Annotated in this window: 186 protein-coding genes and 3 pseudogenes (1 of these 189 cut by a window edge); 100 read left to right on the top strand and 89 right to left on the bottom strand. The window is 70.8% G+C overall.

Going from position 1 to position 212,190, the window contains the following annotated elements; translation table 11 throughout:
* Positions 1-330 precede the first annotated feature (330 nt).
* The gene (locus tag ACZ4FV_RS02760; RefSeq protein ID WP_395874608.1) at positions 331-1,179 is read right to left on the bottom strand and encodes a hypothetical protein; all 849 of its coding nucleotides are present in this window, start codon (positions 1,177-1,179) and stop codon (positions 331-333) included.
* Positions 1,176-2,162, bottom strand: coding sequence for an ABC transporter ATP-binding protein (locus ACZ4FV_RS02755; protein WP_395874635.1), 987 nt, complete (start codon positions 2,160-2,162; stop codon positions 1,176-1,178). The genes ACZ4FV_RS02760 and ACZ4FV_RS02755 overlap by 4 nt, the downstream gene beginning before the upstream one ends.
* 192 nt (positions 2,163-2,354) lie before the next feature.
* Here ACZ4FV_RS02755 and ACZ4FV_RS02750 point away from each other — a divergent pair, with 192 nt between their 5' ends.
* Entirely contained in the window at positions 2,355-4,001 is a 1,647-nt protein-coding gene (locus ACZ4FV_RS02750) for a DNA repair helicase XPB (protein WP_395874609.1), read from the top strand.
* 29 nt (positions 4,002-4,030) lie between these two features.
* On the opposite strand, the gene ACZ4FV_RS02745 is transcribed toward ACZ4FV_RS02750, so the two are convergent.
* The gene (locus ACZ4FV_RS02745) at positions 4,031-4,657 is read right to left on the bottom strand and encodes a VanZ family protein (RefSeq protein ID WP_395874611.1); all 627 of its coding nucleotides are present in this window, start codon (positions 4,655-4,657) and stop codon (positions 4,031-4,033) included.
* A gap of 73 nt (positions 4,658-4,730) precedes the next feature.
* Positions 4,731-4,940: a hypothetical protein gene (locus ACZ4FV_RS02740; RefSeq protein WP_395874613.1), complete on the bottom strand. Its 210-nt coding sequence runs from the start codon at positions 4,938-4,940 to the stop codon at positions 4,731-4,733.
* Between the two features lie 390 nt (positions 4,941-5,330).
* Here ACZ4FV_RS02740 and ACZ4FV_RS02735 point away from each other — a divergent pair.
* Positions 5,331-5,888, top strand: a pseudogene (locus ACZ4FV_RS02735) (HAD family hydrolase); the annotation flags it as partial.
* Between the two features lie 69 nt (positions 5,889-5,957).
* Positions 5,958-6,734, top strand: a complete 777-nt coding sequence (gene larE, locus ACZ4FV_RS02730; RefSeq protein WP_465321673.1) for an ATP-dependent sacrificial sulfur transferase LarE — start codon at positions 5,958-5,960, stop codon at positions 6,732-6,734.
* Positions 6,735-6,767: 33 nt separating this feature from the next.
* On the opposite strand, the gene ACZ4FV_RS02725 is transcribed toward larE, so the two are convergent.
* Positions 6,768-7,004: a hypothetical protein gene (locus tag ACZ4FV_RS02725; protein WP_395874615.1), complete on the bottom strand. Its 237-nt coding sequence runs from the start codon at positions 7,002-7,004 to the stop codon at positions 6,768-6,770.
* Positions 7,005-7,207: 203 nt separating this feature from the next.
* Between ACZ4FV_RS02725 and ACZ4FV_RS02720 the strand changes: the two genes are divergently transcribed.
* Entirely contained in the window at positions 7,208-7,591 is a 384-nt protein-coding gene (locus tag ACZ4FV_RS02720) for a cold-shock protein (protein ID WP_020556830.1), read from the top strand.
* Between the two features lie 370 nt (positions 7,592-7,961).
* Here the strand turns inward: ACZ4FV_RS02720 and ACZ4FV_RS02715 are convergent, their stop codons facing one another.
* From ACZ4FV_RS02715 to ACZ4FV_RS02700, 4 genes are read right to left on the bottom strand one after another with little or no spacing between them, the layout of a single operon-like run.
* Positions 7,962-8,798, bottom strand: coding sequence for a 1,4-dihydroxy-6-naphthoate synthase (locus ACZ4FV_RS02715; RefSeq protein ID WP_395874617.1), 837 nt, complete (start codon positions 8,796-8,798; stop codon positions 7,962-7,964).
* The gene (locus ACZ4FV_RS02710; protein WP_395874619.1) at positions 8,795-9,445 is read right to left on the bottom strand and encodes a futalosine hydrolase; all 651 of its coding nucleotides are present in this window, start codon (positions 9,443-9,445) and stop codon (positions 8,795-8,797) included. Before ACZ4FV_RS02710 ends, ACZ4FV_RS02715 begins: the two co-directional genes overlap by 4 nt.
* A gap of 3 nt (positions 9,446-9,448) precedes the next feature.
* Positions 9,449-9,907 carry a DUF2771 domain-containing protein gene (locus ACZ4FV_RS02705; protein ID WP_395874621.1) on the bottom strand — a complete coding sequence of 153 codons (459 nt, stop codon included), beginning with the start codon at positions 9,905-9,907 and terminating at the stop codon, positions 9,449-9,451.
* A 10-nt stretch (positions 9,908-9,917) separates the two neighbouring features.
* Complete coding sequence (locus ACZ4FV_RS02700; RefSeq protein ID WP_395874623.1) at positions 9,918-11,498, bottom strand: MFS transporter; 1,581 nt, start codon at positions 11,496-11,498, stop codon at positions 9,918-9,920.
* Between the two features lie 134 nt (positions 11,499-11,632).
* Between ACZ4FV_RS02700 and ACZ4FV_RS02695 the strand changes: the two genes are divergently transcribed.
* Positions 11,633-12,484: a DUF3027 domain-containing protein gene (locus ACZ4FV_RS02695; RefSeq protein WP_395874637.1), complete on the top strand. Its 852-nt coding sequence runs from the start codon at positions 11,633-11,635 to the stop codon at positions 12,482-12,484.
* Between the two features lie 134 nt (positions 12,485-12,618).
* Here ACZ4FV_RS02695 and ACZ4FV_RS02690 read toward each other — a convergent pair whose 3' ends face one another.
* Entirely contained in the window at positions 12,619-12,876 is a 258-nt protein-coding gene (locus tag ACZ4FV_RS02690; RefSeq protein ID WP_395874625.1) for a hypothetical protein, read from the bottom strand.
* A gap of 214 nt (positions 12,877-13,090) precedes the next feature.
* Here ACZ4FV_RS02690 and ACZ4FV_RS02685 point away from each other — a divergent pair, with 214 nt between their 5' ends.
* Entirely contained in the window at positions 13,091-16,165 is a 3,075-nt protein-coding gene (locus ACZ4FV_RS02685; protein WP_402233802.1) for a sacsin N-terminal ATP-binding-like domain-containing protein, read from the top strand.
* Between the two features lie 90 nt (positions 16,166-16,255).
* Here ACZ4FV_RS02685 and ACZ4FV_RS02680 read toward each other — a convergent pair whose 3' ends face one another.
* Positions 16,256-18,586, bottom strand: a complete 2,331-nt coding sequence (locus ACZ4FV_RS02680) for a cation-translocating P-type ATPase (protein WP_402233803.1) — start codon at positions 18,584-18,586, stop codon at positions 16,256-16,258.
* 170 nt (positions 18,587-18,756) lie between these two features.
* Positions 18,757-19,818 carry a hypothetical protein gene (locus tag ACZ4FV_RS02675; protein WP_465321662.1) on the bottom strand — a complete coding sequence of 354 codons (1,062 nt, stop codon included), beginning with the start codon at positions 19,816-19,818 and terminating at the stop codon, positions 18,757-18,759.
* A gap of 176 nt (positions 19,819-19,994) precedes the next feature.
* On the opposite strand from ACZ4FV_RS02675, the gene ACZ4FV_RS02670 reads away from it, so the two are divergent.
* The 4 genes from ACZ4FV_RS02670 (at position 19,995) to ACZ4FV_RS02655 (ending at position 24,827) form a co-directional block, all read left to right on the top strand.
* Entirely contained in the window at positions 19,995-21,449 is a 1,455-nt protein-coding gene (locus tag ACZ4FV_RS02670) for an NCS2 family permease (RefSeq protein WP_395874633.1), read from the top strand.
* Positions 21,450-22,166: 717 nt separating this feature from the next.
* Positions 22,167-22,568 carry a MarR family winged helix-turn-helix transcriptional regulator gene (locus tag ACZ4FV_RS02665; protein ID WP_395873381.1) on the top strand — a complete coding sequence of 134 codons (402 nt, stop codon included), beginning with the start codon at positions 22,167-22,169 and terminating at the stop codon, positions 22,566-22,568.
* Between the two features lie 87 nt (positions 22,569-22,655).
* Entirely contained in the window at positions 22,656-23,960 is a 1,305-nt protein-coding gene (locus ACZ4FV_RS02660; protein ID WP_395873379.1) for an MFS transporter, read from the top strand.
* 108 nt (positions 23,961-24,068) lie between these two features.
* Entirely contained in the window at positions 24,069-24,827 is a 759-nt protein-coding gene (locus ACZ4FV_RS02655) for a maleylpyruvate isomerase family mycothiol-dependent enzyme (RefSeq protein WP_395873378.1), read from the top strand.
* 231 nt (positions 24,828-25,058) lie between these two features.
* Here the strand turns inward: ACZ4FV_RS02655 and ACZ4FV_RS02650 are convergent, their stop codons facing one another.
* Positions 25,059-25,796 (bottom strand): 3-keto-5-aminohexanoate cleavage protein, encoded by a 738-nt coding sequence (locus ACZ4FV_RS02650; RefSeq protein ID WP_395873377.1) that lies wholly within the window; start codon positions 25,794-25,796, stop codon positions 25,059-25,061.
* Between the two features lie 155 nt (positions 25,797-25,951).
* Between ACZ4FV_RS02650 and ACZ4FV_RS02645 the strand changes: the two genes are divergently transcribed.
* Positions 25,952-27,007, top strand: coding sequence for a hypothetical protein (locus ACZ4FV_RS02645; protein WP_395873376.1), 1,056 nt, complete (start codon positions 25,952-25,954; stop codon positions 27,005-27,007).
* 71 nt (positions 27,008-27,078) lie between these two features.
* Here the strand turns inward: ACZ4FV_RS02645 and serC are convergent, their stop codons facing one another.
* Positions 27,079-28,197, bottom strand: coding sequence for a phosphoserine transaminase (gene serC, locus ACZ4FV_RS02640; protein ID WP_395873375.1), 1,119 nt, complete (start codon positions 28,195-28,197; stop codon positions 27,079-27,081).
* 158 nt (positions 28,198-28,355) lie between these two features.
* Between serC and ACZ4FV_RS02635 the strand changes: the two genes are divergently transcribed.
* Both ACZ4FV_RS02635 and ACZ4FV_RS02630 read left to right on the top strand, forming a co-directional pair.
* A complete protein-coding gene (locus tag ACZ4FV_RS02635) occupies positions 28,356-31,211 on the top strand; it encodes an FAD-binding and (Fe-S)-binding domain-containing protein (RefSeq protein ID WP_402233810.1) in 2,856 nt (951 codons plus the stop codon).
* Positions 31,212-31,272: 61 nt separating this feature from the next.
* A complete protein-coding gene (locus ACZ4FV_RS02630) occupies positions 31,273-31,704 on the top strand; it encodes a PPOX class F420-dependent oxidoreductase (RefSeq protein WP_395873373.1) in 432 nt (143 codons plus the stop codon).
* 75 nt (positions 31,705-31,779) lie between these two features.
* Here ACZ4FV_RS02630 and ACZ4FV_RS02625 read toward each other — a convergent pair whose 3' ends face one another.
* Positions 31,780-32,727 (bottom strand): threonine/serine dehydratase, encoded by a 948-nt coding sequence (locus tag ACZ4FV_RS02625; RefSeq protein ID WP_395873372.1) that lies wholly within the window; start codon positions 32,725-32,727, stop codon positions 31,780-31,782.
* A 142-nt stretch (positions 32,728-32,869) separates the two neighbouring features.
* Between ACZ4FV_RS02625 and ACZ4FV_RS02620 the strand changes: the two genes are divergently transcribed.
* Entirely contained in the window at positions 32,870-33,718 is an 849-nt protein-coding gene (locus ACZ4FV_RS02620) for a (2Fe-2S)-binding protein (RefSeq protein ID WP_395873371.1), read from the top strand.
* A gap of 108 nt (positions 33,719-33,826) precedes the next feature.
* Here ACZ4FV_RS02620 and ACZ4FV_RS02615 read toward each other — a convergent pair whose 3' ends face one another.
* Complete coding sequence (locus ACZ4FV_RS02615; RefSeq protein ID WP_395873370.1) at positions 33,827-34,939, bottom strand: citrate synthase 2; 1,113 nt, start codon at positions 34,937-34,939, stop codon at positions 33,827-33,829.
* Positions 34,940-35,329: 390 nt separating this feature from the next.
* On the opposite strand from ACZ4FV_RS02615, the gene pdxH reads away from it, so the two are divergent.
* Positions 35,330-35,962 carry a pyridoxamine 5'-phosphate oxidase gene (gene pdxH, locus ACZ4FV_RS02610; protein WP_395873388.1) on the top strand — a complete coding sequence of 211 codons (633 nt, stop codon included), beginning with the start codon at positions 35,330-35,332 and terminating at the stop codon, positions 35,960-35,962.
* Between the two features lie 439 nt (positions 35,963-36,401).
* Positions 36,402-37,658, top strand: a complete 1,257-nt coding sequence (locus ACZ4FV_RS02605) for an MFS transporter (RefSeq protein ID WP_395873369.1) — start codon at positions 36,402-36,404, stop codon at positions 37,656-37,658.
* Positions 37,659-37,700: 42 nt separating this feature from the next.
* Here ACZ4FV_RS02605 and ACZ4FV_RS02600 read toward each other — a convergent pair whose 3' ends face one another.
* The 3 genes from ACZ4FV_RS02600 to ACZ4FV_RS02590 form a co-directional block, all read right to left on the bottom strand.
* Positions 37,701-38,447, bottom strand: a complete 747-nt coding sequence (locus ACZ4FV_RS02600; RefSeq protein WP_395873368.1) for a hypothetical protein — start codon at positions 38,445-38,447, stop codon at positions 37,701-37,703.
* A gap of 152 nt (positions 38,448-38,599) precedes the next feature.
* Complete coding sequence (locus tag ACZ4FV_RS02595) at positions 38,600-39,346, bottom strand: sugar isomerase domain-containing protein (RefSeq protein ID WP_395873367.1); 747 nt, start codon at positions 39,344-39,346, stop codon at positions 38,600-38,602.
* A 76-nt stretch (positions 39,347-39,422) separates the two neighbouring features.
* On the bottom strand, positions 39,423-40,823 hold the full coding sequence (locus ACZ4FV_RS02590) for a cryptochrome/photolyase family protein (RefSeq protein ID WP_395873366.1): 1,401 nt from the start codon (positions 40,821-40,823) through the stop codon (positions 39,423-39,425).
* A 196-nt stretch (positions 40,824-41,019) separates the two neighbouring features.
* Here ACZ4FV_RS02590 and ACZ4FV_RS02585 point away from each other — a divergent pair, with 196 nt between their 5' ends.
* Entirely contained in the window at positions 41,020-41,709 is a 690-nt protein-coding gene (locus ACZ4FV_RS02585) for a metal-dependent transcriptional regulator (protein WP_355538171.1), read from the top strand.
* A gap of 193 nt (positions 41,710-41,902) precedes the next feature.
* Here the strand turns inward: ACZ4FV_RS02585 and ACZ4FV_RS02580 are convergent, their stop codons facing one another.
* A complete protein-coding gene (locus tag ACZ4FV_RS02580; RefSeq protein ID WP_395873365.1) occupies positions 41,903-42,559 on the bottom strand; it encodes a bifunctional DNA primase/polymerase in 657 nt (218 codons plus the stop codon).
* A gap of 445 nt (positions 42,560-43,004) precedes the next feature.
* Here ACZ4FV_RS02580 and ACZ4FV_RS02575 point away from each other — a divergent pair, with 445 nt between their 5' ends.
* From ACZ4FV_RS02575 to purU, 6 genes are all read left to right on the top strand, one after another.
* Positions 43,005-44,381, top strand: a complete 1,377-nt coding sequence (locus ACZ4FV_RS02575; RefSeq protein ID WP_395873364.1) for a transcriptional regulator — start codon at positions 43,005-43,007, stop codon at positions 44,379-44,381.
* Between the two features lie 206 nt (positions 44,382-44,587).
* Complete coding sequence (locus ACZ4FV_RS02570; RefSeq protein ID WP_402233819.1) at positions 44,588-45,976, top strand: hypothetical protein; 1,389 nt, start codon at positions 44,588-44,590, stop codon at positions 45,974-45,976.
* 271 nt (positions 45,977-46,247) lie between these two features.
* Positions 46,248-47,372: a uroporphyrinogen-III synthase gene (locus ACZ4FV_RS02565; RefSeq protein WP_465321661.1), complete on the top strand. Its 1,125-nt coding sequence runs from the start codon at positions 46,248-46,250 to the stop codon at positions 47,370-47,372.
* Between the two features lie 191 nt (positions 47,373-47,563).
* Positions 47,564-48,376, top strand: coding sequence for a hypothetical protein (locus tag ACZ4FV_RS02560; RefSeq protein ID WP_395873361.1), 813 nt, complete (start codon positions 47,564-47,566; stop codon positions 48,374-48,376).
* Positions 48,377-48,563: 187 nt separating this feature from the next.
* The gene (locus ACZ4FV_RS02555) at positions 48,564-49,001 is read left to right on the top strand and encodes an SCO4402 family protein (protein WP_395873387.1); all 438 of its coding nucleotides are present in this window, start codon (positions 48,564-48,566) and stop codon (positions 48,999-49,001) included.
* A gap of 146 nt (positions 49,002-49,147) precedes the next feature.
* On the top strand, positions 49,148-50,044 hold the full coding sequence (purU, locus tag ACZ4FV_RS02550) for a formyltetrahydrofolate deformylase (RefSeq protein WP_395873360.1): 897 nt from the start codon (positions 49,148-49,150) through the stop codon (positions 50,042-50,044).
* Between the two features lie 161 nt (positions 50,045-50,205).
* Here purU and ACZ4FV_RS02545 read toward each other — a convergent pair whose 3' ends face one another.
* Complete coding sequence (locus ACZ4FV_RS02545; protein ID WP_465321659.1) at positions 50,206-50,424, bottom strand: hypothetical protein; 219 nt, start codon at positions 50,422-50,424, stop codon at positions 50,206-50,208.
* 429 nt (positions 50,425-50,853) lie between these two features.
* Here ACZ4FV_RS02545 and ACZ4FV_RS02540 point away from each other — a divergent pair, with 429 nt between their 5' ends.
* Positions 50,854-52,047 carry an RtcB family protein gene (locus tag ACZ4FV_RS02540; RefSeq protein ID WP_465321657.1) on the top strand — a complete coding sequence of 398 codons (1,194 nt, stop codon included), beginning with the start codon at positions 50,854-50,856 and terminating at the stop codon, positions 52,045-52,047.
* Positions 52,048-52,054: 7 nt separating this feature from the next.
* On the opposite strand, the gene ACZ4FV_RS02535 is transcribed toward ACZ4FV_RS02540, so the two are convergent.
* The 4 genes from ACZ4FV_RS02535 to ACZ4FV_RS02520 all read right to left on the bottom strand — a co-directional run bounded on the left by ACZ4FV_RS02535 (position 52,055) and on the right by ACZ4FV_RS02520 (position 55,044).
* Positions 52,055-52,882, bottom strand: a complete 828-nt coding sequence (locus ACZ4FV_RS02535; protein WP_465321655.1) for a hypothetical protein — start codon at positions 52,880-52,882, stop codon at positions 52,055-52,057.
* Positions 52,883-53,049: 167 nt separating this feature from the next.
* Positions 53,050-53,592 carry an anthrone oxygenase family protein gene (locus ACZ4FV_RS02530; protein ID WP_465321653.1) on the bottom strand — a complete coding sequence of 181 codons (543 nt, stop codon included), beginning with the start codon at positions 53,590-53,592 and terminating at the stop codon, positions 53,050-53,052.
* A gap of 115 nt (positions 53,593-53,707) precedes the next feature.
* The gene (locus ACZ4FV_RS02525; protein ID WP_406297143.1) at positions 53,708-54,187 is read right to left on the bottom strand and encodes an anthrone oxygenase family protein; all 480 of its coding nucleotides are present in this window, start codon (positions 54,185-54,187) and stop codon (positions 53,708-53,710) included.
* Positions 54,188-54,189: 2 nt separating this feature from the next.
* Positions 54,190-55,044 (bottom strand): NmrA family NAD(P)-binding protein, encoded by an 855-nt coding sequence (locus ACZ4FV_RS02520; protein WP_395873355.1) that lies wholly within the window; start codon positions 55,042-55,044, stop codon positions 54,190-54,192.
* 80 nt (positions 55,045-55,124) lie between these two features.
* Between ACZ4FV_RS02520 and ACZ4FV_RS02515 the strand changes: the two genes are divergently transcribed.
* The gene (locus tag ACZ4FV_RS02515; protein WP_395873354.1) at positions 55,125-56,114 is read left to right on the top strand and encodes an AraC family transcriptional regulator; all 990 of its coding nucleotides are present in this window, start codon (positions 55,125-55,127) and stop codon (positions 56,112-56,114) included.
* A 55-nt stretch (positions 56,115-56,169) separates the two neighbouring features.
* On the opposite strand, the gene ACZ4FV_RS02510 is transcribed toward ACZ4FV_RS02515, so the two are convergent.
* Complete coding sequence (locus tag ACZ4FV_RS02510; RefSeq protein WP_465321650.1) at positions 56,170-57,606, bottom strand: HAMP domain-containing sensor histidine kinase; 1,437 nt, start codon at positions 57,604-57,606, stop codon at positions 56,170-56,172.
* On the bottom strand, positions 57,603-58,304 hold the full coding sequence (locus ACZ4FV_RS02505; protein ID WP_465321649.1) for a response regulator transcription factor: 702 nt from the start codon (positions 58,302-58,304) through the stop codon (positions 57,603-57,605). The genes ACZ4FV_RS02510 and ACZ4FV_RS02505 overlap by 4 nt, the downstream gene beginning before the upstream one ends.
* A 65-nt stretch (positions 58,305-58,369) precedes the next feature.
* Between ACZ4FV_RS02505 and ACZ4FV_RS02500 the strand changes: the two genes are divergently transcribed.
* The 5 genes from ACZ4FV_RS02500 (at position 58,370) to ACZ4FV_RS02480 (ending at position 63,110) form a co-directional block, all read left to right on the top strand.
* Positions 58,370-59,572 (top strand): UDP-N-acetylglucosamine--N-acetylmuramyl-(pentapeptide) pyrophosphoryl-undecaprenol N-acetylglucosamine transferase, encoded by a 1,203-nt coding sequence (locus tag ACZ4FV_RS02500; protein ID WP_465321648.1) that lies wholly within the window; start codon positions 58,370-58,372, stop codon positions 59,570-59,572.
* Positions 59,569-60,594, top strand: coding sequence for an SDR family NAD(P)-dependent oxidoreductase (locus ACZ4FV_RS02495; protein WP_402233835.1), 1,026 nt, complete (start codon positions 59,569-59,571; stop codon positions 60,592-60,594). Before ACZ4FV_RS02500 ends, ACZ4FV_RS02495 begins: the two co-directional genes overlap by 4 nt.
* A gap of 108 nt (positions 60,595-60,702) precedes the next feature.
* Complete coding sequence (locus ACZ4FV_RS02490; protein WP_395873349.1) at positions 60,703-61,608, top strand: alpha/beta hydrolase; 906 nt, start codon at positions 60,703-60,705, stop codon at positions 61,606-61,608.
* Between the two features lie 33 nt (positions 61,609-61,641).
* Positions 61,642-61,845 (top strand): hypothetical protein, encoded by a 204-nt coding sequence (locus ACZ4FV_RS02485; protein ID WP_402233837.1) that lies wholly within the window; start codon positions 61,642-61,644, stop codon positions 61,843-61,845.
* An 83-nt stretch (positions 61,846-61,928) separates the two neighbouring features.
* On the top strand, positions 61,929-63,110 hold the full coding sequence (locus tag ACZ4FV_RS02480; protein WP_402233838.1) for an SCO2583/SCO2584 N-terminal domain-containing protein: 1,182 nt from the start codon (positions 61,929-61,931) through the stop codon (positions 63,108-63,110).
* Between the two features lie 84 nt (positions 63,111-63,194).
* Here ACZ4FV_RS02480 and ACZ4FV_RS02475 read toward each other — a convergent pair whose 3' ends face one another.
* From ACZ4FV_RS02475 to ACZ4FV_RS02455, 5 genes are all read right to left on the bottom strand, one after another.
* Positions 63,195-64,106: a DUF2797 domain-containing protein gene (locus ACZ4FV_RS02475; protein ID WP_395873347.1), complete on the bottom strand. Its 912-nt coding sequence runs from the start codon at positions 64,104-64,106 to the stop codon at positions 63,195-63,197.
* Between the two features lie 162 nt (positions 64,107-64,268).
* The gene (locus ACZ4FV_RS02470; protein ID WP_402233840.1) at positions 64,269-65,849 is read right to left on the bottom strand and encodes an acyl-CoA synthetase; all 1,581 of its coding nucleotides are present in this window, start codon (positions 65,847-65,849) and stop codon (positions 64,269-64,271) included.
* Positions 65,850-65,851: 2 nt separating this feature from the next.
* Positions 65,852-66,703 carry an SDR family oxidoreductase gene (locus ACZ4FV_RS02465; protein WP_395873345.1) on the bottom strand — a complete coding sequence of 284 codons (852 nt, stop codon included), beginning with the start codon at positions 66,701-66,703 and terminating at the stop codon, positions 65,852-65,854.
* Positions 66,700-67,404: a nitroreductase family protein gene (locus ACZ4FV_RS02460; protein ID WP_395873344.1), complete on the bottom strand. Its 705-nt coding sequence runs from the start codon at positions 67,402-67,404 to the stop codon at positions 66,700-66,702. The genes ACZ4FV_RS02465 and ACZ4FV_RS02460 overlap by 4 nt, the downstream gene beginning before the upstream one ends.
* Before the next feature lie 60 nt (positions 67,405-67,464).
* Positions 67,465-68,640, bottom strand: coding sequence for a CaiB/BaiF CoA transferase family protein (locus ACZ4FV_RS02455; protein WP_395873343.1), 1,176 nt, complete (start codon positions 68,638-68,640; stop codon positions 67,465-67,467).
* A 231-nt stretch (positions 68,641-68,871) separates the two neighbouring features.
* Between ACZ4FV_RS02455 and ACZ4FV_RS02450 the strand changes: the two genes are divergently transcribed.
* The 5 genes from ACZ4FV_RS02450 to ACZ4FV_RS02430 all read left to right on the top strand — a co-directional run bounded on the left by ACZ4FV_RS02450 (position 68,872) and on the right by ACZ4FV_RS02430 (position 73,952).
* On the top strand, positions 68,872-69,498 hold the full coding sequence (locus ACZ4FV_RS02450; RefSeq protein WP_395873342.1) for a TetR/AcrR family transcriptional regulator: 627 nt from the start codon (positions 68,872-68,874) through the stop codon (positions 69,496-69,498).
* A gap of 18 nt (positions 69,499-69,516) precedes the next feature.
* Positions 69,517-70,689, top strand: a complete 1,173-nt coding sequence (locus ACZ4FV_RS02445; RefSeq protein WP_402233845.1) for a cytochrome P450 — start codon at positions 69,517-69,519, stop codon at positions 70,687-70,689.
* A 132-nt stretch (positions 70,690-70,821) separates the two neighbouring features.
* Positions 70,822-72,513, top strand: coding sequence for a serine/threonine-protein kinase (locus tag ACZ4FV_RS02440; protein WP_395873340.1), 1,692 nt, complete (start codon positions 70,822-70,824; stop codon positions 72,511-72,513).
* A gap of 120 nt (positions 72,514-72,633) precedes the next feature.
* Positions 72,634-73,473, top strand: coding sequence for a hypothetical protein (locus ACZ4FV_RS02435; protein ID WP_395873339.1), 840 nt, complete (start codon positions 72,634-72,636; stop codon positions 73,471-73,473).
* A 290-nt stretch (positions 73,474-73,763) separates the two neighbouring features.
* The gene (locus ACZ4FV_RS02430; RefSeq protein WP_465321644.1) at positions 73,764-73,952 is read left to right on the top strand and encodes a DUF397 domain-containing protein; all 189 of its coding nucleotides are present in this window, start codon (positions 73,764-73,766) and stop codon (positions 73,950-73,952) included.
* Positions 73,953-74,601: 649 nt separating this feature from the next.
* Here ACZ4FV_RS02430 and ACZ4FV_RS02425 read toward each other — a convergent pair.
* The 5 genes from ACZ4FV_RS02425 to ACZ4FV_RS02405 form a co-directional block, all read right to left on the bottom strand.
* Complete coding sequence (locus tag ACZ4FV_RS02425) at positions 74,602-75,489, bottom strand: helix-turn-helix domain-containing protein (protein WP_395873386.1); 888 nt, start codon at positions 75,487-75,489, stop codon at positions 74,602-74,604.
* A gap of 230 nt (positions 75,490-75,719) precedes the next feature.
* Positions 75,720-76,658 carry a TauD/TfdA dioxygenase family protein gene (locus tag ACZ4FV_RS02420; RefSeq protein WP_395873337.1) on the bottom strand — a complete coding sequence of 313 codons (939 nt, stop codon included), beginning with the start codon at positions 76,656-76,658 and terminating at the stop codon, positions 75,720-75,722.
* A complete protein-coding gene (locus tag ACZ4FV_RS02415; RefSeq protein WP_465321642.1) occupies positions 76,655-77,392 on the bottom strand; it encodes a TetR family transcriptional regulator in 738 nt (245 codons plus the stop codon). Before ACZ4FV_RS02415 ends, ACZ4FV_RS02420 begins: the two co-directional genes overlap by 4 nt.
* 85 nt (positions 77,393-77,477) lie before the next feature.
* Positions 77,478-77,909 (bottom strand): hypothetical protein, encoded by a 432-nt coding sequence (locus ACZ4FV_RS02410; RefSeq protein WP_020556484.1) that lies wholly within the window; start codon positions 77,907-77,909, stop codon positions 77,478-77,480.
* Positions 77,910-78,112: 203 nt separating this feature from the next.
* Positions 78,113-79,105 carry a hypothetical protein gene (locus tag ACZ4FV_RS02405; protein ID WP_395873335.1) on the bottom strand — a complete coding sequence of 331 codons (993 nt, stop codon included), beginning with the start codon at positions 79,103-79,105 and terminating at the stop codon, positions 78,113-78,115.
* 294 nt (positions 79,106-79,399) lie between these two features.
* Between ACZ4FV_RS02405 and hemL the strand changes: the two genes are divergently transcribed.
* The 6 genes from hemL (at position 79,400) to ccsB (ending at position 85,723) form a co-directional block, all read left to right on the top strand.
* On the top strand, positions 79,400-80,716 hold the full coding sequence (gene hemL / locus ACZ4FV_RS02400; RefSeq protein WP_395873334.1) for a glutamate-1-semialdehyde 2,1-aminomutase: 1,317 nt from the start codon (positions 79,400-79,402) through the stop codon (positions 80,714-80,716).
* Positions 80,717-80,718: 2 nt separating this feature from the next.
* Positions 80,719-81,399 (top strand): histidine phosphatase family protein, encoded by a 681-nt coding sequence (locus ACZ4FV_RS02395; protein WP_395873333.1) that lies wholly within the window; start codon positions 80,719-80,721, stop codon positions 81,397-81,399.
* 178 nt (positions 81,400-81,577) lie between these two features.
* Entirely contained in the window at positions 81,578-82,192 is a 615-nt protein-coding gene (locus ACZ4FV_RS02390) for a TlpA family protein disulfide reductase (protein ID WP_395873332.1), read from the top strand.
* A 26-nt stretch (positions 82,193-82,218) separates the two neighbouring features.
* Positions 82,219-82,953 (top strand): cytochrome c biogenesis CcdA family protein, encoded by a 735-nt coding sequence (locus ACZ4FV_RS02385; protein WP_395873385.1) that lies wholly within the window; start codon positions 82,219-82,221, stop codon positions 82,951-82,953.
* Positions 82,953-84,665, top strand: a complete 1,713-nt coding sequence (resB, locus tag ACZ4FV_RS02380) for a cytochrome c biogenesis protein ResB (RefSeq protein WP_395873331.1) — start codon at positions 82,953-82,955, stop codon at positions 84,663-84,665. The genes ACZ4FV_RS02385 and resB overlap by 1 nt, the downstream gene beginning before the upstream one ends.
* 44 nt (positions 84,666-84,709) lie before the next feature.
* The gene (gene ccsB, locus ACZ4FV_RS02375; RefSeq protein ID WP_395873384.1) at positions 84,710-85,723 is read left to right on the top strand and encodes a c-type cytochrome biogenesis protein CcsB; all 1,014 of its coding nucleotides are present in this window, start codon (positions 84,710-84,712) and stop codon (positions 85,721-85,723) included.
* Positions 85,724-85,848: 125 nt separating this feature from the next.
* Here ccsB and ACZ4FV_RS02370 read toward each other — a convergent pair whose 3' ends face one another.
* The 3 genes from ACZ4FV_RS02370 to ACZ4FV_RS02360 all read right to left on the bottom strand — a co-directional run bounded on the left by ACZ4FV_RS02370 (position 85,849) and on the right by ACZ4FV_RS02360 (position 88,922).
* A complete protein-coding gene (locus tag ACZ4FV_RS02370) occupies positions 85,849-86,160 on the bottom strand; it encodes a hypothetical protein (protein ID WP_465321639.1) in 312 nt (103 codons plus the stop codon).
* 399 nt (positions 86,161-86,559) lie between these two features.
* On the bottom strand, positions 86,560-87,492 hold the full coding sequence (gene mqnP / locus ACZ4FV_RS02365; protein WP_465321638.1) for a menaquinone biosynthesis prenyltransferase MqnP: 933 nt from the start codon (positions 87,490-87,492) through the stop codon (positions 86,560-86,562).
* The gene (locus ACZ4FV_RS02360; RefSeq protein WP_402233856.1) at positions 87,471-88,922 is read right to left on the bottom strand and encodes a menaquinone biosynthesis decarboxylase; all 1,452 of its coding nucleotides are present in this window, start codon (positions 88,920-88,922) and stop codon (positions 87,471-87,473) included. The genes mqnP and ACZ4FV_RS02360 overlap by 22 nt, the downstream gene beginning before the upstream one ends.
* Positions 88,923-89,014: 92 nt before the next feature.
* On the opposite strand from ACZ4FV_RS02360, the gene ACZ4FV_RS02355 reads away from it, so the two are divergent.
* From ACZ4FV_RS02355 to ACZ4FV_RS02345, 3 genes are all read left to right on the top strand, one after another.
* Complete coding sequence (locus ACZ4FV_RS02355) at positions 89,015-91,129, top strand: DUF4139 domain-containing protein (protein ID WP_402233858.1); 2,115 nt, start codon at positions 89,015-89,017, stop codon at positions 91,127-91,129.
* Positions 91,130-91,131: 2 nt separating this feature from the next.
* Positions 91,132-92,736 (top strand): mucoidy inhibitor MuiA family protein, encoded by a 1,605-nt coding sequence (locus ACZ4FV_RS02350; protein ID WP_465321636.1) that lies wholly within the window; start codon positions 91,132-91,134, stop codon positions 92,734-92,736.
* 91 nt (positions 92,737-92,827) lie between these two features.
* A complete protein-coding gene (locus ACZ4FV_RS02345) occupies positions 92,828-93,265 on the top strand; it encodes a PLD nuclease N-terminal domain-containing protein (RefSeq protein ID WP_402233862.1) in 438 nt (145 codons plus the stop codon).
* A 152-nt stretch (positions 93,266-93,417) separates the two neighbouring features.
* Here the strand turns inward: ACZ4FV_RS02345 and ACZ4FV_RS02340 are convergent, their stop codons facing one another.
* Positions 93,418-94,320: an IclR family transcriptional regulator gene (locus tag ACZ4FV_RS02340; protein ID WP_395873324.1), complete on the bottom strand. Its 903-nt coding sequence runs from the start codon at positions 94,318-94,320 to the stop codon at positions 93,418-93,420.
* Between the two features lie 94 nt (positions 94,321-94,414).
* Between ACZ4FV_RS02340 and ACZ4FV_RS02335 the strand changes: the two genes are divergently transcribed.
* Positions 94,415-96,190 (top strand): N-acyl-D-amino-acid deacylase family protein, encoded by a 1,776-nt coding sequence (locus ACZ4FV_RS02335; protein ID WP_465321634.1) that lies wholly within the window; start codon positions 94,415-94,417, stop codon positions 96,188-96,190.
* A gap of 226 nt (positions 96,191-96,416) precedes the next feature.
* Here the strand turns inward: ACZ4FV_RS02335 and ACZ4FV_RS02330 are convergent, their stop codons facing one another.
* Together ACZ4FV_RS02330 and ACZ4FV_RS02325 are read right to left on the bottom strand one after the other, a co-directional pair.
* Positions 96,417-97,415: a hypothetical protein gene (locus ACZ4FV_RS02330; RefSeq protein ID WP_465321633.1), complete on the bottom strand. Its 999-nt coding sequence runs from the start codon at positions 97,413-97,415 to the stop codon at positions 96,417-96,419.
* Between the two features lie 88 nt (positions 97,416-97,503).
* A complete protein-coding gene (locus ACZ4FV_RS02325; protein WP_395873321.1) occupies positions 97,504-98,109 on the bottom strand; it encodes a rhomboid family intramembrane serine protease in 606 nt (201 codons plus the stop codon).
* 53 nt (positions 98,110-98,162) lie between these two features.
* Here ACZ4FV_RS02325 and ACZ4FV_RS02320 point away from each other — a divergent pair, with 53 nt between their 5' ends.
* Positions 98,163-98,846 carry a UbiX family flavin prenyltransferase gene (locus tag ACZ4FV_RS02320; RefSeq protein WP_402233867.1) on the top strand — a complete coding sequence of 228 codons (684 nt, stop codon included), beginning with the start codon at positions 98,163-98,165 and terminating at the stop codon, positions 98,844-98,846.
* Between the two features lie 37 nt (positions 98,847-98,883).
* Here the strand turns inward: ACZ4FV_RS02320 and ACZ4FV_RS02315 are convergent, their stop codons facing one another.
* Complete coding sequence (locus ACZ4FV_RS02315; RefSeq protein WP_395873319.1) at positions 98,884-99,018, bottom strand: hypothetical protein; 135 nt, start codon at positions 99,016-99,018, stop codon at positions 98,884-98,886.
* 180 nt (positions 99,019-99,198) lie between these two features.
* Between ACZ4FV_RS02315 and ACZ4FV_RS02310 the strand changes: the two genes are divergently transcribed.
* From ACZ4FV_RS02310 to ACZ4FV_RS02285, 6 genes are all read left to right on the top strand, one after another.
* Positions 99,199-99,657: an Lrp/AsnC family transcriptional regulator gene (locus ACZ4FV_RS02310; RefSeq protein WP_026219445.1), complete on the top strand. Its 459-nt coding sequence runs from the start codon at positions 99,199-99,201 to the stop codon at positions 99,655-99,657.
* Between the two features lie 106 nt (positions 99,658-99,763).
* Complete coding sequence (locus ACZ4FV_RS02305; RefSeq protein WP_465321631.1) at positions 99,764-100,723, top strand: threonine ammonia-lyase; 960 nt, start codon at positions 99,764-99,766, stop codon at positions 100,721-100,723.
* Positions 100,724-100,803: 80 nt separating this feature from the next.
* Positions 100,804-101,967, top strand: a complete 1,164-nt coding sequence (gene mqnE, locus ACZ4FV_RS02300; protein WP_465321630.1) for an aminofutalosine synthase MqnE — start codon at positions 100,804-100,806, stop codon at positions 101,965-101,967.
* Positions 101,968-102,060: 93 nt separating this feature from the next.
* The gene (locus tag ACZ4FV_RS02295) at positions 102,061-103,128 is read left to right on the top strand and encodes an SUKH-4 family immunity protein (RefSeq protein ID WP_465321628.1); all 1,068 of its coding nucleotides are present in this window, start codon (positions 102,061-102,063) and stop codon (positions 103,126-103,128) included.
* Between the two features lie 130 nt (positions 103,129-103,258).
* A complete protein-coding gene (locus ACZ4FV_RS02290) occupies positions 103,259-103,570 on the top strand; it encodes a DUF4229 domain-containing protein (RefSeq protein WP_395873383.1) in 312 nt (103 codons plus the stop codon).
* A 420-nt stretch (positions 103,571-103,990) separates the two neighbouring features.
* The gene (locus tag ACZ4FV_RS02285; RefSeq protein ID WP_402233873.1) at positions 103,991-105,391 is read left to right on the top strand and encodes a dicarboxylate/amino acid:cation symporter; all 1,401 of its coding nucleotides are present in this window, start codon (positions 103,991-103,993) and stop codon (positions 105,389-105,391) included.
* A gap of 61 nt (positions 105,392-105,452) precedes the next feature.
* Here the strand turns inward: ACZ4FV_RS02285 and ACZ4FV_RS02280 are convergent, their stop codons facing one another.
* A complete protein-coding gene (locus ACZ4FV_RS02280) occupies positions 105,453-106,604 on the bottom strand; it encodes a helix-turn-helix transcriptional regulator (RefSeq protein ID WP_465321626.1) in 1,152 nt (383 codons plus the stop codon).
* A 74-nt stretch (positions 106,605-106,678) separates the two neighbouring features.
* On the opposite strand from ACZ4FV_RS02280, the gene ACZ4FV_RS02275 reads away from it, so the two are divergent.
* From ACZ4FV_RS02275 to ACZ4FV_RS02265, 3 genes are all read left to right on the top strand, one after another.
* Positions 106,679-108,418, top strand: coding sequence for an MFS transporter (locus ACZ4FV_RS02275; protein WP_465321624.1), 1,740 nt, complete (start codon positions 106,679-106,681; stop codon positions 108,416-108,418).
* 144 nt (positions 108,419-108,562) lie between these two features.
* Positions 108,563-109,081, top strand: a complete 519-nt coding sequence (locus ACZ4FV_RS02270) for a GNAT family N-acetyltransferase (protein ID WP_395873312.1) — start codon at positions 108,563-108,565, stop codon at positions 109,079-109,081.
* A 50-nt stretch (positions 109,082-109,131) separates the two neighbouring features.
* A complete protein-coding gene (locus ACZ4FV_RS02265) occupies positions 109,132-109,635 on the top strand; it encodes a DUF4186 domain-containing protein (RefSeq protein ID WP_465321623.1) in 504 nt (167 codons plus the stop codon).
* 121 nt (positions 109,636-109,756) lie between these two features.
* On the opposite strand, the gene ACZ4FV_RS02260 is transcribed toward ACZ4FV_RS02265, so the two are convergent.
* Both ACZ4FV_RS02260 and ACZ4FV_RS02255 read right to left on the bottom strand, forming a co-directional pair.
* A complete protein-coding gene (locus ACZ4FV_RS02260) occupies positions 109,757-110,737 on the bottom strand; it encodes a fibronectin type III domain-containing protein (protein WP_465321622.1) in 981 nt (326 codons plus the stop codon).
* Between the two features lie 142 nt (positions 110,738-110,879).
* Positions 110,880-111,176: a helix-turn-helix domain-containing protein gene (locus ACZ4FV_RS02255; protein WP_465321621.1), complete on the bottom strand. Its 297-nt coding sequence runs from the start codon at positions 111,174-111,176 to the stop codon at positions 110,880-110,882.
* A 353-nt stretch (positions 111,177-111,529) separates the two neighbouring features.
* Between ACZ4FV_RS02255 and ACZ4FV_RS02250 the strand changes: the two genes are divergently transcribed.
* The 3 genes from ACZ4FV_RS02250 (at position 111,530) to ACZ4FV_RS02240 (ending at position 114,512) form a co-directional block, all read left to right on the top strand.
* Complete coding sequence (locus ACZ4FV_RS02250) at positions 111,530-112,369, top strand: hypothetical protein (protein WP_395873307.1); 840 nt, start codon at positions 111,530-111,532, stop codon at positions 112,367-112,369.
* Positions 112,370-112,442: 73 nt separating this feature from the next.
* Positions 112,443-113,234, top strand: a complete 792-nt coding sequence (locus ACZ4FV_RS02245; RefSeq protein WP_465321620.1) for a hypothetical protein — start codon at positions 112,443-112,445, stop codon at positions 113,232-113,234.
* A 129-nt stretch (positions 113,235-113,363) separates the two neighbouring features.
* Positions 113,364-114,512, top strand: a complete 1,149-nt coding sequence (locus ACZ4FV_RS02240; RefSeq protein ID WP_465321619.1) for a cystathionine gamma-synthase — start codon at positions 113,364-113,366, stop codon at positions 114,510-114,512.
* Positions 114,513-114,830: 318 nt separating this feature from the next.
* Here the strand turns inward: ACZ4FV_RS02240 and ACZ4FV_RS02235 are convergent, their stop codons facing one another.
* From ACZ4FV_RS02235 to ACZ4FV_RS02225, 3 genes are all read right to left on the bottom strand, one after another.
* Positions 114,831-115,325, bottom strand: a complete 495-nt coding sequence (locus ACZ4FV_RS02235) for a hypothetical protein (RefSeq protein WP_395873304.1) — start codon at positions 115,323-115,325, stop codon at positions 114,831-114,833.
* A 182-nt stretch (positions 115,326-115,507) separates the two neighbouring features.
* The gene (locus ACZ4FV_RS02230) at positions 115,508-116,200 is read right to left on the bottom strand and encodes a hypothetical protein (protein WP_465321618.1); all 693 of its coding nucleotides are present in this window, start codon (positions 116,198-116,200) and stop codon (positions 115,508-115,510) included.
* On the bottom strand, positions 116,197-116,772 hold the full coding sequence (locus ACZ4FV_RS02225) for a SigE family RNA polymerase sigma factor (RefSeq protein ID WP_395873302.1): 576 nt from the start codon (positions 116,770-116,772) through the stop codon (positions 116,197-116,199). Before ACZ4FV_RS02225 ends, ACZ4FV_RS02230 begins: the two co-directional genes overlap by 4 nt.
* A 337-nt stretch (positions 116,773-117,109) precedes the next feature.
* On the opposite strand from ACZ4FV_RS02225, the gene ACZ4FV_RS02220 reads away from it, so the two are divergent.
* From ACZ4FV_RS02220 to ACZ4FV_RS02205, 4 genes are all read left to right on the top strand, one after another.
* Positions 117,110-117,607: a MarR family winged helix-turn-helix transcriptional regulator gene (locus ACZ4FV_RS02220; RefSeq protein ID WP_395873301.1), complete on the top strand. Its 498-nt coding sequence runs from the start codon at positions 117,110-117,112 to the stop codon at positions 117,605-117,607.
* A gap of 140 nt (positions 117,608-117,747) precedes the next feature.
* Entirely contained in the window at positions 117,748-118,971 is a 1,224-nt protein-coding gene (ilvA, locus tag ACZ4FV_RS02215) for a threonine ammonia-lyase (protein WP_395873300.1), read from the top strand.
* A 312-nt stretch (positions 118,972-119,283) separates the two neighbouring features.
* Positions 119,284-120,315 (top strand): ATP-binding cassette domain-containing protein, encoded by a 1,032-nt coding sequence (locus ACZ4FV_RS02210; RefSeq protein ID WP_395873299.1) that lies wholly within the window; start codon positions 119,284-119,286, stop codon positions 120,313-120,315.
* On the top strand, positions 120,315-121,175 hold the full coding sequence (locus ACZ4FV_RS02205) for an ABC transporter permease (RefSeq protein ID WP_395873298.1): 861 nt from the start codon (positions 120,315-120,317) through the stop codon (positions 121,173-121,175). Before ACZ4FV_RS02210 ends, ACZ4FV_RS02205 begins: the two co-directional genes overlap by 1 nt.
* 105 nt (positions 121,176-121,280) lie before the next feature.
* Here the strand turns inward: ACZ4FV_RS02205 and greA are convergent, their stop codons facing one another.
* Both greA and ACZ4FV_RS02195 read right to left on the bottom strand, forming a co-directional pair.
* Positions 121,281-121,778: a transcription elongation factor GreA gene (gene greA / locus ACZ4FV_RS02200; protein ID WP_395873297.1), complete on the bottom strand. Its 498-nt coding sequence runs from the start codon at positions 121,776-121,778 to the stop codon at positions 121,281-121,283.
* A gap of 261 nt (positions 121,779-122,039) precedes the next feature.
* Entirely contained in the window at positions 122,040-122,426 is a 387-nt protein-coding gene (locus tag ACZ4FV_RS02195) for a DUF4307 domain-containing protein (RefSeq protein ID WP_395873296.1), read from the bottom strand.
* A gap of 170 nt (positions 122,427-122,596) precedes the next feature.
* Here ACZ4FV_RS02195 and mca point away from each other — a divergent pair, with 170 nt between their 5' ends.
* Together mca and ACZ4FV_RS02185 are read left to right on the top strand one after the other, a co-directional pair.
* A complete protein-coding gene (mca, locus tag ACZ4FV_RS02190; RefSeq protein ID WP_395873382.1) occupies positions 122,597-123,451 on the top strand; it encodes a mycothiol conjugate amidase Mca in 855 nt (284 codons plus the stop codon).
* Positions 123,452-123,572: 121 nt separating this feature from the next.
* The gene (locus tag ACZ4FV_RS02185) at positions 123,573-123,812 is read left to right on the top strand and encodes a hypothetical protein (RefSeq protein ID WP_465321617.1); all 240 of its coding nucleotides are present in this window, start codon (positions 123,573-123,575) and stop codon (positions 123,810-123,812) included.
* Between the two features lie 216 nt (positions 123,813-124,028).
* Here the strand turns inward: ACZ4FV_RS02185 and ACZ4FV_RS02180 are convergent, their stop codons facing one another.
* The gene (locus tag ACZ4FV_RS02180; RefSeq protein WP_465321615.1) at positions 124,029-124,580 is read right to left on the bottom strand and encodes a class IV adenylate cyclase; all 552 of its coding nucleotides are present in this window, start codon (positions 124,578-124,580) and stop codon (positions 124,029-124,031) included.
* 190 nt (positions 124,581-124,770) lie between these two features.
* Here ACZ4FV_RS02180 and ACZ4FV_RS02175 point away from each other — a divergent pair, with 190 nt between their 5' ends.
* Positions 124,771-126,834: a thioredoxin domain-containing protein gene (locus ACZ4FV_RS02175; RefSeq protein ID WP_465321614.1), complete on the top strand. Its 2,064-nt coding sequence runs from the start codon at positions 124,771-124,773 to the stop codon at positions 126,832-126,834.
* A 762-nt stretch (positions 126,835-127,596) separates the two neighbouring features.
* On the opposite strand, the gene ACZ4FV_RS02170 is transcribed toward ACZ4FV_RS02175, so the two are convergent.
* From ACZ4FV_RS02170 to trhA, 3 genes are all read right to left on the bottom strand, one after another.
* A complete protein-coding gene (locus tag ACZ4FV_RS02170) occupies positions 127,597-128,226 on the bottom strand; it encodes a TetR family transcriptional regulator (RefSeq protein WP_465321612.1) in 630 nt (209 codons plus the stop codon).
* Positions 128,198-129,796 (bottom strand): MFS transporter, encoded by a 1,599-nt coding sequence (locus ACZ4FV_RS02165; RefSeq protein ID WP_465321611.1) that lies wholly within the window; start codon positions 129,794-129,796, stop codon positions 128,198-128,200. The genes ACZ4FV_RS02170 and ACZ4FV_RS02165 overlap by 29 nt, the downstream gene beginning before the upstream one ends.
* 173 nt (positions 129,797-129,969) lie before the next feature.
* Positions 129,970-130,635: a PAQR family membrane homeostasis protein TrhA gene (trhA, locus tag ACZ4FV_RS02160; protein ID WP_395870344.1), complete on the bottom strand. Its 666-nt coding sequence runs from the start codon at positions 130,633-130,635 to the stop codon at positions 129,970-129,972.
* A 245-nt stretch (positions 130,636-130,880) separates the two neighbouring features.
* Between trhA and ACZ4FV_RS02155 the strand changes: the two genes are divergently transcribed.
* The 4 genes from ACZ4FV_RS02155 to ACZ4FV_RS02140 all read left to right on the top strand — a co-directional run bounded on the left by ACZ4FV_RS02155 (position 130,881) and on the right by ACZ4FV_RS02140 (position 136,402).
* Entirely contained in the window at positions 130,881-132,689 is a 1,809-nt protein-coding gene (locus ACZ4FV_RS02155) for a phosphoenolpyruvate carboxykinase (GTP) (protein WP_395870346.1), read from the top strand.
* Between the two features lie 220 nt (positions 132,690-132,909).
* A complete protein-coding gene (locus ACZ4FV_RS02150; RefSeq protein WP_360311901.1) occupies positions 132,910-133,671 on the top strand; it encodes an isoprenyl transferase in 762 nt (253 codons plus the stop codon).
* A gap of 291 nt (positions 133,672-133,962) precedes the next feature.
* Positions 133,963-135,279, top strand: a complete 1,317-nt coding sequence (locus ACZ4FV_RS02145; RefSeq protein ID WP_465321610.1) for a PhoH family protein — start codon at positions 133,963-133,965, stop codon at positions 135,277-135,279.
* A 400-nt stretch (positions 135,280-135,679) separates the two neighbouring features.
* Complete coding sequence (locus ACZ4FV_RS02140) at positions 135,680-136,402, top strand: aggregation-promoting factor C-terminal-like domain-containing protein (protein ID WP_395870350.1); 723 nt, start codon at positions 135,680-135,682, stop codon at positions 136,400-136,402.
* Positions 136,403-136,499: 97 nt separating this feature from the next.
* On the opposite strand, the gene ACZ4FV_RS02135 is transcribed toward ACZ4FV_RS02140, so the two are convergent.
* The gene (locus tag ACZ4FV_RS02135) at positions 136,500-137,660 is read right to left on the bottom strand and encodes a steroid 3-ketoacyl-CoA thiolase (protein ID WP_465321609.1); all 1,161 of its coding nucleotides are present in this window, start codon (positions 137,658-137,660) and stop codon (positions 136,500-136,502) included.
* 322 nt (positions 137,661-137,982) lie between these two features.
* Between ACZ4FV_RS02135 and ACZ4FV_RS02130 the strand changes: the two genes are divergently transcribed.
* The gene (locus ACZ4FV_RS02130) at positions 137,983-139,290 is read left to right on the top strand and encodes a TetR/AcrR family transcriptional regulator (RefSeq protein ID WP_395870354.1); all 1,308 of its coding nucleotides are present in this window, start codon (positions 137,983-137,985) and stop codon (positions 139,288-139,290) included.
* Positions 139,291-139,589: 299 nt separating this feature from the next.
* On the opposite strand, the gene ahpD is transcribed toward ACZ4FV_RS02130, so the two are convergent.
* The 4 genes from ahpD to ACZ4FV_RS02110 form a co-directional block, all read right to left on the bottom strand.
* Positions 139,590-140,114 (bottom strand): alkylhydroperoxidase, AhpD family, encoded by a 525-nt coding sequence (gene ahpD, locus ACZ4FV_RS02125; RefSeq protein WP_465321607.1) that lies wholly within the window; start codon positions 140,112-140,114, stop codon positions 139,590-139,592.
* A 3-nt stretch (positions 140,115-140,117) separates the two neighbouring features.
* On the bottom strand, positions 140,118-140,669 hold the full coding sequence (locus ACZ4FV_RS02120) for a peroxiredoxin (protein ID WP_078976832.1): 552 nt from the start codon (positions 140,667-140,669) through the stop codon (positions 140,118-140,120).
* A gap of 414 nt (positions 140,670-141,083) precedes the next feature.
* The gene (locus ACZ4FV_RS02115) at positions 141,084-141,791 is read right to left on the bottom strand and encodes a hypothetical protein (protein WP_465321606.1); all 708 of its coding nucleotides are present in this window, start codon (positions 141,789-141,791) and stop codon (positions 141,084-141,086) included.
* Positions 141,792-141,946: 155 nt separating this feature from the next.
* Positions 141,947-142,447 (bottom strand): ATP-binding protein, encoded by a 501-nt coding sequence (locus tag ACZ4FV_RS02110; RefSeq protein WP_465321605.1) that lies wholly within the window; start codon positions 142,445-142,447, stop codon positions 141,947-141,949.
* Between the two features lie 200 nt (positions 142,448-142,647).
* On the opposite strand from ACZ4FV_RS02110, the gene ACZ4FV_RS02105 reads away from it, so the two are divergent.
* From ACZ4FV_RS02105 to tgmC, 4 genes are all read left to right on the top strand, one after another.
* Positions 142,648-143,502, top strand: coding sequence for a helix-turn-helix domain-containing protein (locus tag ACZ4FV_RS02105; protein WP_465321604.1), 855 nt, complete (start codon positions 142,648-142,650; stop codon positions 143,500-143,502).
* Positions 143,493-143,690 carry a DUF397 domain-containing protein gene (locus ACZ4FV_RS02100; protein ID WP_465321602.1) on the top strand — a complete coding sequence of 66 codons (198 nt, stop codon included), beginning with the start codon at positions 143,493-143,495 and terminating at the stop codon, positions 143,688-143,690. The genes ACZ4FV_RS02105 and ACZ4FV_RS02100 overlap by 10 nt, the downstream gene beginning before the upstream one ends.
* A 328-nt stretch (positions 143,691-144,018) precedes the next feature.
* The gene (locus ACZ4FV_RS02095; RefSeq protein ID WP_402233921.1) at positions 144,019-145,209 is read left to right on the top strand and encodes a methyltransferase domain-containing protein; all 1,191 of its coding nucleotides are present in this window, start codon (positions 144,019-144,021) and stop codon (positions 145,207-145,209) included.
* A 189-nt stretch (positions 145,210-145,398) separates the two neighbouring features.
* Positions 145,399-146,538 (top strand): ATP-grasp peptide maturase system methyltransferase, encoded by a 1,140-nt coding sequence (gene tgmC, locus ACZ4FV_RS02090; RefSeq protein WP_395870369.1) that lies wholly within the window; start codon positions 145,399-145,401, stop codon positions 146,536-146,538.
* 99 nt (positions 146,539-146,637) lie between these two features.
* On the opposite strand, the gene ACZ4FV_RS02085 is transcribed toward tgmC, so the two are convergent.
* The 7 genes from ACZ4FV_RS02085 to ACZ4FV_RS02055 form a co-directional block, all read right to left on the bottom strand.
* On the bottom strand, positions 146,638-147,567 hold the full coding sequence (locus ACZ4FV_RS02085; protein WP_465321601.1) for a hypothetical protein: 930 nt from the start codon (positions 147,565-147,567) through the stop codon (positions 146,638-146,640).
* A gap of 9 nt (positions 147,568-147,576) precedes the next feature.
* Entirely contained in the window at positions 147,577-148,080 is a 504-nt protein-coding gene (locus tag ACZ4FV_RS02080; RefSeq protein WP_402233925.1) for a SigE family RNA polymerase sigma factor, read from the bottom strand.
* 124 nt (positions 148,081-148,204) lie between these two features.
* Positions 148,205-148,891, bottom strand: a complete 687-nt coding sequence (locus ACZ4FV_RS02075) for a ribonuclease FAU-1 family protein (RefSeq protein WP_395870373.1) — start codon at positions 148,889-148,891, stop codon at positions 148,205-148,207.
* Positions 148,892-149,020: 129 nt separating this feature from the next.
* Positions 149,021-150,436 (bottom strand): class II fumarate hydratase, encoded by a 1,416-nt coding sequence (locus ACZ4FV_RS02070; protein ID WP_402233927.1) that lies wholly within the window; start codon positions 150,434-150,436, stop codon positions 149,021-149,023.
* A gap of 85 nt (positions 150,437-150,521) precedes the next feature.
* Positions 150,522-151,169, bottom strand: a complete 648-nt coding sequence (locus ACZ4FV_RS02065) for a lactate utilization protein C (protein ID WP_395870377.1) — start codon at positions 151,167-151,169, stop codon at positions 150,522-150,524.
* Complete coding sequence (locus ACZ4FV_RS02060) at positions 151,166-152,662, bottom strand: lactate utilization protein B (RefSeq protein ID WP_465321600.1); 1,497 nt, start codon at positions 152,660-152,662, stop codon at positions 151,166-151,168. The genes ACZ4FV_RS02065 and ACZ4FV_RS02060 overlap by 4 nt, the downstream gene beginning before the upstream one ends.
* A complete protein-coding gene (locus ACZ4FV_RS02055) occupies positions 152,659-153,474 on the bottom strand; it encodes a (Fe-S)-binding protein (protein ID WP_395870381.1) in 816 nt (271 codons plus the stop codon). The genes ACZ4FV_RS02060 and ACZ4FV_RS02055 overlap by 4 nt, the downstream gene beginning before the upstream one ends.
* Before the next feature lie 175 nt (positions 153,475-153,649).
* Between ACZ4FV_RS02055 and ACZ4FV_RS02050 the strand changes: the two genes are divergently transcribed.
* The 3 genes from ACZ4FV_RS02050 to ACZ4FV_RS02040 are packed head-to-tail and all read left to right on the top strand — an operon-like array spanning position 153,650 to position 158,462.
* Entirely contained in the window at positions 153,650-156,427 is a 2,778-nt protein-coding gene (locus tag ACZ4FV_RS02050; RefSeq protein WP_402233933.1) for an alpha/beta fold hydrolase, read from the top strand.
* Positions 156,427-157,323 carry an ABC transporter permease gene (locus ACZ4FV_RS02045; protein WP_395870385.1) on the top strand — a complete coding sequence of 299 codons (897 nt, stop codon included), beginning with the start codon at positions 156,427-156,429 and terminating at the stop codon, positions 157,321-157,323. Before ACZ4FV_RS02050 ends, ACZ4FV_RS02045 begins: the two co-directional genes overlap by 1 nt.
* Complete coding sequence (locus tag ACZ4FV_RS02040) at positions 157,320-158,462, top strand: damage-control phosphatase ARMT1 family protein (RefSeq protein WP_395870387.1); 1,143 nt, start codon at positions 157,320-157,322, stop codon at positions 158,460-158,462. The genes ACZ4FV_RS02045 and ACZ4FV_RS02040 overlap by 4 nt, the downstream gene beginning before the upstream one ends.
* Before the next feature lie 124 nt (positions 158,463-158,586).
* On the opposite strand, the gene ACZ4FV_RS02035 is transcribed toward ACZ4FV_RS02040, so the two are convergent.
* Positions 158,587-159,147 (bottom strand): TetR/AcrR family transcriptional regulator, encoded by a 561-nt coding sequence (locus ACZ4FV_RS02035; protein ID WP_395870389.1) that lies wholly within the window; start codon positions 159,145-159,147, stop codon positions 158,587-158,589.
* A gap of 184 nt (positions 159,148-159,331) precedes the next feature.
* On the opposite strand from ACZ4FV_RS02035, the gene ACZ4FV_RS02030 reads away from it, so the two are divergent.
* Positions 159,332-160,738: an MDR family MFS transporter gene (locus ACZ4FV_RS02030; RefSeq protein ID WP_465321670.1), complete on the top strand. Its 1,407-nt coding sequence runs from the start codon at positions 159,332-159,334 to the stop codon at positions 160,736-160,738.
* Positions 160,739-160,742: 4 nt separating this feature from the next.
* Here ACZ4FV_RS02030 and ACZ4FV_RS02025 read toward each other — a convergent pair whose 3' ends face one another.
* Positions 160,743-161,681 carry a hydrogen peroxide-inducible genes activator gene (locus ACZ4FV_RS02025; protein ID WP_395870393.1) on the bottom strand — a complete coding sequence of 313 codons (939 nt, stop codon included), beginning with the start codon at positions 161,679-161,681 and terminating at the stop codon, positions 160,743-160,745.
* A 273-nt stretch (positions 161,682-161,954) separates the two neighbouring features.
* Between ACZ4FV_RS02025 and ACZ4FV_RS02020 the strand changes: the two are divergent.
* Positions 161,955-163,667: pseudogene (locus ACZ4FV_RS02020) on the top strand (ricin-type beta-trefoil lectin domain protein); the annotation flags it as partial.
* Entirely contained in the window at positions 163,668-163,898 is a 231-nt protein-coding gene (locus tag ACZ4FV_RS02015; protein WP_465321668.1) for an RICIN domain-containing protein, read from the top strand.
* Positions 163,899-163,991: 93 nt separating this feature from the next.
* On the opposite strand, the gene ACZ4FV_RS02010 is transcribed toward ACZ4FV_RS02015, so the two are convergent.
* The gene (locus tag ACZ4FV_RS02010; protein WP_402233937.1) at positions 163,992-164,663 is read right to left on the bottom strand and encodes a DUF1707 SHOCT-like domain-containing protein; all 672 of its coding nucleotides are present in this window, start codon (positions 164,661-164,663) and stop codon (positions 163,992-163,994) included.
* 9 nt (positions 164,664-164,672) lie between these two features.
* Positions 164,673-166,064, bottom strand: a complete 1,392-nt coding sequence (gene pdxR, locus ACZ4FV_RS02005) for a MocR-like pyridoxine biosynthesis transcription factor PdxR (RefSeq protein ID WP_395870397.1) — start codon at positions 166,062-166,064, stop codon at positions 164,673-164,675.
* A 184-nt stretch (positions 166,065-166,248) separates the two neighbouring features.
* Here pdxR and ACZ4FV_RS02000 point away from each other — a divergent pair, with 184 nt between their 5' ends.
* Positions 166,249-167,205 carry a DMT family transporter gene (locus ACZ4FV_RS02000; protein WP_395870399.1) on the top strand — a complete coding sequence of 319 codons (957 nt, stop codon included), beginning with the start codon at positions 166,249-166,251 and terminating at the stop codon, positions 167,203-167,205.
* Between the two features lie 69 nt (positions 167,206-167,274).
* Positions 167,275-168,933, top strand: coding sequence for a fumarate hydratase (locus ACZ4FV_RS01995; RefSeq protein ID WP_395870401.1), 1,659 nt, complete (start codon positions 167,275-167,277; stop codon positions 168,931-168,933).
* On the opposite strand, the gene ACZ4FV_RS01990 is transcribed toward ACZ4FV_RS01995, so the two are convergent.
* Complete coding sequence (locus ACZ4FV_RS01990) at positions 168,917-170,683, bottom strand: ATP-binding protein (protein WP_465321667.1); 1,767 nt, start codon at positions 170,681-170,683, stop codon at positions 168,917-168,919. The genes ACZ4FV_RS01995 and ACZ4FV_RS01990 overlap by 17 nt on opposite strands.
* 161 nt (positions 170,684-170,844) lie before the next feature.
* Positions 170,845-171,060, bottom strand: a pseudogene (locus tag ACZ4FV_RS01985) (AfsR/SARP family transcriptional regulator); the annotation flags it as partial.
* Positions 171,061-171,267: 207 nt separating this feature from the next.
* Between ACZ4FV_RS01985 and ACZ4FV_RS01980 the strand changes: the two are divergent.
* The gene (locus ACZ4FV_RS01980) at positions 171,268-171,555 is read left to right on the top strand and encodes a WhiB family transcriptional regulator (protein WP_395870405.1); all 288 of its coding nucleotides are present in this window, start codon (positions 171,268-171,270) and stop codon (positions 171,553-171,555) included.
* On the opposite strand, the gene ACZ4FV_RS01975 is transcribed toward ACZ4FV_RS01980, so the two are convergent.
* On the bottom strand, positions 171,549-173,642 hold the full coding sequence (locus ACZ4FV_RS01975) for an MFS transporter (protein ID WP_402233945.1): 2,094 nt from the start codon (positions 173,640-173,642) through the stop codon (positions 171,549-171,551). The two genes, ACZ4FV_RS01980 and ACZ4FV_RS01975, sit on opposite strands and share 7 nt — an antisense overlap.
* 250 nt (positions 173,643-173,892) lie before the next feature.
* On the bottom strand, positions 173,893-174,924 hold the full coding sequence (glpX, locus tag ACZ4FV_RS01970) for a class II fructose-bisphosphatase (RefSeq protein ID WP_395870409.1): 1,032 nt from the start codon (positions 174,922-174,924) through the stop codon (positions 173,893-173,895).
* Positions 174,925-175,138: 214 nt separating this feature from the next.
* Here glpX and ACZ4FV_RS01965 point away from each other — a divergent pair, with 214 nt between their 5' ends.
* Together ACZ4FV_RS01965 and ACZ4FV_RS01960 are read left to right on the top strand one after the other, a co-directional pair.
* Positions 175,139-175,663, top strand: a complete 525-nt coding sequence (locus ACZ4FV_RS01965) for a DUF4245 domain-containing protein (protein ID WP_395870411.1) — start codon at positions 175,139-175,141, stop codon at positions 175,661-175,663.
* Between the two features lie 369 nt (positions 175,664-176,032).
* Positions 176,033-178,777 (top strand): immune inhibitor A domain-containing protein, encoded by a 2,745-nt coding sequence (locus tag ACZ4FV_RS01960; protein ID WP_465321598.1) that lies wholly within the window; start codon positions 176,033-176,035, stop codon positions 178,775-178,777.
* A gap of 117 nt (positions 178,778-178,894) precedes the next feature.
* Here the strand turns inward: ACZ4FV_RS01960 and ACZ4FV_RS01955 are convergent, their stop codons facing one another.
* The 6 genes from ACZ4FV_RS01955 to ychF all read right to left on the bottom strand — a co-directional run bounded on the left by ACZ4FV_RS01955 (position 178,895) and on the right by ychF (position 185,313).
* Positions 178,895-179,149, bottom strand: coding sequence for an exodeoxyribonuclease VII small subunit (locus ACZ4FV_RS01955; RefSeq protein ID WP_395870415.1), 255 nt, complete (start codon positions 179,147-179,149; stop codon positions 178,895-178,897).
* A gap of 20 nt (positions 179,150-179,169) precedes the next feature.
* Positions 179,170-181,890, bottom strand: coding sequence for an immune inhibitor A domain-containing protein (locus ACZ4FV_RS01950; protein WP_395870417.1), 2,721 nt, complete (start codon positions 181,888-181,890; stop codon positions 179,170-179,172).
* A gap of 218 nt (positions 181,891-182,108) precedes the next feature.
* On the bottom strand, positions 182,109-183,320 hold the full coding sequence (gene xseA, locus ACZ4FV_RS01945; protein WP_406296936.1) for an exodeoxyribonuclease VII large subunit: 1,212 nt from the start codon (positions 183,318-183,320) through the stop codon (positions 182,109-182,111).
* A 250-nt stretch (positions 183,321-183,570) separates the two neighbouring features.
* Positions 183,571-183,825 carry a Txe/YoeB family addiction module toxin gene (locus tag ACZ4FV_RS01940; protein WP_395870420.1) on the bottom strand — a complete coding sequence of 85 codons (255 nt, stop codon included), beginning with the start codon at positions 183,823-183,825 and terminating at the stop codon, positions 183,571-183,573.
* Positions 183,822-184,103 carry a type II toxin-antitoxin system Phd/YefM family antitoxin gene (locus ACZ4FV_RS01935; RefSeq protein ID WP_395870422.1) on the bottom strand — a complete coding sequence of 94 codons (282 nt, stop codon included), beginning with the start codon at positions 184,101-184,103 and terminating at the stop codon, positions 183,822-183,824. Before ACZ4FV_RS01935 ends, ACZ4FV_RS01940 begins: the two co-directional genes overlap by 4 nt.
* 136 nt (positions 184,104-184,239) lie before the next feature.
* Entirely contained in the window at positions 184,240-185,313 is a 1,074-nt protein-coding gene (gene ychF / locus ACZ4FV_RS01930) for a redox-regulated ATPase YchF (protein ID WP_395870423.1), read from the bottom strand.
* A 135-nt stretch (positions 185,314-185,448) separates the two neighbouring features.
* Here ychF and ACZ4FV_RS01925 point away from each other — a divergent pair, with 135 nt between their 5' ends.
* Together ACZ4FV_RS01925 and ACZ4FV_RS01920 are read left to right on the top strand one after the other, a co-directional pair.
* Positions 185,449-185,991: a hypothetical protein gene (locus ACZ4FV_RS01925; protein ID WP_465321595.1), complete on the top strand. Its 543-nt coding sequence runs from the start codon at positions 185,449-185,451 to the stop codon at positions 185,989-185,991.
* Positions 185,992-186,309: 318 nt separating this feature from the next.
* Positions 186,310-186,846, top strand: a complete 537-nt coding sequence (locus ACZ4FV_RS01920) for a DUF6542 domain-containing protein (RefSeq protein WP_402233954.1) — start codon at positions 186,310-186,312, stop codon at positions 186,844-186,846.
* A gap of 204 nt (positions 186,847-187,050) precedes the next feature.
* Here ACZ4FV_RS01920 and ACZ4FV_RS01915 read toward each other — a convergent pair whose 3' ends face one another.
* Positions 187,051-188,004 carry a 4-hydroxy-3-methylbut-2-enyl diphosphate reductase gene (locus ACZ4FV_RS01915; RefSeq protein ID WP_395870429.1) on the bottom strand — a complete coding sequence of 318 codons (954 nt, stop codon included), beginning with the start codon at positions 188,002-188,004 and terminating at the stop codon, positions 187,051-187,053.
* Between the two features lie 220 nt (positions 188,005-188,224).
* Between ACZ4FV_RS01915 and ACZ4FV_RS01910 the strand changes: the two genes are divergently transcribed.
* Entirely contained in the window at positions 188,225-189,244 is a 1,020-nt protein-coding gene (locus ACZ4FV_RS01910; protein ID WP_465321594.1) for an acyltransferase family protein, read from the top strand.
* Positions 189,245-189,298: 54 nt separating this feature from the next.
* On the opposite strand, the gene ACZ4FV_RS01905 is transcribed toward ACZ4FV_RS01910, so the two are convergent.
* Positions 189,299-190,342: a CE1 family esterase gene (locus ACZ4FV_RS01905; protein ID WP_402233958.1), complete on the bottom strand. Its 1,044-nt coding sequence runs from the start codon at positions 190,340-190,342 to the stop codon at positions 189,299-189,301.
* 127 nt (positions 190,343-190,469) lie between these two features.
* On the opposite strand from ACZ4FV_RS01905, the gene ACZ4FV_RS01900 reads away from it, so the two are divergent.
* The 3 genes from ACZ4FV_RS01900 to ACZ4FV_RS01890 all read left to right on the top strand — a co-directional run bounded on the left by ACZ4FV_RS01900 (position 190,470) and on the right by ACZ4FV_RS01890 (position 194,107).
* On the top strand, positions 190,470-190,994 hold the full coding sequence (locus ACZ4FV_RS01900; RefSeq protein ID WP_395870435.1) for a (deoxy)nucleoside triphosphate pyrophosphohydrolase: 525 nt from the start codon (positions 190,470-190,472) through the stop codon (positions 190,992-190,994).
* A gap of 24 nt (positions 190,995-191,018) precedes the next feature.
* On the top strand, positions 191,019-193,472 hold the full coding sequence (locus ACZ4FV_RS01895) for a SpoIIE family protein phosphatase (protein WP_395870437.1): 2,454 nt from the start codon (positions 191,019-191,021) through the stop codon (positions 193,470-193,472).
* Between the two features lie 152 nt (positions 193,473-193,624).
* A complete protein-coding gene (locus tag ACZ4FV_RS01890) occupies positions 193,625-194,107 on the top strand; it encodes an HIT family protein (protein ID WP_402233961.1) in 483 nt (160 codons plus the stop codon).
* A gap of 36 nt (positions 194,108-194,143) precedes the next feature.
* On the opposite strand, the gene ACZ4FV_RS01885 is transcribed toward ACZ4FV_RS01890, so the two are convergent.
* The 5 genes from ACZ4FV_RS01885 to ACZ4FV_RS01865 form a co-directional block, all read right to left on the bottom strand.
* Complete coding sequence (locus tag ACZ4FV_RS01885; RefSeq protein WP_395870444.1) at positions 194,144-194,902, bottom strand: succinate dehydrogenase/fumarate reductase iron-sulfur subunit; 759 nt, start codon at positions 194,900-194,902, stop codon at positions 194,144-194,146.
* Positions 194,902-196,830 (bottom strand): fumarate reductase/succinate dehydrogenase flavoprotein subunit, encoded by a 1,929-nt coding sequence (locus ACZ4FV_RS01880; protein WP_465321592.1) that lies wholly within the window; start codon positions 196,828-196,830, stop codon positions 194,902-194,904. Before ACZ4FV_RS01880 ends, ACZ4FV_RS01885 begins: the two co-directional genes overlap by 1 nt.
* Positions 196,831-196,989: 159 nt before the next feature.
* Positions 196,990-197,811, bottom strand: a complete 822-nt coding sequence (locus tag ACZ4FV_RS01875) for a hypothetical protein (protein WP_395870448.1) — start codon at positions 197,809-197,811, stop codon at positions 196,990-196,992.
* A 4-nt stretch (positions 197,812-197,815) separates the two neighbouring features.
* The gene (locus ACZ4FV_RS01870; RefSeq protein WP_395870449.1) at positions 197,816-198,139 is read right to left on the bottom strand and encodes a hypothetical protein; all 324 of its coding nucleotides are present in this window, start codon (positions 198,137-198,139) and stop codon (positions 197,816-197,818) included.
* 291 nt (positions 198,140-198,430) lie between these two features.
* Entirely contained in the window at positions 198,431-199,240 is an 810-nt protein-coding gene (locus ACZ4FV_RS01865) for a hypothetical protein (protein WP_465321591.1), read from the bottom strand.
* 201 nt (positions 199,241-199,441) lie between these two features.
* On the opposite strand from ACZ4FV_RS01865, the gene typA reads away from it, so the two are divergent.
* From typA to ACZ4FV_RS01820, 9 genes are all read left to right on the top strand, one after another.
* Entirely contained in the window at positions 199,442-201,307 is a 1,866-nt protein-coding gene (gene typA, locus ACZ4FV_RS01860) for a translational GTPase TypA (RefSeq protein WP_395870453.1), read from the top strand.
* Positions 201,308-201,631: 324 nt separating this feature from the next.
* Entirely contained in the window at positions 201,632-202,675 is a 1,044-nt protein-coding gene (locus ACZ4FV_RS01855; protein WP_395870455.1) for an ABC transporter permease, read from the top strand.
* Between the two features lie 134 nt (positions 202,676-202,809).
* Positions 202,810-204,573 (top strand): ABC transporter substrate-binding protein, encoded by a 1,764-nt coding sequence (locus tag ACZ4FV_RS01850; RefSeq protein WP_395870457.1) that lies wholly within the window; start codon positions 202,810-202,812, stop codon positions 204,571-204,573.
* Positions 204,574-204,703: 130 nt separating this feature from the next.
* The gene (locus ACZ4FV_RS01845; RefSeq protein ID WP_395870459.1) at positions 204,704-205,690 is read left to right on the top strand and encodes an ABC transporter permease; all 987 of its coding nucleotides are present in this window, start codon (positions 204,704-204,706) and stop codon (positions 205,688-205,690) included.
* A 13-nt stretch (positions 205,691-205,703) separates the two neighbouring features.
* Positions 205,704-206,921 carry an ABC transporter ATP-binding protein gene (locus tag ACZ4FV_RS01840; RefSeq protein ID WP_465321590.1) on the top strand — a complete coding sequence of 406 codons (1,218 nt, stop codon included), beginning with the start codon at positions 205,704-205,706 and terminating at the stop codon, positions 206,919-206,921.
* Positions 206,922-206,965: 44 nt separating this feature from the next.
* Positions 206,966-208,099, top strand: a complete 1,134-nt coding sequence (locus ACZ4FV_RS01835) for an ABC transporter ATP-binding protein (RefSeq protein ID WP_395870463.1) — start codon at positions 206,966-206,968, stop codon at positions 208,097-208,099.
* A gap of 493 nt (positions 208,100-208,592) precedes the next feature.
* The gene (locus ACZ4FV_RS01830; protein WP_402233966.1) at positions 208,593-210,236 is read left to right on the top strand and encodes a peptide ABC transporter substrate-binding protein; all 1,644 of its coding nucleotides are present in this window, start codon (positions 208,593-208,595) and stop codon (positions 210,234-210,236) included.
* A 157-nt stretch (positions 210,237-210,393) separates the two neighbouring features.
* Entirely contained in the window at positions 210,394-211,323 is a 930-nt protein-coding gene (locus ACZ4FV_RS01825; protein WP_402233967.1) for an ABC transporter permease, read from the top strand.
* Positions 211,316-212,190, top strand: partial view of an ABC transporter permease gene (locus ACZ4FV_RS01820; protein WP_402233969.1) — the 5' portion only. Its footprint extends 136 nt past the window's final position; 875 of the gene's 1,011 nt are visible here — the first part of the coding sequence; it begins with the start codon at positions 211,316-211,318; its stop codon lies beyond the right edge, outside the window. Before ACZ4FV_RS01825 ends, ACZ4FV_RS01820 begins: the two co-directional genes overlap by 8 nt.

Here is a 212,190-nt window from a genome sequence, read left to right as displayed (position 1 = left end):
CACACCGTCCCGAGCGAGGCGCCGCTTTTTCTTGGAGGAGCGAAGCGGAGGAAAGAAAAAGCGGCGCCTCGCGAGCCGGCGACGAAGTCGCCCAAAAAACAGCAACGCCGCCGCCACGACTCCGGCCCGCCCACGCCCCGGCCCGCCACGCCCCGGCCCGCCCACGCCCCGGCCCGCCCACGACTCACCCGCCCACGACTCACCCGCCCACGACCCACCCGCCCACGACCCACCCACCCACGACCCACCCACCCGCGACCCACCCCCACGCGACCCACCCCCACGCGAGCCGTCGACGCAGCCGCCCGGCACCGCCCGGCACCGCCCGACTCACATCTCCCGGCGCCCGATCCGCCACACCGCGAGCCACACGCTCAGCGCGGACAGGACCACGGCGACCACCAGGTTGTCGACGTACTCGCCGGGAGTGTGCCCGCGCAGCAGGTCGACCTGGCAGTTGAAGAGCTGGCTCGGCAACCAGTGCTGCAACGGGCGCCACAGCGCCGCGACCGGCATCAGCACGAACGCGACCAGGGACCCGCCGAAGATCGCCACGGGACGGCGCAGGAACGCCGCCATCGCGGCGACCACGCTCACCTCCAGCACGACGCCCACGATCCCGTAGAAGGACCCGTAGAAGACGGCCTTCGCCGGCAGCGGGCCGAACATCCAGTGCACCTGGGCCCAGGCGATCAGGTTGCCCATCAGGTAGGCCAAAGAGACCGCCGCCGTGGTCACCGTGTACCGCGGCACCACCAGATCGCGACGTCGCCGCACCCGGGTGCGATGGAACGCGGCCAGACCCGGTCGATGGTCGACCGCGAGCGCGCTCGCCATCAGCGCGAGGCCGACCAGGATGCCGATCTGGCCGGCGGCGTAGGTGTACACCGCCATCCCGCTGTCCGCCCGCATCCCGCCCACCGGTGCCACCGCGTCGATGTGCAGGGCCTCGACGATGCGATCACGGTGCTTGGCGAAGACCGGGCCGATCAGGCCCACGCCCGGATAGGCGACCAGGAGCAGCAACAATCGTTTGGTGCGCACCAGCCGCAGCCACTCCAGGCGCCACAGCCCCAGTCGGCGCGGCCCGCGCGGGAGCACCCGCGCCGCGTCGGCCACCACCGCGGGCGGGCCGGCCGACGTCGACGCGGGCGCCTGAACGGCGCCGGATCGGGTCATCGCGGACCGCCGGTGATGGACAGGAATGCCGCCTCCAGGTCCGACTCCTCCGGCGCGACCGACACCAACCGGGCCGTGCTGCGGCTGAGCACCTCGGCGAGGTGCCGCTCACCGGCCTCCAGCGACCGGGCCTCCACCCGGAACAGCCCCGGCCGCAGCGACGACACGCGCGCGACCCAGCTCTCCGCGGCGAACGCGCGCAACAGGTCGGTGCCGCCACCGCGCACCCGGACCAGCCAGCTCGGCCGCATGTGCGTGTCCACCAGTTCGGCGGTCGGCCCCTGGTAGAGCAGCCGGCCCGCGCGCACCACGCCCACGTGATCGCAGACCCGCTGTACGTCGGCCAGGATGTGGCTGGAGAAGACGACCGTGGTGTGCTCGCGCAGGCTCGCCACCAGGTCGAGCACGTCCGCCCGACCGCGCGGGTCCAGCGCGGAGGTGGGCTCGTCCAGGATCAGCAGTTCGGGGTCGGCCACCAGCGCGGCGGCCAGGCCAAGGCGCAGCGTCATGCCGCGCGAGAGCGAGCCGGCCTTGCGGTCGCCGCACGCGGACAGGCCGGTGCGATGCAGGGCGACCTTGACCTTCTCCCGGGGCAGCCGACGGTCGACGAGGTTTCCGGCCAGTTCGACCACCTCGGACGCGGTCAGCCAGGGCTCGAATTCGGGCACGTCCGTGGACACCGCGACGCGGCGTCGATCGACGCCGAAGACCACCTCGCCGGAATCCGCCCGCCGGGTGCCGCCCATGATCGACAACAGCGTGGTCTTGCCCGCGCCGTTGGGTCCCACCAGGCCGTATACGCAGCCGCGCGGCACCTTCAGGTCTATGCCGAAGATCCCGGTGCCGCCGCCGTAGTCCCGGGTCAGGGCACGGGTGGACACGGCGGGACCCATGGGTTCGCCGGTGTGCTCGGGGGTCTCGGCGGCGGTGCGATCGGGACGGGGAACCCGATCGTCGGAGGCCGACGACGTTTGTTGCGCCATCAAGTATCCAGGGTAGGTAGGCCGGCCGGTTTGTGTGTTCCTCCGTAAGGATGGGTCTGGCGCTCCTCCCTGGGCAGTACGGTCCCTAATGCCTGCTCCCGCCGATGACAAACGGTTTTCGGAACACGGCCGCCGAGCGGATGGTTGACACTTGTTGGTCCCGTCCCCTCCTCCTTGCGGAAAGGTTGGCCCGTGCCCGATGGCCCGCTGATCGTCCAGTCCGACAAAACCCTGCTCCTCGAGGTCGGGCACGAGGCCTCCGCCGACTGCCGCCGGGCCATCGCGCCGTTCGCCGAGCTCGAGCGCGCCCCGGAGCACGTGCACACCTATCGGCTGACCCCGCTGGGCCTGTGGAACGCGCGCGCCGCCGGCCACGACGCCGAGCAGGTCGTGGACGTACTGCTGCGCTACTCGCGCTACCCGGTGCCCAACGCGCTGCTCGTGGACGTCGCGGAGACGATGGGCCGCTACGGCCGGCTCCAACTGTCCAAGCACCCCACCCACGGCCTCGTGCTGACCACCACCGACCGCGCGGTGCTCGAGGAGGTGCTGCGCAGCAAGAAGATGATTCCACTGGTCGGCACCCGAGTGGACCCGGACACCGTGGTGGTGCACCCCTCCGAGCGCGGGCAGATCAAGCAGGTGCTGCTCAAGCTCGGCTGGCCCGCCGAGGACTTCGCGGGCTACGTGGACGGCGAGGCGCACACGATCGACCTGGCCGAGGACGGCTGGCAGTTGCGGCCGTACCAGCAGGAGGCGGTCGAGGGCTTCTGGCACGGCGGCTCGGGTGTGGTCGTGCTGCCGTGTGGCGCGGGCAAGACGCTGGTGGGCGCGGCGGCGATGGCGACCGCGAAGGCGACCACGCTGATCCTGGTCACCAATACGGTCTCGGCCCGCCAGTGGAAGTCCGAGTTGGTCAAGCGCACGTCGCTGACCGAGGACGAGATCGGCGAGTACAGCGGTACCCGCAAGGAGATCCGGCCGGTCACCATCGCGACCTACCAGGTGGTGACCACGCGCCGAAAGGGCGTCTACCCGCACCTGGAGCTGTTCGACTCCAGGGACTGGGGCCTGATCGTGTACGACGAGGTCCACCTGTTGCCCGCCCCCATCTTCCGGTTCACCGCCGACCTGCAGGCTCGGCGTCGACTGGGCCTGACCGCGACGCTGGTACGCGAGGACGGCCGCGAGGGCGACGTGTTCTCGCTGATCGGCCCCAAGCGCTACGACGCGCCGTGGAAGGAGATCGAGAACCAGGGATACATCGCGCCGGCCGACTGCGTCGAGGTTCGGGTGACATTGACAGAGACCGAACGGCTGGCCTACGCGACCGCCGAGCCCGAGGAGCGCTATCGCTTCTGCGCGACCACCGCCAGCAAGACGCGCGTGGTCAAGGACCTGGTCGAGCGGCACCGTGGTGAACAGACCCTGGTCATCGGCCAGTACATCGACCAACTCGACGAGTTGGGCGAGGTGTTGAACGCGCCGGTGATCAAGGGCGAGACCACCAACAAGGAGCGCGAGCGGTTGTTCGACGCGTTCCGCACCGGCGCGGTGCAGGCGCTCGTGGTCAGCAAGGTGGCGAACTTCTCGATCGACCTGCCGGACGCGACGGTGGCCATCCAGGTGTCCGGTTCGTTCGGGTCGCGGCAGGAGGAGGCCCAGCGACTCGGGCGGGTGTTGCGACCCAAGGCGGACGGCCGGGGTGCGCGCTTCTACTCGGTCGTCGCGCGGGACACCATCGACCAGGACTTCGCGGCGCATCGGCAACGTTTCCTCGCGGAACAGGGTTACGCGTACCGGATCGTCGACTCCGACGACCTGGACAAGCAGAGGTAGCCGGGGCGTTCGGTTCGGGGGACGTTCGATCAGTGGCTCGGGCGCCCTTCGGGCGTCTTCGCGGTCCGCTCCCGCCGCCAAAACGGTGTGCGGCGGGGGTGGACGCGGGCGGCCAGGTGCCGGCCCAGGAATATGTAGGCGAGGAACGCGCCGGTCGCGTTCAGGATCACGTCGTCGATGTCGAACGCCCGGCCGACCACGAACAGCCCCTGGACCGCCTCGACGACGAGCATCAGCGCGCCGACGGTGAGCAGGATCCGAAGTGGGCCGCGCAGCCGGGCGGTGACCACCGGGAGCAGTACGCCCAGCGGCGCGCACAGCACCAGGTTGCCGCCGATCTGCCGGACCGCGTCCCGGACTTCGGGGCGGTCCAGGTAGGAGCGAATCGAGTCGCCTGGATCGGTGTTGCCGGTGACCAGGTCCTGCGAATCGGGCTGCGGGGTGAACGTCACCCGGGCCAGCACCAGCGCGAACGCGACCAGGGCCAGTGCGCCGAGCCCGATTGCGATGCCGCGCAGCACGCGGGCGCCGCGCGAGCGGGCGGGAGCGGGACGCGGGTCGGCGACGTCGGCGGCCTTGCGTTTCGTGGGCGTGCGCTTGGTGGTGGTGCGTTTCGCGGCCGTGCGTTTCGCGGTTTTCGCGCCGGGCGTGTCCACCGTATCCACCCCCGATTGTCGGTTCGGCTGCCCTGAGCGGGCGTCTGCCCACGGGGCCCCGGACCATGCGGGGTCACGGCACGGCGTGCCGACCGAGCAGGGTGACCTGGACGGCGGTACTGGTGAACACCCATGTGCCGCGCGCGATCGTCGCGGTGATGTGGGCGGGCCGGCGCAGCCGGGCGCGCACCAGTTCGGGGAAGGCGATCTCGGCGGGGGAGGAGCCGCGCAGGGCCGGCATCCGCAGTGGTCGAGGGGCGGGGAGATGCGTCATCGTGCTCATGTCCTCGACGCTACGTGGACCGACACAACGGGTGCGTCAGCACCAGGGCGCCCGCCTCGGTACCTCTCGCGGATGACCGTCCCCTAGGGGTGGACCGAGCGGCGGACCCGGAGGATCGGGGTCGGCCGACACCCGGGACCGGGACGGGGTCGGGGCGAGGGCCCGATCGCCGTGGCCGGCGCGGGTCGGATCGGCGTGGGGGATGGCGTGCGCCGGGAGCGAGCCCCCGGCGGTCGCGCTCTCGCCTCGAATGCGCCCTTGACGCCACGAACCGGAAACGATCAAGGATGGCCCTGTTCACGGCAACGCACGCAATCGGACATCGGCACGCAACGTGCCTCGTCGTAGGCTGAACGGGTGAATGCCCTCGTAGTTGGTTTCGACCTGGACATGACGCTCGTCGATTCCCGTCCCGGCATCGGGGCGGCGTGGTCCGTGCTCGCCGAGGAGACCGGCGTCCCGATCGACATCGCGCTGGTCGTCTCCCGACTGGGGCCACCACTGGAGACCGAGGTCGCGAACTGGTTCCCGGCCGCCGAGATCACCGCCGTCGCCGCGCGCTACCGCGAGATCTACCCCCAACACGCCGTGCCCGGTACGGACGTGCTGCCCGGTGCCCGTGAGGCGCTCGCCGCGGTGCATCGACACGGCGGCCGCACGATGGTGGTGACCGGCAAGCACGAGCCCAACGCGCGCCTGCACCTGGACCATCTGGACCTGGCCGTGGACCACTTGGTCGGTGACCTGTGGGGCGAGCAGAAGGGCGGCGCACTACGCGCGTCGGGGGCGAGCGTGTACGTGGGCGACCACCTCGGCGATCTGATCGGGGCGCGCGCGGCGGGCGCGATCGCGGTCGGCGTGGCCACCGGCCCGATCTCCGCCGCGGACCTGCGCGCCGCCGGGGCCGACGTCGTGCTCGACGACCTGACCGAGTTTCCCGCGTGGCTGGACGGGCACGTCGCCGACCTGCGGCTCGCGGACCTGCGCGAGCGGCTGCGCGAACTGGGCAGCGTCGCGGTGGCGTTCTCCGGCGGCGCGGACTCGGCCTTCCTGCTCGCCGCGGCGGTGCGCACGCTGGGCGTCCACCACGTGCTCGCGCTGACCACCGAGTCGTCGAGCCTGCCGGCCGCCGAACGCGACGCCGCGCGGGCCTTCGCGGCCCGACTGGGGGTGCGGCACGAACTGGTGCCCAGCGACGAGATGGCCCGCGAGGGCTACCGCGCGAACGGCGGCGATCGATGCCGGTTCTGCAAGACGGAGTTGATGGCGGTGCTCGGGCCGGTGGCGCGCGCGGCGGGGATGGCCCACCTGGCCACCGGAACCAACGCGGACGACGTGCGCGCGGGCTTTCGGCCCGGGATCGCCGCGGCGGCCGAGGCCGGCGCGGTCACCCCGCTGTGCGACGCGGGCCTGACCAAGGCCCAGGTGCGGGCGATCAGCCGGACCTGGGGATTGCCGACCTGGGACAAGCCGGCCGCGGCCTGTCTGTCCAGCCGGGTCGCCTATGGCGTGGCGATCACCCCGGCCCGGCTGGCCCGGGTCGAACGCGCGGAGACCGCGTTGCGCGCGGTGCTGGTCCGGGACGGGATCGCGGTCCGCAACCTGCGGGTGCGCGATCTGGGGCAGTCCGCGCGGATCGAGGTGGACGGCCCGCTGAGCGCCGTCGTGGACGGCCACGCGCCGGCCCTGGCCGCGGTGCGCGAGGCCGGCTTCGCGAGCGTCGAGGTGGATCCGCTCGGCTACCGCGAGGGCGCGATGAACGAACTCCTGGTGGACCCGGAGTCGTACCGCTGAGACACGCCCTGGGCGCGCCGGGGCGGACCGGCGTCAGAGGGTCTTGGGCACCGGTCGACGCCTGCTGCGGGCCGATTTGAACAGCCCAGCGCCGGCCAGCGCGAAGCCGACCGGCATCAGCGCGCTGACCAGGTAGACCGCCGTCGGCAGCGCGTCGGCGCCGATCAGCAGCGGCGTGACGGTGGCGAGCGTGGCGAGCGTTCCGATGGCGAAGAGCACCGCGCCGATGCGGACGAGCCGATCGCCGGGGCCTGCGGATGCGTTGTACACACGCCCAGGGTAGATGCCCCGTTCCGCCCCGGACGCGCCCGGGGCGGGATCCCCATGTCCGGCCGAGAACGCGACCATTAGCCTGGTCGAGTGAACGGGGTCACTACGCGTTCCTGCTCGGATTCGATGTGTGCGCCCCACCCAGCCTGGTAAATGCTCGTAAAAGTCCCGACGAAGCCGTCCCGACACGATCGAGGTCTCCCGTGCCCACCGGCAAGGTCAAGTGGTTCGACACCGAGAAGGGCTTCGGGTTTTTGTCCCGGGACGACGGGGGCGACGTGTTCGTGCACGCGTCGGCGCTGCCGCAGGGCCTGGACACGCTCAAGCCGGGCACCCGGGTCGAGTTCGGCATCGTCGAGGGGCGACGGGGCGAACAGGCCCTCTCGCTCCGCGTCCTGGACCCGCGCCCCTCCGTCGTCGCCGCGAGCCGCAAGAAGCCCGACGAGATGAGTTCGATCATCCAGGACCTGCTCAAGGTCCTCGAAGGCGTCGACAAGACGCTCGAGCGCGGGCGCTACCCCGACAAGCGCGCGACCACGAAGGTCGCCGAACTCCTGCGGGCGGTCGCCGACGAGTTGGACACGTGACGGGTTTCACCCGACGCGTTGTTGCGCGATGCGGCGGGTTGCTCGGTCTGGCCGCCTGAGCGGTGTCCTCAAGCGCCGGACGGGCTGAGTTGGTCCTCAGGCGCCGGACGGGCTGAGTGGGTTGTGTTTCCGTGTGGCGTTGGTCTTGCCGAGCCTGGGTTGTCCTCAGGCGCCGGACGGGCTGGGTGGGTTGGGTTCCCGTGTGGCGTTGGTGCCGCCGAGACCTGGGTTGTCCTCGAGCGCCCGACCGGCTGATGGGGTTGCGTACCCGGGCGCGGGTTGGTCTCGCCGAGGGCTGCGTTGTCATCGGGCGCCGGATGGGCTGGATTGTGCCGGGCGGGCTCGAGAGCCCGTCCGGTGCGGCCGGTGTCTAGGGGAATGCGAGGGCGCTTGCCGGGATGGCGGGGACCAGGTTTTCGGCGGCGGCGCGAGTGAGGAGGTGGGTGACCGCGGCGTGGCCGGCGTCGCCCAGGTCGCGGGTGAACTCGTTGACATACAGGGCGATGTGTTGGTCGGCGACCGCCGGGTCCATCTCCTGGGCGTGTTCCAGGACGTAGGCGCGCGACGCGGCCGGGTTTGCCCACGCGTGTTCGACCGAGGCGCGAGCCGCCGCGGCCAGCGCGGGCAGGTCCAGCGAGCGCTTGGCGATGATCGCGCCGAGCGGGATCGGCAGGCCGGTGTCCGACTCCCACCAGTCGCCCATGTCGGCCAGGCAGGTCAGGCCGTAGCGCGCGTAGGTGAAGCGCGCCTCGTGGATGACCAGGCCCGCGTCCACGACGCCGTCGCGCACCGCGGGCATGATCTCGGCGAACGGCAACACCCGGATCTCGCCGACCCCACCGGGCACGTTGCCCGCCGCCCACAGCCGGAACAGCAGGTAGGCGGTGGAGCGTTCGCTCGGTACCGCGACCACCTTGCCCGCCAGCGCCGCCGGCGTGCTCGCGCCCAGGCTCAGCACCAGCGGGCCGCAGCCCCGGCCGAGCGCGCCGCCGCAGGGCAGCAGCGCGTACTCGTCCAGGACCCACGGCAGCGCGGCGTAGGACACCTTGAGCAGGTCCAGTTCACCGCGCTCGGCCAGGCCGTTGGTGATGTCGATGTCGGCGTAGCGCACGTCCACGGGCGGCGCGTCCGGAAGCAGCCCGTGCGTCCACGCGTGGAAGACGAACGTGTCGTTCGGGCACGGCGAGTAGGCCAGCGACAGGGTCATGGCGTCGGGCTCCCTTCGAGCGCGGCGAAGGCCGCGGTGAGTGCGCGCAGCGCGTCGGGGATGCGCCACGCCGCGCGGTCGCGCGGACCCACGGCGTTGGAGACGGTGCGCAGTTCGAGCATCGGCACGGCGAACGCGGCGGCGGCGGTGGCCACTCCGAAGCCCTCCATGCCCTCGACCGCGGCACCCGGATGGCGCTCGGCCAGCTCGGCGGCACGCGCGGCGGTGCCGGTGACCGTGGACACGGTGAGCGCGGGTCCGGTGGCGAGCGGGATGTCGGCCACCCGCAACGCGTCGCCCACGCGGGCGAGAAGACCCGGGTCGGCCTCGAACGCGCTCGTCCCGAAGCCCAGTTCCTCGATCGGCACGAACCCGTCGGCGGTCTGCGCGCCCAGATCGGCCGCCACCACGCGGGTGGCCAGCACCGTCGAGCCGACCGGCGCGACACCCGCGAAGCCGCCCCCGATACCGGCGTTGATCACCAGGTCGTAGGAGCCGCGGGCGAGTGCCGCGGCGGTTCCGGCGGCCGAGGCGGCCGGACCCGCGCCGACGGCGAGCACGTCGGGACCGGGTATCCGCCACGAACGCGAACCGCCGAGCACGGCGTCGCGCTCGGCGGCCACCGCGGTGATCACCAGGATGGGCAAGGGCTACTTCTTCTCGACCTTGAAGGCCCAGATGCCGCGGTAACCCTGCTTGCCGTCCGGCTGCACGACCTGCACGATCAGCGGCTCGCTGTCCTTCTCCGGCGCGCCGTAGTTCAGCCGAAGGCCCGAGAAGTACGTGGACTTGATCGGGGTGGACGACTGCTGCTTGCCGTTCACCAGGAGCAGCCAACCGGCGTCGGCGATCTTCTGGTCCACGCCGACCGAGAAGGCGCCGCCCTCGGAGACCGAGATCTTCTTGACCTTGGTCTCGTTCAGGCAGCCCTCGACCTTCGTCTCCGCGAGCGTGCCGTTCTCCTTGTAGCACTCGGCCTCGGAGTGAACCGACGTGGTCCCGCTGACCAGGGTCACCAACGGGGTGGGCTTGTCGATGTTGCAACCCGTCAGGGCGAGCGCGCCCAGGACGGCGGCGCCGGCGAGCGCGGCAGGGCGGCGAGTCTTCATGATCGGAAGATTACCGGGCGGCCCGCAGCCGGATGCCGGGGGACCGCTTGCGACGCGCCCGGCGAGTCGTCAGTTTGCGGCCCACGACCACCAGCGCCAGCGTGAGCACGCCGGCCGCCACGCTCATCCCCAGCGTGCCGTTCAGGGGCAGCGCGATGCCGATGCCGCCGCCGATCACCCACGCCACCTGGAGAGCGGTCTCGGTCCGGGCGAAGGCCGACGTGCGCACCTCCTCGGGGATGTCGCGCTGGATCATCGCGTCCAGCGAGAGCTTGCCCAGTGCCTGCGCGAGACCGGCCACGGCCGCCACCGAGAGCACGGTGACCAGGCTGTACATCACCGCCGCCCAGGCCGCGCAGGACGCGGACATCAGCAGTACGCCGACGATGATCGCCTCCGGTGCACGGGACTTGAGCCAGGCCCCGAGCGCGGTGCCGACCGCGTTGCCGACGGCGGCGGCGACCACCACCGCGATGGTGGCCTGGGTCGCGGACAGGTCGGCCACCGGGTGCTGTCGCATCAGGAAGCCGAGGAACATGATCAGGAAGCCGGAGAAGCCGCGCATCGCCGCGTTCGCCCACAGTGCCTGGACCACGGACGGGCCCACGCTGCGCAGCCGTCGCGAGGTCTTGACCCGGACCGGCTTGCGGCCGCTCTCGCGCTCGCCGCGCACACCCGGCCCGCCCTCGACCGACCCCTCGAGCGACTCCTCGATCCCGGACTCGGGCACCGTCTCGGTCGTGCCCCCGTCCCGCCCCGCCCGCAACTTGGTCAGCGACACCTTGCGCTTGTGCTCGACGCCGGGCGCCTCGGCGGTGAAGGAGGCCCGGTCCTCGCCCTCGGCCGAGTCGACCTTGGCGGGCAGGGTGAGTGCCAGGATCGCGCCGAAGGTGAACACGACACACGCGCCGTACAGGATCCCGGGTGTGCCGAACGCGTACTTGAGGCCGCCCGCGACGGGTGCCGCGCCCATGGTGCCGATCAGGCCGAACATGGTGATCCGCGAGTTCGCCTTGACCAGCGAGACCGAACGCGGTTGCAGCCGGGGCACCACCGCGCTGCGGCTGACCCCGTACACCTTCGAGGAGACCAGGACGCCGAACGCGGCCGGATACAACTCGAGCCCACCGTTGTTCACCGAGCCGGCCATCAGCCAGCACAGCCCCACCCGGACCAGCATCGCCACCGCCATCGCGACGCGGCGACCGCGGCGCATCCGGTCCAGGATCGGACCCAGCACCGGGGCCAGCAGCGCGAACGGCGCGAGAGTGATCAGCAGGTACATCGCGACCCGGTCGCGCGCCTCGCCGGTGGGCACCGAGAAGAACACGGTCGTGGCCAGGGCCATGGTCACCAGCGCGTCGCCCGCGTTGTTGATCAGATGCAGCTCGATCAGCTTGGCGAGGCCGCTTTCACCGGCCCCCTTGGCCCGGGCCGCGCCGCGTAGTTTGCCGAAGCCGCCGGTGAAGAGTCCGCCGAACCAGCCCAGCGCGCGACGCGCCGGACCTCGGTTCTTGGCGTACGACCCACGGGTCGAGCCAGGCGCACGAATGGTGCGCCGTGATGCGGTGGTGGTCTTGGAGGCTGCCACGCCGGGATCCTGCCCTCGCTCCCTCGGTTGATGCGGTCGCGACACGCCAGGAAGGGCTCGCTCCGCGCGCCCGTTCGGGAATCGGACGTGTTTTGAGGGTATCGGCGGTGGAGACCTTCGACGCGTGAGAGAGAATCACTCTCGTGAGTGCCGCGACCCGTAGTCGAACCCCGGACCGCCTCTGCGCCGAGGCGGTTGATCTTGCCTTCGCTGCCGCCGAGGAAGCCGCAGGTCAGGACTCCGTCGGCGAGCATCTGGGTGTTCAGGTGGATGGTGATCGCCTGGTCACCCACCTGTTCGCGTGCCGCGAGTCCGCCTATCACGGCTGGCGCTGGGCGGTGACCGTTGCCCGTGCGCCCCGCGCCAAGCTGGTGACCGTGGACGAAACCGTCCTCGTCCCGGGACCCGAGGCGCTGCTCGCGCCTGCCTGGGTGCCGTGGAACGAGCGCCTTCGTCCCGGCGACCTCGGCGTGGGCGACCTGTTGCCCACCGACGCCGACGACCCCCGTCTCGAATTCGGTTACACCGGAGCGGACGAGACAGAGGAGGAATTGACCGAGCCGATCGCGCTCGGTCCCAAGGCGGTCGCGTACGAACTGGGACAAGGGCGCGTGCGCGTCCTGTCGCCGGTCGGCCGCGACCTGGCCGCAGACCGCTGGGACGAGCACTTCGGCCGAGCCACGCCGATGGCCCAGGCCGCCCCGGCGCACTGCACGAGTTGTGGATTCCTGGTCAAGGTCGGCGGCCCGCTCGGGCAGGCGTTCGGAGTGTGCGCCAACGAGTACTCGCCCGCCGACGGCCGGATGGTCTCGCTCGCCTACGGCTGCGGTGGTCATTCGGAAGCGGCGGTCATGCCCGCCGCGACGCCCGCCGCCGAACTGTCCCTGGACGAGTACCGGATCGAGACCGTGCGGATCCGCCCGGTCGAGAGCTCGGTGGACGAGGACACCTTGCAGCCCGGCGAGGACCAACTGGGCCACTCCTGATCGATCACGCACACGTGCCCACGACGTCGGGCGACACGCCCGACTTCGTCGACCCGTCCGAATCACCCGACCCGCCCGACCGGCCGAAGCCGCCACCGATCCGGTGGCGGCTTCGGGTCGTTTCGGGTCCGGGTCTAGCGTGCCTGGCCCCGGAAGCCGACCGGGCCCTCGCCCGGGAACTGCGCGGAGCCCTGGAAACGCGCGCCGTCGTCGAAGAAGGTGATGGTCGCGTTGCCCTGCGGGCCGGACCAGGAGAGCTGGGTGCCCGTCGCGGGGCGGGCCTTGTCCGGCACCACGGCGTTGCGACTCTGCACGACGATCGCGAGGTCCGCGTCGTCGTGCCAGGCCGCGTCCGCGCCGCCCCATTGGATCTGTGTGCGGTAGGTAGCCACGTTTCTCCCCTTCCGTAGCCGAGTGGGGTTTCCCCACCCGTTGTGTCTACATCCGAACGCTCCGCTCTCGCCAGGGGGTTTGCGGCCGGTCGAATGTGTGGATTTTGTGTGACTTGATCCACCGCCGTCCGCACCGTGGGATCGCCGGGAAGCCGCGTGCCCGGAAACGCAATAGGGTTCCGGCCACATCCGCGAACGAGGGACGGCGCACGGCATGGGCATCGAGGACCGCTTTGGCACCGCTTCGCTTCGGCGAGCCGTACTGGACGCGTGGGTCGCGTCGCCCGCGCGTTTTCGGGAGGACGCGAACGCCGAGGAGGAACTCGCCCTCGGCGGCTATCGCGACCGCCTGGTGGTCGAACTGGCGCAGAACGCCGCCGACGCCGCGGCTCGGGCGAACGTGCCGGGGCGGCTGCGGCTGACCCTGCGCGACGGCGTCCTGGTCGCGGCCAACACCGGCGATCCGCTGCACGCGCAGGGGGTCGAGGCGCTGTCCACACTGCGCGCCTCGGCCAAGCGCGACGACGGACCCGAGGCGGTCGGCCGGTTCGGCGTCGGCTTCGCCGCGGTGCTCGCGGTCAGCGACGAGCCGTGCGTGCTCTCGCGCACCGGCGGCGTGCGCTGGTCCCTGCAGGAGGCCCGCGACCTGGTCGCCGAACGGGCCCGGGCCAACGCCGGATTGACCGACGAACTGGCCCGCCGCGACGGTGGCGTGCCGGTCCTGCGGCTGCCGATGCCGGCCGAGGGCACCCCGCCCGAGGGCTACGACACCTGCGTCGTACTGCCGCTGCGCGACGGCGCCGCGGTGGACCTGACCGCGCGGCTGCTCGCCGAGATCGACGACGCGCTGTTGCTGACGCTGCGCCGCATCGGCGAGATCGTGATCGAGACCCCGGACGGCGTGCGCACGCTGACCAGCCGCGCCGACGGCGGCGCGCTCGTGGTCGGCGACGACGGGGTGGAGACCCGCTGGCGGGTCGCCGAGGACGGCGGCGCGCTCGAACCCGAACTGCTCGCCGACCGGCCCACCGAGGAGCGCCGCCGGGCCGCGTGGTCGGTGCTGTGGGCCGTGCCGCTGGACGCCGCCGATCAGCCGCGCCGACCGGGCGTGCGCCCCGTGGTGCACGCCCCCACGCCCACGGACGAGCCGCTGGGGCTGCCCGCGCTGCTCGTCGCGTCCTTCCCGCTGGACCCGACCCGCCGGCACACCGCGCCCGGCCCGCTGCGCGACTTCCTGATCGAGCGGGCCGCGGAGACCTACGCCACCCTGCTGGGCACCTGGCCGACCTCCACCACCGGCATCCTGAGCCTGGTGCCCGGGCCGACCGCCGAGGGCGAACTGGACGGGCTGCTGCGGCACCGGGTGTTGACCCGGCTCGCCGACACCGCGTTCCTGCCCGCCGCCGCGCCCGCCTCCGAGGCCGAGCCGGACGACCCGGACGCGCTGCTGCTCGACCGCGGCACCGCCGCGCGCGACCGCGACCTGCTGCGCCCACGCGACGCGGTGCTGATCGAGACCGCCGGCCCGGGCCTGGTCGACGCGCTGGCGCCGGTGGTGGCCGGGTTGCTGCCCGCGGGTCTGGACCGCAGCGCGGCGCTGCGGGTGCTGGGGGTGCGCCGGTTGCCGCTGGCCGAGGTGGTCGACCAGTTGGCCGGCATGGACCGGGAGCCGGCCTGGTGGCGCGACCTCTACGACGCGTTCGACCCGGCCGCACGGGACGCGCTGGGCGCGCTGCCGGTGCCGCTCGCGGACGGGCGGGTGGTGCGCGGGCCGCGCGGGATCCTGCTGCCCTGCCCGGACAGCCCGGACCTGGCCGCGTTGGACGTGCTCCGGCTGCGGGTCGCGCACCCCGAGGCGACCCACCCGCTGCTGGAGCGACTCGGCGCGATCCGGGCCACCCCGCGCGCGGTGCTCGCCGACCCCGCGGTGCGCGCGGCGGTGACCGAGAGCGAGGACGGCGACGACATCGCCGACGCGATCCTGGAACTGGTCCGGGCCGCCCGGATCGGCCCCGGCGACGAACCGTGGTTGTCCGCGCTGCTGTTGCCGGACGTGGACGGCGACGCGGTCCCGGCCGGCGAACTGATGTTGCCCGGCAGCCGGATCGCCGCGGTGGTCGAGCCGGACGCGCTCGGCATCGTCTACCCGGACCTGGTCGAGCGCTGGGGCGAGGACGTGCTGGAGGCGGTCGGCGTGCTCGGCACGTTCGGCCTGGTCCAGGAGGACGACGTGGTGCTCGACCACGACGGCTGCGACCACGACCTGGACGCCGAGGACGACTGGCTCGACGACGTGCTCGACCACATGCCGGACCAGGGGGTGCCGCCGGTGCTGGCGTCCTTCGTCGCGGTGCGCGATCTGGACCTGGTCGCCGACGACGCGTGGGACGAGGCGCTGGAGGTGATCGCCACGCCGCCGCTGCGCACCGCGGTGACGGAGCCGGCGCACGTGCTGTTGCCGGACGGCGGTACGGCCCGGGTGCCCTCGTACACGGCGTGGTGGCTGCGCGGGCATCCGGTGCTGGACGGCCGGCGTCCGGCGGGTCTGCTCGCTGCCGACGGGGATCGGCTGCTGCACGGGCTCTACGACGAGGTCCGGGCGAGCCTGGACCCGGTCTTCCTGACCGCCCTGGGGGTGCGTACGACGCTTGTGGCGCTGCTGACCGACCCGGACGGCCCGGACGAACTCCTGGAGCGCCTGGCGGACCCGGAGCGGCCCGTGACCCGCGATCAGCTTCGCGCGCTGTACACCGCGCTCGCCGACGTCGCGCCGGAGCGGCTGTCCGCGCCGACCGAGCTGCGCGGCGTCTCGGGCGGCCGGATGACCGTCGCCGACGTGGCGGACGCACTGGTGGGCGACGCGCCGGACCTGGCGGCGCTGGTCGCCGACGACGCCACGCACGTGGTGCTCCCGGTCCGCCCGGACCGCGCGGAGGCGCTGGCCGACCTGCTCGACGTACCGCTGCTGTCCGAGACGATCCCGGGCAAGGTGCTCTCCGAGGGCACCCGGCACGAGGTGCCCGACGATGTGCTGGCCGCGATGCCGGACGCGCCCAAGGAGTACTTCGAGCACGAGGAACTGGTCGTCTCCGGCCCGAACGAGAGCGAACTCGACGCGGACTGGCGCTACGTCGACGGTCAGGTGCACGCCACCACGTTCGAGGGTGTCGCCCGCGGCCTGGCCTGGGCGGCGGGGGAGTGGCACCGCCGCTTCGAGGTGGAACAACTGCTCACCCACCCGGAGAACGCCGCGCACTTCGCCACGGAACGCGACTTCGACGGGGTGTGAGGGCGACCCGACCATTCCGGGACGCCCGGCCTCACCGCCGGGCGGCCCGGAGCGTTTCCTCGATCGCCCGACGGCGGCTCGCGGACACGCCTAGGCATGTTGGCGCCGCACCCAGCCGGAGACGCGCCAGCCCAGTTCGAGCAGGGCCGCGCCGATCAGCGCGATGCCCACCGCCGTGCCGTTGTTGCCCTGGTCCTGCGGATACAGCGCGAAGAAGTCGGCCACGAACGGGACGTAGAGCGCGATCAGGAAGGCCGCCCCCATCGCCGCGATCAGCGCGATCCGCCACCACGTGTACGGGCGGGCGACGATCGCCAGGATCCAGATCGCGACCAGGAACAGGGTGATCACCGCGCTGGTGCGGTCCTGGTCGAGACTCGAGCCGTGGTTGAGGCGGGCCAGCCAGTAGGTCAGGAACGTGGCCGCCGCGGCGACCACGCCGCCGGGGATCGCGAAGCGCAACACGCGCGGCACGAAGCCCGGTCGGGCCCGCTCGGCGTTCGGGGCCAGGGCGAGGAAGAAGGCCGGTACGCCGATGGTGAGCGAGCCGATCAGGGTCAGATGGCGGGGCAGGAACGGGAAGACCACGCTCGCGACGCCGGTGAGCAGGGACAGCAGCAGCGCGTACACGGTCTTGACCAGGAACAGGTTCGCGACCCGCTCGATGTTGCCGATCACCCGGCGGCCCTCGGCCACCACCGAGGGCAGTGTGGCGAAGCTGTTGTCCAGGAGCACGATCTGCGCGACCGCGCGGCTCGCGCCACTGCCCGCGCCCATCGCGACGCCGATGTCGGCGTCCTTGAGCGCGAGCACGTCGTTGACGCCGTCGCCGGTCATCGCGACCGTGTGACCGCGCGCCTGGAGGGCCGCGACCATCGCCCGCTTCTGCTGCGGGGTGACCCGGCCGAACACGGTGTTGTCCTCGAGTGCCTGCCCGAGTTCGGCCCGGTCCTCGGGCAATCGGCGGGCGTCCACCGCGTGTTCGGCGCCCGCGAGGCCCAACTCGGCGGCCACCGCGCCGACCGAGAGCGCGTTGTCGCCGGAGATCACCTTGGTCGCCACGTCCTGACCCGCGAAGTAGCGCAGCGTCGCGGCGGCGTCCGAGCGCAGCCGCTGCCGCAGCACTACCAGCGCGGCGGGCCGAGCCCGGCCGCCGGCCTCGTCGGACAAGGCGTCCGCGGTTGCCAGCAGGAGCACCCGCAGCCCCCGCGCGCCCAGTTCGTCCACCTGTACGAGCACCGGGTGGCCCTCGGCAAGCAGTACGTCGGGCGCGCCGAGCAGCCACGTGCCGTGGTCCGCGAAGCTCGCGCCGCTCCACTTGCGGGCCGAGGAGAACGCGGCGACGTCGGTGACCGGCCAATCCGGCGGCGCGGGGTAGGCGTCCACGATCGCCTGGAGACTCGCGTTCGGCCGCGGATCGGAGCCGCCCAGCGCCCCCAGGGCCGCGTCGATCGGGAGCGTGTCGTCGAGCGGGCGGACCTCGGCCACGTCCATCCCGCCCTCGGTGAGCGTTCCGGTCTTGTCCAGGCAGACCACGTCGACCCGGGCCAGACCCTCGATCGCGGGCAACTCCTGGACCAGGCACTGCTTGCGCCCCAGACGCACCACACCGACCGCGAACGCGACCGAGGTGAGCAGCATCAGGCCCTCGGGGACCATGGTGACCAGGCCCGCGACCATGCCGCGCAGCGCGTTGGGCAGGCCGTCGTCGGTGCGCAACTGGCTGATGATCAGCAGGATGCCCACCGGGATCATCAACCAGGTCACGTAGGTGAGGATCCGGTCCAGCCCGCGGCGCAACTCCGAGTCGACCAGGGTGAACCGCCCGGCCTCCTCGGCGAGCCGGGCCGCGTACGCGTCGCGGCCGACCTTGCCGGCCCGGAAGGCGCCGTTGCCGGCGGCCACGAAGCTGCCCGACATCACCTGGTCGCCGACCTTCTTGTGGACCGGGTCGGTCTCGCCGGTGAGCAGCGACTCGTCGAGTTCGAGCGCGTCCGCCTCGACCACCACGCCGTCCACCAGGACCTGTTCGCCCGCGCCCAGTTCGCACACGTCGTCCAGGACCAGTTCGCGTGCCGACAGTTCGGCGGTGTGCCCGTCCCGGCGTACGCGCGGCTTGGCCTCGCCGACCACGGCCAGGGCGTCCAGGGTGCGCTTGGCGCGCAGTTCCTGGATGATCCCGATCGCCGTGTTGGCGACGATGACCAGGCCGAACAGGCCGTCCTGGATCGGGCCGACGATCAGGATCACCACGAACAGGGTGCCGATGATCGCGTTGAACCTGGTGAGGACGTTGCCCCGGACGATCGCCGAGGCGCTGCGGCTCGACCGGGTCGGGACGTCGTTGACGCGGCCGTCCGCGACGCGTTCGGCGACCTCGGCGGTGGTCAGCCCGGGGAGGACGGCGGGGGCTTCGATCATGTACCGACGTTACGTTGGTGAATGTCGGATTCTGTGGCTATTCGTGCCGTGGTCGGCGTTCCGAGGTTGTTCGATTTGCTTTGTTGGCTCTGTGACTATCCGTCTTTTCGTGAGAGTGGACGGCGCCGAGTGGTCGCCGGGCTCCGGGTGGGGCCGGGGCGGCGTCCGGCTCAGTCCTCGCGCGCGCTCTGCAGTCGACGGCAGTACCAGAGTCCGAACAGGCCCAGGCCCGAGCCGGCCAGCGCGCACCACGGCCACCAGCCCCGGCCGTCGTCCTCGAGCGTGTCGCGCATCAGCCACGCGGCCACGAACAGCGCGAACCAGATCAGGCTGCCGACGCCGACGAGCTTGATGATGTCGCCCTCGTGTGGAGGCGGCGGAGGGCGCATGCCGGTGTCCGGGTCGGGGGCCTCGGCCGCGCGCGGCCCGGCCGACGCCTCGGATGCCTCGGATGCCTTCGGCTCGTCTGCTTTCGGCCGGCCGGCGGTCGCGGCGGACCCGGTGGTCCGGCCGTCCGGCAGGGCCGGACCGAGGGCAGGGTCCAGGGCCGGGTCGTAGGCGCTCGCGCCGCGGTTCGGGTCGGGGGAGTACGGGTCGGGCTCGCTCGGCGGGGACACCGCCGCGTGGCCACCGGAGTCGCCCGAGGGGGATACCGCCGCGTAGCCGCCGGACTCGTGCTCGGCCGGCGGGTGACTCACCTGCGGGTAGGTCTCGGCTCCGTAGGCGGTGTATTCGCCGCTGCCGTGCGCGTCGTGGGCGGTGTATTCGCCGCTGCTGTGAGAGCTCGTGCCCGGGCCGTAGGCCGCGTATTCGCCGCTGCCGTGGGCTGCCGGGTTGGGGTCGTATGCCTGGTATTCGCCGCTGCCGTGCGCGTCGGCGTTCGCGTCGTAGGCGGTGTATTCGCCGCTGCCGTGCGCGTCGTGGGCGGTGTATTCGCCGCTGCTGTGAGGGCTCGTGCCCGGGCCGTAGGCCGCGTATTCGCCGCTGCCGTGGGCTGCCGGGTTGGGGTCGTATGCCTGGTATTCGCCGCTGCCGTGCGCGCTCGGGCTCGGGCCGTAGGCGGTGTATTCGCCGCTGCCGTGCGCGTCGTGGGCGGTGTATTCGCCGCTGCCGTGAGAGCCCGCGTCGTACGCGTCCTGGACGGGACCCGAGGCCGCGTTCGGGCGGGTCGCGCCCGTATCGTCCGGATCCGGCGAGGTGCGCCGTCGTTTCCCGCTCCCGTGCCTGCTCACGAAACCTAGGCTACTTGGCCGCCCACATCGGCCCCGCGCGCGTCCCGACGAACAAGCGGAGGGACCGGTTCCCTTTTTTGCTGTGGTGTCTGGCACCCTTTTCAGGTCTCCCGGTACCGGTCCCAACGTGCCGTGTGCGTGTCTTGACTCCCCGTTCCCACGCTCCGAGGATCCGCATGTCCCCCCAGGCCGCCACCGCGACCGATTCGCAGGCCCCCAACAAGCCGAGGAGCGGCCTCGACCGCTTCTTCAAGATCTCCGAGCGCGGCTCGTCGCCGCTGCGCGAGATACGCGGCGGGCTCGCCACGTTCTTCGCGATGGCCTACATCGTCGTGTTGAACCCGATCATCCTCGGCTCCGCGCACGACAAGTACGACCAGCAGCTCTCCCAGCCGCAACTGGTCACAGCGACCGTTCTGGTCGCCGCCGTGATGACCATCCTGATGGGCCTGATCGGCAACATGCCGCTCGCGCTGGCCGCCGGACTGGGCATCAACGCGATGGTCGCGTTCCAGATCGCGCCGCAGACCACTTGGGACGAGGCGATGGGCCTGGTCGTCCTGGAGGGCATCGGCCTGTTGATCCTGGCCGCCACCGGGCTGCGCGAGGCGATCATGAACGCCATCCCGCTGGTGCTCAAGCAGGCGATCGGGGTCGGCATCGGCCTGTTCGTGACCCTGGTCGGCCTGGTCAGCGCGGGCGTGGTGACCAGGGTGCCGGACAAGGTGAACTCCACCGTGCCGGTCGCGCTGGGCAGCGGCGGCACGCTGCAGGGTTGGCCGGCCGTGGTCTTCTGCTTCGGCCTGGTGCTCACGTTCGTGCTCGTGGTGCGCAAGGTGCCGGGCGCGATCCTGATCGGCATGGTCGCCTCGACCGTGCTCGCGGTGATCGTGCACCAGGCGGCCGGCCTGGACAAGGCGGCCTGGGGGCTGACCGCGCCCGAGGCGGACGGCGTCGTGGACACGCCCGACTTCGGGCTGATCGGCAACGTGGACCTGTTCGGCGCGTTCGGCCGGGTCGGCTTCATCACCGCGTCGCTGCTGATCTTCACGCTGCTGCTGTCGAACTTCTTCGACGGCATGGGCACCATCATCGGGGTCAGCCGCGAGGCCGGACTGCTCGACAAGCAGGGCAAGGTGCCGAACCTGGGCCGCATCCTCACCGTCGAGTCGGTCGGTGCGATCGCCGGCGGCGGCGCCTCGGCGTCCTCCAACACGGTCTTCGTCGAATCCTCGGCGGGTGTCGGCGAAGGTGCCCGGACCGGCCTCGCCAACCTGGTCACCGGCGGCCTGTTCGCGCTCGCGCTGTTGTTCACGCCGTTGGCGAAGCTGGTGCCCGCGCAGGCCGCCACCCCGGCGCTGGTCGTGGTCGGCGCGCTGATGATGACGCAGATCAGGCACATCGAGTGGGACGACATGACGGTCGCCGCCCCGGCGTTCGTGACCATCGCGCTGATGCCCTTCACGTACAGCATCACCACCGGGATCGGCGCGGGCTTCATCCTGTACGTCGTGCTGCGCAGCGCGGTCGGCAAGGCTCGGGAGATCCCGGTGTTGTTGTGGATCGTGTCGGCTTTGTTTGTGGTGCATTTCGCGATCGATCCGATTGAGCAGGTGTTGGGGGTGAAGTAGGGGGGCGTGGGGCGGGTGGGGGTGCGGGGTGGGTGTGGGGGCGTGTGGGTGGGGCGGTGGGGAGACGGGTCGGGGGCCTGAGGCGTGGGGGGCGATGGGCCGGGGGCCGAGTCGTGGAGACAGGGGGGCGGTGGGCGGGAGTCGTGGGGGCGGCGGGGCGGTGGGCCGGGGTCGTCGGGGCGGCGTTGCTGTTTGTTGGGCGACTTCGTCGCCGGCTCGCGAGGCACCGCTTTTTCTTTCCCCCGCTTCGCTCCTCCAAGAAAAAGCGGCGCCTCGCTCGGGGCTTCGTGTCCCTCCGCTTCGCTCCGGGTCACGAAGCCCAAGCTTGCGGCTCCGCCGCTCTCCGCGCTTCGCGCGTCGATCAGTGGGGGTGGGCCGGGTCGGGGGCGCTGACGCGCCGGGGGTTGGGCGGGGCGGGTGGGGTGGTTGTGGGGGTCAGGGGTGGCGGGGCCAGGTAGGAGTCGCTGGAGGTGGCCAGGGGTTGGGCGGTTCGGGGGAGGAAGGCGACCGGGGCGGCGATGTCGGCGGCGGACCGCCGACGTGGACCGGGGGTGCCGTCGGGGGTGTGGATCTCCGTCGGGCTCAGGAGGGGGAAGGTCGCCGGTGGAAACTTGCCCGCGTCCCGGGAATATCCCTGGGACGTAAACCATTGGAAGTTAGCGAGAGTAAAGAGTTAAGCTAAGAAACGTGTCCCCGTCCGAACCCGACCGTGCCACGGTGGCAGCCCTCCGTGCCTCGGTGCTGAAGCTCTCCCGTCGCCTGCGCAACCAGCGGGCCGACGAGACCCTGAGTCCCACCCAACTCTCGGTGTTGACCGTGCTCGTCGTGCGCGGCGCCATGACTCCGGGCGAACTGGCCCGGCAGGAAAAGGTGCAGCCGCCGTCGATGACGCGGGTGATCGCCGGCCTGGAGGAGCGCGGCCTGGTGCGGCGTGAGCCGCACGCCGACGACCGCAGGCAGGTCGTGGTCTCCGCGACCGAGCCCGCCGCCGCCGTGGTGGAGGAGAACCGCAGGCTGGGCAACGCCTGGCTGGCGGAACACCTGGCCCGGCTCACGCCCGAGGAGAACGAGGCGTTGCGCGCGGCCCTGCCGGTGCTGGAGAAGCTGGCGCAGGCCTAGGGCCTGCTCAGGCGCCCCGCGTCGCGGTTCGGTTCAGGGACGGATGTTCATCCGGCCTCGGCCGAACGTACGACGAAAGGGGAGCCCGTGGCGGCGACAGCCGGCACCTTCTCATCACTACGAAACCGCAACTTCCGGCTGTTCGCCGCCGGCCAGACCGTGTCGAACACGGGCACCTGGATGCAACGCATCGCGCAGGACTGGCTGGTGCTCAAGCTCACCGGCAGCGCGACCGCGCTGGGTGTGACCACCGGGCTGCAATTCCTGCCCATGCTGCTGTTCGGCCTGTGGGGCGGCGTGATCGCCGACCGCTACCGCAAGCGCCTGTTGTTGATCGGTACGCAGACCGTGATGGGTCTGCTCGCCGCCGTGATGGCGGTCCTGGTGTTGAGCGACGCCGTCCAGGTGTGGCACGTGTGGTTGCTCGCGTTCGGTCTCGGCATGGCCACCGCGGTGGACAACCCCGCGCGCCAGGCGTTCGTGATCGAGATGGTCGGTCGCAAGGACCTGGCCAACGCGGTCAGCCTGAACTCGGCCAACTTCCAGCTCGCCCGGATCGTCGGCCCCGCCGTCGGCGGTCTGCTGATCACCGCGATCGGCACCGGGTGGGTTTTCGCGGTCAACGCGGTGTCCTACATCGCGGTGCTGCTCGGCCTGTTGGCCATGCGCGAGTCCGAGCTGCGCACGATGCCGGTGGTGTCGCGCGAGAAGGGCCAGCTCCGCGAGGGGCTGCGCTATGTGCGCGGCCGTCCGGACCTGCTGGTGGCGATCGCGCTGGTGGGCTTCATCGGCACCTTCGGCTACAACTTCGCGGTCACCCTCGCGGCCTTCTCCAACGACGTCTTCCACGCCGGACCCGGCTCGTTCGGGCTGCTGAACACGGTGTTCGCGGTCGGCTCGCTGGCGGGCGCGCTGTTCGCCGCCAAGCGCGGCCGGACCCGGTTGCGGGTCCTGGTCGGCGCCGCGATCGCGTTCGGCCTGCTGGAGACGATCGCCGCGCTGATGCCCGGCTACTGGAGCTTCGCGCTGCTCCTGGTGCCGATCGGGATCGCCGGACTGACCTTCAACACGGCGGCCAACTCGACCGTGCAACTGGGCAGCGACCCGGCGATGCGTGGTCGGGTGATGGGCATCTACATGCTCGTGTTCATGGGCGGCACCCCGCTGGGCGGCCCGCTGACGGGTTGGCTGGCGGAGAGTTTCGGACCGCGTACCGGGTTGCTCGTGGGCGGCCTGATCTCGCTGGCCGCGGCGCTCGTGGTCGGCGCGCTGCTCGCCCGGCACGCCGGGATCCGGCTGCGGCCGAGCACGGTGGTGCGCGCCATGAGGCCGGCGGCGCCGGCAGCCACGGCGACACGGTCGGAGTTCGGTAATCCCGTGGTCAAGATCTGACACAGCGTCAGCACAGGTGTGCGATACACCTTTTCTTGACGAGGGATTCACGCCCTGGGGTGACCCAGGCCATCGACACGTCACCCGGAACGCTGGAATCCTTGAACGATGGACTACGTGCGGTTCCAGCACCTGTTCCAGGCGGAGGGTCTCCGCTTGGGCCAGGCGGCCGTCACGGACATGGACGCGCCGGTACCGTCCTGTCCCGGTTGGACGGTCGCCGACGTCGTGCGACATTCCGTGCTCATGTACAACAGCGCCACCGGGCAACTGCGCCCGGAGCGTCGCCCGGTCGCGGGCGGCGCGAACAAGGGGGAACTGCTCGACACCTACACCCGGGCGCACGCGGCGCTCGTGACCGAGATGGCCCGGCGGGACCCGCTCGACCCGATCGAGGGGGAGGACCTCGAACCCGGCGTCGCGGAGGGCGTGGAGAGCGGGGGACCCGACCCGGGCACCGCCGGCTTCCTGATCCGCCGGATGGCGCGCGAGGCCGCCGTGCATCGCGCCGACATCGAGATGGCCGTCGGCACCCCGGGACCGCTGGACGCCCAGCAGGCCCTGGACGGCATCGACGAAGTGCTGGGGGTCCTGCTCCCGGCGCACTACGACGGCCGCGCCAAGGACGGCGCGAGCGGGCGCACGATCGGCGTGCACAGCAACCGGCACCACTGGCGGCTGACCATGCAGCGCTCCGGCGTGAGCATGTCCCGCGACCAGGGGTTCACGGACGCGGCGGTCACCGGCGAGCCCGCCGAACTGCTCCTCTACCTGTGGGGCCGCAGGCCCGGCTCGGTCGTCTCGCAGACCGGCGACCGCACCGTGTTGACCGCCTTCCGCCGCCGTCTGGCGGCCTCGATGGTCTGACCCGCGAGCGCGGGCGCCCGACCGGAATTCGGTCGCGCGCCCGCGCCGCGTAGGCTCTGGGGCGTGAATCCCCGCACCAGAACCCGCGTCGTCACGGCCACCCTGGCCCTCCTGCTCATCGCCGTGATCATCGGCGCGCTCATGCGCTGACGCGTCCGCGCCCCTGCGCCGACGTGCCGACCGCGGGTGCGGGCGACAACGTCGGAGCCGGGCCGGCCCCGAGACCGCGGATCAGTGCGGGTTGCCCGCCGCGCGGACCCGATCGGCGGCGATCCGGACCAGCGTCGCGTTGCCCGGGACCCGGCGGCCCTCCGGGTCCAGCAGGGTGTCCTCCAGCCCGATCCGGGTGTCGAGGCCGGCCGCGATCGCGGCGTCCAGGACCGGCCACGCGGACTCGTCCGCGCCGTGCAACAGGCGCGGCACGCCGATGTCGTGCCGGTCCAGGACGGTCAGGATGCGTCCCGCCTCGTCCAGCGCGTCCACCGGATCGGCGCGTTCGACCTCGACCAGGATCCGGGTGCACACCGCGGCCAGATCCTGCTCCACCAGCAGCTCCGCGTCGGCCTCGGTCCACACCCCCGCCTCGACCCCCACACCCAAGTGCGCGAGCGCGTGGGCGAGTTCGACCGAGCCCGGCTCGGACAGGTTGACCGAGGCCAGGTCGGGCAACACCCGCCAGGCCCGCACCGCGGCCAGCCGGGCGTCCGGGCCCGCCTCGATCCACGCGCCCGTGCTCACACCGATCGGCACGCCCGGGGCCGCGCCCCGGATGGCCCGGAGCACCGCCGCGATCACGTCCGGCGCCAGGCTCTCCCGACCGTCGCGCCCGCGCGGGTGCACATGCACGATGGACGCGCCCGAGGCCACCGCGGCTCGACTGTCCGCGGCGATCTGCGCCGGTGTCAGCGGAAGCGCCGGGTGCTCCTCGGGGCGCCGTGTGCCGTTCAGACATGCCTTGACAAGTGTCATGGAAGACTCCGGATGCCGACGCCCACGAAGCTCCCATCCCATCCCCGACACACGGCAAACCGCAATGGCTTCAGCCGAGCCGTCGCAAAGTGGTCCCCGACCCGACGGGGACCGGGGCCGGGCCGGCAGGCTGGACCCATGACAGGACGGGACGGGTGAAGCGCGTGGGAAAGCGCCGGATGCGCGGCCTCGGCGCCCTGACGGCGGCCGTTGCCCTGGCGGTGGCGGTACCGGCGTCGGCGGCGGCCGATTCGGACGTGTTGTTGACCATCAAGGACGAGCGGATCACCGAGTCCAGCGGCCTGGTGGCCAGCGCGCAACACCCGGACGTCTACTGGACGCACAACGACAGCTCCGACGCGCCCAGGATCTACGCGATAGGCAAGGACGGCGCCACCAAGGCGACCATCACGCTGTCCGGTGTGGACGCGCGGGACTGGGAGGCGATCACGGTCGGCAAGGACGACGCGGGCAAGCCCGCGCTGTTCGTCGGCGACATCGGCGACAACCTGCACGGCAAGTGGCCCGAGGTGTGGATCTACCGCTTCGCCGAGCCCGCGACGCTGGCCGACGCGACGGTCAAGCCGACCAAATTCCGGGTCAAGTACGACAACGGCCCGCGCGACGCCGAGGCGCTGCTGCTGGACCCGCGCACGAACAAGCTCTACATCGCGAGCAAGGAGGCCGAGGGCGGCCTGTACGAGCAGCCCGAGCAGCTCTCCGCGACCGGGATCAACACCTTCAAGCGGATCTCCGCCGGAGGCTCGACGGTGACCGACGGCGCGTTCGCGCCGGACGGGTCGCGGTTCGTGTTGCGCGGCTACTTCTCCGCCACCGTGTTCGCCGCGCCGGGCAAGGAGTTGGCCGGGGTCTCCGTGCCGATCCAGCGCCAGGGCGAGTCGGTCGCGTGGAGCCGGGACGGCAAGGAGTTGCTGTTCGGCAGCGAGGGCAAGGGCAGCCAGGTGCGCCGGGTCGAGCTCAAGGGCGACAACCGGCCGGATTCGGTGCGCGCCGGATCCGGTGCCAAGCCCGGAGCAGAGTCGGCCGGCGGCACCGCCTCCAGCGACGCGAGCACGGCCGCCGGCGACGAGAGCGACGGCGATTCCGGGATGGACAAGGCCAAGACGTACGGCCCGGGTGTGCTGGCCGTGGTCGGCCTGGTGGTGCTGTTCTTCGCGTATCGCCGCCTCGGCGGCCGGAACCGGGCCTGATCGCCGAAGGGCCGCCGCCCCGGGACCGGTTCGGTCCGGGGCGGCGGCCCCTCAGGCGCCGCGAACGCGGATCAGAGCTGCTCGATCACGTAGTCGACGCACGCGGTCAGCGCCTCGACGTCGGCCGGCTCGACGGCCGGGAACATCGCCACCCGGAGCTGGTTGCGGCCCAGCTTGCGGTAGGGCTCGGTGTCCACGATGCCGTTCGCGCGCAGCACCTTGGCCACCGCCGCCGCGTCCACCGAGTCGGCGAAGTCGATCGTGCCGACCACCTGCGAGCGGGCCGCCGGGTCGGTCACGAACGGGCTCGCGTACGAGGACTTCTCGGCCCACCCGTACAGCCGGCCCGACGAGTCGGCGGTGCGCCCGACGGCCCAGTCCAGGCCGCCCTGCCCGTTGATCCAGTCGAGCTGGTCGGCGAGCAGGAACAGCGTGCTCAGCGCCGGCGTGTTGTAGGTCTGGTCCTTGACCGAGTTGTCGATCGCGGTGGCCAGGTCGAAGAACGGCGGGATGTAGCGGTCCGACGCGGCGATCCGCTGCGCGCGCTCCAGCGCGGCCGGCGAGAACGCGGCGAGCCACAGACCGCCGTCGGCGGCGAAGTTCTTCTGCGGTGCGAAGTAGTACACGTCGGTCTCGGCCGCGTCCACCGGCAGCCCGCCCGCCGCGGAGGTCGCGTCGACGAGCACCAGCGAGCCCGTGTCGGCGCCGGCCGGCCGGGCGATGGGCATCGCGACACCGGTCGAGGTCTCGTTGTGGGTCAGGGCGTACACGTCCACGCCCGCCTCGGCCTGCGGCAGCGGGTGCGTGCCCGGCTCCGACTTGATCACCGTCGGCTCCTCCAGCCACGGCGCGGCCTTGACCGATGTGGCGAACTTGGAGGAGAACTCGCCGAACGACAGGTGCTGGGACTTGCGCTCGACCAGGCCGAACGCGGCGATGTCCCAGAAGGCGGTGGCGCCGCCGTTGCCCAGGATCACCTCGTAGCCCTCGGGCAGGGAGAACAGGCTGCCGACACCTTCGCGAACCCGGCGCACCAGGTTCTTCACCGGCGCCTGCCGGTGCGAGGTGCCCAGGAGAGAGGTACCGGTCGCCGCGAGAGCGGCGAGTGCCTCGGGACGTACCTTGGACGGGCCCGAACCGAACCGGCCGTCGGCGGGCATGAGCGCTGCGGGAATCTGGATCTCGGCCACGCGGAGAGCGTAGTCGTGTCCGATTCGTGGGTGATGTGTATTCCGCACAATGAGACGATCGCGCCCGGCATGTGGCACGGGGGCGTCTCGACGGGTGGGCGACACGCGCCCGGCGGCGGGCGTTCGACGGTCGGGTCGGCGTAACGAGTGAGGATGGCGTGGTGACGGCACAGCTCGGGGACCTCGAAGGCGCGCTGCGGGCGCGGGTGCGCGGCGAGGTCCGGTTCGACCCGCAGGCCCGCGCGCTGTACTCGATGGACGCCTCCAACCACCGCAAGGTGCCGCCGGGGGTCATCGCCCCGCTGGACGCCGAGGACGTGCTCGCGGCGCTCGCGGTGTGCCACGAGCGGGGCGTGCCGGTGACCGTACGCGGCGGCGGCACCAGCATCGCCGGTCAGGCCACCGGCAACGGCCTGGTGCTCGACCTGGCCCGGCACCTGAACCGCATCCACGACGTGGACCCGACCACCCGCGTCGCGCATGTCGAGCCCGGCGTGGTGCTCGACGACCTGCGCCGCGCGGCCGGCCGGTACGGGCTCACCTTCGGCCCGGACCCCTCCACACACAGCCGCTGCACGCTCGGCGGCATGATCGGCAACGACGCCTGCGGGTCGCACTCGGTCGCCTGGGGCCGCACGAGCGCGAACGTCGAATGGCTGGACGTCGCGACCATGGACGGCACCCGGATGCGGGTCGGCCGGGATCAGACGGTGCCCACCACCGGCCGCGCCGCCCAGATCCACGCCGCGCTCACCGACCTCGCCGACGCCAACCTGGCGCTGATCCGGCGGGGCTTCCCGGCCTTGCCGCGCCGGGTCTCCGGCTACGCCCTGGATCGACTGCTGCCCGAGCACGGACGCGACCTCGCCCGGGCCCTGGTCGGCACCGAGGGGACCTGCGTCGTGGTGCTCGGGGCCGGCCTGCGCCTGGTCGAGGCGCCCAAGGCGCGCGCCTTGGTGGTGCTCGGCTTCCCGGACGACTTCGCCGCGGCGGACGCGGCGCCCGGCCTGCTGCCGCACGGCCCGCTCACCGTGGAGAGCCTGAGCGCGGGCCTGGTCGCGTTGGCCGCGTCCGCGCGCGACGTGGCACTGCCGCCGGGCGCGGCCTGGTTGTTCGTCGAGGTCGGCGCGGACACGGTCGCCGAGGCGAAGGAGCGCGCACACGCGCTGGCCGGTTCCGGACCGGCGCGGGTGGTCACCGATCCGGCGGGGCAGCGCGCGCTGTGGCGGATCCGCGAGGAGGCGTCCGGCACCGCGACCCGGATGGCCGACGGCTCGGAGGCGTGGCCGGGCTGGGAGGACACCGCGGTGCCGCCCGAGCGGCTCGGCGCGTACCTGCGCGCGTTGGCCGCGCTGATGGACCGGCACGACCTGCGCGGCCTGCCCTACGGGCACTTCGGCGAGGGCTGCGTGCACATCCGGATCGATTTCGACCTGCTCACCACGCGTGGCGCCGCGGCGTATCGGGCGTTCTCGTCCGACCTGGCGGACCTGGTGGTCGCGCACGGCGGCTCGCTCTCCGGGGAACACGGCGACGGACAGGCCCGGGCCGAGTTCCTGCCCCGGATGTACGGACCGGAGATCGTCGAACTGTTCGGCGCGTTCAAGGCGATCTGGGATCCGGCGGGGCTGTTGAACCCGGGCATCGTGGTTCGTCCACACCCTGTGGACGGCAATCTGCGGTTCGCCGGGATGCGCACGCCCGTATCGGTCGAGTTCGGCTACCCGGCCGACGGCGGCGACTTCGCGGCGGCCGTACGGCGCTGCGTCGGGGTGGGCAAATGCCGCGAGTCGGCCGACACCTCCTCGGGCGGCGTGATGTGCCCGTCGTACCGGGTCACCGGCGAGGAGGCGCACTCCACGCGCGGGCGGGCCCGGCTGCTGCACGAGATGCTGATCGGCGAGGTGATCACCGACGGGTGGCGCTCCACCGAGGTCCGCGACGCGCTCGACCTGTGCCTGTCCTGCAAGGGCTGCCGCAGCGACTGTCCGGTGGACGTGGACATGGCCACCTACAAGGCCGAGTTCCTGCACCACCACTACCGGGGCCGGTTGCGGCCGGCGGCGCACTACGCGCTGGGCAATCTGCCGCTGCTGGCGCGCGCGATGGGGTCGGTGCCGGGCCTGGCGGGCCTGGCCAACGCGGCGGCCGGGGTGCCGGCGCTGCGGCGTGCGGCGCTCGGCCTGGCCGGACTCGACCGGACCCGGGAGATCCCCCCGTTCGCGCCCGAGCCGTTCACCCGGTGGTGGCGCGATCGGCCGCGCGTGAGCGGGAGTTCGCGCCGCCGGGTGGTCCTGTGGCCGGACACCTTCGGCAACCGGTTCCGACCCGAGGTCGGGCGCGCGGCGGTCGAGGTGCTGGAGGCGGCCGGACTGGAGGTGGTGGTGCCGCCGGGGTCGGTGTGCTGCGGCCTGACCTGGGTTTCGACCGGGCAACTGGACATCGCGCGACGGGTGATGGCCCGTACGGTGCGCACCCTGCGGCCGGCGATCGAGGCCGGGCTGCCGATCGTCGGTCTGGAACCGTCCTGCGCGGCGGCGCTGCGCACCGACGTACCCGAGTTGCTCGGCCGGTCGGCGGACGGCCTGGCCGACTCGGTCAAGACCTTCGCGCAGACGCTGGAGGAGTACGCGCCGCACTGGGCGCCGCCGGTGCTCGATCGTGAGGTGACCGGCCAACTGCACTGCCACCAGCACGCGGTGCTGGGCGACGCGGCCGACCGGCGGTTGCGCGCCCGAGCCGGGTTGACCGGCGAACTCGCGGGCGGTTGTTGCGGGTTGGCGGGCAACTTCGGCTACGAGGCGGCGCACGCCGAGGTGTCGCGGGCGGTCGCGGCGGACCGGCTGCTGCCGGCGCTCGCGGCCGCGGGACCGGACGCGGTGACCCTGGCCGACGGGTTCAGTTGCCGCACCCAGATCACCCACGTGAGCGACCGCCGCCCGATGCACCTGGCCGAACTCCTGGCCGCCGCACTGCCGTCGGCCCCGGACCCGGACCCGGTGGTGCGGCCGTGACGGTCACCCGTGTGCGCGGCGCGGGGAATAGCCGGCGGGCGATCGCGACTTGGCACCGGACATGACCGACACAGCGTTCAACCCGCGCACGCTCCTCGCCGAAAGCCGCCTGGGGGTCCTCGCCACGATCAAATCGGACGGCCGCCCCCAGCTCTCCCCGGTAATGCCGTTCTACGACGGGGAGGCCGGTGTCCTCTACGTCTCGATGACCGAGGGCCGTGCCAAGACGGCGAACCTGCGCCGCGACCCGCGAGCGGCCCTGGAGGTCACCAGCCCCGACGGTCGCTCCTGGGCCACGGCCGAGGGCACGGTGACCCTCGTCGGACCGGGCACCGACCCCGAGGGCCCGGAGGTCGAGGCGCTCGTGGACTACTACCGCCGTGCCGCCGGGGAGCACCCGGACTGGGCCGAATACCGCGCGGTGATGGTCGCCGACCGCCGGGTGCTGATGACGATGGCCGTCGACCACGTCTACGGCGCCGACATCGGCTGAATCCGGACGGTCCGGGCCACCGCGCGATCCCACGCTCGCGGTGGCCCCGGTACCCCGTGCTCCGGACCGCGGGTTCTAGACCAGGTTTCCCGGGTCGGTGTTGGCGCCGCACAGTATGACGGCGACCTTTTCGCCCTCGGCCGGGGTGTACGCGCCGGTGGAGAGGGCGGCGAGGGCCGTGGCGGCGGCGTGTTCGACGACGATGCGGAAGTTGTCCCACAGGGCCTGGCGGGACTCGACGATGGCCTTGTCGGAGACCAGGACCGAGAACGCGCCGGTGCGCTGAGCCGTGGCCAGCGCCGTGGCGGAGACCCGGCGCGCGCCCAGGGAGTCGGCGGCGATCGAGTCGGTCGGCACGTCCACGACCTCGCCCGCCTCCAGCGCGGCGTTCAGCGCCCGACAGTTCTCCGGTTCGACCGCGACGGTGCGGATCCCGTGTTCCTCGGCGGCGGTCGCCACGCCCGCGAACAGACCGCCGCCGCCGACCGAGACGATGACCGTGTCCAGCGTGCCGGGCAGGCTCGCGACCATCTCCGGCACCAGCGTCCCCGCGCCCGCCGCGATCAGCGGGTTGTCGTACGCGTGCGACAACAGCGCGCCGGTGTCCTCGGCGAACCGTCGCGACGCCTCCAGCGCGTCGGCGTACTCCCGGCCCACGAGCAGCACGTCCGCGCCGTACGTGCGCAACCGCTCGACCTTGATCCGCGGCGCCGTCTCCGGCAGGAACACCGTCGAGCGCACCCCGGCGCTGCGCGCCGCCCACGCGCACGCGAGGCCCGCGTTGCCGCCGGAGGCGATCACCACGCCGGCCTCGGGCATGGTGCCCGCCTCGATGTGCGCGGTGGTGAAGTTCGCGGCGCCGCGCGCCTTGAACGACCCGGTGTGCTGGATGTACTCCAACGCGAGCCACACGTGCGGCGACGGATGGATCGGCATCATGGTGACCGGCTGGGTCTGGCCCACGATGCGGTCGGCGGCGTTCCTGATGTCGCCGTAGGTCAGTTCGGGCGTGGCGGTATCCATGACGCACGACCCTATGCGCCGGCCGGCCGCCGCGGACCTCGGTCGGTGTGCCGACGAGCGGTCGCCCGGCACACGGGTGATGTGCGGGACATCTCGATCACTTACGTGGACATCCGGGTTAGGCAAGCCTTACCTTCGGATCATGACGTTGGTCGATCTTCGGGAGTCCGGGCCCTGCCCCGCGTTGACGGAGACCTTTCGCGGGCTCGGCGCGGCGTGTCCGCTGATCACGGTCGAGGCGGGGCATCCGCGGGCGGGTCTGCTGCGCGTGGCGCGCGTGGCCGAGGACCCCGAGGTGCTCGAGGGTGTGCTGACCGCCGAGCGGCAGCGGATCACCGCGTCCGTGGCCGCCGAGCCGCGCGCGGACGCGATCGCGATGTGGGCCCTGCACGGCTACGCCTGGTACGCGTGCCTGATGTTCGCCGGGCCGTGGTTCCTCAGCCGCCGGGTCCCGTTGGTGGACCTGGACGACGTATGGCTCGACCTCTCGCCGGAACGGTCGAGCAAGTGCCTCACCGTCACCTCGAACGCCTTCGCGTGCCTGCCCGACGACCCGGACGCGGGCGCTCCCGGCGCGCGGGTGGTGGCCGACGAGGCCGCCCTGCGCGCGGTGCTGCTGCGCGCGGTGTCCGAGCACCTGGAGCCGCTGCTCACCGCGTTCCGGCCGCACCTGCGGCGCGGCGAGCGGGTGGTGTGGGGGATGGTGGCGGACGAGGTGGTGAGCGCGGTCTGGTACCTGGGCCGCTCGCTGGGCGCGGACGAGGGCGAGCGCGCGGTCCGCGAACTCGGCGAACTCTTTCCCGGCGACACCGGCCGGTTCAAGCGCGACGCCGGATTCCGTACCCTCCGGGGCACCGAGGGCCGCACCCACTGCCACCGCACCCAGAGCGTGTGCTGCCTCTGGTACACGCTGGAGCCCGACGCGCTGTGCGGCACCTGCCCCCGCGCCGACGACGAGCGCCAGGTGGCCATCCTGGAAGGTCGCGTCTGACCGGGATCCCGTGGCGCGCGACCGGACCCGGGGCCGGGCCGGACATGACGGAACCCCGCACCCTGACGGGTGGCGGGGCTCCGGGTGAGCGTCGAGCGCGTCGAACGCTCAGTGCTTCAGGTTGCGGACCGTGTCGTCGTAGCCCGGGACCTCGGTGATCGGGCGGGTGCCCGGGCCGACGTACAGGGCGGCCGGACGCACCAGACGCGACGTGCGCTTGTGCTCCAGGATGTGCGCGCTCCACCCGGCGGTCCGGGCGCAGGTGAACATCGAGGTGAACATGTGGGCCGGCACCTGGGCGAAGTCCAGCATCACCGCGGCCCAGAACTCCACGTTGGTGGCCAGGATGCGGTCGGGGCGCCGAGCCTGGAGCTCCTCCAACGCCGCCTTCTCCAGTGCCGCGGCCACCTCGTAGCGAGGCGCCCCCAACTCCTTGGCCGTCCGTCGCAGCACACGTGCGCGAGGGTCCTCGGCGCGGTACACGCGGTGGCCGAAACCCATCAGGCGCTCGCCCCGGTCGAGGACGCCCTTGACGTACGCCGTGGCGTCGCCGGTGCGCTCGATCTCCTCGATCATGTGCAGCACGCGCGAGGGCGCACCACCGTGCAGCGGGCCGGACATCGCGCCGACCGCGCCGGACAGACACGCCGCGACATCGGCACCGGTGCCGGCGATCACCCGCGCGGTGAACGTCGAGGCGTTCATGCCGTGCTCGGCCGCCGACGTCCAATAGGCGTCGACCGCCTTGACGTGCTGCGGATCCGGCTCGCCGCGCCAGCGGATCATGAAGCGCTCGACGATGGTCTGCGCCTTGTCGATCTCGCTCTGCGGGACCATCGGCTTCTCCAAGCCGCGGGCCGACTGGGCGACATACGACAGCGCCATCACGGCGGCCCGGGCGAGGTCGTCCCGCGCCTGGGTGTCGTCGATGTCGTGCAGCGGTTTCAGACCCCACACCGGGGCGAGCATGGCCAGCGCGCTCTGCACGTCCACGCGGACATCGCCCGAATGGATCGGGATCGGAAACGGTTCGGCCGGTGGCAGGCCGGGGTTGAACGCCCCATCCACCAGCAGGCCCCAGACATTGCCGAACGAGACGTGGCCGACGAGATCCTCGATGTCCACACCTCGGTACCGGAGCGCGCCACCCTCCTTGTCGGGTTCGGCGATCTCCGTCTCGAACGCTATGACTCCTTCGAGCCCGGGTACGAACTCGGACATCAGGCGGCTCCTCATGCGATCTCGACTGACTTGTGGCCGGGTCCTTCATACCCCGCACTACCACACCGTGTCTTCCCCCGAAAAGGCCGGGGCGCATGGTGCCGATCAAGCTCCGCACCTGGGATCCGCCGGTGATTCGGGGAGGTGTTCCGCTCGGTCCGGGCGAGGCTCGGGATGGTGCCTCGCTTGAAGGTATGGGCCGATCGAAGTCCGTCGGTCAGGATATCTCTTGATATCGAGACGACCTACGCCGGAACGCACCCGGGCGAGTGAGGTCCGGCACAAATCGGCCCGGGTCGGTCACCCGATGGTCACTCGTCGGGGGTGATCGTGCCGGGGGCGGGCGACTGGTGGTACTCGTTGTCCGTGGAGTTCACCGAGCTTGCCGCGATGCGCCGGCAGTACCGAGGCGAAGGCATCGACGTCGGCGCCTTGCCGCCGACCCCCTTCCCGCTGTTCACCGCCTGGCTGGCCGAGGTGGCGGCGGCCGAACTGCCCGAGCCCAACGCGATGGTCGTGGCCACCGCGACGCCGGACGGACGGCCCAGCACCCGCACCGTCCTGCTCAAGGAGTTCGACGAACGGGGCTTCGTCTTCTATACGAACTACGGCTCGCGCAAGGGCGCCGAACTGGCCGCGAACCCGGCGGTGAGCCTGCTCTTCCCGTGGCACGCGCTCGCGCGTCAGGTAGTGGTGACCGGTTCGGCCGAACGGGTGTCGCGCGAGACCACCGCCGAGTACTTCCGCTCCCGGCCGCGCGGCTCGCGGATCGGTGCCTGGGCGAGCGAGCAGTCCGCCGCGGTCTCCGGGCGCGAGCAGTTGGAGAAGCGGTACGCCGAGGCCGAGGCCGGATTCGCGGCCATCGACGACATCCCGGTGCCGGAGTTCTGGGGCGGCTTTCGGGTCCGGCCGGACGCGGTGGAGTTCTGGCAGGGGCGCGAGAACCGGATGCACGACCGACTGCTGTACCTGCGCGAGGGCGACGAGGGGTCGAGGTGGCGGGTCGAGCGACTGAGCCCGTGAACCGGAATGGGTCGCGGGCCCCCGGTCGTCGGGTCGGACGAGTTTCGGCGCGACCGGGTTCGCCGCCGGGTCGGTCATCGGGTCCGTGAACGACAGCGACCCGCAGGTCGCTTCTCCGTCCACCTCGGTGAGGTGGAACGAAGGCCGGGGGACGATCCCGGCGACCTGCGGGTCGGGTGTCTGCCTGGTGTTGCCGGCCGCCTGCCTGCGTCCGTCGCGGTGCACTCACGACGGGGCCTGCCGAGCCGGTAAACCGGAGTGGCGGCTAGCGGGCAGCCACCTCACGCGTCCGAATGCTATGCAACTTCAGACCACCTCCTCTCCCGTGTGCCAGTGAGGTTAGATCCGCTCGTGGGCGGGTGCAACGCATTTTCGGGGTGCCCGATCCCACATCGAAATCAGGAATAGATGCAGGGGGCATTGGGATTGGATGAGGCGGGTGCCCCCTGCCTCGAAACGCTTCGCCAAAGCCGTCCTGGCGGACGTGACCCCGCTGCGCGAGTTCCCCGACTTCCGTCGCCTGTGGTTCGGGCACTCGGTGTCCTCGCTGGGCCAGCAGATGACCGCCGTCGCGGTGGCGATCCAGGTGTACGACCTGACCGGGTCCAATTTCGCGGTCGGGGTGGTGGGGCTGTGCTCGGTGCTTCCGCTGATCGTGTTCGGGCTGCTCGGCGGCGCGATCGCGGACAGCCTGGACCGCCGACTGGTCGGCCTGGTGACCGCGAGCGGACTCGCCGCGGTGTCGATCGTGTTGGCCGGGCAGGCGTTCCTCGACCTCGCACAGGTGTGGCTGCTGTACGTGGCGGTCGCGGTGCAGTCGGCGTTCTTCGCGGTGAACAACCCCGCGCGCACCTCGATGCTCCCCAAACTGTTGCCGCCGGCGCGGCTGCCCGCGGCCAACGCGCTGAACTCGATAGCGATGGCCCTCGCGATGACGGTCGGGCCGATGCTGGGCGGCCTGGTGATCGGCCTGTGGAGCTTCCAGGCCGCCTACCTGATCGACGCGATCGCCTTCTCCGCGGCGCTGTACGCGATGTGGCGGCTGCCGTCGATGCCGCCGACCCGGGCCGAGGACGGGCGCAAGCGGGCCTCGGTGCTGGAGGGGCTGCGTTTTCTGCGCGGCAGGCCCAACGTCCGGATGACGTTCCTGACCGACATCGTCGCGATGGTGTTCGGCATGCCCCGCGCGCTGTTCCCGGCGATGGCGGCGACGCTGTACGGCGGCGGGGCGACCACGGTCGGCCTGCTGGTCGCGGCGCCGGCGGTCGGCGCGCTCGCGGGCGGATTGTTCTCCGGTTGGCTGGGCCGCGTGCGGCGGCAGGGGCGCGCGGTGGTGCTCGCGGTGATCGCGTGGGGCTCGTGCATCACCGTGTTCGGGCTGGGCGGTCCGCTGTGGCTGGGACTGATCCTGCTCGCCCTGGCGGGCTGCGCGGACACCATCAGCATGGTGTTCCGGAACACCATCATGCAGGTGGCGACGCCGGACGCGATGCGTGGGCGACTGGCCGGCGTGTTCATCGTGGTGGTCGCCGGCGGGCCACGGCTGGGCGACTTCGAGGCCGGGTCGGTGGCGTCGCTGACCACCGAGCGCATCTCGGTGGTCAGCGGCGGCCTGGCCTGCGTGGTCCTGGTGATCGTGCTGTCGCTGCGGTGGCGCGGCTTCTGGCGCTACGACGCGCGCGATCCGCAACCGTAGGGCGTGTCGCACGGGTGCGCGCGCCGGCCGGTGCGGCGGGCGTCAGGTGCGCGGCGCGATCCACACCTGTTCGGCGTGCGCGGCCACCCGGCCCTCGGCGTCGTAGAGCGTCGTCGCGGTGCGCACCTTGCGGCCCTCGCGGCCGAGTCGGCGGCCGAGCACGACGCACGGTTCGTCGGGATAGGGCAGTGCGTACACGTACGCGGTCATCCGGCCCAGCAGGAGCGCGGTGTCGGCGTCCATCCCGGTCCAGCCGCCGGGGCAGTCGAGCGCGGCCCAGACGAACTCGGGCCCGATCTGCTCGGTACCGGGCGCCACCAGCGAGGTGTGCGGGGTCCACACGCACGCGTTGGTGTCCGGACGGTCGGCGAGCAGGCCGGGGAACAACCGCAGGCCGTCGCCCTCGGCGCGCCCGGTGCCGCACACGAAGCATTCGGTGTAGGGGTTCCACGCCGCGAAGCCGGGGAAGGCCCGGCTCGCCTCGCGGGCCTCGGCCGGAGTGGCCGCGTCGATCGGCGTGGGCAGCGGCAGCGCGGCGTCGACCGGGATCGCCTCCGCGATCGGCCCGTCCTCCCGACCCAGGGTCAGCCCGCCGGTAGCGGCGTCGCGGGTGACCGGCAGCGGCCGATCCAGCGGCATCGCGCGGCGCAGCGTCACGGTCACCCCGGAGGCCGTCCCGCCGCTCGCTCGCGCGGCCAGCAGCCCGGCCAGGTAGCCGCCGTTGCCCATGCCCGGCGGCCCGTTGAAGCGGGCCGGGACCACGATCGCGGCCGAGCGCCGGTCGGGCACCTCGACCGGCTCGGCCGCCGGCGGCGGAGCGGTGGGAGACCGTCGGTCCGCCGCCGGCGGCGGAGCGGTGGGAGACCGTCGGTCCGGGGTCTGCCGGTCCGGCGCCCGCCGATCGGGAGACTGGGACCGTGCGTTGGGATGCACTGCCGGGTTCACCTCAGGTAGAAGATCCGGTCCGCGTGTTCGGCCAGCAACCGCTCGTTCCACGCGGCTCCGCCCTCGACGTTCGCGGACATGAACACCGGGGGTTCGACCCCCCGGGAAACCAGGTGGCCGATCACGCCGACCATGAGTGTCTGCAGCACCGCCGAGCACACCACGCCCGAGGTCGGGCCGATCCGCTGCGGTACGCCGTCCACCTCCAGCGCGGCGTCGCCGGGCGCGATGGCGGTGTCCAGGACGATGTCGCAGTTGTCGAGGACTCGCGTACCCGACGGATGCCTGGGCGACTCGGCCCTGCTGGCCACGATCGAGGTGACGCCGATCACGAGCACGCCGCGCTCGCGCGCCTGACGGGCCAGCTCCACGGGCAGCCCGTTGCGTCCGGACAACGAGATCACCACGAGCGCGTCGCCCTTGCGCAGGCCCGCGCCGTCCAGGACCGGGCCGGCCAGTTCGGCGAGCTTCTCCACCGCGGTGCTGACCGTGATCGGGCGCACGGTCAGTTCGTTGCCTGGGGCGATCAGCGGGTTGGCCAGGATCAGGCCGCCCGCGCGGTAGATCACGTCCTGCGCGGCGAGCGCGGAGTGGCCGCCGCCGAACACGAACAGCCGGCCACCGGCCGCCAACGCCTCGGCGATCCGGTCCGCGGCACGGTCGACGGTGGGCAGCTCTTCGTCCCGCAGTCGCTCCAGCAGCGCGATCGCCGCGTCGAGGTAGCGCGCACCCAGCTCGACCATCCCCGGTCCTCCCGTTCGTTTCGGTGTGTTCCGAGCTTCGTATACGGATCCGCCGTGCGTACGCGGATCCGGCACCTTACCGCCGGATCGCCTGGTAGCGGTCGAGCGCGACGCGTCTTTCCTCGGCGTGCTCGACGACCGGGTCGGGATAGCCCTCGACGCCGATCCGCCACGGCTCGTGCACCGCCTTGCCCGCGATGCCGCGCAACTCGGGGACGTAGCGCCGGACGTAGTCCCCGTCGGGGTCGAACCTTCGGCCCTGGGTGATCGGATTGAAGACCCGAAACCACGGCGACGCGTCCGTGCCGCAGCCCGCGGTCCACTGCCAGCCGTGGCTGTTGGAGGCGAGGTCGCCGTCCACGAGGTGCCGCATGAAGTGCGCCGCGCCGCGCGTCCACTCCTGGTGCAGGTCCTTGACCAGGAAGGACGCGACCACCATGCGCACCCGGTTGTGCATCCAGCCCTCGGCGAGCAGTTGCCGCATCCCCGCGTCCACGAACGGGAAGCCGGTCCGGCCCGCGCGCCACGCGTCGAACAGCGCGTCTGCGTCCGGGCCGCTGTCGTAGCGCATGTCGGCCATGTCCCGGTTCAGGTACTCGCGGGCGGTCTCCGGCTGGTGCCACAACACGTCGGCGTAGAACTCGCGCCAGGCCAGTTCGCTGCGGAAGGTCTCGTCGACCCGGCCGGCGAGCAGTGTGCGCGGGTGGATCTCGCCGAATTTCAGGTGCACCGACAGCCGGGAGGTGCCGTTCAGGTCGGCCCGGTCGCGCAGTTCGCGGTAGCGGTCCAGGCCGTGCGCGCGGAACTCGTCCCAGGTCTCGCGCGCGACCCGCTCGCCCGCCTCGGGCAGGCGTACCCCGGCGGGCGCGGGGGCGGCCGGGTAGTCGACCGAGTCGGCCCACGCCCACGTGAGATCGGTCGGTCGCGGCAGCGGGGCGCGCCGGTCGTGCTCGAGCCACGCGCGCAGGAACGGCGTGAACACCCGGTAGGGCGACCCGTCGGCCTTGCGCACCCGCCCCGGGGCCACCGCGTACGGCGATCCGGTGGCCCGCAGCGGCACTTCGAGGGCCGCCGCGACGGCCGCGTCGCGGGTGCGCCCGTAGGGCCCGAAGTCGGCGCTGACGTGCACCTCGGCGGCGCCGACCGCGCGCACGAGCGCGGGCAGCTCGCGGGTCGGGTCGCCCGCGCGGATCACCAGACGCCCGCCGAGCTCGCGCAGGTCCGCGTCCAGGGCGCGCAGCGAGCGGATCAGGTGTGCCCGGCGGGCGGGCCCGGAGGCGTCCCACAGGACCGGGTCCAGGACGAACAGCGGCAACACCCGGGCGGGCTCGCCGTCCCCGGTGCCGGGAAAGCCGGTTCCGGCCGCGGCGTGCAGTGCCGGATGATCGGTCAGCCGGAGATCACGACGGAACCAGAGGACATGTACACGATCGGGGGATCCGGACGGACCCGAGGTCTTCCGGGATGGCAATGGCATACCGGAACGTTATGACCGTACGCACCCCACAGCGTGGGCCCACGCGGGCGGCAGACACGTACGGATGACGCGGCGGCACGCGCGGGACGGCGCGGACGGGGAAAGCCGCGGGGGCTCGATCGGCCGGACGTCCGCGTCGGCGGTCCAGGTGCGTCAGAATTGGACGGCAGGACCACCAAGAACGGAGCCGCTGGTCGTGAGTGGACTCATCGACACCACGGAGATGTACCTCCGGACGATTTTCGAGCTGGAGGAGGAGGGCGTGGTCCCGCTGCGGGCGCGGATCGCGGAGCGGCTGGAGCAGAGCGGGCCGACCGTGAGCCAGACCGTGGCACGGATGGAGCGGGACGGGTTGTTGACGGTCGAAGGTGACCGTCACCTGGAACTGACGCCCGAAGGGCGGGGAATCGCGACGCGGGTCATGCGCAAGCACCGGCTCGCCGAGTGCCTGCTCGTGGACGTCATCGGATTGCCCTGGGAACAGGTGCACGCCGAGGCGTGCCGTTGGGAGCACGTGATCAGTGAGCAGGTGGAACGTCGCCTGCTCGAACTGCTGCGCTATCCCAAGGAATCGCCGTACGGCAACCCGATCCCGGGCCTGGAGGAGCTGGACCAGGAGCTGCACGCCGACTCCTTCAAGGAAGGCGGGCTGGTCACGCTGCTCGAGTCGGCGGGGCCGGAAGGCAAGAACGTCGTGGTGCGGCGGCTCGGTGAGCCGCTGCAGACCGACGCCCAACTGATGTACACGTTGCGCCGAGCCGGGATTCGTCCCGGGGCGGTCGTGAGTGTGCACGAGTCCGCGGGTGGCGTGATGGCGGGCAGCGGCGGCGAAGCCGCGGAGCTGTCGCCGGAGGTCGCGTCGCACGTGTTTGTGGCCGCGCGGTAGTTGCGCGTAAGCGCGCGGGTCGATGGGCCCTCGTATCCGAGATGGTTCGGGTGCGAGGGCCCTTGCGTTGCGTCTTGGGCGGGTTGGGGGTTTTGTGCCCACCCGCCCATTCGCGCCTTCGGGTGGGATGGCTGCGGATCCACCGCGATGGGGCGGCGTGCTGGGGCCCCGCGACCACTGGGCAGGTTGTTCGCTACCTGGCCTCGACCAGTGCTCGGCCGCAGGCGTAGGCGATGGGGCTCACCAGTTCGCGGGCTTCGGGGAGCCAGCGGTTGAGTTCGGTGGGTTCGCGGGCCCACGAGGCGCTGCCGGAGCTGCCCATCCGGGACGGCGGGGCGACCACCCAGTCGCCCTCGCCCTTGGGGATCAGGTCGATCGCGCTGGTGCCCCAGCCGATGCGGCGCAACATCTCGCCCATCTTGTCCCGGGCGCCGGGGAGTACGAAAAACTGGAGCCGCCGGGTCGGGGTCGCGATCACCGGGCCGAGCGGCAGCCCCATGCGCTCCAGCCGGGCCAGCGCGAGGCAGCCGGCCTGTTCCGGGACGTCGATCACGTCGAAGCCGCGACCGGTGGGCAGCAGGATCGCCGCGTCCGGGTGCTCGCTCCACCAGCGCCGCACCAGCGCCGGCGAGCTGGCCGCCTGGACCGCCCAGTCGCGCAAGATGGGGTGCGCGCCCGGGGTGGCGCATCCGGGATGGCCGCAGCTGCAACGACGCCCCGCACTGTTCTCGATCACCGAGGCGCCGGGAACCACGTCCCAGTGCCGGTCCCCGGCGTAACGGACTGCGGTCTCTACAAGCGTGTCGCGGGCGAGCTGCCGGGCCCCCAGGGTGTCTTCCACGTGCTGCACAACTGTGGGACCACGGGATGGTTACGGCCGGCCGCCGCCGCACTCGCGGCCACCCGTGCGGCGGACCCCGAACGGCGCGGGGTCGCGCGCCGGAGCGCCGCACTCCGGGAGGGCGAAACCGGATGATCAGGGGCGACGGGATCACCGGTGGCCATCCGGCGCAAGGGGGGCGCATGGGTGCAGACCCGGGGGCGCAATGAAGGGTGCCCTATCCGCTGCTCTATACGGGTCACTACGCTCCGTACGCGGATGACATTTCATACGACCGGCGGGCAAGATCGGCAATTCCGGCCGGCCCGGATCTCGGCAGATGGATGACGTCCGCTGGACACGCATCACGGACTCATCAGGCATCAGGGCGAGGACACGACAGGGCCGGAGGATCCCCGTCGCGCCGATCCCGCATGCCACAAGCCCGCACCGACGGGTCGGGGAGGGAACGCCGATGGCCGCGCGAACGCAGGCGAGCAGGCAGCCCAACGAAAGGTTGACGGCACTGATCCAGGAGGCCGGCTGCTCGAATGCCGGGCTCGCCCGCCGGGTCAACATGTGCGGTGCCGAGCACGGCATGGACCTGCGCTACGACAAGACCTCGGTGGCCCGCTGGCTGCGCGGTCAGCAGCCGCGCGGCGCGGTGCCCAACCTGATCGCCGAGGCGATCGGCCGCAAGCTCGGCCGGCCGGTCACCGTCGAGGAGATCGGCATGGCCGACGGTCGCAGCCTGGCGACCAACGTCGGCCTCCAGTTCGCCGCCACACCGGCGGCCACCGTCGAGGTGGTCACCGAGTTGTGGCGCAGCGACGTCAACCGGCGCGACTTCCTGCTCAACTCCTCGGTCGCGGTGGCCGCGCTGGTCGCGCCCAGCCGGGACTGGTTGATCACCGAGCCGGACGCGCAGGTGGCTCGGATCGGCGGGCCGCGCGTGGGCGCCTCCGACATCGAGGCGGTGTGCGCGACCACGGACATGTTGTCCGCGCTGGACCACCGGTTCGGCGCCGGCCACATCCGCCCGGTCGTCGTGCACTATCTGGGCAGCGTGGTCACCCAGCTGCTCAACGGGACCTATTCCGACGAGACGGGTCGCGCGCTGTTCGCGGCCGTGGCCCGACTCACCGAGCTGGCCGGTTACATGGCCGTGGACACCGGCCAGCCGGGTCTCGCCCAGCGCTACTACATCCAGGCCCTGCGGCTGACCCAGGCCGCGGGCGACCGCGCCTACGGCGGATACGTGCTCGCCGCCGGGATGAGCCACCTCGCGGGCAGCCTGGGCAACCCGCGCGAGATCACCCAGCTCGCGCGCGCCGCGCAGGAGGGCGCCAAGCAGGAGGCCACGCCCACCACCCAGGCGATGTTCCACGCCGCCGAGGCACGCGGGCACGCGCTGCTCGGCGACGCGCGCGCGTGCGAGGCGTCGTTGTCCCGGGCCCAGTCCGCGATGGACGTCGCGACGCCGGACGAGGATCCGCAGTGGATAGGGCACTTCTCCCAGGCGTACCTCGCCGACGAATTCGCGCACTGCTACCGCGACCTGGACCGGCCCCGACAGGCCGAGGCGGCGGCCCGCGCGGCCCTGGACGGGCACGCCGACACGCGGGTCCGGCGGCGGGCCGTGGACACCCTGCTGCTGGCCACCGCGCACCTGCAACAGAACCGGCTCGACGAGGCGTGCTCGGTCGGCGCACAGGCGCTGGACCTGGTGGGCCGGCTGCACTCGGCGCGCGGCCTCGAATACCTCAAGGACTTCCAGCGCCGACTGGAGCCGTATCGCGACGAGCACGTGGTCCGCGAATTCGCCGAGGCCGTGCACGCCGTCCCGGTCTGAGCCGCGCGTGGGCCGCCGACCTGCGCGAAGACGCGTTTCCTCGGCCGATTTCGGCCGGTGGAGTCGGTGCGCCCGGGGGCGCGCCGCTGTTCGCCACTCGAACGTCTGAGTTACCGTCGGGCGGAACGCGGTCCCGGCCGCCGGGCGAACCGGCGGTCGCGCGGCCGCCGGGCGCGACGGCTCGAGGCGACGAACGGGTGGATGGCATGGGATCCGGTGGAGCGGACGGCGGCGGGGGCGAACGGGGCGGGGGCGGCGAGCAGCCGCCGGGGCCGTCACCGTTCGGTCCGCTCGAACTCCCGCGCGACGAAACCGAGGTGCTGCCGAGGTTCGAGGACTACGCGGACCAGGGGCCGCCGCAGGGGTACGGCGCGCCACAACAGCCCTACGGCGCGGCGCAGCCGTACGGCGGCGGGCCCTACCCGCCGAACGAGCCGTACCGGACGAACCCGCCCTACCCGCAGGCGTCGGGAGGCCCGGCCGACCAACCCGGAGCGACCCGGCTCGCGCCGCTCCCCGGGCACGCGCCGCCCGCCGCGCCGGGGCACGTACCGCCGCGCCCCGTGCACGCGCCCCCGGGGGCGCCCGGCGCGTCGGCCGGTCCGGCGGTCGGGCCGGACCTGTTCCGCCCCGACCCGGCGCCCGCCGGCGGACCGGCCGACGCCACCCAGGTGTTCCCGGCCGGATTGTTCCGGGACGACGTCGGCGCCTCGCCGGCCGGACCGGGACCTGCGGGCACCTCCGGACAACCGCTGCCGCCGGCCTACTCGGCGCAGCCGGCGCCTCCCGCCTACACGGCGCGGCCCCCGGCCCCCGGCCCGGTGGGGCCGCCCGCGGCCGCCGGATACGCCGCGCAGCAGCCCTACTCCCCGCAGTACGCGCCGCCGGGCGCCCCGCCGCACGGGCCCGGGCCGGGCGGTCACGGCGACTCCGGCTCCGGGCGGCCCAGGACCCCGCTGATCGCGGCCGGCGTCGGTGCGCTCGTCGTGGTCGCCGCGATCGGCGTGTTCGCCAGCGGCGCGTTCGGCGACGACGACAAGAGCGACAGCGCGGACAAGGGCACCGCGGCCGGCTCGTCCGCGAAGCCGGACCCGTCGGGCTCCGGAGCGCCCGGGACCACCGCACCGCCGGCCAAGGCCGACGAGGCCGGCGCCCAGGCGTCCGCCGTGGACCGGCTCCTCCAGGCCGGCGCCGGGTCCCGCCAGGTGGTGTCCCAGGCCGTGCAGCGGATCCAGAAGTGCGACGACCCCGCGGCCGGCGCGCAATCCCTGAACGAGGCGGCCCGACAGCGCGACCAGCAACTCGCCGGCCTGGCCAAGTTGTCCACCGACAAGCTCACCGGCGGCGCCCAGTTGGTCGCGGGCCTGCGCGACGCGTGGACCGCCTCCGCCGAGTCGGACCGCGAACTCGCGGCCTGGGGAACCGAGATGGCCCAGGGCGGCTGCAAGGGCAAGCGCGCCGAGAACACCGACCACAAGCGCGCCGCCGACCGCGCGAGCGGGCGGGCCACCACCGCGAAGAACAAGGTGGTCGGGCTGTGGAACCCGATCGCCACCGAGCACAACCTCAAGAAGCGCACCGCCGGCGAGTTCTGAGCCCCGGACCCGCCCCGGTCCGGCCGGCCGGCGAGCTCGGGGCAGGCGGGCCCGCTCCGGACCCGTCGGGCGGCGAACTCCGAGCCCCCGGACTCGCCTCGGACCCCGTCGGGCGGCGGGTTCGAAGCCGGTGGACCCGCTCCCGCTTCCGTCGGGCGGCGAGCCGAAGCCGGCGGACCCGCCCCGCTCCCGCCGGCTTTCGACGCACGCGCTAACTCCCGCGTGACCGTCCGGCAACAGAGCCGTAACACACGTCGGCGAGTCTCACCCCATGGAGACTGGCACGGGGGACGAGCCGCTGATCGGGTTCACCATCGGCGTCACCGCGGCCCGGCGTCGCGAGGAACTCGTCGCCCTGCTCCAGGGCTTGGGCGCCAAGGTGGTCGACGCGCCCACCGTGCGGATCGTGCCGCCGGCCGAGGACACGATCCTGCGCCGGGCCACCGAGCAGGCGTTGGACCGTCGCCTCGACTATGTGGTGGCCACCACCGGCGTGGGCTGGCGCGGCTGGTTCGCCGCCGCCGACGGCTGGGGGCGCGGCGCCCGGCTGACCGCCGCGTGCCGGGCCGCCGTGGTGGTCAGCCGGGGGCCGAAAGCGGGGACCGCGGTGCGCGCGTGCGGCCTGCGCGAGGTGTACTCGCCCGGTTCGGACGCCGGCGACGAGGTGTTGGCCTGGCTGCTCGCGCGCGACCTGCGCGGGCGGCGGATCGCGGTCCAGCAACACGGCGCGCCGCTGGAGGGCTTCGCCGACGCGCTGCGCGGGCGCGGCGCGGACGTGCTGGAGATCCCGGTGTATCGCTGGGGACCGCCGGACGACCCGGGCGCGGTGCGCCGCCTGGTCGAGCAGACCGCGCGCCGGGAGATCCACGCGCTCACCTTCACCAGCGCGCCCGCGATCGGCGCTTTCCTGGACACCGCCGACGAACACGGCCGCCGGGCCGACGTGTTGGCCGCGTTGCGGGCCGACGTGCTGCCGGTGTGCATCGGCCCGGTGTGCGCGCGGCCACTGGCCGAGCAGGGCATCGAGTCGGTGTGGCCCGAGCGCGGTCGGCTCGGCTCGCTGGTGCGCACGATCACCGAGACGTTGCCCGCCCGGGCCCGCCGCGAACTGGACACCGGCACCGAACGCCTGGTCCTGCAGGGCAACGCGCTGCTGGTCGACGGTCGGACCATCTGGCTGCCCCCGGTGCCGGGCGCGGTGCTGCGCGCGCTCGCCGAGAAGCCGGGCTGGGTACTCAGCCGGGCCGAGTTGTTGCGCCGGGTGTGGGCCGACACGCGGACCGACGAACACGCGGTGGAGGCGGCGGTCGCCCGACTGCGCGCCGCGCTGGGCCCGTACGCGAGCCTGGTCCGCACGGTCACCAAGCGCGGCTACCGCCTGGCCGTCGACCCCTGACGCGGGTTCTCCGGGCCCGCCGAGCCCGAAGTCCCGGGCCAGGATCGGGGCACCGGCAAAGCGGTATATTTCCAGTGCCCGCCACCCCCCGCCTGGTAGGAGCCGAGGGCCAACCCGCACCATGGGCGGGTGACAGGGGGTGAACACGAACCTTGATACGCATACGGAAGCGCACACGATTGTCGACGGTCGTGCTGCTCGCCACGACCATGGCCGGCGCCGCCGCGTGCTCCGGATCGCCCGACACCGGCCGGGTCGCCGGCACGGTCGCCACCACGGGGCCCAGTTCGGCGCGCCTGACCTCGGACGGCCCCAAGCCCGCCGCGGACCGGCCGAGCGGCTCGGTGCCGCCGGTGGTCCCGCCCGCCGCCGCCGGCGATACTCCCGAATCGGGTGCCTACGGGACCGAGCTGCTGACCCACCTGCGCACGACCCCGCACGGGAGCCACGTGAGCAAGGTCCGGGTGGCCAGCTCGTACAAGGTCTACAAGGTCACGCTCGAAACGGACCTGGTTCGCGGCAACGGTTCGGACACGCAGGCCGAGGAGATCGTCCGCGACCGTGCGGGCAAGCTGCTCACCGAGACCGCCCAGTGGGCGGAGGACCATCCGGCGTTGTGGGTCGGCGGGATCGAGATCCTCGACTCGGACCGCGACGCGATCGACTTCCGGCTCGGCGCCGAGCGGGACGACCGCAAGCCGGCCGCGGACGACTACGGGTCCGCGATGCTGGCCGCGCTGCACACCACCCCGGAAGGCACGCGTCTGCAGCAGGTGCGGCTGACGCTGGACCACAAGGGCAAGTACGAGGTCGCGATCGACACCGACCTGTCCTCGCACCTGCCGGGGGACTACTCGACCGAGGCCGCGCAGACCTTCAACACCGCGGCCCGGATCCTGCTCGTGGCGCAGAACTGGATCCGCGACCACCCGGGCTTCGACGTGGCCGCGCTGCGCGTGTACGACGTCGAGCGCGGGCTGATCACCATCAAGATCGTCGACTGAGCGAGCCGACCGGCCGACCGACCCGCGACCGGACCGCCCGGTTGTCGGGATCGGTCCGGTCTGCGGCATGATCGGTGGAAATTCGAGGTGATCGAAAGCATCCCGTTCTGAACCGATCGGGAACGGAACGGGATCGGATCGGCGAAACCGAAGCGGGGACAGGGGAGGAGGCGCCACGATGACACGTATGCGCCAGAGCACCGTTCCGTGGTGGCGTTGGCGGGCCCAGGTCCGTTCCGCGCTGCACATGTTCGGCGACCCGACGTTCCAGCGCGAGTCCTGGCTGGCCGGCCGCCCGGAGTACGGCTCGATCACCGACGCCGTCTATCGCCTGGTCGGCGACTCGTGGCTGGACCGCTGGTCCGCGACCACCTACATCGGATGCCTGGTCGTCGACGCGGACGAGGCCGCGCTGGTGGACGCCGCGGTGGTGGAGATCCTCGCCGTCCTGCACGACATCGGCGAGGACGCGCCCGCGCCCGCCTACCTCACCCACTCGCGCTGGCCGCAGGTCGTCGCCACCTCGCGGGCCGCGCACGTCGCGCTGGCGAAGACGGACGAGGACGACCCGGAGGCGCCCCCCGACTCGCTCGACGTGCTCCGCATCCGCACCGGCGGGCGCTGAGCCCGCGCGGGACGTGGGATCCTGTACGACCGGCCGGGTCGCCCGGCCGGTGGGGTCCCGTCCGGGATCGGGCCGCGCGGACAGCAGCGGATCGGGCACCCGGAAGGCCGAAACCAATGCCGCAGATGGAGAAGAAGGGCACGTCCATGACCGAGCAGACCCAGCCTGTCGACGGCAGTGGTGACGTGTCGACCGGCGGCCAGTACGTGCTGACGCTGTCCTGCCCGGACAAGCGCGGCATCGTGCACGCGGTCGCCAGTTTCCTGATGATGACCGGCTGCAACATCGTGGACAGCCAGCAGTTCGGCGACCGGGACACCGGTCTGTTCTTCATGCGCGTGCACTTCACCGCCGAGCAGGGCGTCGAGTTGGACGCGCTGCGGGCCGGCTTCACCGCGGTCGGCGCGTCCTTCCACATGGACTGGCAGATCCACGACGGGGACGCGCGGATGCGCGTGTTCGTGATGGTCAGCAAGTTCGGCCACTGCCTGAACGACCTGCTCTTCCGCAGCAGCATCGGCGCGCTGCCGATCGAGATCGTGGGTGTGGTGTCCAACCACCGCGACTTCGAGGAACTCTCCCGCTCCTACGGTGTGCCGTTCCACCACATCCCGGTCACCCGGGAGACCAAGCCGGAGGCCGAGGCGCGGCTGCTCGCGCTGGTGCGCGAGAACGACGTGGAACTGGTGGTGCTGGCCCGATACATGCAGGTGCTGTCGAACGACCTGTGCAAGCAGCTCGAGGGTCGGGCGATCAACATCCACCACTCGTTCCTGCCGAGCTTCAAGGGCGCCAAGCCCTACCACCAGGCGCACGCGCGCGGGGTCAAGCTGATCGGCGCGACCGCCCACTACGTCACGGGCGACCTGGACGAGGGCCCGATCATCGAGCAGGAGGTCGAGCGGGTGGACCACGCGGTCACCCCCGCCGGCCTGGTCGCGGTCGGTCGCGACGTCGAGTGCCAGGCGCTCTCGCGCGCGGTCAAGTGGCACTCCGAGCGACGGGTGCTGCTCAACGGGACTCGCACGGTCGTCTTCACCTGAGGGGCCTGAGGGACCTGAAGCCCTGAGGGACTTGAGCGATCCGAGCTATTCGACCCATTCGAGCTATCCGACGGGCCCGCGTGCCCCGAGCGACCCGGGGAGCCTGGGGAACCCGAGCGATCCGGGCAGCCCGAGCGCCCGGGGCGAACGGTCGACTCGGCTCACCTGACGCTGAGCACGAACGCCGCCGAGCCCACCGCGGCGGCGGCGGCGCCGGCGATCCACCCGGCCCGGGCGGCTCGGGGGAATTCGGTGCGCTCCCGGGGGCCGTCACCGTCGAAGTCGCGGACCACGGGTCGCACCCGGGGCCGATGGCGGTCGCGCCCGAACACGACACAGGCTACGGCGGTGATCCACGCGGCTACCCCGACGACGAACATGCCTCGGGAATGTACGCCCGACCCGGTTGGCTGTCACAGCGGCGCGCGGGTGTGCGCGCGGGGCGCGCGCGTACATCGCCTCCGCCCCGGCCGGAAAATCCTTTGCGGGGTGGGCCGTTGCCGTGGCTTGATGGAGGTCGAGCCACGACAGGTCCTTCCGTGTGTCCTGTCCTCGTAGGGAGAGGAGCGAGCCGGTGCGGTTCCGTGACAACGGCCGATGCCCCGTCCAAGGCGCCTCGGCCCGCCGCGTGTAACCCCTGCTTCGCTCCCGCTCCGCGGGTCCCGCAGTCGCCAACCCTGCGGCACCCGCCACCGGCTGCCCCGTGCCGCACCCGGACTCACTCCCCGGAGTGCGCCGGGGCAGCCCACCAAGACTTCGAGCCGCCGCGCTCATGTTCAGCCATACCCATTCAGGAGAATGATCCAGATATGTCGTACACCGAGGTCCCGGGTGCCCGGGTACCGATTCGCATGTGGACCGACCCGGCAGCGGTCGAGGGCCAGGCCATGCAGCAGCTCCGCAACATCACCACGCTCCCGTGGCTGCACGGCCTCGCCGTGATGCCCGACGTGCACTACGGCCGCGGCGCCACGGTCGGCTCGGTGATCGCCATGCGCGACGCCGTCTGCCCGGCGGCGGTGGGCGTGGACATCGGCTGCGGCGTGTCCGCTGTCCGTACCTCGCTCACCACCAAGGACCTTCCGGACGACCTGGCACCCCTGCGTTCGCGAATCGAGGCGAATGTGCCGGTGGGGCACATGGGCCACAAGGAGCCGGTGGACGTGCGGAAGCTGCACGCGTTCCCGGTCGCGCGCTGGGATGACATGTGGAGCCGGTTCGACGAGCTGGCCCCGGCGGTGCACTTCCGGCGGGATCGGGCGGCGAGCCAGCTGGGTACGCTCGGCGGTGGAAATCACTACCTGTCCCTGGACAGCGACAACGAGGGCCGGGTGTGGCTTCAGTTGCACTCCGGTTCGCGCAACATCGGCAAGGAACTTGCCGACCACCACATCGGTGTCGCGCAGTCGCTGCCGCACAACCAGGATCTCGTGGACCGGGACCTCGCGGTGTTCATCGCGCACACGCCGCAGATGGAGGCGTACCGCGCCGATCTGTACTGGGCGCAGGAGTACGCGCGGCTCAACCGGGATCTGATGCTCGCGTTGTACGGAGAGGTCGTGTCCAAGTACTTCACGAAGCGCCAGGTGACCTTCGATCGGGCCATCTCGTGCCACCACAACTACGTCTCGGAGGAGACCTACGACGGCGTGGATCTGTTGGTGACCCGTAAGGGCGCCATCCGGGCCGGCAGTGGCGACCTCGGCATCATCCCGGGTTCGATGGCGGTTGGTTCGTACATCGTGCGCGGCCTCGGCAGTATCGACGCGTTCAACTCGGCATCGCACGGGGCGGGCCGGAAGATGAGCCGGAACGCCGCGAAGAAGCGGTTCACCGTGAAGGACTTGGTCGAGCAGACCGAGGGTGTCGAGTGCCGCAAGGACGCGGGCGTCGTGGACGAGATCCCGGGTGCGTACAAGAACCTGGATCGGGTCATGCGCCAGCAGTCCGATCTGGTCGAGATTGTCACACACCTGAAGCCGCTGATCACGGTCAAGGGCTGACGGGACGTCACGAGAACAGCGTCAACTGCGGGGGAGCCGGTTCGACCGGCGCCCCCGCTTTGGTAAGCCGCCATCGGCGGATCGCGCAGCTCGCGACGGTTCGGCCGAGCAATTCAGCAGCGATATCGGCCGGGTGGGACAGCACGACGGTGTCGTCGGCTTCGTTCCAGCGACGCGGCGCTGATCGGGCTCGCATGTGGGCCGGGCGTTCCCATGCCTTGACACTCTCGGCCTTCGCGGCCTTACGCGCGAGTGCGAGACTGCCGTCGTAATACAGCTCGCGCGCGATCGCGACGGCCGGGTCGCTGGTATAGAGGATGTTGAAAACGCCATCGCGCACGTTCCTGCCGGGGTGTCGCGGTACGCCACTGACGGCCAAGCCGAATGCGCAGAAATAGTCCGAGACAGGCCGGCTCGACGTGGTCAGACTGACGAACGGATAGCCCTTTGCCGTGATGCCGACCGCGCCGTCCGCGTCGACGAGCCCGCGTACGTAGTCGCTCGCGACGTGGTCGGTGTCGGGCGGGCCGATCGAGGCGGACTTTCTGCCGTAGGGCAATCCCAGGGTTCGGAGGGTCTCGCGGGCCTCCAGCGCGTGTACGGACCAGGTCGCCGAGGTGTATTCGGCCGAGAAATTGGTCGCGCGCGTGCGCTCGTGAATCGCGCTCGGGTATGGGCACAGGCGCTGGAAGCACTCCAACAACTCGCGGTCGCAGACGCCTACTTCCAGGCTCAGTCGGCCGCGCTGGCGGGAGTCTGCGGAGAGGTGACCGTCGGCTTGAAGGAAGCCGAACATGTACGAGTACTCGGGACGGCGCAAATCCATGAAGTCCATCGCACCAATGTGCGAGTCACCTGCCGGGCAGGACGCTCGAATGCCGATGGTTCACCGGAATGGAGCAGCGTCGGCCGAGGGCCGCGCGGTGGACGACCGCCAACACACCGAGGCCCGCCCCGGCGAGCAGCAGTCGCTCACCGAGGCGGGTCTTCCTGCGTGTTCGGTCAGGGGGTGCGGGTGGTGCGGGCGAGGAGGTGGACGGCTCGGGTGAGGGCGGCCAGGGCGGCGGTGGCGGCGAGGGTGCGGGCTATGTTCCAGGCGATCCAGGCGTTCTCGACGTCGTCGCGGAGCTTTTCGGGATCGGCGATTCGGGCCGGGTCGCCGGCGTCCTTGATCTTGTTGTTCAGCGGGATGTTGCCGCCGATGGTGATCAGCATGCCGACGAAGGCGAGGACGACGCCGGCGATGATCCAGCGGTTCGCCGCGGTGAGGCCGAGCTTGCGGGCTCGGACGATCGTGATCACGCCGAGGATCGGGGCGCCGAAGAAGCAGGCGAAGAAGACCGGGTTCTCGATCCGCTTGTTGACCTGCTGGAGGACGTCGACGAAGGTGCGGGCGTCGACCCGGCCCAGGCCCGGCATGATCGCGACGGCGAAGCAGAAGTAGACACCGGCGACCAGGCCCGTGGTGACCAGGGTTGCGCCGAGGAGGATGGCGGCGGTGCGGGTCGCGGGAGTGGTTTCGGGTGGAGTGAGCTGCCGATTCATGCCGGGGTCCCCGTTGTCGACTGGTTGGTGATCGTGTCGCCGGTGCTGCGGTGCTGCGGTGCTGCGGTGCTGCGGTGCTGCGGTGCTGCGGTGTTCGGTGTTTTCGGAGCCGGGGTCAGCGGGTGAGGGCGATGACGAGGAAGGCGGCCGCCGCGATGCCGGAGAGTGCGCGCAGGTGGTTCGCCCGCGTCCAGTCGGCGAGGTAGCCGGCCCACAGCCGCTCCTCCGCCGCGGAGTTCGGCTCGACGGCGGCGAGCGCGTTGTTGCGGGGCACGTGGTACCCGGCGGTGAGCACGATCGTGCCGACCAGGTAGAGCGCGGCGCCGACGAGCAGATAAACCGCGTACGCCTCGCCCCACGAGACGATCGCCGCGATGCCCAGGCCCACGCACAGCAGTGCGGTGCCGAACAGGCCGGCCATGAAGGGGGCGGTCACGGCCGTGACGTTGATCGATCGCATGGCCGCGGCCCCCTGAGCCGCCGGGAGCCGGCCGAGGCCCGCCATGACGAAGGAGGAGAAGCCGAAGAAGACTCCGCCCATGCTCGCGCAGCCCAGGGCCGCGACGAGCGTCAGGATGAACAGGGGGCCGCTCATGGTCACACCTTCCAGACACCGCGGGCGGCGGCGTCACGTGCGTAGTCGGAGAAGTCGCGGGGTGCCCGGCCGAGCGCCCGCCGCACACCGTCGGAGACGTGTGCGTTGCGCCCGTCGAGAACCTCGCCGAACAGGAAGGACAGCAGGTCGATGACCTCCGCCGGTACCTGGTGCTCGACCAGGACCGCCGAGTATGCCTCCAACGGGACCTGCGTGAACGTGATTTCCCGGCCGGACGCGCGGGCGATCTCGGCGACCGCGTCGGCGAAGGTCAGCAGCCTGGGGCCGGTCACCTCGTACACCTGGCCGGTGTGCCCGTCCTCGGTGAGCGCGGCCACCGCGACGTCGGCGATGTCGTCCACGTCGATGAACGGCTCGCCCACGTCGCCGACCGGCAGCGCCACGTCACCGCTCATGATCGGGCCGAAGAACTCGCCCTCGTCGAAGTTCTGCGCGAAGAAACTCGCTCGCACGACGGTCCAGTGGGCGCCGGAGGCGCGCACCCGGGCCTCGGCGTCCTGCGCCTCGGGCTCGCCCCGACCGGACAGCAGGACCAGGTGCCGGACGCCGCTCTCGACCGCGAGTTCGGCGAACGCGCCGACCGTGTCCGCGCCGCCCGGGGCGGCGATGTCGGGCTGGAAGGAGACGTACACGCTGTCGATGTCGCGCAGGGCCGGGGCCCAGGTGGTGCGGTCCTCCCAGTCGAAGGGGATGGGCGCCGAGCGGGAGCCGAGCCGGACCGAGCGGCCGAGCGCGGTGAGCTTCCCGGCGATCCGGCGGCCGGTCCTGCCGGTCCCGCCCAGGACCAGCGTGGTGGTGTCGGTGGTGTTCGCGGTGTGCTGCTCGTTCGTCGTCATGGCTTTATTCAATGCCCTGGCGGTGAGAGTGAACATCGCTGAAGCGCCCAATTACATGTCTGATCGTCTAAGATTTCGGCATGGACGCTCTCGCGAGTCTGCTCAACGGACCTCGGGCGCAAGGCGCCTTCCTGCTGCGTTCGATGCTGAGTCCGCCGTGGTCCATGCGGATCCACGACGAGGCGCCGCTGACCATCGTGGCGATGGTGCGCGGGCACGCGTGGATCGCGCTGGACCGGGGGGACGCGGTACGGCTGAGCGCCGGCGACGTGGCCATCGTGCGCGGCCCCGACCACTACCGGATCTCCGACGAGCCGGGTTCGCAGCCGCAGATCATCATCCATCCGGGCCAGCGCTGCTCGACCCCGGACGGGCGGGACCTGGCCAAGGAGATGGCCCTGGGCGTGCGTTCGTGGGGAAACAGCGCGGACGCCGAGACGATCATGCTGACCGGGACCTATCAGATGGCCGGCGAGGTCAGCCGTTCGCTGCTCGAATCGTTGCCCACGCTCGCGGTGATCCGAGCGGACGAGACGGACTCCCCGGTGATCCCGCTGCTCGCCGACGAGATCGTCAAGGACGGGCCGGGTCAGGACGCGGTCCTGGACCGGCTGTTGGACCTGTTGCTGATCTCCATGCTGCGCACGTGGTTCGCCCGCTCGGGCGCGGACGCGCCGGGCTGGTACCGCGGTTACCGCGATCCGGTGATCGGGCACGTGCTGAGCCTGATCTACAACAACCCCGAGCAACCGTGGACGGTCGCGTCGCTGGCCGCCGAGGCGGGAGTGTCCAGGGCCTCGTTGGCGCGCCGGTTCGTCGAGCTGATCGGCGAGCCGCCGATGACCTTCCTCACCGGCTGGCGCCTCGCGCTGGCCGCGGACCTGTTGTGCGAGCCGACGGCGACGGTCGGCGGGGTCGCCGAGAAGGTGGGCTACGGCGACGCGTTCGCGCTCAGCACGGCGTTCAAGCGGGTCCGGGGGCTGAGCCCGCGCGAGCACCGCACCCGAGCGCTGCGGCGCGAGGGCGTGGGCATCGACGGTTCGCGGCACCTGATTCCCGACCGGGGCTGACCCGAGCCGCCCGACCCGGACCGCCCGCCCGAACCGCGCGCGTCGGTCGGCCCGGTCAGCCCGATCGCCCCGCCGGTCCGCCGGTCGATGGCGGGGGCACCGGGGGTTGCGGGGTCGCGCCGGCGGAAGGCGCGGCGGCGAACCGCAGTCGGAACAGCGCGCCGCCGCCGGGCGAGGACTCGGCCGTGAGCGTGGCGCCGTGTGCCCTGGCGATCTGCCGGGCCATCGCCAAGCCGAGCCCCGAACCGGGCAGCGCCCGCGCGGCGGAGGCTCGATAGAAGCGGTCGAACACGTACGGCAGGTCCTCGGGCGCGATGCCGGGACCGTGGTCGCGCACGGTGAGTTCGAGGTCGGTGCCGAGCACCACCTCGACCGGGCCGCCGGCCGGGCTGAACTTGGCCGCGTTGTCGAGCAGGTTCGACACCAGTCGGGCCAGCCGGGCGGGTACGCCCGGCACCGTGCGTTCGCCCGCGAGGTCGACGAACTCGAAGGCCACCGCCGGCCAATGGCCCCGGGCCGCCCGCACGCAGTGGCCGACCAGCGTGCTCGGCCGGACCTGCTCGACCAGCGGCTGCGGCTCCTCGTCCCGGGCCAGTTCGATCAGGTCGTTCACCAGGCCGGTCACCTCGCGCAGTTGGCGCTGCAGCCCGGCGTTCGCGCGTTCGCGCTGATCCGTCGTCAGCCGGTCGGCCCGGCCCAGTAGTTCCGCGTTCGTGCGGAGCGCGGTCAGTGGGGTGCGCAGCTCGTGCGAGGCGTCCGCGACCAGCCGGCGCTGCGCGGTCACCGACTGCTCCAACTCGCCGAGCATCGCGTTGAAACTCCCCGCCAGGCTGGTGAGTTCGTCCTCTCGTCGGCCCGGCGGCACATCGATGCGCAGGCTCGCGTCCCGGGTCGCCGCGATCCGCTTCGCGGTAGCGGTCAGCCGGGCCACCGGGGCCAGGCCGGTGCGGGCCACCGCGTAGCCCAGCCCGGCCGCGAGCAGCACGCCCGCCGCCGCGACCGCCGCCATCAACTCGCCCGCCTGCCGGACGCCCTTGTCCACCCCGTCCGAGCGCAGCGCCACCTGGATCGCCGTGCCCGGACCACCCTGGGTGGTCAGCATCCGGGCCGGCCGGCCGCCGGCGGTGACCTTGGTGTAGAACGCCCGGCGTTCGCGCGCCGCCACCTCGCGCGTGGCGGACCCCACCGGCAGCAGATACGGCGCGGACGGGTCGGCCCCGGGATCGGCCGGCACGATCTGGGCGCACGGCGGGGCGGCCAGGTAGGCGCATTCGCCCTGGAGCACTCCCGGCGGGTCGGCGCGGTGCTGGAGTCGAACCTGCGTGGCCTGCTGGGTCAGGTTCAGCTCGAGCTGATGGACCAGCTCGTAGCGGATGATCGTGTACGCCGCCGCGCACACCCCGAGCGCGACCAGGGCCACCGCGCCGGTGCAGGCGAGGGTGAGACGGGTGCGCAGCGGCCGACGCCTGCGCCACCGCGCGTGCGCCCTCACCCGCGGTCCGAGTCGCGGTCCAGCCGGTAGCCCACCCCGTGCACGGTGTGCACCAGGCGCGGTTCGCCGCCCGCGTCGAGCTTGCGGCGCAGGTAGCCGATGTACACCGCGAGCGAGTTGGAGTCGGGACCGAAGTCCGCGCCCCACACCCGGTCCATGATCACCTCGCGGGGCAACACCTGGCCCCGGTGCCGGAGCAGCAGTTCGAGCAGGGCGAACTCGGTTCGGGAGAACTCCAGCGGCCGGCCGCCCCGGTTGCCGGTGCGGGTGAGCGGGTCCACGGTCAGGTCGCCGTAGGTGTAGGCGCGCTCCTCGGCCGGTTCGGGGGCGGCCCGGCGCAGCAGCGCGCGCAGGCGGGCGGTCAACTCGTCCAGCGCGAACGGCTTGACCAGGTAGTCGTCCGCGCCCGCGTCCAGCCCGTCCACCCGGTCGCTGACCGAGTCGCGCGCGGTCAGCACCAGGATCGGGGTGCGGTCGCCGAGGGCGCGCAGGCGGCGGCACACCGCGAGGCCGTCCAGGACCGGCATCAGGATGTCGAGCACGATCGCGTCCGGTTGCCACCCGACCACCTCGCTCAGTGCCGCCGGGCCGTCGGCGGCGCCGCGTACGAGGTACCCCTCGATCGCGAGGCCGTCCTCGACGGCGGCGCGTACTTCCGGGTCGTCGTCCACGACCAGCACCCTCGGTCCGTTGCCCATGGGGCCAAGGCTCTCAAAAGGGACGCTTAGAACTCTCTTATCCCAGGCCGTGAGGCTTCGGTGTCATGCGCTCAGGACATGCGGAACACCTCGACGAAGGCACCGGCGACCGGCCGCTCTCGGTGCTGATCGGGGCCGGCGGCACCGGCGGCCACATCTACCCCGGGCTGGCGCTCGCGGACGCTTTGCGGCGCGCCGATCCGAGAGCGGTGATCTCGTTCGTGGGCACCGATCGCGGTCTGGAGACCCGATTGATCCCGGCGGCGGGCTACCGGCTGCACACCGTGGACATGATTCCCTTCGACGCGGCGCTGGGGCTGCGCCGCTACCTGCTGCCCGCGGCGCTGCTGCGCTCCGGGCTGCGCTGCCGGGAGATCCTGCGTGCCCAGGGCGCGCAGGTCGCCGTGGGGATGGGCGGCTATCCCAGCGCGCCGGCGATCGTCGGCGCACGGCTCGCGGGTCTGCCGAGCGTGGTGCACGAGTCCAACGCGGTACCGGGTCGGGCCAACCGGTTCGCGGCCCGGCTGACCCCGAACGTCGCGCTCGCCTTCGACCGCACCCGCGAGCACCTGCCCGCGGGCCTGGCCGCCGAGACGGTCGGCATGCCGTTGATCGGAGAGTTGGCCGGGCTGGACCGGCTCGCGCTGCGCCCCGAGGCGCGGGCCCGGCTCGGGGTGCCGCGCGGTGCCCGCCTGGTCCTGTTCAACGGTGGCAGCCTGGGCGCCGCACGACTGACCGAGGCCGCGGTCGCGCTGGCCGAGCGCTGGCGCGAGCGCGCCGACGTGCGACTGCTGATCAAGACCGGCCCGGCCGCGTTCGAGGCGGTCCGGGCCGCGGCGGCGGGCAGCCCGGTGGCCGAGGCGGTCGCCTACCTGGACCGGATGGACCTCGCGTACGCCGCCGCCGACCTGGTGGTCTGCCGAGCGGGCTCGGCCACCGTCGCGGAACTGGCCACGATCGGCGTGCCCGCCGTGCTCGTGCCCTACCCGTACGCGCCGCACGACCACCAGACGCACAACGCCCGCGTGTTGTGCGACGCCGGCGCCGGGTTGCTCGTGCCGGACGCCGCGTGCACCGGCGAGCACCTGGCCGCCGTACTCGAACCGCTGCTCGCCGACCCGTTGCGGTTGGCCGCGATGGCCCGCGCGAGCGGGTCGGAAACCCACGCGCACGCCGCCGACCGACTGGCCGCCGCGGTGCTGCGCACGATCGGCCGGCCCGCGGCGCCGGCCCCGCACCGCACCGACGAATCCCGGAGGATCGCATGACCACCAGCCTCGACCCGAACACCCCGACCCCGGCCCCGACCGACTGGACCGGCCGCACCGTGCTGGTCACCGGCGCCGAGGGCTTCATCGGCAGCACGCTCGTCGACCTGCTGGTCGAACGCGGGGCCCGGGTGCGCGCATTCGTGCACTACAAGCCGTACGCCGAACGCGGCCACCTCGCCGGCCACCTGGCCGACGGGCGGGTGGAGATGCTCGCGGGCGACGTCCGCGACGCGCATCGCGTGCTGGACGCCGTCGCGGGCTGCGACACGGTGTTCCACCTGGCCGCGCTGATCGGCATCCCGTACAGCTACCAGGCACCCGAGGCGTACGTGCAGACCAACGTGGTCGGCACGCAGAACGTCGCCGCGGCCTGTGTGCGGCAGGGCGCCCGGCTCGTGCACACCTCCACGAGCGAGGTGTACGGCACCGCGCTGGTCGCGCCGATCGCCGAGACCCACCCGCTCCAGCCGCAGTCGCCGTACTCCGCGTCGAAGATCGGCGCGGACATGATGGCGCTGTCCTACCGGCACGCGTTCGAGCTGCCGGTGTCGGTGGTGCGGCCGTTCAACACCTACGGTCCGCGTCAGTCGGCCCGCGCGGTGATCCCGACGATCCTGGCCCAACTGCACGCGGGCAGCCGCGAGGTGCGGCTCGGCTCGCTCACCCCGACCCGGGACTTCACCTACGCGAGCGACACCGCCGAGGGGTTCCTGGCGGTGGCGCTGGCCGACGCCACCCTGGGCGAGGTGATCAACCTGGGCACCGGCACCGAGGTCTCGATCGGTGAACTCGCCCGGGCGCTGATCCTCGCCTCCGGCCGGGACGCCGAGGTCGTGGTCGACCCCACGCGCCTGCGCCCGACCGGCAGCGAGGTCGAACGGCTGCTCTCGGACAACACCAAGGCCCGCGAACTCGCCGGCTGGAAGCCCCGCGTCGACCTGGCCGAGGGCCTGCGCCGCACCTCGGCCTGGATCCGCGACAACCCCCGGGCCTTCGCCCCGAACCGCTACCAGGTCTGATCCATCGGCGGCGGCCGGGTGCTCGGCGGCAGGTGGGAGGGGGCCGCGGCGGGCCGAAGCGGGGACGTTCTAGGGTCGGACGGGAGTGTCGGCGGCGAAGGAGACGTGGTGTACGACCCGAGCGAGCAGTCCACCTCCGGTGAAGTGGTCCGGGAGATCGATCCGGATCTCGATCATGCCTACGACGCCCGAGGGACGGTCGGGGTCGAGGGGTTCGCGCGGTTGATGGCGCGGTACCGGGCCGAGTCGGATCTGGCGGTGGACGGACTCATCGGCACCGCCGGGGTGCGCTACGACCCGGAGAGCGCCGAGGTGTTGGACGTGTGGGGCGCCGCCGCCGGCGGTGCGCCGCGACCGGTCCTGCTGTTCGTGCACGGCGGCTACTGGCGGGCACTGTCCCGCCTGGACTCGGCGTTCATGGCGCGGATGCTGGACGCGCAAGGGATCGCGACCGTCGTCGTCGACTACACGCTCGCCCCGGAGGCGACGCTGGAGGAGATCGTCCGCCAGGTGCGCGCCGCCGTCGCCTGGATCCACCACCACGGTGGCGAGTACGGCCTGGACCCGGCCCGGCTGGTCGTGGCGGGCAGCTCGGCGGGTGGGCACCTGGCCGCGACCACGCTGGTCGAGGGATGGCAGGCCGGGTACGACCTGCCCGCCGACGCGATCAAGGGCGCCGTGCTCTTCAGCGGCCTGTACGACCTGCGCCCGCTGTTGGCCACGGCGGCCAACGGTTGGCTGCACCTGGACGAGTCGCGCGCCGAGGCGCTCAGCCCCGCGCTGCTCCCGCTGCGTACCGATCTGCCGGTCACGGTGATCGCGGCCGAGGGCGAGGCGGCCGGCTTCCACACGCAGACCCGCGACTTCCGGGAGCGGATCACGCCCGGCGCCGAGCCCGTGGTGATTCCCGACCGCAACCACTTCGACGTGATCCTGGACCTCGCCGATCCCGAGTCCACGGTGTCCCGCGCACTGGTGGACGTCTTCCGCCGGGTGGACCCCCGCCGGGCCTGATCGCATGAACGCACCGAACCGAACGGCAAGCGCGTGACACCTCGCATCACGGTCGCCCAGACCCGGCGACTGCTACGGACCCGGCCCCACCCGGACGACGCGGCGGCGGCGTCCTTGGCCACGCTCACGCCCGCGCCCGCAGCCGCGTCCGCGGTCACGCCCACGGACACGCGCCGGTTCCGGTCCGGGTGCGCGGCCCGCTCGGCGAAGACCGTGTGGGCGACGGCGATGCCGTAGCGCGAGACCGTTGTTTTCGAAGGGAAACGTGATTTGCGCGACCCTTGATCGGACGTGTCGGTTGGCATCGATATCTTGCTCGCGTGTCGGAACACAGGGGGGACCGGGACGCAGGCGACGGCCGCGACCGGACGGATGGTCAGTCGGGTGACGCGTCGGGTGGGGCCGCCGCGAACGACCCGTTCGAGGGGTATGTCTTCGACGAGAATTTCGTCAAGGGCGCGACCCGGGTCGAGGGGTCCGCGCGAGCGCGGATGCTCGCTCGCAAGTGGGCGGAGGAGCCGCCGGAGCATGTGCCCTGGCGGGCCGACGGGCCCGAACGGCGCGGTGGGCGGCGCCCGCTCCGCACGATCCTGGTGCTCGCCGCGGTGCTCGCCGTGGTGGCCTTCGCCGCCGCCCCGGACCGGGTGTACGGCTGGTTCAGCGGATCCAACACGGCCACCGCGGACGACCCGATGGTGCAACCGCCGGTCACCGGCATCGCCACCTCCGTGCCGTCGACGGCGGCGGATCGGCGGAACGCGGACCCGAATCGGCCTACCAGGACGAACCCGTTCGCGGGCTCGCCGGCGGTGAACTACGCCGACAACGAGGCGGGGTTGACCCTGCCGGAGGTCAAGTCCGTACCGGGGTACTCGGCGGCCGAGGTCACCGAGGCGCTGGAGGTGACCCGTCGGCTGCTGATCGCGGGCAATCTGGACCGCGAGGTGCTCGCGGGCGGCCGACCGACCACCTTTCTCGGCCTGCTGGATCCGACTGACGGGGCCGCCGCGCGGATCGAGAACGCGGTGATCGCGAATCGATCGGACGGCGACAACGCGCGGTCGTGGTTGACCAGATTCGATCCCAAGGATGTCGAGCTGGTCGGCCGGGTGGTCAAGGTGAACGGCGTCATGACCTACGACACCGATCGCGAGGGCACCCTGACGGTGCACGCCGACTTCTCGTTCGTCTACCCGGTGGCCAAGGCGGGCAGCGGTTCGGGCGCGAGTGTCACCCGCTCGGTGGTCCGCCGGATGATGGAGACGAAGGTCTACCGGGCTCCGTATCAGGCCACCGTACGCGGCCGGGTCGCCTTGGGGAACGTCGACGCCGACATCGCGAACAGCTCGTGCACCCGCCTGGACGGCTTCGTGCGCCCGGAGTTCGAAGACGACCTCCGGGGTCCGAGCCACGCCCCGGCGACGATCGACCCGTACGACCGCAGCAAGCCGATCGACGCCGACACCGATCCGGGCGCGTGCCCCGCCGTGTCGCGGGTCTGAGGCGTTGCCCCGCCCCGGCCTCCGGGACCGCGGCCGGGCGAACGTCGTTCGGCAGTGCCCTGGCGAACGACCTTCGGCAGGGCCCTAGAACAGCCCTTCCTGTACCGACCCGTCCGGCGCCATCCCGGTGTCCAGCGGCTTGACCGTGACGCCCGAGGTGCGACCGCGATCCGGGGTGAGCCGCCAGCCGGTGAGCAGGCGCAGGTCCACGAACAGTGGGCCGGTGTCCGTGGTGACCAGCGCGTCGTGACCCGCGACGCAGGTGAACTCGCCGTGCAGCACCGCGTCCTGGCTGAGCGCGGCGACCTGGTCCCGGGTCGGCGGCGGCGGGTCGGTCAGGCCGTAGAACCTGGTCAGGTCCTGGATGTCGCACCCGGCCGGGGTCAGGGTGTCCGGCAGCAGCGGGGTCAACCGCGCGTGCGCCTCGGCGAGTTCGGCCGGCGGACCGGGGGTGCGGGTGCGCCACCAGGCCGCCGCCTTGGCCCGGTGCGGTATACGTTCGCGGACCGTGCCGGTGGCCGAGCACTTGCGCTCGGTGCTGCGGATCGGCACCAGCGGGCCGTGCGCGAGCCAGGTGAACATCGGCGCGCCCTGGTCGGCGAGCCGGGCCGCGCGGCGTTCGGTGGCGGTGAGGCCGACCTTGACCAGGCCGGGGCCGAACCACGCGAGGTAGAGCGAGAACGGGCGCGGGTCGTCCATCGCCTGGTCGCGCGCGAGCTTTCGACCCGGATCGGCGAGCGCGCACGCGTCGCACTGCGATCGGGCGGCCGTGGGCGGCAGCGGCGCGAGGGTGGGACACACGACGCGGCGACCGGTCTTGCGCCGGATGCCGACACACGTGCGCGGACCGGAGAGTCGCCAACCGGCGGTGGTCCCGGGGGCGAGCGGGTGCAGCGTCTGCTCGTCGGCCGGGTCGGTCAGCACCAGGTGTGGTCGACCCTCGTTCCAGCGGATTCCGGTCGCGAGCAGTCCGGGGCGCTGGTGGGGGACGGTCATGGGGCCACGATAGGTGAAGCGGGTCGGGCCGCGGGATCCCGCCCGCGGCACAACCGCCTCGCCGTGCCCGCGCCCCCTCGCCGGCGCCCACGCGTGCGCCCTTGCCGCGCCCGCGACTCCGCCGCGCCCGGAAGCCGTCGCGCCCCGGCCGCCCCGACCACCTCAGCCCGACAGCGCCGCCACGGCCGTCGCCTTCGCCCACCGATAGTCCGGTTTCCCGGCCGGCGTGCGCGGCACCTCGGCGACCGTGACCAGGTCGCGCGGGATCTTGTACCGGGCCAGCCGGCCGCGGGCGTGCTCGGCCAGGTCCTCCGTGGTCAGCGTGTGACCCGGGCGCAGCGACACGACCGCGGCCACCCGTTCGCCGAAGCGGGCGTCCGGGACGCCGACCACGACGGTGTCGTAGACCGCCGGATGCGCCTTGAGCACGCCCTCGACCTCCTCGGGGAAGACCTTCTCGCCGCCGGTGTTGATGCACACCGAGCCGCGTCCGAGCAGCGTCACGTCGCCGTCGTCCTCGACCCGGGCGAAGTCGCCGGGGATAACCCAGCGCACGCCGTCGGGGTCGACGTGGAAGGTGTCCGCGGTCTTGACCGGGTCCTTGTAGTAGCCGATCGGGATGTACCCGGTCCGGGCGATCCGGCCGCTCTCGCCCACGCCGACCGGGCGCAGGTCCTCGCCGAGTACCGCGGTCTGGGGCTTGAGCGGGAATCGGCCGCCCGGGGTCTGCGAACTGCCCGCGCCGAACTCCGAGGCGCCGAAGCTGTCGGCGATGTACAGGCCGGGGATCAGCCGGGTGAGCTGGGCCTTGACCGACGGGGACAGCAGCGCGCCGCCGGAGCCGATCACCTTGAGCGTCTCGACCTTGTGGCCGCCGCTCTCCAGCGCGTCCGCGATCGGGCGCGCCATCGCGTCGCCGACCAGCATCATCGTGACGCAGCCCTCGCGTTCGACGGCGCGCAGGATCTCGGCCGGGTCGTAGCGCAGGCCGGTCCACAACACCGCGGTGCCCGCGCTGAGCAGGGTGATCCAGGTGACCCACTGGCCGTTGCCGTGCATCAGGGGTGTGGTCAACATCTGCACGAGCGGAGCGCCCTGGGCCTTGTCGGCGAGCAGCTCGGGGTCGGTGATGGGCTCGCCACCGAAGTTGCCGCCGCCCATCGCCGAGCAGAAGATGTCGTGCGAGCGCCACTCGACACCCTTGGGGAAGCCGGTGGTGCCGCCGGTGTAGACCATGTACCGGTCGTCGGGAGAGCGCTGCTCGAAGTCGCGGGCACCGCTCTCGGCGGCGAGCGCCGCTTCGTAGTCCACGGTGTCGTCGAGCTTCTCGTCGAACTCGTCCGCGAGCACGAACACGTGCGCGAGCGCCGGCGCGTCCGCCCGCACCGCCGCGACATTGGGCAGATAGCCGCGCTCGACGACCAGTGCGGCCAGGTCCGCGTTGTCGACGATGTAGCGCAGTTCCTCCTCCACATAGCGGTAGTTGATGTTGATCGGCACCATCCGCGCCTTGAACGCACCGATCATCGCCTCCAACCACTCGGCCCGGTTGCGCGAGTAGATGCCGATGTGGTCGCCGACCGCCAGCCCTGCCGAGGCGAACGCGTGCGCGACACGGTTGGCCCGTTCGTCCAACTCGCGGTAGGTCAGCCTGACCTCGCCCGCGACCAGCGCGAGCCGGTCCGGACACGCGTCCACCACGACCTCGAACAGGTCCGCCAGGTTGAACACCCGCTGGGTCATTGTCAGTTCCCTTCCGCAACGATGCCGCGCAGACCGTCCGCGCCGAAGACCGGCTCCAGGAAGGCCCGGAAGTCCGGACCCCGACGCAGGTGGTGGCCGCCGTCCACGTTGATGTTCTGGCCGGTGATCCAGGTCGACTCGGGGCCGACCAGGAAGGCCGCGAGCGAGGCGATGTCGTCGGCCTGTCCGACCCGACCCAGCGGGGTGCAGGCCAGGTAGTCCTCCAGCACCGGGCCGCCCCGGGTGACCGCGTCGACCATCTCGGTGGCCACCAGGCCGGGCAGGATGCTGTTCACCCGGACGCCGCTCGCGCCCAGTTCGTCGGCCGCGAGCCGGACCAGGTGGTCGATGCCGGCCTTGCTCACGCCGTACGCGCCGAACCAGCGGTGCGTGGTCGAGGAGGCGATCGAGGAGATCGCCACGAACGAACCGCCGCCGGCCGCCGCCATCAACCGGGCGGTGTGCTTGAGCACGAGCATCGTGCCGGTCAGGTTCAGCTCGACCGTCTCGCGCCACTTGCCGGTGTCGATCGAAGTCAGCGGACCCATGGTGGAGTTGCCGCCCGCCGAGGCGACCACGGCGCGCAGCGACCCGAGTTCGGCCGCGGTCGCCACCGCCGCCTCGACCTGGCCCTCGTCGGTCACATCGGTCACCGCGTACGCGACCCGCACGCCGGCGGCCGCGTCCTTGTCCAGCTCGGCCACCGCGGCCCGCAGTCGATCCTCGCTGCGGCCCGCGATCAGTACGTGCGCGCCGTCGGCGGCGAACCGCCGCGCGCAGCCCAGCCCGATCCCGCTCCCACCTCCGGTCACCAGCGCCACCGTGTCCCGCAGTGGTAGGTCGGCACGTGTCACCGGGCATCTCCTTCGAACGTGGTGGGCACGTACGCCGCACCGTCGGCCGGCCACAGTGGTGCCGGTACCTCGAACCCGATCGGCTCGCCCCAGCCGTTGCGATAGGCCACCTCGTCGGGGGAAGTCCTGGGCGCGACACCCCACTTGCCGGTGGGATAGCCGAACGACACGCAGCAGGCCATGTGCCAGCCCTGGTCGGCCGGCACCCCGAGCACCTCCAGCACCGCGTCCCGGTGCGTGATCCCGAGCACCGCGGTCAGCGCGCTGCCCACGCCCTCGGCGCGCGCGGCCAGCATCGCGCTCCACACCGCCGGGAAGATCGAGCCGCCGGTGGGGTCCTGTCGGACGAAGCCGAACATGAACAGCGGGATCCGCTCGAAGTTGTCCGCGAGCCACTGCGACGAACGCCGCGTGCGGACGAAGGACCGGCTCTCCGCGCTGTCCGGATCCGCCTCGGCGGCGGCCACGCGCGGTGCGTAGATCGTCTTCCACAGGGAGTCCATCGCCTCCCGGTACAGCGGCCCGATCCGGCCCTTGACGCCCGGGTCGTCCACCAGCAGGAAACGCCAGTTCTGGGCGTTTCCACCGCTGGGCGCGCGTACCGCCGCGTCCAGCAGGCGGGCCTGCACCTCGTGCGGAATCGGATCCGGTGCGACCCTGCGCATCGCGCGCGTGGTGTACAGCGCTTCGTGAAGTTCCATGCGGTCCCCTGCCTGATACCTGAACTGATACCTGTTGCCCGTACTGGTGGTGATGCGGCGTCAGACGACCGCGCCGGCCTCGCGCAGGCGCTCGACGTCGGCCGCGGCGACACCCCATGCGGCCAGCGCGGCGTCGGTGTCGCCGCCCGTCGCGGCCGGGCCCGGGTGCACCGGCCGGGCCGGCTCGGCGGCGGGGGTGCGGGAGAAGCGCGGCGCGGGCGCCGGCTCGGGCAGGCCGTCGGCGTGCAGGAAGGTGCCGCGCTCGACGTGGTGGCGATGCGCGGGAGCCTCGGCGGGGGAGAGCACCGGGGCGAAGCAGGTCTCGGTGCCCTCCAGCAGCGTGCACCACGCGTCCCGGGTGCGGCCCGCGAACACCTCGGCGAGGCGGGCCTTCATCGCCGGCCAGTGCGCCGGGTCGTGCTGTGTGGCGAAGTCGGCGAACACCGGGTCCTCGGCCAGGCCGAGTCGGTGGATCAGCTCGGCCCAGAACCTGGGTTCGATCGCGCCGACCGCGACGTACCGTCCGTCCCGCGTCTCGTACACGTCGTAGAACGGTGCGCCGCCGTCGAGCATGTTGGTCCCGCGCGGGCCGAGCATCCCGGCGGCGCCCATGGTGAACCAGGTCGCGCCCAGCGTCGCGGCGCCGTCGATCATCGCGGCGTCCACCACCTGGCCCCGCCCCGAACGGCCCGCCTCCAGCAGCGCGGCGACCAGGCCGAAGGCGAGCAGCAGGCCACCGCCGCCGAAGTCGCCGATCAGGTTGAGCGGAATGCTCGGCGGCTGCCCGGCCCGGCCGATCGGCTCCAGCATCCCGGCCAGCGCGATGTAGTCGATGTCGTGTCCGGCGGCCGGGGCCAGCGGCCCGGTCTGTCCCCAGCCGGTGAGCCGGCCGTACACCAGCCGCGGGTTGCGCTCGGCGACCACGTCCGGGCCCAGGCCCAGGCGTTCCATCACGCCGGGCCGAAACGGCTCGATCAGCGCGTCGGCGTCGGCGAGCAGCCGCAGCGCGAACCCGACCCCGTCCGGGTGCTTGAGGTCGATCGCGATCGAGTGCTTGCCGCGGTTCATCGGATTGCGCGGCGGCTTCGCGTAGCCCTTGCGGGCCTCGTCCGCGCGATCCACGCGCAGCACCTCGGCGCCCAGATCGGCGAGCAGCATCCCGCAGAAGGGACCCGGCCCCAGGCCGACGAACTCCACCACCCGGATGCCCGCGAGCGGTCCTTGTCTGGCTGTCACGGCAGCTCCAGCGTTCGTCGGGGCCAATGGCGTGCGGTCGAGGCAAATACTGAAACACGTTCTCACTAGATCTGACGAGACGTCAGACTAGACTTCCGTCTCATCCGTAGGCAAGATCACCGCGGAACGAGTCGGCGCACCGCCCGCGGTCGCGTCGCCCCGAGCACCCGGCCCGGTACCAAGCCCGCGGTACCAACCCCCGAAGCACGACCCCAGAGGACAGGCTCTCCCGTGGCCGAACCCCGCACCAGCTCGACGATCACTCTCACCAGGTCGCTCACCCGCGACCAACAGGCCCGGCGCGAGCGGTTGGTGCGCGCCGCGTGCGACCTCGCGCTGGAGGGGGGCTATGCGGCCGTGACGATGCACGACGTCGCGGATCGCGCGGGGGTGGCCAGGGCCACCGTGTACCGCTACTTCACCTCGAAGAACCACCTGCTGAGCGAGGTGTCCGCGCTGTGGATCGGCGAACTCGCCGACGAACTCGCCGACCGACCGCTGCCTGCGGACCCGGCCGGCCGGCTGGCCGCGCTGCTGTGCCGGATCGTCGAGGTGAGCGCGGAGAACCGGCTGCTGACCGAGGCCGTGGTGCGGGCCGCGACCGCCCCGGATCCGTCCGCCGGTCAATCGCAGGAGACCTTCCACCAGAGCATCCACCGGATCACCGGCCTGGCGTTCGGTGAGCCGGCCGACCCCGAGGACGGCGCCGCGGGGGACCGGCGGCGCGACATCGAGGTGGTGCTCGGCCACGTGCTGCTCTCCGGTCTGGTCAGCCTCACCGCCCGCGGCCGCGCGCTCGACGAGGTGCAGGACCTGATGCGTACCGCCGTCCGACTCTTCGTTCCGCTCGACACGTGATCACCACGGAGGCTTGCCATGACGGCTCCCACGATCCGCGACATCCACCTGCTCGACCGGGACTGGTACGCCGGTGACCCGTTCGCCGACTACGCGTGGCTGCGCGAACACGCGCCGGTGTACTACAGCGAGCGCGCCGGCGTCTGGGGCCTGAGTCGGCACGCCGACCTGGCCTGGGCCGAGCGCAACCCCGAGCTGTTCTCCTCGGCCAAGGGCTCGCGCCCGATCGGCTACCCGCAGCCGTCGATGATCGACTCCGACGACCCGACCCACTACCGCCGCCGCAAGTTGGTCTCCAAGGGCTTCACCCCCCGGCAGATCGCCGCGATGGAGGAGCACGTCCGCGACATCGTGACCTCGCTGATCGACGCGATGATCGCGGCCGGCCCCGGCGCCGACCTGGTCCGGCAGTTCTCCGCGCCACTGCCGATGACACTGATCGGCGAACTGCTCGGGGTCGGCGCCGAGCACCGCGACCAGCTCCAGCACTGGGCCGACGTGATGGTGATGCTCTCCGACGGCGGCGAGCTCAGCCACAAGGCGGGCGAGGCGTTCACCGAATACGTCGCCTACACCACGCAGGTGATCGAGGACCGCCGCAAGACCCCCTCCGACGACCTGATCGGGATCCTGGTCGGCGCCGAGATCGACGGCGAGAAGTTGTCCTTCGACGAGCTGATCGGCGAGTCCCTGCTGCTGCTCGTGGGCGGCAACGAGACCACCCGCAACGTGATCTCCGGCGGCATCGCCGCACTGCTGGCCAACCCCGACCAGCTCGCCCGGCTGCGCGAGGACCCCACGCTGATCCCGTCCGCGGTCGAGGAATCGCTGCGCTGGGTGTCTCCCGTGGTCAACATGGCCCGGCACACGACACGTGACGTGGAACTGCACGGCACGGTGATCCCGGCCGATTCGATCGTGATGATGCTGTACGGGGCCGCCAACCGGGACGCCGAGGTGTTCACCGATCCCGAGCGCTTCGACGCCTTCCGCACGCCGAACCAGCACATCGCGTTCGGCACCGGCCCGCACTTCTGCCTCGGCTCCTCGCTGGCCCGCCTGGAGATCCGGGTCGCCTTCGAGGAACTGCTGCGCCGGCTGCCCGACCTGCGGTTGGCCCCGAACGCCGACCTCGCGCACGGCCCGTCCTCCTTCATCCGCGGTCTGATCGCGCTGCCCGTCGAGTTCTGAGCCGACCGCCGGTCCGGGCCCGGACCCGAGGGAAGCACCTCGGATCCGGCCCGGACCGGCCGTCCGGGACCCCCCAAATGCGGACAGCCGCGTATTCTCTGGCCAACTGCCGGCCGACGAGGGGGATGTCCTGTGAAACCGCTGGAGCCCGAGGATCCGCGGCGGATCGGCGGCTACCGGGTGCTCCGCGTGCTGGGGGCGGGCGGCATGGGTCGGGTCTACCTCGGCCGCAATCGGGGTGGGCGGATCGTCGCGATCAAGGTGGTTCGTGCCGAATGGGCCGACGACCCCGGATTCCGCGAGCGTTTCCGCCGCGAGGTGGACGCGGCGCGGCGGGTAGGCGGCGCGTGGACCGCGCCGGTGCTGGACGCCGACACCGAGGCCGGGACGCCGTGGGTGGTCACCGGCTACGTGGCCGGACCCAGCGTGTACGAGGCGGTCGCCGGGCGCGGGCCGCTGCCCGAGGAGACCGTGCGCACCCTCGGTTCGGGCCTGGCCGAGGCGCTCGTCGCGGTGCACGGGGCGGGCCTGGTGCACCGGGACATCAAGCCGTCGAACGTGTTGTTGTCCCTGGACGGGCCGCGCGTGATCGACTTCGGCATCTCGCGCGCGATGGACGCGTCGGTGCTCACCCGCACCGGGCACACCGTCGGGTCGCCGGGCTTCATGTCGCCCGAGCAGGTCGACGGGCGCGACATCGGGCCGCCCAGCGACGTGTTCTCGCTCGGCTCGGTGCTGGTGTTCGCCGCGACCGGCGCGGGACCGTTCGGCGAGGGCAGCGGTCAGGCCCTGATGTACCGGATCGTCGCGCAGGAGCCGCGCCTGGACGAGGTGCCGGCCGCGCTGCGGGAGATCGTCGCCGCGTGCATGACCAAGCACGCCGCGTCCCGGCCGACCCCGGCGGAACTGCTCGCGGCGCTCGCGCCGGACGGTACGCGCGACCTGGTGGCCGGCAACTGGCTGCCGCCGGACCTGACCACCGCGCTGTCCCGGCGAGCGATCGAACTGCTCGAACTCGACGAGGACGGCGCGCCGGACGCGGGCACGTTCGTGGCCACCGGGAGCGGGGCGCCCACGGGGGACGACCGCCCAACGGAGACGGCGGCCTCGGCGACGTACGCCGGGACGTACGCGGGGTCGGACGCCGCGTCCACGAAGCCCGCGCAGACCTCGCCCGCGCATTCGCCGCCCTCGAACCTCACATTCCCGGGCTCGGCGGCCGCGGATTCGCCGCCTTCGGGACCTGCACCCGAGACCTACATGCTGCGAGCGGCTCCGCAGCCCGCCGCACCGCGTCCTTGGTGGCGTCGGCCGTGGCTGATCACGCTCGCGGCAGTGCTGATCGCGGGCGTCGTGGCGGCGGTACTGCTGCGGCCGTGGACCGGGGACGAGGACGACCCGTCCACCGCCCGGGAAGGTGCCGGCGGGCCCGGCACATCGACCTCGCCGCCGACCGGCTCGGGCACGTTGCCGAGCGTCTACGAGGGCACCTGGTCCGGGACGATGACATCGCAGCTCGGCAGTGTGTCCACGGTCACCCTCACGCTGACGGGCGGGAAGGTGGGCGACAAGAAGGTGGGTGTCAGCAAGCTCACCGCGACCGGCCTGTTCGGCGAGCAGGCCGACTGCGAGTCCGACCTGGAACTGCTCTCGGTCGGCGCGGACACCGGTGTCGAACTGACCAGTCACCTGACCCGCAACCAGGGCTGCGCGGACGGCCGGGTGATCCTCAAGGAACAGAGCCCGACCACGCTCTCCTATGTCGCGCCGGCCAGTGTGGGGACCAGCGAGTCGCGAGGCACGCTGACCCGCAAGGCGGGATGAGCGCCCGAGCGGCCGGGAACCATCGCGCTCGGCCCATACGTCAAACTGAACACCTGTCGAATGCGGAACGGCCTGTCGGGTCGGTAAGGCCCGATCGAGTGGGGAATGGCGAGTTCGGACATGCGGCACAGCCCTGAGCACGCGGACGACGACGACCACGACGTCGAGCGGCTCGACGAGCGTTTTCGTGAACTCGTCGTCCGGATCGCCCCGCAGGTCCCGCTGCCGCCGGTCGCGGGCATCCACAAGGCGGTCCGCCGTCGGCGCCTGCGCAACCGGGTCCTGATCGGCGCCGCCTCGCTCGCGGTGCTGGCGGGCGGGGTGACGCTGGTGAGTACCGGGTCCGACGACTCCCGACCCCGGAGCCGGCAGGCCGCCGCGTCGCTGCCGGTGGCGAGCCCGGTGACCACGACACAGACGGAACTGAGCGACACCTTCTATCCGACCGCGCAGGAGTTCCCGGTGGTGGCCGGGGCGTACGAGAACTGGCGCGTGGTGGAGACCCGGCAGGCGATGGCCGACGAACTGGGCCCGTGCACCACCAAGACCATCTCCGCACTGGGCGCGGTGCAGACCCGGGAGCGGCTGTACCTGCACGACGGGCAGGGCGGCGGCCTGGTCGTCCTGGTCCGCTACCCGGACGAGCGCACCGCCGAGGTGGCGGCGAGCGACCTCACCGGCGGCCTGGGCGGCGCGTGTCCGACCAACCAGCCCAACCCGGCGGCGGACGGCGCGCCCAGCATCAAGGCGCTGGACCGGGACGGCAGCGTGTGGCGCACCCAGGGCCTGGTGAACAGCCAGGACCAGTACGTGGACTGGGGCATCGTGCGCAGCGGTCCGGTGGTGGCGGTGGTCCACGTGACCGTCATCGACCCGGACCGGGTCCCGCCCACGGACGCGTTCCTCCGATTGGTCGACAGCCTCCGGAATCGACTGGGAAAGAACGGATCCGGACCCTGATGTTCCGAATTCACGGCTTTCGCTCTCTCCCGTTCGCCGGTCATAACCGGGCGGGTCGGGAATGCTGCGAACGGGTGAGCGACGGTGCAATCCGCCACCTGGCAATTCGCCATGCGACGACGGTGGATTTCATACGGATGGGTGTGGCCGGATTTCACGCACGGCCGAGGTCGGGCGCTAAGCTATGCGCGCGCCCTCGAAGTCGGTCAACCCGCAGAGGTGTCGACCCTGCACGGAACCATCCGACCGGCGGCTTTCCTATTTCCATCGGCCCTATTCGGAGGCAAGTCATGGCGGAGTTCGATCCGCTGGGACGTGCGTGGCGCAAGAGCAGCGCGAGCGCAACGAGCAACTGCGTCGAGGCAAGGTTGGCCGACGAGGTCCAGGTCAGGGACTCGAAGGCGCCCGCGTCTCGCCTGGCCTTCGGGGCCCGGTCCTGGGGGACCTTCCTCGCCGAGGCCGGCCGCTCGTCGGTCTGAACTCCGAACGCCGCAGGCCGACCGGGTTCGGCCCATCGCATTCGGTAGGTCGGGCCCGGACATGCGAGGCGGCCTGCCTTACGGCAGGCCGCGAATGACATGGGCACAGGGCCCGGTGGGTTGGTATCCGTTACGCGATGAGAGTGAGCAGACCGGCGGCCCGGAGCGTGTAATAGAGCGCTCCTGCTGTCACCGCGGCCACGGCTACCAGCAGAAAGATCACGCGAAGCATCCTCTCGAAGTCGTCCTGCACGAGTTCACCCCCTTTCCCTAATCAGGCGTCCTTTCGTGGCGACGGTGGGTACCGTGCAGGGGCGGGGTGGACGGCGATTATGCCCTCATCTGTGATTGTGCATGGGGATGTCCGCTTCCGCCAGAGTGAGGCGATCCTGCTATGCGAGGGACGATGCAAAAAAGAACGAGTTGCCCCGAAAAGTCATGAAATCCGACTTCGGAACAACTCGTTCGAAGCTCCGCGGTGGCCGCCGCGAAACCGTGCTGCTCATCGACATCGAGCAACGGATACCTCTTGTCATTATGCGCAGGAACGCGCAATCAGCCAAGTGGCTCTTGGGATGTATTCAACTCGCATCCTGGCAGCGCGCGTGCAGGCAGCCGGCCTGCTGCCACTACGCCGTCCGCACATGGTCTACTCGCCGCCGGTGGGCGGGTGTCCCGCGGCGGGGGCGAAGCGTTCGAGGGCGGTGTCCAGCAGGGCCGGCGCCAGGTCGCGCGAGGCCAGTTGCTCGATGCCCCAGAACGTTTCCAGATAGGACAGCGGCGAGACGGCCGGCGGATCCTCCTGGTTGCCCTCGCGGATGATCATGTCGCCCGAGGGGTTCTCGATGAACAGCACCGCCTCGTCCTCGATGTCCGGGAACTCCAGGAGCTGGTAGGCGATCCGGGCCCGCGAGTACAGGCCGGCGGAGAACGGGATCACCCGCAGGGTGATGTTCGGCCACTCCCCGAAGTCGCGCATCCGCCGGATCTGGTTGCGCATCACCGCCGCGTTGCCCACGGTGCGGTGCATCACGCTCTCGTCCACGATGAAGTGCATGGCCGGGCCGTCCGGTCGGATCAGCCGCTCCTGCCGCTCCATCCGCAGTGCGACCAGGTCGTCCAGGCCGGGGGTGTCCGGCGGGGACATGATCCGCAGCACCTCGCGCGCGTATTCCTCGGTCTGTAACAGGCCGGGGACCAGGAGCGGTTCGAAGTTGCGGATGACGGTGGCCGAGGACTCGTAGCCGAGCAGCACCTTGAACTCGTTGGTGATGTGGTTGCGGTACTGGTACCACCAACTGCGCTGCTTCGAGGCCCTGGCCATGTCGATGTACTCGGCGACCCGGGCGGGCTCGACCACGCCGTAGTGCTGGAGCAGCGCCTTCAGGTCGGTGGTCGAGATGTTCACCTGGCCGGTCTCGATCCGGATCAGCTTCGAGAGCGACCAATCCATTTCCAGCGCCACGTCCCGCTGGATGTACCCGCACGCCTCGCGTGTCTGGCGAAGAAACGCTCGGAGCCTGCGCCCCTGGAACATCGGGTCCCGTGTCGGCATCGGCCGCCCCCCAAGGCTGTCGGCAGCGATCTCGCATCTAGCGAGGGCGCAAAACGGGTGGTGCACAAACGCCACCCGGAGAACAGCATCGCGTCGAATCGGCCGACCCGACAAGCCCCCTCGCTGATGTCCGACCGGCAGATCCGACGCCCCGTCAGGTGGCGGAGCGTCGGATCCGGACGCGCGGGGTCGATCGGTGTCCCTCGGGGTGCTCAGGTGTTCAGGACGTAGGATTCCGCGCCGTCCGGGCCGACCGAGTTGGCGCCCTGGAGGGTCACCCGCTGCATCGAACGGCGCATGCCCGGCGGCACGTCCGTGGGTACCAGATGCACCGTTGCCCGGTTGTCCCAGAACGCGATGCTGCCCGGCTGCCAGCGGAAGCGCACGCTGAACGCGGCGTCGGCGATGTGCGCGTAGAGCATCTCCAGGATGTGCGCGCCCTCCTGCCGGGTCAGTTCCAGGATGTGGCTGGTGAAGTTCGGGTTGACGAACAGCACCTTCTCGCCGGTCTCCGGGTGCACGCGCACCACCGGGTGCACCGCGCGCAGCCCGTCGCCGAGGAAGCGCTTGGCGAGTGCGCCCGGCAGTTCGCCGCGCTTGATCGGCAGCGTGTTGTGGTGCACCGCGTGCAGTCCGTCGATCAAGTCCTTGAGCGGGTCGGACAGTTGCTCGTAGGCCAGGGCCAGGTTGGCCCACTGGGTGTCGCCGCCGTACGGCGGCACGATCACCCCACGCAGGATCGAGGCGGTCGGCGGGTTGGGGATGAAGGTCACGTCGGTGTGCCAGCGGCTCTCCACGAAGCCGCCCCCGGCGTCCTTGCCCAGTTGCTCGTTGTCGAGCAGCAGGATCTCCGGGTGTTCGGGGAAGGCGGCAGGCAACGTCGGGTGTCCCGGGGCGAGTTCGCCGAAGCGCAGGCCGAACGCCTTGTGCTGTTCCTGGGTTATGTGCTGGTCGCGGAAGAACACCACCTTCCACTTCAACCAGATGGCGCGGATCTCGGCGACCGCCTCGTCGGTGAGCGGCTCGGTCAGGTCGACGCCGAAGATCTCGGCGCCGATGTTCCCGGCCAGCGGCCGGACTTCCAGGCCGAGCGCGGCGGCCGCGGCGGGGGTGGGGTCCTCGTAGGTGGGCTGTTCGATGGTGCTCGTCATGGTCGAACCTCCGGATCGGCGCGAGGCCCCGGGTCGGCCGGGACCTCTGTGGATCGTTCGAGCGCTGCCTCGGTCCGGGCGGAGACCGGGGCCAGCAACAGGGCGACGGCGGTGTCGGTCAGGCCCGCCAGGAAGACCTCCCGGTCGGTGAGGGTGCGCCCGCCGGGGTGGTGCAGCGCCATCTCGCGGTCGGCGAGGGCGTGGGTGAGATAGGACGACACCAGCACCCAGCGTTCGATCCGCAGGCGCGCGGGGAACTCGGCGAGCAGGCCGAGCATGCGCTCGCGCACGGTGTAGACGCCGCGCGTCCACTCCTCCCGGGCCAGGTCGTGCACCGCGGTGCCCTGGAGGAAGGCGGCGTGGATGCTGAATCGCAGGTACCAACTCGGTTTCCCCACCTGGCCGAGGGTGTCGGCGAGCGGGTACAGGAACGCCTCGACCAGACCCCGGGCTTCGTGCCCGTGCCCGGCCCGGTCGAGTTCTTCGAGCATCGCCAGGCGCCGCGCGTTCACCGGCTCCATCCGGTGCCGGAAGACCGCGTCCACCAGGGCCTCCTTCGACCCGAAGTGGTAGCGCGCGGCGGCGGTGTTGCGTTGCCCGGCCTGGGCGCCGATCTCGCGCAGCGAGACCCCGTTGATGCCGCGCTCGGCGAACAGCCGTTCCGCGGCCTCGATCATCAAAAGGCGTGCGCCGGCACCGCGGTCCGACGCCGAAGCGCCGTGCGTCCCTGTCATGGATCGCACGTTAAACCGCTTGGGTTAATAACTCAAGTGGGTTAATCGAGGAGGGGTCTACTCCGGTGTACCGGGTCCGGCCGCGTCACGAGTGCATCAGGCAGTACAACTGGTGCCCGGCGTGGTGCAGTTCGCGGGCGAACTTGGTCCAGTCGTGCAGCATCCGGTACAGCAGATAGGCGTCGCGCGGCACCCGCCGGTCCGGGAACGTCGACCAGATGAAGGCCGCCGCGCCCAGTTCCTCCTCGGTCGCGTTGCGCAGTACGTCCATCAGCATCGGCGGCAGCTGCATCACCGCGTGCGCGGGATGCAGCACGACCAGCTCCAGCGGTGGCGTCGCGTCCTGTGGGGTGTCCCCCAGCAGCGACAGCACCATCGCGCTGACCGTCTCCGGCTTCACGAACGACACATAGGAATTGCTGGGACGTTCCACCGTGTCGGTCGGATCGATCAGCGGAGGCACCCGCGCCGCGGTCGCGCGATCGGGTGCGCCGAAGTACTCATATGTCACGCCCACGTGTGCACCTCCCGACCGAGGTCGGCTCCGTGACACGTGCGCACACCCGTGGCGCCCGACGCCATCGCTCCCTGCTCGCTTGTCTCGGTCTGGTCGGTGATCGAGGGGACTCGTTGAAGATCGTCGCAGGTCATCCGGGCATTCCGTACCGCGGTTGAGTAACAGGTGTGCACCACTCGGAACCGGTCCCGCCCCGGCATGCGTCAGGACTCCCGGCCAGGCGGCCCGCCCGAGAAAGTCTGCCCGAGCGACAGGTCGTTCAATGCCTTGACGAATACCGCCGTTCGTACCGAACCGGCCGAACGCGCGGTGATCTTCACCACGTTCGTCTCGACCACCTCGGCTCGCACGTCGGCCAGCACCGTGCTCCACGGCACCCCCTGCGCGGTTTTGCCGCCGCCGGTGAACACCGTGCGCAGTCGATCGGCCTCGGCCCGGGCGGCCGGCTCCGAACCGGTGGCCACACACATCACGTCGGTGCCCGGGACGCCCGCCTTGCCGCTCACCCCGACCGCGATCCTGGGCCCGTTCGCCCGCTCGCCACCGGCGACGCGATCGGTGATCACCGCGGCCAGCGGCTTGCCCAGGCAGTTCGCCAGCGCGCGCACGACGGGATCGGCGCCCAGCATCGTGCCGCCCCGGCCGAGGTCGGCGCCGCGCCCGGTGGAGCCGTAGCCGATCTGCTTGTCGGTGACCCGAATCACGTTGAAGTGGTTGATGCCCAGCGGAAGTTTCTGCGCCAGCGTGTCGTCCAGGCTCAATTCGTTGTCGGGACGCAGCCGCTGCACACTCGGCTCGGCCGGCTCCGGCTTGCCACCCAGTTCCCGGAGCTTGCCGAGCACGGTGCCCTTGTCGAAGCCGCCGACGAACACCCCACCCTGGTACGGCGGTCGGCCGGCGGACCAGGCCTCGTGCGCCTTGGTCGGGTCGAAGCCCAGGGCCGGCGCCACCTGATCGCGCATCGCGGCCAGGTCGGGGTAGCCCGTGCCGATCAGCGGTCCGTAGGGTCCGGCGAAGTCACCACCGCCGTTGGCCTTGCTGATCGCGGCCGTGTCGCCGTACTCGAACCAGCCCCGGGTGGATTCGTCGTCGCGCACCCGATCCAGCGCGCCGCGCAGCCCGGTCCTGCCGTCGTCGTCCGAGTCCCCGCCGCCGCACGCGGCCGTCCCGGCCAGCGTCAACAGCGTCGCCAGCACCGGTCCGAGACCGCCGGCTATCCGGTGGTGTCGCCCGGACCGCCCACCCCGACGTGTTCTCGCCGCCACGCGCGCACCCCGATCTTCGTGCTGCACCCCGCCGGACATGCCTCACCCGTGGGCACGGGTCCGGGTCGCCCGATCATACTGCTCCCCGCCCCCGGTTTCGGTTGGCGGATCCCCGGGAACCAACGCGAATCCGCGCACACCCTCCCCGGCGCCCATGTGGTTGGTCCACCCGTCGGGCGAGCCGCGGGCGACGGATGTGCCCGGTTTGTTTGAGAGCATGACCGGGTGAGCTCTGTCAACGAGAACCCCGCACCCGCCTCCGCCGCCCTGTTCGCGCGTGCGAGGGCCGTCACCCCCGGCGGGGTCAACTCGCCGGTGCGCGCCTTCCGCGCGGTCGGCGGCACGCCGCGCTTCATGGTCTCGGGCCGAGGCCCCTACCTGACCGACGCGGACGGCCGTGAATACGTGGACCTGGTGTGCTCCTGGGGCCCGATGATCCTCGGCCACGCGCACCCCGCCGTACAGGAGGCCGTCCGCGAGGCGGTCGCGCGCGGCACCTCCTTCGGCACACCCGGCGCCGGCGAGGTGGAACTCGCCGAGGAGATCGTCTCCCGGGTCGCCCCGGTCGAACAGGTCCGCCTGGTCAGCTCCGGCACCGAGGCCACCATGTCCGCGATCCGGCTCGCGCGCGGCTTCACCGGCCGGGCCAAGGTGGTGAAGTTCGCCGGGTGTTACCACGGTCACGTGGACGCGCTGCTGGCCGCCGCCGGCTCCGGCCTGGCCACCTTCGCGCTGCCGGACACGCCCGGGGTCACCGGGGCCTCGGCCGCCGACACGATCGTGTTGCCGTACAACGACCTGTCCGCCGTCGAGTCGGCGTTCGCCGTCCACGGCGACGACATCGCGTGCGTGATCACCGAGGCCGCGCCGGGCAACATGGGTGTGGTCACCCCGCGTCCGGGCTTCAACGCGGGCGTCAAGGCCCTGTGCGAGCGGCACGGCGCGCTGTTCGTCTCGGACGAGGTGATGACCGGCTTCCGGGTGTCCAAGGCGGGTTGGTTCGGCATCGAGGGCGTGGTCCCCGACCTGCTCACCTTCGGCAAGGTGATGGGCGGCGGCTTCCCGGCCGCCGCGTTCGGCGGGCGCTCCGACGTGATGTCGCACCTGGCGCCGCTCGGCCCGGTCTACCAGGCCGGCACGCTGTCCGGGAACCCGGTGGCCACCGCGGCGGGCGTCACCACTCTGCGGTACTGCACCGACGCGGTGTACAAGCACCTGGACGCGGTCTCCCTCGCGCTGCGCACCGAGGTGTCGGCCGCCCTGGCCAAGGAGGGCGTCGCGCACACGGTGTCCACGGCCGGGAACATGTTCTCGGTCTTCTTCACCGATCGCCCGGTGCACGACTACGACCAGGCCCGCACGCAGGAGGCGTTCCGCTTCTCCGCGTTCTTCCACGCGATGCTGGACGCCGGCGTGTACCTGCCGCCGAGCGCGTTCGAGGCGTGGTTCCTGTCCGCGGCCCACGACGACGCGGCCGTGAACCGTATCCTCGACGCGCTGCCGGCCGCAGCCCGCGCCGCAGCGAGTGCCCAGGAGAACTGACGATGGCTCAGAAGCCGCAGACCAACCGCGACGTGACGATCGTCCACCTCATGCGCCACGGCGAGGTGCACAATCCGCACGGCATCCTGTACGGCCGCCTGCCCGACTACCACCTGTCGGAGCTGGGCAACAAGATGGCCGAGCGGGTCGCCGACCACCTCGCCGAGCGCGACATCACGCACGTGGTGTCCTCGCCGCTGGAGCGTGCCCAGGAGACCGCCGCGCCGATCGCCGGTCGACACAATCTGGAGATCGCCACCGACGATCGACTGATCGAGGCGGAGAACATCTTCCAGGGCAAGACCTTCGGAGTGGGCGACGGTTCCCTGAAGAACCCGACGCACTGGAAGCACCTCACCAACCCGTTCAAGCCGTCGTGGGGCGAGCCGTACATCGAGCAGGTGGTGCGGATGATGGGCGCGCTCGGCGCCGCCCGGGACGCCGCGCGTGGGCACGAGGCGGTGTGCGTGAGCCACCAGTTGCCGATCTGGGTGACCCGCTCCTTCGTCGAGCGGCGGAGGTTGTGGCACGACCCGCGCAACCGGCAGTGCTCGCTCGCGTCGCTCACCACGTTCACCTACGAGGGGGACAAGATCGTCTCCGTCGGCTACAGCGAACCGGCTCGGGATCTGCTGCCGGCGAAGCTCGCGGGCAAGACGCAGAACAAGAGCTTCGGGGCGTGACACGAAGCCGCGACTTCGGGGGATGACACGAAGGCGCGGTTTCGGGGCGTGACGAAGAACCGCGGATTCGGGGCATAGTGCCCTATTTATTTAGGACGAATCGGGATGAACTGAAGCAGTGTCAGCGGCACGACGGACCCCGCGTGGAGCGGGCGCGGAGGCATGCGAAACTTTTCACATGCTCACACGCCGCCTGCCTCGTCGTGCCGCGCTGCTCACCGCCGCGGCCCTGCTCGCACTCACCGGCTGCGGCGGGATGAGTGCCGGCGGCAAGAGCAGCGGCGACGGCAAGGGCTATGTCGACAGCGACAACAGCGGCATCGTGCGGGCCAAGGCGGGCGACCGTACCGCGGCTCCGAAGGTCTCCGGCAAGACGCTGGAGGGCAAGGACATCAGCCTCGCCGAGTTCAAGGGCAAGGTCGTGGTGCTGAACGTGTGGGGCTCGTGGTGCCCACCGTGCCGGGCCGAGGCGGCCGACTTCCAGCAGGCCCACACCGAGACCGCGGACAAGGGTGTGCAGTTCCTGGGGATCAACACCCGCGACGCCACCCAGGACAACGCGATCGCGTTCACCAACAGCAAGGGCATCACCTACCCGAGCCTGTGGGACCCGGACGCGCGCGAGATCCTCAAGTTCACCGGCAACCTGAACCCCAACGCGATCCCCAGCACGCTGATCATCGACCGTGAGGGTCGGATCGCGGCGCGGGTGTTGCGGGCGGTCACCATCGAGGAACTGCGCTCGATGATCGACCCGGTGCTGAACGAGCCCGTGCCGAACGAGAAGGCCTGATCGAGGTGCTCGTCGCAGCCGAGGGGATGAACAACACGGTCTACACGGGGTCGTTGTTCGCGGCCCTGCCGATCGCCCTGCTCGCGGGGCTGATCTCGTTCTTCTCGCCGTGCGTGTTGCCGTTGGTCCCCGGCTATGTCAGCTACGTCACCGGGGTCTCCGGGGCGGATCTGAAGGATGCCCGGCGCGGTCGACTCTTCCTGGGCACGCTGCTGTTCGTGCTCGGCTTCACCGCCGTGTTCGTCTCCATGGGCGCGGCGTTCGGCTACTTCGGCAAGACGCTCCTGGCACACCAGGCGACCATCACCAAGGTCTTCGGCGCGGTCACCATCGTGCTCGGGCTGTCCTTCATGGGCGTGCTCCCGGGCATGCAGCGCGAGTTCCGGGTGCACAAGCGGCCGGCCATAGGGCTGGTCGGCGCGCCGCTGCTGGGCATGGTGTTCGGGCTCGGCTGGACGCCGTGCATCGGCCCGACCCTGACCGCGGTGCTGAACCTGTCCGTGAGCGAGGCGAGCGCCAATCGCGGCGCGCTGCTCACCGTGGCCTACTGCCTGGGTCTGGGCGTGCCCTTCCTGGTCACCGCGCTCGCGTTCCGCAAGGCGCTCGGTGCGTTCGGGTGGGTCAAGAAGCACTACGTCTGGGTGATGCGCCTGGGCGGCGGCATGCTCGTGCTGCTCGGCGTACTGATGCTCACCGGCGCGTGGGACCAGATGATGCGTGAGATGCAGTCCTGGGCCGGGCAATACACGATCGGATTCTGATGAGCCTGGAGACCCGAACCGACGACGACCTCGCACGCGACGACGACCTCGAAGGAATCGCGAAGCCCGAGGCCAGGGCCGATGCCGGGATGTCGACCGCGCCCGCGCAGGACGACGGCGACGAGGAGATCCGCCAACCGCAGCTGGGCGTGCTCGGCTGGCTGCGCTGGCTCTGGCGGCAACTGACCTCGATGCGGGTCGCGCTGATCCTGCTGTTCCTGCTGTCGGTCGCGGCCACGCCGCCGACGCTGATCCCACAGCGGCCGGTCAGCCCGATCAAGGTCAGCCAGTACTTCCGGGACCATCCCGACCGCGCGAAGATCATGGACAAGTTCCAGCTCTTCGACGTGTTCGCGTCGTGGTGGTTCGCCTCGATCTACATCCTGCTGTTCGTCTCGCTCGCGGGCTGCATCGTGCCGCGCTGCTGGGCGCACGCCAAGACGTTGCGGGCCAAGCCGCCACAGGCGCCGAGCAACTTCACCCGGCTGCCCGCGCACGCGCGCTGGGAGACCTCGGCGGACCCGGACACGGTGCTCGCCGCGGCGCGCGTCGCGCTCAAGAAGCGCCGTTTCCGGCTGAACCCGAGCTCCGACTCGATCGCGGCGGAGAAGGGCTACGCCCGGGAGAGCGGCAACCTGCTGTTCCACATCGCGCTGTTCGGCATCCTGGTCGCGTTCGCCCTGGGCAGCCTGTACAGCGTCAAGGGCGGCAAGATCGTGGTCGAGGGCGGCAGCTTCGCGAACGTGCTCACCCAGTACGACGACCGCCAGTTCGGCGCGCTCGTGGACGCGGACAACCTGGAGCCCTTCGGGTTCCGGCTCGAGTCGGTCGAGCAGAAGTTCCAGCCGACCGGCGCCAAGCGCGGCGAGCCCAGGTCGTTCACCGCGAACATCGAGTCCTGGTACGGGCACGAGGGCAAGGACAAGGCCGGGAAGATCAGGGTCAACCACCCGCTGGAGGTGGGCGACACCAAGGTGTTCATGATCGCCACCGGCTACGCGCCGGAGGTGACCGTACGCGACGCCAAGGGCAAGATCGCCTACAAGGGCCCCACCGTGTTCCTGCCCCAGGACGGCAACCGCACCTCGACCGGCGTGATCAAGGTCCCCGACGTCAGCCCCGGCCTCAAACAACTGGGCTTCGACGGGCAGTTCCTGCCGAGCGCGCCGGTGGACCAGGACGGCAACCTGCTGGTCGACCCCAGGCGCGGTCCGATCTCGGTGTTCCCCTCGCTGCTCAACCCCCGGCTGCTGATCAGCGGTTACGAGGGCGACCTGGGTATGGACTCGGGCGTTCCGCAGAACATCTACGCGCTCAAGGCCGACAAGATGTCGAAGTTCATGAACGGCTCCGACGTGTGGCGCCAGGCGCTCAAGGTCGGCGACACCGTGGAACTGCCCAACGGCGCAGGCACCGTCACCTTCGACGGCGTCAAGACCTGGGCCAACTTCCAGGTCGCCAGCGAGCCCGGCAAGGGGCTCGCGCTCTTCAGCGTGGTGGCCGCGATCGTCGGCCTCGTGCTGTCACTGTTCGTTCGCCGCCGCCGGATGTGGGTGCGCGCGGTGGAGGGTCCCGACGGCCACACGGTCGTCGAGGTCGGCGGGCTCGCCCGCACCGAGGGTGGGGGCCTCGGCGATGAGGTACAGGAGTTCGTGGACGCGTTGCGCGAGGCCGCGCCGGCGAACTCACCCGGCACCAAGGTCAAGGAGTGAGCGTGGGCGTCAACGAGAACCTCGCCCAATTCAGCAATGTGCTGATGTATTCGGCGATCGCCGTCTACCTGATGGCGTTCTTCGCCTATTGCATGGAATGGACCTTCGGCAGCAGCGGCGCGGTGGCCAAACGCTCGGCCGACCTGTCGGTCGAGGTCCTGGAGCCCGCCGCGAAGGCCGGCGCGGCCGGCGGGGTCGCGCTGGCCGAGCGGCCGGTCGTGGTGCTGCGCGAGGGCGGGCACGACGGTGCCGGCGCCGACGACCAGGGCAACGTGGCCGGCGGCGACGAACGCGCGGACCGGATCGGCCGGGTCGCGGTCTCGCTGACCGTGCTCGGCTTCCTGCTGCACGCCGGTTCCGTGCTCACGCGCGGCATCTCGGTCGAGCGGGCCCCGTGGGGCAACATGTACGAGTTCTCCACCTCGGTCTCGCTGGTGGTGGTCGCGGCCTTCCTGGTGCTGCTGTGGAAGTACCCGGTGCGCTGGCTGGGCCTGTTCGTCACGCTGCCGGTGCTCACCACGCTCGGCGTCGCGGTGACGGTCCTGTACACCGACTCCGAGCAACTGGTCCCGGCACTCGACTCGTACTGGCTGTGGATCCACGTCGCGTCCGCGATCGTCTCGTTCGGCGCATTCCACATCGGCGCGCTCGCCTCGATCCTGTTTCTGTTCCGGCAGAAGTACGAGGGCAAGGTCGCCCGCGGCGACAAGCTCGGCCGCTTCGACGAGAAGCTGGCCCGGCTGCCGAGCGCGGCGTCCCTGGACAAGACCGCCTACCGCGTCAACGCGATCATCTTCCCGCTGTGGACCTTCGCCATCGTCTGCGGCGCGATCTGGGCGGAGAACGCGTGGGGCCGCTACTGGGGCTGGGACCCCAAGGAGGTCTGGTCCTTCATCACCTGGGTCGCCTACGCGGCCTACCTGCACGCCCGCGCCACGGCCGGCTGGAAGGGCACCAAGGCCGCGATCGTTTCCCTGGTCGCCTTCGCCTGCTTCCTGTTCAACTACTACGGCGTCAACATCTTCGTGAACGGGCTGCACTCGTACGCGGGCGTCTGACGCGTCACCAACCGGAACGGGTCCGGTCCCACACCACTCGCGGTGTGGGACCGGACCCGTTCCGGGTTCGGGCGACCTGCCGACCACATGCTCTGCGTCGGGTTCGTATTCTCAGGTCCAGTCGTTCACGCGGCGGCTTCGCGGGCGGCCTCGTCCAACATCGCGGCCATCTCGGCCGCAGCCGGACGGGCGGCTGCCAAGCTGTCCGCGTCGGCGATCGTCTGTTCGAGTTCGCGTAGCCGACGCGCCCGGGCGGGCATGCGCCGCAACGCGACGAACACGGCCCAGCGTCGAAGGAATGTGTGCATGGGCACGGTGCTGTCGGTCTGCACGGCCTCCTGCCAGACACCGTGAAATTCCTGCTCGAAGCGAACAGCCGCGACCGGATCGAGCGAGAGCACTGCCACCCGCAGCGCCTGCTCGGTTACCGGTGGCATGGGAAACAACGGCTCCTTCCCCGCGAGTCCGAGATTCGGCTCACTCGCCACAACCGCCTCCTCAGCTCGTGCACCAGCGCTGTCCCACCTCATTCCCGCGCACCTCTAAGCTTCGCCGGCGCATGGCGAGATCATCGGTCGCCGCGCTCCGCCGACGCCGGCTCGGCCGACGGGTGATACGCGGGCAGACCGTGCATGCCCCGGGCTGTTTTTTGCCCCCGAGCGGATGGCGCCTCCCATGTACCCGGGCATTCGGTGGCACATCCGATGCCGGAGCAGTGGGCGCGGTCGAAAGTTTGCGTGGGCTCGGGCGGAAAAAGTCCGGATGCAGGGGCGACGTGGGGGCCGTGGCGGGCTCGGGTGAGCGCCTCGGGCGTTTTCGGTGGCGGCCGTCCCGGCCTACGGCCGCAGGCCCCGCACGCCCAGATCCAGCAGCGCGCACACGAACAGCGCGATGCCGATGAAACCGTTCGTGGTGAAGAAGGCCCGGTTGAGCTTGGACAGGTCGTCCGGCTTGAGCAGCGAGTGTTCGTATACGAATGCCGCGCCGACGATCAGCAGGCCCAGCCACCAGAAGAAGCCCGCGCCGGTGAGCGCGCCGAACCAGATGAACAGCAGCGTGGTCACCACGTGGGTGACCTTCGAGGCGTTCAGCGCGGCGGCGATGCCCCACTTGGCGGGCACGCTCTTGACGCCGTGCGCGCGGTCGGCCGCGACGTCCTGGCAGCCGAAGATCAGGTCGAAGCCGCCGATCCAGGTGCCAACCGCCAGGCCCAGTACGACCGCCTGCCACGACCACTCGCCGGTGATCGCCAGCCACGCGCCGACCGGCCCGATCGCCTGCGCGACGCCCAGGATCGCGTGCGGGACGTTGGTGAACCGCTTGCCGTACGGATAGATCACCATCGGGATCACCGCGACCGGCGCGAGCGCCAGGCACAGCGGGTTCAGCAGCGCGGCGGCGACCAGGTAGAAGAACAGGGCGACCAGCGCGCCGATCCACGCGGTGCGCACCGACACCGCGCCGGTGACCAACTCGCGCGACGCGGTGCGCGGATTGCGCGCGTCGATCTCGCGGTCGATGATCCGATTGCAGGCCATCGCGAAGGTGCGCAGGCCGACCATCGCCACGGTGACCAGGAACAGTTCCCAGTAGTGCAGCCGTTCGTTGCTCTCGTACATCGCGGTGAAGGCCGCGATATAGGCGAACGGCAACGCGAAGACCGAGTGCTCGATCAACACGAGGCGCAGGAACGCCTTGACCCGGCCCACCTCCGAGGGAGCCCCGGGTGCGGGTAGCGCGGCGGACGTCACAGTCCGTATTCCTTCCATCGGCGGGTCACCTTGGCGGCGGTCTCGGGATCCGACACGACCATCTCCGGCCAGCCGCCGTCGCGCGTGTAGCCCTCCTCGGGCAGCTTGCGGGTCGCGTCGATGCCCGCCTTGCCACCCCAGAACTGCTGGTACGACGCGTGATCGAGGTGGTCCACGGGCCCCTCGGTCAACAACAGGTCGCGCGCGTAGTCGGTGTTGCCGAACGCCCGCCACGCGACCTCGTGGTAGTCGTGCACGTCGCAGTCGGCGTCCACCACCACGATCAGCTTGGTCAGCGACATCATGTGCGCACCCCAGATCGCGCTCATCACCTTCTGCGCGTGCTTGGGGTACTTCTTGTCGATCGAGACGATCGCGCAGTTGTGGAAGCCGCCCGCCTCGGGCAGGTCGTAGTCGACGATGTCCGGCACGATGATCTTGAGCAGCGGCAGGAAGAACCGCTCGGTGGCCTTGCCCAGCGGCCCGTCCTCGGTGGGCGGCCGGCCGACCACGATCGACTGCAGCAGCGGCTTCTCCCGCATCGTCACGCAGTCGATGGTCAGCGCCGGGAACGGCTCCTGCGGCGTGTAGAAGCCGGTGTGGTCGCCGAACGGCCCCTCCGGCAACATCTCGCCCGGGGTCAACCAGCCTTCGAGGACCACCTCGGCCTCGGCCGGGACCTGGAGCGGCACGCTCACGCAGTCGACCATCTCGATCCGCCGACCGCCGATGAAGCCGGCGAACAGGTACTCGTCGATGTCGCCGGGCAGCGGCGCGGTGGACGCGTACGTCACCGCCGGCGGGCAGCCGAACGCGATCGCCACCGGCAGCCGCTCACCGCGCTTGGCGGCCACCTGGTAGTGGTTGCGGCTGTCCTTGTGGATCTGCCAATGCATCCCGATGGTGCGCTTGTCGTGCCGCTGGAGCCGGTACAGACCCAGGTTGCGCACGCCCGTGTCGGGGTCCTTGGTGTGGGTCAGGCCCAGGTTGTAGAACGAGCCGCCGTCCTCGGGCCAGGTGAAAAGCGCCGGGATGCGGTCCAGGTCGACGTCGTCGCCCTTGAGCACGACCTGCTGACAGGGCGCGTCCTTGATCTTCTTCGGCGGGATGTGCGCGACCGAGCCGAGCTTGCCGAACGCCTCGCGGATCCCGGTGAACCCCTGCGGCAGTTCCGGCTTGAGCAGGCCGCCGATCTTCTCCGACAACTCGTCGTAGCTCTTCAGCCCGAGCGCCATCAGCATGCGCTCGTCGGTGCCGTAGACGTTCATCGCCAGCGGCATCGAACTGCCCTTGACGTTCTCGAACAGCAGCGCCGGACCCTTGGCCTTGTTCACCCGATCGGTGATCTCGCCGACCTCCAGATGCGGGTCGACCTCCGCGCGTACGCGCTTGAGTTCACCACGCTTCTCCAGTGCCTTCAGGAAAGCGCGCAAGGTCCCGTATGCCATGCGTGCCAGTATCCGATACGGACTCGCCGGACCCGCACGCGCACCCGGCCGGTCGGGCTACCTTGGTCCCTCGTGCCGAGCAGGAGGGGTACATGCTCACGGTCGCTTCGGAATTGCGTTCGGTGGTCGTCCATGCCGTGGGGGCGGTGTGTGTGCGGAATTGCGACGTGGACCTGCCGGCCGGCCCACCGGGTCCGGTGCGGGTGCGGGTGACCGGATTCCCGCTCACCGCGTACGGCGACTGGCTGCGCGCGCGGGTGATCGGCGGCGGTACGGGGGTGCGGGTCACCGACATCCGGCCCGTGGTCGACGTCGAGATGGTGGAGGAAACGGACCTGCCCGCCGTACTGCTCGACCTGGAGGCGGCCGAGTCCCGGGTCCGGGCGCTGCGCGCGAAAAGCGCGCGGCTGGCCGACGAGCTGGCCGAGATCGCCGGGCTCCAGGCGGTACTGCCATCCGTGCGCCGCGGTGATCCGCCGCGCCCCGCACCGGTGTCCGCGCTGCTGGAGCTGGCCGCGTTCACGGACGAGCGGGCCCAGGCGCTGTACGAGCGCGTCGGCGTCTGCGACGCCGAACTGCGCGAGGCGGTCCGCGACACCGAGTTGTTCCGGGCTCGGCTGAACGCGGCGTCCGGCGCGCAGCGCACCGAACGGACCCAGGCGTCCGGCACCGCGGTGGTCACCCTGGAGCACTCCGGCGAAGCCGGCCCGGTCGAGCTGGCCGTGGAGTACCACGTGCCCGGCGCGCGCTGGGCGCCGATGTACCAGCTGCGCCTGGACGAGGCGATGACCGGCGGCACGCTGGTGATGCGGGCCTGCGTCGCGCAGCGCACCGGTGAGGACTGGACCGGCGTACGGCTCGGCCTGTCCACCGCCGACCTGGCCCGGAGCACCGACCTGCCCGAGCTCAAGTCGCTGCGCCTGGGCCGCCGGCAGAGCGCGCCCGCGCACGCGGGTTGGCGCGAGCCACCGGCCGGGCTGGCCGAGCTGTTCGCGGGCTACGACGCGGGTGTGGCCAAGCGCCCGGCGGCGCGGTCGGCGTATGCCGGGGCGGCTGCGGCCCCGGCCGAGGAGTTCGCCGCCGAGGACCGGGTCCTGTATCGGGCGGCGCCGATGCCCGCGCCGATCACCCCGGCCGCCCCGGGGGCGGCCATGCCACCGCCGATGCAGGTCGCCGGCGGCTTCGGCGCGCCGCCACCCGCGCCGCGCCCCGCCGCCGCGAGGGCGCGCCGGGCCCGAGGCGCCGCGTCCCAGGACTCGGCGCTCGAAGGCTCCGCGCCCGGCGGCGCCTTCGAACTCGCCCGTTTCGACGGGGCGGCCGACGAGGACCCGATCTCGCCGAAGGCCGAACCGGCCCCGCCGGCGCAGCCCGAGCCCGGCAGCGACCTCCTCGACTACGCGGCCCTGGAGCTGCGGGGCGCGGACGACGCCGAGGCCCGCGGCCGGCTGCGCGCCGCGCCGTACGGTTCGGGTGGAACCGCGATGGAGTACCGCCGGCGTGCCGACGAGGTGACCCGGCTGACGCTGCCCGAGCACGCGCTCGCGCCGCGCGACGCGGCCGGGTCCTACGACTATCGCTTCGACACCACGGCGCCCGCCGAGGTGGCCGCCGACGGGGTGTGGCACACCATCCCGGTGTGCGAGATCGAGGTCTCGCTCGAGCCCGAGTTCGTCTGCGTACCGGCCCTGGACGACGCGGTGTTCGGCACGGTGGTGCTCGCCAACGCGTCGGCGCACGCGCTGCTCCACGGCCCGGCGGACGTCTCGGTGGCCGGCGAGTTCCTGATGACCGTGCCGCTGCCGACGCTCGCACCCGGCGCGCGCGAACGGGTCGGCGTCGGCGTCGTGGAGAGCGTGCAGGTGTCGCGGAACGCGCACATGCGCGAGTCGACGGCGGGTCTGCGCGGCGGTACGGCCGTGCTCGACCACCGGATCGAGATCGAGGCGGTCAACCACCTCGCCCGGCCGATCCGGCTGGACATCCTGGAGCGTGTTCCGGTCACCGACGACAAGGACGTCAAGATCGAGGAGCACGCCGGCGCGCCGCGCTGGGTGCAGGACACCGAACTGCGCGACGGGCGGCACGTCCCGGGCGCGCGGGTGTGGCATGTCGAACTCGCCCCGGGCGAGCGGAAGAACCTGACCGGTGGCTACGAGATCCGGATCCCGGCAGCGAAGGCCGTGGTCGGCGGCAACAGGAGGGTCTGACCATGACTCAGCCGACGCTGGAAAAGAGCACGCCGGCCGAACGCAAGCCGGAACCGCTGCCGATCACGGCGGTGACCTGTCTGGAGGACCGGGCGCAGGTGACCCGATCCGGCCGGATCGAGGTGGCCGAGGGCGTACAGCGGGTGCTGGTCGGCCCGGTGACCCCGCTCGCCGTGGACCGGTCGCTGCGGGTCGAGGTGATCGCCGACGACGGCAGCGCGACCGCGATCGACGCGCGCGTGGTGCGGGTGTACACGCCCAGGCCCGCGACCGGCCCCGGCCCGGACGCCTCCGAGCTGCGCCGGCTCGTGCACGACCTGGACGAGCGGCGCGTCGCGTTGTCCCGGCACTCGAACCGGCTGCACACCCGGCTCACGCTGATCGCGCAGGCCCGGACCGAGCTGCGCCGCAACATCGCCGAGCAGACCGGCTTCGGTACGGCCGAGCCCGAGCGCTGGACCACCGAGCTGGATCGGCTCTCGGCCGAGGCCGAGGACCGGCACGCCGAACTGCACGCCCTGGCCGACGAGCAGTCCTCGGTGGAACGCCGGCTGCGCGAGGCGCGGGCGGCGCTCGACGTGGCCGAGCAGGAACCCGCGGAGCTGACCGCGACCGTCGAGGTGGTGATCGAGGCCGAGCGCACCGGGTCGGCCGAGTTGCGGGTGGTGCACCTGGTTCCGTGCGCGTTGTGGCGACCCGCCTACCGCGCGACGCTCGCGCCGGACCGCCGGTCGATCGAGCTCGAATGCGACGCGGTGGTCTGGCAGCGCACCGGCGAGGACTGGTCCGGCGTCGCGCTGTCCCTGTCCACCGCGCGTCCGACCCTGGCCGCGCGGCCGCCGAGCCTGGTCGAGGATCGGCTGACCCTGCGCGAGCGCACCCAGGTGGAGAAGAAGCAGGTCGAGGTGGACCTGCGCGAGGAGGAGATCGCCACGGTCGGCCGGGTTGCGGGCGGCTCGGCCGAGCTGCCCGGGGTGGACGACGGCGGCGAGGTCCGGGTGCTGGCCGCGCCCGCGCCGGTGGAGGTGCCCTCCGACGGGCGGCCGCATCGGGTCCGGCTGACCACGTTCACCGCGGCGTGCGAGCCCGAGGCGGCCTGTGCGCCCGAGTTGTCGCAGTACGTGAGCCAGGTGGTGCGCTTCGCCAACGACGCCGGTCACGCGCTGCTCGCGGGCCCGGTGGAACTGGTGCGCGGCAGCGGGTACGCCGGCCGCGGGCAACTCGACTTCGCCGCGCCGGGCGAGGAGGTCCGGTTGCCGTTCGGCAGCGAGGACGACTTCCGGGTGGTACGCGACGTGACCGAATCGCGCACGACGGCCTCGCTCACCGGGCGCACGGTGGTCACCCGTACGGTGACCGTCTTCCTCTCGCACATCGCCGCGCCGGAGGCCGAGTCGCCCGGGACGGTGGTGTTGCGCGAGCGGGTGCCGGTGTCCGAGGTGTCGGCGGTCGAGGTCAAGGTGCGCGGTGACCTGTCGGAACCGGCGCCGGACGCGGTCGACGAGCAGGGAATCGTCCGCTACGACGTGCGATTGACGGCGGGCGAGCGGCGCCGGATCACGCTCGTGTACGAGCTGCACGCGTCGGGCAAGGTCACCGGGCTGTGAGGGGTCCGGTGTTCATGGAGCCGACCGTTTACGCTGGACAGGAGACGCATCCGAGTACCAAGCGCCGAGTACCTGCCTGGGAGACCGCCACATGATCAGGGTTCTGCTGTTTCTGCTGCCCCTGGCCGTCGGGATCTACGCGTTCATCGACTGTCTGACCACCGATGAGCAGAAGGTCCGCAGCCTGCCCAAGATCGCCTGGGTCTTCATCATCTTGTTCTTCTGGCCGGTCTTCCTCGGCCCGATCGGCTGGTTCGCCGCCGGACGCCCCAAGCGCGAGTACACCCCAGGCGGCTCCGGCGGCTTCGGGTTCGGCGGCCGGGCCCAGGGCCGGCAGCTCGCTCCGGACGACAACCCGGAGTTCCTGTCGTCCCTGAGCAAGGACAACCGCAAGCCGAGCGACCCGTCGTCGAGCAGCGACGAGGACGAGATGCTCAAGCGCTGGGAAGAGGACCTCAAGCACCGCGAGGACGACCTGCGCAGTCCCGACCAGGACAACCCGGAAGGGCGCGCGAAGGACAAGGACTGAGCCGGGCTTCGGCCGCACGGCCGGTCGGGACGCGTATCGCGGCCCGGCCGGCTTTTGTGTGTCCGGGTCTTGGGCGGCGGCGTGTGCGCGATGCGGCCGTAGGACCGCGGTGGTGGACGTGCGGCCGGCGGCGGGGTGCGGCGTTAGGCCGCTCAGGTCGCGGCGGCCACCTCGGCCGCCGCGTCCGCGAGCAGCCGGCCGGTCTTCTCCAGCGTCCGTCCGTCGGTCCGGGGGGCGAAGCCGCGCAGGCTCAGGATCAGGACCAGGTCGCCGTCCCGGTCGTGCACCGGCGCGCTGATCGCGCCCACCCGGTAGTCACGGTCCGGTTCCAGCTCGTCGATCTGTCCGCCGTCGGAGCCGCCGATCTCGGCCGCGATCTCCTCCAGGAGCGTGCGCAGCCGGGCAGCCGACGCGCCCGCGCCGAGCGTGTCCAGCCCCTCCAGGTGCTCGTCCAGTTCGCCGAGCGTCTCGCCCAGCCGGGTCTCCACGTCGGTGACCAGTTCGATCGCGAACCCGCGGTGCCGCGCGTTGTCGATCGCTCGCGACATCCGCCCGCGCGCGGCCGGGCCGTCCGCCTCGTCGAGCCAGCGCCGGATCGTCTGCTCGTCCGCCCAGGGCACGTAGCCGATGCCCAGCGGCGGGGTGATCGGCGCCTGGGCGCCGACCCGCAGCCGGTGCGACTCGGGACCCGGCGCGCGGACCACCTCGGCGATCGCCACGTGGTGTTCGCCGGGCGTCATCGCGAAGCAGGACAGGCCGGTCTCGTCGCGCAGCCGCGCCATGATCGGCCGCGCCACGTCGAGCACGCCCAGCCCGCGCGCGGCGGCCCGGCCCACCGCGACCAGCGCCGGGCCGAGCCGGTAGGTGCGGCGGGTCGGATGGCGGATCAACCAGCCCAGCGAGGTCAGGCTCGCGAGCATCGGATGGCAGGTCGCGGGCGTCACCGCGAGATGCCGGGCGATCTCGGACAGGGTCAGTCCCTCCGCCGGCCGTTCGGCGATCGCGTCGATCAGCGAGACGAGTCGGTCGGTCTGCGGGGACGGTCGTGGGGCCATGGCCGGCACCCTACTGGATCTTTTCGCATAGTGCGCATATTGACTCGCACAATGCGCAGCCGTACGGTCTGCCCACGTTACCGGGGAGGCTCATATGTACGACCTCAAGATCATCAACGCCACGATCGTGGACGGCACCGGCGCGGACCGGTTCGTCGGTGACATCGGTGTCCGGGACGGCCTGATCGTCGCGGTCCGCCGGCACGACGGCCCGGATCCGGCCCTGGACGGCGACGCGGTCGAGACGATCGACGCGACCGGTCACCTGGTCACGCCGGGTTTCGTGGACATCCACACCCACTACGACGGCCAGGCCACCTGGGACGAGGTGCTCGACCCGTCCACGTCGCACGGCGTGACCACGGTGGTCTCGGGGAACTGCGGAGTCGGCTTCGCGCCGGTTCGCCCGGGCCGCGAGGACTGGCTGATCCGGTTGATGGAGGGCGTCGAGGACATCCCCGGGACGGCCCTCGCCGAGGGCATGACGTGGGGCTGGGAGACCTTCCCTGAGTACCTGGACGTACTCGAGCAGCGCACGTTCGCCGCCGATATCGGCGTCCAGGTCGCGCACGGCGCGGTGCGGGCGTACGCGATGGGCAACCGGGGCGCGCGCAACGAGCCGGCCACGGCCGAGGACATCGAGGCGATGGCGGTGATCGTCAAGGAGGCGATCGAGGCCGGAGCGCTGGGCTTCTCCACCTCGCGCACGGTCGCGCACAAGGCGATGGGCGGCGAGCCGGTACCCGGCACCTTCGCCACGGAGGACGAACTCTTCGGCCTGGGCCGGGCGATGGCCGCGGGCGGGCGGGCCGTCTTCGAGTTGGCCCCGACCGGCTCGTCCGGCGAGGACATCGTCAAGCCCGCCTCCGAGGTGGCCTGGATGCGTCGACTCGCCGCCGAGATCGGCATGCCGGTGTCGTTCGCGCTGCTCCAGGTCAACGCGGCGCCGGAGCTGTGGCGCGAGTTGATGGCCGAGTCGCAGGCCGCGAACGAGGCGGGCGCGCGGCTGCATCCGCAGATCGCGGGCCGCCCGTTCGGGATGCTGACCGGGTTCGGCACCCGCAACGCGTTCAGCAAACGACCGACGTTCCGGGCGATCGACGACCGGCGGGTGGCCGGCGAACTGGACGACGCGGCGTTCGCGGCCGAGTTGGCCCGGCCCGAGGTCAAGGCGGCGATCCTGGCCGAGAGCGACCTGCCCAGCGACCCGAACATCCCGGGCGACTCGGTCAACCTGGCGATGCAGTTCATGCTGGACCGGATGTACCCGATGGACACCGTCCCGGACTACGAGCCGCTGCCGGACCGCACGGTGACCGCCATCGCCCGGGCGCGCGGCGAGGACCCGCTGTCCACGCTGTACGACCTGCAACTGGAGGACGACGCGCGGACCACGCTGATGGTCCCGATGTTCAACTACTCGGACGGTGACCACGAGGCGATCCGAGAGATGCTCACCCACCCGGCGAGCGTCTTCGGCCTGGCCGACGGCGGCGCGCACTGCTCGATGATCTGCGACGCCTCCCAGCCGACCTTCCTGCTCACCCACTGGGCCCGCGACCGCACCCGCGGCGAGCGCCTGCCGCTGGAATTCCTGATCCGCAAGCAGACGATGGACACCGCCGCCCTGTACGGCCTGTCCGACCGGGGCGTGCTGGCCGAGGGCAAGCGCGCCGACCTGAACGTGATCGACCTGGACGCCCTCACCCTGCACCGCCCCCGGATGGTCCACGACCTCCCGGCCGGCGGCGGCCGCATGCTCCAGAACGCGACCGGCTACCTGGCCACGATCGTCGCGGGCCAGGTCACGAGGCGAGCGGGCGTCGACACCGGCGCGAGGCCGGGCCGCCTGGTGCGTGGGGCCCGGTAGCGCCGGTTCGCCCACAGGCGTCGGTCGGCGTGCTCCGCTCCCGGCCACCCCACGGCGAGCCGCGGATCACCCGCCCGACCCGCGCCGCCGTTTCATGTGGAACACGTCGGCCCCGGCTCCCGTTACGGGCGTCGGGGCCGACGCACCGGGAACCGCGTCCCGATGGCGAAGCGAGGGTGGCCGACAGGCCGGGCGGTCAACGGGTCGTTGCCGCCCGCCGGCCCGGTCAGGCCGTCTTGTTCTCGCCGAACAGACCGCCGCCGCCGCCGAAGGACTTCAGGAGGCCGTTGAGGTCGATCGTCTCGCCGGCCGGCGGGGCCTTGGGGGAGATGCCACCGGAGAGCTTGGAGTACTTGAGGTCGAGGGAGACCTCGTTGGTGCCGTCGCTCTTGTCGTCGGCGGTGACGCGGACCGGGAAGGGCTTGCCGTTGGCCGCGATGTAGATGGTGAGGGTCGCGCCGTCCTCCTTGGAGATCAGCGGGATCACCTTGGTCCCGTTGATCTCGGTGGTCTCACCCTTGGTCAGCTTCGGCTTGTCGCCCGAGTCCGAGTCCGAGCCGGAGTCCGAGTCCGAGTCCGAGTCGGAGCCGAACGGCGAGCTGTCCGAGCCACCGAACGGCGAGCCGTCCGACCCGCCGAACAGCCCGTCCAGCGACGGCTTCTTGCCGCCCTTGAGCAGGTCCTGGCCGAGCTTGCCCGCGCTCCCGTCGCCGAGCTTGATGTACTTGCCCTCGACCAGCTTGGCGCCCTCGACGAACATCTTGGTGAACTCGTCGCCCAGTTCCAGGTCGTCGGCGGACGGGGCCTCACCGGACGCGGCCTCGGCCCGCTTGCCCAGGTCCACGAGGGTCTGCACGGTGCCGGGCGCGATCCGCACGTAGACGGTCTTGTCGACCCCGATCAGGTCCACCGGCTTGTCCCCGAGGGTGATCTTGCCCTCGACCTGCTCGGGGGTGCCGATCTTGACGTCCAGGCCGAGCGGGGTGTCGTAGATCTTCCCGGTGCCCTGGACGCGCAGGTTCGTCAGGTCGTCGAAACCGGTCTCGGCCTGCTTGGAGAGCGCCTCGACGCTCAGTCCCTCGTTCGACGGGCCCTTGGGGTCCAGGGCGTCACCGCCACCGCCCAGGCTGTTGAAGGGGTCTCCCGAGGACGACTCGCCACAGCCGGCGGCGAGCAGGACCAGCGGTACGGTCAGGGCCGCGGCGGATATCCGGAGCGAACGCACAGTTGAACTCCCGGTCGAGAAACGATCGATGGCACGGCGAAGCGTGCAAGGGTGCCTACCCGAATGGTAGGCAGCGATGTCCACCCCATTACCCGACGGGCAGGTCCGCGGGCGAGAGCTGCGACACATCGCGTCGGCGGCGGAAGGCCAGCGCCGCCAACACGCCGCCGATCAGGCCGAACAGGTGGCCCTGCCAAGACACTCCCTCCGCGAGCGGGGTGACCCCCATCGCGAACGAGCTGCCGTACAGGCCCAATACGGCGAAGCCGATCAGCACGTCCAGCACCCGGCGGTCGGCGAACCCGCGCACGATCAGATAGCCGAACAGACCGAAGACCAGGATGCTCGCGCCCGCCGTGTTCGATCGGTCCGGCGCGGTCAGCCACACTCCGAGACCGCCGATCAGGGTGATGGTGAGCAGTACGGCGAGGAAACGGGCGACCCCGCGCAGCGCGGCCAGGAAGCCGAGCAGCATCAGCGGGAAGGTGTTGGAGACGATGTGTCCGGTGCCGAAGTGCAGGAACGGCGCGCTGAGGATGTCCGGCAGTTCGTCCGCCCGCCGGGGGGCGATCCCGTGGGTGAGCAGTGAGTCGTCGGTCGTGTAGTTGACGAGCTGGACGACCCAGACGGCGCCGATCAGCACTGCGGTGATCAGGGCCGCGTCGCGGACCCCCGACACGGATATGCGGGACATGCACACCCCTCCCCTGCGGCTGGTGCCGCCGCTACGAAGCCACAATAGGAGCCATGGACCAGGAGCGGGACAGTACGGGACGACGTCCGTGGATCGTCGGCGTCTCGGGGGCCTCGGGCACGCCGTACGCCGCGGCGGTGTTGCGCGGGCTGCTCGACGCCGGTGAGCACGTGGACCTGGTGGTCAGCCGGGCCGCCCGGCTGACCCTGATCGACGAGACCGGGCTCGCGTTCCGCGACGCGCACTGGCGCGACGACCTGGCCGCGTGGACCGAACTGGACGCGGACGCGCTGGCGCGGGTCCGCTACTGGGCGCCCGGCGACCTGGGCGCGGGACCCGCGAGCGGGTCGTACCCGGCCAAGGGCATGGTCGTGGTGCCGGCCAGCACGGCCTCGGTCGCGGGCATCGCCATCGGCCTGTCCAAGGACCTGCTCCAACGCGCCGCGGACGTCACGCTCAAGGAGCGTCGCCCGCTCGTGCTGGTGCCGCGCGAGACCCCGCTCACCGGCACCACGCTGCGCCATCTGGTCCGGCTCGACGACGCCGGCGCGGTGATCCTGCCGGCCTCCCCGGCCTTCTACGCGGGTGCCCAGGACGTGCGGCGCCTGGTCGACTTCGTCGCGGGCAAGGCGCTGGACTCGCTCGGCGTCGCGCACACCCTCTACCGACGCTGGGACGGCGAACTGGGCGGCGCCCGACGCGAGGCGGCCGGAGAACCAAAAAGGCCCCCGCGGTGACGGGAGCCTTGACGGTCTTGCCGGATCCGCCGGGCGATCAGCGCCCGGACTTGCGGCGGCCGACCAGACGCTTCACACGCTTGAGCGTGCTGGACGGCTGGGTGGCACGTGAGCGTTCCGCGATGGCATGCAGTTCCTGCATGTGTGCGCGGGCCATCTCCAGGGTGTACACGGTTTTGTCTCCCCACGAGTCGTCATCGGAGGCTTGTAGCTCCCGATGCCTTTGATTCTAAGGGTTAGAATCAGAATCGTCCAATGAATTACAGGCCCCATGCGGGTTTGCGCCTCTGTCATGTCGCAGACCCCTGACGGCCCCCCGGTGGACACCATCGATTACCTGGAGGAAACGGACATGGATGCCGTCGACCGCAAGCTGATCCAGGCGCTGCGCGGCAACGGGCGGGCGTCGTACGCGGAGCTGGGTCGACTCGTCGGCCTGTCCGGGCCGAGCGTCACCGATCGCATCAACCGGCTCGAACAGGCCGGCGTGATCACCGGCTACCGCGCCTCCGTCGACCCGGTCTCGCTCGGCCTGGGCGTGACCGCGCTGATCGGGATCCAGCTCTCCGACGCGGCCGACCACGACGACGTGAGCCGCCGGCTGCGCGACCTCGACGAGATCGAGGACTGCTGGTTCATCGCCGGAGACGACTCGTTCATGCTCAAGGTCCGGGTCTCGGACATGGAGGGCCTGGAGAACGTGGTCCGCCGCCTCTCCGGCACCCGCGGGGTGGCCCGTACCCGCACCACCGTGGTGCTCTCGACCAAGTGGGAGTACCGCGCGGCCGAACTGCCCGAACCCACGGAATAGCCGTGCCGAGCCCCGCACGGCCGTGCCCGACCCGCCGAGCGGCCGCGCCGGCCGTGCCCGGAAAAGATCGGCGGTCGCGCCCACGCCTGCTCGTAGTGTGGCGGACATGACGAACCTGGTGACTCTCGAAGACCTCGAGGCCGCACGGAAGCGGATCGCGGGCACGGCCGTACGCACCCCGTTGCTGCCGTCCCTGCACGGTGACGCCGACCGACCCCTCTGGCTCAAGCCGGAGGGTCTCCAGGGGATCGGCGCGTTCAAGATCCGCGGCGCGTACAACGCGATCGCGGGGTTGACCGAGGCCGAGCGCTCGCGCGGGGTCGTCGCACACTCCAGCGGCAACCACGCGCAGGCGGTGGCCTACGCGGCCCGCCTGTTCGGTGCCCGGGCGGTGATCGTGATGCCGGACACCACGCCGACCGTCAAGATCGAGGCCACCCGCGCGCTGGGCGCCGAGGTGGTCATCGTCACCCCCGAGCGGCGGGACACCGCGGCCGGCGAGTTGTCCGCCGAGCACGGCTACGCGTTCGTGCCGCCCTACGACGACGCGCGGATCATCGCCGGCCAGGGCACCGCCGGCCTGGAGATCATCGAGGACCTGCCCACCGCGGACACCGTGCTGGTCCCGGTCAGCGGCGGCGGCCTGATCTCCGGCATCGCCGCCGCGGTCAAGCTGACCAGCCCGCGTACCAAGGTGATCGGCGTCGAGCCCGAACTGGCCGCCGACGCGGCCGAGTCCCTCCGTACCGGCGTGCGCACCACGTGGTCCAGCACCGACACCCACCGCACGATCGCCGACGGCCTGCGCAGCACCTCGGTGGGCGTACTGCCGTTCGCGCACATCCAGGCGTACGTGGACGACATCGTCACGGTGACCGAGGAGCAGATCCGCGAGGCGATGCGCTTCCTGGGTCGGCGCGCGCGCTTGGTCGCCGAGCCCTCGGGCGCGGTGGCCACCGCGGCCTACCTCTTCCGCGAGGACGCGCTGCCCGCCGGCCGCGAGCACGTCGCCGTGGTCAGCGGTGGCAACGTCGATCCCGCGCTGTACGCCGAGGTGATGGCCTGAGCGAGGGCTCGGCATACCGGGCGTAACCTCGTAGCAGCCGTGCAGCGGCGGACGAGAAGATCTAGAGGGAGTGCCGACACATGGACGCGGGCCAGCGCAAGGAGATCGAGGACAAGGTTTTCGCCGGGGAGCGCTTGAGCCGTGAGGACGGCATCGCGCTCTACGCGAGCGACGACCTGGCGTGGCTCGGCGGGCTCGCGCACCACGTGCGGACGGTGAAGAACGGCGACAAGGTCCACTTCAACGTCAACCGTCACCTCAACATGACGAACGTGTGCAACGCCTCGTGCGCCTACTGCTCGTTCCAGCGCAAGCCGGGCGAGAAGGACGCGTACACGATGCGGATCGAGGAGGCGGTGCGGCTCGCGAAGGAGATGGAGCCGGACGGCATCACCGAACTGCACATCGTCAACGGCCTGCACCCGACCCTCCCGTGGCGCTACTACCCGAGGTCGCTCAGCGCGCTCAAGGAGGTGCTGCCGAACGTCGCGCTGAAGGCGTTCACCGCGACCGAGATCCACTGGTTCGAGAAGATCTCCGGCCTGTCCGCGTCGGACATCCTCGACGAGCTGATGGACGCGGGCCTGGAGTCGCTCACCGGCGGCGGCGCGGAGATCTTCGACTGGGAGGTCCGGCAGCACATCGTCGACCACGACACGCACTGGGAGGACTGGTCGCGGATCCACCGGCTCGCGCACTCCAAGGGCCTCAAGACCCCGAGCACGATGCTCTACGGCCACATCGAGGAGCCGCGGCACCGGGTCGACCACGTCATCCGACTGCGTGAACTCCAGGACGAGACCGGCGGGTTCCAGGTCTTCATCCCGCTGCGCTACCAGCACGACTTCCACGACAGCAAGGACGGCATCGTCCGCAACCGGCTCCAGGCCCGGACCAGCATGGCCACCGGCGCCGAGGCGCTCAAGGTGTTCGCGGTCTCCCGGCTGATGTTCGACAACGTTCCGCACGTGAAGTGCTTCTGGGTCATGCACGGCCTGGCCACCGCGCAACTCGCGCTCAACCACGGCGCGGACGACCTGGACGGCTCGGTCGTGGAGTACAAGATCACCCACGACGCGGACGACTTCGGGACGCCGAACAAGATGACCCGCGACGACCTGCTCGACCTGATCCGGGACGCGGGCTTCCGTCCGGTGGAACGCAACACCCGTTACGAGACGCTGCGCGAGTACGAGGGCCCCGACCCGGCCCGCCGCGACACGCCGCAGCCGATGAAGCTCTGACGTCGCGCCGGCGGGTGCGCCCGGACTCGGGCCCGGGTCCGGACCGCCCGTCGTGGCCGAACGTGTTCGACGATGGCTCGGGAGGGCTGCCGGATGGCTGACGCGCTGCGGATCCCGCTCACCCGGGCGCAGGTCGAGGAGTGGTTCGGCGACGTGGTCCGGCGCGATCTGCCGGAGATCGCGCACGCGCCCACCCGGCGCTTCCTGGCCGAGGTGGGTCTGCCGCGCGAGGCCGCGCTGATCCGGTTCGAACCGGGCGGCACCCGGGACCACCTGATCGTGCTCGGCACGTACGGCTCGCCGCACACGCCGTCGTACGCGGTGCTGCTCGAGAGCACGACCGGTCGGGTGTTCGTCGAGCAGCGCTTCGGCGATCCGACGCCGATGTCGATGGACGTGTCCACCCTGGTGCGCAATGCGGGCCTGGTGGAGGCGATCCGGGCCGGTCGCGGGCCGGTGCGCACCGGCGAGGAACTGATCGACCTGCTCGGCGAGACCGAACCCGAATTGGATCCGAGGCACTCGTTCTGGCACACGTCCTTCGCGCTGTGGCAGTTGCGCCGGGCGGCGGTGCCGGGCGAGGGCCTGGCCGTGCGGATCACGCCGGCGATGCTGGACCTGGTGTACGAGAACGAGTTCTCCGGCTACGACGAGCGGCAGTTGCCCGCCGCGATCACGCACGAGCCGACCCGGCGCTTCCTGCTCGACGTCGGGTTGATCGACGCGTGGGCCTACCTGGACATGCGCAGCGACGACAAGCCGCTGGTGACCCTGGCCGAGTTGATCGCCGAGCGCCGGGCCGACTGGGACGACGAACCCGAGCCGCCCGCGGACGCGGAGCACCTGGTCGTCCTGGGCTACGTCAGCGAGGACGGCGACCTGCTCGTGGACGGCCGTACCGGGGTGGTCCGGCGCTGGTACACCGGCGGTGACGAGCCGGCGATGGACACGCTCAACACCGATCTGTCCACGCTCGCCTTCACCATGTGGGTGATCGGGCGGATGCGCCGGCAGGGCGAGCGGTTCGGCATCGGCATCCACGACGTGTGGGAGCCGATCGTGGTCGACCTGCTGTCGTCGGTCGATCCGCTCGCGTGGGCGGAGCCGGGAGGCTACTGGGAGTACATGATCCTGGACGGCATCAACGGCCTCGGCCCGTGAGAGGACCGGCCGGGTTCCGAGTCGGGGCCCGGCTCGGCGTCTCGAATACGGGATGCTTGACTGGAGGGGACGGCCCGGCTCGCGCCCGCCGCCACTCGTACCGCTCTGGCTAGGGGAACCGAAGGTGACCATGTCGAATCCCGCGCTGCGCTACTCGCTCTACCGGCTCGGCATCTTCGCCGCGTTGTTCGGCGTGGTCATGGTCGTGTTCGGGTTCTTCGACCTGGACGGTCGGGGGAACGTCTTCATCGCGATCGCCATCGCGGCCGCGGCTTCGGCGGTGATCAGCTACAAGTTCCTGAACGCGGAGCGGGACGCGATGTCCGAGGCCCTGTACGAGCGCATGCAGCGGGCCAAGCAGCGCATCGCCGAGGACAACCGCGCCGAGGACGAGGCGGTGGCCCCGATCACCCGGATCGCCAAGACCAAGGAAGCCTCCTAGGCTGCCTGTTGGTCGAGGGGCCGTGCGGCACGGGACGTCTTCCGGTCGAGGAAGCCTCTTAAGCGAGGTGTGGCCGGCTAAGCGAGGTGTGGCCGGCCGTGTCCGTGGGTGTCCGGCGGTGTCCGTTCCGTAATTCTTTGCGTTTATCGGTTTAGTGTCGCTATCCTCATTTCCATGATTGGTGCAGGCGACACGCAGTTGACGGACGCGGCGGTGGGTTTCCCGCTCGTGTCCCGTCGGCACGTCGACCTGGGCCGTTGCGCCACCGCGCTGTGTCGCGGCTGACCGCCGCCGTGCCCCTGCCGGGCTGACGTCTCCACGCTCGTCGCCCCGACCGCCCGCACGCCGGCCCTCCGCGGCCGTTCTGCGCGAAGTATCGCTTCTTCGTAGTCCTTCCTGCGGGCACACGTGTGCCTATTGATGCGCAGGTTCACGGCCGCTCCGTACCGCCACCCCCGTCCCCCACGGTGCCCGTTCAGGAGCCCTGCCTTGTCTGCTGTCGATTCACTCAAGACCCTGAAGAGAACTCCCTTCTGGGCCCAGATAGCCGCCGGCCTCGTGCTCGGCGTGGCCTTCGGCTTCATCGCCAAGGAATACAACGTCTCGTGGCTGACCCAGACGCTCGACCAGATCGGCACGATCTTCGTCCAGCTGCTCAAGCTGGCCGTACCGCCGCTGGTGTTCACCGCGATCCTGGTCAGCGTCGTCAACCTGCGGAACGTCAACAACGCCGCGCGGCTGGCCGCGCGCACGCTGCTGTGGTTCCTGATCACGTCGCTGATCGCGGTCGCGATCGGCCTCACCATCGGCCTGGTCACCAACCCCGGCGACGGCTTCAAGCTGCCGGCCGACCCGGGCAAGGCGCCGAAGACCAACGGTGACTGGCTCGACTTCATCACCGGCATCGTGCCCACCAACATCGTCACCGCCTTCTCCGAGGTCAAGGTCCTGCAGATCGTCTTCCTGGCGGTCGTGCTCGGCTCGGCGATCCTGTCGGTCGGCGCCAAGGCCGAACCGCTGGTCAAGGGCGCCGAACTGGTCCTGGAGATCATCCAGAAGGCGCTGTGGTGGGTGATCAAGCTGTCCCCGCTGGGCACGCTCGGTCTGATCGGCACCTCGGTCGCCACCTACGGCTGGGACCTGATCAAGCCGCTGGGCACCTTCACCGCCGACATCTACATCGGTTGCGCGCTGGTGATGTTCGTGGTCTACCCGCTGCTGCTCGCGCTGGTCGGCAAGGTCAACCCGCTGAACTACTTCAAGGGCGCGTGGCCGGCCATCCAGCTCGCGTTCGTCTCGCGCTCGTCGGTCGGCACCATGCCGGTCACCCAGAAGGTCACCGAGCGCCTCGGCGTCCCGAAGGACTACGCCTCGTTCGCGGTGCCGTTCGGCGCCACCACGAAGATGGACGGTTGCGCCGCGGTCTACCCGGCGATCGCCGCGATCTTCGTCGCCGAGGTCTACGGCGTGAACCTGGGCATCAAGGAATACCTGCTGATCGCGTTCGTCTCGGTGATCGGCTCGGCGGCCACCGCCGGTCTCACCGGCGCGATCATCATGCTGACCCTCACGCTCAGCACGGTGAACCTGCCGCTGGCGGGCGTCGCGCTGCTGCTGGCGATCGACCCGATCCTGGACATGATGCGGACCGCGACCAACGTGGCCGGGCAGATCGTGGTGCCGATCCTGGTCTCTGCTCGGGAGAAGACGCTGGATCTGGAGAAGTACAACAACCCGCGTGATCTGGAAGCGCCCGACGAGCCGGCCACGCCGCACGTCCCGCTCCAGAAGACGGCGGAGCGCGAACCGGTCTCGGTCTGACGCTCCCGCTCGACCGGCGCCCCCGATCCCCTCGTGCCGAAGGGGTCGGGGGCGCTGTCGTTCATCGGCGGGGAGCGGCGGGGGCGTCCTCGGGGTCCTCGACAGGCGCGGGCGCAGGCGCGGGTGCGGGGCCGGGGATGTCGGCGGTGGTGGTGACCGCGGGGCCTGTCGGCTCCGCCGCGGTCGCTCCCTCCGTGGTCGCTCCCTCCACGGTCGTCCCCTCCGCGATGGCCGTCGCCGCGTCCGCCGCGTCGGCGACCGGGGTCGCGCCGCTGTAGCGTCGGGCCAACCGGTGGATGTAGGCGACCAGTTCCGGCGGGTCCTCGATCTCGAAGTCGGCGTCGAGCAGGCTGATGTAGACGGCCAGGTTCTCGATGCTGGACGCGCTCGTCTCGAACAGGCAGGTGTCGTCGTCGACCACCGCGAACGCGCCGAAGGCGGGCGGCACCTTCTCGGCGACCGAGCCGATCGGGGCGCGCACCAGCACCCGGGCGCGGAACTGCCCGCGCGCGCTCTGCACACCCTGGTTCACGAAGGCCGCCACGTCGCCGTCGGCGGGCAGTTCGCGCGGGGTGAAGCGGGGGCCGTGCGGCGGACGCGGGGTGATCCGGTCCATCCGGAAGGTGCGCCAGTCCTCGCGCTTGACGTCCCACGCCACCAGGTACCAGCGGCCCATCCGGTGCACGAGCCGATAGGGCTCGACCACGCGCGAGGTCTCCTTGCCGTCGTGCGAGCTGTACCGGAAGCGCAGTTGCTCGTGGTCGCGGCAGGCGCCGGCCAACACGGTCATCACGTCCATGTCCACGGCCGGACCGGTCTGGCGGACCGGGACGGTGTACTTCTGCAGCGCCTTGACCCGGCGATGCAGCCGGGACGGCAACACCTGGTCGAGCTTGGCGAGGGCGCGTAGCATCGCCTCGTCCATGCCGTCCACCACGCTGCCGGCGGCGATCCGCAGTCCGACCACGATGCTCACCGCCTCCTCGTCGTCCAGCAGGAGCGGCGGCAGCGCCTTGCCGGCGCCGAGGCGGTAGCCGCCGACCACGCCGCGGCGCGCGTGCACCGGATAGCCCAGGCCGCGCAGCCGCTCGATGTCGTAGCGGACCGTCCGCCCGCTCACGCCGAGCCGTTCGGCGAGTTCGGGGCCGGTCCAGTCGGGCCGCGTCTGCATGAGCGAGAGCATGCGCAGGAGTCGCGCGGAGGTTTCCAGCATGCGTCGAAGTCTGCCGGCTCCGGGGTGATCAATCAGGAACGAACATTGCCTGTTTCGAATCTAGTCTCGGAGTTGTGGAAAACAGCGGCGAGAAGACCCTCGCGACCCCGACGTCCCAGTCCCCGGTAGGCCCGCGGCAGCGCTGGCTCGGTCTTCTGGCGGTGCTGGCCGCCACCTTGATGAACCTGCTCGACTCCAGCGTGGTGGGCGTCGCGGCCCCCGCGATCCGCGGCGATCTGGGCGGGAGCTACGCGAGCCTGCAGTGGATCGCGGCCGGCTACACGCTCGCCCTCGCGGTGGGCCTGCTCACCGGCGCGCGGCTCGGCGACATGTACGGCCGCAAGTTCATGCTGATGGTCGGCGTGGTCGGCTTCGTGGTGCTCTCGGTGGCCTGCGCGATCGCCTGGTCGCCGGAGACGCTGATCATCGCGCGGGTGCTCCAGGGGCTGCTCGGCGCGCTGATGATCCCGCAGACGTTCGGCCTGATCCGGGACCTGTTCCCGCCGGCCGAGATCGGCAAGGCGTTCGCGGTGTTCGGCCCGGCGATCGGACTGTCCACGGTGCTCGGGCCGATCGTCGCGGGCGTGCTCGTGGACGGCGACGTGTTCGGCACCGGGTGGCGGATGATCTTCCTGATCAACATTCCGCTGGGCGCGTTCGCGTTGCTGATGGGGTGGCGGATGTTGCCCGACGTGGCGCCGAGCGAGGCGGGCGGGCGGCTGGACGTGGTGGGCATGGCGCTCGCCGGTGTCGGTACCTTCATGCTCGTGCACCCGCTCGTCCAGGGTCGCGAACTGGGTTGGCCGGTATGGTCGTTGGTCGAGTGTGCGGCGTCGCTGCCGATGCTTGCCGCGTTCGCGGTGTACCAGTTGCGCCGCGAGGCGGCCGGCAGGGTGCCGCTGATCAAGCTGGGCGTGTTCCGGCGTCGCTCGTACGCCTCGGGCGTCGGCTTCGTGATGGTCTTCTTCGGCGCGATCGTCGGGATCTCGATGGCGATCGGCCTGTTCCTCCAACTGGGCCTGGGCTACAGCCCGACCCGGGCCAGCCTGACGATGGGCGTGTGGGCGCTCGGCGCGTTCCTCGGCTCCGGCTTCAGCGGCGTGGTGATGGGCAAGCTGGGCCGGCGCATCCTGCACATCGGGCTGGCCGTGATGGCGGCCGGCATCGCCTGGATGTACCTGGTCTTCGCGAACGCCGGGGCGGACATCGGCACCGGCGATCTGCTCGCGCCGCTCGGGCTGTTCGGGCTCGGCATGGGGATGATCTTCGTGCCGGTCTTCGACATCATCATGGGCGAGGTCGAGGACCACGAGGTCGGTTCGGCCTCCGGCGTGCTCGAGTCCGTCCAGCAGTTGGGTGCCTCGCTGGGCATCGCGATCCTGGGCACGGTGTTCTTCGGCGTGATCGGGGCCCAGGCCACGCACAACTTCGACGAGAGCGCGGCACCGAAGCTGCGTACGGAGCTGACCGCGGCGGGTGTGCCGGTGAGTACGCAGGACGCGATCGTGGCCGGGCTGCGGGCGTGCGTGGACGCCCGGGAGAACGCGACCGACCCGGACCGGCTCCCGGCGAGCTGCACGACCGTCCCGATCACCCCGGCCTCCGCCGAGCCGGTCGCGAAGGCGGGCGCCGAGACGCACACCCGCTCCTCGATCGACGCGGTCAAGCGCACGACTCTGCTGGCCTTCGGCCTGACCGTGATCGCCTTCGCCCTGGGCTTCCTCCTCCCCAAGCGAGCCCGGGAGAACCAGTTCACACCGGCGGAGCCGACGTCGCCCTCCTCGACCCGGGAACGCGAGCCGGCCCTGGCCTGACCCCAGGCACCGTCACCGAGCGGCGCGGGACACCCACCACGGGTCCCGCGCCGCTCGCCGTTCCCGCCGGCCTCGGCTTTCGCCCGCCCGGGGCCGGATCCCGGGGCGGTTCGAGGGGTGGAGCGGGCGCGGGAGAATGGTTGTATGACAACGCCCGTCCGGCTTTCCGCGATCGATCTCGTCACGTACACCCCCGGTCTGGCCGCGCTGCTCGTGGACGCGGTCGAGGACGGGGCCGGGGTCGGCTTCCTCGCCCCGCTGCCGATCGACGCGGCCGCCGAGTGGTGGGCGGCCCAGGGGGCCGAGATACGCAGCAACCGCACCATCGTGTGGGTCACCTCGGACCACGAGGGCGTCACCGGGACCATCCGGCTGCGCCTGGCCGGCATGCCCGACAGCCGACATCGCGCCGCGGTCGCCGGGCTGCTGGTCCACCGCCGTGCCCGGGGCAACGGGCTGGCCCGCGAACTCCTGGCCACCGCGGAGCGGTTCGCCGCCGCCGCGGGACGCAGTCTGCTCACCCTGGACGCCCCGACCGGCAGCGGCGCGGAGCGCCTGTACAAGCGCGCCGGCTGGATCGAGTCGGGCGCCATCCCGGCTTACGCCGCCGACCCCTCGGGCGTGCTGCGCTCCACCACGATCTTTCACAAGCAACTGGGCTGACGGGCCGAAGGTACGCGGGCCGACCGGGACCGGTTACCGTTGAAGGCGATATGACAACCAAGACCTCCAAGGGCGCCAGGCCCGAGCCGCTCGACGCCCGCCTGGACGCGATCGGCAAGCTCCCCTCCCGCGCCAAGTTCCACCTGCCCGGTCGGGAGCGTACGGTCGCCCAGACGCTGGGTGAATCCGGTGTGCGCTGGTACGCGTACGATCTGGTCGCGCGCCGCCTGGGCCCGGCGCGGCCCAGCAAGGAGGGCCGCCAGACGCCGTACCGGGGCCACCCGGTCTTCGTGGCCCAGCACGCCACGGGCACGTGCTGCCGAGGCTGCCTCGAGGAACTGCACGCCATCCCGCAGGGACGGCAGCTCGACAAGGCCGAACTCAACTATATCGTCAACGTGATCTGTTTGTGGCTGACCCGCGAGATCGGCCCGGTCGCCAAGCCGAGCGGTCGCGCGGCCCGCACTCCGCGCTCGGCGATGCCGACCATCCCGGAGAACCCGACGGGCTCCACCAGGTCCACCCGCGCGACCCGCGCGTCGCGGTCGCGCTGACGGCTTCCCGGCCGCCGGGGGACCGGCTTCCGGGTAACAACTCCCGGCGAAGCGCTCAAGTGCGGGTCGACGTGGCCGACGGCGTCGACGGGTCCTCGGGTGTCCACCCCGGGCGAAGCGCTCAAGGGCCGGTCGACGCGGCCGACGGCACCGACGGGTCCGTGCCGCCGGCCGGCGCGTCGGTGAGGGTCAGGTCGGCGGAGAAGGCACCCCACTTGCCGTCGGGCAACTGGCCCCGGATCTTCAGCACCCGCCCGGCCACCGGCTGATCACCCAGCGGAAGGCTGTACTGCGCCGTACCGGACGGCGGCGCCACCCCCCACATCACCGTGGTCAGGAACTTCCCGTCCAGGTACACCTCGTAGCTCGCGACCGCCCCGTCGACGTCCGGCGGCGTCCAGCTCAGGTCGACGTACGTGCCGTCCACCGCGACCCGAGGCACCGCGCGCAGCCCGGTCGGCGCGGTGTCGCGACTATCGCCGGTGCCCTGCTCGGTGAGCACCGCCGCGGCGTTGCTCTCCGGCGACTTGTTGTCCGCGGCGTCGCGCGCGGTGACCGTGAAGCTGTACTCGGTGCCCGGTCGGAGCCCACTGACCACCGCCGTGGTCAGGTCTCCCGCGACGCTGTGCACCCGCACACCGGCCTGCCACACGTCGTACGCGGTCACCCCCACGTCGTCCGTGGCGGCCTCCCAGGACAGCGTGGCTCCGCCTGAGCCCCGAGCCTGCCCCCGCACGTTCCGCGGCGCGGTCGGCGGTACGCGCTCGCCCTGGGCCACGGACAAGGTCGTGGCCGGCACGACCGCGCTCGCCGGCGACACGTTCCCGGCCCTGTCCCGCGCCCGCACGGAGAACGAGTACGCGGTCCCGGGGGTCAGTCCGCCGACGTCGACCATGTGCCGCCCGCCGGTCACGTCCAGCACCTTCGCGTCCCCGCGATAGACCTCGAACACCGCGACGTCCGGATCCGCGCGCCACATCACGTGCACCGATACCGAACTCGACGCGAGTGCGGTGACCTCGCCGGGCACCGCCGGCGCCGAGGTGTCCTTCCCGTCCTCGGAACACCCCGTCACCACGAGCGCAACGGCCAACCCTGTCAAGCCGATCCATGCCATTCGTCGCGCCACGACGCCTCTCTCCACCGAGAGCAAATTGGTCTAGACATATATGGCACAGCACCCGGCCCGCGAACAAGACACGAGTCGGCACGGACTCACCCGGAGCAGTCCCCCCACCGCTCGTTCAAGCCGCCGTGTGCGGCGCCAGGCGCACGATCAGCTTGGCATCCAACGCTCTCGCCAGCCGCTCCAGCACCTGGATCGTCGGCGCGGTCCCACCTGCCTCGAAGCGAGCCACGGCCGACTGGGTCATCCCGGCGGCGTCGGCGAGGACGGCCTGCGTGAGCCCGTGTCGCTCGCGCATCTCCCGAACGCTGCGCCCGAGCTCGAACGCGATCCGAGTCGCCTCGTCAGCCTCGTCGGCGCCGGCTTCCGCCATGCGCCGCGAGCGGATCTCCTGCCAGTCACTGCGGCCGGTCATACGCTTACTCCTCGCTTTATAGCGCTGATGCTATGAACGTGGATCCGGTTCACCCGTCGAAAGCCGAGCCGTTCGCCCGACCGTGTTCGTAGTGGATGTTCACAGTGGGACGAAGCGGTCGAAGGGAGTGCGTGCGCGGGGTGGGGCGGCGCCTCGTGCGTGCACTCACACGGAACTCCCATGGAACTCGCGTAGACCCCGGCCAGGGCTCGTGCGGTGACCGTGGCGAGCCTGCCCGTGGCGGCGAAGTAACCCTCGTAGTAGCGCTGTTCCCGCACGCGAGGCGTCGCCACCGGCTTCAATGGTTGTCGAGGCGAACGTTTCGGAAGCGGGGGCGGTCCATGATGCGCGTGGTGGCTGTGGGGGCGGCCCTGATCGTGAGCGGCGCGCTCGTGGTCGGGTGTCAGGGCGGTTCGTCCAAGGGGGGTTCGTTCGGCCTGAAGAGCGACCCGCCCACCACGAGCGCGAGCCAGGGGGACCACACCGATCCGCCCCCGCCGCCGGCCCCTCCCTCGCCGGATCCGGTCACCCCCGCGCCGCCGGTGTCCATCACGCCGCGCCCGACCGCGACCACGCGCGCCGACGTCGCGCTCACCACCCCGCAGGCGCAGACGCTGGTCGCGGCGGTCGTACTGGTGCCCAAGGACTGGGGACCGACCTACGTCCCGCAGGAACGCAACTACGAGTACACCGGGCTGCACCGGGTGGTCACCGGCACCGACTGCAAGCAGGTGGTCCAGGGCACCACCCCGGGCGCGCTCGCGACGATGGTGCGCTACGTGTACATCCCGGACGGCCAACCGAGCGTGGACAACCTCAGCAAGACGCTCGCGACCTCCTCGGCGACGGTGTACGCCAACACGGCGGCGGCTCGGACCGACATGAAGATCGGGATCGACGACGGGCGGCGCTGCCCGAACCAGGTGCTCGCCGGCGACGAGAAGCTGACCGGCATCCAGATCTTCGACCTGACCGTCGAGGGCATCGACGAGGTACACGTCGCGCGCGCCCAGTGGGTCAGCGGACGTGGCGGCGCGCCGTTCCAGTACGTGTGGGTGACGGCCCGTCAGGGCCAGATGGTGCTCACCGCGGCCGTCGTCGACCGGGGCGACAAGACCTTCGAGTCGGCCAAGAACCAGGCCGTCGACGCTCTTGCCAAGATGGTCGCGCGTACCCGGGTGCAACTGCGCTGACCCCCGCCAAGCGTGGTGAATACCATGAGGGTTCACGCACACGGGGGGCATCGGGATGTACGGCATCAGAAGAGTGGCGGTTCACGCGGTCGGTCCGATACTCGGCGCCCTGTTGCTCGCGGGTTGCGCCGACGGTGGTGACGATCCGTTCGCGGTGGCTCCCGAGGCGGCGCCCACCAGCGCCGACCCGATGGTCAAGGGCCCGGGGACGAGCGGTTCCCCCTCACGCCCGAGCGCTTCCGCCACCCGCCCGGTCGCCACCACCGCGCCGCCGAGCCGTACCCCCGAGCAGGCACAGGCGCTGGCCACGTCGCTCGCGCTCGGCCCGGAGGACTGGGGGACCGGCTTCGTCCGGCAGAGCATGTACGAGTTCTCCGGCGAGACCTGGACCGACTACGCCGCCGACTGCACGCAGCAGACCGTGCCCCTGGCGCCGAGCATCGTCGGCCAGTGGGTACGCCAGGTGCAACTGCCGGATCCCGGCCGGCCCGCGCAGCTTTCCAGCGGCAGCACCACCGTGATCGTGCACAAGGACGTGCGCGGCGCGCGTGAGCAGGCGCAGAACGCGCGCCAGGTCAAGGACCGTTGCCCGACCCGCACCTACCCGGACGGCACTCAGGCAAAGGACACCCCGGGCGCCCGACAGCCCGCGTTCCCGGAGGCGGACGAGGTGTTCGCCGAGGAGGGCCTGATGTACCCCAAGGCCGGCGGCGGACCGTACCCGTACGTCGTGCTGACCCTGCGCAAGGACACCGTCGTGATGTCCTCCTACTTCAGCGGCCCCACCGCCGAACGGCTTCCCGAAGTACGCACCCGCGCCGGCCAGGCCGGCCGCCTGATGCTCGACCGCCTGCTGCGGTCCTGATCGGGCGCCCGGCCCGGCCCGGGGAACTCGCCGCCACCGCACGGTCGGGCGGACCCCGGCCTCGGTCCGGGCCGGCGCCCGTGCGGTGGAAGTGCGCCGGAGGCCGCCGGGGCGACTAACGTTTCGGTCATGACCCAATCGCACGGCTTTGAGACCCTGGCGATCCACGCCGGGCAGGAACCCGACCCGCTGACCGGGGCCGTGGTTCCGCCGATCTACCAGGTGTCCACGTACAAGCAGGACGGTGTCGGCGGACTGCGCGGCGGTTACGAGTACAGCCGCTCCGGCAACCCGACCCGTACCGCGCTCGAGGAATGCGTCGCGGCCCTGGAGGACGGCACCAGGGCCCTGACCTTCGCGTCCGGTCTGGCCGCCGAGGACTGCCTGTTGCGCGCCCTGTGCGCGCCGGGCGCCCACGCGGTGATCCCGGACGACGCCTACGGCGGCACGTATCGGCTGTTCGCGAAGGTCGCCTCCCGCTGGGGCATCGACTACACCCCCGCGCACGCCGGCGACCTCGACGCGGTGCGCGCCGCGATCCGGCCGGGCATCACGAGGATCGTCTGGTGCGAGACGCCGAGCAACCCGCTGCTGGGGGTGGCCGACATCGCCGCGCTGGCGGCCGTCGCGCACGACGCGGGCGCGCTGTTCGTGGTGGACAACACGTTCGCCTCGCCCTACCTCCAGCAGCCGCTGACGCTGGGCGCCGACGTGGTGGTGCACTCGACCACGAAGTACATGGGCGGACACTCCGACGTCATCGGCGGCGCCCTCGTGGTCCGGGACACGGGCCTGGCCGAGGAGTTGGCCTTCCACCAGAACGCGATGGGCGCGGTGCCCGGGCCGTTCGACGTGTGGCTGACGCTGCGCGGGCTGAAGACCCTCGGGGTCCGGATGGACCGGCACTGCGCGAACGCCGAGCGGGTGGTGGACCTGCTGTCCCGGCACCCGCGGGTGAGCGAGGTGCTCTATCCCGGGCTGCCGGGACACTCGGGCCACGATGTCGCGGTCAAGCAGATGAAGGCGTTCGGCGGCATGGTGTCGTTCCGGGTGGACGGTGGCGAGGAGGCCGCCGTGCGGGTGTGCAACCGGACCGAACTGTTCACGCTCGGCGAGTCGCTGGGCGGCGTCGAGTCGCTGATCGAGCACCCGGGCCGGATGACCCACGCCTCCGCGGCCGGCTCCCCGCTGGAAGTCCCCGGCGACCTGGTCCGCCTGTCGGTGGGCATCGAATCCGCCGACGACCTCCTGGCGGACCTGGAACGAGCCCTGGGCTGAACCCGGCAGCCATCCTGCGGCCCGCGTGCCCCCGAACGCCGGACGGCCCGACGTGGTCGGGCCGGGCCGACATCAGGGCTCGCGGGCCGCCGAGTTCACCGAGTAGGCACGGTTGCTACTTCGGTGCGGGTTGCACGGCGGTACCGGGACACCAGTTGTTCACGTCGCCCGGACGAGTGTGCTTGTTGGCCTTGCCGTTGCCGTCTACGCCGACCCGCTGTTTGCAGGTCGTGCATTGCCACTCGGATACCGCTTGCCTGGAGGACACGTGTTTGCCTTCCTGACGCAGGTACGTGCAGGGGCGCGCCGTTCCTGGATTCAGATGGTGTCCGGACACTGGTAGGCCGCGCCGGGGCGACCACCAGAGCTGTAGGCGTCGTGGAAGTTCAGGCGGATCTTCGCCCCGCTGTGCCAGCGGAGTTCGAGGCCGTAGGGGATCGCACCCAGCGGGTCTTCCTGTGAGTAGCGCGTGCTCACTTGCAGGAGCTCGGGACTTCCGCTGTTGACCACCAGAGCGGCCAGCCACTCCTCGATGTCGGCAACCTTGACCTTGGCCCCGTCGATCGTGGGCACCGATTCGATGCGTGCCGGCGGCTCACCCTGAACCTCGGTCTCCGGTTGGGCGTACTGGTCGCCCTGTGCGGACTCCGCGGTGATGCTCAACTCGACCGTGGCCCCGTTCCTCAGCCGGAACGAGACTCCGTACGGACCCGGGCGAGGAGCCTTCTGCTCACCGGCCTCGGTGCGGATCGCAACATCGGTGACCGCGCCGGACTGCCTGAGCAGCTCGGCCAACCAGGGCTCAAATCGCACGGGACGCATGAGTACCTCTCGACGGGGGTGGGATTCAGCAGTCTAGATTGGGGGGCCGACTGCTCGCGGGATGTCGAATACGAGGCGAAGCTCTTGTGCTCCGCCGGTCGGTCCGGGCGGCGACGGTCCGCCCGAAATCGACGGGTGGAGTCGGCGGAGACGGGCGAAGTCGGCCGAAGGGGTCAGCGCATCGGGTCCGTGCAGGAGGCGCAGGCGGTGACCAGGTTGCCGTTTTCGTCGTAGACGGTGATCGAGATCGGGGTGTCGGTCGCGTAGGTCCACAGGTAGGCGACGCCGGGGAGGCCGGTCGGTCGGATCAGGCGCATCTGTCGGGCGCCCGAGGGGTCGCGCAGTTCGCCGCGCACCGCCGGGGCGGGCATGCTTTGGCCGACCAGGATCGCGACCACCAGGCGCTGACCGGTGGGCGCGTACACGCCCGGGTCCAGGGTCGCCGTGTCCAGCCGGCCGGGCGTGGGCAGGAATCGGCACGTCGACGGCTCCTCCTCGGCCGCCCCGCCCAGACACCACGACGAACCCCGCTCCGGACCCGCGTCGCCGAACCACACCGAGCCGCCCAGTCCGACGTCCGTGCGAATTCGCAGTGGCGCGATGTTCTCGATCGGCCCCACGGGTGTGGGCGTCGGCGCCGGTGGCAGGCCGCCCCCGCCGCCGGTCCCCGGCGTGGCCAACCACAACCCGCCGGCCAGCGCGCCGGCCAGCGCGCACGAACCGAGCACGTGCCACAGCCGTCGCCGGTACGCCCGCCGGCGCGCCCGCCGCGCCAGGTTCGCGGGCAGCGGCCGATACGGGAACTCCGGCGGCTCGGGCACCTCCTCCGCGTCCGCCGACCCGGGCGGCGACACCGTCACGCTCATCGGACCGGCTCCGCTCGGACCGGTTCCATCCGAACCGTCTGCGTCCGAGCCGGTTCGACCCGAACCGGCTCGGCCCCGACCGGCTCCGTCCGAACCGTCCCCACGCCCGCTCCCTGCCCGGACCCGCCGCGCGAGAGCGTCCCGTCGGCCAGTACCTCGGCCATCCCGCGCCGCCACGCGCGGGCCACCGTCTCGATCGGCAGCCCCAGCGCCTCCGCCGCGTCGTACTCGTCCAGGCGCGCGTACAACCGCAGCACCACGGTGGCCCGCTCGACCCGGCCGAGCCGGTCCAAGGTGGTGAACGGCTCGCCCGCGTCGGGGTGTTCGCCGCGATACCCGCGTGGTCCCGGACGCCACGGGTCCAGGTAGCCGGCCAGCAGCGCCCGCCACGCGATGCGTACCGGATCCTGGTCGGGTAGCCGGCTCCAGTTCACACAGGTGTGCGCCAGCGCGCGCTCGACCCGGCGTTCGGCACGTTGCCGGTCGCCGGTGAGCAGGTCGGCGGCTCGGAGCAGTTGCGCGCCGACGCTGTGGACGAAGACGTCGAACTCGCGAGCGTCGCGCTTGTGCACGGTTCCTCCCGCAGATCCGCCGAGCGGATGTCCGGCCGGCCCGATGCCGTCGCCGCTCACTGTGAGGCTGCCCCGCACCCGTTCGGGTAGTCGCGAGTCGCGACATATCGGTTCTCGACATCACGACGCCGACCGCGTGCCCCACCCGACGCCGACCGCGGCCTCGCCCGCCGACGACCGCGATCCCACCCGCCGGCGACGGCGACCACACCTCCCGCTGCCGGCGCGGCAAGAACCGGGACGGCAATGCGGGGTGGAATCACCCGGTCGAGGCCCGGTGATCCCGGTCCGCGCAATATCCTTCGGAGCACCACATCCGATCGACGAACGAGCGGCGATGACACCGGACCAGGCTCATGACGACCCCACCGGCTCTGCCGACCCGCTCTACGACCGCCTGCAGCACGAGGTGGCGCTGTTCGCGCGTCGTGCCGAGCAGACCCGGCTCGGTGCCGTCGGCGAACTGCGCAACTCGATGGACCGCGCGGCCTATCTGCTGCTCGGCCGGCTCGAAGCCGGTGGGCCGATGGGCGTCAAGGCGCTCGCGCAGGCGATGACGATCGATTCGTCCACGGTGACCCGGCAGGTCACCCCGTTGGTCGAACAGGGCCTGGTGGATCGGGTGCCCAATCCCGACGACGGCCGCGCCGTACTGCTCGAACTCTCCGCCGAGGGCCGGGACCGGCTGCACCAGGTGCGGCACGCCCGGCGGCGCCTGATGGCGGAGATCTGCGAGGGCTGGAGCATGGACGACCGCGAGCGGTTCACCGAACTGCTGACCCTCTTCAACGCCTCGATGGAACGCCGCCAGAGCCGGAACCCGGGCGGCTCCTGACCCGGCTCCTGACCCTGCTCCTGACCCGGCTCCCGACCCGGGCCCGACCCGGGCCCGACCCGGGTCCCGAACTCCCGTGACCACCGGGACGGGAGGAGACCCGGCGCATCCGCACGTGCGGTTGGTGCGACACTCGGCGTATGAGCAGTCCTGCCCCGGCCACGGTGACCCTGCACGACATCCGGATCGCGCGAAAGATGCTGGAGAGCGTCGTTCGCGAGACCCCGATGAGGTCGTGTCGGGCGTTGACCGACCGCATCGGCGTGCCCGTGCACCTCAAGTGCGAGAACCTCCAGCGCACCGGATCGTTCAAGATCCGCGGCGCGTACGTGCGGATCGCGGGCCTGTCCGAGTCCGAGCGGGCGCGGGGCGTGGTGGCGGCGAGCGCCGGCAACCACGCGCAGGGCGTCGCACTCGCGGCCCGCACCCTGGGCGTCGCGTCCACGGTGTTCATGCCGGCCGGCGCGCCGCTGCCCAAGGTGGCCGCGACCCGCTCGTACGGCGCCGAGGTGATCCTGGGCGGCGAGAACGTCGAGCACGCGCTGGCCGCCGCGCGGGCCCACGCGGACCGGACCGGCGCGGTGTTCATCCACCCGTTCGACCACCAGGACGTGGTGGCCGGCCAGGGCACCGTCGGCCTGGAGATCCTGGAGCAGTGCCCCGAGGTCAAGACCATCCTGGTGGGCACCGGCGGCGGCGGCCTGCTGGCCGGAATCGCGGTCGCGGTCAAGGCACTTCGCCCCGACGTCAAGGTGATCGGCGTACAGGCGGCGTCCGCCGCCGCGTACCCGCCCTCGCTCGCGGCGGGCGCGCCGGTCTCGCTGCCCTCGTTCGGCACGATGGCCGACGGCATCGCGGTCGGCCGCCCCGGCGAGGTGCCCTTCGCACTGATCCGGGAGCACGCGGACGATATCCGTACGGTCGGTGAGGAATCCCTGTCGCAGGCCCTGCTGCTGTGCATGGAGCGGGCCAAGCTGGTGGTCGAGCCGGCCGGAGCCGCGTCGGTGGCGGCACTGCTGGAGGCCGGCGAGCCGATCGAGGGGCCGGTGGTGGCGGTGTTGTCCGGCGGCAACGTGGACCCGCTGCTGATGCTCCGGGTGCTGCGACACGGTCTGGCCTCGGCCGGCCGCTATCTGTCGTTGCGGGTGCGGATCCCGGACAGCCCCGGCGCGCTGGCCACCCTGTTGGTTCGCCTGGCCGAGACCGACGCCAACATCGCCGCGGTGTCGCACGTGCGCACCGACGCGACGCTGCGGGTCGGCGAGGCGGACGTGGACCTGCAATTGGAGACCAAGGGCCGCAGCCACTGCGCGGCGGTGGTGGAGGCGCTGTACAGCGCGGGATACACCGTCGGCAAGAGCTGAGTCCACGCAGCGTGAAAGCGCCGCCTCGCCGCCGCGAGGTCGCAACGGGCGGCGGGGTGGGGCGAGTCGGCGATGTCGGTGTCGTGTGCTTGGCTGTTGGGCCAAGCCATGTCCGTCCACGGAGGACGCGGCCGAGAGGTATCCGGAGTTCGCCGGCGCACGGCCGGGCGATTCCGGTGGGCTGTCATCCGGACACGAAGAGTTACGCTTCCGGAGAAAAGCGGTCGCATGCTCGGTGCGTTGGGCGCATGGTGGAGATCTGAATCGATCGGCCCCCCATGCCCCCATCCGCACGAGGAGTGATCCACCGACATGCAGGAAGCGATCGTCGCCGAAGGTCTGGTAAAGACCTTCGGCTCGGTCCGAGCGCTCGACGGCGTGGACGTGAGTGTGCCCACCGGCACCGTCCTGGGCCTGCTCGGACCGAACGGCGCAGGCAAGACGACATGCGTGCGAGTACTGACCACATTGCTCAAACCCGATTCCGGGCGAGCCGTGGTGGCCGGTCACGATGTGCTCAAGAATCCCAACGCGGTCCGCCGCTCGATCGGCCTGTCCGGCCAGTTCGCGGCCGTGGACGAATATCTGACCGGCCGCGAGAACCTTCGCATGGTCGGCGAGTTGTATCAGCTCAGCGGTCGCGACGCCAAGCATCGGGCCGACGAACTGCTGGCCCAGTTCGACCTGTCCGAGGCGAGCGATCGGCCCGCCAAGACCTATTCGGGCGGCATGCGCCGCCGGCTCGACTTGGCCGCGGCGCTCGTGGTCAGCCCGCCGGTGATGTTCATGGACGAGCCGACCACCGGGCTCGACCCGCGCAACCGCATGGCGCTGTGGCGGGTGATCGAGGAACTCGTCGCGGGCGGCACCACGTTGCTGCTGACCACGCAGTATCTGGAGGAGGCCGACCACCTCGCGAACGACATCGCCGTGGTCGACCACGGCAAGGTGATCGCGCGCGGCACCGCCGACCAGCTCAAGGCCAAGGTCGGCGGCGAACGGGTCGAGGTGGTCGTACACGACGCGGAGCGCATGGCCGACGCGAGCGAGATGCTGACCTCGTTCGGCAAGGGCGAGTTGGGCGTGGTCAAGCTCCAGCGGCGGATCACCGTCCCGGTCACCGGCGGCGCCAAGCTGCTGGCCGAGATCATCCGCGAGCTCGACGCGCGCGGGATCGAGATCGACGACATCGGGCTGCGCCGACCCACCCTGGACGACGTGTTCATCTCGCTCACCGGCCATGCCGCGGAGTCCGAGGCCGGCAACGGCACGGGCGAGAGCGACTCCGACGAGACGACCGAGGACGGCCCGAAGCGCGGCCTCGACAAGGCGGTGAAGCGGTAATGGCCGTACTGACCAAGACCTCCACAGCCGCGCCCGTGGTCCGCGGCGGCGTGGCCCAGTCGCTGCGCGACTCCCTGGTCATCGCCCGCAGGAACCTGATTCGCATGACCAGGATTCCGGAGATGATCCTCTTCGGGGTCATTCAGCCGGTGATGTTCGTGGTGCTGTTCACGTACGTCTTCGGCGGCTCGATGAAGATCGGTGACAGCACCGACTCGGACGTCTACAAGAACTTTCTGATGGCGGGCATCTTTGCGCAGACCGTCACCTTCGCCACCGCGGGATCGGCCGCCGGTATCGCGGACGACATGCAGAAGGGGCTCATCGACCGGTTCCGCTCGCTGCCCATGGCGCGAGGTGCCGTCCTGACCGGCCGCACGGTCGCAGATCTCGCCCAGACGGCCATCACGATGCTCGTCCTCGCGAGCGTTGCCCTGCTCGTGGGTTGGCGCACCGGCTCCGCCGAGCCGACCACCGCCGGGCGGATCATGGCCGGCTTCGGCCTGCTGCTCCTCCTGGGATACGCCTTCACCTGGATCGGAGCGCTGATCGGCCTGTCCGTGCGCACTCCGGAGGCGGCGACCTCGGGAGGAATCATCTGGCTGTTCCCGGTGACGTTCATCTCGAACGCCTTCGTGGACTCCAGCCAGATGACGCCCTGGGTGCGGCACATCGCCGAGTGGAACCCGTTCAGTGCGACGGTGCAGGCGGCCCGAGTGTTGTTCGGCAATCCGGGTGTCGTGCAGTCCGACGCGTGGCCCATGCAGCACCCCGTGTGGGCGTCGCTGATCTGGTCGGCCCTGATCATCGTGCTCTTCCGCGCGCTCGCGGTGCGCAAGTACCTCCGCGCGACCGGCTGACACCTCGCCGCGCAATCCACGAGCAGGTCCCGCACTCCGGTGCCCCGGAAAAGCAAGCGGCCCGGCTCCCGAATACCGGGAGCGCGGGCCGCTCGGGGTCGGTGCTCAGCCCTTGTAGGGCTTGGCCGCCAACACCTCGACGCTGGTGCTCTTGCCGTTGGGCAGCGCGAACGTGGCCTTGTGGCCGACCGTCCTGCCGTTGATCGCCTTGCCCAGCGGCGACTGCGGCGAGTAGACGTCCACGTCGCTCACCGCGTCCTCGCGCGAACCGAGCAGGAAGGTCGTGGGGTCGTCCTTGTCGCCGTTGAAGATCACGGTGACGACCATGCCGGGCTCGACGACGCCGTCGTCCGCGGGGGCCTCGCCCACCTTGGCGTTCTGGAGCAGGCCGATGAGCTGGCGGATCCGCAGCTCCTGCTTGCCCTGTTCCTCCTTGGCCGCGTGGTAGCCCGCGTTCTCCTTGAGGTCGCCTTCCTGGCGGGCCTCTTCGATCTTCACGGCGAGCTCGGAACGGCCGGGACCCGACAGGTGTTCCAGCTCGGCCTTGAGCCGGTCGTACGCCTCCTGGGTGAGCCAGGTGACGCTTTCGCTGGTCTGGGTCACGGGGTGCTCCTCGTAGGTCTGCGACAGGGGTTGCGTACACGGTGCGTACGAATGAGGTACACGCGGTCCGACCGGCCGTCCGGGCGGGCCCGGTCGGCGGAGGGGGTCACATATACCAGCGCCCCCTCACCGTCCGCGGTGTGAACACCTCGGGTCGTGAGGGGACGAAGCTTCGAGAGTAACAATCTCCCGACGTCTCGGGCAGTCACGCACACCCGGGTGACACGGGACACGATCGGCCGACGGCATCGGCACCGCCGCTCAGCCGACGGTGTGACAGTCCTCCAGCTCGGCGGTGTTGGGCCGGCCCATGGTCTGCAGCGTCTCGGTGCGCTCGATGTGCTTGTCGCCCTTGGCGAAACGCAGTTCGCGGCGACCCACCTCGGCGCCGCCCTCGTCGCGCGAACGCAGCACGCAGACGGCTTCCTTGTCGCTGTCCTTACGGATCTCCACCTGGACCTGCACCGAGGAATCCGAGGTGACCTTGAAGCTCGGAATAGACCCGCGTACGCCGGGGTTCGCCACATCGAGGCCGATCCACACCGTCCCGGCCACGAGCACGACCATGAAGACCGCGAACGCGATCCGCAATTTTCGATCGCTTCGGGTGGCGCCCTTGCCGTAACGGGTGACGGGCGTTGCGCTCACCGGGTCTCCTGCGGGACGGGCCCGGGTTTGTGCCCGAGCGAGATCTATCGGCCACTATATGTCCGGTGCAAGAGCGGCCCTCGACAGGTCCCGGCGGTACGACCCGGCGGCTGGGACACGGGGCACGGATGAGGAGCGACGTTCCGGTGAGTGACGATCGGCTGAGGCTGATGGCGGTGCACGCGCACCCCGACGACGAGTCGAGCAAGGGCGCGGCCACCATGGCGCGCTATGTCGCCGAGGGGGCCGAGGTCCTCGTCGCGACCTGTACCGGCGGCGAACGCGGCTCGGTGCTCAACCCCGCTCTCCAGGGCGACCCGGAGATCGAGGCCAACATCCACGAGGTGCGCCGCAAGGAGATGGACGCGGCGCGCGCGATCCTGGGCGTGGAGCAGGCGTGGCTGGGTTGGGAGGACTCGGGGCTGCCCGAGGGCGACCCGCTGCCGCCGCTCCCGGACGGCTGCTTCGCGGTGCTGGACGTGGACAAGGCGGCCGAGCCGCTGGTCCGGCTGATCCGCGAGTTCCGTCCGCACGTGATCACCACGTACGACGAGAACGGCGGCTACCCGCACCCCGACCACATCCAGACGCACAAGATCACCATGGTGGCCTTCGACGCGGCGGGCGACCCGGACGCGTATCCGGAGTCCGGCGAGCCGTGGCAGCCGCTGAAGCTGTACTACAACCAGGGCATCTCGCGCGCGCGGATCGAGGCGCTGCACGAGGGCATGCTCAGCCGCGGCCTGGAGTCGCCGTACGGCGAGTGGCTGGAGCGCTGGGGCGACCGCGACGAGCGCGACATCACCACGCGCATCCCGTGCGCCGACTGGTTCGAGACGCGCGACCGGGCGCTGATCGCGCACGCCACCCAGGTGGACCCGGACGGCTTCTGGTTCCGGGTGCCGCTCTCGGTGCAGCGCGAGGTGTGGCCGACGGAGGACTACGAGCTGGTCCGTTCGCTGGTGGACACGGATCTGCCGGAGGACGACCTGTTCGCGGGCGTACGGGTGGGCGTGCGGCGCTGACCACCCGCGGATGACCGTACGAGGGCCCGGAGCACGATTCTCCGGGCCCTCGGTGCATACGTCCCGCCGATCGGATGTCACTCTTGTTCACAAGGGGTTCCGATCCAGGAGGTAGTTCGTCATGACACCGCTCGCGCTCCAGCTCGCGGTCGAGGAGAGCAAGGTCACGCCCGGCCTGCTCGGGTTCGTGGTGGTCGCCGCGATCGCGGTCGCCACCTGGCTCCTGCTCAAGTCGATGAACAAGCAGCTCAAGCGGGTGGACTTCGACGAGGACGGCAAGTCGGGCGCCACCGCCGACCGGGCGGCCGAGCCCGAGCGGACCGCCGAGTCCAAGCGGGACAAGGGCGCGCCCGTCGCCTGACCGACCGAATCACCGGCAAACGTCGCCCCGCGGACCGCGAGCGGATCGCGGGCGTGCCGCGCGAGGGCGGAGCGGGCACGGGCGTGCGCCGGCCGGCGCGCTGCGGCTCGACGCCTGACGAAGCTCGGTCGCCGGTGGATTTCGGGCGGGCCGCCGTCGCCCGGACCGGCCGGCGGAGCGCCAGGTCCCTTCCGGTGGGAAGGACGGCCCTCTTCGCTACCCGGCGTTCGGGAAGAGGAGGGTGGGTTCGGTGAGGATGTCCCGTCCGGCCTCGCTCTTGTAGATCTCGTCCACGCTGCCGAACCTGGCCTCGGCGTAGTCGAGTTCCACCAGCGCCGCGCCCCGGCGGACGGATGCCTCGTCGGGGCCCTCGATCTCCACGAAGGTGGGGAGATCGGGCCAGGTGTCGAAGTCGAAGGCGATCTCGCCCAGACGCCACTCCTCGCGATAATTCTCCTGGTGGCGGACCTCCCGGTGGCCGAGCCGGCGAAGGATCTCCGCCATCGCGCGCAGGTCCGCGATCTCGGTCTCGATCTCCGTCGTGCCGTCGATCCTGGTGGAGTCGGTCACCTGCTTGAGGGTGAGCGTGGACCGGGTGCCCTCGTCCCGCAGACGCAGCCACGCACCGCCGTCGAGCGCTTCGCTCTCGAAGATCCAACGGGTGAGGAGAGTCCGGGGAAACGCCTGGACGGCACCCAGCCCGATCAGCTTGTCCCGGAGGCCGGCGACGTCGACGGCCAGGAACTTCGCCTCGTACTCGTGCTTCATCGATCCTTCTTTCCGTATCGGAGCAGGGTGGGTGTACCGGCCGCGACGGGAACCGGGCCCGTGCGGTGCGCCCCCCGCAGGCCCCCGGCACACGCCGACGCGGGGGCCGCGCGATGCGGACGCCGGACTCGACTCGCTCGGCGCGGGCCGGTTGGTGGGTCGGTGGGGTTCGGCGCGCGAGGATGGTGCCATGCCGAATCGTCTCGCTGGGTCCACATCGCCGTACCTCCTCCAACACGTCGACAACCCCGTCGACTGGTGGCCGTGGGGTGAGGAGGCGTTCGCGGAGGCCCGCCGCCGTGATGTCCCGATCCTGCTCAGCGTCGGGTACAGCGCGTGCCACTGGTGCCACGTGATGGCCCACGAGTCCTTCGAGGATGAGGCCACCGCCGCGATCGTCAACGCGAACTTCGTCGCCATCAAGGTGGACCGCGAGGAACGCCCGGACGTGGACGCGGTCTACATGGAGGCCACCGTCGCGATGAACCACGGCCAGGGCGGCTGGCCGATGACCGTCTTCGCGACGCCCGACGGCGAGCCGTTCTACTGCGGCACGTACTACCCGAGCGAGGCGCGCCGGGGCATGCCCTCGTTCCGGCAGGTGATGTACGAGATCAACAAGGCCTGGGTCGACCGCAACGACGAGGTGCGCCGCACCGGCCTGCAAATCGCCACCTCCCTGGCCGCCCCGCGCGACCTGCACACGGAAGGCGACGCGCCCACCGCCGAGGACCTGGACACCGCGCTGACCCTGCTCGCGCGCGAGTACGACCGCGTGCACGGAGGGTTCGGCGACGCGCCCAAGTTCCCGCCGTCGATGGTGCTGGAGTTCCTGCTGCGCCACCACGCCCGGACCGAGTCCGAGGCGGCCCTGGAGATCGCCCAGGAGACCTGCGAGGCGATGGCCCGGGGCGGGATCTACGACCAACTCGGCGGCGGCTTCGCGCGCTACTCGGTGGACGCGGCGTGGGTGGTGCCGCACTTCGAGAAGATGCTCTACGACAACGCCCAGTTGATCCGGGTGTACACCCACCTGTGGCGGGCCACCGGAAGCGAGTTCGCCCGCCGGATCGCGCTGGAGACGGCCGACTTCCTGGTCCGCGAACTGCGGACCCCCGAGGGCGCGTTCGCCTCGGCGCTGGACGCGGACAGCCCGGACGCCGAGGGCAGGTCGGTCGAGGGCGCGTTCTACGCCTGGACCCCGGCACAACTGGTCGAGGTGCTGGGCGAGGCGGACGGCACGTGGGCGGCCCGCGTGTTCGCGGTCACCGAGGAAGGCACCTTCGAGCACGGCATGTCCGTCCTGCAACTGCTCGACGACCCCGAGGACGTCGAGCGACTGACCGACGTGCGGGCCAGGTTGCTGGCCGCGCGCGAGGAGCGGGCCCGGCCGGGCCGCGACGACAAGGTGGTGGCCGCGTGGAACGGGCTGGCCATCGCGGCGCTGGCCGAGGCCGGCACCCTGTTCTCCCGCCCCGACCTGCTCGATGCCGCGCTCGCGGCGGCCGACCTGCTGCTCGCGGTGCACCTGGGCGGCGACGAGGACGACGAGCTCGGCGACCGGCTCGTGCGCACGTCGCGCGACGGCCGACCGGGACCGAACGCGGGCATCCTGGAGGACTACGCGGACGTCGCCGAGGGCTTCCTCGCGCTGTACGCGGTGACCTCGGACGACGCGTGGCTGACCTTCGCCGGCGTGCTCGTGGACGTGGTGCTGGGGCACTTCGTAGACGAGGACGGCGCGTTCTACGACACCGCCGACGACGCCGAGAAACTCTTCCGCCGACCGCAGGACCCCACCGACGGGGTCACCCCGTCCGGCTGGACCGGTGCGGCCGGTGCCCTGCTCGGCTACGCGGCGCACCTGGGCTCGGAGGACCACCGCGAGGCCGCCGGCCGCGCGCTCGGCCTGGTACGGATGCTGGCCGCCCGGGCGCCGCGACAGATCGGCTGGGGCCTGGCGGTCGCCGAGGCGTGGTTGGACGGGCCGCGCGAGATCGCCGTGGTCGGCCCCCGCGACGACGACGCGACCTGGGCGCTCTACCTGACCGCGCTGATGTCCACCGCCCCGGGCGCGGTGGTCGCGATGGGCGACCCGGCCGAGGAGTCGCCGGTACCGCTGCTGCGCGACCGGCCGCTGGTCGGCGGCCTGCCGGCGGCGTACGTGTGTCGGCACTTCACCTGCGACGCCCCGGTGACCGACCCGGAGCAACTGGCCGAACAGGTGCTGGCCAAGGCGGTGGCCCGAGCCTGAGCCACCCCGCACGCGGGGCGGCTCGGCCCCTACGGGGCCGGTTGCGCGTCCGCTGCGCGGCCGGGGTCCGCCGGTCGCTCCGCGCTGGGTTGCTCGGCCCCTACGGGGCCGCTTGGTGGTGTGGTGTGGGGGTGGCGGGCGCGTAGCGGACGTGCATCCCGGGCGCGTAGCGGACGGCTCGACCGTGACCGCGTAGCGGGCATGCGACCGGTCGGGCAGACCGGTGCTCGGCTCCTACGGGGCCGGTTGCGCGTCCCCTACGGGTTCGGGGTCGGGCCGGTCTCTCCGAGCCGGGCTGCTCGGCCCCTACGGGGCGGGTCGCACGTCCGCTGCGCGGCCGGGGCCGGAGCCGGGCTGGGCGCTGGGTGGGCGGGTTGGTGGTGTGGTGTGGGGGTGGCGGGCGCGTAGCGGACGTGCATCCCGGGCGCGTAGCGGACGGCTCGACCGTGACCGCGTAGCGGGCATGCGACCGGTCGGGCAGACCGGTGCTCGGCTCCTACGGGGCCGGTTGCGCGTCCCCTACGGGTTCGGGGTCGGGCCGGTCTCTCCGAGCCGGGCTGCTCGGCCCCTACGGGGCGGGTCGCACGTCCGCTGCGCGGCCGGGGCCGGAGCCGGGCTGGGCGCTGGGTGGGCGGGTTGGTGGTGTGGTGTGGGGGTGGCGGGCGCGTAGCGGACGTGCATCCCGGGCGCGTAGCGGACGGCCCGACCGTGACCGCGTAGCGGGCATGCAATCGGCGCGCCGACGGGGCGCCGCCGCGCCTCTCACGGGCTGTCCCCCAACCCCCGCTCCAACAGGCCCAGGGACTCGTCGGCCAGCGCGACCAGGTCCCCCGTGCAGCCGTCGCGGGTCCACCCCACGATCGCCTCCGCCAGTGCCGCGCCGATCGCGGCGGCGGCGACCCGTAGTTCGAGATCGTCGGCCGAACGTCCGGTCCCGGCGGCGAACGCCTCGGTGATCATCGCCCAGGTCTGCATCTGGTGCTCGTAGTTGCGCCGGCGCAGCGCCGGGACCTCCAGGATCAGGGTCATCCGGGTGACCAGTTCCTCGCGGTCCTCCTCCAGGATCTCGCGCAGCGTGTCCAGGATGACGGTGCGCATCACCCGGAGCAGGCTCATGCCCTCGGGCGCGGTCCGCAGGATCTCCACCATCAGGGGGTCGTACTCGTCGGTGAGCACGATGTCCTCCTTGCTGGGGAAGTAGCGGAAGAAGGTGCTGGGCGAGATCTCCGCCGCCTCGGCGATCTGGTCGACGGTGGTCGCGTCGTAGCCGTGTTCGCGGAAGAGCCGGTAGGCCTCCCGGCGGATCGCCTGGCGGGTCTTGATTTTCTTGCGCTCGCGCAGTCCTACGGGCGAGGCGGCCAGGTCACGGATGGAGGACTCCTTCGCGGTCATGCCTCGATTCTCCCGGTCCGGCCGGGCTCGCCGCCGGCGCCGGTGCGTCGGCGATGCGCCGGGGCAGGAAGGTTGCCACCGCGACGCCGAGCACCAGTGCGCTGACGCCACAGATCAGCAGGCTCTGGTTCATGCCGTGCACGAACGCCTCGCGGGCCGAGTCCAGCAGTGCCGGGTCCGCGCCGTGGGCCGACACCTTGGCCGCGCCGCCGATCGAGTCGCGCGCGGCGTCCGCGACCGGGCCCGGGCGTCCGGTGGTGTCGATCCGGTCGAAGTAGGCGGACGCGAGCACGCTGCCCAGGATCGCCACCCCGAGCGCACCCGCCATCTGACGCAGGGTCTGCACCAGGGCCGATCCCATCCCGGTACGCTCCGGCGCCAGAGTGGCCATGCACGCGTCCATCGCGGGCACCAGCGACAGGCCCAGGCCCAGGCCGGTCACGGTGAGCCAGCAGGCGATCGACCCGTACCCGTCGTGCACCGAGCCGGTCGCGCCCAGCAGCAGCCCGCAGCCGAGCACGAACAGGCCGCTGGGGATGACCACCTTGTAGCCGAACCGCGCCGCGAGCTTGGAACTCGCCAGCGAGGCCACGAACAGTCCGGCCAGCAGCGGCAGCAGCCGCAGGCCGGTGCCGAACGCGTTGTGACCGTCCACGGCCTGGAACCGCTGCGGGACCAGGAACAACACGCCGGCTATCGCGAAGGACGGCACCAGGGCGGCGATCGTGGCCCACAGGAAGTTGCGGTCGCGGAACAGGCCCAGGTCGATCATCGGCCGCGGGGCCCTGGTCTCGCGCACCACCAGGCTCGCGATGATCAGCACCGCCGCGCCGAACAGCGCGAGCACACGCGCGTCGCCCCAGCCCCACTCGGGCGCCTCGATCAGCGCGAAGATCAGCGTGGTCAGCCCCGTGACCACCAGCACGGTGACCGCGATGTCCACCTTGGGGGCGTCGGCCGAGCGCGACACCGGGAGCAGGAACCCGCACACGAACAGCGCCAGTCCGACCATCGGGATGTTGATCAGGAACACCGAGCCCCACCAGAAGTGCTCGAGCAGCAGCCCGCCCAGGATCGGGCCGAGCGGGATGCCCAGCGCGGTGCTCGCGGCCCAGACCGAGATCGCCTTGCCGCGCTCGGCGGCCGGGAAGAGCGAGGGCAGGATGGACAACGACAGCGGCATGATGAACGCTCCGCCGATACCCATCAGCGCACGCGCCGCGATCACCCCCTCGACCGAGCCGACCAGCGTGCCGACCACCGAGCCGACGCCGAATATCGCGAGCCCCACGAGCAGGAAGCGGCGCCGGCCGTAGCGGTCGCCGATCAGTCCGGCCGGAAGCATCAGCGCCGCGAACACCACGATGTACGAGTCGGCGATCCACTGCAGGTCGCCCGTGCTCGCGCCCAGTTGTTCGCTCATCGTCGGCATCGCCACGTTGATGATCGTGGTGTCCAGGCCGACCACCAGGAGTCCGACCACCAGCGCGCCCAGCGCCCACCACCGCCGAGGGTCGGGCGGCCCGTCGGCTTCGTTCGCCCGATTCGGCTCATGCTTCGTCGCATTCATGACAGTCTCCATCTATTGAGTGCATCTGCCTTATGACAGTAGCTCTCAAAATCTAGTGACAGTCAACTTCCTCGGCAAAGAGCAGCCCAAGCTCGGGGGAAAACCCGGAAAAGCCCGAAGGCCCACGACTCCGTTCGGAGTCGTGGGCCTTCGGGCCGATGAGTGGGGAACGATCAGTCGAGTGCCACCAGGGCCACGGCGACGAAGTGGCTCGCGAAGGCGAGCAGCGTGAAGGCGTGGAAGACCTCGTGGAAGCCGAACCATTGCGGCGAGGGGTTGGGTCGCTTGATCCCGTAGACCACCGCGCCCAGGCTGTAGAGCACGCCGCCGACGATCACCAGGACCACCACCGCGACGCCGCCCTCGCGCATGAACTCGGGCAGGTAGAACACCGCCGCCCAGCCCAGCGCGACATAGATGGGGGTGTAGAGCCAGCGTGGCGCGCCGATCCAGAAGACCCGGAAACCGATCCCGGCGAGCGCCCCGATCCACACCACCCAGAGCAGGATTTGATCGCTTTTGCCCAGCAATAGAATGGTCAAAGGGGTGTAGGTGCCCGCGATGATCAGGAAGATGTTGGCGTGATCGAGTCGGCGCAGCACCGCCTCGCCGCGCGGTCCCCAGTTGCCTCGGTGGTAGACCCCGGACGTGCCGAAGAGCATCGCCGCGGTCAGCGCGAACACACCACACGCTATGCGGGACTTGGTATCCCCGGCCAAGGCGACCAGGACGATGCCGGAGGCCACGGCGAGGGGAAAGGTCCCCGCGTGGATCCATCCGCGCAGCTTGGGTTTGATGGGCGTCAAGGGCGCCGTCAAGGCGTGCGCGTCCACACTCATGTCGCCGAGTGTACTTACGCCCACGTAGGTTACTGGTAAGTACGAAGTGAGACGCATCACGGGAGATCTTGTCCCGGAGGGGCGCGAAACCGCACGTCTTTGGGGTTTTCGGTCCGGTACGGGGCACAACTTCCAGGTGGGGACCTGTCCCGGGCGGTTCCGCGTTCGGATGACCGGATAAAATCCCCGCAACCCTCAACCCCGACGCCGGGGACTCGCCGTCCCAGGCGCGAAATGGAGCGATCGTGGCCAACGAGGTCCCGACGAAACACAGGCAGCTGCTCGACTGGGTGAGCGAGATCGCCCGGCTGACTCAGCCCGACCGAATCGAATGGTGTGACGGTTCGGAAGAGGAGTACCAGCGCCTCGCCGACCTCCTCGTCGAGAAGGGCACCTTCCGCAAGCTCGACGAGAACAAGCGCCCCAACAGCTACTACGCGACCTCCGACCCTCGGGATGTCGCACGCGTCGAGGACCGGACCTACATCTGCTCCGAGAAGGAGGAGGACGCGGGTCCGACCAACAACTGGATAGCCCCGGCCGAGATGCGTACCAAGCTCGGCGGCCTGTTCGCCGGCTCGATGCGTGGCCGCACGATGTACGTGGTGCCCTTCTGCATGGGTCCGGTCGGCTCGCCGCTGTCCGCCTACGGCGTGGAGATCACCGACTCCGCCTACGTCGCGGTCTCGATGCGCACGATGACCCGGATGGGTCAGGCGGTGCTGGACTTCCTGGGCACCGACGGAGAGTTCGTCAAGGCCGTGCACACCGTCGGGGCCCCGCTCGCCGAGGGCGAGGCGGACGTGCCGTGGCCGTGCAACAGCGAGAAGTACATCACGCACTTCCCCGAGGACCGGGAGATCTGGTCCTACGGCTCGGGCTACGGCGGCAACGCCCTGCTCGGCAAGAAGTGCTACGCGCTCCGGATCGCGTCCGTCATGGCGCGCGACGAGGGCTGGATGGCCGAGCACATGCTGATCCTGAAGCTCACGCCTCCCTCGGGCGCCGAGCCGAAGTTCATCGCCGCCGCCTTCCCCTCCGCGTGTGGCAAGACCAACCTGGCGATGCTCCAGCCGACCATTCCGGGCTGGAAGGTGGAGACCGTCGGCGACGACATCGCGTGGATGCGGTTCGGCGAGGACGGCCGGCTGTACGCGATCAACCCCGAGGCGGGCTTCTTCGGAGTCGCGCCGGGCACCGGCGAGCACACCAACGCCAACGCGATGAAGACCATGTGGGGCAACTCGGTCTTCACCAACGTCGCGCTCACCGACGACAACGACGTCTGGTGGGAGGGGATGACCGAGGACAAGCCCGCGCACCTGATCGACTGGAAGGGCAACGACTGGACTCCCGAGTCGGAGACCCCCGCCGCCCACCCCAACGCGCGGTTCACCGTCCCCGCGTCGCAGTGCCCCACCATCGCGCCCGAGTGGGAGGACCCCAAGGGTGTGCCGATCTCGGCCATCCTCTTCGGCGGTCGTCGGGCCAGCGCGGTTCCGCTGGTGACCGAGTCCTTCGACTGGCAGCACGGTGTCTTCCTCGGCGCGAACGTGGCGTCGGAGAAGACCGCCGCGGCCGAGGGCACGGTCGGCGAGCTGCGCCGCGACCCGTTCGCCATGCTGCCGTTCTGCGGCTACAACATGGGCGACTACATGGCGCACTGGCTGGACATCGGCCAGGCCACCTCGGCGGACAAGCTGCCGAAGATCTACTACGTGAACTGGTTCCGCAAGGACGCCGACGGCAAGTTCGTCTGGCCCGGCTTCGGTGAGAACAGCCGCGTGCTCAAGTGGATCGTCGAGCGCCTGGAAGGGCTCGCCGACGGTGTGGACTCCCCGATCGGCGTACTGCCGACGCGCGAGTCGCTGGACCTGAAGGGTCTGGACCTCACCGACGCCGAGCTGGACCTGCTGCTGAGCGTGGACCGGGAGATCTGGAAGCAGGAGGCCGCGCTGGTCCCCGAGCACCTGGAGAAGTTCGGCTCGCACACCCCGCAGGGACTGTGGGACGAGTACAACAAGCTGGTCGCGCGACTCGACGACCGAGGCTGACTCGACGTCGAAATACCGGTACGCTCCGGGCCCGGCGGGATCTCTCCCGCCGGGCCCTCGGCGTTCGGAAAGCCACCCTCGGATGAGCGCGCGACACGCCGTCCGCGAGCCGACCTTCACCGCATCTTCACGCCCGCCCTCCGCCGCGTGATGTCGAGCGGGTGTCGGACGGGAGTAGGGTTTTCGGCGCGGGTGATCACGGACGGAGGAGCAGGTGGACATGGGCCTGCGGGACCTCGCATACGGCGCATACGGCAAGCGCATCGAGGCGTCGCTCGACCGTACGGTGATACCGCGTCACGTCGGCGTCATCCTGGACGGCAACCGCCGCTGGGCGAAGGCGTACGGCGAACAGGTGGCCGAGGGACACCGCAAGGGTGCCGACAAGATCCACGAGCTGCTCACCTGGTGTGAAGAGGTCGGCGTCGAGGTGGTCACGCTGTGGCTGCTGTCCACCGACAACCTCAATCGGCCGCCGGAGGAACTGGCCGATCTGATGGTGATCATCGAGAACGCGGTCACCGATCTGGCCGCCGCGCGGCGCTGGCGGGTGCACCCGGTCGGCGCACTGGACCTGTTGCCCGAACACACGCGCGAGGTGCTCAAGCGCTCCGAGACCGAGACCGCGGACCTGACCGGCGTGTTCGTCAACGTCGCGGTCGGGTACGGCGGTCGGCACGAGATCGCGGACGCCGTGCGCTCGCTGCTCGTGGAGCACGCCGGCAAGGGCACCTCGATCGAGGAACTGGCCGAGGTGCTGGATGTCGAGCACATCGCCGAGCACCTCTACACCCGCGGCCAGCCCGATCCCGACCTGGTCATCCGAACCTCGGGTGAACAGCGGCTGTCCGGTTTCCTGTTGTGGCAGAGCGCGCATTCGGAGTTCTACTTCTGCGAGGCCTTCTGGCCGGACTTCCGCAAGGTCGACTTCCTCCGGGCGCTGCGCGACTACTCCGCCCGGCATCGCCGCTACGGCGCCTGACGCCTCGTCATCGTGCCTGCGCAGAGCCGGGATTCCATCGGCATGTGATCATCCGGTTTGTGTTGGAGTCCCCTCGGACGGGAATAACCCCGTCGGGCCGGCACACATCATGTGGGCCGGTGCGCTATGTGGGTGACACCCCGTCACCTGCCCGGGAGGCCCTTCCGTGCACTACAGGCTCCACAGTTCACGGCGACAGGAGGGCCGGGCACCCGGCCTTCGGGCCGGGGCCCGGACTCCGAGCGATCAGGGCGCACGGTGCGCGTGCCCTGAGAGGGGGCGAGGCACTCCGTGGCCACGATCCAACGCCGTGCTCCGCAGCACCGGACGTATGTCCTCGACACCAGCGTGCTCCTTGCCGATCCGTCGGCGCTCTTGAAGTTCGACGAGCACGAGGTGGTTCTTCCCGTCGTCGTGATCACCGAGTTGGAGGCCAAGCGGCACCACCCGGAGCTGGGTTACTTCGCCCGTCACGCGCTGCGGATGCTGGACGAACTGCGCACGCAGTACGGCCGCCTGGACGCCCCCGTACCGATCGGGGAATCCGGCGGCACGCTGCGGGTGGAGCTCAATCACATCGACGCGACCGTGCTCCCACCCGGATTCCGGCTGGGCGACAACGACTCGCGCATCCTGGCGGTGGCCAGGCACCTCATGGCCGAGGGACACGATGTGACGCTGGTGTCCAAGGACGTGCCGATGCGGGTCAAGGCATCCGCGGTGGGACTGAGCGCGGAGGAGTACCGCGCCGAACTGGTGAACACGTCGGGCTGGACGGGGATGGCCGAACTCCAGGTGGAGGCGGCCGACATCGACGCCCTGTTCGAGCACGATCGCACCCACATCGAGCAGGCCGCCGACCTGCCCTGCCACACCGGACTGGTCCTGGTGTCCGAACGCGGCAAGGCGCTGGGCCGGGTCACCGCCGACAAGCAGGTCCGCCTGGTGCGCGGCGACCGGGACGTGTTCGGCCTGCACGGACGCAGCGCCGAGCAGCGGATAGCTCTCGACCTGCTGCTCGACCCGGACATCGGCATCGTGTCGATGGGCGGCCGGGCGGGCACCGGCAAGTCGGCGCTGGCGATGTGCGCGGGCCTGGAGGCGGTGCTGGAGCGTAATCAGCACCGCAAGGTGATGGTCTTCCGTCCCCTGTACGCGGTCGGCGGCCAGGAGCTCGGCTACCTGCCCGGCACCGAGAACGAGAAGATGAGCCCCTGGGCCCAGGCGGTCTTCGACACGTTGTCGGCGGTCACCACGTCCGACGTGATCGAGGAGGTGGTCGCGCGCGGGATGTTGGAGGTGCTGCCGCTCACCCACATCCGCGGCCGGTCGCTGCACGACGCGTTCGTGATCGTGGACGAGGCGCAGTCCCTGGAGCGCAACGTGCTGCTGACCGTGCTTTCGCGGATCGGCAGCAATTCGCGGGTGGTGCTCACCCACGATGTCGCGCAGCGGGACAACCTGCGGGTCGGTCGGCACGACGGGGTGGTCGCGGTGGTGGAAAAGCTCAAGGGGCATCCGCTGTTCGCGCACGTGACGCTGACCCGGTCCGAGCGCTCGCCCATCGCGGCCCTGGTGACCGAGATGTTGGAGGACCTGCCGGGCTGACGGATGCCCTGGTGGGAACGGTTCGACCGGCCCCGCCGTCGACGTCTCGACTGCTTCGAGACGTCGACGGCGGGGTCTCGCCGTGTCCGCATATTCCGGGTGGAAACGGTCTCGGGTGAAAAGGGAAAAGGCTTGGCCGTTCCGGGAGTTGTGATGTTCGCCACGCCCCGGGAAATTGCTTCCGAATGTTTGGCTGAGGCAGGCTGCTGGACTTGTAAGACCCCCGCGTACGGCTGTGCCCGACAACTCAACACATGACCTGCTGTACGCCGCCCACGCACGCGCCGAGTGAACCACTCGGCGCCGGGGCCGAAACACTCCCTCCGGGAGTGTGGGAAGACCGGGGGTTGGACTCGTTCGCCGCTTCGCTCGCGGTGCGCGCCTGCCGGAAGGAACGTGTGTGAGCCGGATCTCGGTTCGGGGGATAGCCGTGGCGTCCGCCACCGCTGTCACGGCCGTTGGCGCCGTCGTCGGATTCAGTGGCACGGGCGTTTCCGCGTCCGCCGACGCCCAGACGGTAGACGAAGCGAGCACCACGAAGCTTCTCGAGGTTCCTGCCGCCCCCCAGGCGCAGCAACTGAGCACTGGTATCACCCACCAGGCCGACGCGCAGACCGCCGCCTACGACGAGGCGCAGCGGGTCCAGGCCGAGGAGGCCGCCCGGGTCAAGGCCGAGCGCGACGCCGCCGAGAAGGCCGCCGCGGAGAAGGCCGCGGCCGAGAAGGCGGCGGCGGACAAGGCCGCGGCCGACAAGGCGGAGGCCGACCGCAAGGCCGCCCAGGAGCGCGCGGCGCGTTCGGACAACCGCGGCGCGGTGGAGAAGGTGTCGGCGTCCGCCGCCGATGCCCAGGCGATCGCCAAGTCGATGATGAGCGCGAGCGCGTACACGTGCTTCAGCAACATCGTCACGAAGGAGAGCGGCTGGCGGGTCGACGCGACGAACAAGTCGTCCGGCGCGTACGGCCTGATGCAGGCGCTGCCCGCGAGCAAGTACGCCTCGGCCGGCTCCGACTGGCGGACCAACCCCGCGACGCAGATCAAGTGGGGCCTGAGCTACATGAACGAGCGCTACGGCAGCCCGTGCCAGGCGTGGACGTTCTGGCAGAGCCACCACTGGTACTGAGTGGGCCGCGAGTCGATCGACTCGCCCATGAACACGGGTCGAGCCCCGCACGCCGTCCGGCGCGCGGGGCTCGATCGTGTCCGGGGCCGACCGGGACTCAGATGCGTTCGATGATGGTGCCGGACGCGTTGGCGCCGCCCGCGCACATCGTCACCAGCGCGAACTGCTTGTCGGTGCGCTCGAGTTCGTGGAGCGCGGTGGTCAACAGTCGACCGCCGGTGGAGCCGACCGGGTGGCCGAGCGCGATCGCGCCGCCGTTGACGTTGACCTTGTCCAGGTCGGCCTTCTGCACCTGGGCCCAGGACAGTACGACGGACGCGAACGCCTCGTTGACCTCGAACAGGTCGATGTCGGACATCGACATCCCGGAGCGGGCGAACAGCCGCTCGGTCGCGTCGTTGGGACCGTCCAGGTGGTAGTGCGGGTCGGCGCCGACCATCGCCTGGGCGACGATCCGCGCGCGCGGACGCAGGCCCAGCGCGCGGGCCTTGTCCTCGTCCATGATCAGCAGCGCGGCGGCGCCGTCGGAGATCTGCGACGAGTTGCCCGCGGTGTGGATGCCGTCCGGCAACACCGGCTTGAGCTTGGTCAGGCTCTCGATCGTGGTGTCCCGCAGACCCTGGTCGCGGTCGACCAGGACGGTCTCACCGGTGGGCTTGCCCTCGGCGTCCAGTACGGGGGCCTCGACCGTGATCACCTGCGACGTGAACCGGCCCTCTTCCCACGCGCGCTTGGCGTTGGCCTGCGAGCGTACGCCGAGCGCGTCCACGTCGGCGCGGGTGATGCCCCGGTTGCGGGCGATCCGCTCGGCGGCGGTGAACTGGTCGGGCAGGTCGATCGCCCAGTCCTCCGGCTTGGACTTCTGGCCGGGCTTGGCGGTGTGCCCGAGCGGGTTGCGGCTCATCGACTCGATGCCGCAAGCGACTCCCGCGTCGATGGCGCCGGTCGCGATCAAACCGGCGATCAAGTGCACCGACTGCTGGGCGGATCCGCACTGGCAGTCGATCGTGGTGCCGCCGGTGCGGGTCGGCAGTCCGGCGTACAGCCACGCGTGCTTGACGATGTCGCCCGACTGCTCGCCGGCCTGGGTGACGCAGCCGCCGATCACCTGGTCGACGAGTTCGGCGTCGATCCCGGCCCGTTCGATCAATCCGCGCTGGGCGGCGGCGAGTAGCTGCACCGGGTGCAGACCGGCGAGCCGGCCGTTGCGCTTACCGATGGGCGTGCGCACGGCTTCGACGATGACGGGGTTGCCCATGAGGTCGCTCCTAGCGAGTCCTGTGTGGCCGGTCCTCGGGGCCGGGCCACGGGTGGCGACGCATTGATCCAGCCTGATCTCACCCTGCCCCAGGTGTATGACTAAGTCAAGGATATGATCGGGGTGACACCGGGGCTCTCGATCCTCCCGGAACCTGGGAATCTCCCGATCGCCTGCTCCGCTCGATCCGGGCGCCCCCGCGCCGCGCCGGATCGCCCCCGTGCCCTTGCGGCGGGTGGGTTCGTTGAGGCCGGTGGGGCGGAGAGGGACTACCGGAACGTGAGATTCCGCATGGGATTCCCAGGCGTACTACGCTTGGCACGTGTTGAGCGATCGAGCGGGTGCGGAGCGTCACATCAGGCCGCGAGCGGATCGACGCGCGGAGATCATCAGACACGCCTGTGCGCTGTTCGCCAAGCGGGGCTACGGAGCCACCACGGTCCGCCAGATCGCCGAATCCGCCGACATGCTCTCGGGCAGCCTGTACCACCACTTCCCGTCCAAGGAAGCGATGTTGCTGGAAGTGCTCGACACCTTCTTCGCCGACATCATGAGCCGCCAGCGGGCCACCGTCGAGCGCGGCGACGAGCCGATCGCGACGCTGCGCGGTCTGCTTCGGGACAGCCTCGAAGTGATCGGCAACAGCCCCGACGCGGCGATCGTGGTGGTCGGCGAGTCGCGGCGACTCTCCCGCAGCGAGGGCTTCGTCTGGCTCTCCGATCGCACCGCCGAGGCGTCCATCCTGTGGGGCCGGGTGCTGCGCCGGGGCATCGAGGACGGCAGCCTGCGTCGGGACCTGCACCCCGTACTGCTGTCGCTGATGCTGCAATCGGCGGTGTGGGGGATGGCGCAGTGGTACCGGCCGAGCGGGCGCTACGACCCGGACGCGGCCGCGGGACGTCTGGTGGACGTGTTCGTGCGCGGCATCGTGCGGCCCGGGCGCTACGCCTCGCAGCGGATCTGCAATCTGCTCGGCCCGGCCCGCTACGCGGCGCCGACGCTGCGTCGGGTCGGCCCCGTCGAGGACGCCAGGGTCGAGGTCGAGCGTCGGATGGCCCGGGTGCCGCGCCGGACCGACGCGCGCACCCGGATTCGGATCGCCTCGAACCTGCTCTTCGAACAGGACGGGTACGCGGGCACCACGGTGCGTCGGATCGCCGACCTGGCCGGCGTACCGGTCGGCAGCCTCGCGCATCACATCGGTTCCAAGGAGCAGTTGCTGGCCGAACTGCTCGGCGAGTTCCTCGGCGACCTGCGCACCGCGTTCGACAAGGACGCGGCCGCGCGGCCGACCCCGGTGGAGCGGTTGGCCGGGCTGATCGGGCGGACCGTGGAGGCGCACGCGTGCCACGGCGTGTCCACCGTGCTGGCGATAAACGAGGTGCGCGGCGACGAGTTGCCGGCGAGCCGACTGGCCGCGCAGCGCGCGAAGGTCTCGGAAACCTGGACCCGGGCGCTGTCCGCCGGCATTCGCTCCGGCGACTTTCACCCGGACCTGGACCCGGTGTTCACCCAGCGGGTGCTGCGCACGGCGATCTCGACCGGGAGTCGGATCTATCGCGGGATGGGCGTCCGGGACGCGGTGGGGCTGTACCGGGAGGTCGCGTTGGTGGGGATGGGGGCGGCGTGAGCGCGCGGTATGGGGTGTCGGGGCCCGGACCCGGGCCCGGACCGGTTCGGCTTCGGCGGGTGACTCGGCTGCGTGGGCTGACCCGGCTGTGGTGGGCGACGGGTGCCTTGTGGGTGACCCGTTCGCGGTGGGTGATTCGCTCTCGTCCGGTGTCCCGCTCGCGCGCGCGGCGATGAGCGCGCGGCGCGGGCGCGGACGCACGAGAGCCCGCCCCCGGATGGGGACGGGCTCTCGTGATTTTCCGGCGTTGTGGTGCCATGGTGCCGTGGGGTGTTCGCCGGTGGGCGATCAGGGCGTGCTCAGCCCTGGTCGGTCTCCAGCGTCACGCCGACCGCGTGGATCACGGCGGCGATCTTGATCGCCTCCTGGATCGTCTCGCGGGGCACGCCCTCCTTGCGCAGGACCTGCTCGTGCGACTCCAGGCACCGGCCGCAGCCGTTGATCGCCGAGACGGCCAGCGACCACAGCTCGAAGTCGGCCTTCGGGGCACCCGGGTTGGCCATCACGTTCATCCGCAGCCCGGCACGGAGGTTGCTGTACTCCGGGTCGCCGATGAGGTGCATCGAGCGGTAGTAGACGTTGTTCATCGCCATGATCGCGGCAGCGGCCTTGGCGGCGGTGAACGCCTCGTCGGACAGTCGGCTCTTGGCCTCGGGTTCGAGTTCGGCGACCACCTTCGGGCTACGCGTGGCGATGGCGCAGGCGAGGACGGTGCCCCACAGCGTCTGCTCGGCGAGCTTCGAGTTGCCGACGACCGAGCCCAGGTTGAGCTTGAGGTCCTTGGCGTATTCGGGCAGAGCGGCCTTCAGGACGTCGAGACCCATGGATCAGGCGTCCATCAGCTTGGCGGCGTCGAGGGTCTCGCCGCCCTTCTGCCAGTTGCACGGGCACAGCTCGTCGGTCTGCAGCGCGTCGAGGACCCGCAGGACCTCGTCGGGGTTACGGCCCACCGAGCCGGCGGTGACCATGACGAACTGGATCTCGTTGTTCGGGTCGATGATGAAGACCGCGCGGTCCGCGACACCGTCGGCGTTGAGCACGCCGGCGGCCGAGGACAGCTCGCGCTTGAGGTCGGACAACATCGGGAACGGCAGGTCGGTCAGGTCCGGGTGGTCCTTGCGCCAGGCCAGGTGCACGAACTCGGAGTCCACGGATACGCCGAGCAGCTGCGCGTCGCGGTCCTGGAAGTCCTCGTTGAGGCGGCCGAACGCGGCGATCTCGGTCGGACACACGAACGTGAAGTCCTTCGGCCAGAAGAACACGACACGCCACTTGCCGTCGTAGGACTTGTTGGTGATCTGCTCGAAGGCCTTGTCCGCCTCCAGCGACACGACGCCGGTGAGGTCGTACTCGGGGAACTGGTTACCGACAGTAAGCACTGGATCTCCTCCGCGAAGGGGCCGGACTGGCAGGTTCACCAGCCCGGTCGGACGTACGGTGATCACGATGCCACGGCCAAATTGATAGATGAAATAAGCAATGCCTCAACCATTGATCGTGATCACCTATCAGTGCGTGCGTGGCGGGAAATGCCCAGCTCAACGCACACGCTCGCACGTTCGACCGCCGATCGGGGGTCACCGTGGGCGGCGGAGGAGGAGCATACGCGCCGATCGGTCGAACACCGAATCGGGACATTGCGATGATCTTGCGATCGACGGGGCGGGCGTTGGCGGGCCTGCGTCGTGTGCGCCGAGTGGGTGACGGGCTGGCTTACGCATGGTGATGGGGGCGGCGGCGCTACGGCGAACCTGGCATCGCCGCGCCGGGATCGTTCGGCGCGGCTCCTGTGGTCACGTACGCCCGCTCGCCTGCGCGTCGGGGGCGAACGGCGGGTCGTCCCACTCGGCCACGGGACCGGTGGGCAGGTCTCGTTCGAGGTCGGCGAGCAAGGCGAACCAGGCGGGACCGGTGGGTGGTTGCACGGTGGCGAGGGTGCCGTTGGAGACCGCCCACAGTTCGGTGATCTCCCCTGGCGGGCGGCGGGCCGCATCGTCCTTGCCGACGTAACGCACCCGTCGATACAGGCGCGGGGGTGGGAGTCGGAGGACCACCAGGGCCGGCAGCCGACACGTGAACTCGACCCCGCTCTTGGCGCGCAGGTAGGCGCTTCGCCCGTTCACGGCGGTGAGGATGCCCTCGCGTCCGGTGTGGCCGTCCCGACACCACGCGTCCCGATAGCGCGCGACGAACGCGGCGGCCTTTGCAATCTCCTCGCCGGTCGACCATCCCGCGACCCGTTGCGTCGGGGTCATGGCATGCGTGGTCGTCGCCTCGCCCGTCCCGTCGGGGACTGCGGCCCGGAGCGGGCGGTCGAGGCGCACGAGCGCGGTCGAGGTGCCGAAGACCGTCCACACGACGGCGGCGGATGCGCCCATTGGCTTGGGAACGGCCCGACCAGGTCCGGGAATCGGCAGCCGCATCCGCCGATCCGGCACCCGTTCGAGCGCCGAGCGACCGCCCGAGTCGCGCCGGCCGATACCTGCGAGATCATCTGTCATCGTTGACCCGTGTCCTCTCTGTTTGTGTTGGGCACGCCGGGGGTGGGGTCAGCTGTCCAGGTCGCCCCCACCCCCTCCGCCCGTCCCGTGATGTGGGGCGGGGCGGCGTAGGACCTCGGTGCGCGGGGAGTGTCACGCGCGCAGCGAGGCGACTTTCAACGGCCGTGTGTGCCGGTGACCGTCGCGGATCGTGGGTGCGTCCGTGATGGGCGGCGCGCGATCGCCACGGCGAACCACACGTCCTTCCCGGCCGCATGCACCACATGGCCGTTGGCGCAGGCGAGCGCCTCCACGCGCACCAGCCCGCGCCCGCCCTCGGCGTCCAGGGCCGGATCTGCGCAACGCCGGGGCGGACGGGGGTACTTGTCCCCAACAGCCACCAGAAGTCGATTCGCAGTCGACAGCCGCCAGACCCGCACCCGAGTCGCCCCACCGGCATGCCGAACCGCGTTGCTGTGCAGTTCGGCAAGACACACCCGAACCTCGAAGGCGGTGTCGCAGTCGCCCCCGACGAATCCGACGACGCCGTCCACGAGCCCCCGCAGCGACTCGGCATCGATCCGCGTGGTCAGCCGGGCTATCAACTCCGCTTCGGGCGTGGGTTGGGCGTCTTGGTCGAGAAGGGTGAGGGAGAGGCTGGACGGCGATGAACCCATGCATCACTCCTGGTGCGAGTCGCTAGAGCCATCTCGCGCAGAGTGCGAGATTGCGGACCGTGCGTGAGTGGCGACGCAGCCTGAGCATGACTTGTCAGGAATGTAAATTGCAAGTCGTAACTAGAAACTCGACAACTTTGGCGCTGTGATGGTCTCTCCAGTCACACTGCTGCCTGGAACTCGCATGCGAGGGGGATGAGATGGCTGACGCGCCGACCGTGCGGCGAAGGCAACTGGCAAGCAAGCTGTTGCGGCTGCGTTTGGCCGCAGGGCTCGATCAGGCTGATGTGGCGGCCCGGTTGGAGTGCGACGACTCGAAGGTGAGTCGCATCGAGACGGGGCGCTCGGGTGTGCGGCCCAGCGACTTGCGCATGATGCTCGACCTTTACGGTGTCGACGATCCCAACGAAGTCGAACAGATGGTGAAGGCCGCCCGTGAGTCGCGGCGTCGGGGTTGGTGGGTTCAATACTCGCTGGGGAAGACGTTCGCGTCCTTTGTGAGCCTGGAGGAAGAGGCCACCGCGATCCGAGTCTTCGAGACCCAGTTTGTGCCTGGACTGCTCCAAACCGAGGGATACACGCGAGCGATCTACAAGGTCTCCGAGCGGGTCACGGACCCGGCTCAGGTGGACGCCTTGGTGCGGGTGCGTCAGCAGCGGCAGGTAAATGTCTGGCGCGAGGGCCGAACCGTCGAACTGTGGTTCGTCATTGGGGAGGTCGCCCTCCGGCATGCCATCGGTGACGCGAGTGTGCGGATCGAGCAACTCCGCCACCTGATTGAGTTGTCCGACCTTCAGCACCTCGAGATCCAGGTGCTGCCGCTTGTTTCGAGTCTCTACGCTGCCATCGAGGGTCCGTTCAACCTGCTCAGCTTTCAGGCGGGCGAGCCGGACGTTGCCTATGAAGACACAAGTACGAGCGGGCTCTTCGTCGAAGACCCGGCAGATGTTGCGAACTTCGACCGGGCCTTCAGGCGGATCACGGCAGGTGCGTTGCCGCCGAGCGAGTCCCGTGAACTCATCGAAAAAATAGCGAAGGACCTGAAATGCGCGTAGGGGACTCCGGAATGCTCGGAAGCCAGTGGCGGAAGTCGAGCTACAGCGGTGGTGGGGAGTCCTCCTGCGTCGAGGTTGCATCCTTCGGGCGCTTCGCCGGCGTGCGTGACTCGAAGGTAGCCAACGGTCCGGCCCACCTGTTCACTTCCGCCGCTTGGGTCTCGCTCCTGAGGGTCATCCAGGAGTAGGCGGTCCCGAATGCCTATGGCCTCCGTGGTTACGGAGGGCTCTTGCCTGCTGACATGGCATCGGCGTCACTCGAAAGAGTGGTGCACTCGATTTCGGGTCACGATTTGTGTTTTACCTCTTGCGGCATGGGCTTCACCGAGCCGACACTCACAGAAAGTATCCGCTGCATCACGAGAGGTGTTCGCATGGGCAGCGACCCGCAGAAGGGCAACAAGGACAACGACAGCAACAGCGGGAACAAGCACGGAGGGAAGGGGCCGGGGGAGCACGGAAACCCCAGCGACGGCCAGAATCCGGCACCGGCGCAACCGAAGCCCTGAGGACGAGATGACGCAGGACGAGATCAGCCCCGAGGCCGGACCGGATGGACTGGCCTCCGAGCTCATCGCGAGCGGCGTACTGGCCGACGAATGGGCGTCGGCCCTCCGAGTCGCGCCTCGACACCTCTTCGTGCCGGACGTGATCTGGCCGGGGAGCGGAAACGGTGTGCGGCATGGGGGCCGTCTGGTTCGTCAGGACGATCCCGACGCGTGGTGGGCGAGCGTGCACAGCGACGTACCGATCACGACGCAATGGGACGACGGCACCTACGACGGACTCGGAACGGGCGTGCTCCCTTCGTCTTCGAGCAGCATGCCGACCATGGTGTTCACCATGCTCAACGCGCTGGGCGTCGAGGACGGCGATCGAGTCCTCGAAATCGGCACCGGGACGGGGTGGAACGCGGCGCTGCTCTCCGCCCGCGTCGGCGCCCGAAACGTCGTCACCATCGAAGTCGATCAGGACGTTGCGCACTCGGCCCGCAAGCGCCTCGCATCGGCAGGCTTCGAGCCGCGTTGTCTCGTGGGCGATGGTCGGGTGGGACGCGCAGACCTCGCCCCGTTCGATCGGGTGATCGCCACCGCGTCCGTGGGCCACATCCCGCCTGCCTGGACAGCACAGACACGACCCGGCGGAGTCGTCGTGACGCCATGGGGTCCGTTCTACGGTGGCGAAGGAATCGCCCGCCTCGTCGTCGGCCGAGACGGTTCCGCATCGGGCCACTTCGTTTCGTCCTCGGCCTTCATGCGGATGCGCCAGGAACGCAAGATCGAGCCCCCGCGCTCGCGCTACCTGACCGACCCATGGCCCGCAGCCGCCGAACGCGCGGTGACCACTCTCTCGCCCGACGATGTCGGCGATTGGATCGCGATGTTCGCGATCGGCGTGCAGGTCCCAGGCGTCTTCCTGGACATCACCGGCGGCGGAACCAGTGGTGACGAGCCCTACCGCCTCTGGCTGTTCGACACGGACGTCACCAGTTGGGCAACCGCCGACCACATTCCCGGCGCCGACAGCTTCGAAATCGCCCAATCCGGCCCACGCCGCCTGTGGACCGAACTCGAAACCGCCTGGCGCTGGTGGGACGACCAAGGTCGCCCCGACTTCCACCGCTTCGGCCTCACCGTCGACGCGACCGGCACCGAACAACTCTGGCTGGACGACCCGCGCAATCCCGTTCCCCTCCGACACCACTGAACCCCGGCGAACCCCGCCCTCGTCGAACCCCCCCGTCCGCCCAGTGCGACCGAGAGGCAACGTGGATTCGGTAGCTGCGGAACTCGACATGCGCATGATCGAGCGTCTCGACGGCGGCAGGCTCACCACCCGTCGAGCAGCTTCGGGTCGTGGTCACCCACGAGGGCCAATCGATCAGCCCTGGCCGAGATGATCGGTGATTGCGTTTCCTCGCGGCAAGCTCTTGCCGAGCAGGTCGCCGCGAAGGGCGGGTCCGTCGATCCGGCGTGGCGCGCGGCGGTTGAGGCGGTTCCGCGTGAAAGCTTCCTCGGTGGTGCCGTGTTTCGGCCCAGTGGGAGTCGGTGGGAGCCCGTTCGGCGGGCGAAGGTGGGCGAGGACGCGTGGATGCGGCTCGTCTACTCGGATGAGACGTGGGTGACCCAGGTGGATGGGGTTCATGTCGCCGACGTCGAAGGGCCGGTGGCGGGCAGCCCCACATCCTCGTCGACATTGCCGTCGTTGGTGGTGCGGATGTTGGAGGTGGCGGGCATTCGGGACGGTGACCGGGTGCTGGAGATCGGGACCGGGACGGGATACTCCACTGCGATTCTGTGCCATCGGCTCGGGGACGTGAACGTCACGTCGATCGAGTACGACCCCGGCGTCGCTCGGCAGGCTGCCGGAAATCTTCGCGCGGCCGGGTATGAACCGAACCTCGTAGTAGGTGACGGGCTTCTTGGCCATGAAGCGGGGGCCGAGTACGACGCGGTCATCGCCACGTGTTCGGTGCGGCATGTCCCGGTCCCGTGGTTGTGGCAGGTGACCGACTCCGGCAGCGTCACGACCACCCTCGGCGGATGGTTGCCCGCCTCCGGGCTGGTGCGGCTCACCCTCGGCGACGACGACATCGCTTCGGGCCGGTTCGTCGGCGACACGGTCTCCTATATGCTCGCGCGCCCACACGAGCGGCCGCCCCATCCCGTTTTCCATCGGTATGAGGGCATGACCCGCGATTGTCGCGTCGATCCCGACCTGATCGAGGGGTGGACCGGAGCGTTCGTTGCCCAACTGGCGGCGCCATCCGCAGAGTTGATGACTTCGGCGGACGGTTTGATCCTTTGGGACGTCGCTACCGGGTCGCAGGCTTGGACCGAGGAAACCGGCGGCGGCCACGTCGTCCATCAGCATGGCCCGCTTCGGTTGTGGGATCAGGTGGAGGATGGGCTCACCGCGTGGCAGGAGGCCGGTTCGCCCGACCAGTCCGAGTTCGGGCTCACCGTGGCTGCCGACCTCACCCAAACCGTTTGGATCATCGGGCCTGATGGTCCCTCCTGGCGGCTTCCCGTTTGAAAGGGTGCCTCGTGCGGCGCGGGGCCCGGGCGCCGACGGCTCATTCGCCGAAGGACGCAACTGTTCACCGGCGCCCGGGAAACCACGCTCCGATCAGTCTCACATCGGGTGGGTGCGCCAGAAGTCGACCGCCTCCAGGAAGGTGGGATCGGTGACCACCCGGAGCACCTGCTCGTTGCCCACCGGGGGCGCCGAGTCGGTGCGCTCGTCCCGGAACAGCGTGAACATCACCTGGGCACCGTGATATTCGAAGTGCGCGATCGGGGTGGACGGGGCCGCGACCGCTCCCTTGTCACCGGTTTCGCCGCCCTTCGTGGTCGCGATGTGACCCACCGAGATCACGCTTCCGTCCGGCAGCCGCCCGTCGACGCACGGAAGCGGCGGGTTCTGCGGCGCCCGCTCGGCGCACGGCTTGTTTCCGGCCAACCAGGCGCCGTCGCCCGGCCCGGCCTGCGCCGTGGCCCCGGCCGGGTCGATCTGCGAGTCCACCCGGACGGTGATGTTGTACGTCTTGTCGCCCGAGACCAGCCGGTAGGAGTTCATGCCGTCGTCCGGGATCACCATCCGGCCCGCGTCCGCGGGCAACAACCCGGTGAGCACGTCCGCGAGCTTCTGCTTGAAGGCGTAGCGCAGTTCGGCCTCGGCCCGGGTGGGTTCCTTGACCTTGCCCTTCTCCGTCGGCGGGACGTGCACCGTCGGATACGCCGTCGTCGGCGCGGCCAGCGGCTGGTCCGTGGGCCAGTTCGCCGGGATCAACGGCAACTCGCCGGACCGCGAGCCGCCCGCCCGGGTCGTGTCGGTGCCGGCCCACGGCGCGAGCAGCAGGGTCGGCACGGCGATCGCGGCGACCGAACCCAGGCCCACCGCGCCCATCACCGCGCGCGAGCGCAGCCGGAGCCGGCGGCCCCGGCGCACCGCGCCCGGGACCAGGTCGGGCAGCGGAGGCAACTCCGCCGTGGCTCGATCCAGCACCAGCCGAAACTCCCGATCCGTACCACCCGTACCGTCCGTACCGTATTCACGTGGCATGGCGATCCCTCAGCTTTCCGTCGCGTACAGGTGGAGGTCTCCGAGTTCGGCCCGGAGTTTGGCCATCGAACGGGCGCACTGGCTCTTGACGTTGCCGGTGCTACAGCGCAACAGTGCGGCGACGTTCTCCACGCTCAGGTCCTCCCAGTAGCGCAGGATGACCATCACGCGTGGCTTGGGCGGCAGCGTCGCCAGTGCCGCGAGCAGGGTCAGCCGCAGATCCGGGTGCCCTTCGACCGTGTGCGTCTCGGAGGCCAGTTCGTGCGCCGCCCTTTCCCGCCGCCGGCCGCGCTGCTCGCTCAGGAAGGTGCGGCTGAGCACGGTCTTGGCGTACGCGTCCAGGTTCTCCGCGCGGCTCGCCCGCCTCCAGTGCCGAAACAGCTTGGCCAACGTGGTCTGGGCCAGGTCCTGGGCCCGGTCGGCGTCGCCGCACAACAGGTACGCGGTGCGATAGAGCTGATGTTGGCGCGCTCGCGCGTACTCCTCGAAATCTCGCTGTCCCGCCGTCGGCATCTGTGCCCCCTTGGTGTCACCCCGTTCAGAGCAGCCGACGGGCGAAAGGGTTGCAGCCGGATCCGCGCGAATCCGAAAAAGAAAGCGGGCCCGACCGGAGTCGGGCCCGAGCGTGGTGGTTCGGCTAGGCGATGCGGACGTTGTCCGCCCAGTCGTCCGGGAGTTGCGGCAGCGGCCAGGCCGGGTTCGGACGCCAGTTCTCCCATCCCTGGTCGAACGGCGCGCCCCAGGCCCGGATCGCCTCGACCGCGGCCCGGCCCTCCGCCTCGATCGCCGCGACCTGCTCGTCGGTGAGCCGACCCGCCTCCCGGGAGGCGGCCAGTTCGTCCTGGTCCTTGTACTCCCAGCGCCGGTCCGGGGTGACCCACACGTCCAGCACGTGGTCCTCGGTGTCCACGCCGCCGGCCCACCGGGTACGCGGGCGTTCGAGGTTGACGTACCAGCCGGAGAAGCGCCAGTCGGCCTGCCAGAACAGCCAGACCGACCACGGTTCGCCGGGCCGGGCCAGCATCAGCACCCCCGTCCCGGTCCACTCGACGATCGAGGGGATCCGGCCGAGTCGGAATCTGCGTTCGATCGGGGCCGTGCGGATATCGGATCCGTCCGGCAACATCGGCTTGACCCGTGAGGTGCCGCCGGCCAGCCAGACGGCGAGCTGGTCCGGGTCGTCGCGGACGACGGTCACCGGACGACAGTCCAGGACCTGATCGCCGCGCAGATAGCGCCACAACACCTGGTCACCGGGAGACCAGGTGCCGGCCGCGTGACGGGGATCCTCGAAGTGCTCGTGTATGCGCAGGATGTTGGACATGACCTTGATTTACCCAGCGCCCGTGACACCTGACCGTGAGTCATGTTACGGGTGGGTCATCATGCGAAGAACATCACGGGTGTGGGCGTACACACCCGTCGCCGTGTGTGCGTCGCGTGACGCGTGGGGTCACGGTCGGGTCATCCCGAGCACGTCCAGCGCCGCGTCGAGTTCGGCCTCGGTCAGCCGCCCCTCGCGCACGTGCCCGCGCTCGATCACCACCTGCCGGATCGTCTTGCGCTCGGCCAGCGACTGCTTGGCGATCCGCGCCGCCTCCTCGTAGCCCAGGACGCGGTTCAGCGGGGTGACCACCGACGGCGACGACTCGGCGTACTCGCGCATGCGCTCCACGTCGGCCTCGATGCCCGCCACCGTGCGATCGGCCAGCACCCGGGTCACGTTGCCCAGCAGCCGGATCGACTCGAGCAGGTTGCGGGCGATCACCGGCAACATCACGTTGAGCTCGAAGTTGCCCGCCGCTCCGCCGAAGGCCACCGCCGCGTCGTTGCCGATCACCTGCGCGACCACCTGGCCGACCGCCTCCGGGATCACCGGATTGACCTTGCCCGGCATGATCGAGCTGCCCGGCTGCAGATCCGGCAGGCGGATCTCGGCGAGCCCGGTGCGCGGCCCCGAGCCCATCCAGCGCAGGTCGTTGACGATCTTGTTCAGGCCGACCGCGATGGTGCGCAACTGGCCGGACAGCTCCACCAGCGCGTCCCGCGCGCCCTGCGCCTCGAAGTGGTCGCGCGCCTCGGTGAACGCCAGTCCGGTGGAGGCCGCGATCTCCGCGATCACCCGCGCCGAGAACCCCGGCGGGGTGTTGATGCCGGTGCCCACCGCGGTCCCGCCCAACGGCAGTTCGACCACCCGCGGCAGGCTCGACTGCAACCGCTCGACGCCGTAGCGCACCTGCGCCGCGTACCCGCCGAACTCCTGCCCCAGGGTCACCGGTGTCGCGTCCATCAGGTGTGTACGGCCGGACTTGACCACGTCGGCGAACTCGGTCGCCTTCGACTCCAGCGTGGACGCCAGGTGGTCGAGCGAGGGAATCAGCGCGTGGGTGACCGCTATCGCCGCCGCGATGTGGATCGAGGAGGGGAACACGTCGTTGGACGACTGGGACGCGTTGACGTGGTCGTTGGGGTGGACGTCCCGACCCAGGCGCTCGGTGGCCAGGGTGGCGAGCACCTCGTTCATGTTCATGTTCGAGGAGGTGCCCGAGCCGGTCTGGAACACGTCCACCGGGAACTGCTCGGCCCACCGGCCGTTCACGACCTCGGCCGCGGCCTGCTCGATGGCCTCCGCGACGTCCTTGTCCAGCACGCCGAGTTCGGCGTTGACCCGCGCCGCCGCGCCCTTGATCCGGGCCAGCGCCTCCACGTGCGCGGGCTCCAGTCGTTGCCCGGAGATCGGGAAGTTCTCGACGGCGCGCTGGGTCTGCGCGCGCCACTTGGCGGCGGCGGGCACCCGTACCTCGCCCATCGAGTCGTGCTCGATCCGGTATTCGCCGGTCGGACCTGCGGTCGGTGCTGCCTCGGACATCGCTGCGGCCTCCTAGAAAGCGTTCCCAGGGCCACAACGGCTCGTCGGCCCGACCTTGTTCCTGACGAGGTGACCCGACGGGTGGCTACCCGATCACCACGACGTGCAACGTGCGCGGCCCGTGCACACCCTCCACCCGGCGGAGTTCGATGTCGCTGGTTGCCGAAGGGCCGGAGATCCAGGTCTGCGGCCGGCGCGGATCCAGCCGGGCGATCGCCTCGGGCACGGTGCCCACGATCTGGTCGGCGCGCACCACGCACAGGTGGTAGTCGGGCAGCAGGGTGAGTACCCGGCGACCCTGGTCCGGGCCGGTGTCCAGGACGATGGTGCCGGTCTCGGCGATGGCGAGCGCGCATCCGGTGGCCACCGCGTCGATCTCGCCGAGCGTGTCCCGGCTCAGCTCGGGCGAGTCCACCACCAGATCGACGCCGAGCCGGGCCAGCCAGGACAGCCGCCTCCCACGGGGCACCACCAGCCGGGTCACGCCCGCGCGGCGCAGCAGCTCGCTCGTGCCCAGCAGCAGGTCGTGGGCGTCGTGCGCGCGCAGCACGGCGGCCTCGTAGTCGGCGACCCGCTCGGCGAACCGGCCGACCACGTCCAGGCCCACCGGACGCTCGCGCCGGTACGCCCGACGCACCGGCGGCGGCTTGGGTCGGTCGTCCAGGGCGGTGCGCAACCGGTCCAGGATCACCGTACGGGCCTCGCGGTCCGCCTCGTATCGCTCCACCGTCATTCCTCCAGACCACCGTCGGTGCGCTTGTGCCAGGTCCGGAACGACTCGGGCGGCGGCGCCGGCGCGTCCCGGTCGGCGAACCACGCACCGAGCGGGCCGGTGAACCGTTTCGGCAACGGCACCCGACCGATCACCCCATGCCTGGTGAACCGCGCGCCGACCCCGGCCACGTGTTGCGCGAAGCCGATCCGCCACGGCTTCTCGAAGGCCCACCGCACGGCCTTCATGCCGGCGTCCTCGGCCCGGTCGTGCGGACCGCGCCCGCCGTCCACAACCTGTGCACGAAGGTGCACGAGCACCTCGGGGATGTCGATCCGCACCGGACAGGCGTCGAAGCACGCGCCGCACAGCGAGGACGCGAACGGCAACGACGCGGTCTGCGCGTCCACCCGGTGCCTGGCGATCCCGCGCAGCTGCGGGGTCAGGATCGCGCCGATCGGCCCGGGATACACCGACCCGTACGCGTGTCCCCCGGTGCGCTCGTACACCGGGCACACGTTCAGGCAGGCCGAGCACCGGATGCAGCGCAGCGCCTGCCGGCCCACCGGATCGGCCAGCACGTCCGAGCGGCCGTTGTCGAGCAGGATCAGGTGGAACTCCTGCGGCCCGTCGCCGGGCGTCACCCCGGTCCACATCGAGGTGTACGGGTTCATCCGCTCACCGGTCGAACTGCGCGGGAGCAGTTGCAGGAACACCTCCAGGTCGCCCCACGTGGGCAGCAACTTCTCCACACCCAGCACGGTGATCAGCGTTTGCGGCAGGGTCAGGCACATCCGCCCGTTGCCCTCCGACTCGACCACGCACACCGTGCCGGTCTCGGCGATCGCGAAATTGCCGCCGGAGACCGCGACCTCGGCCCGCAGGAACTTCTCCCGCAGATGCCGGCGCGCGGCGGTGGCCAGCGCACCCGGCTCGTCGCTCAGCCGCTCCGGCGCGGGCCGGCCCACCTTGCCCATCTCGCGGACGAAGATCTCCCGGATCTCGGCCCGGTTGCGGTGGATCGCGGGCACCAGGATGTGCGACGGCAGGTCCTCGCCGAGCTGCACGATGAGCTGGGCCAGGTCGGTCTCCCACGCGTGGATACCGGCCTCGGCCAACGCGTTGTTGAGCTCGATCTCCTCGGTGGCCATCGACTTGACCTTGACCACCTCGTCCACGCCCTTGGCCCGGACGATCTCCACCACGATCGCGTTGGCCTCGGCCGCGTCCCGGGCCCAGTGCACGACGCCGCCCGCCGCGCGGACCGACACCTCCAGACGTTCGAGGTGGGCGGGCAGCCGGGCCAGTACGTCGTCCTTGATCGCCTCGCCGGCGCGCCGGAGCAGTTCCCAGTCCGGCAGTTCGGCGACCACCTCGTCGCGCCGGGCCCGGATGCTGTGCGTGGCCTCGCGCAGGTTGGCCCGCTGCACGTCGTTCGCCAACTCGGCGCGCGCGGCTTCGGGGAAGGGCGGCATCCCGACGAACGTGGGTTCCCTGCGTACGGGCGCGGTCATCGCGTCACCTCCGGTCCGTGGGCCCGCGCCGCGTCGAACCCGGAATCGGCGCCCAGGGCCGGCCCGTACGGCGGCACGTCCGGCAGCGCCGCGGTGTGCGCCAGGATGTCCGCGAGGTGCAGGACCCGAATGCCCGCGTGTTGCCGCGAGGCGAGTCCGCCGATGTGGGTCAGGCACGAGTTGTCGCCCGCGCACAACACCTGGGCGCCCGATTCCAGCACCGCGGCCACCTTGTCGTCGCCCATCGCCGCCGAGGTCTCCGCGTTCTTGACCGCGAACGTGCCGCCGAACCCGCAACACTCGTCCGCGCGCGGCAGGTCCACCAGGGTCAGGCCGCGCACCGCGCGCAGCAGCCGGGTCGGTCGGTCGCCCACCCGCAGCAGGCGCAGCGAGTGGCAGGTGGGGTGGTACGCGACGCTGTGCGGGAAGTAGGCGCCCACATCGGTCACCCCGAGCACGTCGACCAGGAACTCGCTGAACTCGTACACCTTGGCCGCTACCCGCGTGACGCCGGCCGGCAGCGTGCCGCCCGCCTCGCGGGCCACGCTCGCGTGGTACTCGCGCACCATCGCGGTGCACGACCCGGAGGGCACGATCACCGCGTCGTAGCCCTCGAAGGCGTCCACGAAGGAACGCACCAGCGGCACCGCGTCCTTGCGATACCCCGCGTTGAAGTGCATCTGCCCGCAGCACACCTGGCCGTACGGGAACTCCACCTCGTGTCCGAGGCGCCGCAGCACCCGGACCACGGACTTGCCGGTCTCCGGGAAGAGCGTGTCGTTGAAGCACGTGATGAAAAGGGCAAGGCGCACAATTGACCTCCTCGGTCGACTGTACGGACGTCCTTCGGCGGGCGCCCGGCCACAGCCGCCGCACGCGTCCGGTCGTGTGAACCCGGAGGCGGGGTGTGTCACGCCGGGTCGGGGCCGGTCGACGAGCGGGGGCCTTGTGCCCGACCTGCGAGGTCGCACCACGTAGGGTCGGCGCATGAGCCTCCGGACGGCACTCGGCCGCCCCTTCGCCGTCGCCCGTTCGCGGTTGACCACGCGTCGATCCCGTGTCCTGGCCGGTGTCCTCGCCCTGGTGGTGGTGATCATCGCGGTCGTGGGCGTCGGCGCCGTCGCCGGCGACGACCCCGCGACACCGGTGCGCAGCAGTGAGCAGCGCCTGGACGTCGCCGCCGGGCCGGGCGATTCGGCCAGGATCGGCATCGACACGACACTGTTCCTGCCGCCGGGAGTGCGCGAGCGCGCGCCCGCCGTGCTGCTCGCGCACGGATTCGGCGGCAGCAAGGCCGAGTTGCGCCGGGAAGCGGAGGCGTTGGCCCGTTCGGGGTATGTGGTGCTGACCTACTCGGCACGCGGCTTCGGCGCCTCGGGCGGGCAGATCATGCTGGACCAGCCGGACTACGAGGTGGCCGACGCACGGGCGCTGATCGACTGGCTGGCCGCCCGGCCCGAGGTGCGCCTGGACGGACCGGGCGACCCGCGTGTGGGCGTCGCGGGGGCCTCCTACGGCGGTGCCCTCGCGCTGCTGGCCGCGGCCCACGACCCGCGGGTGGACGCGATCGCGCCGCAGATCACCTGGCACGACCTCGCCGACGCGCTGTTGCCGAACGCGGCGGGCGGCGGGCCTGCCGGCGGGGTGTTCAAGAAGATGTGGGCCGGGCTGTTCTTCTCGTCCGGGACCAGCCCGCTGGGCGGCCTGACCCCGATAGACGCGAACACCGGCTGCGGTCGGTTCGCCGAGCGGGTGTGCGCGATCTACCGCGAGGTCGCCGTCGGCGGGAAGTCCACGCCGCAGGCCGTCGACCTGCTGCGTCGGGCCAGTCCGGCGTCCGCGGCGGACCGGATCGCGGTGCCCACGCTGCTGATCCAGGGTCAGAACGACTCGCTGTTCCCGCTCGACCAGGCCGACCGCAACGCCGCCGCGATCGCGCGCAACGGCGCGCCGGTGGAGATGGTGTGGACGGCCGGCGGGCACGACGGCGGGCGGCCGCAGAGCGCGATGGTGCGCGATCGGATCACCGGTTGGTTCGACCGGTGGCTGAAGCCGGCGCAGGCCGCGCCGAAGGCCGGTACGCCGACCTCCGCCGGGGCGTTTCGGGTGACCCGCTCGGGCGGCGTGGACAGCGCCACCCGTGAGCAGCGGCTGCGGATCGCCGACACCGACCGCTATCCGGGCCTGGACGGCACCCGGCAGCGTGCGGTCGCGCTGGCCGGGCCGGAGCAGACCGTGGCCAATCCGCCGGGGGGTGCGCCGACCTCGGTGTCCGGGCTGCCCGGGCTCGGGGCGCTGGCCGGCGCCGGCAGCCTGGGCGCACTCGCGTCGAGCGCGGGCGACCTGGGCGGGATCGCGTTCGACCTCCCCGGGCAGAGCGCGTTCTTCCAGAGCGATCGCTTCGACCAGAGCACCTGGATCACCGGCTCGCCGACGGCACGCGTGCGGGTCTCGGGCGCCGACGACATCGTGTTGTTCGCCAAGCTCTACGACGTCGCGCCGAGCGGCGGCACCGTGCTGCCGCACCAGCTCGCGGCGCCGATCCGGGTGACCGGCGCCGCGGCCGGGCGGGACGTGGAGATCCGGCTGCCCGCGATCGACCACCAGGTCGACTCGGGGCACCGGTTGCGCCTGGTGCTCACCGCGACCGACCTGGGCTTCGCGTCGCCGGACGCGCCCGCGAGCTACCGGGTCGCGCTCGCCGGTGCGCTGACCGTGCCGTCGGTGCCGCAACTGCACGTGGCCTCGACCGGCTACCCGTGGTGGACGTGGGGCCTGCCGCTGATCGCGGTACTCGTCGCGGGTGTCCTGTTGCTCACCGGGCGGCGGCGGGCCGTCGCGAAGGCCCCGGACCCGGCGCTGGCCGAGGTGCCGCTACGGATCCACGGGCTGACCAAGCGGTACAAGGGCGGCAAGCTCGCCGTCGACGACCTGTCCTTCCGGGTGGAGGCGGGCCAGGTGCTCGGCCTGCTCGGCCCCAACGGCGCGGGCAAGACCACGACGCTGCGGATGCTGATGGGGCTGATCCTCCCGGACGACGGCGAGATAAGGATCTTCGGCCGGGTGGTCGGCCCGGGGGCGCCGGTGTTGTCCCGGCTCGGCTCGTTCGTCGAGGGCCCCGGCTTCCTGCCGCACCTGTCCGGGCGGGAGAACCTGTCGCTGTACTGGCGCGCCACCGGCCGCCCGCACGCCGACGCGCACTTCGACGAGGCGCTGGAGATCGCCGGGCTGGGCGAGGCGCTGGATCGCAACGTGCGCACCTACTCGCAGGGCATGCGGCAACGGCTGGCCATCGCGCAGGCGATGCTCGGCCTGCCGGACCTGCTCGTGCTGGACGAACCCACCAACGGGCTCGACCCGCCGCAGATCCGGGCGATGCGCGACGTGCTGATCGGCTACGCGGCCACCGGCCGCACCGTGGTGGTCTCCAGTCACCTGCTGGCCGAGGTCGAACAGACCTGTACGCACGTCGTGGTGATGCACCGGGGCCGGCTGATCGCCGCCGGTCCGGTCGAGGAGATCGTCGGCAACGGCAACACGCTGGTGATCGGGACCCCGGTCCCGGACCTGGCGATCGCGACGCTGAAGGATCTGCCGGGCGTCGGCTCGGTGGAGCCCGAGGAGGGCGGCGTGCTCGTGCATCTCGCGGGCGCGCAGACCTCCGTCCTGGTGGCCGAACTGGTCGGCGCGGGCGTCGCGGTGGACCGGGTGACCGCACGCCGCCGCCTGGAAGACGCGTTCCTGACGCTCATTGGGGAGTCCTGATGACCCGTACGCTCCCCGACCTGCCGACCGACGAGGGCGCGCACCCGATCCCGGGCGCGGCGCACGCGCACGGTTACCGGCCTCGGCACACGCTGCCCGTGTGGGTGGAGACCGTGCGTCAATTCCGGCGCCGGCGCACATTGTTCATGATCGGGCTGCTGCTCGCGCTGCCGTGGATCCTGGTCGCCGCGTTCAAGATCGGCGGCGATCCGTCGGCGGACGCGGTGCCCACGCTGGTGGACGTGGCGACCAAGAGCGCGCTCAACTTCACCGCGTTCACGCTGTTCGTCTCGACCGGCTTCCTGCTGGTCGTGGCGGTGGCCCTGTTCTGCGGCGACACCGTTGCCAGCGAGGCGAGTTGGTCCTCGCTGCGGTATCTGCTGGCGGCACCCGTTCCGCGCGCGCGGCTGCTGCGGGTCAAGCTGGTGGTCGCGCTGGGCTACAGCGTGCTGGCCCTGGTGCTGCTGCCGCTGATGGCGATGATCGCGGGCACGATCGCGTTCGGCTGGGGCCCGTTGGACCTGCCGGTGGGGGCCTCGCTGCCCACCGGCGAGGCGCTCGGGCGGATGTCGGTCGTGGTCGTGTACGGCGTGGTGGCGCAACTGGTGGTGATGGGCATCGCGTTCTGGCTGTCCACGGTCACCGACGCGCCGCTGGGCGCGGTGGGCGGCGCGGTCGGCCTGGTGGTGGTCTCCAACATCGTGGACGCGGTCACGGCGCTCGGCTCGTGGCGGGACTATCTGCCCACGCACTGGCAGTTCGCGTGGGTCGACGTGCTCCAGACCGACCCGCAATGGGACGGCATGATCAAGGGCAGCGCGGTCTCGGTCGCGTACGCGGTGGTCTTCCTGGCGCTGGCCTTCCGGCACTTCGGGCGCAAGGACATCGTGTCGTGACGTCTCCTTCGGCAGCGGTGATCACGGGCGGCGAGCCGGGGTCGTTCGCGCGGTCGGTGCTCGCGGAGCGGCATCCGGCGCTGATCGCACGGGTGCGGGAGGCGTTCCCGTGGCCGCCCGAGCGCGGGCGGGCGCTGGACGCGCTGCTCGACGAGATCACCGACGGGGTGATCACGCCGCTCGGGCCCGAAGCGCACGACGGTGGCGTGTGGGATGCCGCCCACCTGGGCCGTTCGTGGTTCGACGTGCCGTTTCTGTGGGCGGAGAGCTACTTCTATCGCCGCTTGCTCGCGGCGACGGGCTACTTCCGGGACGGTCCGTGGCACGGGGTCGACCCCTTCGCGCCGTTCAAGCGCGACGAGTTGCGCGGTGCGGTGGTGGACGAGGAGTTGGCCGCGCTCGACGGTCTCGGCGCGGAGTCGGGCGACGCGCTCCTGCACGGCGCGTTGTGGGGGAACCGGGCCGACCTGGGCTTTCGCATCTCCTCCTCGGCCGACGACCCCGCCCCGTCGCACCTGGTCGCCGACGACAGCGGCCGGTTGTGGTCTTTGCTCCCGGTCGGTGGCGGCGCCGAGGTGCACCTGATCGCGGACAACGCCGGCCGCGAGTTGATTCCGGACCTGGTGCTGCTCGACCACCTGTTGCACACGGGGCGGGCCGCCGAGGCCGTGCTCCACCTCAAGCCGTATCCGTACTTCGTCTCCGACGCGACCACGGCCGACTTCCTGGCCGCGCTGGACCGCCTCCGGTGCGCACCCGGCCGCGCCCGCGACATCGGCGCCCGCCTTTGGTCGGCGCTGGGCACCGGTCGGCTCGCGGTGGGCGCCCACGCGTTCTTCTGCGCGCCCCTCCCGTATGACGCGATGCCCGACGACCTGCGCCGGGACCTTTCGAAGGCCACCGTCACCATCCTCAAGGGCGACCTCAACTACCGCCGCCTGGTGGGCGACCGGCTCTGGCCGGCCACCACGCCGTTCGCCGAGCGGGTCGCCCACTTCCCCGGCCCCACGGCCGCCCTGCGCACCCTCAAGTCGGACGTGGTGGTCGGCCTCGACACCGCCACGTCGACCGCCTTGGACGCGAGCGGGCAGGCGTGGCGCACCAGCGGCACACATGCGCTGATCCAGGTGAGCGGCTGACACCGGCTGTTCTCGTGGCCGGCCCGGACATGAATCGTCCCCACCCCGTAGCCCCGGCGGGCGAAGCCGTTCCCGCCGAGCCGGCCCACGCCCCGGCGCGCGGCCCGCGCCGTCGCGATGTCGGTCAGCGCACCAGGGGCAGGAAGATCGTGTCGACGATCTCTTCGAGGACGTGGTCGGGCACGGGGACGAAGGTGGTCAGGATCTCGTGGCGCAGCAGGTCGAAGGGGAGGGACTTGACGCGCTCGGTGAGGCGTTGCGGTTCGATCTCGCCGCGCTCGACGGCGCGGTCGAAGAGCACGTCGACGGCGTCCTGACGCCCCGTCCCGAGGAGGTCGCCCGGGCTGGTGCCGGTCTCCCGGTAGTAGCCGGCCAGGTGCACGCTCATGACGGTGGCGAATTCGACGCGGGTGGCGTTGATCTCCCGCATGAGGGTCAGCACGTCCTCCCGCAGGCTTCCCGTGTCGGGGACGTCGAGGCGGCTCTCCTCCAAGGCGTGCACGATGGCCGCCCGGACCAGTTGCTCACGGTCGGACCAGCGGCGATAGAGCACGGGAGGGCTGGTGCCCGCACGTCGGACGACGGCGTCCATGGTGAAGCCGGCATAGCCGTTGTCGGCGAGTTCCGCCCAGGCCGCATCGAGAAGAGCCTTCTCCAATGCCGCCCCGCGGCGTCGCTCGGCCATCGACATCTCCCTTAGATAGACTTGCCTATCTTATCTCGGCGCCCTATCGTCGGAGCCGTAAGATAGGACTCTATATCTTAGGCGGTTGTCCGTGCACACCCCCCAAAGAGCCGACGCCGACGCCGGAGCCGCACCCGTGACTGCGGCGACGGACCCCGACCGGGTAGACCCCGCCGTGTGGCGCATGGCGTTCACCCTCATCGTGGGCGCCCTCGCCGTGGTCTTCGACACCACCGTCGTCAGCGTCGCCCTCAACGACCTGGCCGGCGAACTCGACGCCCCGCTGTCCACGATCCAGTGGGTGAGCACCGGCTACCTGCTGGCCATGTTCGCCACCATGCCGATCGCCGGATGGGCCCAGTCCCGCCTGGGCGGCAAACGTCTGTGGATCGCGGCGCTGGGCATATTCCTGGTCGGCTCGATCCTGTGTGCGCTCGCCTGGAACGCGGCCGCCCTGATCGCCTTCCGCGTCGTCCAGGGCGTCGGCGGCGGCATCATGATGCCGCTCATGATCACGCTGATCATGCAGGCCGCCAAGGGCCGCAACATCGGCAGGGTGATGGCCGCCGTCACCCTGCCCGCCTCGCTCGGCCCGATCCTCGGCCCGGTCCTGGGCGGCCTCATCCTGCATCTGGCCGACTGGCACTGGCTGTTCCTGGTCAACGTCCCGTTCTGTGCCGTCGGCGCCTGGCTCGCCCGGCGCAACCTGCCCGAGGACCGACCCGCCCCCGACAGCCCCCGGGCCCGGCTCGACGTGATCGGCCTGTTCCTGCTCTCGCCCGGCGTCGCCGCGGTCATCTACGGCCTCTCCCGGGTCGAGGGCAGCGCGGGCTTCGCCGCCGCCGAGATCCTCGTCCCGCTGATCGGCGGCCTCGCCCTGATCGGCGGCTTCACCGCCTGGGCGCTGACCCGCACCACCACCGGCGCCCTGGTCGACCTGCGGCTCTTCCGCCATCGCGCGCTCGGCTCCGCCGCCGGCCTCGGCTTCCTGGCCGGCATCACCCTGTACGGGGCGATGCTGCTGCTGCCGCTGTACTTCCAGCAGGTCCGCGGTCAGGACGCCCTCGGCGCCGGACTGCTGCTCATCCCGCAGGGCGTCGGCGTGCTCTGCTCACGCACCCTGGCCGGCAAGTACACCGACCGCCTCGGCTCCCGCCGGGTCGCCCTCGTCGGATTCGCCGTCGCCGCCGCGGCCACCGTGCCGTTCGCCTCCGCGACCGCCGACACCGGCGAAGTCCTGCTCATGGCCGCCCTGTTCGTCCGCGGCGTCGGTCTGGGCGCCGCCACGATCGCACTCACCGGCGCCGCCTACATCGGCCTGGCGCACCGGGAGATCCCGGACGCCGGCATCATCACCCGCGTCTCCCAGCAGATCGGCGGCTCGGTGGGCACCGCCGCCGTCGCCGTCGTCCTCCAGCACACCACCGCCGACGCGCACACCCCGGGCGCAGTGGCCGACGGCTTCGGCGTCGCCTTCGGGTGGTCCGTGGCCTTCACCGCCATCGCCGTCCCCCTGTGCCTCCTCCTGCCCGGCCGCCCCACCCCACCACCGGACGGCCGGCAGTCGAAGGCGCGAGCACATGCGCGCTGATCGTCTATCCCGCCACCACGCGCACCGGCAACCCGCCGACCGCGCGCCGCAGGGCGATCGCCAGATCGGCGAACTCCTCGCCTCGTCCCGTGCTGGAGCGCATCACCAGGCCGATGGTGCGGTACGGGGCGGGCGCGGCGAACCGGGAGACGGCCAGCTGCGAGCCCGGCCGGGTCTCCACGTCGATCGCGGTCTGCGGCAGCAGGGTGACGCCCAGGCCGCCCGCGACCAACTGCACCAGGGTCGGCAGGCTCGCCGCGCGGGTCGCGCCCGCCTCGCCCGCTCCCACCTCGCGGCACACGTCCAGCGCCTGGTCGCGCAGGCAGTGGCCCTCGTCCAACAGCAGCACGTCCAGCCCGCGCAGCGCGGCCCGCGGCACGTCCGCGCGGTTCGCCAACTCGTGCCCCTCGGGCACGATCAGGGTGAAGTCCTCCTCGTAGAGCGGGATCTCCTCGACACCCGAGATGCCGGAGGGCAGCGCGAGCAGCAGCAGGTCGAGCCGGCCGCTGGTGAGGCCGTCCAGGAGCGAACCGGTCTGCTCCTCGTGCACGTACAACCGCAGGTCCGGATACTCCTCGCGAACCAGCCGCAGCAGCGCCGGCAGCACGTACGGCGCGACCGTGGGGATCACGCCCAGGTGCAGCGGCCCGGTGAACGGGCGTCGGGCGGACTCCGCCTCGTCGACCAGGTCGGCGAGCGCGTCCAGCACCCGCCGGGTGTGCCGCGCGACCCGCTCGCCGGCCGGCGTGAGCAGGACGCGGCGCGTGGTGCGCTCCACCAGTTGGGTGCCCAGCGCCTCCTCCAGGGCGGCGATCGCGCCCGAGAGTGCGGGCTGGCTGGTGCCCACCGCGGCGGCGGCGTCGCGGAAGTGCAGGTAGTCGGCGACCGCGGAGAAGGCCCTGAGCTGCGACAACGTCGGCGTACGAGTGCTGATGGGAACCACCTGTGAAGTGCGTGCGAACGACCGGCCCCGCCGTGCCTCCACGATAGGGCAACCGGTTCGACCGGCCCGGACCCGCGCCGGCGGCCCGCCGGCGAAGGCGGGGTTTGTCACCTACATGCCTTCATTTCCCCTCTACCCGCCGGTAGCTTGCTCTCGCTCCACAGAGCCCAAGTCCCCTTTGGGCGGCTCGTGCGTGTTCCTTCCATGCCACGAAGGCGAGGGTGCATGTCCACATTCGAGCGTGTGCGCGACAAGGTCCTACCGGTGGCGCTGATGGCGACCCTGATGGGTCTCACCGGCGGCCTGACGGCGGGCGGATCGGCCGGCGCGGCGCCGGCGGCCCCGGTGGCCGCCGCGTTGTCCCCCCAACTGGAGGCGATCCGGCAGGCCGAGGCCCAGGCGCTGTACGGGAGCCCCGGGGTCAAGCCGTTGGCCGAGCGAAAGACCTCGCTGATCTCGCTCGGCGACAGTGAGATCGCCGGCGAGGGCGTCGGCGTGTACGAACCCGGCACCGACGGTCCGGACAACTGGTGCCACCGGTCGCCGGACGCGGCCATCCACCGGACCGGGATCCCGGCCGACGTGACGTACAACGTCGCGTGCTCGGGAGCGTCCACGGTCAACATCCGGATCGGCGGCACCAAGCAGTACGCCGACGAACTCGTGCAGTCGGACAACCTGGCGATCAAGGCGCGCAACACGCGCGTACGGCTGATCCTGCTGGTGGCCGGTGCCAACGACGACATCCGGTTCGGCCCGACCATGACCGACTGCGTGACCAGGCGGGTGTTCTTCCAGGGCGAGTGCTACGGCACCTATCAGCCCGGCTGGCAGGCGCGGGCGGACGCGATGCGGCCCAAGGTCGAGCAGACCGTTCGCGACCTGAAGACCACCATGGCGGACGCCGGCTACCAGAGCGGCGACTACAAGCTGGTGCTGATGGGTTATCCCTCGCCGATCGCCCCGGACGTCGAGGACAACCCCGACTTCCCGGGTTGGTACCGCGGCGGTTGCGTGGGCTACCTGCGCGACGCCGCGTGGGGGCGGAACGAGGCGGTACCGATCTTCGAGCGGGCCGAGCGGCAGGCCGCGGCGAACACCGGCGTGACCTACCTGGACAACTCGCGGCTGTTCCACGGCCACGAGGTCTGTACCGACAACACCTGGGCACGCGGACTGTGGTTCGCCGGGCCGGACATCTTCGACGAGAACACCACCCGGCAGAGCTTCCACCCCAACGACCGGGGCCACCTGGCCTTCGCGTCCTGCCTCACCCAGCTCTACAACTCCGGATTGAGCCAGGCGAGTTGCGCGGACTCGGCAAGCACGGGGGCGACCACGCTGTACCCGGGCGTACTCAGTGCCGACTTCCGGCAATTGCGTAACGAGGGCACCGGATTGTGCGCCGACACCTACGGTTTCTCGTCGCGCAATTACACCCCGGTGAAGCTGTGGCCCTGCCACGGCGGACGCAACCAGGGCTTCTGGTACGACGCCGCGAACCAGTCGCTGCACACCGAGCTCAGCCAGGACCGGTGTGTCGATCCGCTCGGCGGCGGCCGCACCTCGGGCACCGCGCTGGTGTTGTGGAACTGCAACGGCGGCGGCAACCAGCGCTTCGTCGAGGTCGCGGGCACGCTGCGGCCCGCGGACACCCAGTCGTTGTGCGTCGCGGCGGCATCGGCGGCGGAAGCGTCCCTGGGCGCCGCGCTCGTACTGGCCGGATGCGACGGATCGGCGGGGCAGCGCTGGGTGAAGGAGTCCGCGCAGTCGGTGCGCTTCGCGGAACTCAAGGCCGGGGGCACCGCCAAGTGCCTGGACGTGGACGGCGGCACGATGACCGCCGGGCGCGCCGTGCTGGCCTGGGACTGCACCGGCAACACCAACCAGAAATGGTGGCGCAACCCCGCCACGGGTCAGGTGCACAGCCTCAAGGACCCGGCGTTCTGCCTGGACAACCGCGGGGTCACGGCGGCGGGCGCGGGGATGGGCATCTGGCGCTGCGACGAGGCGCGGGGTGCGTACCTGAACAACCTGCGATTCGACGCGGACGCGGACGGCCGACTGGTCAGCCGGGTCTCCGGTCTGGTCGCGACCGCACCGACGGGCAACGGCGCGATCACCCAGCAGCCGGTCGGCACCTCGGCCGCGCAGCGTTGGACGGCGGGCGCCTCGGTTCCGCTGCCGTACACGGTGATTCCGTACGACGCCTACTGATCGCGGCCTCGCGGCCCCGAGCGATCGCGGGATCGCCGTTCGAGCACGCGGCCTCCGTCCGGAACGCGGGCGGGGGCCGCGGCACGTCGCGGGTCAGTCGACGTCCTTGCGGAAGCGGTCGATCTCGCGCCGGGGTCCGCCGTCGATCTCGTGCCCGCGCTGCTCCTTGCGGCGCTTCGCCTTGACCACCACGCCGCCCATGATCGCCAGGCCCTTGATCACCACGACCGGTGCGCGCGGGTCGTCGGTGTACTGCTCGTGCACCTCGAAGCCGCCCATGAAGCCGAATCCGTGGTCGCGGACCGTGACGCCCTCCGGGATCCGGATGTCGATGCCACCCCAGAGCGTGAAGACGTTGATCACCAACTCGGGTTCGTCGAACACCGCGTCGGTGAGGTCGATGTCCACACCGCCCATCACCGCGACCGCGTTCAGCTTCGCCCCCGCGCGCCAGCGGCCCTTGCGGGTCGAACTGCTCCAGAACGCGAACATGTTCGACCGGGCCGGGCGCGGCGGCACCGAGTTGGCCGCCGCGGGCTCGTAGCCGACCGGGGCCGGTGCCGGGAGATCGGCGATGAGCGGTTCGAGTTGGCGCACCGTCTTCGCGGCCAGCGCGGCGTCCACCCGCTCGGCGTGCTCGTCGGCGGTCAAGCGGCCTTCCGCGAGCGCGTCCCGCAATACGTTCACGTAGCGGTCGCGGTCGGCGTCGGAAGCCCGCAGCTCGGGGGTGGGCGGCTGGGCTCGACGCTCTGGGCTGTTGTCCACGAGGTAAATCTAGCCCGGGGGTGCATCGGCCGGGAGTACGGAGCGGGCGAGCAGCCGGACCGCTTCGCGCAGTCGGTCGGGGGAGAGCCCGGCGTAACCGATGATCACGGCGGGCGGGCCGGCCGCGAACGCGCGCAGATCGGCCATCGGTTCCACCCGCACACCGTGCTCGCGGGCCCGGCGCACGGTGGCCGACTCGTCCGATCCGGGCGGGAGTTCGACGCACAGGTGGATGCCGGCGGAGATGCCGTGCACGCGCGCGGCCGGCAGGTGCTCGGCGACGGCCTCGGCGACCGCGTCGCGCCGGATCCGGTAGTGCGCGCGCATCGCCCGCAGGTGGCGCTCGTAGGCACCGGTGGCCAGCATCCGGACCAGGGTCAACTGGGGCAGCATGGCCGAGCCGAGGTCGGCGTTGGTCTTGAGGTCGTGGATCCACTCGATCAGCGGAGCCGGCAGCACCGCCCAACCCAGCCGCATGCCCGGCGCGAGCGCCTTGCTGGTCGAGCCCAGGTGCACCACCCGGTCCGGGGCCAGCCCCTGGAGGCAACCGACCGGGTCGCGGTCGTAGCGGAACTCGGCGTCGTAGTCGTCCTCCACGATCAGCCCGTCGTGCGTGCGTGCCCACGCGACCAGGGCCGCGCGGCGGCGGGGCGACAACACCACGCCGGTGGGGTACTGGTGGGCCGGGGTGACCAGCACCGCGCGGGCGCCGGTGCGGGCCAGCGCCTCGACGTCGATGCCCTCGGCGTCGGTGCGCGCGTAGGCGACGGTCAGGCCGTGGGTGGTGAAGATGCCGCGCTGGCGGTCGCTGGAGGGGTCCTCCACCGCGAGCACGTCCCGGCCGAGTCGGCGCAGCGCCTGGGAGACCAGGGACAGCCCCTGGGCCACGCCGTTGACCACCACGATGTGCTCGGGCCGGGCCTGTGCGGCGCGTACCCGACCCAGGTAGTCGGCCAACGCGGCGCGCAACTCGCTCGCGCCGGACGGGCCGGGGTAGTCGAACGCGGTGTGCGGGGCGGTGTGCAGCACGTGCCGCGTCGCGGCCGACCACGCCGCGCGCGGGAACGCGGACAGGTCCGGGACGCCGGGCTTGAGATCGTGGGTGATCGGGACCGCCGGGCGCGCGTCCCCCGCGTCCGCCGGTTGCGGCGCCGCGCACGCCGCGGTGACCCGGGTGCCCGATCCGTGCCGCGAGGTCAGATAGCCCTCGGCGACCAGTTGCTCGTACGCGTCGACCACCATGCCCCGGGAGACGCCCAGGCTCTCCGCCAGCGCGCGGGTGGACGGCATCCGGAAGCCGGCCGGAAGTCGACCCGAGCGGATCGCCGTGCGCAGGCCCGACTGCACCTGGGCGCCGAGCCGGCCGGCCGATCGGTCGAGGTGGACGAGGAGTTCGCGCACTGGGGATACCTGCCGCTCGGGGTTCGCCGGATCGAGTCGGTTCGGCGGTCTCGACGCACGCCCGGGGAGGGGAGAACGTCGGGGCCGGCTCCGGGTGGTCCGCCGGCGATCCGGAATTGGTCCGGTTTCTCGGCCCGGAAGTGGCTCTGCCGGGGAAGCCACCCGCTTCCTAACGTTACGTCACATGAAGTCATCCGCGATGTCACCCCGCTCGATCGGCCTGGTCTGCGCGGCGTCCGCGCAGGGGTTGATCGGGGCCGCCGCCGGGGTCTCCGCCGTGTTGTCGGACTATCCCGTGACCGGCGGTCAGATGCTCCGCTACGCGGTGGCCGCGCTCGTGCTGTTCGCGGTGCTGCGGCTGCGCCGGATCCCGTTGTTGCGCCCGACCCGCCGTGAGCTGGTCCGGCTGGGACTGCTCTCGTTGTGCGGGCAGACCCTGTTCAACCTGTTCCTGTTCGCCGCGCTGGACCGGGCGGATCCGGCCACGGTGGGCAGCATCCTGGGCGCCACACCGCTGCTGCTGGTACTGGCCGCGCCGCTGTCGGGTGGGCGGCGGCCGAGTCGGTCGGTACTGGTCGCCTCGATCGTGGTGGTCGCGGGGGCGGCGGTGGTGCAGGGCTTCGGCGGCGGGACTGCGGCGGGCCTGGTCTTCGCGTGCGGGGTGGCGCTCTGCGAGATGGGCTTCACGCTGATCGCGGTGCCGCTGCTGCCCCGGCTGGGGGCCTGGCGGATCGCCGCCTACGCCACCGCGATGGCGATTCCGCAGATGCTCGTGGTCGGGATGTTCACCGACGGCACCGAGCTGATCCGGATGCCGTCGGGGACCGAGTTCGCCGCGCTGCTCTACCTCGCGTTGCCGCTCACCGCCGGCGCGTTCCTGCTGTGGTACTCGGCTCTGGCCCGGATCGAACCGGAGCGGGCCGGGCTGTTCATGGGACTGGTGCCGGTGACGGCGGCGCTGTCGGGCCTGGCCCTGGGCACCGGCGCGCCCACCTGGGCACAGTTCGGCGGCGCGCTGCTGGTCGGCGTGGGCGTGGTCCTGGGCATGCGCGCCGAACGCGGCGGCGGCACCGAACCCGAAACCGGCCCGGTCCGGGAGCTCGCCGCGCAAATCCCGCTGCCGGCGACCTCGAAGCCGTGACCGGTTCGGGGCCGCTCTACCCTGGACGAGGCCCCGTACCGGATGAGCACCGCATGAGTGAGGATCACGATGCCCGCCCCTGAGAACACCTTCAGCGCCTACACGGATCTGCTGCCGCTGGGGGAGGACACCACGCCGTACCGGCTGCTGACCGCCGATGGCGTGTCCACGTTCGAGGCGGGTGGGCGTCGGTTCCTCAATGTCGACCCCGAGGCGATGACGCTGCTCGCCCGGACCGCGATGCGGGACATCTCGCACCTGCTGCGGCCCGGGCACCTGGCCCAGGTCGCGCGGATCCTGGAGGATCCCGAGGCGTCGGCCAACGACCGCTTCGTCGCGCTCGACCTGCTCAAGAACGCCAACATCGCGGCCGGCGGCGTGCTGCCGATGTGTCAGGACACCGGCACCGCGATCGTGATGGGCAAGCGCGGCCAGCACGTGCTCACCGACGGGCGGGACGAGGAGCACCTGTCCCGCGGCATCTCCAACGCGTACACCGAGCTGAACCTGCGCTACTCGCAGATGGCCCCGCTGACCATGTGGGACGAGAAGAACACCGGCAACAACCTGCCCGCCCAGATCGAGCTGTACGCGACGCCCGGCGAGGCGTACAAGTTCCTGTTCATGGCCAAGGGCGGTGGCAGCGCCAACAAGTCGTACCTGTACCAGGAGACCAAGGCCGTCCTGAACCCGCAGAGCATGCTGCGCTTCCTGGACGAGAAGATCCGCTCGCTGGGCACCGCGGCCTGCCCGCCGTACCACCTGGCGATCGTGGTCGGCGGCACCAGCGCCGAGCACGCGCTCAAGACCGCGAAGTACGCCTCCACCCGCTACCTCGACACGCTGCCCGGCCAGGGCTCGGCGCTGGGCCACGGCTTCCGCGACGTCGAGTTCGAGGCCGAGGTGTTGAAGCTGACCCAGCAGATGGGCATCGGCGCGCAGTTCGGCGGCAAGTACTTCTGCCACGACGTGCGGGTGATCCGGCTGCCCCGGCACGGCGCGTCCTGCCCGGTGGCGATCGCGGTGTCCTGCTCGGCCGACCGCCAGGCGCTGGCCAAGATCACCGCCGAGGGCGTGTTCCTGGAGGAGCTGGAGACCGACCCGGCCAAGTACCTTCCGGACACCACGCACGAGGACCTGGACGACACCGTCGTGCAGATCGACCTCAACCGGCCGATGAGCGAGATCCGCGCGGAGCTGTCCAAGTACCCGGTCAAGACCCGGCTGTCGCTGACCGGCCCGGTCGTCGTCGCGCGCGACATCGCGCACGCGAAGATCAAGGAACTGCTGGACGCGGGTCAGCCGATGCCGCAGTACCTGCGTGACCACGCGGTGTACTACGCGGGCCCGGCCAAGACCCCCGAGGGCTACGCGTCGGGCTCGTTCGGCCCGACCACGGCGGGCCGGATGGACTCCTACGTCGAGCAGTTCCAGGCGGCGGGCGGCTCGTTCGTGATGCTGGCCAAGGGCAACCGCAGCAAGCAGGTCACCGACGCGTGCAAGACGCACGGCGGCTTCTACCTCGGCTCGATCGGTGGCCCGGCGGCGCGGCTGGCGCAGGACTGCATCAAGAAGGTCGAGGTGCTGGAGTACCCGGAGCTGGGCATGGAGGCGGTCTGGAAGATCGAGGTCGAGGACTTCCCGGCCTTCATCGTGGTCGACGACAAGGGCCAGGACTTCTTCGCCGACGTCACCACGCCGACCTTCCAGATCAACAAGCGCGCGTGAGCCGATCGGCCCGGGGACGAGCGTCCCCGGGCCGATCCTCGGCGCGCTCACCGGTGACGAACGCGTGAGCGCGCTCACCCGGTGACGGACGCGTCGCCGACCGTGGCAGCGAGCCGGACCGTCGGGCGCGAACCGGCGGGCTGCCGGCGGCCGGTGCCGCTCGGTCAGCGCACGGTGCTCGGGCTGCCGGCGGCCTCGGCCACAGCGCGAGCTGACCCGGTCCGCGCAGACCCGCGTCCGCCTCGCCGGCCAGAGCCATGAAGTAGTCCGCGTGCGCACGCCGGATCCGCTCCTCCTCGCCCGCTTCGGCCAGCCGCGCCGCGCCGAACGCGCGGATCGTCTCCAACATCCGGAATCGGCCGCCGTCCCCGTCCGCGAGGGTGATCAACGACTTCTCGGTGAGTCCGGCCAGCAGGTCGTCGGCCTCGTCCTCGGACCCGCCGCACACCGCGGCGACGGCGGCCAGGGTGGCGCCGCCGGTGAACACGGTGAACCGGCGGGCCAACGCGCGCTCGTCCGGGTCGAGCAGGTCCCGGCTCCACTCGACCACCGCGTGCAGCGTGCGATGCCTGGGCGCGGCCGTACGGCTGCCGCGCGAGAGCAGCCGGAACCGGTCGTCCAGGCGCGCGGCGATCTCGGTCAGCGGGAGGGTGCGCAGGCGGGCCGCGGCGAGTTCGATGGCGAGCGGCAGACCGTCCAGCGCGGTGCAGATCCGCGCGACCTCGGGCGCGGTCTCCGCGGTGACCGCGAAATTGGGCCGTACGGCGGCGGCCCGGGCGGCGAACAGTTCGATCGCCGGGGCGGCGCGCAGCGCGTCCAGATCGGCGTCCGGGTCGGGCAGCGCCAATTCCGGTACCGGGCACAACACCTCGCCGGTGATGCCCAGCGGTTCCCGCCCGGTGGCCAGGATCCGTACGCCGGGACACTCGTCGAGCACCAGATGGGCGAGTTCGGCCGCGGCGCCCACCACGTGCTCGCAGTTGTCCAGGATCAGCAGCAGCCGGTGGCCGGCGAGTACCGAGACGATCCGCGCGCCGGGATCGACCTCGGCGGCCGACGCGGTCACGCCGCCGGCCTCGCGGATGCCCAGCGCGCTCGCCACCACGTGCACCAGCGCCGCGTCGTCGGCGGCGCGGGTCAGGTCCACGAAGCACACCTCGTCCGCGGTGCGGGCGGCGGCCTCGATCGCCAGTCGGGTCTTGCCCGCGCCGCCGGGCCCGGTCAGGGTGAGCAGCCGCGCCGCGGTTCCCGACCCGGTCAGCCGGGCGAGTTCCGCCTCGCGGCCGACGAAGCCGGTCAGCCGGCCCGGCGGCGGGGTGAACACCGGTCCGGGCAGGGCCGGTTCCGGGGCCGGTGGGGGTGCGCTCGGCGCGCCGGGGCCGCGCAGGCCCGGGATCTCGCCGCGCAGCACGGCGACGTGGACGGCGGCCGGCTCGGGGGAGGGGTCGGCGCCGAGTTCGTCCGCGAGCACCCGACGCAGGTCCTCGTACACCTCCAGCGCCTCGGCCTGGCGGCCGGTGCCGTGCAGCGCGCGCATCAGCAGCCCGCGCGGACGCTCCCGCAGCGGATGCGCCTCGACCAGCACGCGCAACTCCGGGATCACCCCGCGCAGTGCGCCGATCGCGATCTGGGCCTCGATGTGATCCTCGGTCGCGGCCACCCGCAACTCCTCCAGGCGGGTGGCCCGCGCCCCGGCGAACGGCACGTCCGCCGGCGCCGGCCCCCGCCACAGCCCGATCGCCTCGCCCAGCAGCGCGGTGGCGGACGCGTGCTCACCCGCCGCCGGCGCCGCCCGCCGCGCGCCAGTCGTTCGAAACGATGCGCGTCCACCGCTTCCGGGTCCACCGCGACGCGATAGCCCATCGCGTGGAACTCGACGAGTTCGCCGTCGCCGCCATGGGCCCGCAGCCCGCGCCGCAAGCGGGAGACGTGCGACTGCAACGCGTTCGCGGCACCCGCCGGCGGGTCCTCGCCGTAGAGCCCGTCGATCAGTCGTTCGGTGGGCACGATGTGCCCCGCGTCCAGGAGCAACAGCGCGAGCAGCGCCCGCGCTCCCGGTCCGCCGGCGGCGATCGGGCTCCCGTCGGGGAGTCGAACCTCAACGGGTCCCAGGATGCCGAAGATCATGCGGCGATTATCGCTGCCCGGGATCGCGGCGGGCGGGCCGTCGGCGAGGTCGGTGCGTGGTCCGGGAACACCTGCCGCGGAGCGCGTCGTTCCGTGGATGTCCTCGAGGTTTCCATGTGGTTACTTGTCGTCGCGTTGTCGCGCCGGCGCGCATGGGGCGGTTCGCCCCGGGTAGGCGACTGACACACCCGACCCGAGGAGAGCAGCGTGACGGAACGGATCGACATACTTCGCGGAGCCCGCAGCGCGACCTGGACGCCCCCGGTGGCCGGCGCGTGCGCGACCGCGGATCGGCAGTTGTTTCTCGGATATCCCGGTGAACCCGTCGTCGCCCGTCTCGCCCGCGAGGAGGACGCCAAGCGCGTCTGCGCGCGCTGCTCCGTCCTGCTCGAATGCCGCGCGAGCGCGCTGGCCGAGACCAACCCGGTCGGTGTCCGAGGCGGCCTGACCCCCAACGAGCGCGGCGCCGTGCGTCGACGCCGCGCCTATCACTGATCCGCCGTCGGCCCGGACGTCGGTCGGGCTCGGGCCGTGTGTCGGTCGGCCTCGCCGACGATGTGATCGTGCGGGGTGTCGGTGGTCAGCCGCGCCAATTTGCGCAACAGCGCGGTCAGTTCCTCGGACTGTTCCGGTGACCAGTCCGCCATCACCTCGGTGAGCATTTGCCGACGGGCCTCGACCAGCGCCTCCAGCGCCTCGTGGCCCTTGGCGGTCAGTGTCATCGTGCCCTCGCCCAGCCGCTCGATGTAGCCGGCGAAGGTCAGCTCGTCGGCGTATCGACGGACCCGGTCCTGGGCCTCGTGCAGCCGGTGGGCGAGGTCGGGGATCGAGATCGGCCCCAGGAGGTCGAGCTGCACGAGCCCGTACGCGCACGGTACCGACAACTCGACGCCCGAGCGCTGGATCATGCGTTCGTAGCGCGACCAGCCGTTCTCCCGGTGCACCATCTGTGCCATCGCGCGCTCGATCTCCTCCACCGAACTGCGCGCGGTGGACGACATCGGCGGCGTGGGCTCGGCCTCGCGGGTGGCCTCGCGCAGCGGGACCTCCTCGAGCAGGAAGGACAACACGAACGCGATCAGCACGATGCCCGAGGCGACCAGGAACACGGTCTGGAGCGACTCGGCGTAGGCGTGGATGAAGCCGGTCTTGGACGCCGGCGGCAACTTGTTCAGGTCTTCCGGGTTGATCGCGGACGCAGACCCGGTGCCGGTTCCCGCGGGCATGCCCTCGCCGCGTGCGGCGGCCTCGCGCAGGTGCACCGTGAGTCGGTTGTTGAAGATCGTGCCGAAGATCGCCGCGCCGAACGAGCCGCCGATGGAGCGGAAGAAGGTCGCGCCGGCGGTGGCCACGCCCAGGTCCGAGTAGGGCACCGAGTTCTGTACGGCGAGCACGATGACCTGCATGACCAGGCCCAGTCCGACGCCGAAGACCAGCATGTAGAGCGAGGACGCGGCGGTGGTGGTGAACTCGTCCATCCGCGACATCAGGAACATGCCGACCGCCATCACGGCGGTGCCCAGGATCGGGTAGATCTTGTATCTGCCGGTCCGGCTGATCAGTTGCCCGCTGACGATCGAGGTGACCAGCAGGCCGCCCATCATCGGCACCAGCCGCAGGCCCGACTCGGTCGGCGTGGCGCCGTTGACGACCTGCATGAACAGCGGCAGGAAGCTCAGCCCGCCCATCATCGCGAAGCCGACGATGAAGCCGATGCCGGCGGTCACCGAGAAGATCCGGTTGCGGAACAGCTTCAGCGGCAGCACCGGCTCCTGCGCGCGCCGCTCGACCGCGACGAACCCGGCGAGCAACAGCACTGCCGCGACGCCCAGTCCGATGATCTGCGCGGAGGCCCACGGGTAGGTGGTGCCGCCGAAGGTGCTGAGCAGGACCAGGCAGGTGGTACCAGCGGCCAGCAGCGTGATGCCGAGGTAGTCGATGCTCGGCCGGGTGTGCATCTCCTTGGTGTGCAGCGCGGCGGCGATCACGGCCAGCGCGATGAGGCCGATCGGCACGTTGATGTAGAACACCCAGCGCCAACTGAGGTTGTCCACGAAGAACCCGCCGAGCAGCGGCCCGGCCACCGAGGTGACCCCGAAGACCGCGCCGAACAGGCCCTGGTAGCGCCCGCGCTCGCGGGGCGGCACCACGTCGCCGATGATCGCCTGGGACAACACCATCAGGCCGCCGCCGCCGAGCCCCTGGATCGCGCGGAACGCGATCAACTCGAACATGCCCTGGGCGATGCCGCACAGCACCGAGCCGATCAGGAAGATCACGATCGACGCCTGGTAGAGCTTCTTGCGCCCGAACAGGTCGCCGAGCTTGCCCCACAGCGGCGTACTCACCGTCGACGCGAGCAGGTACGCGGTGACCACCCACGACAGGTGGTTGAGCCCGCCGAGGTCACCGACGATGGTCGGCAGCGCGGTCGACACGATGGTCTGATCGAGCGCGGCCACCAGCAGCCCGAGCATCAACCCAATCAGGATCAGTCCGAGTCGGGGCGCCGCCTCGGTCTTCGCCGGGCTGCTGCCGTTGCCTTCGGCGGTTTCGGCATGCCTACCGCGCGGCGCGCTCATCCGGGGGGCCTCCTCGATCGATGCTCAAGGAGGATCCCCATAAACAGGTATAAAATCCGCACCTATTCGTGGGACGGGCAGCCCTGTCGGATCGAACGCCGGCCGAGTCGCGCATCCGACGTCGACCCGGTCGCGCATGTCGACCGCCGATCGCGTCGCGTATCGAACGCCGGCCGAGCCGTTTTCGGCCCGGCCGGCGTTTGAGGCCACCCTCGGCCGCAGGCCGGGTCAAACCCCCGGCCGCACGGCCTTAACGCGCGTGGTCGAAGTCGATCGCGCTGTACGCCCGCAGCTTCGCGAGCCGGTGCTGGCTGTCGATCTGGCGGATCGTGCCGCTCTTGGAGCGCATCACCAGCGACGACGTGAGCGCCGTGCTCGAGCGATACCGCACGCCGCGCAGGAGTTCGCCGTCGGTGATGCCGGTCGCCACGAAGAAGACGTTGTCGCCGCGGACCAGGTCGTCGGTCAGCAGCACGCGCGACAGGTCGTGGCCCGCGTCGATCGCCTTCGCCCGCTCGGCCTCGTCCTTGGGCCACAGGCGACCCTGGATCACGCCGCCCATGCACTTGATCGCGGCGGCGGTGATGATGCCCTCCGGCGTACCGCCGATGCCGAGCAGCAGGTCGACGCCGGTGCCGTCCTTGGCCGCCATGATCGCGCCGGCCACGTCGCCGTCGGTGATGAACTTGATCCGGGCGCCGGCCTCGCGGATCTCCTTGACCATCGAGTCGTGGCGGGGCCGGTCCAGGATGCAGACCGTGACGTCCTCGACGGCGCTGTGCTTGGCCTTGGCCACCCGGCGGATGTTCTCCGCGATCGGCGCGGTCAGGTCCACCACGTCGGCCGCCTCCGGGCCGGTGACCAGCTTCTCCATGTAGAACACGGCGGAGGGGTCGTACATGCTGCCCCGCTCGGACACGGCCATCACCGCGACCGCGTTGTTCATGCCCTTGGCGGTCAGCGTGGTGCCGTCGACCGGGTCGACCGCGACGTCGCACTCGGGCCCGGAGCCGTCGCCGACCCGTTCGCCGTTGAACAACATCGGGGCGTCGTCCTTCTCGCCCTCGCCGATCACCACGACACCGTTCATCGACACGGTGTGGATCAGGCTGCGCATCGCCTTCACGGCGGCGCCGTCCGCGCCGTTCTTGTCACCTCGACCGACCCAGCGGCCGGCGGCCATCGCGGCGGCCTCGGTGACCCGGACGAGTTCGAGGGCGAGGTTGCGATCCGGGGCTTCCGGCGCGACCTCGAGCTGCGGGGGTACAGATTGGTCCGTCATCTGGCGGGCCTTCCTGTAGGGGAACCGGTCCGTAACCACGAGGGGTGCCCTGATCCCCGGGAGCCGTGCGTCATCGGTGCGGGTGGCACGGCGATTGCGCGGCCCCGAGTCCGGACTGGTTCCAACGGGATTGCCCCGATGTTATCGGTGAGCGGTGTTATCGGTGCAGGTAGGCCGTGCAAAACGAGCCGGCCCGCAATGCGACCATGTTCCGGTGGCGACAAAGTCGGGTCGAGAGACCGTCCGGGACATGGTTCTTTCCCTCGGAGCATGCGGCCTCGTGGTCGGCGCGCTGTTCCTGGTGGCACCGCACAACGGTGGGGATCCGGTGAAGCGGGTGCAGTACGAGCAGTCCTTCCGCCAGGCGGCCCGGGTCTCGCCGTATCCGCTGCTCGCGCCGCAGGGGCTGAGCGAGCAGTGGCGCGCGACGTCGGTGAACTACTCGGGGTACGACCGCAACCAGACCACGTGGCACATCGGCTTCATCAACCCGAACGACAAGTACGCCGCCGTCGAGCAGACCAACGGCTTCACCGACGAACTCGTCCGGGACAAGGGCAAGCGCGGGCAGCCGGTCGGCAACCGGGACGTGGTCGGCGAGCAGTGGAAGGCCTACGACGGACCCAAGTACCGCTCGCTGGTCCGCGTTCGCGACGGCGTGACCACGATGGTCACCGGCAATGCGACTTTCGAGGATTTGACCGTTCTCGCCGCATCCCTGCGAACTGCCGCCCCGTGAGCCGATGGCCGGCGAATCCGTCGGCCATATCGGGGCGACTCGGGCGCTCGGGTGAACAGGATGTGCAGTGGCTTGTAAAGAGATTGTAAAGACCCCACGCCCTCCTCTGCCCCGCGCGTTACTCCCGCCCCTAGGGTCCGGAAGCCCGGTCGAACACGAGTCGGCATCGTCGTGACCCGATGGTTGCCCTCGCGTGTCCGCCGAGCTTTCCGAGCCGTCCCGATGTCGTGTGCGCTTGATCAGATCCCGCGCGACGTCGCTTTGCGTCCGGGGGGTCGCCCCCCGGTCGGAAAGGGGAGCACGTTGAGTCCAGCGATACCCGGGAGGGGCCCGACGCCCCCGAGCGGCGCCCGGCGGGTCAAACGCCGTGTGGCGCTGTTGTCCGTTTCCGCGCTGGCGATCACAGGGCTGGCGGCCACGACCGCGCCCTCGACATCGGCCACGCCTACGCGCGTCGACACGACGAAGGCGGTGTGGAATCCGGGCCCCGAGGACCACTACGTCAACTCCGTCGACGCGGCCATCGACACCAGTGCGCTGCCCGGCGACCCGGCCAAGGCCGCGTCGCTGAAGGCACAGAACGCCGCGGCCGACCGCAAGAACTCCGACGGCAACCCCCGTGCCGCCGCCCAGATCAAGGAGCTCGAGGCCGAGGCCGGGCGTACCGGCAAGAGCCCGGCCGAGATCAAGGCCGAGCGCAGCGGCAAGCCCGTCGACGCCAAGCAGACCGCGAAGCTGCTCACCGTCCTGGTCGAGTTCAACGACCAGGCCAACGACGACTTCTCCGGCTTCAAGCGACCGACCAGCGTTTCGGATCCGACCTGTGTGACCGAGCCTCCCGGCACGATCAAGAACGGGCCGCTGCACAACCGGATCCCGAACCCGGCGCTGAACCCGAACGACAACAACTCGCAGTGGGTGCCGAACTTCGACCAGGCCCACTACAACAAGATGCTCTACTCCAAGGAGGGCATCACCGAGCGCATGCGCACCGACCTCACGGGGCCGGACGGCAAGCCGGGCATCAGCCTCGCTGGCCAGACCATGCGCAACATGTACGAGGAGATGTCGGCCGGAAAGTACTCGGTTTCCGGCGAGGCGACGCCGTGGGTCAAGGCGCCACACTCCGAGGCCTGGTACGGCGCGGGCGCCTGCGGCAACGCGCAGCAGGACAACAGCGGCAGCCCGGCCAACCCGCTCGGCGCACAGCAGCTCGCCATCGACGCGGTCGACGAGTTGGCCAAGCAGCAGCCGAAGTTCCCGTGGGCCGACTACGACAAGGAAGACCCGGGCGACGCCGACCACGACGGCAACACCCAGGAGTCCGACGGTGTGGTGGACCACCTGGTCCTGGTGCACGCGGGCAAGGACAAGTCGGCCGGTGGCGGTGCCGAGGGCACCTACTCCATCTGGGCGCACGCGAGCACCGTGCTCTTCGGCCACCAGGTGCCCGGCAGCAACATCAAGATCGCGAACTACATCGTGCAGCCCGAGGACTCCGGAGTGGGCGTGTTCGCCCACGAGTTCGGCCACGACCTGGGCCTGCCCGACCTGTACGACAACTTCAGCGCCGGCCAGACGGACCTGAACTTCTGGGACCTGATGTCGGCCGGTTCGCACACCGGTGCGCTGTTCCAGTCGCAGCCCGCGCACATGGGCATCTGGGACAAGTACGCGCTCGGCTGGCTGACCCCCGACCTGGTCAAGGTCGGTGACCGACCCAAGGTCGCCACCCTGGGCCAGGCCGCCAAGACGCCCAAGGGCACCTCGCGGGGCATCCGGGTGAACCTGCCGAACAAGCAGGTCAAGGTCGGTACGCCGCACGGCGGCCAGAACATGTGGTACTCCGGTCAGGACCAGGCTTGGTCCGACATCCGGATCGAGCGGAACATCGCGGTGCCCGCGGGCACGGACGTGAAGTTCTGGATGTGGAACGACTACGTCATCGAGCAGGACTGGGACTTCGGCTTCGTCGAGGTGTCCACCGACAACGGTGCCACCTGGAAGCAGCTCGCGGTCAAGGACGAGTCGGGCAAGCTGGTCAGCACGCCGCCGGACTACCCGGACCCGACCAAGAACCTGGCCACATTCCGCAAGACCAGCGGTCTGACCGGCGACAGCGGCGGTTGGCGGCACGACAACGTCGACCTGACCCCGTACGCGGGGCAGAGCATCAAGCTGCGGCTGGACCTGAACACCGACGCCGCGTTCATGGAGAAGGGTTGGTTCGCCGACGACTTCTCGCTCACCAACGGCGGCGCCACGGTGTGGTCGGACGACGTGGAGAGCGGCGACAACGGCTGGACCGCGATCAAGGGCACCAACGCGATCACCAAGGGCGAGGGTTGGGGCCGCACCGGCGGCACCTTCGAGCGGGAGCAGTACTACCTGCTCGAGTGGCGCAACCTGTCCGGCTTCGACGAGGGCCTGAAGTACGCGTACACCGGGGGCGTCAACGGCAAGACCAACCGGGTGCCGTACAACGCGCCGGGCATGCTGGTCTGGCTGCGCGACAACCAGTACCAGAACAACGGCGTCAACTTCAACATCGACAACGGGCCCTCGTGGGGCCCCAAGGGCGAGCTGTTGATCGTCGACTCGCACCCGGACCCGCTGCGCTACACCGGCGAGGCCGCGGCGCAGTTCCCGCAGGTCGACCCGAACACGCCGAACATCGAGCGGCGGAACGTCTTCGCCAACCTGCCGACCCGGCCGCAGGCCGCGAACGCGGCGTTCGGGTTCGTCAAGACGTCGCCGTTCACGGACTGCATCCCCGGTACCGCGTACTGCACGTCGTTCCCGGCGCAGGCGCCGGTGACGCTGTTCACCGACACGGTGGGCTGGGCACCGGGCACCGAGCTCTACAAGGGTCGGGTGCTTCCGAAGGACCGCTACGGCTCGACCGTGGTGCCGGCGAAGGCGCCGTACTCGACCAAGGTCACCAAGGCGGACGGTTCGCTGGACCGGGACAACTTCGGCAAGCTGTTCCACGGTTCCGAACTGGGCACGGGCAACCCGGGCTTCGACAAGGGCTACGGCGTGACCGCGCTGCCGGTGCTCCCGCTGCCGGGCAACTCCGGCGCGGTGGTCTGGATCCTGCCGGCGCAGAAGTAGCGGCCGCCGCGCACGTGTTCCTCGCGTGCGGGTAGCCGCGTACCGGTTCCAACGGAAGGGGCGCTCCCGAATTCGGGAGCGCCCCTTCTGCCGTGCGCGGCGCGCGGCGCCGGCGGGTCAGTCCTCCTCGACCGCCTCGTCCGACTCGACGCCCGCGCGCTCGGCCCGGACCGCCGCGTCCAGCCGGGCCCGGGCGCCGTCGAGCCACTGCTCGCACACCACGGCGAGTCGCTCGCCGCGCTCCCACAGGGCCAACGACTCCTCCAGGGTGATGCCGCCGGTCTCCAGGCGGCGCACGACCTCGATCAGCTCGTCACGGGCCTGCTCGTAGGCCGGTGCCTCGTCCGGCGCGGGTGCGGTCTGCTCGCTCATGCCGCCAGCCTAAGGCCGGATCACGGGCGGGCCGACGTGACCCGCACGGCGGCGCCGCGGTCCGGACGCTCCCTCGACAGCGGCGCGACCAGCGTGGCCGAGGCGCCGTAGGCGAGGTCGGGACCGGGATCGCCGGTGCCGAGCACGGAGCCCTTGTACGGCACGCCGTAGTGCGCCGGATCGGGCGCGCCGTCCGCGTCGACCACGCGGGTGCTGTACGGGCCGCGCGCGGGCACCACGGTGGACCCGTTGGTGAAGCGGTCCACCGGCGCGCCGTCGACGTACTCGACCCCCGGCGCCCAGCCGCGGTCGTCGCCGAACGCGCGGACCGGTTCGCGGGCCGCGAAGTCCTGACACCACGCGCCGTTGCCGTGACACGCCCCGAACGCCGGGGTGGGCAGGAAACCGAAGGCGGCGTCCGCGGACTGCGCTCGACTCTCCAAATTCTTCCGGGGGTTGCTCTTGACCAGGTAGTGCTCGCCGGCCTCGCCGGTCCACCGGCGCGGATCCGGATGCGCGTCCATGAGCAGCGTCTGGCCCTTGGCGCCGTAGCTGGGCGGCGCGCTCAGATTGAAGTTCACGCCGTTGTTCTGGTACTCGGCGTCGCGCAGCCACACCAGCATGCCGGGCACGTCGTAGGCCAGTCGGCGCACCCGCACGCCGCGTGCGTCGCTGTGCTCGGCGGTGTACGCGTACCGCAGGCCCTGGTCGAAGCCGACCGGCGCGCGCCACTCCATCAGGTAGTACTGCTCGCGCTCGACCTCGCCGGAGGTCCGGCCCCAGCCGGCCCCGCGGGTCACCGTGTTGGTGCCCTTGATCGCGGTCCAGCCGTTGTCGCCGCTCTCCACGTCGTCCGACCACACCGTGGCGCCGCCGTTGGTGAGCGAGAAGTCGTCGGCGAACCAACCCTTCTCCATGAACGCGGCGTCGGTGTTCAGGTCCAGCCGCAGCTTGATGCTCTGCCCCGCGTACGGGGCCAGGTCGACGTTGTCGTGCCGCCAGCCGCCGGTGTCGCCGGTGAGGCCGTTGACCTTGCGCAACTCGGCGAGGTTGCGGTTCGGGTCGGGATAGCCGGGCGGGGTGCTGACCAGGTTGCCCGCGTCGTCGTGCACGGCGAGTTGGGTCCAATTCGCGCCGTCGTCGGTGGACACCTCGACGAAGCCGAAGTCCCAGTCCTGTTCGATGGTGTAGTCGTTCCACATCGAGAAGGTCGCGGACCCGCCGGCGGGCACCGCGAGGTCGCGGACGAGGCGGGCGTCGGACCATTCCTGGTCCCGCTCCGAGTACCACATGTTCGCGCCGCTGTGCGGGGTGCCGATCCGGACCCGTTCGGTGGGCAGGTCCACCCGAACCGCGGCCAGGGTGCCGGGCGCGGGCTCGGCGGCGGCGCCGAGCGAGACGGTACGCGAGCCGCCGCCGACCGGCACCACCGGCGGATCGATCCAGCCCAGCACGTACTTCGACCACGCGCCCAGGTGCGTGGGCATGGTCTGGAACAGCGGCCCGGCGTGCGAACCGGAGGACATCAGGTCCCAGAAGTCGACGTCGGTCTCGCCGCCGCTGAAGTTGTCGTACAGGTCGGGCAGGCCCAGGTCGTGGCCGAACTCGTGGGCGAACACGCCCACTCCGGAGTCCTCGGGCTGGACGATGTAGTTCGCCACCTTGAGGTCGGTGCCCGGGATGGGGTGTCCGCGCAGCACGGTGCTCGCGTGCGCCCAGATCGCGTAGGTGCCCTCGGCACCGCCGCCCGCCGACTTGTCCTTGCCCGCGTGCACGAGCACGAGGTGGTCGATCACGCCGTCGGGCTCCTGGGTGTCGCCGTCGTCGTCGGCGTCGCCCGGGTCCTCCCGGTCGTAGTCGGCCCAGGGGAGGTTCGGCTGCTGTTTCGCCAACTCGTCGACCGCGTCGGTGACGAACTGCCGCACTCCGCGCGGGTTCTGTGGACTGCCGCTGTTGTCCTGGCGGATCGCGCCGCAGTGGCCGGCCGCGTACCAGGCCTCGGAGTGCGGCACGCTCACCCAGCCCGCGGCCTCACCGCCGATCGTGTACGCGCCGTGCGACATCTCCCGGTACATGTTGCGCATGGTCAGCCCCGCGAGGCTGACGCCGGGCCGGCCGTCCGGGCCGGTGAGGTCGGGACGGACCCGCTCGGTGATGCCCTCCTCGGAGTAGAGCATGCGGTCGTAGTGGGCCTTGTCGAAGTCCGGGACCCACAGCGTGTTGTTGTCCCGGCCGGCGACGGCCGGGTCGGGGAGCAGGTTGTGCCGGGGGCCGTTCTTGACCGTGCCCGGCGGCTCGGTCACGCAGGTCGGGTCCGCGACGCTCGTCGGTCGGCTGAAACCGGAGAAGTCGTCGTCGGCGTGGTCGTTGAACTCGACCAGGATGGTCAACAGCCGGGCGTCGCGGGTGCCGGCCCCGGCCTGGGCGCGTGGGCTGACCCCGGTTCGGGCCGCGGTCGCCTCGGCCCGGGCGAGCCGGCGCGCGGGGGCGGGGTTGCCGGCGGCGAACTTGCGGTCGTACTGCCGGGCCCGTCGGTCGGCCGCGAGCGCGCGCTCACGGACCTCGGGGGACGCGCCCGGCGGGCCGTCGGGCGGCAGCGGGTCCCTCGGTGCGACGTAGTTGACGTAGGAGTCGGCGGCTGACGGATTCCACCGCGCGGGCGAGTCGTCGGCGGCGGCCACGGAGGACGTGGCGACGCCGGTGAGCAACAGCGCGGACGCGGCGAGCAGATGACGCAACACACGCGCAAACTAAGACGTTTTCGCCGCCGATCGGGTGAGACATGACTGCTTGTCATACGAACGGGTCAATGATGGGGATTTGGGGGCAGGCGGGACGTGTGGCGTGATGGGGCGTGGCGATCGGGCCGGGGCGGTCGCCGGTGGGTTCGGCGGTGGGGCCGCCGGTGGGTTCGAGTCGGGGCCGGTGACGGGCTTGCCGACGGGCGCCTCCGGGGTGATCAGTCCTTCGGGACGACCACGTCGAAGCGTCCGGCCGCCACCCGGGCGGTCAACCGCTCGCCGGCCGCCACCTCCGCGGGATCGCGCACGGCGTGCCCGTCCGCCCGCTGCAACACCGCGTAGCCGCGCTCCAGGGTGGCCGCGGGGGAGAGTGCGACGACCCGCGCGCGGGTGTGCGCCAGGTCACTCTCGGCGCGGTCCAGGAGGTGGCGCAGGGTGCGCCGGGAGCGGTCCACGAGGGCGGCCACCTCCTCCGCGCGCAGGTCCACCATGCGTTGCGGATCGGCCAGCACCGGACGCGAACGGGCGGCCCGCAACCCCTGGTACTCCCGATCGAGCCGGGCCCGCAGCGCGAGCCGCCCCCGATCGCGCACCTGGTGCACCCGGTGCATCTCCTCGCGGATGTCCGGCACGATCCGCTTCGCGGCGTCGGTGGGCGTGGACGCCCGATAGTCGGCCACCAGGTCCAGCAGCGGCGAGTCCGGCTCGTGCCCGATCGCGCTCACCACCGGCGTCGTACAGGCGAAGACGACCCGTACCAACTCCTCGCTGGAGAACGGCAACAGGTCCTCCACACTGCCGCCGCCCCGGGCCACCACGATCAGGTCGACGTCGGGGTCCGCGTCCAAAGCGCGGATCGCCTCGACCACCTGCGACACCGCGCTCACCCCCTGCACCGCGACGTTGCGCACCGCGAACCGTACGGCCGGCCAACGCCGCTTGGCGTTCTCCAACACGTCCCGCTCGGCCGCCGAGGCGCGCCCGCAGACCAGGCCGATGCGATGCGGCAGGAACGGCAACGCCTGCTTGTGCCGGGGATCGAACAGCCCCTCGGCGGTCAGCGCCCGCTTGAGCTGCTCCAACCGGGCCAACAACTCGCCGATCCCCACCGGTCGGATCTCCGCGGCCCGCAACGACAACGTCCCACGTGCCCGATACCAGTCCGCCTTCGCGTGCACGACCACCCGCGAGCCCTCGGCCACGATGTCCCCGACCGCGTCGAAGACCTTCCGATAGCAGGTCACCGAGATGGACACATCCTGCTCGGCATCCCGCAGCGTCATGAACACCACGCCCGCCCCCGGTCGCCGACTGAGCTGCGTGATCTGCCCCTCGACCCACACATCCCCCAGCCGATCGATCCACCCTCCGATCAACCGAGAGATCTCGGCCACGGGCAGGGGCGCGTCGGCGGAAGTCGTGAGAGCCATCCCCAGAGGCTAACCGGCCCACCGCCCGCCCGGGACGACGCGCGCCGAGGCCGGCGACCCGCACAACAGATCGACCCCCACGTGCGTTTCCAGGGATAGGAGAATCGCGATGCCGCCGCGGGCAGCCGGCCCTCCGTGTGTGCCGCTCCGGCGAATGCTGGAAGGCACCGTGGGCGGAGTGTTCGAGGCTCCGGACGGTGTCCGGGCCGCCTCCGGCCACGGGCCTTCGACGTCTCGAGTTCGGCCGGCGTCAGTAGTGATAGCGGGCGGCGAGGATAACGACCTCGCTGTCCGCGACCAGGTAGACGAGGCGGTGCTCGTCGTCGATCCGCCGCGACCAGGCGCCGGGCAGGTGGTACTTGAGCGGCTCGGGCTTGCCGATCCCGGTGCAGGGGTCGCGCCGCACATCCTCGATCAGCTTGTTGATCCTGGCGAGCATCTTGCGGTCGTTCCTGAGCCAGGAGGTGTAGTCCTCCCACCCGTGATCCTCGAAGACGAGCCTCACTCGGTGTCGACCTCGTCATTCGCCGAGTCGGGGTCGACCAGCGCACGCTCGGAGACGTTGCCGCCGCTCAGCGCGTTCTCGTAGGCCTTGAGCAGACGACGAGCGTTCGCCGGCGAGCGCAGCAGGTAGGAGCCTTCCCGCAGGGCCGCGTAGTCCTCGGCGGAGATGAGGACGGCGTTCCCGTGCTTGGAGACGATCTCGATGGCCTCGTGATCGTCGTTGACCTTCTTTATCAACGGGAAGAGATCCCTGCGGGCCTCGCTCGCGGTGATCGACATGACGTCACACCTTTCGGCAAGTGGTACCGAATAACGTACCACTTTTCATTGGCGAAGCCGGAAGAACGGCGACGGGCCCGCCTCCGAGAAGGCGGACCCGTACGGTGTGCGGTGCCGGTGCGGCGACCGGCGATGGTCAGACGTTGAAGCGGAACTCCACCACGTCGCCGTCCTGCATGATGTAGTCCTTGCCCTCCATGCGGGCCTTGCCCTTGGTGCGGGCCTCGGCGCGGCTGCCGGTTTCGACCAGGTCGTCGAAGCCGATCACCTCGGCCTTGATGAAGCCGCGCTGGAAGTCGGTGTGGATCACACCGGCCGCCTCGGGGGCGGTGGCGCCCTTGGCGACGGTCCAGGCGCGGGCCTCCTTGGGGCCGGCCGTGAGGTAGGTCTGCAGGCCCAGGGTGTCGAAGCCGACCCGGGCCAGGATGGACAGGCCGGATTCCTCCTGGCCCAGGCTCTGCAGCAGTTCCAGCGCCTCGGCCTCGTCCAGTTCGATCAGCTCGGACTCGATCTTGGCGTCCAGGAAGATCGCCTCGGCCGGCGCGACCAGCTCGCGCAGTTCGTCCTTGAGCTCCTCGTTGACCAGTTCGTCCTCGTCGACGTTGAAGACGTACAGGAAGGGCTTGGCGGTGAGCAGGTGCAGCTCGCGCAGCGGCTCCGGGTCGAGGCCGGCGGCGAAGACCGTGGTGCCCGCCTCCAGTACCTGCTTGGCCTTCTCCACGGCGGCGGCGACCGCGACCTTGTCCTTCTGCAGGCGCGAGTCCTTCTGCAGGCGCGGCAGGACCTTCTCGATCGTCTGCAGGTCGGCCAGGATCAGCTCGGTCTCGATGATCTCCTTGTCGTCGACCGGCGAGATCTTGCCGTCGACGTGCACCACGTCCGGGTCGGTGAAGACCCGGATGACCTGGCAGATCGCGTCCGACTCGCGGATGTTGGCGAGGAACTTGTTGCCCAGGCCCTCACCCTCGGAGGCGCCGCGCACGATGCCCGCGATGTCCACGAAGTCGACCGTGGCCGGGACCTTCTTGGCCGATCCGAAGATCTCCGCCAGCTTGTCCAGACGCGGGTCCGGCACGCCCACCACGCCCACGTTCGGCTCGATGGTCGCGAACGGGTAGTTCGCCGCGAGCACGTCGTTCTTGGTCAGGGCGTTGAAAAGCGTCGACTTGCCGACGTTGGGCAGGCCGACGATTCCGATGGTGAGCGACAACTGGATTCCCTGGCTTCTCGGCGATCGATGTGGCGCGCTGCGGACATACAAGCGCCTTCGGAAAGTGTAGGTGGTGGCCTGTGGCCAGTAGCATCCCTGGTTTCGTACGCCGGCCACTCAACGACGGGGACATCGATGAGCCGCACCTCGAACACCCAGCACAACCGCAGGCAGCTCATCGACGGCGTGCTGTGGGAGTCCAAGCCCATGCGCGTCCTGCTGTTCACCGCGTTCATCCCGATCGCGCTCGGCTTCTTCGACCTGGCCGGCCTCGGACTGCCGACCGTCGTGGCCGTGGCCCTCTACGGCGGGCTCAGCCTCTTCGTACTCGTCGGCTTCGCGCTCTACCAGTACCGCAAGCTCTCGATCGGCCCCAACGGTCTGGTCTTCCACGGCCTGTTCCGCACGCGCGGCCTGCGTTGGGAGGAGATCTCCTCGGTCGAGGTCAAGCTCAAGGCCAACGCGGGTGACAGCCCCTGCTACGCGGTGGTGCGCTGCGCGATGCGGGCCGGCGGCCGCAAGCAGCACACGATCAACTTCCTGGGCAAGGAGATGTTGCCGTACCTGGCCGTGGACCTGCGCTGGTACGCCGCCTCGCGCGCCATCCCGGTCCAGGTCCTCGGCACCGCCGAGGTGGTTCACGCCGTGGACACGGTGGAGAGCGGCGCCCGGGCGTGACCGACGCCACGCCCATCCGACGACCCGGGTGAATTACTCGGCCCGAACTGCCACCAATCCCGGCCGGGAAAGCGTCCTCCCTGGTGAACCCGAGAATTCGGGGGCAGGAAACAGATCGGTCGAGGACGAGGTGAGCGGCGACCGGGCGGACGTTTCGACAGGGCGGAGTGAGGTTTTTCGTGTTCTTGGACGGTTTTGACCGTGATGCGGCAATACCTTGGGTGGATGGAACAGCGCAGCCGAGCGGGAGCGCGTCCCGTACCGACCCGGAACCCCCGGAAAAGGCCGCCCGTGCCGGCGCCGGGACGAGGTGACGCCGTGCGCCGTCGATCCGTTTCGTCCGCGCCGATTCCACCGGCCTCGACACCCGCCGACCGCGAACCGCCCCGGGAGCGCACCGGCCCTCGGCCCCACCCTCGTCGCCCCGGCGCCCCCTCGCGGCGGGCGAACGGCGCGCCCGGCGGATACCGCCCGTCCGGCAGCGGCCTGACCGCCGCCGGTGCGGCCGTGTTCGGCTTCGGCGGCACCCTGCTCGGCGGCCTCGTCGACCACCTGGCCACCGATCGGCTGGGATTCGTGTTCGGGTTCGCGTTCCTGGTCGCCTCGGTGTTCGTGGCCTGGAAGGTGCGCGCCCAGGACTGGCTCGCCGCGATCATCACGCCGCCGATCGCGTTCGCCACGACCGTCGTGCTCGTGAGCACCCTGCTGGGCGACGACACGCAGGAGAGCCATCTCTCCCGGGTGGGCCTGGACCTGATCACCGCGCTGTCCTTCAAGGCCGGTCTGCTGTGGGGCGGTACCGCCCTGGCCGCCGTCGTCGTCCTGGTCAAACGCCGCGCGGCCGACCACCCGTAGCGCGAATCCCGCGAGCCCGCGATACGCGGGGCGGGTCCGCGTACGCCGAAAAGGCCCCGGGCGCGCCGAAAGGCTCGCGGGTGCGCTCGAAAGAGCCGAGCGGGCGCCGAAAAGCCGACGGGCCCGTCCGATGCCTCGGACCGGCCCGTCACCGACAAGTCGCCCACATCACGCACCCCGCGCCCGCCACCGGCACGCGCGGCCTCAGGCGTTGCGCAGGTCCCGGCGCAGCTCCTGCGGCAGCGCGAACTGCAGACGCTCCTCCACCGATCGGTGAATGTGCACGTCGCCGAAGCCGCGCTCGGCCAGCCACGCCAGCACGCCGTCCACGAGCACCTCGGGCACCGACGCGCCGGAGGTGACGCCGACCGTGCCGACCCCCTCCAGCCACTCGTCCTTCAGCTCTTCCGCGTAGTCGACCAGGTACGACGCCCGGGCGCCCGCCTCCAGCGCGACCTCGACCAGCCGCACCGAGTTGGACGAGTTGGTCGAGCCGACCACGATCACCAGGTCCGACTCGGCGGCGATCTGCTTGACCGCGACCTGGCGGTTCTGCGTCGCGTAGCAGATGTCGTCACTCGGCGGGTCGATCAGCAGCGGGAGCCGCTTGCGCAACTCCTTGACCGTGGCGATGGTCTCGTCCACGGACAGCGTGGTCTGGGACAGCCAGGCCACCTTCGACGGGTCGCGCACCTCGACGTTCGCGACGCCCTCGGGGCCGTCCACCAGGTGGATGTGATCGGGCGCCTCACCGGCGGTGCCGATCACCTCCTCGTGGCCCTCGTGGCCGATCAGGAGGATGTCGTAGCCCTCCTCGGCGAAGCGCACGGCCTCCTTGTGCACCTTGGTCACGAGCGGGCACGTGGCGTCGATCGTGCGCAGCGAACGGGCCGCCGCCTCCTCGTGCACCACGGGAGCCACACCGTGGGCGGAGAAGACGACCGTGGCGCCCTCGGGCACCTCCGCCGTCTCGTCCACGAAGATCGCCCCGCGCTTCTCCAGCGTCTCGACGACGTATTTGTTGTGCACGATCTGCTTGCGCACGTACACCGGCGCACCGTACAGATCGAGGGCCTTCTCGACGGTCTCGACGGCTCGGTCGACGCCCGCGCAGTACCCCCGGGGGGCGGCGAGCAGGACGCGGCTGGTTGACGACATGTGTCCATCGTACGGGCGGCCACGCGTGCTCCACCGGGGCCCGCGCGGCAAAGCGCGCGTAATAGGGTCCTTTGTCGAGGCCGGCCGTCGGTGCGCCGCGCCCCGGACAGGACCAGGTCCACCCACGCCGTCCACGGGAAGACGTCGGATGCCCTTCAGCTCAGCGGAACGGCCCGGAAACGACACGTCGCGTCGATCGGAGTCCGCGAAGCGGCGCCGGGTGAGCTGGGATCTGCTGCGGGTGACGTTCGTGGGGCTGGTGCTGCTGTTCCACGGCACCCATCTGGCCCGGCAGTGGCATCCCGAATTGGCCGCGCGTCCGTTCGTCTTTCCGTACCAGTTGGGCGCGAGCCTGCTCCTGGTCGTGTCCGGCTACTTCGCGGCGGTCTCGCTGCGCAAGGGCGACGTGGTGCGCTGGTGGGTCGGCCGGATGGCGCGGATGTTGCCGGCGTTCTTCGTCGGCGTGCTCGGCACGTCGCTGTTCCTGCGGCTGTGCGCGCCGCCGGGATGGTACGCGCCGAACCTGCGCGACGTGCTCGCCAATCTGGCCATGCTCTGGAACTGGAAACCGCAGTCGTACACCTATGTGGACGCGGCCTACTGGACGATTCCGCTGCAACTGGTGTGGTTCACCGCGATCTTCGCGCTGTGGCGCTCGCGCCGGGTGCACGGGGACGCGACGGTGCGCACGTTGTGGCTGGTGTTGTGCCTCGAACTGTTCCTGTTGCCGGTCCGGCTGCACCTGCAATCGGAGGCGTTCCGCACGCTCTACGACGGGTTCGGGCTCTACCGCGTGCACCTGTTCGTCGCCGGCATCGGGGTGCACCTGTGGTCACGGCATCGCGTCCGCGGCCCGCACGCGGTGTTCCTGCTCGGCGCGTGCTCGTTCGTGCACCTGTGCCAGACCCGGCACGCGTCCTGGACGGTCGGACTCGTGCTGGGCATCGCCGCGATCTGCGTCGCGGCGCTGGGGCCGGACTGGGACCGATGCGTGCCCGCGTGGGCGGGTCGCGCGCTGCAGTGGACGGCCGGGATCACCTACGCGATGTACCTGGTGCACCAGTCGATCGGCTACGTGGTGATGCGCCGACTCCAGGACCACGGCGTCGGCGCGGTGGGGCAACTGCTCGCGTTGGGTGTGCTGGCGGTGCTGCTCGGCTGGCTGCTCACGGTGCTGGTGGAACGTCCCGCGCATCGCGCGATCATGCGCGGCTTCGATCGGCTGCGGCCCAAGCCCTGAGCGGCGGTCCGGCCGGGTGCCGCCGCGCGCGATCCCCGGGCATTCCTCGCGCCCTCACAGCGTGTACTCGGAGAAGAACGCCCACATCAGTTCATTGGCCGAGATCTCCTGGTTGATCCGGCCGAAGCCGCGCACCTCGGTGCCCGCCGCGCCCGGCCAGGTGTGCCCCGCGTCGGACTGCGTGTACAGGACCACCGCCGCGCCGCCCGCGCAGCCGGTGTACGCCGTGCGCTCGACGTGCCGGGACACGCGGGTGCGTACCGCCGTGCTCGGGCAGTCGTCGACGGCCGCCCAGCGCCGCGCCGCCTCGGTCACCGAATAGGTCCAGCGCGACGCCCGCCCACCGTCGTAGGGGTTGGCCTGGTCGGCCAGGCCGTGGAAGGTCAGCACCGGGACCGGTCGGATCGGTCGGCACGGCGCCGGCCGCGCGCCGTCGGTGCCGTCCGCGCGCAGGCCCGCGACCGGCGCCACGGCCGCTATCCGCCGACTCAGCGTGCAGGCCAACAGCGAGGTCATCCGCGCCCCGCCGGAGAATCCGGTCGCGTACACGCGCCGGTCGTCCAGGCACAACGAGCGGTCGAGCGCGTCCAGCGTGGCGCCGACGAAGCCGACCTCGTCCCGGCCGCCGACCGCGGCCGGGTGGCCGCCGTACAGCGGCACACCGGGGATGTTCCAGGCCCGCCCGCCGGTCGTCCCGGGGTAGCTCAGGCCGCCCTCCGGGATCGCCACGACGAAGCCGTAGCGCTCGGCGGACGCGCCCAGACCGGTGATCGCCATCTGCGCCGCGCCGGTGCTGTTGCTGCCGTGCAGGTTCAGCACCAGCGGCCGCGGCCGGGCGCCGTCGTAGCTGCGCGGGACGTACGCCTGGACCCGGTAGGTCTCGCCGGAGAAGGACACCGGCACGGCCACCCACCCCTGCCGGTCCCGCCCGTCGCACCCGGTGTCCGCGGCGGCGGATCCGGTCGCCGCGGCCGGGCCGTCCTGGCGGGCCGTCAACCGGGCCAGCGCGAACACCGCGAGCACCGCCGCGACCGCGGCGAACACCGCGAGCACCCGGCACACCCGCAGGCCGGTACACCGGAATCCCGCCACAGCCACCCCACCTCGTTCGGTGATCCGGGTCCGGATCCGGTCCGTTTCGCGAGCATGTCCCCGAAGACAGACGTTCGCGAACCGTCCAAGGTTGCCTCATACGGCGACCGCTCGGCACGTAGAGTTGTCCGCCATGACCGGGACCCGCATCGTCGTCGGCGCCGCGATCCTCCACCGAGGGCGCGTACTCGCCGCGTGCCGCAGCGCGCCGGCGGAGTTGGCGGGTGGTTGGGAGTTCCCCGGCGGCAAGGTCGAGCCGGGCGAGAGCGAGGCCGCGGCCCTGGTCCGGGAGTGCCACGAGGAGCTCGGCGCGACGGTGCGACCGGTACGCCGGCTGCCCGGCGCCTGGCCGCTCGCGCGTGGGTATGTGCTGCACGTGTGGCTCGCCGACCTGGTCGCGGGCGAGCCCCGGGCGCTCCAGGACCACTCGGCGCTGCGCTGGCTCGGCTCCGGCGAGGTGTCCGGGCTCGACTGGCTGGCCCCCGATCGCCCGGCCGCGGAACTGGTCGCGAAGGTGCTCGCGAAACCGGTCGCGGCCGAGTCGGAGAAGCGGTCCACAGGCCCCGAAATGCCGCCGAGAACACCTGTCGGGTCGACTCGGCCGCACCCGGCGGCCGGGCTTGAGAACGTGATCAACCGGGAAAACGGTCCGGAGTAGCAGCGACAAAGGGATCCGCCGTCCATGGAGCAGCGCCGAGAAGCCGATCGGAATCCGGGGGACGCGACCCGGCGATCCACGGCGCCCGGTTCCCTGTTCGATCTCGTCCCGTCGGCCACGTGGGTGCTCGACGCCGAGGGTCGGATCGTGATGTGGAGCGCCGCCGCCGAGCAGTTGTTCGGCTATCGACGCGAGGACATCCTCGGAGCCCGCGCGGTCGACCTGGTGCATCCGCCGTTCACCGCCGCGCAGGAGGCCGCCACGGGGCAGGCCGTCGCGGGTGCGGACGTCTTCGCCGGCTCGTACACGATGCGCAGGGGCGACGGCACGCTGTGCACGGTGGAGTCGCGCGCGGCCTTCGCCGAGGACCTGGCCGGGAACCGGTTCGTCCTGATCACCTCGATGGACTCGACGGTGGTGCGCAAGGTCGAGGCCGACCTGGCGATCCGCGAGGCGCTGTTCGACCAGTCGCCGATCGGCGTGGGCATCTTCGACGCCGACCTGCGCTACGTCGCGGTCAACGACGCGCTCGCCGCGATCAACCGGCTGCCCGTGGAGGAACACATCGGGCGCCGGCTCGAGGAGGTCCGTCCCGGGATGGACACCGAGCGGGTGCGCACGATCCAGCAGCGGGTGCTGGAGACCGGCGAGCCCGTGGTCGACTCGCGGATCTTCGGCCCGATCCCCACCGACGGCAGCCCGCGCACCGTGTGGTCGATGTCGTACAACCGGCTGGAGGCGCCCGGCGGCCGGATCCTGGGCATCAGCTGTTCGCTGATCGACGTGACCGAGCGGCACTACGCGATGGTCAAGGTGGACGCCGCGCGCAAGCGGCTCGCGCTGCTGAACGAGGCGGGCACCCGACTCGGCGCCACCCTGGACATCCCCCGGATCGCCGAGGAGCTGACCGCGTCGGTGGTGCCCGGCTTCGCCGACCTGGCCGCGGTGGACCTGCTCGACGCGATCGTGCAGGGCGAGGAGATCCCGCCCGGCGCGCACGCCGAGAAGGCCCGCCTGCAACGTGTGGCCTCGCGCGGCGCGCGCCCGGGGCGATACACCGACGAACTGCTCCGTCAGGGCAGCACCCTGGTCTACGCGGCCGACTCGACGTTCGGCCGATGTCTGCGCACGGGCGGCTCGTACCTGATGCGCAACGTGCAGGACGACATGTACGACGAGCTGATCCACGATCCCGGCCGGGCCGAGGCCGCCCGCGCGCTGGGCCTGCACACGATGATCGTGGTGCCGCTCAGCGCCCGGGGCGTGGTGCTCGGCACGATGCTGCTCGGACGCGGCGAGGGCCGACCCGCGTTCGACCCGGACGACCTCACGCTCGCCACCGAACTGGGCTCGCGCGCGGCCGTTTCGGTGGACAACGCGCGGCTGTACCACCACCAGCGCGAGACCGCGGTGATGCTCCAGCGCAGCCTGTTGCCACAGAACCTGCCCACGCTGCCGGGCATCGCGGTCGCGCACCGCTACCTGCCGGGCAGTTCGGTGACCGAGGTCGGCGGCGACTGGTACGACGTGATCCCGCTGTCCGGCGGCCGGATCGGGCTCGTGGTCGGCGACGTGATGGGCCACGGCGTGCACGCGGCGGCGGTGATGGGCCAACTGCGCACCGCGGTACGCACGCTCGCGGGCCTGGAGTTGCCGCCGGCCGAGGTGCTCGGGCACCTGGACGACATCGTGGTGGGCCTGGGCGAGCTGCACTACGCGACGTGTGTCTACGTGGTCTACGACCCGGTGGCGCGCACCTGCGAGTTCGCCAGCGCGGGGCACATGCCGCCGGTCCTGGTACCGCCGGGCGGCCGGCCGCGCGTGGTCGACAACCCGCCCGGGACGGTGCTGGGGGTGGGCGGCCTCGGCTTCGAACAGGGCGATTTCGCGGTCGAGTCGGGCAGCACCCTGGTGTTGTACACCGACGGCCTGGTGGAGACCCGTGATCGCTCGCTCGACGTCGGCATCGACCTGCTCTGCACTGCCGTGGCGGGCCCCCTGGGCACCCTCGAGCAGACCGCGGACAAGGTGGTCGCGGACGTGCACGAGGAGCCGGGATTCGACGACGTCGCCCTGCTCGTGGCCCGCCTGGACGCGCTCGCCGAGGACTCGGTCGCCTCCTGGTGGCTGCCGGCCGAACCCGCGGTGGTCTCCCGCGCCCGCGAACTCAGCCGCAAGACCCTCACCGAGTGGGGCCTGGACGCGCTGGTCGACATCACCGAACTGCTGGTCAGCGAACTCGTCACGAACGCGCTGCGCTACGGCGCGGGCCCGATCCGACTGCGCCTGCTGCGCGGCCGGGCCCTGCTGTGCGAGGTCGCGGACGCCGGCACCACCCTTCCGCGCATGCGTGAGGCCGAGGACACCGACGAGGGCGGCCGCGGCCTGCAACTCGTCAACCAACTCGCCGAACGCTGGGGCAGCCGAAAGTCCGGCCACGGCAAGACGGTCTGGTTCGAACTGCCTTTGCCGGAGTAGCCGTTGCCGATCGACGCCGTGGACAATCGACACGGCCGGCCGCGCCGGTCGACAACAAACAATGGCCCCGCCATCGGCGGAACCGCCGTCCGGTTCATTGATGTGCCGTACGACGGCACGTCGTCCGGGGCGTAATCGAGGGGGACCGCCGGATGGGATCGAGTGCGGCCGGGTGCCACTCCTGCGAGCAGGAGGCGCTGTTCGCGGAGTTGCCGACGCGGGAGCGGGTCGCGTTCGACGCGCACTGGCGGGTGGCGCACGCGTTCGACAGTGCGCTCGAGGGGTGGTTGGTGCTGGTTCCTCGGCGGCATGTCGAGTCGATCGCGGAGTTGACCGAGGCCGAGGCGCTCACGCTCGGGACCTGGCAGGTCGCCCTCGCGCGGGCGTTGCGCGAGGTGACCGGCTGCACGAAGACCTATGTGGCGCAGTTCGCCGAGCGCGAGGGGTTCGCGCACGTGCACTTCCACATCGTGCCGCGACCGCCCGACTCGGTGGCGGAGCTGCGCGGGCCGCGCGCGTTTGCGATGCTCGGGCGTCCGGAGGGCGAGCGGGTCGCGGCCGAGCGGATGGACGCGTTGGCCGACGCTCTGCGCGCGGTGCTGGGCCGACCGGCGATTTCCGGCCGGCCCAGGTGACGACGCGAGGCTCTGGGCCGAGCGTCGTCCCGCCCCTCAGTCCCCGGACCCCCGTCGCCGGATCTTGTTGCCCAGCCACACCAGCGGGTCGTACTTGCGGTCCGCGACCCGCTCCTTCATCGGAATCAGCGCGTTGTCGGTGATGTGGATGTTCTCCGGACACACGTCCGTACAACACTTGGTGATGTTGCACAGGCCCAGGCCGTGCTCCTCCTGGGCGGCCTTCTGCCGGTCCGCGACGTCCAGGGGGTGCATGTCCAGCTCGGCGATCCGCATCAGGAAGCGCGGGCCGGAGAAGGCCGCCTTGTTGTCCTCGAAGTCACGGATGACGTGGCAGGTGTTCTGGCACAGGAAGCACTCGATGCACTTGCGGAACTCCTGCGAGCGTTCGACGTCGACCTGCTGCATGCGGTACTCGCCCGGCTCCAGGCCGGGCGGCGGCGTGAACGAGGGCACCTGCCGGGCCTTGGCGTAGTTGAACGACACGTCGGTGACCAGGTCGCGGATCACCGGGAACGTGCGCATCGGGGTGACCGTGACCACCTCCTCCGGCGTGAACGTGCTCATCCGCGTCATGCACAACAGCCGGGGCCGGCCGTTGATCTCGGCGCTGCACGAACCACACTTGCCCGCCTTGCAGTTCCACCGCACCGCGAGGTCCGGCGCCTGGGTGGCCTGCAGGCGATGGATGATGTCGAGGACCACCTCGCCCTCGTTCACCTCGACCTTGAAGTCGCACAGCTCGCCGCCGGCCTCGTCGCCGCGCCAGATCCGAAAGTCCGCCTTGTAGGACATCAGCCGTCCTCCCCGGGAAGTTCCGTGTCGGTCAGGTACTTCTTCAGCTCGTCGCGCTCGAAGAGTTCGAGCAGGTCGGCACGCATCGGTACGGCCTCGCTCCGGGTCAGGGCCACGGACAGGTGCTCCGCGTCCGGGTCGACGATCGAGCACGCGAGCACCACCCGACGCCACTGCGCGGACATCCCGGGGAAGTCGTCGCGGGTGTGCCCGCCCCGGCTCTCCTGGCGTTCCAGTGCCGAGCGCGCCACGCACTCGCAGACCAGCAGCATGTTCCGCAGGTCCAGGGCCAGGTGCCAGCCCGGGTTGTACTGCCGGTGGCCCTCCACGCCCGCCTTGGCCGCGCGCGCCTTGAGCTCCTCCAGGCGGCCCAGCGCCTCGGTCATCTCGCTCTCTTTGCGGATGATGCCGACCAGGTCGTTCATGGTCTGCTGGAGTTCCTGGTGGACCGTGTACGGGTTCTCCGCGCTTTCCACCGCGAACGGCGCGAGCGCCTCGGCGGCGGCCGCGTCGATCTGCTCCTGGGCGGCTTCGCGCCGCGCCTCGCCGATCTCCTCGGCATAGCGCGCCGCGTGCTCGCCCGCCCGACGGCCGAACACCAGCAGGTCGGACAGCGAGTTCCCGCCGAGCCGATTGCTGCCGTGCATGCCGCCGGCGACCTCACCGGCCGCGTACAGGCCCAGCACGCCCGGCGTCGCGGCGGTGTCCGGATCCACCGCGATCCCGCCCATCACGTAGTGGCAGGTGGGCCCGACCTCCATCGCCTCGGCCGTGATGTCGACGTCGGCCAGTTCCTTGAACTGGTGGTACATCGACGGGAGTTTGCGGCGGATCTCCTCGGTCCCGCCGGCCATCCGGCCGACCACGGTCAGGAACACCCCGCCGTGCGGCGACCCCCGGCCCGCCTTGACCTCGGAGTTGATCGCACGGGCGACCTCGTCCCGGGGCAGCAACTCGGGCGGGCGCTTGTTGTTCTCCTGGTCGTTGTACCAACGGTCGCCTTCGGCCTCGGACTTGGCGTACTTCTCCTTGAACACGTCCGGGATGTAATCGAACATGAAGCGCCTGCCCTCGGAGTTGAGCAGCACTCCGCCGTCCCCGCGCACCGACTCGGTGACCAGGATTCCCTTCACCGACGGCGGCCAGACCATGCCGGTCGGGTGGAACTGGACGAACTCCATGTTGATCAGCGGCGCGCCCGCGAGCAACGCGAGGGCCTGCCCGTCCCCCGTGTACTCCCACGAGTTCGAGGTCACCTTGAAGCCCTTGCCGATCCCGCCGGTGGCCAGCACGACGGCCGGCGCGTCGAACACCGTGAAGCGGCCCGACTCGCGCCAGTAGCCGAACGCGCCGGTGATCCGGGTGCCGGCCTCGGAACCCGCGTCCGGGACGGTCAACAGGCGGGTGATCGTGCACTCCTGAAAGACCTTCAGTCGTGCCTCGGGATCGCCGAACTCGCGCTCGTCCTGCTGTTGCAGGGCGACGATCTGCTGCTGGAGGGTACGGATCAGCTCCAGACCGGTGCGGTCGCCGACGTGTGCCAGCCGCGGATACTCGTGGCCGCCGAAGTTGCGCTGACTGATCCGACCGTCCGCGGTGCGGTCGAACAACGCGCCCCAGGACTCCAACTCCCAGACCCGGTCCGGGGCTTCCTTCGCGTGCAGTTCGGCCATCCGCCAGTGGTTGAGGAACTTGCCGCCGCGCATCGTGTCGCGGAAGTGCACCTTCCAACTGTCCTGCGAGTTGACGTTGCCCATCGAGGCGGCGATCCCGCCCTCGGCCATCACGGTATGGGCCTTGCCGAACAGCGACTTGCAGACGACGGCGGTGCGCAGGCCGCGCATCCGGGCCTCGATCGCGGCCCGCAACCCGGCGCCGCCCGCGCCGATCACGACCACGTCGTACGAATGACGTTCCACTTCGGACACGAGTGCCACTCCTGTACTGGGCTGGGCCGGGGTGTTTCCGGTGATGCTCGGGCTTGGGAGCGTTTACACGGGGGTGAGTCGCCGCTCCAGGCGGGCGAACTCGGAACAGGCGCGCTCGAACCGGCGAAGCTTGCGCGAGCGCGCTCGGAGCAGACGCGCTCAGAAGAAGCGGGGGTCGTCGAAGGCGCCGCTCGCGACCAGGTACACGTACAGATCGGCCAGTGCGACGCTGAACAGCGAGGCCCAGGCGAGTTCCATGTGCCGGCCGTTGAGCCTGCTGACGAAACCCCACAAGCGGTAGCGCACCGGGTGCTTGGAGAAGTGCTTGAGCTTGCCGCCGACGATGTGCCGGCACGAGTGGCAGGAAAGCGTGTACGCCCAGATCAGCAACACGTTGGCGAGCAGCACCAGCGTGCCGAGCCCCATGTGCCCCCAGGCGCCGTGCTCGTCGCGGAACGCGATCAGCACGTCCCAGGACAGGATCACCGCCACGATCGTGGCGAACCAGAAGAAGTAGCGGTGGATGTTCTGCACGATCAGCGGGAACCGGGTCTCACCCGAGTACGAGCCGCGCGGCTCGGGGACCGCGCACGCCGACGGCGACGCCCAGAAGCCCCGGTAGTAGGCCTTGCGGTAGTAGTAGCAGGTCAGTCGGAAGCCGAGCGGGAAGATCAGGATCAGCAGCGCGGGGGACAGGCCCCACCAGTCGCCGAACAGTGGCGCGTTCGCGCTCATCGGCATGCTGTCGCACTTGGACGCCAGACACGGCGAGTAGAACGGCGACACGTACGGCTCGGCGAAGTAGTCGTCGTTCGCGAACGCGCGCCAGGTCGAATAGACGATGAACGCGGACAGGATGGACACCGTCACCGCGGGCGAGAGCCACCAGCGGTCCGTGCGCAGATGCCGGGCTTGGATCTGTGCCCGGCCGGGCGCGTTGGTGCCGGTACCGCCGGCGGGTCCCGTCGTCCCTGTAGCCAAGACGTCACCTTCCTGTGCGGCGGGGCGGTCGCATGCCACCCACGCCTTCGTCGTCCGCGTCCGCGAAGAGGACCGGGTCGTAAGGCAGGTCGGACATCACTTCGGTCGGCGTCGGGACGGGAACGACCGCCGGTTCGCTCTCGGCGACCGTCTCGGCCAGGAAGCCGAGACTGCTCCGCGCCCGGTCCACGTCGTCGCCGAGCCTGCGGACGCCGTACGTGTCGCCGAGCGTGCGGCGCAGAGCGCGCACCGCGCGTGCCAGATCGTCGAGCCTGCGCCTGGCCAGAGCCAGGTCCTCTTGCGCCCGATTCGTCAAGATCGCGCTCACCTCCTGCTTTTCCGGCGCCACGTCGTCGGGGCCGGGGGATGGGGATGGTGTTGCGGACTTGCCATTGATTCCCGAGGTGGGATCGTCGGCAGTCTGGCGCGAACGATCAATCGATGGAAAGTGTTTCGAGGATCTGATGGGTCACAGATCGGGAAAACATGATCAACGACGAAAAGATCACCGGAATTCGATCTTCGAGGAACAAGATCGAATTCCGGTGATCAGGACGAACGGGGTTCGAGGATCTCCGCGACGGGCGGGAAAGACGAGGTTTAACGATCTTCGCGAGGCTTAACGGTCCTCGATGCGCATCGTGGCCGCCGGGCTGGATTCCACCCGGGTACGGGTCGCGCCGATTCGCGGCCGGCCGGGAAGAATGCGCTCCGCTTCGGCGAGCGCCTCGCGCGCGGCGACGATGTCGCCCTCGGCGCACACGCACAGCGCGAAAGTGCACAACGCGTCGGCGTGCCCGGCGCGCGACGAACGCTTTTCGGTGGCCACCAGGCGTTTGGCGGCGCGTACCGCCTTGGGCGCGTTTCCGTGCAACACCATCAGCAGCGGTTCGTCGTCCTCGGATTCGAGCCGGATGGTCGCACCGGAGGGATGCAGGTAGGAATCACCGGGTTTGCGCAGTGCCTCCTCGGCGGCGGCCAGGTTGTCCGCGAGCGGCACCGTGCCCATGATCAGCGCCTGCACCATCACCTCGCCGAACAGCGCGCGGGCGGTGTCCCAGGCCGGGTGGCTCGGTCCGATCCGGTCCAGGTAGGCCCGGGCGACCGCCGCCGCGGCGGCGTCGTCGGCGTGCGCCTCGAGCGCCTGGACCCGTGCGAAAGTGCGATAGGGCTCACTTTCGGGCCCCTCGGGAATCAGATCGGCCAATTGTTCGACCATTGCGACATCCCCGTCGCGATACGCCTCGGTGGCCCGTTCGTACAGCAGCCGGGCCCGCCCCGCCGGGGTGCCCTGATCGGACGATGGGGGTGTCTCACCGGCCGCCATATCGGATGGAACGGGCCCAAAGGTCCCGTCCTGCCGGTCGGCGGCCCGTCGGGACCACCGCTTGCGGATGCGCTCGTTGAAGGACTCGCCAGACTCGCTCACACCTACGGATTCTGCCCTGTGGGGCCTTCGAACGGCGGTCGGCGGGCGCCGGGACCGAGCGCGGGACGCTCCTCCCCGTACGATTGACCTTGGCGCCGAGGAGGCAGGCCGGTTCGCGCGACGCTTATCGCGCGGCTGAGGAGGCTCGCGGTCGCCGGCCCGTCCGTAGCATCCCCGACTGAAGCCGAGAGACACGCAGCCGTGCCCACGCGCCATGACATCCGCAACGTCGCCATCGTCGCCCACGTCGACCACGGCAAGACCACCCTCGTCGACGCCATGCTGAAGCAGGCGGGCACGTTCAGTGCCCACCACCAGATGGACGATCGGGTGATGGACTCCAACGACTTGGAGCGCGAGAAGGGCATCACCATTCTCGCGAAGAACACCGCCGTCGCCTATCACCCCAAGGACGGTGGCCCCACGGTCACCATCAACATCATCGACACGCCCGGCCACGCCGACTTCGGCGGAGAGGTGGAGCGCGGACTGTCGATGGTGGACGGTGTCGTGCTGCTCGTCGACGCTTCGGAAGGCCCGCTTCCGCAGACCCGCTTCGTGCTCCGCAAGGCGCTCGCGGCGAAGATGCCGGTCATCCTGTGCATCAACAAGGTCGACCGTCCCGACTCGCGCATCTCCGAGGTCGTCGACGAGACCTACGAGCTGTTCATGGACCTGGACGCGACCGAGGAGCAGATCGAGTTCCCCATCGTCTACGCGTGCGCGCGGGACGGTGTGGCCACCCTGGTGCGTCCCACCGACGGCACCGTGCCCACCGACAGCGACAGCCTGGAGCCGTTCTTCCAGGCCATCCTGGACTCCATCCCGGCCCCCGAGTACGACGAGGGCGCGCCGCTCCAGGCGCACGTGACCAACCTGGACGCATCCAACTTCCTCGGCCGGATCGCGCTGTGCCGCGTGCACCAGGGCACGATCCGCAAGGGTCAGCAGGCCGCGTGGTGCCGGCACGACGGCACCATCGAGCGGGTCAAGATCACCGAGCTGCTGATGACCGACCAGCTCGAGCGCAAGCCCGCCGAGGAGGCCGGTCCCGGCGACATCATCGCGATCGCCGGTATCCCGGAGATCATGATCGGCGACACCATCGCCGACCCCGAGGACCCGCGTCCGCTGCCGCTGATCACGGTGGACGAGCCCGCGATCTCGATGACCATCGGTACCAACACCTCGCCGCTGGTCGGCAAGGGCGGCAAGGGCCACAAGGTCACCGCGCGCCTGGTCAAGGACCGCCTGGAGCGCGAGCTGGTCGGCAACGTGTCGCTGCGCGTACTGCCCACCGAGCGTCCCGACACGTGGGAGGTCCAGGGCCGCGGCGAGCTTGCCCTGGCGATCCTGGTGGAGACCATGCGCCGGGAGGGCTTCGAGCTCACCGTCGGCAAGCCGCAGGTGGTCACCCGCGAGGTCAACGGCAAGATCCACGAGCCGGTGGAGCGGCTGACCATCGACTCGCCGGAGGAGTACCTCGGCGCGATCACCCAGCTCCTGGCGTCCCGCAAGGGCCGCATGGAGACCATGACCAACCACGGCACCGGCTGGATCCGGATGGAGTTCGTGGTGCCCGCGCGTGGCCTGATCGGCTTCCGCACCGAGTTCCTCACGGACACCCGGGGCACCGGCATCGCGCACAGCGTGCACGAGGGCTACGAGCCGTGGTTCGGCGAGATCCGGACCCGCAACAACGGCTCCCTGGTCGCCGACCGCGCGGGTGTCGCGACGCCGTTCGCGATGATGAACCTGCAGGAGCGCGGTCAGATGTTCGTCGAGCCGACCACCGAGGTGTACGAGGGCATGATCGTCGGCGAGAACTCGCGCGCCGACGACATGGACGTCAACATCACCAAGGAGAAGAAGCTCACGAACATGCGCTCGTCGACCTCCGACGAGACCGAGAAGCTGATCCCGCCGCGCAAGCTGTCGCTGGAGCAGGCGCTCGAGTTCTGCCGCGAGGACGAGTGCATCGAGGTGACCCCGGAGACCGTGCGCATCCGCAAGGTCGTTCTCGATCAGAAGGAGCGCGGCCGCTCGGCCTCGCGTGCCAAGCGCTGATCATTTGACGGTCGCCGTCGGCGACCCGAAACGAGCCGGTGACCTGCGGTCGAATCCGCAGGTCACCGGCTTTTCGCATGCTGAGACCAAGTCGATATCTTTGCCCGGTTATATTCGTTATGTTGGCTATGTGCGCGAAATATTCGATCAGTAATCGATCAACTTCGAACTTTCAAGGAAACGTAAATGTTAATTACTTTTCGTTTCAAGGTTTACTCTGACTGCCTCTTGACGTCCGGGTAATTGGGTTGCGAGAGTCCGTGCGGCCACCAAACCAAACGGCACTCGGTCGAACCCGACCTCACCTCGGGGGTATTTGCGGCAATGACCATGCAACCCCAGCTGGTCCCGGAAGCGGGCGGACCCCCGGCTTCAGGGGAACCCGGCGCGATGCTCGACAAAACGGGCGTCGGCGCCGTACCGAAAGAGATCGTGGGGCGTTCGCCGAGCCAACTGGCATGGCGGCGCTTTCGCAAGGATCGTATCGGTATGGTCTCGACGGCCATAGTGGTTTTCTTTTTCGTGATCGCTTTTGCCGCGCCCTTGATCTCGAAGCTGTACGGCAAGAACCCTTACACGCGTTACGGCCAGACCGAGCCCGGGCTGCTCAACTCCCGCGGGTTCCCGATCGCGCCCAACGGTGGCATGTCCGGGGAGTACTGGTTCGGCATCGAGCCGACGCTGGGCCGGGACGTGCTGACCCAACTCGTCTACGGCATCCGGACGTCCCTGCTGCTCGCGGTCATCGTGGTGCTGATCGTCACGATCATGGGCACCATCCTGGGGATCACGGCCGGCTACCTCGGTGGTCGGACCGACTACGTCATCAGTCGGGTCATCGACACCCTCCTGGCGATGCCGTCGCAGCTGTTCTTCATCGCCTTCACGCCGATCGCCCTCGCGCTGTTCGTGAGCGACCGCGAGACCACGCCGACCTGGCTGCGGGCCACGGCGCTGATCATCGTGTTGTCGCTCTTCGGCTGGTGCCGGATCGCCCGCATCCTGCGCGGGCAGGTGCTGTCGATGCGCGAGCGCGAGTTCATCGAAGCCGCCAAGATCAGCGGCGCGAGCTCCAGGCGGATCATCTTCCGCGAGCTGCTGCCCAACCTGTGGACCCCGATCCTGATCGTCGCGACGATCGAGGTGCCGACCTACGTCACCACCGAGGCGGCACTCTCCTTCCTCGGCGTCGGCATGACGGAGCCGACCCCCGACTGGGGCCGGATGATCCACAAGGGCTTCGAGAACATGCAGAGCGACGTCACGTACATGGCCTTCCCGGCCGCCGCGATGGTGATCTTCGTACTCGCCTTCAACCTCTTCGGCGACTCGGTCCGCGACGCGCTGGACCCCAAGGCCAACCGATGAGGGGGCGTGGTCACGTCCCTGGTCGACGCGCATAAACCGCGTTCCGTCACGGCCTTCGCGTCTGCTTCTGGCACTTCCTTGCATGCCGTAAGGCACCAGCCGGGTCAACCCGGATTTCTTGATGAGGGGATTACATGACAACGACCGGGAAGCACCGGTTCGCCGCGTTGCTCGCAGTGGGGGCCCTCGCGGTCTCGGCGTCCGCGTGCAGCAGCGGCGGCGGGGACGAGAAGGAAGAGCAGGGCAAGCCGCAGGCCAAGACCGCGGCCGTCTCGGTGGGCACGGCCGCCGATTCGAAGGGGCCCGCCCCCGAGATCCCCGGTGCCAAGAAGGGCGGCGTGGCCGGCGTCCTCAACCGCAGCGGCTTCGCGCACCTGGACCCCCAGCGCGCGTACGTCAGCAACCTGATGACCATCTCCGAACTGGTCTCGCGGCGCCTGACCTTCTACAAGAAGGAGGGCGACAAGACCACGCTCGTCGGCGACCTGGCCACGGACCCGGGCACCACCACCGACGGTGGCAAGACCTGGAAGTTCACCCTGAAGGACAACCTCAAGTACGAGGACGGCACGCCGATCGTCGCGGCGGACGTCAAGTACGGGGTGGAACGCTCCTTCCACAAGGCCTACAACCAGGGCCCCAAGTGGGTGCAGCAGTGGCTCACGGGCACCGAGAACTACTTCGAGGTGTACGAAGGCCCGTTCAACGGCAAGGAGTTGGGTCCGGACAAGATCGAGGTGCCGGACGCGAAGACGATCATCTTCAAGCTGACCGAGGCGCACCCCGACTTCCCGTTCGCGGTCGCCATGGGTACCTCCTCGCCGATGCCGAAGGCGAAGGAGACCAAGGACGACAACGACCGCAAGCCGTTCGCGAGCGGTCCGTACAAGATCACCACGCACGAGCCGGACAAGGCCCTGATCCTGGACAAGAACACGAACTGGGACCCGGCGACCGACGCGATCCGGCACCAGTACGTGGACCAGTTCAAGTTCGAACTCGGGGTCGCGGCTCCGCAGCAGTTCCAGCGGCTGACCGCCGCGGCCGGCAGTGACGCCGCCGCGTTCACCCTCAACGAGCGCCCCGACGCCAACTTCGCGCAGCAGATCGCGACCGACCCGGCGCTCAAGAACCGGGTCACCGACGCCGTGGGCCCGTACACGAACCGCTGGGACATCAACAACAAGCGGATCACCGACGTCAACGTGCGCAAGGCGATGTTGACCGCGTTCCCGCGCAACTCGGCCCGACTGGCCGAAGGCGGCCCGACCGCGGGCGACTTCGCGAACTCGCTCGCCTCGGTGACCCAACTCGGCTTCGCGCCGTACAAGAGCCTGTTCGACGGTCTGCCGCCGGACGGTGACCAGGCCAAGGCCAAGCAGATGCTGGAAGCGGCGGGCAAGGTCGGCCAGAAGGTCGTCTTCTGCTTCACCACGTCCAAGACCCAGCAGGAGCGCGCGCTGCCCATCATCGACTCGCTGAACAAGGCGGGCTTCCAGATGGAGCGCAAGGAGATCTCCGACAAGGAGTACTACGACGTCATCGGCAAGCTGGACACCCCCTGCGACCTGTACTGGGCCGGCTGGGGCGCGGACTGGCCGACCGGCGCCACCGTCTACACCCCGGTCTTCGACGGTCGCAAGGTCGTCGACGACGGCGAGAACTACTCGCAGTACAACAACCCGAGCGTGAACACGGAGATCGACCGGATCCTCAAGATCACGGACGTGAACCAGCAGGCGGTCGAGTGGATGAAGCTGGACCAGAAGATCATGGAAGACGTGCCGACGATCCCGTACCTGTACCAGCGGCACCGTCTCGTCTACGGCCCGCAGATCGGTGGTGCCGGGCTGAACATCCACGGTGCGATCGACCTGCACAACGTCTTCGTCAAGTAGTAGCCGTCAGCCCCTCTTCCGGTTGATCCGACGGTGAAGCGTTCGGTCCGGGACCCCGAGACGGGGGTCCCGGACCGACGCGGCGGGACGGATCCACCCCCTGGGCACATCGCGGAGGAAGCCCGGCCTCATGCTTCGATTCCTGGTCCGTCGGCTGATCGGCGTAGTGGCGATCCTGCTCGTCGTCAGCGGCATCACCTTCTATCTCTTCTTCGCGGCCTCCGGCGCCGACGACGTCGTACGACTTTCGTGCGGTCGCAACTGCACCCCGGAGATGCGCGAAGTGGTCCGGCAGAACCTCGGCCTGGACAAACCCCTCATCGAACAGTTCTGGATCTTCATCTCGGGGATCTTCACGGGCCGGACCATCGGCGACAAGGCCTGCGACGCGCCTTGTCTGGGCTACTCGTTCGCCAACAACGAGAACGTCTTCGACAAGTTGTCCGACCGTTTCCCGGTGACCCTGTCGCTCGCGATCGGCGCGATCCTGCTGTGCACCACGATCGGCATCGGGATGGGCGTGCTGGCCGCGCTCAAGCGCGGCAAGACCACGGACAAGGTGACCACCGGCGTCGCACTGCTCAGTGGCTCCGCCCCGATCTACGTTCTGGGCCCGCTGTTCATCTACGTCTTCGTGCAGCAACTCGGATGGCTCGACCGACCGACGGACCCCCCATCGTTCTTCGGTGATCCCGGAGGATGGGCATCCGCTCTGCTGCTGCCGTGGATCTGTCTGATGACGATCCATATGGCGATGTACTGCCGCCTCACCAGATCCACCATGGTCGACGTGTTGTCCGAGGACTACGTCCGAACACTCAAGGCCAAGGGCCTGTCCGGACGCAGCGTCTACTTCAAACACGCCTTTCGCGGCGCGCTCAGCCCGATCGTCACCGTCCTGGGCGTGGACATCGGCGTCCTGATGAGCGGCACGATCATCACCGAGTCCACCTTCAGCCTGCACGGCATCGGCATGCTCGCGGTGACCTCGGTGGTCGACTCGGACCTGCCGATGATGATGGGCGTGGTGATGGTCGCGGCCACCTTCACGATGCTCGCCAACCTCGCGGTGGACATGGCCTACGCGGCCATCGACCCCCGGGTACGGCTGTCATGACGGGCGGCCCGCGATGAGACTCCGCCGCGGCGCGGCCACCAGCCCCGCCGAATCCGAAGCGTCAAAGCCCACCACGCCCGCGGCATCCACGGATGTCACGGTCTCCGACGAACAGGCCCGGGAGCAGGACATGGCCGCCGGCACCGATACCACCGACGGCACCCCGAGCCTGGTCAAGCAGCGCGATTCGAGTTCCTCTGGCGACCGGCCCGACGCGTTCCTGTCGGTCCGGGACCTGCAGGTGCACTTCAGCACCGAGGACGGTGTGGTCAAGGCCGTCGACGGGTTGTCCTTCGACGTCGAGAAGGGCCGCACGCTCGGCATCGTCGGCGAGTCCGGATCGGGCAAGTCGGTCTCCTCGCTGACCATCCTGGGACTGCACAACCGGGAACGGACGAAGATCCACGGCGAGATCCGGTTCGAAGGCCACGAGTTGGTCCGGATGCCCGAGCGCAAACTGCGCGACCTGCGCGGGCGCCGGATCTCGATGATCTTCCAGGACCCGCTGACCGCGCTGTCGCCGTTCTACACGGTCGGCGAGCAGATCGCCGAGTCCTACCGCCGGCACACCGGTGCCAATCGGCACGACGCGCACGCGCGGGCCATCGAGATGCTGGACCGGGTCGGCATCCCCAACCCCAAGACCCGGGTGAACGACTACCCGCACCACTTCTCCGGCGGCATGCGCCAGCGCGCGATGATCGCGATGTCCCTGGTCTGCGACCCCGACCTGTTGATCGCCGACGAGCCGACGACCGCGCTCGACGTGACGGTCCAGGCGCAGATCCTCGATCTGCTGCGGGACCTGCAGGACGAGTTCGGCACCGCGATCCTGTTCATCACGCACGACCTGGGCGTGATCGCGTCGATGGCGCACGACGTGCTCGTGATGTACGCGGGCCGCAGCGTCGAGAAGGGCACCGTGCGCGAGGTGCTCAAGAACCCCCGCCACCCGTACACGTGGGGCCTGTTGTCGTCGATGCCCAACCTCTCGGGCGACGTCGACATCCCGCTGCGGCCGGTCCGCGGTACTCCGCCGAGCCTGTTGTCCCCGCCCTCGGGATGCCCCTTCCACCCGCGCTGCGACTACGTCGACGTGGTCGGCGGCGACCGGTGCTCGACCGAGCGCCCGCCGCTCGCCCTGGTGGACGGTCGCGGCGCCGCGTGCCACCTGAGCGCCGAGGACAAGCAACGGATCTTCATCGACGACGTCCGCCCGCTGCTCGGCTGACCGCCCAAGCCCGGCCGACGACGGTAGAAAGCAGGAGAACGACGATGACCGAGACGATCAGCGAGTCCCCGGCGCCGACCCCGGACCCCGCGCCCGCGTCGCCCGGCGAGGCGCTGCTCGACGTGCGGGGCCTGGTCAAGTACTTCCCCGTCAAGGGGGGCGGTCTGGTCCGCCGCAAGACACTGCACGTGCGCGCGGTCGACGGGATCGACCTGTCGGTCGCGGCGGGGGAGAGCGTGGGCCTGGTCGGCGAGTCCGGCTGCGGCAAGTCCACGACCGGTCGGCTGATCAGCCGGCTGCTCGAACCCACCGGCGGCACGATCCGCTACGACGGCAAGGACATCACGCACGCCACCCGGCGGCAGATCGCGCCGATCCGCACCGAGATCCAGATGATCTTCCAGGACCCGTACTCGTCGCTGAACCCGCGACAGACGGTGGGCGCGATCATCGCGTCGCCGATGGAGGTCAACGGGATCGATCCCGAAGGTGGCCGAAAGAAGCGGGTCCAGGAGCTGCTGGAGCGGGTGGGCCTGAACCCCGAGCACTACAACCGCTTCCCGCACGAGTTCTCCGGCGGGCAGCGTCAGCGCATCGGCATCGCCCGCGCGCTCGCGCTGCAACCGCGGCTGATCGTGGCCGACGAGCCGGTCTCCGCGCTCGACGTGTCGATCCAGGCGCAGGTGATCAACCTGCTCCAGGGCCTGCAACGGGACCTGGGCATCGCGTTCGTGTTCATCGCGCACGACCTCGCGGTGGTGCGGCACTTCTCCCAGCGGGTGGCGGTGATGTACCTCGGCAAGATCGTGGAGATCGCCGACCGCACCTCGCTGTACGCGAACCCGCACCACCCGTACACGCACACCCTGCTGGCCGCGGTGCCCGAGGCGGACCCGGACAAGGGCTCGAACCGGACACGGGTACACGCCTTCGGCGACATGCCCTCGCCGATCAACCCGCCGTCGGGTTGCCGGTTCCGGACCCGCTGCCCCAAGGCGCAGGACGTGTGCGCGAGCGAGGAACCGCCACTGATCGGGATCGAGAGCCTGCTCCAGGGCCACCGCGTCGCGTGCCACTTCCCCGGACCGTTGGAGGCGACCGCGAAGGCGGAGGAGGAGATGCCCGAGGAGCGGATCGAGGCGGCCTTGGAAGCGGGCATCGTCTCCGACCCGGAGTAACGACCCGCCCCTCTATCGCACTCCGGAACGGGATGCCACCGATTTGGTGGCATCCCGTTTTTCGTGCTTTCCTGCAGGTCAGCTACGCGCGTTGAACCGGATCCGATGCGCCGGCGGAGGCCGTCTCGGCCGGGCGAGTATCGTCACGCTCGGTAGCGTTTCTCGCTTTGTGAGACGAGGTAGGGGCCGTGCTATGGGTGTTCGTTCATCGGACTGTATGCTCCGGGCAGCGGTACATGGTGTCCGTTTGATACGGCTTCATTACTGGTCTCATATGTCTGGGTTTCGAGATTGATCACAGATTTACGTGATCAAACTGAAACCTGTAGGGGATTGGTCGCAGCCAATCGGTGACGGATAGTAGATCCGCTTGTGCTCGGAACCTGGTCACGCGCTCGGGGGCGCCGACTCTACGAGCAGCTGTGACGGAAGCTTCCCGCTTGGGAGCCCCGTTGCACTTCACTTCGGTAGTGATTCCATGAGGAGGCAACCCATGCGCGGAACAACGCGCGTGAAGTGGGTCGTGGGTATGGCCGTTCTCGGCCTGGCCGCGACTGCGTGTGGCAGCAGCGATGACGACAAGGGCAGCAAGGGCGGCAGCGGGCTCCCCGCCGGCTACTACTCCGCCAGCAGCACCGAGCCGCAGAACCTGATTCAGCCGGCGAACTCGAACGAGACCGGTGGGTTCTACCCGCTGCAGCTCATGTTCCGCGGTCTGTACACCTACGACTCGAAGACCGGCCAGCCCGTGCCGGCCATGGCGCAGTCGGTGGACAGCCCGGACTCGACGAACTACACCGTGAAGCTCAAGCCCGGGTGGACCTTCCACAACGGCGAGCCGGTCACGGCGAAGTCCTTCGTCGACGCTTGGAACTGGGGTGCCAACTCCGAGAACAAGCAGATCAACTCGACCTGGTTCGAGCTGATCGAGGGTTACGACGCGGTGCACCCCAAGGAGGGCGCGCCGGCCACGAAGGAGATGTCCGGTCTCAAGGTCGTGGACGACAACACGTTCACGATCAAGCTGACCCAGGCCGTTTCGTCCTTCAAGTCGCGCCTCGGCTACGTGGTCTACTCGCCGCTGCCGCAGGAGTTCTTCAAGGACCCGAAGAAGTACGGCGAGGCGCCGATCGGCAACGGTCCGTTCCAGATCGACGCCGCGAACGGCGGCTGGAACCACAAGAAGTCGATCACCGTGAAGAAGTACGACAAGTACGCCGGTGACGACAAGGCGAAGTCCAACGGTGTGCGTCTGGAGATGTACACCACGTACGACGCCGCCTACACGGCGCTGCGCGACAACAAGCTCGACGTGATCGACCAGATCCCGACGGCGGCGGTCGGCAGCTTCAAGAAGGACCTGGGCGAGCGCGCGATCGAGGCCCCGCAGTACTCGATCCAGAAGATCGGCTTCCCGCTGTACGACGCCGGCTGGGGCGCGCCGGGCAAGGAGAAGGTCCGTCAGGGCCTGTCCATGGCGATCGACCGGGCGAGCATCGTCAAGGCGATCTACAAGGGCGCCGAGCAGCCGGCGACCGACTGGCTGGCCCCGAACATCCCGGGTTACAGCAAGGACATCACCGGCGATTTGACCAAGTACGACCCGGCCAAGGCCCGTGAGCTGGTCCAGGCCGGCGGCGGCATCCCCGGTGGCACGCTCAAGATCGCCACGAACGCGGACGGCCCGCACAAGGAATGGGTCACCGCGGTCTGCAACAGCATCAACGAGGCGCTGAAGCAGCCGACCGCCTGCGAGCCGAAGCTGTACCCCGAGTTCAGCGTGGCGCGCAAGGACATCACCGAGAAGAAGATGACTGGCGCGTACCGCACCGGCTGGCGTGGGGACTACCCGTTCCCGGACAACTTCCTCGCCGACATCTACAAGACCGATGCCGCGTCCAACGACTCGGGCTACTCCAACCCGGTGTTCGACGACCTGGCCAAGCGCGCGATGTCCGCGACCGACCAGAACGAGGGCGTCAAGCTCTGGCAGCAGGCCGAGCAGCAGATGGCGAAGGACGTTCCGTCCATCCCGCTGTGGTACTACGTGACCAAGGGCGGCTCCTCGACCAAGGTCTCCAACGTCCAGTTCGACCCGTACGGCAACCCGGTCTTCACCGAGGTCACCGTCAAGTAGTGATCCGGACATGAACCGGCGCTGACATCGGTCCGGCCGCACCCCCGGGTGCGGCCGGACCTTGCCGGTGGCGGCCGGACCGGCGACGTGCGATCCGCGGCGCCGGTTGCTGGTCCGATCCCTCGCTTCGGGCCGACGACGACAGCAGGAGGCTGGCATGGGGCGATATGTCGTACGGCGACTGCTCCAGATGATCCCGGTGTTCATCGGGACCACGTTCTTGATTTATTTCATGGTGTACCAGCTCGGTGGCGACCCCATCGCAGCCATGTTCGGCGACAGGGGTGCCGACCCCGTCTTCGTGCGCCAGATGCGGGAAGAGTTCCACCTGAACGACCCGCTGATCGTGCAGTACTGGTACTACATCACCGACCTGCTCCAGGGTGATTTCGGGACGAGCTTCAACGGCCGTCCCGTCGCCGACGAGCTCAAGCGAGCCTTCCCGGTGTCGATCCGGCTCGCGATGATCGCGTTCGCGATCGAGGTCGTCGTCGGTGTCGGCCTGGGCCTGCTGTCCGGCCTGCGCCGCGGCAAGTTCGTCGACACGCTCGTTCTCGCCGGCACGCTGGTGGTCATCTCGATCCCGGTCTTCGTGCTCGGTACCGTCGCCCAGTTCTGGCTGGGTTCGGAGTGGGGCATTTTCGAGGCCACCGCCACCGTGGGCGACGCGACCTGGAGTCAGCTCCTGTTGCCGGGCATCGTGCTCGGCTCACTTTCCTTGGCCTTCGTCGCCCGACTCACCCGGACCAGCGTCGCGGAGAACATGCGCGCCGACTACGTCCGGACCGCGACCGCCAAGGGTCTTCCGCGTCGGCGGGTGGTCACCCGCCACCTCCTGCGCAACTCGCTCATTCCCGTGGTGACGTTCCTCGGTGCGGATCTCGGTGCCCTGATGGCCGGCGCGATCGTGACCGAGGGCATCTTCAACGTCGACGGTGTCGGCCGCCTGATCTATCTCGCGGTCACCAAGCACGAGAGCGCGACAGTGGTCGGCGCGGTGGCGGCGCTGGTGATGATCTACCTGGTCATGAACCTGATCGTCGACCTGCTGTACGCCGTCCTGGACCCGAGGATCCGGTATGCCTGACATGAACAAGCAGCAGCGCGAACAACTGGGGACCAGCAGCGACGAGCAGCCCCAGTCCGCCATCGAGCTGCCCGGAATGCTGCTCGCGGACGAAGAGGGCACGACCCTGGAGAAGCGCGGCGCCTACGCGGCGCCCGACGTGCAGGGACCGCAGGACAAGCCGCGCGGGGCCTGGGCCGAGGCGTGGCGCGAGCTGCGCAACAGCCCGAGCTTCTACGTGTCGGGCGTGCTGCTGCTCTTCCTGGTGTTCATGGCCTGCTTCCCGGGTGTGTTCACGAACATCGACCCGCGGCACTGCCCGATCCTGGACACCAACAAGGACCCGTCCGGCGACCACTGGTTCGGCACCAACGTCCAGGGCTGCGACGTGTACGCGCGTACCGTCTACGGCGCCCGCGCCTCGATCATCGTCGGCGTGGCCACGACCGCGCTGATCGTGGTCATCGGCGGTCTCATCGGTGCGCTGTCCGGCTACTTCGGTGGCTGGCTGGACACCATCCTGGCCCGCATGACGGACATCTTCTTCGGCATTCCGCTGCTGCTGGCCGCGCTCGTGTTCATGAGTTCGGTCAAGGACCGCACCGTGTGGACCGTGGTGGCCGCGCTCGGCATCTTCGGTTGGATGCAGATCGCGCGCATCATGCGCGGTTCGGTGATCACCGTGAAGAAGTCCGACTACGTGGTCGCCGCCAGGGCGCTCGGCGCCGGCACCCCGCGGATCCTGGGCCGGCACGTGCTGCCGAACGCGATCGCCCCGGTGATCGTGGTCGCGACCATCTCGCTCGGCACCTTCATCGCCACCGAGGCGACGCTGTCCTTCCTGGGCATCGGGCTGCCGCCCACCGAGATCTCGTGGGGCGCGGACAT

This window comes from Embleya sp. NPDC025285, from assembly GCF_055558835.1.
Note: the sequence above shows the minus strand (reverse complement) of the source record. Positions and strands in the feature narration are given on the sequence as shown.

Coding starts and splice junctions, on each gene's coding strand:
- ACZ4FV_RS02760 (WP_395874608.1), bottom strand. CDS start 1,179: ATGACCCGATCCGGCGCCGTTCAGGCGCCCGCGTCGACGTCGGCCGGC.
- ACZ4FV_RS02630 (WP_395873373.1), top strand. CDS start 31,273: ATGACCGACACAGCGTTCAACCCGCGCACGCTCCTCGCCGAAAGCCGC.
- mca (WP_395873382.1), top strand. CDS start 122,597: ATGGCGGTGCACGCGCACCCCGACGACGAGTCGAGCAAGGGCGCGGCC.
- ACZ4FV_RS02420 (WP_395873337.1), bottom strand. CDS start 76,658: ATGACGAGCACCATCGAACAGCCCACCTACGAGGACCCCACCCCCGCC.
- ACZ4FV_RS02575 (WP_395873364.1), top strand. CDS start 43,005: ATGGCCGCGCGAACGCAGGCGAGCAGGCAGCCCAACGAAAGGTTGACG.
- ACZ4FV_RS02095 (WP_402233921.1), top strand. CDS start 144,019: ATGACGCAGGACGAGATCAGCCCCGAGGCCGGACCGGATGGACTGGCC.
- tgmC (WP_395870369.1), top strand. CDS start 145,399: ATGATCGGTGATTGCGTTTCCTCGCGGCAAGCTCTTGCCGAGCAGGTC.
- ACZ4FV_RS02620 (WP_395873371.1), top strand. CDS start 32,870: ATGACGTTGGTCGATCTTCGGGAGTCCGGGCCCTGCCCCGCGTTGACG.
- ACZ4FV_RS02425 (WP_395873386.1), bottom strand. CDS start 75,489: ATGTTCCAGGGGCGCAGGCTCCGAGCGTTTCTTCGCCAGACACGCGAG.
- ACZ4FV_RS02265 (WP_465321623.1), top strand. CDS start 109,132: ATGACAACCAAGACCTCCAAGGGCGCCAGGCCCGAGCCGCTCGACGCC.
- purU (WP_395873360.1), top strand. CDS start 49,148: ATGACCGAGCAGACCCAGCCTGTCGACGGCAGTGGTGACGTGTCGACC.
- glpX (WP_395870409.1), bottom strand. CDS start 174,924: ATGACGGACCAATCTGTACCCCCGCAGCTCGAGGTCGCGCCGGAAGCC.
- ACZ4FV_RS01855 (WP_395870455.1), top strand. CDS start 201,632: ATGACCATGCAACCCCAGCTGGTCCCGGAAGCGGGCGGACCCCCGGCT.
- ACZ4FV_RS02515 (WP_395873354.1), top strand. CDS start 55,125: ATGGACGCTCTCGCGAGTCTGCTCAACGGACCTCGGGCGCAAGGCGCC.
- ACZ4FV_RS02395 (WP_395873333.1), top strand. CDS start 80,719: ATGGCTCAGAAGCCGCAGACCAACCGCGACGTGACGATCGTCCACCTC.
- ACZ4FV_RS02280 (WP_465321626.1), bottom strand. CDS start 106,604: ATGCTGGAAACCTCCGCGCGACTCCTGCGCATGCTCTCGCTCATGCAG.
- ACZ4FV_RS02150 (WP_360311901.1), top strand. CDS start 132,910: ATGGGCCTGCGGGACCTCGCATACGGCGCATACGGCAAGCGCATCGAG.
- ACZ4FV_RS01995 (WP_395870401.1), top strand. CDS start 167,275: ATGCCCGCCCCTGAGAACACCTTCAGCGCCTACACGGATCTGCTGCCG.
- ACZ4FV_RS02505 (WP_465321649.1), bottom strand. CDS start 58,304: ATGGGCAACGGACCGAGGGTGCTGGTCGTGGACGACGACCCGGAAGTA.
- ACZ4FV_RS01825 (WP_402233967.1), top strand. CDS start 210,394: ATGGGGCGATATGTCGTACGGCGACTGCTCCAGATGATCCCGGTGTTC.
- ACZ4FV_RS02370 (WP_465321639.1), bottom strand. CDS start 86,160: ATGCCACCGGTAACCGAGCAGGCGCTGCGGGTGGCAGTGCTCTCGCTC.
- ACZ4FV_RS02525 (WP_406297143.1), bottom strand. CDS start 54,187: ATGAGCGGCCCCCTGTTCATCCTGACGCTCGTCGCGGCCCTGGGCTGC.
- ACZ4FV_RS02045 (WP_395870385.1), top strand. CDS start 156,427: ATGACCCGTACGCTCCCCGACCTGCCGACCGACGAGGGCGCGCACCCG.
- ACZ4FV_RS02285 (WP_402233873.1), top strand. CDS start 103,991: ATGCGCAGGTTCACGGCCGCTCCGTACCGCCACCCCCGTCCCCCACGG.
- ACZ4FV_RS02000 (WP_395870399.1), top strand. CDS start 166,249: ATGAAGTCATCCGCGATGTCACCCCGCTCGATCGGCCTGGTCTGCGCG.
- ACZ4FV_RS01840 (WP_465321590.1), top strand. CDS start 205,704: ATGAGACTCCGCCGCGGCGCGGCCACCAGCCCCGCCGAATCCGAAGCG.
- ACZ4FV_RS02350 (WP_465321636.1), top strand. CDS start 91,132: ATGACTCAGCCGACGCTGGAAAAGAGCACGCCGGCCGAACGCAAGCCG.
- ACZ4FV_RS02415 (WP_465321642.1), bottom strand. CDS start 77,392: ATGACAGGGACGCACGGCGCTTCGGCGTCGGACCGCGGTGCCGGCGCA.
- ACZ4FV_RS02460 (WP_395873344.1), bottom strand. CDS start 67,404: ATGGAACTTCACGAAGCGCTGTACACCACGCGCGCGATGCGCAGGGTC.
- ACZ4FV_RS02205 (WP_395873298.1), top strand. CDS start 120,315: ATGGCCGTACTGACCAAGACCTCCACAGCCGCGCCCGTGGTCCGCGGC.
- ahpD (WP_465321607.1), bottom strand. CDS start 140,114: ATGGGTCTCGACGTCCTGAAGGCCGCTCTGCCCGAATACGCCAAGGAC.
- ACZ4FV_RS02180 (WP_465321615.1), bottom strand. CDS start 124,580: ATGAAGCACGAGTACGAGGCGAAGTTCCTGGCCGTCGACGTCGCCGGC.
- ACZ4FV_RS02035 (WP_395870389.1), bottom strand. CDS start 159,147: ATGGCCGAGCGACGCCGCGGGGCGGCATTGGAGAAGGCTCTTCTCGAT.
- ACZ4FV_RS02320 (WP_402233867.1), top strand. CDS start 98,163: ATGGACCAGGAGCGGGACAGTACGGGACGACGTCCGTGGATCGTCGGC.
- ACZ4FV_RS02470 (WP_402233840.1), bottom strand. CDS start 65,849: ATGACCCAGCGGGTGTTCAACCTGGCGGACCTGTTCGAGGTCGTGGTG.
- ACZ4FV_RS02335 (WP_465321634.1), top strand. CDS start 94,415: ATGTACGACCTCAAGATCATCAACGCCACGATCGTGGACGGCACCGGC.
- ACZ4FV_RS01850 (WP_395870457.1), top strand. CDS start 202,810: ATGACAACGACCGGGAAGCACCGGTTCGCCGCGTTGCTCGCAGTGGGG.
- ACZ4FV_RS01835 (WP_395870463.1), top strand. CDS start 206,966: ATGACCGAGACGATCAGCGAGTCCCCGGCGCCGACCCCGGACCCCGCG.
- ACZ4FV_RS02445 (WP_402233845.1), top strand. CDS start 69,517: ATGACGGCTCCCACGATCCGCGACATCCACCTGCTCGACCGGGACTGG.
- ACZ4FV_RS02540 (WP_465321657.1), top strand. CDS start 50,854: ATGTCGTACACCGAGGTCCCGGGTGCCCGGGTACCGATTCGCATGTGG.
- ACZ4FV_RS01845 (WP_395870459.1), top strand. CDS start 204,704: ATGCTTCGATTCCTGGTCCGTCGGCTGATCGGCGTAGTGGCGATCCTG.
- ACZ4FV_RS02105 (WP_465321604.1), top strand. CDS start 142,648: ATGGCTGACGCGCCGACCGTGCGGCGAAGGCAACTGGCAAGCAAGCTG.
- ACZ4FV_RS02065 (WP_395870377.1), bottom strand. CDS start 151,169: ATGACGGTGGAGCGATACGAGGCGGACCGCGAGGCCCGTACGGTGATC.
- ACZ4FV_RS02670 (WP_395874633.1), top strand. CDS start 19,995: ATGTCCCCCCAGGCCGCCACCGCGACCGATTCGCAGGCCCCCAACAAG.
- ACZ4FV_RS02475 (WP_395873347.1), bottom strand. CDS start 64,106: ATGACCGTCCCCCACCAGCGCCCCGGACTGCTCGCGACCGGAATCCGC.
- ACZ4FV_RS01955 (WP_395870415.1), bottom strand. CDS start 179,149: ATGAGCGAGCAGACCGCACCCGCGCCGGACGAGGCACCGGCCTACGAG.
- ACZ4FV_RS01925 (WP_465321595.1), top strand. CDS start 185,449: ATGAGCCGCACCTCGAACACCCAGCACAACCGCAGGCAGCTCATCGAC.
- ACZ4FV_RS02290 (WP_395873383.1), top strand. CDS start 103,259: ATGTCGAATCCCGCGCTGCGCTACTCGCTCTACCGGCTCGGCATCTTC.
- ACZ4FV_RS01900 (WP_395870435.1), top strand. CDS start 190,470: ATGACCGGGACCCGCATCGTCGTCGGCGCCGCGATCCTCCACCGAGGG.
- ACZ4FV_RS02705 (WP_395874621.1), bottom strand. CDS start 9,907: ATGAAGACTCGCCGCCCTGCCGCGCTCGCCGGCGCCGCCGTCCTGGGC.
- ACZ4FV_RS02360 (WP_402233856.1), bottom strand. CDS start 88,922: ATGGCATACGGGACCTTGCGCGCTTTCCTGAAGGCACTGGAGAAGCGT.
- ACZ4FV_RS02015 (WP_465321668.1), top strand. CDS start 163,668: ATGGGCATCTGGCGCTGCGACGAGGCGCGGGGTGCGTACCTGAACAAC.
- ACZ4FV_RS02565 (WP_465321661.1), top strand. CDS start 46,248: ATGGAGACTGGCACGGGGGACGAGCCGCTGATCGGGTTCACCATCGGC.
- ACZ4FV_RS01890 (WP_402233961.1), top strand. CDS start 193,625: ATGGGATCGAGTGCGGCCGGGTGCCACTCCTGCGAGCAGGAGGCGCTG.
- ACZ4FV_RS02615 (WP_395873370.1), bottom strand. CDS start 34,939: ATGTCCGAGTTCGTACCCGGGCTCGAAGGAGTCATAGCGTTCGAGACG.
- ACZ4FV_RS02185 (WP_465321617.1), top strand. CDS start 123,573: ATGACACCGCTCGCGCTCCAGCTCGCGGTCGAGGAGAGCAAGGTCACG.
- mqnE (WP_465321630.1), top strand. CDS start 100,804: ATGGACGCGGGCCAGCGCAAGGAGATCGAGGACAAGGTTTTCGCCGGG.
- ACZ4FV_RS02325 (WP_395873321.1), bottom strand. CDS start 98,109: ATGTCCCGCATATCCGTGTCGGGGGTCCGCGACGCGGCCCTGATCACC.
- trhA (WP_395870344.1), bottom strand. CDS start 130,635: ATGAGTGTGGACGCGCACGCCTTGACGGCGCCCTTGACGCCCATCAAA.
- ACZ4FV_RS02650 (WP_395873377.1), bottom strand. CDS start 25,796: ATGACACTTGTCAAGGCATGTCTGAACGGCACACGGCGCCCCGAGGAG.
- ACZ4FV_RS01830 (WP_402233966.1), top strand. CDS start 208,593: ATGCGCGGAACAACGCGCGTGAAGTGGGTCGTGGGTATGGCCGTTCTC.
- ACZ4FV_RS02075 (WP_395870373.1), bottom strand. CDS start 148,891: ATGTCCAACATCCTGCGCATACACGAGCACTTCGAGGATCCCCGTCAC.
- ilvA (WP_395873300.1), top strand. CDS start 117,748: ATGAGCAGTCCTGCCCCGGCCACGGTGACCCTGCACGACATCCGGATC.
- ACZ4FV_RS02255 (WP_465321621.1), bottom strand. CDS start 111,176: ATGACCGGCCGCAGTGACTGGCAGGAGATCCGCTCGCGGCGCATGGCG.
- resB (WP_395873331.1), top strand. CDS start 82,953: ATGAGCCTGGAGACCCGAACCGACGACGACCTCGCACGCGACGACGAC.
- ACZ4FV_RS02390 (WP_395873332.1), top strand. CDS start 81,578: ATGCTCACACGCCGCCTGCCTCGTCGTGCCGCGCTGCTCACCGCCGCG.
- ACZ4FV_RS02500 (WP_465321648.1), top strand. CDS start 58,370: ATGCGCTCAGGACATGCGGAACACCTCGACGAAGGCACCGGCGACCGG.
- ACZ4FV_RS01935 (WP_395870422.1), bottom strand. CDS start 184,103: ATGTCGATCACCGCGAGCGAGGCCCGCAGGGATCTCTTCCCGTTGATA.
- ACZ4FV_RS01915 (WP_395870429.1), bottom strand. CDS start 188,004: ATGTCGTCAACCAGCCGCGTCCTGCTCGCCGCCCCCCGGGGGTACTGC.
- ACZ4FV_RS02755 (WP_395874635.1), bottom strand. CDS start 2,162: ATGGCGCAACAAACGTCGTCGGCCTCCGACGATCGGGTTCCCCGTCCC.
- ACZ4FV_RS01885 (WP_395870444.1), bottom strand. CDS start 194,902: ATGTCCTACAAGGCGGACTTTCGGATCTGGCGCGGCGACGAGGCCGGC.
- ACZ4FV_RS02135 (WP_465321609.1), bottom strand. CDS start 137,660: ATGGGCAACCCCGTCATCGTCGAAGCCGTGCGCACGCCCATCGGTAAG.
- ACZ4FV_RS02175 (WP_465321614.1), top strand. CDS start 124,771: ATGCCGAATCGTCTCGCTGGGTCCACATCGCCGTACCTCCTCCAACAC.
- mqnP (WP_465321638.1), bottom strand. CDS start 87,492: ATGGAAGGAATACGGACTGTGACGTCCGCCGCGCTACCCGCACCCGGG.
- ACZ4FV_RS02050 (WP_402233933.1), top strand. CDS start 153,650: ATGAGCCTCCGGACGGCACTCGGCCGCCCCTTCGCCGTCGCCCGTTCG.
- pdxH (WP_395873388.1), top strand. CDS start 35,330: ATGCGCCGGCAGTACCGAGGCGAAGGCATCGACGTCGGCGCCTTGCCG.
- ACZ4FV_RS02060 (WP_465321600.1), bottom strand. CDS start 152,662: ATGACCGCGCCCGTACGCAGGGAACCCACGTTCGTCGGGATGCCGCCC.
- ACZ4FV_RS02310 (WP_026219445.1), top strand. CDS start 99,199: ATGGATGCCGTCGACCGCAAGCTGATCCAGGCGCTGCGCGGCAACGGG.
- ACZ4FV_RS02110 (WP_465321605.1), bottom strand. CDS start 142,447: ATGGGTTCATCGCCGTCCAGCCTCTCCCTCACCCTTCTCGACCAAGAC.
- ACZ4FV_RS02305 (WP_465321631.1), top strand. CDS start 99,764: ATGACGAACCTGGTGACTCTCGAAGACCTCGAGGCCGCACGGAAGCGG.
- ACZ4FV_RS02715 (WP_395874617.1), bottom strand. CDS start 8,798: ATGACCCTGTCGCTGGCCTACTCGCCGTGCCCGAACGACACGTTCGTC.
- ACZ4FV_RS02740 (WP_395874613.1), bottom strand. CDS start 4,940: ATGAGCACGATGACGCATCTCCCCGCCCCTCGACCACTGCGGATGCCG.
- ACZ4FV_RS02340 (WP_395873324.1), bottom strand. CDS start 94,320: ATGGCCCCACGACCGTCCCCGCAGACCGACCGACTCGTCTCGCTGATC.
- ACZ4FV_RS02100 (WP_465321602.1), top strand. CDS start 143,493: ATGCGCGTAGGGGACTCCGGAATGCTCGGAAGCCAGTGGCGGAAGTCG.
- ACZ4FV_RS02385 (WP_395873385.1), top strand. CDS start 82,219: ATGAACAACACGGTCTACACGGGGTCGTTGTTCGCGGCCCTGCCGATC.
- ACZ4FV_RS02535 (WP_465321655.1), bottom strand. CDS start 52,882: ATGGACTTCATGGATTTGCGCCGTCCCGAGTACTCGTACATGTTCGGC.
- ACZ4FV_RS02230 (WP_465321618.1), bottom strand. CDS start 116,200: ATGAGCGTGACGGTGTCGCCGCCCGGGTCGGCGGACGCGGAGGAGGTG.
- ACZ4FV_RS02345 (WP_402233862.1), top strand. CDS start 92,828: ATGATCAGGGTTCTGCTGTTTCTGCTGCCCCTGGCCGTCGGGATCTAC.
- xseA (WP_406296936.1), bottom strand. CDS start 183,320: ATGGCTCTCACGACTTCCGCCGACGCGCCCCTGCCCGTGGCCGAGATC.
- ACZ4FV_RS02430 (WP_465321644.1), top strand. CDS start 73,764: ATGGCGGAGTTCGATCCGCTGGGACGTGCGTGGCGCAAGAGCAGCGCG.
- ACZ4FV_RS01975 (WP_402233945.1), bottom strand. CDS start 173,642: ATGAGCGCGCCGCGCGGTAGGCATGCCGAAACCGCCGAAGGCAACGGC.
- ACZ4FV_RS02520 (WP_395873355.1), bottom strand. CDS start 55,044: ATGACGACGAACGAGCAGCACACCGCGAACACCACCGACACCACCACG.
- ACZ4FV_RS02530 (WP_465321653.1), bottom strand. CDS start 53,592: ATGAATCGGCAGCTCACTCCACCCGAAACCACTCCCGCGACCCGCACC.
- ACZ4FV_RS01895 (WP_395870437.1), top strand. CDS start 191,019: ATGGAGCAGCGCCGAGAAGCCGATCGGAATCCGGGGGACGCGACCCGG.
- ccsB (WP_395873384.1), top strand. CDS start 84,710: ATGTATTCGGCGATCGCCGTCTACCTGATGGCGTTCTTCGCCTATTGC.
- ACZ4FV_RS02495 (WP_402233835.1), top strand. CDS start 59,569: ATGACCACCAGCCTCGACCCGAACACCCCGACCCCGGCCCCGACCGAC.
- ACZ4FV_RS02545 (WP_465321659.1), bottom strand. CDS start 50,424: ATGTTCGTCGTCGGGGTAGCCGCGTGGATCACCGCCGTAGCCTGTGTC.
- ACZ4FV_RS02030 (WP_465321670.1), top strand. CDS start 159,332: ATGGCGTTCACCCTCATCGTGGGCGCCCTCGCCGTGGTCTTCGACACC.
- ACZ4FV_RS02595 (WP_395873367.1), bottom strand. CDS start 39,346: ATGGTCGAGCTGGGTGCGCGCTACCTCGACGCGGCGATCGCGCTGCTG.
- ACZ4FV_RS02170 (WP_465321612.1), bottom strand. CDS start 128,226: ATGACCGCGAAGGAGTCCTCCATCCGTGACCTGGCCGCCTCGCCCGTA.
- ACZ4FV_RS02355 (WP_402233858.1), top strand. CDS start 89,015: ATGCTCACGGTCGCTTCGGAATTGCGTTCGGTGGTCGTCCATGCCGTG.
- ACZ4FV_RS02655 (WP_395873378.1), top strand. CDS start 24,069: ATGGACTACGTGCGGTTCCAGCACCTGTTCCAGGCGGAGGGTCTCCGC.
- ACZ4FV_RS02220 (WP_395873301.1), top strand. CDS start 117,110: ATGACACCGGACCAGGCTCATGACGACCCCACCGGCTCTGCCGACCCG.
- ACZ4FV_RS02115 (WP_465321606.1), bottom strand. CDS start 141,791: ATGACAGATGATCTCGCAGGTATCGGCCGGCGCGACTCGGGCGGTCGC.
- ACZ4FV_RS02270 (WP_395873312.1), top strand. CDS start 108,563: ATGACAACGCCCGTCCGGCTTTCCGCGATCGATCTCGTCACGTACACC.
- ACZ4FV_RS02680 (WP_402233803.1), bottom strand. CDS start 18,586: ATGATCGAAGCCCCCGCCGTCCTCCCCGGGCTGACCACCGCCGAGGTC.
- ACZ4FV_RS02555 (WP_395873387.1), top strand. CDS start 48,564: ATGCGCCAGAGCACCGTTCCGTGGTGGCGTTGGCGGGCCCAGGTCCGT.
- ACZ4FV_RS02165 (WP_465321611.1), bottom strand. CDS start 129,796: ATGAATGCGACGAAGCATGAGCCGAATCGGGCGAACGAAGCCGACGGG.
- ACZ4FV_RS02070 (WP_402233927.1), bottom strand. CDS start 150,436: ATGTCCGAGGCAGCACCGACCGCAGGTCCGACCGGCGAATACCGGATC.
- ACZ4FV_RS02240 (WP_465321619.1), top strand. CDS start 113,364: ATGACCCAATCGCACGGCTTTGAGACCCTGGCGATCCACGCCGGGCAG.
- ACZ4FV_RS02295 (WP_465321628.1), top strand. CDS start 102,061: ATGGCTGACGCGCTGCGGATCCCGCTCACCCGGGCGCAGGTCGAGGAG.
- ACZ4FV_RS02625 (WP_395873372.1), bottom strand. CDS start 32,727: ATGGATACCGCCACGCCCGAACTGACCTACGGCGACATCAGGAACGCC.
- ACZ4FV_RS02085 (WP_465321601.1), bottom strand. CDS start 147,567: ATGCCACGTGAATACGGTACGGACGGTACGGGTGGTACGGATCGGGAG.
- ACZ4FV_RS02080 (WP_402233925.1), bottom strand. CDS start 148,080: ATGCCGACGGCGGGACAGCGAGATTTCGAGGAGTACGCGCGAGCGCGC.
- ACZ4FV_RS02435 (WP_395873339.1), top strand. CDS start 72,634: ATGCGGCACAGCCCTGAGCACGCGGACGACGACGACCACGACGTCGAG.
- ACZ4FV_RS02685 (WP_402233802.1), top strand. CDS start 13,091: ATGGGCATCGAGGACCGCTTTGGCACCGCTTCGCTTCGGCGAGCCGTA.
- ACZ4FV_RS02590 (WP_395873366.1), bottom strand. CDS start 40,823: ATGCCATTGCCATCCCGGAAGACCTCGGGTCCGTCCGGATCCCCCGAT.
- ACZ4FV_RS02570 (WP_402233819.1), top strand. CDS start 44,588: ATGGGATCCGGTGGAGCGGACGGCGGCGGGGGCGAACGGGGCGGGGGC.
- ACZ4FV_RS02210 (WP_395873299.1), top strand. CDS start 119,284: ATGCAGGAAGCGATCGTCGCCGAAGGTCTGGTAAAGACCTTCGGCTCG.